The following is a 230,686-nucleotide window of genomic DNA, read 5'->3' on the forward strand; positions in this document are numbered from 1 at the left end:
AATTGTTTTAATTGTTTTAATTGTTTTAATTGTTTTAATTGTTTTAATTTGCGGATTCAAATCTGAAGGACATAACGATTGGGTTGCTTTAGCTGTTAAGTGATCCTGCAAACCAGCCGGTCTTGTTGCTACGATTGTTTAAATCGGTCTGTGCTCGTTATCAGCCTGATAACACTAGGCGTTCGTGTTCAAGCAGCTGCTGCGTGTGGCATTAGTAATAAAGTCTCAGGGACTTTATGCACTATGTGAGGGTTGGAGCAAGCGGCATCACTCTCAGTGTGACGCCCTGTGCGGATCCGCTGTACTTGCATACCCGAAGGCTACAGGCTGTTGTGGGGGCTGAGGGTCACCTCAATTGGCTGTCTTTGCTGCCGCGTCGGTTATAGCTGCTGAGGTTCGCTTGCTGTTTGTCGAGCTCTGTCTGGCAGCGGACACATAATCGCACGCCGGGGACAGCCTTACGTCGAGCTTCGGGGATGATGGCTTCACATTCCTCACAATGCGTTAAACTATCGCCGATAGGTAACCGACTGCGAGCCAGTGCTATCGCATCGTCTACACTGGCATCAATTTGATCTTGAACCGCCCCGTCTCGGGACCAGCCACCCGCCATGATTCGCTCCTGTATTTCTTAAGTTGAATGAGCCTCATATTCAACTTTGATCTAATTCATTCACTAATTCACCACTTAATTCCTGATATGCAAAAAAAAGCCGCTGAGCTCTTAAAAAAAGCTAGCGGCTAAAGGTCTGTGTCTACTACTTGATGAGAGCAAATATGATGGAACTTGGTGCAGCTGAATCGGGTAAAGCTGTCCTGATAAAATGGTCTGATAAAAAAGTTAAATTAAGGGAAGCGAACCTCCCAGACTTCTATAACTTTAAAGCTGAGCTTCTGTAGAATGAGACGGTACGCCTAAGCCTGTCAGTACGATAGCGCTTGTGTAAGTACTGTTAGACGCGTTTTGATGACCATCACCCAAATGTGCTTGAACCGATGCACCTAAGTTAGAAAGAGGGCTGCTGACTGATGCAAAGCCTTGTGCTGTCGCTACATGGCCTGCAGCCAGATTACGTTCAACTGACTGAGCAGGCACATCGCTTAACCCACCGGCAAATGCCTGTGAAGCCAAAAGAGCAGAAGAGATAAGCAACCGATACACCTAAGTTAGAAAGAGGGCTGCTGACTGATGCGAAGCCTTGCTCAGTCGCTACATGGCCTGCAGCCAGATTACGTTCAACTGAGTGAGCAGGCAGATCACTTAACCCACCGGCAAATGCCTGTGAAGCCAAAAGAGCAGAAGAGATAAGTACGGTATTAATTAAAGTTTTCATGATGGCTTCCTTATGTTCGTCAGCGAGTGTCGCTGTTTGATGGGGTTACTTTAACGCCCGAACTGAAACGAAACTGAAATAAGAACCCTTTTTTTAGTAAATTTTAGTGGTATGAATAAAAGGAGTTAAACCTAAGAAATACAACGTATTTGCCTATCAATCGACTCTACTTGTGCATACAGCATTATCAGCTTATCGCCGTGTGCTTGGGTAACATCCGGTATTAAAGAAATATCCCCCACACTGAGAGTTTTTCTCTGACAACTGTGCCGTTTGCCTTTGTATATGGTTTCAGCATTCTGTGTTTCGACGTTACCGCTTAGTACCAATGAACTAGTTTTTGCGCGCCAAAGTACACTTTTTGAATTGTTTAGTCTGAGTCATTATTAAAGAAAGAGTGAGCACTGTCAGTTCGAACCCGATACGTGTGTCGTGATAACAAAAAATGGGTGAATCTAATGTTTCTGAAAAATAAAATTTTATTATCAACGGCTGCACTGGTCTTTTGTGCAGGCCTTTCAACCCAGGCGATGGCACACGGAGATGTAACGCCTCAGGCTGTTGATACAGGAGGCCTGACGCCTCTGGGTGAGGAATGGAGTGATTTAAATCCGTACCGCACACCTTCTGAGGATAACGCGGAGGCGATCAAAATCGGCTTTTCAGCCTATACGCAAAACTGTGCCCGTTGTCATGGTCTTGAAGGTATTTCTGGTGGTATTGCGCCCGACCTTCGCATGCTTGAAGCGGGGTTTGATGGTGATGAGTGGTATGCGTACCGCGTGATAAACGGTGCTGTACGCAATGGGGCTGTCTATATGCCAAAAATGGCAGATACCCTGAGTCAGGAAGCCTTGTGGGCTATCCGTACCTGGTTGGAGTCGGTCAGTGTTACTGAGTAAGGTGCTGAATAAGTTGAGCTATAAGCTTAGCGCATGCCTGATAGCTATCTGTCTGGTATTTTCCGGGCAGGTACTGGCTCGTTCTTATGACGATGTCATCGCATCGGGGCATTTGATTATCGGCGTGTATCGTGATTTTCCACCGTATTCTTATCTGGTTGATGATGAGCCTAGCGGTGTGGATATTGAGCTGGGTAAAGCGATCGCAAAAGCCTTTAAGCTTGAGTTCCGGCTGCATTGGATTACGCCTGACGAAAGTCTCGGAGATGATCTGCGCAATAATGTCTGGAAAGGCCATTACCTCGATAAAGATACTGAACACCCGCTGTCACTGAAAAAACTCGCGGATGTGATGATGCGCGTGCCTTACGATCGTGAATTTGCGTATCGTCAGGATCCGCAAACCGGTGAGGGAGAGAATGAGCAGGTCGTGATGTTCGGGCCTTATCAGCGGGAATCCTGGCGGGTGGCGTATGATGCGCAAAAAATGGATGCCGTAAAAACCATGGCAGTTTTTCAGTATTACCCGATTGGTGTAGAAATTGACAGCTTGCCTGACTTTTATCTGAGCTCGGGTTTTCAGGGACGGATGCGCAAAAATGTACATCATTTTAGCACCGCCCGTATGGCCTTTACGGCGATGCAAGATGGCCAGGTTAATGCGGTGATGGCAATGCGTTCTGAGATTGATAACTTGTTGTTTACTGCTAATGATGCGCGTTTTCAGGTGGCTGAAAACGGCTTTCCTTCGATAGGTAAGCAGAAATGGGATGTCGGTATGGCGGTAAAGAGCAGCTACCGGCAACTGAGCTATGCGGTTGATGATGTGGTTGCCGGGATGGTGCGTTCTGGCGAAATGGCAGCGTTATTTGCTACGTACGGCATAACCTATGAGTTGCCTGAGCTGTATCAGGACACGCAATAATAATTCCCCCTGTAGGGTTATTTCGATAAAACATGGCGCCCCTTGTGGCGTCATTTTTATGCGGGATTGCTGGCAGTCTGCGTGGGTAGTAGTACTAAGTAACGAGAAAAGTTGTTCTCGGGTTTAATTGCCGGAATCCCCCAGAACTTCAGAATAAGAGAGATGATTCGGGGAAGTTTACCGACTCACCTCGAAATGTCTCACAATAAAAAAACGATTCCGTTAAGGAGCTAGTGATGAACAAAACGAATCTGGGCAAAGGTTTTGCGATCAGCGCAATTGCCGCAGCCATCTCGTTCTCTGCTGTTGTCTCGGCAGGCGTAACTGATGAAGATATTATGAATGACCAGGCAACCACGGGTGATGTGGTTTCTAATGGTATGGGCTTACGCGGTCAGCGCTATAGCCCTCTGACTGCCGTGAACGTCGATACAGTAAAAGACTTACGTCCTGTTTGGGCTTTCTCGTTCGGTGGTGAGAAGCAACGTGGACAAGAATCGCAGCCGGTTGTTAAAGATGGCGTGATGTTCGTTACTGCTTCTTACTCTCGTGTTTTTGCAATCGATGTTAATACCGGTGATGAGCTGTGGCAGTATGATGCACGCCTGCCGGACGCGATCATGCCTTGTTGTGACGTTATCAACCGTGGTGTTGCTTTGTTCGATGATCTGGTGATCTTCGGTACGTTGGATGCCAAGCTGGTTGCGCTGAATAAAGACACCGGTAAAGTTGTATGGAAAAAGACCGTTGGCGATTATAAAGCCGGTTATTCACTCACGGCTGCACCAATCATCGTTAAGGGCAAAGTGATTACCGGTGTTTCGGGTGGTGAGTTTGGTGTTGTCGGTAAAGTTGAAGCCTATGATGCAAAAACAGGTCAGCTTGCCTGGACGCGTCCTACGGTTGAAGGTCACATGGGTTATGTGTGGAAAGATGGTGAAAAAGTTGAAAGCGGTATTTCGGGTGGCGAAGCGGGTAAAACCTGGCCTGGTGACATGTGGAAAACCGGTGGGGCAGCAACCTGGTTAGGCGGTACTTATGATGCTGATGTAGATCTGTTATTTTTTGGTACGGGTAACCCTTCTCCGTGGAACTCACATTTGCGTCCTGGCGATAACCTGTTCTCTTCTTCACGTCTGGGTATCGATCCTGACGATGGAAAAATTGTTTGGCACTTCCAGACCACACCCCACGATGGTTGGGATTATGACGGTGTTAACGAACTGATTTCTTTTGATTATCAAGCGGATGGAAAAACTATTAAAGCTGCCGGTACTGCCGACCGTAATGGTTTCTTCTATGTCTTGAATCGTGAAAACGGTGGCTTTATCCGTGGATTCCCCTTTGTCGATAAAATAACATGGGCTAAGGGTCTGGATGAAAATGGCCGACCAATCTATGACGAGGCATTCCGTCCGGGTAACCCGGCTGCATCGGCTGATGGTAAGCAGGGCAGTTCGGTGGCTGCAGCACCCGCATTCCTCGGTGGTAAGAACTGGATGCCAATGTCGTATAGTCAAGATACAGGTCTGTTCTATGTTCCTTCTAATGAGTGGGAAATGGATATCTGGAACGAGCCGGTAGCGTACAAAAAAGGGGCGGCTTACCTGGGTGCAGGCTTTACGATTAGCGCAATAAACGAAGACTATATCGGCGTATTGCGTGCGATTGATCCTAAAACCGGCAAAGTAGTGTGGGATTATAAAAACTTCTCACCACTGTGGGGCGGCACTATGGTTACTAAGGGTAACTTAGTGTTTATGGGTACACCTGAAGGTTACCTGAAAGCCTTTAATGCTAAAACCGGCGAAGAGATGTACAAGTTTAATACCGGTTCCGGCGTTATCGGCACACCGATCACCTGGGATATGGGCGGTGAACAGTATGTTTCCGTCGTATCCGGTTGGGGTGGCGCGGTTCCATTATGGGGTGGTGAAGTGGCTAAACGTATTAAAGACTTTAACCAGGGCGGTACTGTCTGGACGTTTAAACTTCCAAAGCAGAACGCTAACCTTGTGAATAATTAATGTAAGGGTATGTTCCTTTTGATAGGAACCCTAAAAAGCCTGAACCCGTGAGGGTCAGGCTTTTTTTAGTTTTCTAAGAGTGCTTTACAACGCTGCCGCAGCATATCGCGGAACATGAGTACCGCCGGTGTGATTTGATTGCGGTTAGGACAGATAAGCCAGAGATTGGCAGGTTCCGTCGCATAGCCTGATAATAACTCGATCACTTTTCCCGCCCGCAGATCTAACGTCATATCCAGCCTGGATTTAAGCGCGATGCCTTGTCCGGATACCGCCCAGCGATGCACCAGATCGGCATCATTGCAGATACGATTTCCCTGAACTCTGATTTTCATGGCGGCCTGATTATGTGTAAAGCTCCATAAATCGTAGGTGCGATTACCCAGCAGGTAGAGCAGGCAGTTGTGATCAGCCAGGTCTTCAGGCCGTTCAGGACGCCCGTGGCGCTCTATATACAGTGGCGATGCACAGATAATGCGCTCGGTTTCGCAAATAGGGAATGCAACCAGCGAGGAGTCATCGGGTTTGCCGTAACGTAAGGCCACATCGACCCGATCATGGTAAAAATCTGACAGACTATCGCTGGCATTCAGGCTGATGGATAACTGCGGATGTTGCGCCATAAATTCATCCAGCCATGGCAATAACAGGTTGCGACCAAAATCTGAAGAGACCGATATATTTAGTACACCGCTAAGCTGAGTTTTGTCCTGCTCAAGGGCTTGTTGAGCGTCCATCAGTTCGGCAAGGGCACGACGGCAGTGGGGCAGATAACGCTCACCTGCAGATGTTAAGCGTAGTTTACGTGTAGAGCGAATAAACAAGCTGCAACCCAGCTGTAACTCCAGTCGCTTTATTGCTGCACTGGCAGCAGCAGGGGAAATATCCAGCTCCCGGGCCGCTGATGTGATGTTGCCGTTATCAGCAGTACGAATAAAGAGATCCAGGTCTGACAGCTTCATAAATATCATTATTACCAAAAAAATTTTGAAAAAGAATTAAGCATTACCCTGTTTTTAGTGTAGGTTTTTTCTTACACAATAGCCTCAATTATTCATTGAGGATTCAAAATATGAAAGCCATTGGTTATCAGGCGTCACTCCCTATCAGTCATGCTGATGCGTTACAGGATATTGAGATTGAAAAGCCACAGCCAACAGGCCGCGACTTGCTGGTCGAAATCAAAGCCATCTCCGTTAATCCGGTCGATTGTAAAGTGCGGATGCGTGCAGAGCCTGCGCCAGGCGAGTACAAAGTATTGGGTTGGGATGCGGTCGGTATTGTTCAGGCGGTGGGAGAGCAAGTCAGCTTATTTAAACCGGGTGATGCAGTGTGGTATGCCGGAGATATTACGCGCCAGGGAAGTAATGCTGAGTTTCAGCTGGTGGACGAGCGGCTTGTCGGTCATAAGCCAGCCTCTATCAGCGATGCTGAAGCTGCCGCTCTGCCTTTAACCAGTATTACCGCATGGGAGCTGTTATTTGAACGCTTGCAGCTCAAAAGCCCGTCTCATAAAGGTAGCAAGGTGTTGTTGATTGTGGGAGCTGCCGGAGGTGTGGGATCGATCATGACACAATTGGCGGCACAGCTACCCGATGTTGTGGTGATCGGCACCGCGTCACGGCCTGAAAGCCGTGATTGGGTACTCGCATTGGGTGCTGATTATGTGATTGATCACAGACAGCCATTAAGCGAAGAGTTAGCCCGTATCGGTATAAAAGATGTTACTCATGTTGCCAGTTTAACGCATACCGAACAGCATTTTACTGAACTGGTTAAGGTGTTACGTCCACAAGGGAAGCTGGCGCTTATTGATGATCCGGCAGAGCCGTTGGACATCATGCTTTTAAAGGGAAAAAGTATCTCATTACATTGGGAATCCATGTTCACGCGTTCGTTGTTTACCACCGACGATATGATTGAGCAGCATTCTATATTGGATGAAGTGTCGCGCATGATTGATGCCGGAACGCTTAAAACGACGCTAGGTAAGCATTTTGGGCGTATTAGTGCACAGAATTTGCGTATTGCACATCAGCATGTAGAGAGTAATACATCAGTGGGTAAAGCAGTTTTAGAAACTTTTTAACCTGTTGATATATATAAATATTTAGTTTTTTTAATGGGGAGGGTCAATATACCTCCCTCTTTTTCATGACCTCTTCTTGCGGTAATAAGCACTAAAGTAGTAGTTTTTCGACTCCAAAGGGTGATATCTGAGTTAGCTTCTGAGTCGTTACTATCGAACAGTGATTAATTGAATGGCGCCTGCTGGTTGGGCAGGGCTGAATAACAAGAAAGAGGCCACGAACATGATTTATGCACAGCCAGGAACTGAAGGCTCCGTTGTTACATTTAAAGAACGCTATGGTAATTTCATCGGTGGCGAGTGGGTTGCACCGGTTAATGGGAAATATTTCAAAAATATTTCTCCGGTTGATGGCAAGGTTTTCTGCGAAATCCCACGTTCGGATGAAGACGATATCAATTTAGCTTTGGATGCAGCGCATGCAGCCAAAGATGGCTGGGCAGCGCAGTCTGTTACAGCACGCTCTAATGTTTTGCTGAAAATTGCTGACAGAATTGAAGCCAATCTGGAAAAAATCGCAGTAGCTGAATGCTGGGATAATGGTAAAGCGGTTCGTGAAACGCTGAATGCCGACGTAGCTTTGTGTGTTGACCATTTCCGCTATTATGCGGGTTGTATCCGTGCACAGGAAGGTTCTATTGGTGAGATTGATGGTCATACCGTCGCTTATCACTTCCATGAGCCGCTGGGTGTTGTCGGTCAGATTATTCCATGGAACTTCCCGTTGTTGATGGCTGTCTGGAAACTGGCTCCGGCTATCGTTTCGGGTAACTGTGTTGTTATGAAACCGGCTGAACAGACGCCCGCTTCTATTCTTGTTCTGATGGAAACTATTGGTGATTTGATCCCGCCAGGCGTTATCAACATTGTAAACGGTTACGGTGCAGAAGCAGGTCAGGCGCTGGCAACGAGTACACGTATTGCTAAAATTGCATTCACCGGATCGACGCCGGTTGGTGCGCACATTCTGAAATGTGCAGCAGAAAATATCATTCCATCAACAGTAGAATTAGGCGGTAAATCACCGAATATTTTCTTTGCTGATGTAATGAATCACGAAGAAGAATTCCTTAGCAAGTGTGTTGAAGGGGCTGTATTGGCGTTCTTTAACCAGGGCGAAGTATGTACTGCGCCAACACGTTTGTTGATTCAGGAATCAATTTACGATGAATTCATCGCTAAAGTGATTGAGCGTATTGGATTGATCAAACGCGGTAACCCTCTGGATACTGATGTTATGGTGGGTGCTCAGGCTTCTCAGGAACAGTTTGATAAAATTCTGAGCTACCTGGAAATTGGTCGTAACGAAGGTGCTGAAGTATTGGTCGGTGGATCAGTAGAAAGCTTGCCAGGCGACCTCAGCAATGGTTATTACATCCAGCCTACCTTGCTGAAAGGCAAGAACAACATGCGCGTCTTCCAGGAAGAGATTTTTGGTCCTGTTGTTTCAGTTACCACGTTTAAAGATGAAGCCGAAGCACTGGAGATTGCAAACGATACTGAGTTTGGTTTGGGTGCGGGTGTATGGACTCGTGATATGAACTTGTCTTATCGTATGGGGCGTGGGATTCAGGCGGGTCGTGTGTGGACTAACTGCTATCACCATTATCCAGCACATGCTGCATTCGGTGGTTATAAGAAATCCGGTATAGGCCGTGAAACACATAAAATGATGTTGGAACATTATCAGCAGACTAAAAACATGCTGGTTAGCTACGATACTAATCCGATGGGCTTTTTCTAAGCTGATTTGATGTCAGAGCGGCCTTCGGATTAGAGGGCCAGCCTTGTGTTTTAAAAAGGGTTAAGCGTAATGCTTAACCCTTTTTCACGTGCAGTTTTTATTAGTGAGCTATGTTTGATAGTAACGTAGGGTTCGTCACTAAGTTTCTGACACCGTGTGCATGGTCTTCATCAAAAACATTGCCTTGCAGCCATTGGTCAATAGTACCAATAGATACCTTTTCAACGTTAGGTCTAACGCTCCAGGTTACCTGGAAAGGAGATCCTTTTTCATTATAACCAGGACCTGTCGTTGATCCTGCATACTCTACAGGAACACCTGTATTACCTGGGATATTAACTGCTTGGTATAACCCATCAACAGTTTCAACCTTTGTTAAAGATACAAAGTTTTTTGCCTCTTTATCATTAACAGCAACATAAACTTGAGTTTCTACGCGTAATTGAGGGTTTTTGATAGATTCGCTTAAGCAAGCACCTAAAGTGGCACCTGGTTCTACCTGAGCGGTAGAGTAGACATAGTGAACTTCCAGTGTGTCACCAGGGTAAATTGCGCCATGTTTAGTTTCGCCCACTTTTTTACCGAAGTCTGCTAATTCTGCATGGCTTAAATGGCCAGAATATTGATATCCTGTTTGATAACCATGGCCATCGCCATTCCCTGCATACTTAGTAAATTCTCCGCCTTTATGCTCTGCGTTTTTGTGGAAATGAATGTTACACAAATTCATTTCTGCTGAAGGAGGAGAAAGGGAGAAATCTCTATCATTACTACCCGTTTTTAAATCAATATCTCTCGGCGCCTGAGGACCAAATCCTTTATTCTTTGTTTGTACTAATAAGAAATTTCTTTGGTCCTCCATGACCTGATTTGTTATTTGTTTATGGTGAGCACTGTCAGAGCTACTTGCATTCACAAAAAATGGTGCAGCAGTTACTGCCAAAATAACGAGTTGTAGTGCCTTCATAATTAGTCCTTTATTGTGTTGGAAAATTTTCCGTTTCTGAATCGATAATCGTTAGTACTTGCTATGTAAGTTTTACCTGAATCTCAGTGCCAACTAATTTGCGTCCATACAAAATGTGTGTGATTTTTAAGACCTGAGCATCATACACGAATGGGAGTCGATTTCGACTCTGAGTGCGTGGATGTTGCTCGATGGAGCGATTACGCTAGTGCAGAGACTTTGTCCCGGCCTGTTTGTTTAGATCGGTACAGGGCTTGATCTACATGATACAGGGTCTCTTTAATATTCAATGATGCAGAAAAGCATGAAACGCCGGCACTGGCGGTTAGTGTTCCTATCTGCTGGAATGAATGCGTACGCACTTTATGGAGTAGCTTCTCAGCCAGAGTGACCGCCTCGGTCAGATTAATATAAGGGCTGATCAGAATAAATTCTTCGCCTCCCCAGCGGCCTACATAGTCTGCTTCGCGGACATTATTTTGAATAATATTAGCAAATTCAACTAATACTGAATCGCCGACAATATGCCCATAAGTGTCGTTAACACGCTTAAAAAAATCGATATCCAACAGAATGATGGCGACATCAATTTTATAACGATCGACTTCCGTTTTTCTCTCGACAAGGACATCGTCAATTTTGACTCGATTATATAGCCCGGTTAATTTATCGGTTATTGAGAGGGTTGTGAGGCGTTGGTTTAATTTTCGTAGTTGATAATAGTGGTAAATGAAGCCAAGTGATAACAGGGATAGTCCGCTGACGATTTTCCACATTAAAGAATAATCAAAAGCTATTTCTTGCTTGACCGATACCCATTTATTATAAACAGACTGTTTATCTTCAGGAGAAATGTTTTGCACTAGTTTATTAAATATTGTGTGCAGTTCGGGTTCATCATTACGCGTAGCTATGGACAGTTGTAGATCCTTGGTTAATCGGGACGAAATTTTCAGAGTGCCGCCAAAGTCTTTCTGTATCTCGTTCGCAGTCGACATTAGATTATCAATATAGCCATATAAAAGGCCGCTCTCTACCTGCTTTAATCCCTCGTGGATGGAGTCGACTTCCACAATATTAATACCGGGTATTTTTTTACGCAGATTTTCCACCATCGAATAGCCTTTTACTATGCCAAATTTCTGATCCCGGATGTCGGCGATATCACTGATAAAAAATTTATCGGTAGTCGTCGCCATGACGATGGGTAGTGTCAGGTGTGGCGTGGTGAAATCCATATATACGGCGCGTTCAGGTGTTGTTGATACTAACGATAAAATATCACAGTGGCGCTGTTTAGCTTTGTCTAATGATTCTTGCCAGCTTTTGGTTTCGACTAACTGAATGGGTATAGGTAGTTGTGAGGAAAGCTTTGAAATAATATCTGCAGCAATGCCTATATGTTGGCCGTTGTAAATACTTTCTAATGGCATCCAGTTGGGATCAACACACAGGGTGATTACTTTTTTGTTTTTTAAATAGAGCTTCTGCGCTTCATTAAAAGTCACCAAATGATTTTTTTTCAGCAGTAGTTCGTCAAATAGAAACACCCCCAATTCCTGATTTTCTGGTAGTAAGCCACTGTAATGTAGCTGCTTAACCGCGCGCGTGCTTAAATCTGTATTGATGGCACCCACATCGAAAAATTTTAGCAGCATCATTTTTTTAGTAACAGCTACTTCGTTTCTTAACGCTGTGATTGTTTTTCGTTGCGAGTATTTTTCATAAATAATCGCAATAGTTTCTTCCGGATGAGCTAAGGCATAGTGCCAGCCCTGATTCGACGCATCAATAAACTTGCGCGTTCTTTTCGGGTGTTGCAGCGCTTCATCCTGCGAAGTGAATAGGTTCACTGCACTCATTAGAAAACCAAAATCTGCAGGATCTATAATATTATATTCAATATTTAGCTGGTCCAACTCAAATAATTGGTTGGTTCTGAAGGCACTCATCGCGTCTACTTTATGCTGAATAAAATCTTCGTTATTAAACGAGTGCTCAACAAATTTTGCATTTTTGGTAGTGATAGAAAAGTGATTCAGCAGGAGGGCTAATGAACTGTATTTAAGCTCATCTTTTGTGCCCATGATGGTTTTTCCTATTAGATCATTGGGTGTTTTGATCTCTTTGGAGGTAACAAAAATAAGCGGCGATTGTTGAAAATAGGTCGCCAGTAAGACAATAGGTTTTAATTTACCGTCATTAATCATCACGCTGGAGTTATAGCTGCCGTAATTGTTTGTCTGGGCCAGAACTTTTTCAACGGTATCGATTCCCGCTTCATACTCTATCAAGTCAACATCTAAGCCTGCATCTCTATAAAAACCTTTCTCTTTTGCCATAATGAATCCGGCAAATTCAAACTGATATTTCCAGTCGAGTTGTAATGAGACTTTTTCTAACGCGGCAGCATAGGTGGCTACAGACGAACAGAAAAGGACAAAGGCAATGAGAAGGGAAAGAATATGTTTCGCATATCCTGAAGGGTAAGTGTACATGGATTATCAATTTCCATAATCTGAAGTTAAAACTATCCCTGTTGTCTCCAGGAGCAATCTGCTATTTATATTAGCATAGTTCAAAGTCGTCTTTTTTATTGGCAGGTATGTGAAAAAAAATTTTTATTTAACTCTGGTTTAGTTCCGATTTAGTTCTGATTTAACTCAAGTTTACCTACAATCGAGGGGTGCCTGAAGAAATGGCTAAAGCATTTCAGCAGGCAGTGGTTTGGAATAAAGGTAGCCCTGTACGCAATAGCAGCCTAGTGCTAGCAGCAGGTCTCTTTGCTCCGGTGTTTCAACGCCTTCGGCGAGCACTTCTAACCCCAGAGCTGTGCCAAGAGCAATAACTGTTTGCACAATCGCGCTGTCTTTCGGTGATCCCGGAAGGTGTTGGATAAATGAGCGGTCAATTTTTAATGTGTCAATAGGTAGTTGTTTGAGGTAACTCAGTGACGAATAGCCTGTACCAAAGTCATCGATAGCAATACGAATACCCATGTTACGTAATTGGGTGAGCACCCGGGTTGCCTCAAGTTCGTTACCCATCAGGAATGACTCAGTAATTTCTATCTCAAGCTTGTTGGCAGGAAACCCCGTTTCATTTAAAGCCGATATGACTATCTTCAGGAAATCGCCTTTTTTGAGTTGTTGAACTGACACATTGACGGCAATATGTTCAAAAAACTTCCCGTCATCAAGTAGCTGTTTTCCTTTTCGACAGGCTTCAATAAGAACCCACTCGCCCAGTGCCAGAATAATGCTACTTTCTTCTGCTATCGATATGAATTTATCGGGCATAACCAGCCCCAGTGTGGGATGCTGCCAGCGAATGAGCGCTTCATAACCGATCAGCTTTTCATCGGACAATCTGATTTGTGGTTGGTAGTAAAGTTCGAAATCATTCGCTTGCAGTGACTGCCTCATCATGGCTTCAAAGCTTAAGCGTTTAAACGCCTGGCTTGTCATCTCTTTGGAATAATATTGATAGGTATTACGTCCTTCTGCCTTCGCCTGATACATGGCGGCATCTGCATTACGAATCAGTTCGTCATAGGTCGCATTGTTGTTTGACGCAAGAGTGATACCGATGCTTACCGAAATATAAACATCTTGACCCTCAATGCTAAAAGGCTGAATGAATTGCTGAATCATTTTTTCAGCCATCAGAGCTGAATCCTGAACTGACAGAATGTTTTCCATAATAAACACAAATTCATCACCGCCTAATCGGGCCAGCGTGTCATCTTGACGAATGCAGTGTTGCAGTCTTTCAGTAACGGCTACCAGTAACGTATCGCCTGCCACATGTCCGAGGCTGTCATTAATGTTTTTAAAATGGTCCAGATCAAGAAATAAAACCGCAAATTGGCTATGTGAGCGTGCCTGGTGTGAAAGCAGATGCTGCACCCGTGATTCTAAGAGCAGTTTGTTAGGCAGGCCGGTTAACGCATCATAATGCGCCTGATGCTCAAGGGCTTGTTGCGATTCTTTTAGTGCCGACACATCGGAGAATACCGCGACATAATTCTGCACATCACCTTGCTTGTCCAAAATGGCTGTCATTGTTAATAGCTGCGGATAGACTTCACCGTTTTTACGGCGGTTCCATATTTCACCTGTCCATTGGTGGTTACGGCGCAACTCAGACCACATAGCATCATAAAATGCGGCATCATGGCGACCTGAGCGAAGAATAGCAGGCTTTTTGCCGAGTACATCTGCAGCAGAGTATCCGGTGATAGTCTTAAACGCTTTATTGATAGAGGTGATACGTGTGAAGGCATCGGTAATAATGACGCCTTCCAGGCTGTTTTCAAATACTATGGCCGACTGCTGGAGGCGCTCTTCTGCCTCTATCTGGAAGCTCTGATCATGCAATGTGGCGATCACCATGCGCTGGTGTTGGATCTTCAGTTGGGTCGCCGATATTTCAACAGGTATGCGCTGGCCAGAACAAGATACACAATAACCGTGGCCCCGATAACTTTGTTCACCCTTGTTAAAGGCGATAAGCATGCTATCGAAGACGGTGTTTTTGAAGGGGCTCAGATCCGTGATGATTATTTTGGGTGCGGTAGTATTGGCAGCAGCAGCCGTTGTTGCGTTTGCAAAGGTTTGTTGAGAATCATCTGCAAAGCCAAACATGTGGTTGGCTTTGGGGTTCGCTTCAAACACACTCCAGTCTTCCGCGGATAGAACAAGAATGGCATCATTTGAGTCTTCAAAAAACGCCTGATATTTATGCTCACTGTCTTCCAGTGCTACGAGTGCTGCCTTACTTGCCGTGATATCCCTTTGTATACCGATGAAATGTGTTAACACGCCAGCATCATTATAAACGGGCGAAATACTGATTCTGACCCAAAATAGCTGGCCATTTTTTTTGTAGTTACGTAATTCGACGGAACAGGAATGACCTTTTTCTAAGGCGTTCCTGATGATGCCCAATGGGGGTTGATTCCGATCATTATTTTGCAGAAATCGGCAGTTTCTTCCTAATAGCTCTTCCTGACAATAACCGGTCATTTGTTCAATGGCCGGGTTGGCATAAATGATCGGCCAATCACCCTGTGCGCTGCTAATCACTACGCCATCTTCAGTTGAACGAACGGCTCTGTCTTTAATCAGTAGTTCGTTTTTGATGATGTTTTGCTGTGTGATATCCGTGATAACGGAAAGTAATCCGCTTAATTTACCTTGTTGATCATACTGATAGCACCAGTTGATACGAATATCGACAGGAGATCCCTGTTTAGTAGATTTGGTTGTTTCTATTACATAAGGGGCGGGGCGATCTGCTTGTAATTTTGCCAATCGGGACTTCGTTCTGGCGATCTCTTCGGGCCTGAAACAGATATCCCAGATATATTTACCCACTAATTCTTCAGGTTCATACCCCAGAATTCTATGATGAGCAGGATTACTAAAAGTGATCAGGCCGTTCAGATCATTTTCCTGAATACCATGAGGCAAGGTATTCAGTAAGTTTTGCAGGTGTTGCTCCGTCGCTTCTCTTTTCTTAATATCCTGAGATAAACGTTTCTGCAGAGAGTGGCTGGTCATAGCAGAAGAGAAGTAGGCGGTAAACTCCTGTAATAAGCCTATCTCTGCTTCCGAAGGTTCCCTGGTTTCTTTGCAAAAGTGCAGGGTCAGAATGGCAGGCGCTGCTAGTTTTGCTCTTATAGGTGCGCAAAAAATTGTTTTAATATCATCTTGTATATAGTCATCATGTTGTCTGTAGGCTTCAGTATCGTGACTAACATGTATACCGGATTGGTTCATCGTCCTCAGTGCTACCGCACTCAACTGCGGTGTAAGTGGTAGATGAGTCGAATGTTCTAATGTCCCGGGAACGTCAGGAGAACAGTTTTCATAAAGAAGGGTAGCCGATGAAAAGGCAGGATCGTTAGCCATTAATAACCTGACACGATCTGCGCCGACTATACGGCGAAGATCGGTTATGGATTCTGACATTAGTGTATCGATATCAGTGGCATTCAGCATCCGTGCAGCTATATGTTTCAGCGCTTGAGCAAAATGGCTGGCTTGAATCTCTTTCTCGGCTGTTTTTAGTTTTTGGTTAAGTTGGACGATGGACTCTTGTAACAAGGCGATATAATGCGATTGAATACCGCTAATCAGGCCGTTGCGGGTGATTGTACCTGCAGCATGCCCTTGTTTATCCGTCACCAACAGACGATGACACTCCAACGTAATCATTTGTTCTCTGGCGTCACTCAGCGGTGTGCCATAAGGAATACTATAAACCGGCGTGCTCATCACTTCTTCGACAGAGGTTGAATGAATATCGACCTGTTCTTCAAGCAACCGGACAATATCTCCCTCTGTTAAAATTCCCTGTACGTGCGTGCGTGAACCGATAAGAAGGCAGCTGGTTTTACAGTGTGAAAACTCTTGGAAGGCTTCTTTGAGTGAAGTTTCTTTAGCGATAAAATGCAGGCGGCTGTCGGTAACGTTATCCACATATTTTACTTCCATCAGGTATTCGATACCGAGGTGCTGGATAAAGTCGGTAGCGGTAACCATGCCGATAGGATATCCCGTGTCATCAACCACCGTAAGGTGGCGGATGTCATGGCGTGCCAACAAATGATAGCCTTCATGGTATTCCATACTGGCAGACGCCGTAATAACCGGGGAGGTCATAATATCTGAGGCCACCAGACGCTCAATATTGTCCGTACCCGCCATCAGGATAAGATCCCGCTCTGTGATTAAACCGGTAAGTTGGCGAGTATCGTCTAACACAACCAGCGAGCTAATGCCTTGTTGGCTCATCAGGTGTAGTGCTTCAGGCACGGGTGTATTATTAGTGATAGACACCAGTGTACTAGAGCAAATAGACCTCAGTGTTAGCGCTTGTGGGGGAGTCATGCGATTCCATTTAGATTAGATTCAGGCGTTAAAACCTTGCATGCTATACCGATAGACTAATTGCTGTTGTTGACTAGAGTCAATAGCGTAGTAAATAGGTAGGATATAAATGAAAATTGGGTTGTTTAGCCCTTAATATCACTAATAATAGACTGGGTGATCGCTGATCGTTGTTTTCCTGAGGGTGATGCCGTCACAGTCTGATGGCGTAATGCAATCATAATCCCATTGGATGTATCTATAAATTTGCACGCTCTGTCTGAGTGTTGTAATGCTCACCGTTTGTGAGATGAATAGGTCCGTTGCACTCATTCAGAAACCAAAATCAGGAAGATCTGCCAACTGATATTCGCGCTCAATATAAGTTGGCTAAGTCTACCGTTTAAATATCAATTCTAGCTTTAGAAAAGCGTTAAAGAAAACAGTAGGGTTACCGATAACCGTACTCAGAGCATAGCGAATTTTATCGAAACGCTAGCGGTTAATAATACATCTGAAGCCTGTAAGAACATATACGATATCCCTGTAGTCTTTTAAATGTGTACTAATCTAAATGGAATATAATCTGTCGCTGAATTACGGGATATGAAGTATTTTTCAAAATCTAAAAATAGTCTGGCGTGGCTGCTTGTTGCTACTTGGCTATTGGGTGTTGTTATTGCTTTCTGGTGGTTTGAATTACGCTGGTATCAGCAGGTCACATTTGAATACCATGATGCGGTTTTTGATAGTCGTACGATGATGCCGGATGTGACGATTGGCGCACCAATAAAACCCGATGCTGTCGCTAAGGTTATTCATTATTTTGATCCGGAGTGCCCTTGTACGCGTTTTAACACCGAACACGTATTGGAATTAATGGAACGTTATCAAGCGTCGGGTGTGAAGTTTGAAGTGAGAGTACCTAACACTGCAGGGCTTGAGAAAGCCCTGCAAATTTTTAACGCCCCGGTGCAGATCGTAGAACATGCTGCGGCACCTGTCGCTAGTCCAGCCGCTCTTGTCTTGGATAGAACAGGGTTGGTTCATTATATTGGTCCATATAGCCCGGGTGCTGTTTGCAGCACGCGCAGTGGCGATTTTGTATCGGTTGTCCTGGATGATTTGTTGGAAGGTAGGCCTGCGTTACAAGATGTTAATCTTGCCAGGGGATGCTTTTGTAGCTGGCCTAAAAAAACCTATGAATATTTATAATGGTTGTTAATTATGAAAGAAAATGAAGAGTTAACTCTATTTACCATGCATCGCCTTTATGTCGCTGGCGATAGAATTATGGTTAGTGTGCAATGGTTTTTGTTTTTAATATCACTGACGCTCGCCAGTTGGTATGACACATGGGCGGAATCAATGGTTATTGGTTTATCGTCTGCGATTTTATGTACGGTTCTCTATGTTTCAATGCCAGGTGGACGCGTAACTCGTGTTACACAAGGATTATCTTTGATGGTGTTTTCTGCACTGTTGATTCATCAAAGCCACGGCATGCTAGAGTTCCATTTTTCCATTTTCGTATTACTTGCGTTTCTGCTTTATTACCGTGACTGGTTGCCTATTATTGCTGCTGCCGGTTTGATTGCTGTGCACCATTTCACGTTTAATTACTTACAAGAAGCCGGCTCAGGCGTTTTTATTTTCGAAAACCGCACAGGTTTAAGTATTGTTCTGTTACATGCTGCCTTTGTGGTGTTTGAATCGTTACTGTTGATTTACATGGCATTGCAGGCAAAAAAAGAAGGCGTGCAGGCAGAAGAGGTTTCTTTAGTTGTTAGCAAGCTTGCGATTCACGATGGGGTTATTGATCTTACGCAGCGTGAGACTCACAGCAATAGCTCGTTGGCTGTTAGTTTGAATAATTATATGGATGCGGTGTATAACGCGATTGATGAAGCCAAAAGGGGCGGGCTTGAGTTAAATAGTTCACTGTCAAAAACGGCTGAAATAACTCAGCAGGCTAGTATCAATGCTCAGCATCAGCAAGTCGGAACCTCTCAATTGGCTTCTGCTATTGAAGAAATGAACTGCTCATTCCATGAAGTTTCAGGTAATGCACAGCAGGCGGCAGAATTTGCGCAAAGTGCAAAAAACCAAACCATTGAAGGTGATCGTATCCTTCGACAGACGATTGAGAGCATCACATCTCTTGCCGCGAAAGTGAGTGATACAAACCAGCTGATCATTGGTCTTGAAAAAGACAGCCGGCAGATTGGTCATGTTGTGGATCTGATCAGTGGTATTGCCGACCAGACCAATTTGCTTGCATTAAATGCGGCAATTGAAGCGGCACGTGCAGGTGATGCGGGCAGAGGGTTTGCTGTTGTCGCAGATGAGGTGCGCTCTTTAGCAAGTAACACGCAGCGCTCTACTGCAGAAATACAAAAGATGATCAGCCAGCTTCAAAGCCGAAGTCTGGAAGCCTCTACGGCTATGGCGGAAAGCCAGAAACAAGCAGAGACCGGGCGCAGCCAGGTTGTTAATACGGGTGAGATCTTAGAAGACATAGGGAGGTCGATTAAAGTGATCAGTGATATGAACACTCAAATTGCCAGTTCTACTGATGAGCAGTCGGCCGTCGCATCGGAAATCAGTAAAAATGTATCGTCCATCAACGAACTTTCTATGCAGGTTGAAGGTGCGGTTAGTGAAGCGAGCGAGCGCACCCGTGTACTTACGCAAATCAGTCGACGTTTGGCTGATCAGGTTGAACGTTTTCGAACCTAAAGCGTTATGTATCCCACGCTTGTCTTTGATAGGGATTAATAACTGAATAAAACAGTAGGTTCTTGATCATTAATTAGTTTTAGCCCTTAATGTCACTAATAATAGACTGGGTGATCGCTGAAAGTAGCCGCTGATCGTTGTTTTCCTGGGGGAGAGGGCGGCACAGTCTGATGGCCTGTAAGCCCGAGCGTGCTGTGAATAAACCGGCACCGATACCTTGTCCCGCTCGTGCCGAAATAGAGGCGGTGAGCGAACTGCTGAGTATTTGGGAACCTGCATGAATCGTCATTTCACTTAGTCCGGCAAAGGCAATATTGTGTAATACCTTTTTGAGCAGGCTCCACTGCGTAGTCGCGCCGGGAGAGATGCCATAAATGTCGGTGATTTCGCGTAACATTTTCAGGTTACGCCAGCCTACCAGCCACATATCGAAGGTCGCGTAAGGGCTTAATGCAACCATAATTCCTGACTGTACGCTATAACGGTGAACGCAACGACGTGCTGCTTCATCTTGCTCCTTTAAGGCGTGGTTAGAGATGTAGTGGATGATTTCTCCGTCATTATAGGCGGAATCAACTTGCCTTAGGGCTTCTTTAAATGACCGGTTAATCGGTGTGTTTTCGTAATAGCTATCTAGTTTTTTTAACAGAGAAATCGCCTGCCCATGGGTTTTCTGGCCGCGCAGTGCTTGTGCTTCAGCGTGCAGTGCTTCTGTTTGCTTTAGCTGACGCAGCCCTTTCAAACCTTTCCATGTCCAGACTACACCGCTGATGGCCGTGATGCTGGTTAATGCAGCGAAGGTAACACCTAATACAAGGTGTGTTTCAAAGCCCCAGTTAATCAGACGGTAAACTTCACCGATAACACCGGCACTTAACAGCGTAATGATTGAGGCGGTAAACACATTAGCCCAGCGGCGTTTTTTCGGGGCAGGTGATAATTTGTCGACATTCTGGCTATCGTCTTGCTCCTCTGCGACCAGCGATACAGCGTGCAGCGGGATCTCTTGAGCATCGGGTGTTTCTGACTCGGCAGCTTTGTCGGTGTTCAAATTGTCCGGATTAATAAATACGGGCTCTTTCCAGTGTGGCTTGTCGCTCATCTGAACATATCTCCGGTCAAGTATTCCAGCGCCTGATCCAGACGGATATGATGCGCAGGTTTCAAATCTGTTTGTGGGAGCTTACGTGGTGCAAAGTCGAGAAAACGGAAGCGGCTGCTGTTCCAGTCTCGCTCTGAGGGTAGCTCCATCGGGACTTCGCCAGGAAACAGCGCGATCGTCTCACCCGTTTGTTTGTTAATGCCTTTCAGACAGGATATCGTCTGGCCATCCAGCACGGCTTCAGCCGATTCGGTCGAACGGATCGAGGCGAGTGCCATGCATCGCGTATCAATGCCGTCAAAACGCATATCCCGCTGAGCATCCTGAATGATCAGCTCAAGAAATTTATCCAGATTATGATGCTGATTGGCGGTGACGTGATCGGCTTTAGAGGAGGCAAATAACACTTTATCGATACGTGGGCTGAAAAGGCGGCGCAGAAAACCTGATTGTCCGTAATTAAAGCTTTGCAAAATATCGGTCAATGCGGACTTCATATCATCAAAACAGGGTTTGCCGTGATTGAGTACTTTCAGGCAATCCACTAAAACGACTTGTCGGTCAAAGCGGGAAAAGTGTTCGCGATAAAAGCGCTTAACGATTAATTCTTTATAGTCTTCATAGCGTTGTTGTAATTGTTGGTACATTGACCCCGCCGGTATCTGGCTGAGATCAGCAGGTGGATTGAGAATCGGGAACAGTTGCAGTAACGGATTGGATGCCCATTCCCCGGGTAACACACAGCGGCCCGGCTGGATCATGCTTAAGGCATTTTCATCATTGCGTAACAGGTGTAGTAGTGCGGTGTATTCCTCACTCAACACCGCCAGCGCATCGTCATTAGCGGGTGCCAGCCAGTCTATCCGGCTTTGCGCTGCGCACCAGTTTTTGGCCAGGGTCGCGCGTGGTTCAAGTGCAAACAACTGTTGCTGTTTGCTGCACCATTGCGCAAAGTCCAGATGCAACAGCGGCAGGTCCAACAACCATTCACCGGGATAATCGATAATGTCGAGATACAAGGTTGCAGTGTCGTTGACTAATCGCTTCAGGCGGCTGGCCGGCTTGTAGCGAATCGCTAATTTGACTTCAGATAAGCCGGTCGTTGATTCCGGCCACAGTGGCGGCTCTTGTCCTAACGCCTGTATTGACTGACGAAGCGGGAAAGGTTTTTCTGATGTTGCACTGAGGTCTTTAACGCTGATGATGCGTTGCTCGCTCGCCACTTCAAAAAAAGGCAAGGAGCGACTTTGATGCGCTTCCATCAGGTGGTGAACTAATGAGGTGATAAATACGGTTTTACCGCTGCGACTCAGGCCGGTTACCGCGATTTTAAGATGCCGGTCCAGCCCTTGAGCGGCTACCTCTTTCAGTTGATGCTGAAGATCATCCAGCAGGTCTTCACCAATCAGACTTTTTAGCTTGGAACCCAGCCCCATATTTCACATCCTGAAAATTAACGTCAGCACTTTTTATGATAAATCAGTACTTTTTATGATAAAGCGGAATCGGTGCCAACAAAAGTTTTTGTAACGCAGATTATAGTTTTAATCATACTATAGGCTCATATTTCCCGTAATCTGTTGAGCACTATACTTTTCTGTCGAGGAAAGCTTTATGAGTACACGTTTGCAAGAACAGGTAGGTCTGATAACTGATGCGCTTGAGAAAAGCCCTGAGAGCGGAGCGTCCTGTTTAGTTGAGTCCATGTCACCGGCAGAAATATCCCGTGTTATTGAGTCGCTTCCCGGGGATTTGAGAACTCCTTTGTGGTTGCAGCTACCGCGCTTAAAAAAAGGTGAAGTGCTGCTGGAGCTGCAAGGTGGGCTGCGCAAGAGTTTAATAAAGCAAACGGACGAGAAAGAGCTGATCGCTTGTTTGTCGGTTATGCAAATGGACGAACTTGCCGATCTGGATGATGATCTGCCGATGTCTGTCGTCAATGCGATGGTTAAGGCGATGGATGTTCACCGCCGGGAACGCTACGAGCGGGTTAAGCTCTATCCTGATGATGTCGCGGGTGGCTTGATGGATGTCGATGCCACGGCGGTGCGTGCTGATGTTACTTTTAAAGCGGTTTTACGTTATTTACGCCGTCTGCGGCAGCGAGAAGGATCACTGCCTGAGCATCTTGATAGTCTGATGGTTATCGATCGACATAATCGTTTTATGGGGATTCTGCCACTCAGTCATCTGGTTTCATATGACTTATCCACAATCGTGGGTGAGGTCATGTCGCCTGATGTTGTGGGTATTACGCCCTTGACCCCAAACACTGAAGTGGCACGCATCTTTGAAGACCACGATCTCATGTCAGCCCCAGTGATGGATGATAAAGGCTATCTCTTGGGGCGTATTACCGTAGATGACGTTATTAATGTGATGCGTGACCAGGCCGACCGTGAAATATTAGGGCGTGCCGGTTTAGATCAGCATGAGGATATGTTCGCGCCTGTGATCAATAGCTCGGTACGGCGTGCCGTGTGGTTAGGCATCAATCTACTGACGGCCTTTTTAGCGGCGTGGGTGATTGGCTTATTTGAAGGTTCTATTGAGAAAATGGTAGCGTTGGCCGTGCTGATGCCGGTGGTCGCCAGTATGGGTGGTGTGGCAGGGAGCCAGACCCTGACTCTGGTAACGCGAGGGATGGCGTTGGATCAAATTAGCCGGCGCAACATATGGAAATTGGCAGCGCACGAACTCACGATCGGTGCGCTTAATGGACTCTTTTGGGCCGGAGTGGTCGCCGCCATTGCATACTACTGGTTCAATGATCTGATGCTGGGACTGGTCTTTGGCGCGGCTATGTTGATCGTTATTTTTACCGGGGCCTTAGTCGGCACATTTATTCCGTTGATATTGAAGCGGATGGGTATTGATCCGGCGTTGGCGGGTGGCGTGGTGCTTACAACAGCGACCGACGCCATCGGCTTTTTTGCGTTTCTTGGGTTGGCTACCGTTATGCTGTTTTAATGCTATTTTCTATGCGTCATGCGTATCATGACGCGTCTGCTTATAAAAGAAATTCCGCCCGTGTGCGATCATTGGTTTTAAAGATGCCACCCAGCGCAGTGGTTTCCGTTGACGAGTTTACATCCATAACACCGCGTGATTTGACGCAGTAGTGGGTGGCTTGAATCGTAATGGCAACATTGTCAGTTTCCAGCAGGGTTTGTAAAGCAATTAATATTTGCTGGGTAAGACGCTCCTGAACCTGAGGCCGTTGTGAAAAAAAACGTACCAAACGGTTTATTTTAGATAATCCGATGATTTTTTTGCCAGGTATATAGGCGACTTTTGCGGTGCCGTCGATGGTGACGAAATGATGCTCGCAGGAGCTGATGAGGCTGATATCGCGTACTTTTATCATCTCCTCAACCTGCATCTTATTTTCGATCAGGCTCATGGCCGGAAAGTTTGCGTAGTCCAGGCCGGAAAAAATCTCATAGGTGTACATTTTTGCGATACGGTGCGGTGTTTCGGTCAGGCTATCGTCATTCAGATCAAGACCGAGTGTTGCCAGCACTTCGGCCATTAAGCCTTTAATTCGCTCGTATTTTTGCTCATTATTTAAGTTATTTTCAGTCAAAGGCGTTTCAAGGCCTTTTTCAATCAACTGATTACGAACGGCGCGTGCTTCATTAGAGATCATGTTTATACCTGCATTGGCTAACTCTTTTATATTGTACGGTTCAACGCATAAAGCAGATCTGATGAAATATCATCGCGGCGCTTTTAGCAGCACATCTGCCAGTGCATTAGCGCTGAACCAGGCGCCTTCCACACCCGTATGACTAAACCAGTCGCCGCATGCGCCTATCGCGTTTGCTTCACTCCAGAGAAATAGTTCGTTTTTATCGATACTGTTGTTATCAACACGGTTCTTATCAGTAGAGTTTTGCTGACGATCCTGTTTATTATGTCGGCTATATAGCCAGCGGTGTACGCGTTTTTCTTTAGGGACAAATGAACCGTTGGATAACTGCTTAAAGGATTCAAGCAGTTGGTTGGCTATTGTTTCTTTGTCTGTTTCCAGATGCACCTGGCTCCATTCGGGTGTTGCTTCAAGGCTCCATATTTCAGCCCATTCTCCCTTATCGCGTCCGGGTTTGGCGCTGTCTCTGATAGCTCTGAAGAGAACTCCATCGTTGCCAATCCACATGTCGGCGTCCAGGCCCGAGGGTTGTTCTAATGCCATAAGACAAACCCATGCAGGCGTTGGCTTAATACGCGCCGCATGCTTTGCAAAACGCGGTACGGCATCAAGTAAGGTGGCTGCTTGCTGTGCGGGTGCCGTTACAATGACAGTGTCGAAACAGCCGAGCGAATGGCCAAGGGCATCGCGCAGAAGCACACAGTTTTTTTCGGGCCAGATCTCTTTCACTGGCGTGCTGGTTATCAATGTTGCGCCCGTCAGCATGCGACGAGTTAGTGCACTCTGGCGGGGCTTTGCCACATAAACGCTAGCCGCATCTGACAATTCTGTCGTGAGCGGTTGCCAAGCTTCAACATCAGGCTGCTGTGTCAGCCATGCACTGAAGGTTTCGTTATTTGTCTCTATAAAAGGAGCGCCCAGATCTGCACTGCTCTGTCCCAGTCTGGCGCTGGCCATTCTTCCACCCGTGCCGCGGCTTTTATCAAAAACGGTGACGGCATAACCTGCTTTTAGCATTCTTTGCGCCAGCGTCGCCCCAGCGAAACCTGCACCTATGATGGCAATCGTCTTAGCGTGTGGCATTATATTTTCTTTTTGGGTGGTCATGTGAGTGGCTCTCAAGCAGGTTGGGCTTGTTTACGTATCCAGCGTAATACCGGACCGATAATCGGTAGTTTTTGATAAAAAAACTGGCTTGCATCCCAATGGTCCTGATGAAGAGTGATGAGCCCCTCATCATTAAAATGTATTTCGCTGACACCAGGGAAAGACCATTGCCCAATTTTGGGTAGCTCACCACTAAAATCCCAACGTAGCAGGCACACCTGTTGATCCCACGCGATGTGTAATACGTTGAAATGGGGCGCTTTAACCTGTTTTACAAAATGTGTAAGCACAGCAGTCACTTGCTCGCGTCCTTGCACGTCATTGAAGGGGTCTGAGAAGCGCATATTCGCATGCGTCAGTCTTTCCAACGCGCCATTGTTGAGACCTTGTTCAAGTGTGTTAAAAAAGCGGATATATTCCTCAAGCGTTTCACTGGCTTTCATGTTTGACACCGGTTAATCGTCTGACTAATGGGAAGTACAGTGAATAAGGCAAGTGCTTAAGCAGTGCCATCACGCTGGCAAAACGTGTGGGGAAGCGAATCTCAAAGGATTTTGACTCCAGCCCTTTGGCAATAATAGTGGCGGCTTGCGTTGCCGTGATAATAGAAGGCATAGGGAAGGTGTTTTTATCGGTTAAGGGTGTTTTTATGAAGCCTGGATTAATTAAACGAATATCAACGCCTTCCTGTTCCAGGTCCAGTTTCAGCGACTCGGCGAGATTAATCAACGCCGCTTTTGTCGCACCATATCCACTGGCGTTCGGTAATCCACTATAACCGGCGAGGGAGGCTACGATGGCAATCATGCCGGAGTGTCGGGGCAGCATAAAAGGCAGCAGTGCTTCAATACAATAAACGGTACCCATCAGGTTCAACTCAACTAAGGTGCGCAGATCTTCACTGTTATAGCCTTTTATCGGCTGTGATATGTGCGTGCCGGCGTTTAATATTGCTTTTGCAATCGGCTGGGTGCCCTGTTGCGTTATAGTGGCTACCGCCTGTGCGACCGCTGTTATATCGGTAATATCGAGTGGCAGAGGCAGCAGAACTCCAGCATAGGATGCTGTTTTTTTTTCTAATTCGAGTAGTGCCGTTGCGTTTCTTGCGCTGGCAAAGACACGATAGCCCTGACGAGTGTACTCAAGTGCTAATGCGGCCCCGAGTCCTTGGCTGGCGCCTGTAATCCAGATAGTTTTTTTCACATTCATGGTGTTGTTCCCTTTGCTTTGGGTCGTGCTCTGGCTCTGCTCATTAGCCACAGGAATATTATTCTGGCCTGCATTTACTGAAAACATTTACTGAAAACATTTGCTGAAAAATAAGGTCACTGTGCCTAACTGTATGCCCCACTTGGTGATAATTGCTTTATTGATTAGCACATTGCCGGGTTGCAGATACATCCAGTCGTTGAAGTGTACGCGCCAGTTCTTGCCGCCAACGGGCAGGTTCATGTCATACTGCCAGTTGAGTGCGTTGCCCATCACTTTACCTGTGGCTGTTCCTGCAATGTCGGCAGCCGTCCCTTGATATTTGCCATTACCTTGCGGGGTGATGTACCAAATACGGCGATCTTTGGCTCCATCGTTGTAGATGAAATGTTCATCCAGCATCAGCTGACCATTTTCCATCCGGCCATCAATGGTGACTTGAAAGCTACGTTTCAGGTTGCCAAAGCGGTCTTCAAATATTCCCCAGGCCCAGGTATCGCCAGTAAAGAACTCTTCAAGTGAAAGCTGGGGCTCGTTGTCTTTAAAATCTTCAATATTCATCATAATTGTGCCACATCCGTTTACGGTTTACGGATCTTGAATAAACGCACATCAAGTGCATTGTAGCGAAAGCCGCTTTCGCAATAGACCAGATAGTACTCCCACATTCTTCGAAAGCGTTCGTCGTAACCGAGCGATCTTATTTCAGGCCATGCGGCGAGGAACTGTTGCCGCCACAGATGTAAGGTTTGCGCGTAATCCTGACCAAAGCCCTGTTCCTCTTCCATCACTAGCCCATATTCCTGCGTGAGTTCACGAATACGACTGGGGGGTGGCAACATACCGCCGGGAAAAATATAGCGTTGGATAAAATCAGTATTGTTACGGTAGTATTCAAAGCGGTTTTCTTCGATACAGATAATCTGTAAGACAGCGGTGCCACCGCTTTTTAGTGAACGCTTAAGTGTCTCGAAATAGGTTTGCCAGTGAGATTCACCGACCGCTTCAAACATTTCGATAGAAATAATCCGGTCATACACACCCGTTAGGTCTCGATAATCGCAGAACGAGAGTTTAATACGCTCATCTGCTTTCAGGGCTGTCATCCTGTCTTGCGCCCAGTTCAGCTGCTCCTGAGATAAGGTAATCCCCGTCAGTTGCAAGTCGGGTTGGTTGGCAACTGTCTCTGCAAAGCCGCCCCAGCCGCATCCTATTTCCAGTAAATGATCCCCTGGCTGTGCTTCGGATAAGGCTAAAATACGTTGGTATTTTGCATGCTGTGCGGTGGCTAAGTCCTGATCAGCTGATGTAAAAAGAGCTGCCGAATAAGACATGCTGGTATCCAGCCAATGTGCATAGAACTCATTACCTAAATCATAATGGTAAGCAATGTTGCGGCGGCTACCGCGCTTGCTGTTGTTATGTAAACGATGCCATAGACGGTTAAGTCGTTGTGCGAGTGATTGTCCACTAAAGGCTTTTTCAAGCTGTGCTTCGTTATGCAGCCCCCAGTCAGTCAGCAGTAACAAATTGTCGCACTGCCAGTCACCTTCCATATAGCCTTCAGCCCATCCCAGCAGGCCATTAAACCAGCTACGCAGAATGATCCGGTTATTGTGAATATGTAGTGTTGGAATGGGGATGTCTGGCTGCGTGTGACCCACCATAACCTCCTGTCCATCTTTCAGTACCAGCCGTAATGCGCTGATGTGAGCCTTGTTTAATTTGCTGACCAGGTAACGTGTTATGAAACCTAATGAGACGGATGTCGGGGCTGACGTGGTGGTCAGCGTTGCTGCATCTGGCGGTGGCATACTGTTCATGTTCATAACGGTTACCGTTCTCTCTTATTAATCGGTTGACCACGCGTCACCAGGTGGGTCGGAGGCGCTGGACGGGTAATGAGTCGCATGCCTTTTATCCAGAGTCTCATCGCTTCCCAGTGAATAGCGAAGATGATTTTGAGGGTGCTCAATGGATGGCGAATAGCGAGGCTATTGAGTGCGGTTTGAGATAATGTTTGTCTTTCACCTCGCCAGGCCGCAACCATCAGAGGCTTGCCTTGCGAGGTTTGTTTAATCGTCAGATTTAAATGCGCGTCGGGGCGTTGAAAGCGAAATTCATACTGACAGTCCATCGGCATAAACGGAGACACATAAAAATTCTTCTCTGAGCGGTGGTGATGGTAAACCGGTGCCGTTTGCTGACCTGTTTCCTGAGCCGTTTGATTATGTGTTTGGCTTGTCGTTTCAGTCGTCTCTTCAGCGGCCGTTGGCGCGGCTGTCTCGGGCACAAAATAGTGGTGCCGTTGTTTGAAGGTATTGCGCACTTCATAAAGTGTAGCTATCAGCCGTTCTTGTTCGTCATAACAGAACCATACCGCCAGCGGATTAAATACAAAGCCCAGACATCTGACCTGGCAGAGTAGCTCAACGCGATGTGCCCGTGGCAGGTTAAAATCCTTCAGCATTGTGTCAATGAAAACGCGCGCAGGAGTACCATCGCCGAAGCCATAATCCGTATCGATAAAACTGAACAATGCGCGTTTATTCCAGCCAAAGCCTTTCAGGTTTTGATCCAGTTGCGGCAGCTCATCAATATCGATCAGCCAGCTTGTGAGCTGGTACGTGAAACGATGTTGGCGAGGCGCAAAACGTTGATGCATGACCTCACCATGATAGAGTGCCGAGTTAATCATGCAGCGGCCCCTTGATTCTCAAAGCGCTCCAGCCATCCTTCTGGAAGCGGGAGGCGTGAATACATATCCGGCACATTCCATGGCCTCTTCATGCCGCCTAATGCTTCGGCAACGGCGAGTCCTGATTGTAGGCCATCTTCATGAAACCCATAGCCACACCAGGCGCCACAGAACCAGGTATTATTTTGTCCCTGAATATCCCATAAGCGTTTTTGCGCTTGCGTTGTATGCAAGTCAAAAACCGGATGATCATAAAGAAAGCTGGCATGTACTGTGCCTTCAGCGGGTTCTTTAAAAGGGTTTAAGGTGACAATCATCGTCTGATCAGTGGTTAAATGCTGTAACGAGTTCATCCAGTAACTGACGGAAAGTTTACGACCCTGGTGTGTCGTCTCCCCCATATAATTCCAGCTCGACCAGACCTTTTTACGCTGCGGCATCAATGCAGTATCGCTATGCAATACGGCCCGATTACGCTCAAAATGAAAATGTTTGAGTACATCCGTTTCATCTGCTCTGGCGTCGGCTAAGAGCTTAAGTGTTTGGTCTGCATGGCAGGCAAATACGACATGGTCGAATTTCCAGGTGTCACCCTGCCAGTCGGTAATTATTGCTTTACCGCCTATTCTGCGCACATGGCGGACAGCACGATCGGTCAGGATTGTGCTGTTGCTGACTTTATGAATAGAGCCGTCGATATCATCACAAAGGCGCTGCACGTACTCGCGGCTTCCCCCTGTTACGGTATGCCATTGAGGGCGATCATTAATTTGCAGTAAACCGTGATTGGCACAAAAGCGCAGGAAGGCGCTGGCCGGGTAATCCAGCATTTTATCGGCGGGTGTTGACCAGATAGCCGCACCCATCGGTAGCAGATGCTCATCGCGAAAAGCGTCACCATAACCGCCTTCCTGAATGAATTGGCGCAGTGTTATGTGTTCATCTAAGAAAAAATCGGCAGACGAGGTTTCTTTATAAAATCGCAGAATATCGAGCACCATATTAATAAATCTAGGGCGCAAGAGGTTACCTGGTTGAGCGAATAATCCCTGTAACCCGCTGCCTGAATATTCCATTTTTCCATTATCTAAAGAGATACCGAATGACATTTCTGTCGGTTTAACAGGTACTTTCAGGTATTTGAACAGCTCAACAAGATTAGGGTAGTTTTTAGGGTTGAATACGATAAAGCCGGTATCCACTGGCACCGGACCTTGTGCAGTGTCTACCTCGACCGTATTACTGTGCCCGCCTCTGCGATCGTCTTTCTCAAAGAGAGTGACGGCGACCTGATCTTGCCGGGATAGCAGCCAGGCACAGCTGAGACCGCTGATGCCCGATCCAATTACGGCTATCTTTAAAGGTTTACTGTGTTGCATAATTAAATCCAAATGCTCTTTCTGTTCAATACGGTCTGACATCAGGATTGGATCAATTTTTTTATGATCCAGATGTTTGTCGGGTGCGTATAGGACGGTATGAATACGGAAATGACAATGGACTATGAGCCTGATCAGAAAGACTCAATCCAGCACTGGAATCGGTGCCTGGAAGCGGTTGCCACGACAAAAGATAAGGCAACCTATATGTTATTTTATGATCATTTTGCGCCCCGCCTTAATTCATGGCTATTGGGCGTCACTAAAGATGCTGAACTGGCAGAAGAACTCGTGCAGGAAACTATGCTGACGGTATGGCGCAAGTCAGGTCAATATGACAGTAGTAAAGCTGCCGCCAGTACTTGGTTGTTCCGAATTGCCAGGAATATGCATGTCGACCATTTACGCCGTCTGAAGGTTCGTGCTCGCGCAGATAGCATGATGCTGGATGTCGAACCAGACGAGCCTGAAGTGCATGGTGGCATGCATTATGACACTGCCCGTATCCGTGATGCGATCAAGCAGCTACCTGTACAGCAGGCTCAGGTGATCTATAAATCTTACTTTGAAGGCAAAAGCCATCAGGAAATAGCGAATGATATGGATCTGCCATTAGGCAGTGTTAAATCCAGTGTCAGACTCGCGTTTCAGAAGTTGAGCAAAGTGCTGAGGCCATAATTATGAGTGTTAACCACCATCCGGATGATGCAACTTTATTAAGTTATGCGTCGGGTAGCTTACTCGAATCTTTTGAGATTCTGGTGGCGTGCCATCTAAGATTTTGTCAGCAGTGCCGCCTGCGTGTGGATCAGGCTGAACAGCTGGGTGGGGCTATGCTTGAAAGTGCTGAAATGCTTGAAAGTACTGTAATGCTTGAGAGTGCTGTGACATCTGAAAATAAATCTATTCCGTTTGCGGGCAGAGCTGCATTTGCAGAATTGCTTGACGACGATGAGCCGTTAGTCGATATGTTAGTAGATAGCGCTCAGAAACGGGATGACACAGCAGGCTTGGTAAGAACACACCGGATTCCTGAACCGCTGCAGCGTTTGCTGGAAAGCAATGATGCAACATTAGCCTGGAAACGTCTGGTGCCGGGTATACAGCAGATTCGTTTAGATACAGAAGATGATGGCTTGCGATTAATGAAAATAGCGCCCGGCATGAGCATACCTTTGCATACACACAAAGGTAGTGAGCTGACATTTATTCTGTATGGCTCTTATAGCGATGAACTGGGGCGCCTTCAGCCGGGAGATGTTTCTGATCTGGATGCTGAAGTAGAACATCAGCCCATTACTGATGGTAAAGAGCCGTGTATTTGTTTGGTGGCGACAGATGCGCCGCTTAAATTCCACGGCTTTTTACCAAAACTACTACAACCGTTTATTGGATTTTAATTAGCAGTAGAACGCCAATCAGAACGACATAAGGGAACGCGATAGTGGGGCGTATAGCATGTAAAAAATACTCAAGTATCAGTCCTGTAAAGCCTGATCGTTGCTCAACCCAGTCGGTATTCAGCTGGCAAGGGGGCATGTTTTCTCTATCATGTTCCTGCAGCGCTGAGATGTCTTTGAGTGTTTTTTCTACCTTGATAATCCGATCTGAAATACGTGATTGAAAAGTTTTCCAGATGGCATCCTGACACCACAGAATAGCCAGAATACACGCAATGGCCATGTCTGCTTTTCCCATCAGGATGGCGCCTGCGGTAATACTAATACTCAATAATTTTATATAAAGCGCGTGTTTTTCGTAAGCATCCGATTGGTTTTGTAACAAACTCCATTCACTCACGCGTGCGTTGTATGTCTCTATTGTGCGTGTCCTTGCTTCATCGGTCGCCATATTAGCTTTTCATTCCCATTGCGATCATGTGGATAGTTAATACTCTTTAACCCACTCGGGTTGATAATCTGCCAGCGAGTCAATATTGAATTTTTGCAGTAACGCCAGTAGTTCATTTTGGTTTTTGCTTAAATCATCCAAAGTGATGGTGTTGTTATCCAATTCAAAAATATGTCGCGAAGCGCGATAGCTAAAATCGAGAATCGCCATCGCTTTTGCGTCTCCTTCTGCTGCGGCTGCTTTAATGTGACGTTGTTTACGATAAATCCGGTTCAATTCAGCCTTCACTTTACGTACGTAAACGACTTCATAAAGAAAAGGGTGTTGCTTGTAGGTGATTAGAATCCGGGCTAATAATAGTGCAGCAATAACAACACCGGCCATGTTCCACATCGTATTTTCGCCTTCGGGCCCGCCCCAAAAATGAATCAACAGGTTAGAGACCGTTAAAGCGACTATTAGCATAAAAATACAGATAGCGATAAATGTGACTTTAATATGTTTGTTATAGCGGGATTTATTAATGTCTTCTAGCTGCATCGGATAATACATTCCAGTGGTGAAGTATAGGTGCGGTATGGGTTATATATAAAGTTTATGTATAAAGTATGACCCTTGATGAATGGAGTATAAGGTAAAGCATGAATGCGTAGGCACTTATTTCGCCATTCAGTTGTGCTTATATACAAAAAAATTATTCGTTAGAGGATAACGAATAATTTTTTATGATGTTTGAATATATAGGTATCTTAGAACGCTTTTACCGTGGCTTTAAGCTCTAAAATAAGATCATTCAAATCTTTAGAGGCCGCTGTTGTTCTGTCAGCGGCTTCTTTATTGGCTGCAGAGATATCCTTGATATTGTGTATATTGCGGCTAACCTCTTCAGATACAGCGCTTTGTTCTTCTGAAGCGGCGGCCACTTGAATACTTCTGTCAGTTATATTTACCATAGCCAGAGTGGCTTCAGTAAAGGCTTCGCCTGCTTGTGTTGCATGCTGGATATTTACTTCTGCATGCTGATGGCAGCGCTCCATTGCCTGGGCCGTTTTATCTACCTGTTTTTGTATTGAATCTATGGTTGTTCTGATTTCACTTGTAGATTGTTGAGTACGTTGGGCTAATACCCGCACTTCATCTGCTACTACAGAAAATCCTCTTCCTTGTTCTCCTGCGCGCGCAGCTTCGATGGCAGCATTCAATGCCAGCAGATTGGTTTGGTCAGCAATGCTATTGATGATATTGACTACATTCTCGATAGATATCGCTTCTTTTTCTAACGCCATAGCGGCGCTACTTGCCTCTTTAACTTCTTGGACTAGTAGCTGGATACCTGAAATCATCTCATCTACTTTGAGTTTCCCTTTTTGAGCAAGCGCTGCTGTTATGCGGGTAGATTCAGATGTTTGTGATGTATTACTGGCTACGTCGTGGGCGGTTGCTGACATCTCATTAGCGGCAGTAGCCAGCATATCGCTTTCCATATTCTGCTGATCAATGCCTGCTGTTGTCTGTGCAATTGATTCATTGGTCTCTTGAATTACCTCAACAAGAGTATTGATACTATCCTCAACGCGCCCGACAACGGTTCTTATACGCGCCTGCATCATCAGAAACGACAACTCCGTAGCACCGACCTCATTCATCTCATCAGTCATGACGAGTTGCGCAAGTGGGTTGTCATAGATCTTACTGGCCTGGTCCGTGATTCTTTTAAACGGAGCAGTCAACCAGGCGACACCGCCAACAATGGCGACAGCCAGGCCGGTAATTAATGTGTGTTTTAATAACGCCGGCATAGAAAGAAAGTGAGTAATAACTAATAGAAGTGCTAAAAATGCCGTTACTAGTGTCGCTTTTGTTGCGAGGCTGAAAGAGGAGATTTTAATATCAGGTTTTTTATTGATGATGGCGTATTTTTTTTCAGCGAGTGCGATTTGTTTGTCAGTTGGACGGATACGCACTGACTGGTACCCGATTTTTGTACCTGTATGGTCAAACAGCGGCATAACATACGCTTGAACCCAATAATGTTCCTGGCGTTGGCCATTGCTTTTGCATGAATTCTTTACCATGCCCATCCATGGCTTATCATGTTTCAGATGTGTCCACAAATCGGCAAAGGCCGCCGGTGGCATATCCGGATGCCTTACCATACTGTGCGGTTGGCCTATTAATTCTTCTGCAGTGTAGCCTGCCACTTCACAGAATTCCGGATTGGCATAGACAATGTTTCCACGAAGATCCGTGGTCGAAATTAAGCGTATATCATTGGAAAATGTACGTTCTATGCTCGTCATATTTTTCATCCTTTAACCCATTCTGCTGAGCATATCCTTGCCCTAGTAGAGCCATTTGGGTGCTAATGGTTGATATCAATACAGGCTAAATTCCACTACATAAACTTTGTCTAAAGAGCAGTTTAGCTGTTAATAAAGTAATGTGTTAAATATTCACTTTATTTTAAAATGAGTAAATTTATCTCAATTGGCACCCTTATGAATTAGGCTGAGATCGCGCGTAAGCGTGCTACCGGTCGTTCATCAATGAATATATGAATCAATGCTGTGATCAACGCAATAGTAGCAGCAGCCCACCAGACGATATCGTATGCGCCTGTTGCATCGTATAAATAGCCGCCAAGCCAGACGCCGAGAAAAGAGCCTAACTGGTGGTTTAAAAATACAATGCCATAAAGTGTACCCATGTATCTGAGGCCAAACATCTGAGCGACTAAGCCCGACGTCGGAGGCACTGTCGCCAACCATAAAAAGCCGGTCATAATAGAAAACAGATAGACAGTGTTAATGGTGATAGGTATCAGCATGAATAAGGCGATAGTGACAGCCCGCCCAGCATAAATAATGCCTAATAAGTTCTTTTTTGAATATTTTCCGGACCAGGAGCCAAACAGCAGGCAACCAAAGATATTAAAGAGACCTATTAAAGAAAGGCTGGTAACCGCGACGCTGGAGTCAAAGCCCTTGTCGGACAAAAATGCCGGCATATGTACTGTAATGAAAGCAAGCTGAAAACCACAGACAAAAAAACCAGCGATTAATAGCCAGTAATGGACATGTCCCCGGGCTTCTTTAAGTGCTTCAGGAAGGGTTTGCTGCACCTCGTCTGTAGTAGTCGTAGACTGCATGGCATCATTACGAAACGGTGCTGCTAAAAACATCATACAGAGTGCGCCGCCCGCCATTAGCAGTAGTGCTGTCTGCCAACCGTAACTGCTAATAAACTCCTGGGCCACAGGAATTAATAATAACTGGCCGGCAGAACCTGCAGCTGTCCCCAGCCCTAGTGCGAAGGCTCGTTTTTCGGGTGCGACCATACGCGCCAACGCAGGCAATACAACCCCGAAACCGGTTCCTGAGATGCCCATGCCGATTAAAATCCCGGCACCGCTATGTAATTCCCAAACGCTATCGGCGTTCGCCGTAACATATAAACCTAAGGCATAGAGTAGCGCGCCAGCCAGAATTGCCTTAACGGTACCAAAGCGGTCTGCTACAGCGCCCGCGATGGGTTGAAATAGCCCCCAGCAAAGGTTTTGCAATGCGAGTGAAAACGCAAATACTTCACGTCCATAACCAAACTCACTGGATATGGGGGCCATGAAAAACCCCATCGAAGAGCGTAAGCCGAAGTTGATGGCCAGCAACAAGCAGGAACACACCACAAAGATACTCAATAATTTCACAGGATTCTTTAAAACTGTGCTCTTTAAAACAGGGCTCTTTAACGATGTGGACATGTAGACAGTTCCGCGCTGGGAAATAAATAAGGAAAGATCGGCGAATAAAGTAGCGTAGATTATGCTTCTGGTCGCGTTAGTTCAAGTGCTCATGGTATCTGGCACATAAATCAGATACAGATAAAGGGCGATCAAAATAATAACCTTGAGCGATGTGGCATTGATAATGACTTAACTGTGCGAGCTGCTCGGCGGTTTCAACGCCTTCAGCAACAACCGTGAGCTGATATGACTCACCAATAGCGATGATAGCTTTCACTAGTGATTCGCTTTCGTGGCTGGTTAATAGCTTGTTTACAAATGACTGATCTATTTTAATCTCATTGATGGGCAAATTACTTAAGTAGCTTAAGGATGAATATCCGGTGCCAAAATCATCAAGTGAAAGATTGAATCCATAGTCTCTTAATCTCTCTAATACTGGAGAAATAGAGGCTAAATCTTCTATTAATAAATTCTCAGTTATTTCCAGGGTGATAAGCCTATGTTCCATATTGCGATCAGTAACCGCTGCGACTAATTTGTCTATGAAATATGCATCATTTAATTGTTTTGGTGAGAGGTTTATGGAAACGGCTATGGGTTGGTCTTGATTGCTGTTGAAGTTGCTTATATCCAAAAGTGATTTTTTAAGCACAAACATACCAATGTCATGAATCAGGCCTGTATCTTCGGCTATCTTGATAAAATCAACCGGAGATACATTACCCAGTCTGTCATTATGCCAACGAGCTAACGCTTCGACACCATGAATCTTACCACTTTTAATGTTGATCTGAGGTTGGTAAACAACGTCAATTTCGTTGTTTTCAAGCGCTAGACGAAGCGCGGCTTCGCGCTGTAAATCAAGATGAACTTGCTGGTTGATAGCGGTATTGAAAAATAGAAAACTGCCTTTTTGACGGGCTTTCGATTTATACAACACAATATCTGCCTTGCTGATGAGTTTTTCCGGTTCGTCGCCGTCACTCGGGTACATAGTGACACCAATGCTACCGCTGGAATGGATCACTTTTCCCCCTATGTGAAACAAATTATCGAAAATGCGTTGTATGTTTTCGACTTTTTGTTCGGCTGAACGAAGATCCTGCAGCATCGGAAAACAGAAAATGAACTCATCCCCACCAAATCTTGTAACGCTTTCTCCTGGTTGAAGAATTAAGGAAAATTCTGCACTGACGGCCTTTAGCAATTCGTCGCCCACAGAGTGGCCGTAGAGGTCATTTATTTTTTTGAAATCGTCGAGGTCTACAAACATTAAGGCGAGCTGTTTATTGTTAAACTTTGATAGATCTATCCCTTGGGAAATGCGTTCTGCCAGCATTACTCTGTTAGGTAATTTGGTCAGCGGATCATGATGTGCCAAATAATCAAGTTGATCCTTGGCATGTCGAACTTCATCAATAGTGCTGGCAATCCGTTGTTGAAACTTTTCGAATCTGCTGGAAATATTGCGACTTATATAGAATAAAACGATGATAAGAATTAACGTGGATAACACGCTTAATAATAATATTTTTTGTAATTCATCCTTGTTTTGTGCGTGCAGGATTGTTTCTCTGTCTTTCAGGTAGCTTTCAACTTCGTTGATGTACACACCGGTACCAATGATCCAGTTCCAATCCGTAACACTTTTTACAAAGCTGATTTTTTGTGCCGGTTGTCCGGTAGAAGGCATGACTGATCCGAAATATTGGACATAACCACCTCCATTTTCTGCTGTTTGAATAATCTTTCGAATGAAGGGGAATCCATTGGCTCCTTTGCCGTCCAGGTTGTTGCTCCCAACCAGCTCTTTTTGAAAGTGAGAAAGATAATTACCTTGGTTATCAATGACAAAAATGTAGCCGTTGTCGCCATAGCGAATGCTGTCAACTCGCTCTAATAGTCGTTTCTTAACATCATTTTCGACATCGACAAGATATTCACCCGTGCCAATAAACCAATCATAAGGCGCAAAATATTTACCAAAGCCTATTTTTTCAAATTCTTGTGTTTTGTTCTGTGGCTTTACAAACGACCAATGGTAGAAAGCTTCTCCGTTATTCTTTACTAATTCACCCATTTCCCGAACGATGTAGCGGCCTTTTACATCCTGAAGATTCCACTTAGAGGTGCCTTCTATATGAGGCAGCAGTGGATGCATCACATTGAGTCCATTACTTTTATAGATGAAAAAGTAACCACGCCCACCGTTAAACGAAATACTGCGTAAACTGTTGGTAATCAGGCGGGAAACTTCTGCTTCCGGTTTATCCTTGTTATGTTGGTAGATGCTAGTAGCAATGGCGTAGGCTTCGTAAACGCGTTGTTTAATATCTTTTTTTAATGTGGATTCAGTGCTACTTTTTTCGAATTGAATATCTTGATAAACCTGCTCAACCTGGCCTTTTGCAACTGCTTTTTGACGATCGATAAAGTTGTCGCGTAGTGAATTTATGTCGCTCTTCGCTTTTGTTTGATTGTCATAAATAACAATGCCACTTAACAATACGATAAAGATACCCACAACCAGAACGGGAGCCACTTTAATAAGGCGGAGAAGTTTCTGATCGGATGTTATTTTCATGGTCTAAAAAATGCTCTGATACTGGAATTCGCAGATTCTATCGAATGGCTGCAGTGGAGGTGTACATAGTTTCTTATTGCGAATAATTTAGACTATAGACCAGTATTAGCAGTAAGGCACTAACGGCTATTGAATAGTGGCCGTATGACTGCGTAGCGTATCAGGTAAAGAAGTCAGTTTATCTAATCAATGGCAAACGCCTGATCTGAGTCACACATCAGTGATGAGTCGTGGCTGTTTATAATCACAAGTTTTCCTGCCCAGTGCTGATGCAGTCTGTTGAGGATGCGCACAGCGCGTTGCTGGTCGATGCCTGCTGTCGGTTCGTCTAATAATAAAATACGGCTATCCTGAAGGAGCAACCGAGCCATCCCGAGTCGTTTTAATTCTCCGCCGGATAGCATCCGTTCTCCGTTGCCTAGCCAGGTATCCAGCCCGTCGGGTAGTTGCCGCAACCAATGATCAAGCTCTACCAGCGTTAATGACTTAAGCAACGCTTCATCTGAATGTGGCTGGTGTAAGCACAGGTTGTATCGCAGCGTGCCGCGTAATAAGTCTATTTGTTGAGGCATTAAACACAGTTGCCCGGCGTTAGCCCCGATAATATTGATGGTTCCCTGGTACGGGTTGAGTTGCCCTGTTAATAGATGTAGCAGTGTGGTTTTTCCGTGGCCGCTGGGTGCTGTTATCCAATACCAGTGGGGGGCGGCTAACTTACCACTTAACTGTGAAATAACCGCTGATGCCCGTTGAGGGTAGCGGTAACTAATAGCGTTGAATTGAATGGCAGGGGAGGCGGCGGAGGGTGTCGCTATGTGTGTCTCTGCAGCTGCTGCGGCTGATATAAATGTACGTAAATCCTGTTGAATAGTGGAGGGAGCATGAGCGTTAATTCTGTTCAGTGCAGCATATCCCAACCCGAAATTTGCTAACGCGCTGGTACCGCCCAGAATCACTTCTTGAGTCCCGAGCGTCAGTAATAGCAACATGAATAGATGTGAGCCTCCAAGCTCTCCGACCGACAAAGCAAGTAGGCCTTGCCAGAGTATAATCAGGATAAGAACGGCACACATAAGATTGTTGATGGCCATTATTTTTTGCCGGGCGCGGCTGGTTTGTCTTTCGGTAATATCAGCGGCGGAGGCATTGTCGAGTAGCGTTGCACTGACGTGTTGGAGGCGCTGATAGAGAATAAGTGTCCGCAGGTTCGTAAATAAAGAGCTGGCACTGCTCCACTGTTGGCTGCGTTGCTGATGAAGGCTGTCTTGTGGTTTAAGGGTCTGTTGCAAGTATAAGTAGGGCATCAACACTACCGTGAGCAAAAGCATGGGTAGTATCCAGACGATGATATCTGGCAGAAATATCATTATTGTAAAGAGATACAGCAGAACACTCAGCAGCATTACAAAACCGGGTATCAGCGCAGACAGATATAAGGACTCAGCATATTTGATATCTTCGAGCAGCCGGCTGCTGGCGTCGTGGCTATTGAGCGGGTTTTCTTGCCAATGATGTTTCGCTAAACTGCCAAAAAGCTCTGATCGCAGGCGTGAAATAACACGTAACGTCGCTTCGTGGGTGGTGATCCGTTCCCCGTAACGGCCAGTAGTACGGATAATAGATAAGCCTCTGACAATCGCGCCGGGCGCGAAATAATTAAAACTATGTGCGCCGGCAAGACTTAGCCCTGCAAGGGCGGTGGCGCTAATGAACCAGCCAGATACGGCCAGTAACGCTATTCCGGCAATAGCAGTGATGGTTGCCAGCAAAAGTCCGATAACAGCCATCGAGCGTTGTTCCCATAGCAAACAAAAATAGCGTTTAACTAATGTAGGTACTCGGATAGCAGGTTCGTCTTTTATATCAGTTTGCGTATCAGCTCTCATTTTACTTCTCATATAAAGCACCTTCCGACGAGTGGAGTGTGATGGTCTGCTGGAAAAGTGTTTGATCACGGGTGCGGTGGCTGGCCATGATCACGATGCCTCCCAGCTGAGTAAATTGGCGAAGTGATGTTAAAAACAAGTCTGCCGTCTCGTCGTCCAGATTGGCTGTTGGTTCATCCAGTAATAATAGATCGGGCTGGTGCAGAAAAACGCGTGCCAGAGCAATGCGTTGTGCCTGGCCTCCTGACAGGTAACCCCCGCTGTCACTGATCTGATAATCAAGCTGGCCGGGTAATGCGCGTACCAGTATGTCCGCTTGCACCCGTGTTAAGGCTGCCAATAACTGAGCATCGCTAAAGTCGCGGCCTAAACAAAGATTGTTACGAATACTGTCGAATAACAGCTCGGGTTGCTGCGCCATATAGCCGATGCGACCTTGCCATTGCGCGTTGTTGAGAAGCGTTGTCGGTTGACCATTGATAAGGGTTTCGCCTGCAGTGGCAGGGATGAATCCGGCCAGCGTATCTAACAGGGTGCTCTTGCCTGCACCGGAAGGGCCTTTTAATAACAGGCTCTGGCCTGTCCGCAGCGTTAGGTTAAGCGGTTGGCCAATATTGACCGCGTTACGACCTGTTTGCAGGTTTTGCAGTGTGATTGAATCAATCTGTTTCGGCAGAACGGCATGAGCGTCGGACCTTGTCTGCAAGTGAGGCTGTAGCTGAGGCGTTCGCTGTGATTGGGAATCTTTTTTGCTAAATAAACGCAGCAAGTGTTCAGCCACACTCATGGCATCTGCACGGGCATGATAGAGCGGGCCTAAGCGACGCAGAGGCAGGTAGAATTCGGGTGCTAACATCAATAGAAAAATGCCATCACCTAATGTGACTTCTCCGCTCCAACTACCTATGTGGTATTTGCCAAGGAACAGCAGGCCCAGATAAACAGCGACCAGTGCCACGCTGATCGCGCTGAAAAATTCCAACAAAGTGCCGGATAGAAAAGCTAAGCGTAGTACCTGCATAGTGGAGTGCCGATAAGCTTCGGATTGCTCATATAGTTTTTGCTGCTCCTGATCGGTGGTTCTTGCCAGTTGTAACGCGTTAAGTCCTTTTATTCGGTCTGCCAGCAGGTTACCCAGTCGGTTTAGTTGTATGAGATTACGCTGGCTGGCGTCAGCGGCTTTGTGGCCGACAATCATCATGAAAAGAGGAACCATGGGTGCAGTCAGCGCCAGAATTAGCGGAACCAGCCAGCTAATACTGCAACAGGCGAGGAGGATCAACACCGGAGCCAACATGGCTAAGCGTTGCTGTGGCATAAATTCTGCGAAGTAATCCCGGGTACTGTCAATCTCGGTGCTGATGAGACTGCTGAGCTCTGCCGCCGTAAAATCCGGGAACAGCTTGATATGGTGTTGCTGACAATGCTCCATCGCGGCGGACCTTAAGGCATTTCTAGCCTTGATACTGGCACTATCTGCCAGCTGGGCTTGCACTAACGGTAGCAGAGCTTTAATGCAGAGCACTGCTGCCAGTAACCCCCACCAATGGAGTTGACGCCACGCGTCTTGTTGAAGATAAACAGCATCGTTGATTAATAGCGCAATAACGGCGGCAAAGATAATAGTACAGAGTGTTTGAATAATCCCGATGAGGGTTAAGCCGTTATTTTCGCGGCGAGCACTGTTGCTTGCGGCACGCAGCAGTGTTTTTGCATCAGGGCTGTTATTCAGGGATGGGTTTAGGGGCGGGTTCACTGTTTGTTTCATAGTTCGTTGCTCTGAAGCTTACATATCTGGTAGAAAACGCTATTTTTTGTCATTATCGTCATACATAAGACAAAAATGACGGGGCAGAGAGATGACTAATGCCAACTGGCTGGAAACAATGCGCACTGTATTGGACAGTTATAATGACCCAGCGGTGCTGGTGGATGCCGACTACAACGTGGTGGTTTCCAATAGTCACTATGATTTCCGGTTTGGCGGGCTGGATGATAACCGCCCTGCAAAATGCTATTTTCTCTCGCATGGCTATAACCGACCCTGTGACCTTGAAGGCGAGACCTGCCCGATGCATGAAGCACGTGAGACAGGTAAGCGCGCCAGTGTTTTGCATATTCACAATACGCCTCAGGGCAAAGAGCATGTCGGCATAGAAACGATTCCTATTGTCGATGAAGCACAGCGGACTTACTTTATCGAAGTGATGAAGCCGATTCTGGAGGTCAGTGCAGAACCCATCGCGAATAAAATGATTGGTCGCAGTAAGGCTTTTAATCGCTTGGTCGACCTTATACAGCGTGTCGGAAAAACCAATACCAATGTCCTTTTGATGGGCGCGTCGGGTACCGGTAAAGAGCTGGCCGCTCAGGCGATTCATTCGGTGAGTTCCAGAGCGAGCAAGCCTTTTGTTACGGTAGAATGTTCCGGACTGACTGACACTCTGTTTGAAAGTGAACTGTTTGGCCATATGAAGGGTGCTTTTACTGGCGCAACCTATACCCGAACCGGCTTGGTGCAGTCGGCTCATGGTGGAACTTTGTTTCTTGACGAAGTGGGCGATATTCCGTTGCATCTTCAGGTAAAATTGCTGCGGCTGATTGAAACCAAAACCTTTCGGCCTGTGGGTGACAGTAAGCCGGCCGCTGCTGATTTCAGGCTGGTCTGTGCTACCCATAAAGATCTGATAAGCATGGTTGAACGGGGTGAGTTTCGGGAAGATTTGTATCATCGTATTAGTACTTTCCCCATCCGTTTGCCTGCATTGTCTGAACGGCGTGAAGATCTGCCGTTGCTGGTAAAGAGTATTTTGCTGCGAATCGCCGAGAATCTGCCACTGAGTTTGACCGAAGAAGCCCTGGCGCTGCTGTGCGAGCAAGCGTTCAAAGGTAACATTCGGGAGCTGAAAAACATCATAGAGCGTGCCATTGTATTGCGAAATGATGACCAGATCGATGTTGATATTATTCGACAAAGCTTAAATTTGCTGCCGGTGCAGAATATTGCTGCGTCAGGAGAACAGCGTGACGGTAATGCTAACGGCAGTGTAAATTCAGGTGTAGATGCTGCTGATATGTCGAAGACTTCATCAGGCGCTTTTTTTCAGCACCTGGCTGAGCAAAAATTGACATTGGAGCAGCTCGAACAGGCCTACTTACACGCGTTATTACAAACCTACCCGGATAAAGCGCACGTAGCTGACATTGCTGGCTGTAGTCTACGCACACTGTACCGCAAACTAGATCGAAACTCAGAGTAAAGACCAAATCGACAATAGAAGCAGTGAACCCGCTAATGCAGGCTCACTTCTCTGTTCTATTCTGTTTCGTCTTCCATATGACTTTCCAGCCACATCGCATTAATGATGCCGAAGCTACACGCCAGTAATACACCTAGGATCCAAGCGAAATACCACATAAAACACTCCTTTTAGTAAAATGACACGCTGTTGTTTTCGATAGCTTCCGGCTCAACACGGCCCCACATTTTGTAGTAACTCCACACGGTGTAGGCGAGTATCAGCGGCACAAAAAAGATCACCACCCAGAGCATTATTTCTAATGTGAGTTTACTGGATGTTGCATCCCACAGCGTAAGGCTACTCGCCAGATCTGTTGATGAAGGCATCAGGAATGGGAACAGCGTCGTGCCTGCCAGTAAAATAATAGCGGTGATTGCTAGCGCGCTACTCAGGAAAGCCCAGCCATATAGCGTTGCTCGCGACAGCAGGCTGGTGACTAACGGTAGAACAACCGCCAGTAGTGGCAGCAACCAGAGCTCGGGATAAAGGCTGAAATTAACAAACCAGCTATCAATGCGAACCACGCTTTTACTCAGTGGGTTTGAGCTGGCATCGCCGATAACCGCGCTGCTGATCTCATAACCAGGGATGGATGTGAGTAGCCAGGCGCCCGCAATTATCAGTAGTACACTCAATAACGGTCCGGTCAGCAGCGTGATAGCGGTGGCGCGATGTTTGATGTCACCACCGGCGCGCATTTGCAGCCAAACAGCACCATGCAGAACGAGCATCGTAACGCTGGCTAAGCCACAAATGAGTGCAAACGGGTTAAGCAGTGCCCAGAAAGAGCCGGTATAAATTGGACGAGTAAATTCGTCAAAGCTGAACGGTACGCCGAGAAATAAATTGCCAAAGGCAACGCCGAATACCAGAGCAGGTACAAAAGAACCTAAGCACAGGCCTAAATCCCAATTGCTACGCCAGCGTTTGCCCGGCATTTTACTGCGATATTCAAAGCCGATAGGGCGAAAAAATAATGCAAATAACACCAATAACATGGCCCAGTAAAAGCCTGAAAACGCCGTGGCGTAGACCAGAGGCCAGGCTGCAAAAAGAGCACCGCCCGCCGTTACGAACCAGACCTGATTGCCATCCCAGTGTGGCGCAATGGTATTAATGATCACGCGGCGTTCGATATCGGTTTTACCTAAGATAGGTAGCAGCATGGCTGCGCCGAGATCAAAACCATCGGTGATAGCAAAGCCGATCAGTAACACGCCGACCAGTAACCACCAGACCAATCGCAGAGTTTCATAATCAAACATGCTGCAGTTCTCCTTTCTGTTCGCTGTGGTAACGCCCGGTTTCTAACGCACTCGGGCCTTTGCGAATGTACTTGACCATTAAGTAAACCTCGATGACCAGAAACACAGAGTAGAGGCTGGCAAAGCCGGCAATACTCATCCATAAATCCATTTCACTGAGATGGGATGTGGCCACGTAGGTGGGCAAAATTTCACCAATCGCCCATGGTTGTCGGCCGAACTCTGCAATAAACCAGCCGGTTTCAATGGCTACCCACGGCAGAGGAAGGCAGAAGAGCGACAATTTGAGTAGCCAGGGTGTTTTGTGTTCGCGCCGACGGGCGGTGAAATAGAAGGCGGCAGCAAAGGTAAATAGCATGGCAACGCCGGAAGCGACCATGACACGGAACGACCAGAATATAGGTGCTACCTTAGGAATAGTGCTGTTAGCCGCCGCCTGAATCTGTTCTTCAGTAGCATCGACCACGTTTTCAGTAAACCGCTTCAGCAACAGGCCGTAACCCAGGTCATCGCTCACTGCATTGAAAGCCTCCCGGTTTTCTGGTGTATCTTCCCCGGTGCGTAATTTTTGTAAAAGGCCGTAAGCGACTATGCCGCTGCGGATGCGCACTTCGCTGGCAATAATCAGATCTTTTATACCCGGTACTGGTGTATCAATCGAGCGGGTAGCGATAATCCCTAACAGGTAGGGTATTCGCAATGCGTAATCAGTAGTTTGATTTTCCTGATTAGGTAAGCCTATGACGGTAAAAGCGGCAGGTGCCGGATGTGTTTCCCACTCCGCTTCAATGGCCGCCAGTTTTACCTTTTGAACATCGCCTACTTCGTAACCACTCTCATCACCCAGAATAATAACCGAAATAATGGAGGCTAAGCCGAAGGCCGATGCAATAGCAAAAGAGCGCCGCGCAAAACCGACATCTTTATTGCGCAACAGGTAGTAAGCACTAATAGAGAGCACAAACATCGCGCCGGTTACATAACCCGCTGATACGGTATGGACAAACTTGACCTGCGCTACGGGATTGAAAATCACTTCTGTAAAGCTATCCATCTCCATGCGCATGGTTTCAAAATTGAAATAAGCGCCCACCGGATTTTGCATCCAGCCGTTAGCAATAAGAATCCACAGGGCGGAGAAGTTTGAACCAATGGCGACCAGCCAGGTGACGGATAGATGTTGGACACGCGAGAGACGGTCCCAACCGAAGAAGAACAAACCAATAAAGGTCGATTCTAAGAAGAATGCCATCAGGCCTTCAATGGCCAATGGCGCACCAAAGACATCTCCGACGTAATGCGAATAATAGGCCCAGTTAGTACCAAACTGGAACTCCATCGTTAAACCGGTAGTGACGCCTAACGCGAAGTTGATACCAAAGAGCTTGCCCCAGAAGCGGGTCATGTCTTTGTAGACTTGCTTGTTGGTCATCACATAGACAGATTCCATGATGGCCAGCATAAATGAGAGACCCAGTGTTAAAGGGACAAATAGAAAGTGGTACAGCGCTGTCATGGCAAATTGTATGCGCGAGAGCTCAACAACTGTTTCCGAGACCATAAATAACGACCTTTGAATTCAGATCCGACGATTGTCGGGAATAACAAAAAATTACCTCAGAGTTTTAAACTGAGTGCTGTAAGTGTGAATGCACAAGTTGTGCCAGAAAGGGGTCTTGATTAGAGCGTCAGTATCAAAGCACCTTTGATACTGAGTGGGCTGTTATTTGTTGTTTTGCCGATGACAGTATATGGCATTTAATGTCATTAATGGCAATTAAATGCCCATTGAATACACATTTAATGTCACTTAAATGGGTGTGTAGCCTTCTAGCATAGCAGTATAAACTGGCTTGATAAGTGATTTTTCCATCACCCAGGCTAGTGTGCTTTTTTCAAGAGGATCTACGATCTGAAATGGCAAGGCCGTTACCGGCTGCATACTGTAGTCAAACTCCCACAGCATGGCGTGGCCAACATCAAGAATCATCGGGCAGGAGGTATAACCATCCCAGCGGGCTGGCATCTCTGCTCCGCGAATTAATGCGGTAAGGTTCTTCGCCACCACTGGCAACTGGGCTTTAACTGAGGCGGCTGTTTTGCCGACAGGGGTGCCAACGGTATCTCCTAAGCCAAAAATATTCGCGTAACGTTTATGCTGCAGACTGTATTGATCTACTTCCAGATAACCTGTGAAGTCAGACGTGTCTGCCAGGGTAGAGTTACGTACGACGGCGATGGCCGACATGGGAGGCACAACATGGATAAAGTCCCAGCTTGTTTGATATTGCTCGCCGCTGGTTGTGGTAAACCATGCCTGTTTAGTGTGGCTGTCTATCGCGGTGAGGTCATGCTGGTAATGAGGGGTGATTTTTCTTTGTTGCCAGATCTCTTGCAGGCGGGCATCAAAAACCTTAACGCCAAACAGGGAATCTTCGGCGGTCATGTAATCGAAATTAAAATCATTCCGCTTGCCTGCCTGACGCACAAAATATTCAACCAGATTGGTGGCTTTCATTGGTGCACCCGCGCATTTCATAGGCCCCTTTGGTCGGGTAAATACAGCGTTTCCTCCCTTTGACTGGGCAAATGTCATCGCTTGCTGATGGCTGGCAATACCCGCTTCAGGGCTGTGATAGATGCTGGCAATACCTTCTGTGCCGATCTGTTCAGGGTCGAGCCCTTCTATTAAATCGTAGCGTAGTTCAAGCCCAGTGGCGACGATCAGGTAGTCATAGTCGAGTTTATCGGTTTGGCTGGTAGATACCTGATTATTCTCCGGATCAAACTCGGTGATGTCGGCACTTATCCAGCGAATATCAGAATTGATATATTCTTGATTGGTACTGATGACATCGTCGCGGCTTTTATAAACGCCTGCCAGTAGTAATGTTTGTCCCGGCTGATACCAGTGGTAAGGACGAGGATCTACCACGGTGATCTGAGCGCCGTTAAGGTACATCTGCAACTTATTGGCGATCGCTATACCGGCCGCCCCGCCGCCCGCTATTAGAATTTTTGCTTGGGTATCCTGTTTATTCAGCTCCCAGCTTAAGAAACCCGTGGCTGAAGCGGCGCCTAAGGTAGCACCCGAGATAAGAAGTTTACGTCGGTTAATAGCCATGATTATTCACTCTTCCCATTCTGTTTTATAACAGGGTGTGAGTGCTTTTCACCCTGATTAAAAGATTGAGCATCTGCCGTGCCATCGGGTCTGTTTTTGTGTGATAAAGCAGGCTCTTGCCAGAGCCTGCGGTGTTGCCTTACCTATCGGTGCGGTAAATTTTTTCAGGATTGGGTTTTGCTCCCCATAACAAACCTTCGTTTTGCCATCCGTTTTTAATGCGAAAACCTGATTTTTCACCTTCTTTCAGACTATCTCCCTGAAACCCGTGCACCACATAGCGGGCATTTTTAAAGCCATTCTTTTTCAGAAACTCGGCGCTGGGCAAGCCTCGCTCGCTGCCTGAACGGCACATGGTAATAATGGTCGCATCATCTCCCAGCCCTTTGGCCGTTAACGCTGCTTTGACTTGAGCGATGAAGTCAGGATTTTGATAAAGACGGAAACGTTTCTTTTTATCGTCCCATTGGCTGCGATCCACCATCAAGTAAGGGATATTAATATCTACAGCATCCGTAAAACCGATAAACATAATCTCAATCGGATCACGAACATCAAGAAAGAGAACGTTTTCATTTTTCTGAATCAGTGCTTGTGTATCCTGAGCACTAATACCGATATCTGCTGCGTTGGCAGAGTAAACCGGGATTGCCAGTGCTGCGATTAGCAACACATGCTTGAGAAGTTTATTCATAAATCTCACCTTTGTTTCGCACTGTTATTTTGCAGCTTAAAAACTATATACGCGTACATTATCAGAGGTCATCATGTCGGCCATTTCCGGTGGGGTTGCCACCTTAATACCGTCACGAAGGTCTTGTGCGTTATGTTCACTATTAGGGAGGTACAGCGCACAGACGCTGATATTGGCACCTTTTGACTGTAGTTTTGCCATGAGCTGTTCAGGGGTGACATTGCGCGGCTTCAATGCCTGGCTAACGGTAGATGAAAGCGCCAAATCACCCGCCTGATCACATAAGAGCACATCAACAGATACCCCTTTTGCCTGCATAGCATTACCCAGTACCATTGCCATGCCTTGTGTTTGCAAAGAGTTACTGGTGACGATAAAGAGTGCCTTGTTTTCGGCGGATTTGCTTTCTGCACTGTCCATACTTTCAGCCATTGCGCCAGTACTGGTTAACAATGCACCGACTAAACATGATGTGGCAAGACGCTGTGTTACGTTCATATATTATCCTAAGATTATCTAATTTAGATTAATCTAATATATATGAGTGCGAAAAATATGTAAAGATATGAGGGTGATTAGTCAGACAAAAGAACCGTCAGCGCCTGGGTATTAGTTTGTAAAAGTTGAGATATTTAAAGAAAACTAAAAAAGGCGGTCTCACAAGAGACCGCCTTTCGTATAAAGAGAGAAGTAATCAGATCATTTTGCGCACGTTGTCAGTTGGAATGTAGGGTACTTCCAGCTCATCTAATGTTTTGTAGTCAAACTCCGCATTGATGGCTCTAATCCATTGGTGTGCACGGGGTAAAAGTTTACGGTCATCGGTTTGCATTCTTCCGCGCGCAACAAGGATGCCCATATCAGCACCTAGATAAGCATAATCACCGGCGTTATAAACACGTAGGTAAAAAGCATCTTGGTTGTCGCTGACATTGTTCCAGTCAATACTGTTACGCACAAAGGTGATGTTGCCATCATCGAGCATCCGCCAGATGCCGGATTTTGGTGCTTTAGTGATTGAGCGTACTTCATCGGTGGTGTGCTTGAGGACTAGCTGTGTCCAACTGCCAAAGTCTGACCAGCGCTTTTGAATCTCATCAACATCAATTTCAAAATCAACATCCATAAATTCAAGCAGATGAAATAGCATTAATGGGATGCCACCGTACTTTGATGTCACCAGATTAGTGAGTGGGCTAGCACCACTGATGCGAGGGTTGATTTCGCCAAGATAGACTTCGCCGTCATCGGTGTCGACCAGATAGTCGAAACAGAAGGTGCCTCGGTAACCATTTTCATAAAGCTTGTCGCCCATCGCCTTAACCATGCCGATGATTTTTTCGCGCTGTGCTCCTTCAAGGAGTTCAGGGAAAATATCGTTGCCACACCAGCCGCCTTTGTACGGTGTTAGTTCTTTATAGCCGGTAATGTCAGTTTGTAACGGCCCAACCATAGTGCCACATCGGGTCGCAACTGCTTCAACGGTGCCCGGGATGTGGTTGATATACTTCATCACCTTAAGCTTTTCGCCGGTCACTTTTTTGGCGACCTCGTCCCAATCTTCTTGGTTGCTGATGAAGAATGTAGTTTTACCTGAGTCGCCATAAGGCGTTTGAACTACTAATTTTTCACCCAGATTATTTTCGGCAGCGAGGGCGCGCAGCTCCTCGTAGGTGGATGCTTCAACATCGACAATATTGGGTGCACTGGTAACACCCGCCTCATTGGCGAGTTGGGTAGTGACAATTTTAGAGTCTATTCGGGAACGCAGTTCAGCGGGTGGCAGTGCGATATCAAGGCCAAGCTGCTTGGCTATTTCTTCAGTTTTTTCATCGAACATTACGGTAAGAAGTTTGCCGTTACCGCCGCCTCGTTGAAAAAGATCGACAGACTCTTTATGGCTCAACAGATAATTGACCATGTCCTCCATCGACTGAAATTCTCTTTCAGTATTTTGTTCAGGATTGGTGACACGGAAATGACCACCGTCAAAAGAGTCGAAATGGGTAATGTATTTAAAGCCCTGAATCCACTGGCCCAGGCCCAGAATGTTATAGGCAGTTGGTGAAACAAAGTAGATGGGTGTGGTGTTTTTGCGGAAGAAACGATAAATATCGGATAAACCGCGGAGCTTTTCTTGTGTACTCATAACTACGTCCTCATTCTTATTATCTTTAGCTAAGGTTGTTTTTTCATTCAGCGTTGCGTTCATTTTTTGTGGAAAAACAGATCTGAAAATACGGATCGGTAATGACGTTATTTTTTTTATCAGAGAAGTCATACGGCTCCGTATGTGTTCTTTATTGGGTGGATCATCATGTGTGTATATGACTAGGCATAGTGAATATCCAGTATTTGTTCGGGGAATGAGTCGAATGTCAGATTCAGGCTCTGATGTGGCCAAACATAACTGACATGTCCTGTTGCGGGGCTATATACCGCTGTATATAAAGTCCCCGATGCATGGCTGTCATGAGGGCGATATAAAGGGGGATGTAAAAATTGTGTCACGGTTTGTGCTAACGAACTCTGATTATTTGCGTCAAGCCAGTTAAGTGTCTCTAGCCTAATGCCCGAATCTTTAAGAAACAGGGGTTTACCTGTTTCAATAGGGTCCTGATGGTTGGTGGATGTTAAGGCCTGAGTGATGCAAGGCTCTCTGTCAGGAGCAATCAGTACGGTGGCATGGTTACCGTGTTTATCGAGCAGAGCAATATTGTAATCAAGGTGTACCGGAACCCTTTTAAAGACGTCTACGGCCTCTGCTACTGTGTTGCATGTTTCCAGTACGTATCTAATGACAATAGTGATACCAAAGCCTTTTCCTTCGACTAATCTGCCACCGTAATTAATCGATATTGCTAAGCCTGAATCGTTGATGCCATCTAAGACCCCCCACACGCAATCAGCCATGGCAATGACTTTTTTGTCGAACCATTGGCTACGTAAAACAGTGCCTTCGCAGAGAAATGCCGGGAAATCATAATTACGAATAAGCGCGGTTTGTTCTTTTTTATAGATAAGCTGAGAGCAGGCAGAATAGAAAGTTGGCGGGCAATACAAACTAAGAAATCTGGCTTGTAAGTCATCAGCATCCAATAATTTCAAGATCTTATGATAGAGAGGAACAAGTTCCGGCATATGCTCTTTTAGCGCGGAGATACACTCCAGATAGCTGGGGCGTGCTGCTTCACCCTCATCCAGATACCAGGCACGATAGGCCGGCCAGCTTTTATTGAACAGCTGGCTGAATTTTTCGCCCGGGGATGCTTCACTGATCACTTCAAACTGCAGGTTTCTCACTAAGATACTATCTCCACACGTTGTGTTTGGCTGATTCTCAGGCTTTTAGCTGTTATCTATCTATCGCTGTTCCGGTTGGGATTCGGCTAGCTTCTCTTGCGCAGAATCTTTAGGCGCATCTTCAGGAGAATATTTAGGCGAATTGTCCCAGCCAATAATGCTTTCCAGCTGTTCTGCGATATCTAAAACCGAAGCATCACTGCCAACAGGGCCGCTCACTTGCATTGAAATAGGCAGGTTTTCGTCACCGAGCCCCATCGGTAATGCGCAGGCAGGCATGCCGGTTAGATTGGCATCGTAAAGAAAGGCTACCCAGTCCAGCCATGGATTAGTGATTTTTGTTGAACCAATATATTTAGGGTAGCGACGGGTGTGTTTGAAAGCCTCAAGCCCTAGCGTTGGCGTGAGAAAAATGCTGCTGCCATTGCGCGCGAACATGGCGCTGTAAGCGGTACTGATAACGTCGCGGTGTTCCTCCGCGGCATTGAATTCTTCTTCTGTGAGGCTTGCACCAAAGTGAAAAGTATCCAGCGTGCCTTTCTCTAGCCCTTTTAGTGGCACATCTTTTTTCTTCTGAAAGCTCCACGCATCGTAGTGCGCGGACGTAGCCCATGCAATAACAGAAGAAGGCAGGTGGGGGTGGTCATAAGTGATGGTAGCCCCGGCCTCTTCAAGCTTCCTGACGATCGCTCTGAAGGTGAAGCGTACATCATCATCAATGGGAGCGAAGCCGAGATCTTCTGAGACGATTATTGTCTGCCCCAACAATGTTAATGGCTGGTGAGCATGGGCAGTCAGTGCTTCCAGATAAGAGTGGTCTTCGTTATTGGCGGCGACCACAGAAAACATAAGGCGTACATCGGCAACACTGCGGGCCATTGGGCCGTACGACACAATGGTGCTCCATGAAGGAGAGCAAGGCTCACGCGGTACCGCCTTGAATGAGGGTTTAAAACCAACAATGCCGCAGAATGCGGCAGGGATACGGATCGACCCGCCGCCGTCACCACCCAGAGATAAGGTGCCCGCGCCAGCGGCAACCGCTACCGCCGCGCCACCAGATGAGCCACCACAGGTGCGCTCGGAATTCCAGGGGTTAGACGTGGTTCCGTAGAGTTCAGTCGCCGTTGTTCCGGTTAAACAGAACTCAGGGCAGGTGGTTTTGGCAAAAATAACCGCCCCGGCGTCTTCCAGGCGCTGCACAGCGGCACTGGTTTCATCGGGGACAAAGTCTTGCAGGGTACGGGAGCCATTGGTACAGGGAACGCCTGCCAGCCATTGTGAATCTTTGATGGTAATCGGCAGTCCGCATAAAGGACCGCCAAGACCCTGAGCCAGAAGTTCATCGGCTCGTTTGGCAGCTTGACGTGCCCGGTCATAGAGTTTGATAGAAAACGGATTGTACGCGGCGGCGATATGCTCGGCATGTTGGATGGTTTGTTCGAGCAGTTCGGTAGCTGAGATATCGTGAGCGCGAAGGTCTGAGAGTAACTCAATGGCTGTTTTGTTGCCTGCGTTCATCGGATTTCCTTCATTCTAATTATTATGTCAGGTTCTCAGGATTGGCCGGTTTTAAGCGAGTATGAAGAGTGCTTAACGCTTAATATCCAGTTGTAGAACCTTACAGCATGAACCATAATGTATGATTATCTTTGGTAAAAAGCAACACTATGGATCATGATGTTTGATAATCAGAGCTTAGAGCTATTCTTGGAGGTCGCGGGAGTCATTACTCAGGCGGAGCTTCCCATCGTCCGAGAACAGGGCCGATTGGGAGACTATGCCGTCGCCTATCGTATCTATAGAAACAAGCAGGGTGGCGGCTTTGGGGATCCGGATAAGCACCCGTTCGCCTGGGCTACGCTTGTTTATGTGGATGGCTTGCCGCTACGCTTGAACAGTGCGCGCGGAGACTGTCGTGAATGGTCAACGCTGGACCGTGTTGCGCAGTGGATGGTGAATAATGGTTTCCGATACTGGTGGACGCGTAACGATTTGGAAGCCGGAAGTATCGAGTTACCTGACTTGGATATTGAAACATCCGGATTACCCAGCGCGTATACAAACTAAGAAAATCCACTCAATACACCACTTTAGCATTCGGCTCTCCTGTTTTAGATAGCGCTGTATTTTACTGTAGAGAGGAGGGTGAGCCCCTCTCCCGTTCCGATGATTTTTCACCCAGAAAGTATTAACAAATGCACCGTTTTATGTGTCTTTTATGACATTAGTGTCTTTTGTTGAAAGTGTGCTATTATTTATTCGTGAAGGCCATATTATTTGTCCCCAGCGAATGTTTTGGCTTTTGCATGAGGCTATACCACCCTATTGGGTAGCCTCAAATTTCCTCTACGCTAAATGATGTTATTTGAATACTTCTCCGGTATTAAAAATCATTAATTCTGACGACTAATCTAGGCTCCGCTGTTATCGATTCGGGCAGGCTAGAACGCTAGTCGCTCTATCACTATAGATGATTTTGGCACAGGGATTAGTTCATTGGCGTATTGTCATCGTTTGCTGATTCAAACGATTAATATTGATCGCTTTTTCATTCTCAGAATTAAGGAATCTCCCCACTCTCAGTTGTTGGTTAAGCCAAGATTTCCTGGCCATCCCAGGCAAACACCTTACCGCTGTCGTCGCTTTGCAGGTTATTGATAACCGTTAATAAATGCTGTGCAGATTGCGCCGCCGTAAACAGCTTTTCTGCGGGTACATTTTTTTGGAAAGGCTGAGAAAGTGCGGTGTTGACAGTGCCTGGATGTAAGCCCGCAACAATCAGATCGGGATATCTCATGCGGCTTTCAATGGCCAGGCATTTCAGCATCATATTTAACGCGGCTTTGCTGGCGCGATAGCTATACCAGCCACCCAGGCGATTATCACTAATACTCCCCACTCGGGCAGACAGGGCTGTAAAAACCGTTCTTCTGGACTTATTCATATAGGGTAAAAAGTGTTTTGCTATCAGCATCGGCCCTAGTGTATTTAATAAAAACACCTCATCAAAGCTATCGGGTTGTAAGTTTCGGATACTTTTTTCAGGCTTAAATTGTTGACCGTGTAAGACGCCGGTGGCCACAATTATTGCATCCAGGCGTACGTCAGCTAATGCCGCTGCCGCTTCGGCAATACTTGATTCATGTCTATAATCGAGCGACATCTGGCTTAGATGAGCAATTTTGCAAAGCGTTGCCGACGGCGTGCGCGAGTAGGCATAGATATGGCCTATAGCGGGCATCCCCGCCAACTGCTGAATTAAGGAATGTCCGATACCGCCCGTCGCACCAATCACGGCCAAATTAAGTGCGTTATCTTCTCTATCGAATAATTGCATCATGGTGACCTTAGTGTACGTGCGGCAGTTGTTTGCTATGCGTCGAATTATTCATGGCTAGCTACTGTAGGTAGGTTTTGCTCTATTAAGTTAATGATCGCCGCATCGTTGGGTGTAATGTGACTCTTAAAGCTGGCAAGCAAGTGTCCATCGGCGCTGATTAAATACTTATGGAAGTTCCAGCCTGGATATTCCCCAGACATTTTTGCCAGTTGCTGATAAAAAGGCGATATATTATCTACTCCCTGTCTCACATGGACCTTTTCGAACATCGGAAAATTGACACCATAAGTGAGCTGACAAAAATCTTTTATCTGCTTTTCTGTTCCTGGTTCCTGCCCGGCGAAATCATTAGAGGGAAATCCGAGTATCACGAATCCGCGATCTTTATAACGTGTATAGAGAGCTTCCAAGCCATCATACTGCGGTGTAAAAGCACATTTACTGGCCGTATTGACGACCATGATCAATTTTCCATCATAGTCACACAAATTTATCGGTTGCTCGGTCCCTAATAATAAAAAACTATAGTTCAGTGCTTGTGTCGATGTGGCAGAGCAAGCAGAACCTTGTTGATTGGTCTCATTGTTAGCCGTGCTGTAGGGAGAGAGGGTTAACATGGCCAGCAAGAGTATTGCCGTTAAAGGCAGAGCGTGTTTCATGTGATCTCCGGTCGTCTTTTTATAGAACTATTTATAGAACTATTTATAGAACTATTTATAGAGCTTTTCATACTTCTACGTAAGTCAGTGCAAATCAGATCGAAAAACTCTCTTGGTCATACATAACTTATAATCTGATAGGTTGCCCGTCATGATTATGTAACTCATCTTCACTCCATCTGCATTGGTCACCTGAAGTGAAGCCTTACTACTAAGCTGAAATATGACTCTGTAGTTGCAGTATCGGTACTTTTGAAGATAATCAGTCAGGTAACTAATAGCGCTTAATAAAGAAGTGGTGATGCGACTCGTGCATTCATCATGTCTACAACAGTAGTTATATAATTGCCTGAACAAACCTGAAGCTAAGGAAAAGATATTGAAGCCTGAAAATGAGCAAATTAGCCTGTTGGTTCTGGGAGTCTCTGGTGGGGCAGGGCACGTTTATCACGGGGACTGTAGTAGCAGTTTTCTTATTCTGAAAAACGATGAGCCGCTTGTGCTTGTTGATCTTGGTTTGGGAGTGATTCAGGCACTTAAATACTACGTTTATTCGTTACCTGAGACGGTGGTTATTACTCACAATCACACTGATCATGCAGGGGAATTGCCGGTTGTACTGAGAGTAGAAGAATCGCTGGGAAGGCGTCTTAATATCATGGCTGCAGCACCGGTTTCAGAAAGATTACAACGCCACCGGATGGCTGAGCATGCTGAGCTTTATCAGCCTGGAGAATTAGCTAGCTGGATATCACCAGAGCCGGAGACGTGCATTCCTCTGGTAGATGACCTCTCTATAACATTCCATGCCGCCCAGCACTCTGAACTCTGTTTTGGTTTCGTGATCAGTCGGTCAAACGGAACCGGAAAGATACCACTGATTGGTTATACCGGAGATAGTGGCTACCTTCCTTCTCTATATGAAAAAATATCCTGCTGTCTTGTGTCGATTTTTGATGCGCGGCCGAAAGGAAACCAATGGCATGCCGGAATGGAAGAGTTAGACGCTTTTTTGAATAAGTGTATTTTAAAAGGGCATGCTTACATTATTGGTCATGGAGTTGATGTTCAAAACATTCCCGAACATGACAGGATGATGCGGCCAGGCCAAATAATTCATATACCTGAGATAGATTGAGATGCAGTTCGCAAATACGGTTAAATTGACAATCCAGGGCGTTTATTCGCTCTCGCCCTACTTCTGGGCTGATAGTTACTTGAAGAAACGTGAACTTGCTTTTCAAGAGGGCAACGAGCAGCAAATCTGGCGAACCCGCCGACTTTTGTTGTCTGAAAGGTATATCGTTTACTGGTTGTTTGCCGCTATTGCGTTTTTCATACTGACCCCTGTTCTGCCGGGATGGTTTGCCATTCCATTGTTGTTAAGAGCATTGGGAATCCTGAATAAGGAGCTGGGGGTGATACTTTTTGGTACCTGTAAGATTACCGAAGGCACAATGGTTGCGGCGTCGGGCAGAGTTATTGTGCTGGGGTTGGTAAACTACCTGACAGCGATGTTCTTGTTTGCTTCCTCGTATGCGCTGATCTGTTCATTTGAAAATATACCCCTGTACACTCAGTTAGCGCTTCCTGTATGGGCGCTTATACAAGCGATGAATGTGCAGTTTACACTAGCGGCTGCATTCCCTCCTGCCAACCTTTTGACCTGGTTTGTCTGTCTATTCCACAGCGGCTTCTGTTTTATGTTCGGTACTATTGTGATTTCGATGTTTGTTTCGCTATTAAACATTCAGCCCATAAATAATTAACACGATCACATGATAAACACATTAGCTGAAATATGAGTAAAAATAGCCAAAGCATAGGGAGTATAAACCTAGGCTTCTACTCGGTTGCGGCCATTATTTTTTGCACGGTAAAGAGCCTTGTCAGCGCGGGCGGTTAAGGTTTCAAGCGTGTCGTCACTCTGATGTGAGGCGACCCCAAAACTTGCGGTTTGGCTATCCATTATGTCAAAAGTATGGTTTTCAATCACCGCGCGTATTATTTCAGCAAGTTGTACCGCACTGGCTAAGCTGGTTGACGGAGCTACTATCAGAAATTCCTCTCCGCCCCATCGGCCAACAGTATCTACTGCCCTGGTATTATCTCTTAATATGTGTGCAATCTGCTGAAGTACAATATCACCCATTTGATGGCCATAAGAATCGTTGACCTTTTTGAAATAATCTATATCAAGCATAATGACACTAAGAGGTGTTTTGTAGCGGTTTGCCCGCTTTATCTCTTTTAATAATTCCTCATCAAGTTTGACACGGTTGTTAAGCTTGGTCAGGTAGTCAGATATAGCAAACTTCTCTATCCGTTTTTTGTCAGTGATATCCTCTGCAATCACACGGTAGTTGATATGTTTGCCATCGACATTACGAATAGGCTCTATTGATGCGAGCATCCAGTAGTCAGAACCATCTTTTTTATGGCTCTTTACCTCACTATTCCAGACCCCTCCTTGGCTGATTGTCGACCACAGATTTTGAAATAAATCAGAGCTCATCTCAAAATGATGTTTGATGTGGCAGCCTTGTCCAATCAACGTATCTTTACGATAGCCTGAAATATCATAAAACGCCTTGCTCGCACTGGTTATGATTCCCTCCAGGTCAAATGTGAAGATAATGACGTGCTTATCCAGCATGACCTGTTCTTCTTCCAGCTCTCTGGTCTTCTGCGTTAAGGCACGGCTTACCTTTTCAAGACTCAGATCGAAATAGGCGATAAGTAATGTGAGGAAGGTAGACGCAAAAACAATATTAACAATCGATGTGTCAGTAAATATGGTGGCTTCCCAATGACTATAACGCTGGAGCATAAATGCTAGAAAGTAGCCAAAAAATAGCCCGCTTGTAATTAATCCTCTCTTGTAGCCGAGTAAAAATATGGCCATTGGAGGGAAGACGGTTAGCCAATAAAGCGCATATTCGCGATGTTCAATGATGCCTATAAACACTGCTAATATTATATAGAGTAATATCAAGATGCCGTAGGACGTCATTCTAATGTTAGAGGTTTTATGGAAATAACCTAGAAGCACAATAAACAGTAGCAAAATAGCAAGTTCTATCGATGCCAGCATGTAATAGCCGACGACAATGAAGTTATAGACGCTGAAGAAAAATAACGTGATGGAAATCAGCAGAATAGAGATATTGATAATATATACGCGGTGAAACTGCGCATCATGGATTGAGAACTTAAAGTTGTTGCTAACAAACCGCTTCCACATAGGTGCTCTTTTTAGAATATACATTGCGAAGTTGATTTTAGGCTATAAATTGACGTTGGACAGACTGTTTATTATCGGCGGTTATCAGGGTAAATACGAACTACTTATTCATTTTGTGTAAACCCATGGCCTAGCGGATGTTTAAGGTAGAGAAAGCTTCTACAAGAACAATGATGAAGTTATTGGAAATCAGTGAAGAAGCGCCAAAATCTCTTGTATGATTTTCTTCTCGCATACGGAAAATCGGGAATAAATCCGCCGGTTTCAGAAAGACAAGCAATAAACTGAACACGAATGAGACTCGACAAGGGAAAACTGCTCTTAACTAAGAGAGGATCAAGAGGTATATGAAAATAATACGTATTGCTTTTATCTCCGTTGTAGGGGCGTCAGTCGTGATGCATCATAGTACCCAGTGTTATTTAGGATGATTTAATAGATAGTTGATGAATTTCTTTAAAGGTAATGGCTTAGAGTAAAAATATCCCTGACAGTAATTAATGCCCAAATTAGACAATAGTGCTGCTTGTTCCTCAGTCTCTACCCCTTCAGCAATCACTTCCAGATCTAATGTTTTTGACATCACTGTAATCGCTTTACATAAAGCCAACTCATTACTGTTCTGTTTAATATCATCAATAAATGCTTTATCAATTTTCAGGGTGTCGATCGTTAATTTTCTTAAATAGGCTAACGAGGAATAACCCGTCCCAAAATCATCTAAAGATATGCTAATTCCTGCATTTTTAAATTGCAGCAGTTGGTTGTTAATAAGAGGATCATTAACCAACAACACGCCTTCAGTTATCTCTACAGTGATATTTTTTCCAGAAAGTCCCTTTTTGTTCAGTTGTTCCAACCAATCGGTGAGAAGGTTTTTAGATTTAAATTGGATGGGTGAAATATTAATGCTGATATTCAACTCAAGTTTATGCTTGGCTTGAATTTGTTGAATCGTGTTCAATGTTTCATGAAAAACCCAATCCCCTAGCTCAGAAATAAAATTAGTTTCCTCTGCAATAGGAATAAACTCCACAGGACTAACAGGACCTAATTCAGGGTGGTGCCATCTAATCAGTGCTTCCGCTTTGAATCTTGCAGTAGGTGCCATGCTGGTTATTGGTTGATAAAACACCTCAAACTCGCCATTGGAGATCGCGATACGTAAATCGTTAGAAATGCGATGCCGCCTATCTGATAGTTGCTGCATTTCATTAGTGAAGAAAGAGTATCTATTTCGGCCTCTGTTTTTTGAGTGATAAAGAGCTTGATCTGCTGATTTTAGAAGAGTGGAAATATCTGTGCCATTAGTCGGGTATATGGCAATCCCGATACTGGCTGAGATAAATACCGCATTGCCTTTTATATAGAAAGGGTTATTCAAAGAGGTAATTATTGACTCCGCCATACGATCAATTTTTATAGGCTCGATGACTTCATTAAGAATGACTGAAAATTCATCGCCACCCACTCTAGAGATACTGTCGCTTTCATGTAGTAGAAGAGCAATACGGTCTGCCGTTTCAATTAATAGTTGATCTCCTGCATCATGTCCAAGAGAGTCATTTACCTCTTTGAATCTATCGAGGTCAATATATATCAGTACGGACGAGTGACCGGTTCGCTTACTGAGCTGCAGAGATTGGGCCAGCCGATCTGAAAATAACCTTCTGTTTGGTAATTTGGTAATCGGATCAAAGTTTGCCTTTTGCCAAATCGCATCCATTATTTTTCGAGAAGCAAAATACATCAAAGAAAATATAATTATAGCTACAGCTATGGCCGCCAAAGAGAGCTTGGTTGCAAGCTTTTCCGCCGGAGCAAGTATTTTTTCATAAGGGGCTGTTATCACTACAGTCCAGTTAAGATTTGGGCTAATGCTTTCATGCGCTAAATCTGCGAAGCCCAGTATTACCTGTTCATGGTTACCATCTAAAAATCTGAAATGCCCTACTTTTCTATTTCCCGATTTAGCTTTGATCATTAATTTTTGATCAAAGGAAAGTTCGGGTAGGATTTGCTGTTGCAAAATACTGTCGTCATTCGAGGCCATCACTAGGCCATGACTATTGATGAGTGAAATGCTATTTCTAAATTTAGGTTCGGTATCGTCAAGTTCCTTGAGCAATGCCTTTATCGGTTCCAAACTTGCCTCAACTAACAGTAATTTAATGACTTCGGTATTGCTATCATTGGTAACAGGTGTCATCAAAACCACACCCAGATTGCCTGAATCTAATTGGGTTAAAGGGGAAATGATTACTTTACCTTGTTCACTAGAAAAGGCTTCATCTATTAGGTCCTTTAAGTGGGCATAGTGTTCATAAATTGATAGTCCCTGATCGCTAGACTCAGATGAGTTAGCGAGGATAAAACCATTTAATGAAGCAATTTCAACATCTACAAAATAGGGGCTGTTTTCTGTGATTTCTTGAATGTATTGGGTTATTGCAGAAAAATTGTCTGTTTCTAAAACATCGGCTTGAGACAAATTTTTTAAATCAATCATTCTTTGGCGGTAGAATCGCTCCACATTGTTTTTAATTAAGAATGACTTTTCTTCTAGATCCTGCGATAAGGTATCGGCTAAAGTGATTTTAGCCTGATTGTTTACAGCAAAATATAAAACCGTCATTGGGATGATTGCAATCATGACGCTTATGATTGCTAAAAAAATACTCATCCTACCGTCATCATTTCTGAAAATAGGTAAAAAGTCTTTCTTCATTTCAAACGTGGCCTGATTCATAAATGGATGGGTGCAGTATAGTATGATGAGATGGCATAAGTAGGGGCAGTCCCGTATCATTTTTGAATTTAAGCTGTATCTACTAAGACTGCATTTGAACCTCTGTCGTTATTGAAGTACAGCAGTGCCAAAAACCCCGCAAATTTACAATTGATGAATCAATTAACTAAGATCGGGTGCTATAGCTAAATAAGTCTTATAAATTGAGTAGATCTTCTATAGAAGCTAAGCGTGAGGAGTTTATGACAAAGAAGATGATTTACAGTTGAAACGTACCAGTTGCACTGATTATCTGAAATTTCGTGCTACCTGAGTTTAGCTACTGCTCTGACCAAATCCCAGATACAAAAAAGCCCCACTTATCTTATAAAGAATAGCGAGGCTTCAATGTACTGAGATGGTGCCCGGACTCGGAATCGAACCAAGGACACGAGGATTTTCAATCCCTTTCTCAGATCTATCCGACAGTTACCGATACAACTCATTGCTAGCTGGGGCTTGTTTTTCTTGAGGTTATCAACATGATATTGTGCACCCAGTTTCCTGCAGATGTACCTTAATACCTGCCGTAGTTACCAGAGAGCGACCAGAGAAAATTTGAGTGATAACTTTTCAAAAGATGATTCAATTCAGCGGGTACTGCCTAGGCTTGCATTGATTTAAATGACGGGTGAAATTGCGATTGAGTTAGGAATTCTTCCATGTACGATAGAAAAGCTTTCTGAGGCAGTTAAGTCTGTAACTGATGCATGCCTTGAAGAGTTTTAAGCCTAATCTGATGTTGAACGAGCGATAATGGTGCGTGCTGAGGTGATTACGAATGCGCATCGTATTATTGATATAGATGACGCTGAAGACTCGAACTTGAAGCCGATATGCTATAGCGATGAGCAGTATTTTTACTTCACGAATGAGCACATGAAACAGATTACAAGTCATGTATCACTAATGATGATTGGACGACATTTGAGTAAGGATGGAATGTTGCATGTTCATGAAGAAGGACGTAATCAGATAAAGAAAAATATCCCAGGGCTTGCTGGTTCTAGGGTGTTTGCGATCAAACGTAGCTTCTTCGGCGATGTGGATTCTATAGGTGAATCTGATGCGGCAATAGCGGCGGATATTCAGGTTAAGGATGTGTTAACAGCCTTATTAGGGGAGTTAGATCCTAACATTCAGTTCTAGTAGTGATGTGGTCATATTATTCAAGACACCCATATGTCTAAGGCACCTAGGCCACTCCTTTCTATTTATCATTTTTCCCGGAAGTCGATACCGGGATAAACCTTCCAGCAGTCAATCCATCGTGATGCTACATCATTTAGCTTTACCCCCATTCTGTTTAAAAAGAACCTGTTTTTAAGGTGACCAATAACTGCTTAGTTACAGATTACTATGGCTATAATTGTATCGTGTAATTTCTGATCAATACTGACTGCCACGGTTACTTACGCGTGTGTTTTTCTATGAACTGACTGATCCCTTTCTTGAACTGTATCTACGTTGTTTACCGTATATGAGGAGCACGATTTCCGTATATTCAACTGATGTAAACTGATCCATAGTGGTTACAGATATGCCCATTGGAGGCATGCTGATGCTCCGAACCAGATGGATAATTCCATCACTACTACACAGAGAGGATTCTTATGCGTCACGGTGATATTTCGAGTAGCCCGGATACAGTCGGCGTTGCCGTCGTAAACTATAAAATGCCGCGCCTGCACAATAAAGCGGAAGTTCTCGCCAATGCGCGAAATATTGCTGAGATGATCAAAGGAATGAAAATAGGCTTACCCGGCATGGATCTGGTGGTCTTTCCGGAATACAGCACCATGGGTATTATGTACGACCGCGACGAAATGATGGCGACCGCAGCCACCATTCCGGGCGATGAAACACAGATATTCAGTGCCGCCTGCAAGGCGGCGAATACTTGGGGGATTTTTTCCCTGACCGGCGAGCGCCACGAAGATCACCCTGCCAAGGCTCCCTACAACACCCTAATACTGATTAATAACCAGGGAGAGATAGTACAGAAATACCGTAAATGTATTCCCTGGTGTCCGATAGAAGGCTGGTACCCTGGCGATAAAACCTATGTTTCCGAAGGACCCAAAGGGCTAAAGATCAGTTTGATTATCTGTGATGATGGTAACTATCCGGAGATATGGCGGGACTGTGCGATGAAAGGCGCCGAACTGATTGTTCGCTGTCAGGGGTATATGTACCCCGCCAAGGAGCAGCAAATCATGATGGCCAAGTCCATGGCCTGGGCCAATAACTGCTATGTGGCGGTTGCCAATGCCACCGGCTTCGATGGTGTGTATTCTTATTTCGGGCACTCTGCCCTCATCGGTTTTGATGGCCGCACGTTGGGTGAGTGTGGCGAAGAAGACATGGGCGTGCAATATGCACAGCTTTCCGTATCACAGATACGCGATGCCCGTGCTAATGATCAGTCACAAAATCATCTGTTCAAATTACTTCACCGTGGGTATACCGGCATCCATAATTCCGGAGATGGTGATAAAGGTATTGCTGATTGTCCGTTCGACTTTTACCGCACCTGGGTCATGGATGCCGAGAAGGCACAGCGCGATGTCGAAGCCATGACACGTTCGACCATTGGAGTCGCCGACTGCCCGGTCGGCAATTTACCTGTTGAGGAAAAAGAAAACCAAGCGGGCAAGACATGAAACTGGTTGATTTTTGATGCCGTTTATCAATGATCGTATTGATCAGCAGCAAGCAGACGAGACCCGGCAGCGTTACCGCAATCAAGCAGCGCGAAGTTCGCGATTCAAATTTGACCCGGCAAAGGTCATCGCAGAGTTAAGAGCCGCTATTATCGGCCAGGATCATGTGCTGGATGAGATTGACGATATTGTCCATACACTCAAGGCCGACTTTGGTTCTCCCGACAGACCCCTCGCGGTGATTCTTCTGCTGGGCCCTACCGGCGTTGGCAAAACCGAATCAGTGAGACGCCTGAGCAAGGCGATGCTCGGCAGCGCCGATAAACTCTGTCGCATTGATATGAATACGCTTGCCCAAAAACATTATTCAGCGGCACTTACCGGTTCTCCGCCTGGCTATGTGGGCAGCAAAGAAGGCCAGACGCTGTTTGATATTGATAAAATCAAAGGCAGCTTCAGTGAGCCGGGCATTGTGCTGTTCGATGAGATAGAGAAAGCCGATCAGGATGTTGTGCGCGCCATCATGAACATACTTGATACCGGAAAACTGGCATTGACATCCGGTGTCAGCCAGATCGATTTCAGTAACACTCTGATCTTTATGACCAGCAATCTAGGTGCTCGCGAACTCTATCAACTTCAAAATAATCTCAATCCACTCTGGAAACGTCTGTTCAGCCGCAAGGCTAAGTCAGTTGCTGAGATTATGGACGACGCACTGACCGCTCATTTCGATCCGGAATTCATTAACCGTATCGATCGCATCCTCGCCTATAACCGTTTGGAAACAACCCAGTTACTCGAATTGGTAACGCTGGAAATCACTCATCTGAACGCACGACTGCGTTCGCGCAATGCTTCATTGTATGCGGATGATTCAGTCAAACATTATATCGCCAGCCATTACGATATTCGTTATGGCGCCAGAGATGTGTTACGCCGCATCAGAAAAGAGTTGGAGCCGAAAATTGCCAAGGCGCTGCTGCAATTCCCTGACAACGTCGACTTTACGGTCTCGTACTACCAGCAACAGCTATGCGTAGTACCTGTAAACGCCATCTGAGGTTTGTGCGTATGACACACGATATTACTCATCCATTCGTGAAAAAGATCCACCACTGGCAATACCTGAGTGGCGCTGTCCTGTTTTCTCTGAGCCAAAAGAACAACACCATAGCAACTGCCTTACAATACTGATGCAAAGGTGTTTACTATAAATGCTCCTGGTATAGATAATGCCGGCTTAAGTCTAGCTAATTTATACACAGCTTCAGAGCCTGTGTTTAATGTGACTAAGAGGGAGTGGAATCTAGAATGCAGCGATTGGCATATATCAGTTGCTTTAGTAGTGTGGTGCACAGGGCGTTACAGGTTAGTAATTAGTAGAGCGCTAGTACTCACGCACTGTAACCTTCTTATCTTTTACCATCTTTAGTCTTCGCCATCAGAGTTACCCCATTAGATTGTATCACCGAAATAGCAGGCGGCTCCAAAGCGAAGGAATCATTAGGGGCGCTAAACTGGTGAAGACTGCGCACCAGACATTGAAAAACTAACTAAGTAGCGAGTAATAATATATAGGAAAAAATCTTAAAGACGATAAGGTTTAGTATGTAGCGTTGGTAATGATAAAAAGACGAATTGTAGAGGTGACTTGCGGGGTGTTGGACGTAGCTACCTGAGTTTAGCTGCTGCTCTGACCAGATATGGACCAGAGCCCAGATACAACAAAGCCCCACATTTGACTGTGAGGCTTGCAGTACTTGGTGCCCGGACTCGGAATCGAACCAAGGACACGAGGATTTTCAATCCTCTGCTCTACCGACTGAGCTATCCGGGCATCTCAAGAGGCGCGTATTAAACCCTGATAGAGCGGGCCTGTCAACATCTTTCCTACAACTACTTTGAAGGCGGTACGTAACCATCGGCTTTTTCGTAATCGCCGCCGTCCATGAACTTTATCATTTCTTCCTGTAGGAACTTGCGGGTGGCAGGGTCCATTAAGCTCATGTGCTTTTCGTTGATGATCATGGTCTGATGTGCAGTCCAGTCTGCCCATGCTTTTTTGGAGATGGTCTCGTAAATTTCTTGTCCTTTAGGGCCCGGGTAAGGTGGTTTTTCGAGACCTTCCAGTTCCTCTTTGTATTTACGGCACATAACGGTACGGCTCATTAATCTCTCCAAATCTATTCAGTGGTGCGGGTGTATTGCTGTAGCAACCGTTTAACCGGTGCGGCTAACCCGATATTCTGTGGTTGCTGTATGTTATACCAGAGAGTCGGATTTCCTTCCATGACACAGTCTGTAAGGTTATTACACGGAATGCGTACCGGCGTGATGTCCAGATGGAAATGACTAAAGGTATGGCGTACCGGTTCTAGCGGCTCTGCCCGGTTAATATCCAGTGATAGCCCTGTGATGCTGCTGGCGTCACGAAGGTCTGCAACTTCGGGCAAACTCCACAGGCCGCCCCATAAGCCAGTAGGCGGACGCTGCTGCAACAGCGTTTGTTGTTGCTCGTCTTGTAGCAAAAGCATAATGGTCTGTTTGACAGGAATTGTTTTTTTCGGCTTTGGATGAGGAAATTCACTGCTGCGGCCAAGCTTTAAGGCTGTGCAGTGTGTTTGCAGCGGGCAGTTCTGGCACTGCGGCTTGCTGCGGGTGCAGAGCGTCGCGCCTAAGTCCATCATCGCTTGTGTGTAATCACCTGCGCGAGTGAAGGGGGTGTTACGTTCAGCGTATTCCCAGAGCGTTTTCTGGTTGGCGGTGGTTCCCGTCCAGCCTTCTACCGCATAAAAACGTGCCAGCACTCTTTTCACGTTACCGTCGAGTATCGGGGCGCGTTTGCCGGTAGATATCGACAGTACCGCGCCTGCCGTAGAGCGGCCTATGCCGGGCAGTTGTTCGAGTTCCTCTACTGTTTGTGGAAAGATGCCGTGATAGTCGCGAGAGACTATCTGTGCCGTTTTATGCAGGTTGCGTGCGCGGGCATAATAGCCCAGCCCTGTCCAATGATGCAGAACTTCATCCTGTTCGGCATTGGCTAACGTCTTAACATCAGCGAAGCGCTCAATAAAGCGTTCAAAGTAAGGGATAACCGTCGTCACCTGGGTTTGTTGTAGCATGATCTCGGAGATCCAGGTGACGTAGGCTGTCTTGTCTTGTTGCCAGGGCAGATTATGACGTCCGTGCTGATCAAACCAGCCCAGCACGGCGTCATTAAATTGTAGAGGGGTCATTGTGTGCTTGGTATCGCTTTATCGTTTGCTTAATCTTTGTTGTCGGTATAAATGATTAAGCATGAGTTAGTTAAAAAGACCTTTTAGCAGGCCTTTGACGGCATCATCACCACCTAGTTGCTCTTTGAGTTTGTCGCCCAGCTTTTCTTGTACTTTCTTGCTGAGCTCCTCTTTGACTTTACTGGTGATTGCATTTTTTAGTATGTCGCGAATAGCGCGGGCATCGGGTTTGCATAATTGAGTAGGCTCAAGATCGAATGAACCTTTGCATCTCACGGGCCACTCCACGCCTTCCAGGCGATTATTAACCGGGCAGGTTTTCTTAAACAGGTTTTCCTGAATAATTAACGCCAGTTGGTAATCGACCGTGGCCTTAGGTAAGTCAACCGCACCGCTGCCTTTGATGTTCATCGCATCCAGTTGCACGCTTAAATCATTATTGCTGACGATGCCGTTTTTAACCGTGAAGTTGCCGCCCATTTTGGCGAAGGGGGTTGACTGGTCAACGGTCTGAGCCGGTTGAGCCGAGCCGGTAGCCGATAAATTGTTGATAGTCTGGCAGAGTTCCTGCGCCATATTAATACCGTTTACAACACCGTCAGTCACGGTGATATTAGCCGAGCCATTCATGTTATTGACGATGCTATGTACAGATTGCCCATAAGTGACCATGGTTGATTGGGTGCTGAGTGTGCCGGTTAATGAGGCTTCACCCGTCATATCTGTTAGTAGTTTGCCAATTTGTAATCCGGAAACCGCTTTATTCGTGGTGATTTTAAGCGGCTTTTTACGCGCGTCGAGCGTGACGCTGTTGCGAACTTTACCGCCATACATGTCCAGATTAATACGCTCAACTTTGACAATGCCGTTGTTGGCATCGACAGAAAAATCAATATTGCTCATCTTGATTTTCTGATAGCTGGCCGTTTTTAAGGTGACGGCCGCTGCCAGGTTCAGGCTCTGCAGTGGCTTGATAGGGATAATTTCTTGTTTTGAATATCGTTCCGCAGACGTTGTTGCCGTTGTTGTTTTTGAATCAGTATCGGACGTTGCTGCAGCACTCGACTGTTTTGTTTCTGGTGGCAGGTAGCGGTCCAGATTAATGCTGTTTCCGGCCAGTTTCAGGGCAATTCGGCTGTTCTTAAGATTAACGCTGGCACTACCGTCAAACACAGTGTCGTCCAGAGTAATACTGAGTGTCGATGTTTTGATCAGGTCTGCGGTGCCGCTAAAGGTGCTGATAAAGCCAATGTTTTTTAAGGCTTTCGGATCCGCCGTCTCTACGGCGGCTTGTCCCAGTGTTGCTAACAGTGGATTAAGCGCGAAAGGTGCGGCGGTTACGGTGCCGCTCATATCCAGGGTGTCCAGATTCGAGATAAGCAGTTTGCCGTTAAGCTTTAGGTTGGCAATATCGGCCTGCCAGTTGTCTAGCATCAACTGACGTGCGATAAGATCGATGCTGGCGTCGGTTTTAAACAAGACTTGCAGGCTGGTGTCGTTCTGTATATTTAGTTCGCCGCTAAATCCCTTAAGCTGATACTGCTGCTTAGCCAGATCCAGAAGGAGTTGTCCTTCAAGTTGAGCGGCTGCTTCCATTAGCTGCTTGCCGTTCTGGTGTTGTTTAGCATTGAGGTTCAAGCTGAAAGGAAACAGTTGATTATTCGTGATGCGGCCGGTTTCTAAATTGATATCGGTTAACTGATAATTCTGCTGCGTTTGTTCGTCGGTATAGTTAACGGCACCGCTGATGATCTGCACACTTTCAATATCGATCTGTACATTGCTTGGGGATGGCGTGTCTGATTCGGCCGTGTTGTCTGTTGGTGCAGATTCTTTAATAGCCTCTTTAAGCGACGCTGCAGCAGAAGTGTCGGTCAGCGCATTTGTTTGCCAGTTGATTTGGCCGGCTTTGTTTTTTGTCAGATTGAGCTTAAGGCCTTCAATAATAATGCTGCTCATCTTAACGTTACCCGACAGTAACTCAGGAATGCGTACAGATATTTGTGCCAGATCAAGGTGAGCCAGCGAATCCTGGTCCGGGAAGCGGGCGTCGATATTGTTAACCGTTAAACCTAACCGGGGAAAAACCGACCAGCTGATTTCTCCGCCAATATTTAACTCTATACCGCCTTGTTTGAGAGCCGCCTGTTCAATTTCAGGTTTATAGTCGTTAGGATCAAAAAAAGCAGTGAGGATAGCTCCGCCCGCTACAATCAGTACCACACATACGACGACCAGGCCCAAAATGACTTTAATTAGCTTGCCCATAACGACTCTATTCCTTTTTTCCAATAAAACCTGTTAGATACACACTAACGACCAGTGTAGCGAAAATTGTTCATATAACTACCCATATAATGACTCATATAACTGTCTGTATCACTGCCTCATAGCTTGCATGAACGATGTGAACTGACGTTAATCATTTGCTGCGGTGCATCCTGAGGCTGGTAGTTATATAATGTTAGTTTTCTGTTTTGAAACAGTTTTGAACAGCGGAGATAAGCATGACTGAGCGTAAGGCTACAGTAAACCGGGAAACTCTGGAAACTCAGATTACCGTATCTATTAATCTCGACGGCACTGGTAAATTTAGTGCGGATACGGGCGTGCCATTTCTTGAGCACATGATGGACCAGATTGCTCGTCATGGGCTGATTGATATCAGCATTGAAGCGAATGGCGATACCTATATTGATGATCACCATACGGTTGAAGATATAGGCATTACGCTGGGACAAGCATTTAAAGAAGCAGTCGGCGATAAAAAAGGCCTGACGCGTTATGGCCATGCTTATGTGCCACTGGACGAGGCGCTATCACGCGTTGTTATCGACTTTTCGGGTCGTCCGGGCTTGAGTTTTAATTGCGAATTTACGCGCGGTTCTATCGGCCGTTTGGATACTCAGTTGTTCTGGGAGTTTTTTCAGGGATTTGTCAATCATGCCGGCGTCACCCTGCATATCGATAATATCAAAGGCTTTAATGCGCATCACCAGGCTGAAACGATCTTTAAAGCGTTTGGTCGTGCTTTGCGTATGGCGCTGACTATTGATCAGCGCGCCGTTGATATGATGCCGTCAACCAAGGGTGTTCTATAAATGAGTACTGTTAAATGAGTACCATTGCCGTTATCGACTATGGCATGGGTAACCTGCACTCCGTCGCTAAGGCGCTGGAGCATGTGCAGCCCGGTGTTAAAGTGCTGGTGACCTCTGACCCTAAGCAGGTAGCGAATGCAGACCGTGTATTATTACCGGGTGTGGGTGCTATCCGCGATTGTATGGCCGAGATCTACAAACAGGGTGTGGATAAAGAAGTGGCCGAAGCGATTCGTTCGGGCCGTCCGTTTCTGGGTATCTGTGTTGGCTATCAGGCATTAATGCAGCGTTCTGAAGAGAATGGCGGCGTTGATTGTCTGGGTGAGTTTGAAGGAACGGTCAATTACTTTGGCGATCATCTGAAGGATGACGCTGGAGAACGCTTAAAAGTGCCGCACATGGGCTGGAATGAAGTACAGCAAACGGGTGATCATCCGTTATGGCAGGGCATAGAAAACGGCAGCCGCTTTTACTTTGTGCACAGTTACTATGTAAAAGCCGCGCAGCGTCAGCAAGTGGCGGCGACCTGCAACTACGGTGTGGATTTTGATGTAGCGCAGGCGCGTGACAATGTATTTGCGGTACAGTTTCACCCGGAAAAAAGCCATTCGGCGGGCTTGCAGCTGTTGAAAAATTTCATCAACTGGGATGGAAAGCCCTGAGTTGCGCCTGCGGGCACAGCTTATGTAATCCTCTTAAGTATTCTTCCGGTAAGCCCTTCTAAGGAGAACTAGCGTGGCATTAGCAAAACGAATTATCCCTTGTCTGGATGTTGAGAATGGACGTGTGGTTAAGGGTGTGCAGTTTCTCGATATCCGCGATGCCGGCGATCCGGTTGAAGTCGCCAAACGCTATGATGAGCAAGGCGCTGACGAAATCACTTTTCTGGATATCACCGCTACCCATGAAGGCCGTGAAACCATGGTGCATACCGTTGAACGTATGGCCTCGCAGGTGTTTATTCCCTTAACGGTCGGTGGCGGTATTCGCACCTGTGAAGATATCCGCACCATGCTAAACGCCGGTGCCGATAAAGTATCTATCAACAGTGCTGCTGTGACGAATCCTGATTTTGTCCGTGAAGCCGCCGAGCGTTTTGGCTCGCAATGTATTGTCGTGGCTATTGATGCTAAAAAAGTTTCCGCTGCCGGTGAGCCCGATAGATGGGAGATCTTTACGCACGGTGGCCGTAAGCCAACGGGCTTGGATGCGGTTCAGTGGGCGAAAAAAATGGTCGCGTTAGGCGCGGGCGAAATTCTGCTGACATCGATGGATCAGGACGGCGTCAAAAACGGTTATGACTTAGGCGTAACCCGGGCTATTTCCGATGCGGTTAATGTGCCGATTATCGCTTCCGGCGGTGTCGGTAATCTGGACCATCTGGTTGATGGGGTATTAAAAGGCAAAGCGGATGCGGTATTAGCGGCATCTATTTTCCACTTTAATGAATATTCGATACCAGAAGCAAAAGCCTATATGCGGGCCAAAGGCATAGAAGTGCGCCTGTAACCTGTCAGTATAATAAACCCGGCTTTGGCTGGGTTTTTTGTAGATGCTAAATGGCTATCGATCAAAAGGAGGCGGGAGGTAAAAGGGTGGAAGGAACCAAGGGAGTCAACAGAATGAGTATGAGGCAGAAAATGATCATTATCTGCTGTGTCACTTTGCTCGGTACTCAGGCAGGTATTCAAAGTGCGTTGGCAGATACGCTGGTCAGAGTTAAGCCGTTAGCTGATGTATTACAAAAAACATTTTATTCAGCACCCGCTGATGTTGTTAATGAACAGCATATCTTACTGAGCACAGAGCTTTCGGGTGTGTTGGCAAGCTTGCATGTGCAGGTGGGTGATTTCGTACGTAAAGGACAAGAGGTCGCATCGCTGCAGTGCCAGGATTATGCTCTGTCTGAAGAGCAGGCAAAGCAAAGTGTCAACGCGATGGCGAGTCAGGTAACGCTTGCACAGCAGCAGCTTAAACGTATCCGTACACTACAAAAATCGGGCAGCGCCTCTACTGAACTTCTCAACCAGCGTCAAACAGAGTTAAGTGCATTAACGGCACAGCTTAAAGGCCAGAAGATTCAAGTGCAGCAGGCACAGCACAACACGCGTCGTTGTATGATTAAAGCCCCTTTTGATGGTGTGATAACACAGCTAATGACGGCACAAGGTGTTTATCTCTCTGTCGGGACGCCGTTGGTTAAATTGTTAAATATATCGCAGGCAGAGGTCAGTGCGCGTCTGTTGTCGACGCAGCTTGAATCCATGCAGGCTGCTGGTCGTATCTACTTCGCCCTGAATAAAAATAAATACCCACTTTCAGTCCGGGCGGTAGTTCCCTTAATCGATCAAGCTGCGAGCACGCAGGAAGTCCGTCTCAATTTTATTAATAGTTCTGCTTTGAATGCTGCGCTGAGTGGTGCGTCGGGTGAAGTCGTCTGGCAATCGTCAGTTCCCTCGATACCGCCTGAATATCTGGTCAGGAGAGACGGCTCACTGGGCATGATGCTAGTCGAAAATAGTGTGGCAAAATTTATTGCCTTACCCAGTGCTAAAGAAGGGCAGGCAGCACTGTTGCAAGCCTCGGCTGAACCAGGGCTCTCGCCGGCTTCTGCAAATAATATGTTGCTCATCGTACAGGGGCAGCATGTGCTCGAAGCAGGAGACAAAGTAGAGATTGAAGCAACAGCTATAAATAATGGCTCAAGGAGTGAGGTAAAGGCTGATGCTGGCACGCCTGCTCAATAATCATGTACTGGCTAATCTGACTTTTGTTTTGGTGCTGATGATTGGCGCCATTGCTTACATGATGTTACCTCGGCAACAAGACCCGACGATAAATTTTAATTGGATTGCTGTCACTACTGCACTGCCCGGCGCGTCGGCTCAGGATGTTGAACTGCGTGTTACTAATCCTTTGGAAGACGCGGTTCGTAATATAGCGGATATCCGTTTTGTCTCGTCAAATAGCCGTGAAGGCATCTCCAGTATGCTGATTCGCTTTGAGGACATTGATGGGCGAACCTTTGATAAGCATGTAAGCTCGATTCGACGTGAAATACAAAATGCCGAGCGTGACTTGCCTGCGGAAGCGTCTGAACCCTATATTTTAGAGATTACCTCCTCCAATGCATTCCCTAGTGCGATGCTGGCGATTACGGCGTTATCTGACGATGATAATTTACGCCAACAATCTGAAAATATTCGAAAAGATCTGGAGCGCATTAAAGGTGTGGATCGAATCGATCCGGTCGCACTGGATGACCCTGAGTTACAGATAAACCTGGATTTGGACGCATTGCAGTCGCTGGGGTTGTCGCCGGTGCAGGTATCGAATTCGGTCGCCTTATGGTTTAAAGATGTCTCTGCGGGGAGCGTCAACGTAGGTGATCAAAGCTGGTTGGTGCGCTTAGAAGGACGTAATGCTGCACCGGATCAGGTGAAGCAAATTCCGCTGGTGGGCAGTGGCGGTGATATCCGTCTGGATCGTATAGCTGAGGTAGTGAGTGGCCACGAGAAATCGACGCAACTGGCCCGTTTAAATGGCCGGCCTGCCGTGATGATGGCTATTCTCAAAAAAGAGAGTGCTAACACGCTGGAGTTAGTTGAGCGTGTTAAAGAATACATGGCAGAGCGTAACGCGCTTGAAGTACAAGCCGGTGTGCGGCTTGAGCTGATTGATGATCAAACGGTGCCGACCAGCGAAGCGATCACCTTAATGCAGAATAATGCCAGTATTGGCTTGTTGTTCGTCTTACTGGTGGCGTGGCTGTTTTTGGGCCTGCGTATCGCTCTACTGACCGCTATCGGGATTCCTTTTATCCTTGCAGGTACTTTTTGGGTGCTGTGGGGGATGGGAGAGACGCTCAATGTGGTTGCCTTATTAGGCGTAGTGATTGTACTCGGGATGCTGGTGGATGACGCCGTGGTGGTAGTGGAAGCGATCTATTACCGCTTGCAGCATGGCGACAGCCCGATGGAGGCTACGCTGGCTTCGTTGCGCGAAGTGGCGCAACCGGTATCAACGGCCGTACTCACAACCATGGCCGCCTTTTTACCCTTAATGCTATTGCCCGGCATTCTTGGTGATTTTATGCGTGTTATTCCTATGGTGGTAACTATCGCACTGGCGATCTCCCTTTTAGAAGCCTTTTGGATGTTGCCCGCGCATGTGCTGGTGGCAAAAATTTCTTTAGATAAGCCCTCGCGTACACAACTATTACGTCAGTCTATGACGCGTAAAATACAGCGTTTTTATATTCGCTCTTTATTAAAAACACTACGAAGACCTGTGATCACGCTGGTCGCGATGGTGATGTTATTTATCGGCTCCATCGGCTTAATTGCTTCTGGCCAGATTAAAATGGATTTCTTCGCGGCGGATCCGTTGCGCCTCTTTTATGTGAATATCCAAATGCCTCCGGAGATGCCGTTGCAGCGCACTCTGGAAAAAGTGCTGGAAGTTGAGCAAAAAGTGAAAGCTCACCTTAATACTGAAGATGTTCGCGCGGTAGCCAGTTATGCCGGGCAGATGTTTACTGAAATGGAGCCGTTTTTTGGTGATCAGTATGGTCAGATACTAGTCGGTCTAAAGCCTAAAACAGCACAAAATCGCAGTGTCGATGAGATCATGGATGCCATGCGCGCCGATGTGATGCGTGTTGCAGGCCCGGTGCGGGTTTCTTTCTTACGCATGTCCGGTGGTCCTCCCGTCTCTAAACCTATCAGCGTGAAAATACGCGGCAATGATTATGCTGAAATCGGCCAGGCAGCCAGAGATATGCAACAGATGTTGCTGGCGCTGCCTGGGGTAAAAGATATTGGTGATGATGCGGCAAATGGGCGTATGGCCATGACACTGAAACCGGATTACCGAGCCATCACCGCTGCCGGTATCAACCCCTCGGAAGTCCTGCGTACGCTGCAACTATTGGTCGACGGTGAAGTGGTTGCCGATATGCAATCGCGTGGTAAAAAACTGGAGGTCCGGGTGAAGGCTGAGCCTAAACCCTATCAGAATATTAATGATCTGTTGGCGTTCCGGCTTCCTGATGCTCAGGGCAATATGACGCCTCTCTCTTCGTTGGTATATGCTGATTATCAAATGAGTATCGGCAATCTTAGGCACTACAATTTTCGTCGCGCGATCACTGTGGAAGCGGATATAGAAGAAGGGGGAATGGATACGGTGCAAGCCAATGCATGGTTGCTAACGCACTGGAATGACGAGTACCAACCCCGCTACCCGAATACCAGCCTGGATTTTTCAGGCGAGCTCGATGATATCCAGGAGAGCATGGATTCAATCGCGGTGCTCTTCTTATTTGGCGTTGGCCTGATGTACTTGATTCTTGGCACGCAGTTCTCGAGTTACTGGCAGCCCTTTATGATCATGGCGACGGTGCCGATGGCGTTCACCGGTGTGGTACTTGGGTTGTGGATAACTCAGAACCCCTTGAGCTTATATACCTTGTACGGTGTCGTGGCGTTAGCCGGTATTGCGGTCAATGCGGCTATTGTGTTGATATCTGCAGCGAACCAGCGTCTGGAAAGCGGAATGAGTGTTTTACATGCGACTCTCTATGCGTCGCGTCGTCGTGTTATTCCGATTCTGATTACATCCTTGACGACCATTGCCGGGCTGTTTTCACTGGCAACGGGCTTAGGGGGACACTCACTGATTTGGGGGCCGGTTGCTACCGCGATCGTCTGTGGGTTAGCTTTCTCTACGGTGCTTACCTTGTTCGTGATACCGTTACTGTATCGTCTGTTTATGGGGAATGCTGCTGTTATGAAAAGCTCTTCTGGTATGAGCCGTTCTCCTGTTATAAAAAACTAAATAAGCAGCTAAATGAAAAACCTATTATTAAGGTATAAATATGCTCGTTATTGAAGCGCTAGATGTTCAGAAAACCTTATCGTTTATTCCTTTAGTGGCGGCGCTCAGAACAGCTTTTTCCAATGATTTCGGTATGCCGCAACGTCATGTCTATCATCTGCCTGCGGTGGGTGATAACGCTAGCCCTCAAAATGACTCCTTCGCTGTGCTTCCCGCATGGAATGATCAGGTGATGGGCGTTAAAGCCTTTACTCATCTGCCGGGAAATCCGGCTAAAGGGCTGGAAACGCTGGCGTCTAAAATGATGTTATTCAGCCGCCCAACGGGTGAGCCGTTAGCTGTTGTCGATGGTACGCAGCTGACTTTTTGGCGAACGGCGGCGGTGTCTGCTCTAGCAGCGGATTATCTGGCTAAAAAGGATGCGAAAAGTTTGCTGTTGTTTGGTACCGGAAAATTAGCACCTTATATGGCGTTGGCACATGCCAGTGTACGGCCGTTAAAAACTATTTATGTGACGGGGCGTACGCCTGAAAAAATTGCAGCAACCGTTGCTTATATTCAGGCACAACGACCTGATCTTCAGGTACAGGCTGTGAGTGATCCTGAGAGCGTCATCGGTCAAGTGGATATTATCAGTTGTGCTACCGGTGCTTCTGAACCCTTGTTTAGCTATGAGCAGGTAAGCGCGGGCACCCATATTGATCTGGTGGGAAATCATAGCCGCGATCGGCGTGAATGTGATTCAAAAACAGTACAGCAGGCCAGAGTTTTTGTGGATAGCCGTTTGAATGTGCTTAATGAAGCAGGTGAGCTACTGTTTCCCATAGCAGAAGGTGTTTTTTCCGCAGAGCAAGTGCAGGGCGAACTGGCAGACTTATGTCATGGCCGCATTGCGGGACGTTCGCCAGGCGACGCAGGGCTGGCAGAGATCACACTATTTAAGTCGGTCGGTACGGCGCTGTCGGATTTGGCGGCGGCTTATCTGGTGTATCAGCAGCTCAGCTGAGTTGCCTCAGATTTTAGTGAAAGAGATTCTAATTAAAGAGCGTCTGTTTACGTTGCTGAAGGATTAAGGGCTAACCGCTTAATCCTTCAGCTCTTTCTGCCAGCAACCAGTCCATAAAGTGCTGTTTAGCATTGAGATGCTCATGTGGCTGCGGTTCGACCACATAATAGCCACTTTCAGAACTCAGGCTAAACTCTCGCAGGCCCACCAAAATCTTACTCTCAATCAGATCATCTACCAGCGTGGCCCAGCCTAGCCCCAGCCCCTGGCCGGCAATCGCGGCCTGTATCAATAAAGTATAGTTATTAAAGGTCAGAACGGCTTCTCCCGGAACTATCTGACTGCGGCGCCCCTGAAAGTAGCCAGGCCAGTCAAACCATCCCTGGCCGGCATCCGTTCCGAGCTTGAGTAAAGGCATGGATGCCAGCTTTTTATGACTCGCCACCGGGCCATTAGCTTGAAGAAATGCGGGACTACAGATGGGAAAAACTTCTTCACTGAAAAGCTTAAATGCGTGCGGCTGTATGGGTTGTGGTCCATCAAACACAATCGCAACGTCGACATTTTGCCCTGCAAAATCATAGCGACCTTGTGATGTGATGATGCGTACATCAATTTCCGGATGCAATTCCCTGAAACGAGGCAGTCGGGGTAATAGCCAATAGGCGGCAAAAGCAAAATCAGTTGCGACATTTATGGCTTGGTGTAAACGAGTTTTTTGGAGTTTTTCCAGACAGGAGACTATCTGCTGAAAGCCTCCCTGAACGGCGATATAAAGATGAATTCCCTCTTCAGTCAGTGCAACACCGCGATAAATACGGCGAAATAGTGTGAGTCCTAAGCTGCGCTCCAGCCCCTTTATGTGCTGGCTGACCGCCGATTGAGAGGACCCCAATTCCTGGGCCGCCCCGGTAAAACTCTTATGGCGTGCGGCGGCTTCAAAGATGAGCAAGCCTTGGGTTGAAGGTAATCTTTCTGAAAGTAGCATAAGTACAACTTATATTTATCATTAATTTTAAACCCGTTTACAGTATCTTTTTTTTTGTTGAAGATCTAACCCATCAAGACAAAAAAGATCGTTCGTCTGAAATCTATCAACACGCTGTAAACATGGAATTTAAGTATTATGAGCCAGAATCAACCCAATATCCTATTTATTATGGCCGACCAGCTTGCCGCGCCGGTGCTGTCCATGTATGGCGGAAAGACTGCCAAAACACCGCATCTTGATACATTAGCTGAGAAGGGGGTTGTATTTGATTCTGCCTATTGTAATAGCCCATTGTGTGCACCCAGCCGTTATGTGCTGATGAGTGGTCAGCTCCCCAGCAAGATAGGTGCTTACGATAACGCTGCTGAGTTTCCGGCAGACATCCCGACATTTGCACACTATCTACGTTCTTCTGGTTACCGTACGGCGCTGTCCGGCAAGATGCACTTTTGTGGTCCGGATCAGTTGCATGGCTTTGAAGATCGTCTGACCACCGATATTTATCCGGCTGACTATGGCTGGTTCCCGGACTGGGAAGACTTTGAAAAGCGTCCAACCTGGTATCACAACATGTCATCTGTGACTCAGGCGGGGCCTACTATTCGCACCAATCAGCTGGACTTCGATGATGAAGTCGTCTTTCACGCCCAACGCTACCTGTTTGATCATGCCCGTGGGTCTGATGAACGTCCATTTTGTCTTACCGTGTCGATGACTCATCCTCATGATCCTTATGCCATTCCTCAGGAATATTGGGACCGGTACACAGATGACGAGATTGAGCTGCCGTCTTTTGAGTTGCGTCCTGAAGAGCAGGACCCGCACTCCAAGCGCTTGTTGCACGTTTACCAGATGGACCGCGACGCTATCACTGACCAGCAGATCCGCAACGCCCGTCGTGCTTACTATGGTGCGATCAGCTACGTGGATGATCAGATCGGAAAATTAATGAAAGCGCTGAAAGATACCGGCTTGAGTGATAACACCATCGTCGTGTTCTCTGGCGACCACGGCGATATGCTTGGTGAGAGAGGCCTGTGGTACAAGATGAGCTACTTCGAATGGTCGGGGCGCGTACCTATGGTAGTCTGCGCGCCGAAACACTTTGATGCTAAGCGTGTAGCCGCATCCGTTTCCACGATGGACCTGTTGCCCACCTTTGCTGAATTGGCCAATAAGGGTACTGCACCCGAATACGCGATGCCGATTGATGGTCGCAGCCTGATGCCGCATCTGACCGGTGGCGAAGGCCATGACGAGGTGATCGGTGAATATATGGGTGAAGGCGTTATCGCACCGATGTTTATGATACGTCGCGGCGATTACAAATATATCTGCAGCCAGCCAGATCCTGATCAGTTATTTAACCTGAAAGAGGATCCGCAGGAGCGTACCAACCTGGCGGAAGGTGCTGGCCATACTGAGCTGCTCAACGCTTTTCGTGAAGAAGCGGCGCAACGCTGGAATTCAGAGGCTATCACCCGTGATGTCATCATCAGTCAGAAGCGCCGTCGTTTGATTGCCGCCGCGCATAAACAGGGTAAAGCTCCCAAGTGGGATCACCAGCCGATCTTCGATGCCAGCACTATGTATATGCGCAACAACGTTGACCTGGATGACCTCGAAAGACGCGCGCGCTTCCCACAGGTCAAGGGTTAAAGAGTGGCGTTATGTGTGATCCCTCAATAAAAGTAAAAGGAATATTCTATGTTGTTATCTTACAAAATCAGCAGGCTGAGCACTGCTATTGGTCTGGCGACCTGTCTTTTGGCAGGCAATGCTGTAGCCGCAGAACCTGCACAGTGTAACACGGTGCATTTTACTGATCCGGGCTGGTCTGACATTAGCTCTACCAACGCTCTGGCCAGTACTGTGTTGCAAGGTTTAGGTTACAGCACCGAGATCAGCATCCTGGGGGTGCCTATCGGTTTTGAAGGCATGAAAGGTAAGGAGATTGATGTATTTCTGGGCAATTGGATGCCTGCTCAACAAAAGTTTATCGACAAGTACGCCGCAGCGGATGCCATCGATGTTGTCGGTGAAAACCTGACAGGCGCAAAATTTACCCTCGCTGTACCACGCTATGCGTATGATGCGGGCGTAAAAGACTTTTCTGATTTGGCTGAATTTGGTGATAAATTCCGTCAACGCATTTACGGCATTGAAGCCGGTTCACCCGCTAACCAATTGTTGCAGAAGATGATCGATAGTGGCGATTTTGATTTAGCTAAGTGGCGTTTGGTGGAATCTGGTGAACAGGGCGTGATGAGTCAGGTAAAGCGTGAGATCAAGCGCCAGCAATTTATCGTATTCCTGGGGTGGGAACCGCATCCGATGAACTCCAATTTTGATATGGCCTACCTGACCGGTGGTGATAAATACTTTGGCGCTGACTTCGGCGGCGCGACTATTCAGACGGTGACTCGTAAAGGCTACCGGGAAGAGTGTGGCAATGTAGGAAAGCTGCTGACTAACCTGAAGTTTACCCTGGCCATGGAAAATCAGATGATGGGCTTCATTATCGATGACGAGCAATCACCAGCGGAGGCGGCACAGAAGTATCTTAAAGCGAATCCAGAGGTGCTGGATAGCTGGTTAGCCGGTGTGACCACGATTGATGGTGATAACGGTCTGAGCGCCGTTCAAAAACATCTGGGTCTATGATGTAATGTGACGGCTGTCGAGTAATCGGCAGTCGTGCGTTTTCAACGCTACAGGTCTGCGTTCAGAATCAAGAGTAGCGCAGGCCAACATTCTATAAGCTATCACCCTCATAAATGGGCGTACTGAACCATGCTGGTAATGTCGCTGTGTTAGCCTGTTTTTTAAATTCCGACCCTGCCGTTCTTCATGCTATCTATAAACCCACTGTCAGTCAGGCATAAGCAGGATAATGTAATACCAATAGTAAGTAGCCATTATGCCGTTAACACCTGACCAGAAAAAATTGTTACAGCGTTGCCTGCCGTTTCTGTTGTGGGCACCACAGGTTAGTCGTAGCAGTCTGCAGGCTGATTTTTTTGCCGGACTTAGCGGCGCCATTATCGCCCTTCCGCAAGGTGTCGCCTATGCGCTTATTGCTGGCTTACCGCCCGAATACGGACTTTATACGGCTATTATTACGCCGATAGTGGCCGGATTATTCGGTTCATCCATGCATTTGATATCCGGCCCCGCCGCCGCTATTTCCATCGTGGTGATGAGTGTTGTCAGTAATGCGGTTGAACCCGGTAGCAGTGCGTTTATCCCTGCGGTACTGACGTTGACACTGCTGGTCGGTATTATTCAATTAGGACTAGGTCTGGCAAGGCTTGGCACTTTGGTTAATTTTATCTCGCATACTGTGGTTATCAGTTTCACCGCAGGCGCGGCGATTCTCATCGCTACCAGCCAGATAAAATACGCTATTGGCGTTACGGTGTCTTCGGGGGCTTCCTTCCTGGAATCATGGATAGCTGTTATCAATCAGCTCGGGCAAGCCAATCCCTATGCAATAGCAACGACGTTGGTGACAGTAGTATCGGCATTGCTGCTGAAACGCATTAACCCCAGACTTCCGGTCATTCTGATCGCTATGCTGATGGGTAGCGTGGCGTGCTGGCTTATGAGTGGCGCAGCCCATGGGGTTGCCTTAGTCGGTGCGCTCCCCGGCCACCTGCCTGGTTTTATCCTCCCGGATCTGTCTTACGGCACTATTAGCAACTTGCTTCCTGGCGCGATTTCAGTCGCGATACTTGGTCTGGTAGAAGCTGTATCGATTGCGCGTGCGATTGCGATTCGTTCGGGGCAGCGTATTGAGGGTAATCAGGAATTTGTCGGACAGGGACTCTCCAATATCGTCGGTAGTTTTTTTTCCTGTTATGCAGGCTCAGGTTCCTTCACCCGTAGCGGGATTAATTATGAGTCAGGGGCGCAAACCCCTATGGCAGGAATATTCGCTGCATTAATGCTTATTCTGATTTTGTTATTCGCACCAGAAATAACTGCATTACTGCCTTTGCCTGCGATGGCGGGTGCGATATTCATCATTGCCTGGGGCCTGATCGACACTCATCACATTAAGCAAATCCTGCGTAGTAATAAGCAAGAAGCGTCGGTGCTGCTGGTTACTTTTGCAGCCACCCTGATTATTAAATTGGAATTTGCTATCTACCTGGGGGTGATGTTATCACTGGTTATGTATCTTCGCCGCACGTCTCAGCCGCGGATAATGACCGTTGCCCCGAAAGGTTTCGAGCATGGTACTGAACTGCGCAGTATCGAAAGGTTTGCGTTGAAGCAATGTCCACAGTTAAAAATATTACGTATCGACGGCTCCATATTCTTCGGTGCCGTTGATCATGTTCAGAAGACACTGCAGCTATTTAACGCATCGCAAGAGTCTGGGCAGCATCTCCTCATTATCTGTTCCGGGATTAATTTTATCGATGTGTCCGGTGCCGAGATGCTCAAACAGGAAGTGAATAACATCATGAGTAAGGGCAATCGGTTAAGTTTTTGTGCGCTTAAAAATACGGTGTGGGATGAGCTTAATCAGGCTGGTTACATCGACCAGATAGGAACGGAGTGCTTTTATAGTACGATTGATGAAGCCCTGTTGAGCCTGACCGTTCAGATGAATGCCCAGGTTTGTATCAATTGCAGTCATCGGGTCTTTAAACAGTGCCCAAAACAACTCTCTACACAACGCCCTAAATAAAGCGTGCCGTTATTCATCAGTCGATTAATCTTCCCTGGGCATCGAAAAATGGATAGGGACCATCGCACTGGTCGATATGGCTCTGGTGGCTCATCAACATGCCATTCTGCGGGTGTAGTTGAATGAGCCGAATCATCGCCGGTTCTAGTGTGAATGAAGCCGGCGCTGCAGGCGACAAATCCAGTGTCACCGCATGGTTGTGGGCCGAGCCGACATACACCGGCCGGTTGCACCAGATAAATTCCACCGGGCGGTGCAGGTGTCCACAGAGGATCAGCTCTACTTGAGGATGCTGCTGCAGCACGGAGGCCAGCCGGTCGGCCTCGTACAGGCACTGCACATCCATGTGATCTAAACCAACGGCTACGGGCGGATGGTGCATAAACAGCAAGGTCCGCCGCTCTGTTGCCAAATTCAGCGTTGCCTGCAACCACTCGCTCCGCGGGGTATCTATCAGACCATGTGACTGGCCCGGTACGCTGGTATCCAGCCCGACCAATCGCAGCGGGAACCGGTCGATCACATAGCTCAGGTGTCCCTCCGTCTGGAACAGGTACTCATGATCCGCGAACAAGGCTCTGAGATTGTCCCGGTCATCATGGTTGCCGGGAATCAGAAAAAACGGCATCGCCAGGCGATCCAGTGCTTTTCGGGCCTGACGGTATTCCTCCTGCAGACCGAAATCACCCAGATCACCGGTGATCAGCACGAGCTCCGGCTGGGGCACCATCGCGTTCAGATGCGACACGGCCCTTTCCAGCTTGGCAAAGGTGTCCACTTTGCCTGCGTATGCGGTTTTTCCTTCAGCTTTGATATGCAGATCGGTGAGTTGCGCAATAATCATGCAGCAGCTCCACCCTGTCGGTCGAGACGGATCATCTGTTCCGGTCGAAGGCGCAGGCCGACCTCTTGCCCGATGAAGAAGTCCGAGCGACCGTCGCTGTCGACTATCACCAAGTCATGGTTCACTCCCTTCAGCCAGATCCGGTTCCGGTCGCCGATGAACTGGGTCTGGTGCACCACTCCGCCGAACTCGCTGCCCGCTCGGGCAGTAATTTCGATATCCTTCGGGCGGTAGTACAGTTTACCGTGGCCATCGCCCAAATGCGCACAGTGCAAGATGCCGCCTGGCAGGGTCATGCGTCGGTTACTGACCGGACCTTCGAAGGTGTTGATCTGGCCGATGAAATCAGCCACGAAGTCGTTCTGCGGTGAAAAGTAGATCTCTCTGGGGGTGCCGATCTGTGAAACGCGGCCATGATCCATCACCACGATGCGATCTCCCAATGCCATCGCCTCCTCCTGATCATGGGTGACATAGATAGTCGTGATGCCCAATTGACGCAACAGTGTATTAATATACGCGCGCAGGCGATCACGCAGGATAGCATCCAATGCCGACAGCGGCTCATCGAGAAGCAGCACGCGAGGGCTCGTGATGATCGCTCGCGCCAACGCCACGCGCTGACGTTGACCGCCCGATAGCTGGTCGATCTTGCGAGGTGCTAAGGCCCCCAGCTCCATCATGTCAAGCATTTCTGCGACCTGGTGTTTGATTACATCAGCTTTTAATTTCTGGACCTTAAGGCCGTAGCCCACGTTCTCAGCGACAGTCATGTTCGGAAATAAAGCATATGACTGGAATACCATGCCAACGTTGCGCTTTTCGATCGGTTGACGGGTAACATCCTCATCTTTGAATAGTATCCGTCCCCCTTTATCCGGAAACTCCAGGCCGGCGATCAGGCGTAACATTGTCGTCTTGCCGCAACCGGACGGCCCAAGCAGCACCAGCGTTTCACCCGCATGCACTGACAGGTCCAGCGAGTGCAGCGCCAGGGTGCCATCGGCAAATGTTTTTTGGCAATTTTCAAAGCGGATGGACGCACCATGCTCATTAATGTTCATCATTTTTTCCTAAACTAGCGTGCCGGGGTTTAGACGGGGATAGCTGCTTTTTCTGAGTATTAGCACCGACCCATTGAGTACCGATCATCAGGGGTAACAGCAGGACCAGAAAAATCAGAGTATAAGCGCTGCTGATCTCCAGCCGCATCGAGGCGTACGAGTCGGCAAGACCGACCGGAAGAGTTTTGGTCATTGGGGTGTGCAGCATCCAGGTGAGGTTGAATTCAGCGACTGAGAGGGTCAACGTCATCAGCGCGCCACTGATGATGCCGCCCTTACAATTGGGGATAATTACATCGAAAAAGCGGCGTAAGAATCCGGCGCCCAGACTGGCGGCTCCTTCTTCTAGCAGCTTTAAATCGATACTGTGCAGGACGGCCAGCACTGCGCGCACCATGAACGGAAGGGTGTAGAGTACATGGCCGATCAGAATGAACAGCCAGCTGGTGCGTAAGTCTTGTACGCCGCCGTAGACGATGATTAGCGCCAGTGCTATCGCCAGCCCGGGAATTGCTACCGGCAGCAAGATCAGCTCTTCAAACACCCGTGCCCAGCGGCTCGTTGAGCAGGCCAGAAAGTAGGCCGCCGGCACCCCCGCAATCAGGTTGACCAACAGTGTTGCTAATGCCAGCTTCAGAGTCAGCCATAGGGTGTCGCTGTAGAGCGCCATGACTTCTTCGACCCAGCGTAAGGTAAGCCCGCTGGATAGGCCTTGAAAGTAGTTGTTGGTTAGCCCGGCGGTCATAGACATCAACACTGGCACCAGCATAAAGGCGCAAATCAGCAGCGTGAAACTCAGCTGCAGGTAGTAAGATAGGGTTCGTTTCATTGCATCAGCCTCACGCAGCAGGACTAGTATTGGCGCCCGAAACGGATCGAGCCAGAAGCAGCACCAGCCAGGTGATCAGGCCAAGAATAATGCTCAAACTGGCCGCCATAGCGATATTGGCTCCCAGCGTGAACTCGGTGTAAATAGTCATCGGCATCACATTGATGCCACTGGCCAAGGCGAAGGCTGTGCCGAAAGCGCCCATTGAGGTCGCAAAGCAAATCGCGCCGCTGGCAATCAGGGCTGGTTTCAGCGCAGGAATAATCACATCAATGAACACCCTGAGTCGTGACGCCCCCAGCGATCTGGCTGCCTCTTCCAGCATCATATCCATCTTTTCAACGGCCGCGATTACCGTCAGTAGCACACGCGGAATAGAGAAATAGATATAGCCGACAAACAGCCCGACGATCGAGTAGGCGAAGGTCCAGCGAGTGTCATCAAGGAAGAGTCCCAACTCAGCACTCAAGCCCTGACGTCCACCCAGCATGATCACCAGAAAGCCAACCACAACGCCGGGAAATGCCAGCGGAAAGGTTAGTAGCGAAATTAGTACTGACTTGCCGGGAAAGTGATTGCGGGATAGAAACAGGCCTGAAATCACCGCGATAGCCAATGTGACCAGCGTAACCAGCACTGACAAAAAAAGGGTATCCAACAGACTTTGCAGATAGCGGGCATCGCTCAGCGCATGCCAGTAGATCATCAGCCCATCCTCGCCGCTGATAGAGATCACTACTAATCTGAACATGGGGATGAGTAAAAAGGTACAGGTGATGATGAGTACGGGCAACATCATCAGAAATAAGGGGCGCGTCAGTTTGGTGAACATCGTATTTCTCGTTACAGGCATGCAGACACAAGAGACATAAAAAGGCCGGGCGATAACCCGGCACTCAAAGCCACTCTCGGATTAGTTCATTCTGTCGAGGTAGCGTTTCTGGAAGCTTTTCTGCACTTCGGCCATTTTCTTGTAATCCACAGGGATGGCACGGGCGTACTCGGTATCCGGCAGGAACTTGGCTTTTACTTCATCTGTCATTGCATCAGGGCGTACCGGGCGCAGGAAAGCATTCGCCCAGACGGCCTGGCCTTTATCTGACAACACGAAGTCTAGAATTTTACGCCCCTTTTCCGGATTCGGTGCGTTCTTCACCAGACTCATGACGTAGGGGACAATGACAGTGCCTTCTTCGGGAATCACGAACTCGGTGTTAGCGCCATCCTTGTACTTAGCCCGGTAGGCGTTGAAGTCGTAGTCCAGCAGGATAGGGATTTCACCTGAGATCACTCTTCCATAAGCGGTTTGCTTCGGCACGATCGGGTCATTCTGCTGCAGTTGAGCGAAGTAGTTCAGGCCTGGTTCGAAGTTGTCCAGATTGCCCCCCAGAGCACCATTGATTGCCACGGCACCAGCGTAACCGACGAAGGCGCTGGAAGGGTCGAGATAACCTACCATCCCTTTGTAGGTAGGATCGAGCAGATCCTTCCAGCTTTTCGGCACAGGCTTGCCATCGAGAGCATCCACATTGACGAACAGACCGATAGTGCCGGAGTGGATGGCGAACCATTCCCCGTCAGGGTCCTTTAGTCCGTCAGGAATAAGATCCCAGTTGGCGGGCTTGTAAGCTTCGGTCACGCCTTTATCGGCCGCGGTGATACCGAAGGAGACGCCGTAATAGGCGACATCGGCAACGGGGTTATTTTGTTCTACCAGCAACTGCGCCAGTGTCTGCCCCGAGTTCTTATTATCAAACGGGATATCGTAACCTAGCTCCTGCTTGATAACCTTGAGCTGAGTGCCCCAATCTGCCCACTGTGGCGGGCAGTTGTAACAGATCGCATCAGCTGCTTGTACCGCACCGCTTAATACGCTTGCAGATAAGGCCAGTGCAGAAGCCAACTCGTATATACGTCGTTTAAACATCATATTTACTCTCATTGGAAAGGTTGTGGGATGTATAAGAATTTGTTGCCAGTGTTCCGCCTTCGACCCATTGGTAACCGAGCTTTCGGCCCAGGTCAGCAGGCGTATCGTCAAGTTGTGCCAGCAGCAGATCAACCGCCGCACTTCCGATGTCGATATTGGGCGTCCGAATGCTGGTCAGGGCAGGCTCACGCAGAGCCCCTGCCTGAATACCATCAAACCCGACGATTGAAATCTGTTCAGGGACAGGCTTGTCTAGCAATTCCAGCCGGGCAATGGTAGCCAGCGCCAACAGATCGTTGGAGCAAAACCAAGCAGTGGGGTGGGCACCTGACTGACCATAAATATTGGTCAAAGCCTGCTGAAGCCCCGTGGCGTTGACGGGATCAACCTGCACCAGATGCGCTAACTCTACGCCGGCATATTTGAGGCCTGCGATAAATCCTGCATGGCGTTCACGGGCACGGTCGGTACGTACAAACTCGCCGGAGACCATGCCTATACAGGTGTGCCCATAAGCAAGAATACGACTTGCCACTTCAGCGGCCGCGCGAAAGTTATCCACACCGATATAGCCGGCCACACGATGACGCGGCACGTTGTGCATAAGGCAATAGGGAAGACCGGCCTGATCCAGTTGTTTAAGTGCCGCGCTGCTTAACACATCGTTGACCGTCAGCAGGATGCCATCCACCTGATAGGCCTGCAGGTTTTCGACGGCACTCAGTTCCAGCTCATCATCGTAATCGGACGAAAGAATCAGAGGGGTATACCCCCGCGCCCGTGCTCGCTGTTGAACGCCGGATGCGGTCTCGGCAAACACCGGGTTCATCAAGCTTGGGATGATGACCCCGAGTGTTCTATTGCTGGCGGATTTGAGCGCCCGTGCTGCCATGCTGGGGCGATAACCCAGCGTCAGTACAGCGGACTCGACTTTTTTTACGGTTTCCGCACGTACCACACCCTTATTGTTGACGACTCGCGAAACTGTTGCGACGGACACGCCGCAATGCTGTGCAATATCTTTGATCGTTGCTGCTTTAACCATGACCGGCCCCTTTGTTGAGAAGTACTATAAAGTCTGATTATTGCAGTCGTGTTAACGTTTTCTTACATAATGTAATCGTATACATTGAGATTTTTGTGCTAAAAAAAGCCTGTTGCAGGATACCAAATGGACGGGAAGAATTTAAAATAAAGAAGCTTCGCTGACTCGGTGTTGGTTGATCATGTGGCACTTGAAGAACTTGGCTCTGTTCATGAATTAATCAATGGGTCACGCGTAGAAAGCCCCTTTCACTGATCGCTGCAAAAAATCGGGGTGAAAAGGCATGGCCGTCACTGATGATATTAAAATGCCTGTATATTCCTATCAGACACGAGCGTTAGTTATTCGAAATGGACTAGCGAACTTTTATTTTTAAATATTGTCCCCATAGAGTAGGGATAAGCAATATTCTTGCTCACTAGTACAATATTTGTAGAGGGTTGAAGTTCATGCGCTAAAGAGTTCTGAAAGACGGGGTGATTTGAATATCTATGCGTTAATAAAATATTGTATTAAATTGTTGTATTAAGTGGGAATTATTGATCTTGGAAAATTTAAAGTATTTTACTGGCAGTTTTATCGTAACGATTGTCGGCTTAATTCTGGCCTTGGTTGTGGGTGGTCCAAGTGCACTCTTCATCGTAGCGGTGCTGGCGGTGTTAGAGGTGTCATTATCTTTTGATAACGCCGTGGTTAACGCAACCGTGTTGAAAGATATGAACGCCGTGTGGCGTCGTCGCTTTTTGACGTGGGGTATCCTCATCGCGGTTTTTGGTATGCGCATTCTATTTCCTGTGCTTATCGTTAGTATTTTGGCTGGCGTGTCGCCGTGGGGAGCGATTGATATTGCCATCAATTCACCTGAACATTATGCCGCTGTGATGACGGAAGCGCATGTCTCTGTTATGGCATTTGGTGGTGCATTTTTGATGATGGTTGGTTTTGGATTCTTTTTTGATGATGAAAAAGATCACTGGATTCCAATGATCGAAAAGCCACTGGCAAAATTGGAAAAATTTAAATTCGCAGCAGAATTGCTTACGTTAGTGTTCATTGCTGTTGTTGCTTTGTTCATGTTGCCTGAGGCTGATAAGCAAACATTTGCATTGTCAGGTATAGCGGGTGTTGCGACTTTTTGGGTAATGCATCAAATAACTGCTTTTATGGAACGCCGTGAACAGGCTCGAATGGCTACGCATGCCGTTAAAAGTGGCGCCGCTATGTTCGTTTATTTGGAGTTGCTGGACGCATCGTTTAGTTTAGATGGTGTAATTGGTGCGTTTGCGATCACGACTAACTTGTTCATTATTGCCATTGGTTTGGGTATTGGTGCAATGTTTGTTCGCTCATTGACTATTCTCTTAGTAGAGAAAGATACATTGTCCGAATACGTATACCTTGAACATGGTGCTTTTTATGCAATAGTCGCATTAGCTAGCATGATGTTTTTAAAGACTTTTATACATATACCGGAAGTGATAACCGGTTTTATAGGTGCAGGTCTTATAGGTGTGGCATTTATTCACTCACAAATACTTAAATCACAAGAAGTAAAAGTAGTATAGAAAAACAATATGAATTGATGGGTCGCTATTTAGCGTTTGATTAGGTAGTTTTTGCTGAATTAGGCTCATCGTACTAAACACTTAACTGATTAATTAATGAGTAAAGGATATATCAATGTCTATTTCTTTAGAAAAAGGTCAGCGGATTAGCTTAGAAAAGAACGGTTCAGGGTTAGATCGTGTTTGTGTCGGCGTGAACTGGGGCGCTATTGAGAAGAAAGGCTTTTTCGGCACGAAGAAAGTTGCCGTAGATTTGGACGCCAGTATCGGCCTGTATACTGAAAGCAAAGACTTGGCTGATATCGTATATTTTGGTCAGCTAAAAAGTAAAGACGGCTCTGTTGTTCACAGCGGCGATGACAGAACCGGTGATTTAGACGGTGATGACGGTTTAGACAACGAGATTGTGTCTGTCGAACTGGGCAAAGTGCCTGCGAACGTGAAAAGTATCGCTATTGTCTTGAACAGCTATCAGGGACATGACTTCGCAAGTATTCCCTTTGCGAGTGTACGTCTTTATGAAGGTACACCAAGCCGGGTGGATAATATTATCGCTAATTATAATATCGCTCATGAAGCCAAATTTAACGGTTCGGTTTCTATGGTATTAGGCGTGCTTTATCGTCATGGCACTGCATGGAAATTTCGTGCCGTCGGTGAGCCAACAGACGATAAGAAACTGGAAAGCTTATTCCAAAGCGTAGCGGCTAACTTTTTATAATTAAGCGCTGATTTTTGGAGTATCGAATGGCAGTAGCACAGTTAGTAGCAGGACAAAATATCACCATCCCTGGTGACCGTGCTTATTGCTTTTCTGTGCAGATAGCCGATTGGCAATGGGGTGTCATTGTTTCTCGGCAGAATGGCTCGCTGAGCCTCTTAGATGCGATAGAAGGCGCTTCCATCAGCGATGATCGACTGTTACTTAACTTATCTGATATCCCTGAGGATATAGAGAAGTTAACGGTTTATATCGCTGCTGGTGTCAATAATACAGGCAATAGAACTGCTAATAGTTCAATAGCACCGACTGCCGGCATGTCGGCACGCCTGAGTGATTTAGTGGATGCTAAGGAATATGCCAGTATCGATATTTCTCAGCAATTGACAGGCCAGTTGGCGGTCAGTTTAATTGAAGTTTATCGTCGCAATGGTGCATGGAAAATACGTTGTATATTGCAAGGCTACAGAGAAGGGTTGTCAAAATTACTAGAAAGTTTTGGCTTTACCCGTGATTCATATGCAGCTGCTGTCGCTTCAATTTCAACATCCGCTTCAACCATAGCAACCGCCTCTGCTGTAAATAGGGAACAAACGGATACGCAAGCACCCGTTAACCAAGAGGCCGGCGACGCTAGTATTACTCTAGTGTGGAAGTCTGGGCAGGGTAGTTTACGCTCAGCGGCGCGTTATTTTATGGGCAAGAATTTCAAACCCGTCTCGGACTTACGTATTGGTTGTTTCTATGAATTAGAAAATGGTCAGCGTGGCATGGTGTATAGCTTTGACGCAAGTTTAGAAGGTTCGTTTGATGGAGTCCCTTATATTAAGGCAAGCCGGGCACAGAATCAGCATTTTGAGCAGTTGCTTATTAACGCGCGCTTTCGCCATAAGCTGAACAGGTTTCTGATTTTTGCTAGCATGATGGACGCCCATGATAGTTGGGGAGGGCTCAATGTAGATGTCGAGTTTCAGTTGCCCGGCGTGGCCGCGCAGACTTTGTCGCCGACGACACTCATGGTCAAGCCAATTTATGCGGTCGCTATGATCAACTTTAACGATGAACAAACAAAAATGACGCCACTGGATGAGTATTTTCAAGACCTTGCTGAAATGGATCGTGCTTTTGCTTGGGGCTTACCGTGGCAGTGTGAAAATAATTCAGATAATGAGGATCAAACATGAGTTTTTCTAGTTTTATGTCAACAATTAAGCAAAAATCAAATGAGCTTAAAGGTGAAGTTTTAAAGTTTAAAAACAAAAAATTTCTCAATGCTGCTACCGCCGGGACTGCATTAATTGCGCGCGCGGACGGAGATGTCTCCTCGGAAGAGAAGAAAAAAATGCTGAAAATCATTGAAAGCAATGATGCGCTATCAGTATTTAAAACGTCTGATGTGATTGAGGCCTTCAACGGCTTTTTAAGCAACTTCGAGTTTGATCTGGATGTAGGTGAATCTAAAGCTTTTGAGGCATTAAATTTACTGAAAGGTGATGATGTTGCTTGTCGTACGGTGATGCGCCTGATCTTATCTATTGCCGCCGCCGATGGCGTGTTTGATGATGATGAGAAGGCTGTTGCCCGTAAGGTAGCACGTGAATTAGGTTTAGACGCTGCAGATTTTGAACTGTAGTCTTTAAGCTGTAGTTTTTAAACAATACAAACATAATCAGGAGTTTTATAGCATGGGTGTATCACTACAGAAAGGCGGCAACGTTTCACTAGAGAAAGTAGCACCAGGCATGACTAAAATGCTGTTGGGCTTAGGCTGGGATTCACGCGCTTCAGATGGCACTGATTTTGACTTGGATGCGTCAGTATTCATGGTCGGTGCAGATGGTAAAGTACGTGTCGACGGCGACTTCATTTTTTATAATAACCTGAAATCTGCATGTGGTTCTGTTGAACACACCGGCGATAATAAGACAGGTGAAGGCGACGGCGATGATGAAGCGGTTAAGGTAGATTTGAGCCTGATCCCTGCTGACGTTAATAAAGTTATCGTGGGTGTTACTATTCATGAAGCTGAATCTCGTAATCAGAACTTTGGTCAGGTTTCGAATGCGTTCATCCGCGTTGTAAATCAGGATTCTAATGAAGAAGTTGCTCGTTACGACTTATCAGAAGACTACTCTGTAGAAACAGCCTTGGTCTTTGGTGAGTTATATCGTCACAATAGCGAATGGAAATTCAAGGCGATCGGTCAAGGTTTTGCTGGTGGTCTTAAGCCAATGGCACAGCAGTATGGTGTTAATGTAGGTTAATTTTTTGCTGTAATGTCAATGTATAAGCAGTCTTCGGACTGCTTTTTTTATAGATAAAGCATTGAGTATCTGGTTTTTTTTGTGTCATGACAGTACTGATCAGATTCAAATATCGCTATAGCCGCGGCGATATAATGATTACCATGTTAATGTAACCTCGCTTTAGGCAAGGCCGCGCATTGGAGTGCGGCCTTGCCTAAATCATCTTTAAAATATGGGATTTTTCACTATGCTAAACCGATGCGATGTAGAGTTGCAGACTGGCCTGCTGCAAATATCGGTTCATAATGCGCGCTATCCGCTTGAAAAATTACTGACCTTTGGCGCACGTCAGAACCCTAAACGACGCTATCTGTTTATTTCTAAGGTATTGGGGAAGTATGTTCCTTGTCTCCCCAGCGACATGCGTGAAACATATCAAACCTTGGCGAAAGTCGTTAAACAGACGCTCCCAGTGCAGCATATAACCTGGGTATTAGGTGTGGCCGAAACGGCGACAGGTTTAGGTGCCGGCGTTGCGCAAGAGTTGAAACGCAATGGTTTGAAGCGTGTGATTTATAGTCATACGACGCGTTTTGACCTCGATCGGGACATAGATTTTTCGATCACTGAAGCGCACAGCCACGCACCTTCGCATTTGATTTATTGTTTGGACAGTACGTTAGTAAAGCAACAGATTGAGTCAGTCGTTATTGTCGATGATGAAATTAGTACGGGTAAAACACTGCAGCAATTAAGCCAGAAATTGCAACAAAACCTGCCTCAATTAAAAACGATTGTGTGGGTGAGTTTAGTGAATTGGTTGTCGGTAGAGCAGCGAGAAGCGTATCGACAAGCCTACCCGCACATTACCTTTACATTTATTAGCTTGCTGGACGGCAGTTATCGATTTTACGCTGATGAAGAGTTTCTTCTCCAGTTACCAGAAAAAACCGCGAGTGGTATTAGCAGTGCAAACAGTCGGGATGATATTGGACGAACAGGTTATTTAGCATCGGCAGAACCTGAAGTGTCCTTCTATACTCCGCAGGGTATCAGGCTGGATATCAGTCAGTTAAATCCCTCTGAAAAGTACACGGTCATCGGTACGGGTGAATTTACCTATCAGCCTTTCTTGTTTGCAGAGAACCTGCAGGAACAAGGCGTCGATGTAATATTCCAGTCGACAGGACGTTCGCCGGTATTAGAAGGCGCAGGGATAAAGAGCAAACAAAGCTTTTTCGATGAAGCTCAAAGAGGCGTTTATTATTTATATAATTTACCGAAAAATAGACAAGCCATTATTTTATATGAAACATATGAGCAGTATTTCTCTTGTCCTTTTCGGTTAAAACTCAATGCTATAACCGCTATTCTCACCTAGATTTAAGGGTATTTGTATGTCGATCGTTGTTTTTACTGATATTGATGACACGCTGATTCAAACCAAAAGAAAGTGTGAGAACGGGAACGGCGCTGAGATGGCGGTGACTGCCATTGATAAAGAAGCTCAACCCGCCTCGTTTTCATCTGCCGGACAATTACATTTCTACCATTGGTGTAATGATCAGCGACTGATTCCTGTGACAGGGCGCAATAAAGAAGCCTTAGATCGTGTATCTCTGTCTTTTGATACGTATAAAGTGATTGATCACGGTGCCATTATTCTTGATAAAGAGAATAAAATTGAGGCCGATTGGTTACAGCTGCTGACCCGTGAAAGTAACCAGTGGCAGGAAATATTAGATCAATATGTAGAAGATGTATTAGCCATCATTACTGAGCAGGGGCTATCACTCCGGTGTCGTGTGATTAGCGATTTTGGTTTCCCTTGTTATATATCGATTAAAGGCGAATCTACTGACCTTCTCAGGCTTGACGGCATTGCTGAGCGTTTTTGTCAGCAAGCAGAGAATGCCCGCGTGCACATAAACGGTAAAAATATGGCACTGTTACCTCCTTATGCCTGTAAAAAACGGGCGGTAGAATTTTTACAAAAAATATTAATCGCTGCCCACAGTAACTTATTATTTCTTGGTGTAGGCGATAGTAATAGTGATTTAGCTTTCATGTCATCGTGCCATTTTCAAGTCATCCCTTCTGTTAGTCAGATTAGCCAGGATAAGTTGTTGTGAACATGCCGCTAAAGCCAGTATTTGAGCCTTTAAAAGGCAGTTATTCTTTAGAAGATTGTCAGTTTTTGCTCCAGCCTATCGATATTCCTTTGCTGACAGTGGAAGAGAAAGAACGACTCATGCAGATCGGAGGCCAGCACTATTCATCGATGATCTCGCAAGAATACCCCCCGAGTGATCAATACAGAACGTTGTTTTTTGGTTTGGTTAATAAATATAAGCAACGACTCGCCGCTGAAGTAGCGGGTTTAGCAAAAAAGATCTTCGATAAAAAAGGAGGTACCGTCACGCTTGTCTCTTTAGCGAGAGCAGGAACACCTATCGGTGTTTTATTAAGTCGGGCGCTAAAACATTATTATAAAGCGGATGTGAGTCATTATTCGGTATCGATTATCAGGGATAAAGGTATCGATAAGGCGGCGCTTGAATACCTGGAAAAGGCGGGTCATGCGGCCGAGAGTATAGTGTTTGTGGATGGCTGGACGGCAAAAGGGATCATCACCCAAGAGTTGAAAGCGGCTGTTGCTGATTGGAATAGTGACAGTGATTACAAAATTTCAGATGAGCTTTGTGTGATTTCAGATATTGGCGGGATGGCTGATCTGGTGGCGACCGTGGATGATTATACGATCCCGTCGGGCATCCTCAACAGTACCGTATCAGGGCTGGTATCAAGAACTATCCTCAGGCCAGAGTACCAGGGCTTTCATCAGTGTGTTGTATATTCACATTTGGCTGAGCACGATTTGAGCAATTGGTTTGTGGATGAAATATCAGCGCTGTTTAGCAGCATATCCCCTGACGAAAACGCCAGTGCTCAGCGTGATGAGGCAAGTACCGGACGACATCTGAAAATGCAGAGCTATGTCGACCAGTTGATGCTGCAGCATGGCGTTACTGACATAAACCGCGTTAAACCGGGCATTGCCGAAGCGACCCGGGTTATGTTGCGGCGGGTGCCGAAGTTATTAGTCGTGAAAAACAGGGCCAGCGAAGACGTTTCTCATTTATTGGTATTGGCTGACGATAAGGGTATTGAAGTCTCTCAGGATAGCGCTATGCCGTTTAATGCGGTCGCTATTGTCGCTAATGTGAACGAATAAACGCTTAACTTCGATAAATCGTTTCAATTAAGTGAAAACCAAATTTGGTTTTCACTGGCCCATGCACTGTTAGTAAGGGTTTTTTGAATACAACGTTATCAAATGCTTTCAGCATAGTACCTGGACTGAACTCTCCCAGGTCGCCACCACGTTTAGCCGAGTTGCATAACGAGTGTTTTTTAGCCAACGTGGCAAAGTCTGCACCCTTTGCCAGCCGTTCTTTAAGCTTTTCTGCTTCCTCTTTGGTTTTTACCAAAATATGCCGTGCACATGCTTTTGCCATTCGATCAAGACTCTTGTTAATACTTCTTGTTAGTAATTATTTTTCTTTATTTAATTAAACTCGCGGTAGCTCTTTATCAGCCCTCTGTAGGACGGCATCGACCAGATTATTAATGCCACTGGCGGCTTCGGTAATTGAGCCTGCCAACATATAAGCGGGTGTGCTGATAATGTTACGCTCCTGATCAATAACAATGCCATTAACCGCGCAGTCCTGGTGTTTACCACCCATCGCTTCGATCGCGCTGGCCGTGTGCTTATCACTACCAATCGTGCAGAGCGCACCGTCACCGAAAATCAGCGGAGTCATGGTGGGTGCAATGCAGATCAGACCCACGGGTTTTCCGGCACGGTGCATCGCTTGTGTAAATGTTTTCACGTCTTGATTAACCTGACATTCTGCGCCTTTCACGGCGAAAGTTGACAGGTTTTTAGCCGCGCCTGAACCACCGGGAATGATCAGTGCGTCATAGTCATCTGGGTTGGCGGTGGCCAGATCAATAATTTCACCACGTGCCAGACGTGCGGCTTCAACCAGTACATTGCGGGACTCACCTGCCACCACATCACCCGTCAGGTGATTGATTACATGCATTTGTTCAATATCAGGCGCCATACATTGATAATGAGCACCTTGTTGCTGAATGCGCAGTAACGTTAGCACTGATTCGTATATTTCAGAGCCATCATAAACGCCACAGCCGGATAATATAACGGCAATTTTTTTCATCATTTAGTCCCCTCAGTGAGTGTGTCGTGTCGATGTCGTGTCTGTGCGCACCGGGTCCGATAAACAAAGCATAACATCACAAGGTATCGCGATATAAGCATCCAGATGATAGACGGTTTAGATTTTCATGCCTGACAAGGGCGGCTATACTCTCGGTCCTCTTTTTAATGTTGTAGCGAATACCGCCGTGTCCTGGTTTTCAAGAAAACAAAAAACACCCACGCTGGCTCATGAAGCGCCGCTTTATGCGTCGCTTTCGGATAGCATCTGTATTGAACAAGTTGATCTTCAGCGTGCCAATAGCCCTCTGTTTCTCCAGCTTTCGTTGCGCTGGGAAGAATCGCGTGTTGGCCTGATCGGTAATAATGGTTCAGGTAAAAGCTCACTGGTGCGCTTGCTTAACGGCTTAATTACACCGCAGCAGGGTCGGGTGTCGGTGTTTGGTTATGATACGGTGAAGCAAGCGGCGCTGATGCCCGCATTGGTAGGATTTATTTTTCAGAATCCCGATCACCAAATGATCTTTCCGACGGTCGCTGAAGAGCTGGCGTTTGGTTGTGAACAATTAGGCCAATCCGCACAGCAAGCCAGAGTTTCTGCGCTGGCGTTATTGACTGAACAGGGTATTGCGTCGTGGGCAGACCGGCCGGTGACGCAATTATCAGAAGGGCAGAAGCAGCGCGTGTGTATTCTGTCTGTCTTGATTATGAAACCCCGCTTGCTGATATTGGATGAGCCGTTTTCATCGCTCGATTTACCCACCAGGCGTCAGCTTCTTGCACTTATCCACAGCACCGACATGCATGTATTACTCATCAGTCATGACTTAAGCGTTTACGCCGATTTTGATAGGCTCATCTGGGTAGATGAGGGGCAGATCAAAGCCGATGGTGCACCAGATGATGTGATTCGTACCTATCTGGCTGCCATTGATAAGCTTTCAGTTTCCTTATGATTAGTCTGTATTTAGCTCACAGCAGTTGGCTGCATCGTTTACCTGCGGGCTTTAAGCTCTGTTTGCTGGCGGCCGCTAGTATGATAATTTTGCCTGTGACTCAGCTTGAGTGGATGGTCGTGTTTACGCTGGCGGCTGCATTGTTATACGTAACACTTGGTAATCGTGGCTGGCAGAATCTGGAGATGGTCAGGCCGTTGTTGCCATTTTTGGCCGTTATTATGCTGTTTCATCTTTGGGCTGGTTCATTTTACGAGGGAGGTGTTTCTGTGCTGCGTTTGGTCACTATGTTCCTGCTGGCTAACCTGGTTACGCTGACGACCCGCATGAGTGACATGATGGAGGCCTTACAACCGGTATTCCGGCCTTTACAATGGATAGGTATTTCGCCGCGAGCGCTGGCGCTGGCGGTTGCGTTGATGGTGCGTTTTGCCCCGGTATTGGTGCTGGTTATGAACAGTCTGGATGAAGCATGGCGAGCCCGCGGTGGTAGAAAGAAAAAATGGCGCTTAATAGCCCCGCTTATTATTCAGGCGATTCGATTATCCGATCACGTCGCCGAAGCATTAACCGCACGGGGTGGCAGCAGTGGCATCTCTGTTCGGCCCATAGAAACCAGGAGATAAAAAAGTATGAACAAAGACAGAACCCTCGTGCAGATCGCACTCTATGCAGCGGTAATCGCCGCATTGGGGCTGTTACCTAAATTTAATATACCAGTGGCGGGCGGTGTGCCATTAACGGCTCAGACGCTAGGTTTAATGTTAGCGGGTATCATGCTAGGGCCCGTGCGTGGCTTCTTATCAGTGGCGTTGTTTATTCTGGTGGTTGCATTAGGCGCGCCTTTATTGGCAGGTGGCCGTGGCGGTTTAGGGGTGTTTGCAGGGCCTACAGTTGGATTTATTGTTGGTTTTCCGTTTGCAGCGTTGGTCACTGGGTTAATGATGCAGCAACTGCAACGCGTTAATCTCTTTGCTGCGGCGCTTATATCGTCAATAGTCGGCGGTATTCTGGTGCTATATGCGTTTGGAATCCCGGGTATGGTGGTCATGACATCATTAGATTTTGCCGGTGCTGCAAAAGCTATTCTGGTGTTTATTCCCGGAGATCTGATTAAGGCGCTGATTGCCGCATTGATTGCGCAGTCAGTGCTGCGAGCAATGCCAGGTATTATTCCTTCACGTCAGGCAATCGTATAAGCAGTAGCTCTAATACAGAATAACTCTAAAAACGGATAAACAGCCAGTGGCTCCACGGGTTGTTTATTTCTCCTGATTAGATCGATCGATACTGATGACTGTCATATTCCTTCTTAGCGAGAATGCGTTAAGATTAGAATCATGATCGACTGCTGAAAAACAGCGTAGAATCAAACGAATATGACAATTGTCATTTTTTTGTCATCTTACTGTCATACATATTTAGTTCAATTTACTCCGATTAAAAGGATATAACCGTGGCCTTTAATGATAGCCAGCGCTTCTTTCCAGAAACCCGCATGCGTCGTATGCGTGCTGATTCGTTTTCACGTCGTTTGATGCAAGAAAATAAACTGACGCCCAACGATCTGATCTACCCAGTGTTTGTGATTGAAGGCAATAATCTGACAGAAAACGTGGCGTCGATGCCCGGCGTGCAACGCATGAGCATTGATTTGATAGTGAGAGAGGCCAGAGAGTTGGTCAGCCTGGGTGTGCCTGCCATGGCATTGTTCCCGGTGACGCCACTTGATGTGAAGTCTGAATTTGCTGAAGAGGCTTATAACCCAGACGGTTTGGCGCAGCGCGCGGTACGCGCAATTAAAGATGCGTGTCCGGATCTGGGTATCATTACGGATGTGGCGCTTGATCCCTTCACCACACATGGTCAGGACGGCATCATTGATGACAAAGGCTATGTATTAAATGACCGCACAGTAGAAACCTTAATCAGGCAGGCGCTGTCACATGCAGAAGCGGGTGTGGATATCGTTGCGCCCAGCGACATGATGGATGGCAGGATTGGTGGCATCCGCGAAGTACTGGAAGAAGAGGGCTACATCAACACCCGTATTATGGCGTACTCAGCCAAGTATGCGAGTGCTTACTACGGTCCTTTCCGTGATGCAGTCGGTTCTGCCGGTAACTTGGGGACAAGTAACAAAAGTAACTACCAAATGGACCCTGCCAACAGCGACGAAGCCTTGCACGAGGTTGGGCTGGATCTGGCGGAAGGTGCAGACATGGTAATGGTGAAGCCGGGCATGCCGTACTTGGATATTGTGCGCCGGGTTAAAGATGAATTTAAAGTACCGACCTTCGCTTATCAGGTCAGCGGTGAATATGCGATGCATATGGCAGCTTTCCAGAATGGTTGGCTGGACGAGCGTAGTGTGATGATGGAGTCTCTGCTGGCGTTTAAACGCGCAGGAGCAGATGGCGTTCTTACATACTTTGCTAAACGTGCAGCGCAATTAATGAACGAATAATTGAATAGGTCGGTCTCTTACTAAACTGGAGACAAAGATGACTAAGCAGGCCACTGCGATTGATGAAAAGGTAGAGATAATGAGCGAAGAGATAGTGCAAAATCAGGCTGCGCAAGCGCTGCTGGATAGCAGGGAAATCTTGCCAACGGTGGATCATCCGGTAGAAGTAGAGCCGGTTGACCTGAAAGCGCCTGAACTCTATATCAATCGAGAACTCAGTCATCTCCAGTTTAACGTCAGAGTGTTGGAGCAAGCATTGGACGATCGCTATCCCTTGCTTGAACGACTTATGTTCTTACTGATTTTTTCCAGTAATCTGGACGAATTCTTCGAGATCCGCGTAGCTGACCAGCTACGCCAGCTCAAATATGGGCGTGAGACGGTTGGGCCGGATGCAATGTACCCGAAAAAGGTGCTGGAGAAAATCCGCGAGATCTGTGTGATCAACGTTGAGCGTCAGTACCGTATTCTTAACGAAATCATGTTTCCTGAAATGGCTCAGCACGGCATTCATTTTTTACGCCGCCGTGACTGGACGCCCGAACAGTTAGACTGGATTAAAACCTTTTTTGACGAGAAAATAGTTCCGGTTATCAGCCCTATTGGTTTAGACCCGGCGCATCCCTTCCCGCGTTTGGTTAACAAAAGCCTTAACTTTATTGTACAACTCGATGGTAAGGATGCGTTTGGACGCGAAACAGGACTGGCTATTATTCCTGCGCCACGATCGTTACCGCGCTTAATTCGTCTGCCTGATGAACTGTGCGAGTCGGGCGATAACCTTATTTTTCTCTCTTCCGTTATTCATGAATGTGCCGCCGAGCTGTTTCCTGGCATGACCGTACTGGGTTGTTATCAGTTCCGTATCACCCGAAACGCTGATTTAACCTTCGATTTTGAAGAGATGGAAGATTTAGCACGTACACTGCGTGGAGAGCTACATTCCCGAAAATACGGTGATGCGGTGCGTTTGGAAGTCGATAATAGAACGCCAGAAGAGCTGATTGAGTTTCTTAAAAAAGAATTTCATCTTGAAGAAGATCAAGTCTATAAAGTAGACGGGCCCGTAAATCTGACACGTTTGATGGCGGTGCGGGACCTTGCCGATCGTCAAGCACTGAGATGGCCTCCATTCTCACCGGGTGTACCGGGAAAATTGAAAAAAGAGAAAGATATCAATGTTTTTCAAGCCCTGAAAGCGGGTGATCAGTTACTGATGCATCCGTTCCAGTCATTCACACCGGTGGTCGATCTGCTGATGAAAGCAGCTAAAGATCCGGATGTGATTGCTATCAAACAGACGTTATACCGCACGGGTGATAAGTCCGACATCGTTAATGCGCTGGTAGAAGCTGCACGTGGTGGTAAAGAAGTGACCGTGATCATTGAATTACGCGCCCGTTTTGATGAAGAGAGTAACTTGCATTTAGCCAGTCGATTACAAGAAGCGGGTTGTCTGGTGGTGTATGGTGTGGTCGGCTATAAGACTCACGCTAAAGCGATGTTAATTGTGCGTCGTGAAGGCACAAAACTGGTGCGTTATTGTCACCTGGGTACAGGTAACTACCATTCCGGTACGGCGCGTCTTTACACGGATTACAGCTATCTGACCTCCGATGACGAGATCGGAGAAGATGTGCATAAGGTGTTCCAGCAATTGACGGGGATGGGTAAAATTCAGCGCCTTAAAAAGCTCTACAATGCGCCTTTTACCTTGCATGCCAAAATGCTGGAGTTGATTCAGCGGGAAACCAAGCTGGCGATCAGCGGTAAGTCCGGTCATATTGTTGTAAAAGTGAATGGTCTGACTGAGCCGAAAATGATCCGTGCCTTATATGAAGCCTCTCAGGCAGGGGTGAAAATCGAGTTGATTATTCGTGGTATGTGCCGTTTGCGTCCTGGTTTGCCAGGTATCTCAGAAAATATTACGGTGCGTTCTATTATCGGCCGCTTTCTTGAACATACGCGCGTGTATTACTTTGGCAACAATGGCAAACCGGATGTGCTTTGTGCCAGCGCAGACTGGATGGAAAGAAATATGCTTAACCGTGTAGAAACCTGCTTTCCTCTCAGCGGAAAACTAGCAGAACGGGTTAAAAAAGAACTGGACTATTATCTGGCAGACAATACCCAGAGCTGGGAGTTGAAGGCAGACGGTAGTTATATTCAGCTGAAACCAGAAAATGGCGCAGAACCTTTTAGTGCACAGCACCAGTTATTGCGCGATTTTGCCAGCTAGAGCCAATATAAGGATTTAGCAGAGCGCTTTTTAGCGCTCTTTTTCGTTGTGGCGACATTTTTTTAGTATTTTCAGACATCTCTTCCTCAGAATCGACGCCTAACATTGCGTTTTTAATTAAGATCAGGAAATATAGGTTCATAAGTCACATGTTTCATATAAGAAATAAGTTGGCGTATCATGCTCATTTACTACTGATCTGATACGCCCAATAATGGAAAACACTATGCCTGATACCTCGATCGCGCTCGAACTGACTGATATTCATAAATCTTATGGAAGTTTGGAAGTACTTAAGGGCGTTTCCCTTAAGGCGAACGACGGGGATGTCATATCAATACTGGGCTCCAGTGGCTCGGGTAAAAGTACCTTGCTGCGGTGTATCAACTTACTGGAACAGCCTGCGAAAGGGCGGGTCGTGATCGGTGGAGAAGAGTTGCAACTCAAGCCAGGTAAATCGGGTGAACTCGAAGCCGCAAGCCGCAAACAACTCGAATCGATGCGCTCACGTATCGGCTTCGTATTCCAAAGCTTCAATCTCTGGCCACACAAGACGATTCTAGGCAACATTATCGAAGCACCTATGCACGTGTTAAAACAGTCCCGCGAACAGGCGGTTGAGCGTGCTGAAGGGCTCCTGAAAAAAGTCGGGCTTTACGAAAAAAGAGATGCTTACCCTGGCAATTTGTCGGGCGGGCAGCAGCAGCGTGTGGCTATTGCCCGAGCCTTAGCGATGGATCCTCAAGTACTGTTGTTTGATGAACCTACGTCCGCACTGGATCCTGAGCTGGTTAATGAAGTACTCAGCGTTATGCGGGAACTGGCCGACGAGGGCAGGACGATGCTAATCGTCACACATGAAATGCGTTTTGCTCGTGATGTGTCCAGCCAGGTCGTATTTTTACATCAGGGACAGATAGAAGAAATAGGGACACCTGAGGAGGTGTTTGACAATCCGAAATCACAACGTGTACGCGACTTTATGTCCAGTCACAGTTGATTCGCCACTTTTTACATGCAAGCCACACTAAATTTTAATAAAAAAGAGAGAAACCTGATGAGTGTTCGTAAAATTATTACAGCGGTTACGCTGGTTGCAGGCGTATTTGCCGGTACTTTAATCGGAACCCAGGCTTTTGCGGGTGACACGATCCGTATCGCTACGGAAGGGGCTTACGCGCCCTTCAATATGAAAAATGAACAAGGCGAGCTGGTCGGCTTTGATGTTGAAATTGCTAAAGCACTGTGTGCAGAGATGAAAGCAGATTGCACCATTGTTGAACAGGATTGGGATGGCATGATCCCAGCTTTAAAAGGCCGTAAGTTTGATGCGATTGTCGCTTCAATGTCGATTACCCCAGAGCGTCTGGAAGCCGTTGACTTTACCGACCCCTACTATACCAATGCATTGGCTTTTGTTGGTGCTAAAGGTACGGAACTGAAAACCGATAAAGAATCACTCAAAGGTAAGACCTTAGGTGCACAGCGAGCGACTATCGCAGGCCAGTACCTGGAAGATGAGCTAGGTGATGTAGTATCTGTAAAACTGTATGACACACAGGATAATGCTTACCTGGATATGGCAACAGGCCGCTTAGATGGTTTGGTATCCGATAAATTTCCAGCCTATGACTGGTTACGCACAGATGCTGGTAAAGACTTTGAATTTAAAGGTGAAACCATTAAAACTGAATCTGTGGATAAAATCGGTATCGCCATCCGTCATAATCAGGAAGAGCTAAAACAGAAGTTTAATAAGGCGTTGAAAGCTATCGTTGAAAACGGTACTTATGAAAAAATCAATGCTAAGTATTTTCCGTTCTCTATCTATTGATAGCTTTCGATTTAACCGATCCGATTGAGAAATTCGATTGAGATATTCGATTGATAGGCTCTCTTGATAGGTGCAATGTGCGGGCTGTCAGCAGCTCGTACATCGTTAACCGAAAGGGAAAACCTCAAACCTTCCGCTGCATGAGAATAATAACGTGATAGATCTGCATGGGTTTGGTCACCTGTTATTGGCTGGAACATGGGTCACCGTAAAGCTGGCGTTAGTCAGTTTGTTTTTTGGCCTGATTTTCGGTTTGTTAGGTGCGTCAGCCAAGTTATCAAAATATAAATTCCTGAGATGGATGGCCACAGGTTACACCACGATAGTGCGTGGTATTCCTGAGCTGCTCATCGTCTTCGCCATCTACTTTGGTGGTTCCGCATTATTAATGTCGGTTGCCAGCCTGTTTGGATATGAAGACTATATAGAGGTCAATCCGTTTATGGCGGGTGTGGCTGCCTTGTCGATCGCCTTTGGTGCCTATGCAACAGAAGTGTTCCGCATGGCCATCCTATCGATACCTCAAGGGCAATGGGAATCGGCTCAGGCGCTGGGCATGACGCCTGCCAAAACGTTCTCACGTATTATCTTGCCGCAAGTCTGGCGCGTAGCTCTGCCAGGGTTAGGTAATCTATTCCAGGTACTAATGAAAGATACCGCACTGGTTTCTGTCGTGGGTTTACAAGATATTATCCGACAGGCGAGCACGGCAGTTAGCTCCACCAACGAACCGTTCACATTTTATCTGGCGGCTGCTTGCATCTATCTGGTACTGACGGCGTTTGCGACCGCAGGAACACTTTGGATGGAACGCGCCTGTACGCCACAAGCGAGGTATAAAGGATGAATTGGGACATCATCATCAAATACTATCCACAATTATTGGAGGGCGCCTTACTCACCCTCAAGCTCGTCGCGGTTTCAGGTATCATTGGCGTAATGCTGGCGGTTCCTATGGCGCTGTTACGTGCTTCGCCGTCACCCTGGGTTAGAGTGCTGCCTTTCTGCTTCATCTATTTTTTCCGTGGCACGCCACTGCTGATACAGATATTTCTGATTTACTACGGCGCCTCACAGTTTGAAGCTGTACGTGACTCAGTCTTGTGGGTGGTACTTAAAGAACCCTATTGGTGCGCTATTATCGCCTTTACATTGAACACAGCTGCCTATAGTGCTGAATTGTTTCGTGGTGCGATTCAGGCAATTCCCAAAGGAGAGCTGGAAGCTGCGGACGCTTTTGGTATGGACTGGCTGCTTAAAACCCGTCGCATCGTCCTGCCGCGAGCCTTTGGTATCGCTTTACCTGCATATGGTAACGAAGTCGTATTGATGCTTAAAAGCAGTGCGCTGGCATCCACCATTACCTTGATGGACTTAACAGGTATGGCTCGTACTATTCAGGCACGTACTTATACCCCCGTTGAGCTGTTTACCGCCGCAGGCTTCATTTACCTGCTGATGGCCGGTGTCGTGATAGGCCTGTTTCGGTTTATGGAAAATCGCTTCAACCGCTACCAGTACTACAAACCGAATGTTGATCAAATGGGCGTGGATAAACCGTAAAATGCACTGAAGCATAATGTTAAAAATAGCGTTAAATAAGCGGCTAATAGGCCGCTTTTTCTTGCCTGATAATTACTACAGTACTCTGTTACAACGGCCTCACGGTGCAAATAGACGGCACAGATATCAACAAACATCTTCATATCAGCGCGCTAATAGTTAGGCAGCCCAACGGGGTAATGTGCTGACGCGAAGGAAACGTTCACTTATCGCTTGCTGATCAAGTGTGTCTTGCCATGTGTTGAGGCGCTTACCTTTGTTTGTAGTAGGTTGCACGCAAAAGGGCGTTTATTCTGCCATACTCTTATGAGTCTAATGCTAATACTGTTCTGCATTTTGATATTCCAAATATCTTAAAAAAGCGGAAAGGTGTTTTTTATAACATTCCATTCACAAAGCTATAATGCCAACATGCTGACTAAATCCTTTTTTTTATTTCTTAGCACTGTCTTCCTATCTGCCTGCACGGCAACGGGAAGCTATCTCGTCAACACGATGGCCAGGATAGGTGATTATCAAAAAATAGAAAACATTCATTACAGTTCAACGAATAAACTGGATATCTACATTCCAGATTCAGACCCAAATCCAGCGACAGATGGTCAGGAGTCTGCGGTCGTTATCTTTTTCTATGGAGGCTGTTGGGGTGCATGTCAGAGTACTTATAAGGGAGACTATGAGTTTATAGCGGATGCTTTGACTAAAAAAGGTTACGTCGTCGTTATCCCGGATTACAGACATTATCCTGATGTGAAATTTGACACGATTATTGCTGACGCGGCATCAGCAACACAGTGGGTTAAAGAAAATATCTCTAACTATAAAGGTAACCCTGATAATCTCTTTTTGATGGGACATTCAGCCGGTGCGCATCTGGCGATCATGCTTAGCGTTAACAGTAGTGCGTATCTGAAACCTGCAACATATGCCTCTTTAAAAGGTGGTATTGGATTAGCCGGTCCTTATGATTTTATCCCTTATACTGAACCTTATCTGCCTGGTATTTTCGGTCCGGAGTCTGACGCCGCTTATTCTCAACCTGTCAACTTCATCAATGGTGACGAGCCGCCTCTTTTATTATTGTATGGGGAGCGAGATGATCTTGTGGAAGCCAAAAATATCATCAATCTCACTAAAGCAATAAAAAATAAAGATGGACGTGTGACCGCGATCACTTACGAAAAGCTCGACCACATCAGTCTGTTAACTGGTTTCACTCGTCCTTTCAGGAAACAGTCATTACTTGACGAAGTCGATGTCTTTATCAACAGTACGCAGACAACCAAGCCTGTGCGATAAGACTAAAATTCTGTTGTATTAACCAACGGTCATCACAAACAAAAACGGCTCCCGAAGGAGTCGTTATTTATTTATATTTGAAGGTTTTGTGTTTTTTCGTCTAGCTATGCCAGCTAGGCCTAAACCGAATAACAAGGCTGTTGCAGGTTCGGTTACTACTACTACTGATGCTGCTGCTGCTGCTGGCTAAGTTATTGTAAGTGGTAGCGGCGCCATTTTTGCAACCGTCCTCTCCCAATGTGGCATTTGCGCCCACTGTTACGTAAACATCGGCATAAATCGACTGATTATTTAGCTCAGCATTTAACCAGGGCATCGCTTGTGCGCTAGACGCCGCAACGATCATCGAGGTAAAGAGGAGTGATTTAGTATATTTCATAGAAATACTTTTTCGGAATACTCATTGGCGAAATTGCAGAAAAATAAAACTGCAGATCAAATCCATTTAAAATGAACCCGAGCAACTGCTACGTTATAAACAGTTTCACCACCATCTGGGGTGTTTGGCGATAGTCGTTGTTAGGTCGAACGTTTTAACGAAAAAAAATTCGTCCGGACTGTGGTTAGCATTAGCATTTTTGCTGAACTACCCGTCAGTAGTCACTTGACCGCCAAAAGTATGCGCTGCAATGGATATTGATTTTTTTGGTTAAATAAAACAGACATTATTATTCATTTAATGGCTGTTGCCGCTAAATATAGTAAGAATTTTCGGCTAATAATTATTGTTAATTATCAAAATATTAATAATTTTTTACGAAAATTTGTAGTCTTGTGCGTAAAAAATATTGATACAAATGTAAAAGAAATTCTTGGTGATTCAGCGCAGATTTTATCTATTACTTAGGGATTCATATAAGGTTCGCCCTCTAAATAAGACAGAATATCTCTAACAGCGAGAGGTTACCTATATACGACCTTTATATAAAGTTATTCAGACCTTTGGCTCTGATGCATGATTTTATCTGCGCCGTACGGAACGCGTTGATAAGTGTTTACTGTTAAATTTTTTATTGGAGAACGCGCGGCTGAGATGATTTTACCGTTCCAGGGCGCCTGTTTAATGAAGTGACTTACCCTAAGTAAGCAATAAATAAAAAAGCCTCATCTTTTAAGATGAGGCTTTTTTAACACTCAAAGGACTTATGCGCTTTTACGAAAACGCATAGCCAATAGGCCCAGACCAAGTAGAGCAAGTGTGCCAGGATTTGGAACAGTGGTAGGCTCATTGATGAAGTATGAAACACCGAAAGTAGCTTTTGATTGCGTATCCTGAACTGTATCAACGTTGCCGCCAAAAGCTTGCAGGGTTAATGAACCTAAACCTAGCAAGCCAACATTAAACGTACCCGGGCCTGTGAAAGCCAACAAGTCAGCAAAAGCGATGGTCGCCAGCATATCTGCATCGCTACCTGTCAACGTAGGTAAATTAAGGGTTGTTCCGGCAGCAACAAATTCACCAGGAGCCGTATTGCCAAAAGAATCAGAAGGAGAAATATCGATGTCTAAAGCACCACCGCCAATACTAAGATTAGCAAAAATTGATGAGCCGGCAGAACCGATAACCCATGAATCAGTAGTCGCGCTAAAAGTTAGGTCAGAGATAGATTGGCCAAATAAAGACAGCTCAACACGTTGAAGAGTGGCGCCGCCTACAAGGCTTGAATCAAATAGGTTAAAAGTAAAATCACTATTCCAAGATGTCAGGCTGAAAGGAGTCGACTGAGACTGACTTTGAACTTCGATCAAAGCAGCAGAAGCTGTACTAGCTGCAAGAGTAAGAGCGGCAGTTGCTACTATTTTCGTAAAAGCTGACATTAAATATTCCTCAAATTTATAAAAGGTGCTTCCTGCATGGGTTTTAGTGAAAGCAGTATTTAGTAAGCACAAAATGAGCCAGAATCAGTTTTTATGAGAATATATTAGTATTAAGTGTTTAAATTGCATGGTTTTTTGAGGAATGACTCTTTTCTGCAACACTCTGATGTTTTTTGATGGTGAGTTAACTCAATAAAAATTGAGTAAAGTTGTTGAGTATTCTATGACGCAAATATTTCATTAAGGCTTTATTAATATTTATTTCCTATTTAGATATCATTGATAGTGAGTGTAAAAAAAACTGACATTGTTGGTTATTTAATGATCACTAATGGAAATGTGTGATTTTTATTACTTTGCCTAAATACCTTTAAGCTCAAATAATACCCCTTATTATTCTGGGTGTATCAAATAAGAGACGTTAAGTTGTTGTTTGTTATTGATTTTAACTTCCTGGCTGTAAAAAAAGCTGACATTTTTGTTATTGATATGCAAACTTCCCTGTATTATTTGCACGTATAATTAGAATTTTCCGAAAGTCAATGTTAGCGAGACTCTTTCAGAGTGCCATATCTGCATTCTGGTGCTGCGGTATGAGCGTAGAGTCCTCCGTCTGGTGTTCTTCCAGTGTGTAGATGACTTTGTCGCGTCCTGATTCTTTCGCATGATAAAGCAGGTTGTCGACGCGCTTCAGCGTTTGTTCGATATCTTCACCCTTCATATATTGGGTGACGCCAATACTGGAAGTCACGTGGATAATTTCTGCAGCGGCGTTGTTGTCTTCTAAAGAGACCTCTTGGCGACGAATGGTATTGGCAATGCGTTCTGCAATGACAATGGCGTGAGCAAGGCATACGTCCGGTAAAATCACGACAAATTCTTCACCACCATAACGTGCGATAGTATCTGCACTACGTAGTTCTTCTTTCATTATTCCGGAAATGCTGACGAGGACTTTGTCGCCGATAGCATGTCCATAATTATCATTGATGCGTTTAAATCGATCTAAGTCAAACATCATGACCGAGAACGGTTGTGAATATTGAGTGGCATTTTTTTGTGCGATACGCGCCTGACGTAATAGTACCCGGCGGTTAATTAGACCGGTTAAAGGGTCAATGGTTGATTCGCGGTAAAGCTTCATGAGCATCGATAATTGGCCTGCCTGCAGCCATAAGCTGATGCCTGAAAATAATATAAATAACCACGTTTTATTTAAGAGAGGGTAGTAATTTTGATTCAGTGTATCTAGCTCAAAAAGCGCTGCGGGCAGAAAAACAATAATTATCATAAGAAGGCCACTGCAGATGGTTAACGGGAATAGGCCTAACATGGAGATAATAAGATAAGGCATCATTTTAAAAGTTAAGGGGGTCGTTAATGCGTCTGTGTTAAAACTTTCCATGCTGATGAGGTAGAAAAGAGAGGGTAATAAAAATGCCAGCAGGAAGGTGACACGCGTGGCCAGTAAGGAGACATGACGATGTATGATGTAAACCAGTATGAAGAGTGAGATGGACAGACTCATGCGGGCCTTAAGTAAAAAATCAGCCTGTACTACAGGGAGTGCCGTATAGTCAAAAAAGGCAAACAAAGGAACACTAATAGCAAAAAATAAGCACATCAGTTGCAATCGAATTCTTATGTATTTATAGCGTGTTTGAGTGAAATCATTGGAGTGAGAACGGCTGAAAAGCACATCATTAAGTGTGCTGCTGATAAGGGAGGTATATAAGTTTTTTTGCTGTTTTTTGATGTTCTTCTTTCGCTGATCATTTACTTGAGAGAGGGTTTCATTATAGTCAGACACGTGAAGGCCGTTCCTTGATATGTTGTTTTAACGCAGGAATAACGCCCTTATTTTATTGATGGGTGGGACGCTTCGTGGTGTGATAATCAGGGCGTGATTATATCATCAGGAGGATATTTTTTTATTGTCTTAGGTCATCACTTGAATACTGATTGATTGCTTTTAATAGCGGTGTGAATTTGGTTTCACGCCGCGATTGGTATTCACTCCTGGTCTAGAGTGCTTATGTACCTGCCGTGAAATTTTGTAGAGCGTTGAGCATGAATACGAATGTATTTATAGTCTTATGAGGACTTTCTTAGCAGGTAGAGGGCCGCTAACCCTTGACGCGTATCGCTACTAAAGGGCGATTTTATGACATTAAGCGTGTATCAAATCTCTAACGAATTTTTTCTATACTAGCGGCATCGGTATGAGAGAACCCTTTGCTATAGATATTGAGTTTCGTTGTTTGTGTGTAGGACAGAGAGTCTGGGCCAATTTCCATTGTCATGGAGAATGTCTGGGTTGTGGCATTCACCGCGTTGCCGGCGACTTCAAATGTTCTCACTTCGTAGAAGGGTTCTACGGCAGGGCGACCTTCGCAGGCGACGTAGTTCGTTCTTTCTGGTGCTATATCCACGCGGGATTAACGGTCTTCCATGTGCCGCTTAACGGTTCGAGTGGCACATAATTTGCGTTTTGGGTTATAGCAGGCCCGGCAAAGGGTAATGAGAGGGTCGTTGATGTCAGAACTATTGCAGATAGGTGTCTGAAAATCTTCATCTTAGTTTCCAATTCTATGTTGATGGAAGGTATCATTTGATTGTTATTGCGCTTGAGTAAATATCAGAAGTGAACTCCCGTTCGCAGCATTTAATTCTGTTAAAACATTTAATATTTAATGACGTTAAGATATTAATTAACCACGGAATGTTATTAAATATTAGTTGTAGTTAGCGAATTAAAAAATAATTAAAAGTAACTATTGCCGCCTAGAATCGTGCTAATAATAAAACTTTTAACAACCTCTTTTCTGTAAAGATAAATCATAGAAAGTATTAAATTTTAATTTTAGTTGTATTTTAAATTTGTAAATAAGTTGCCAGTGTATTTCTTTATAAGGTTGTTACTTTTAGTAATTATCGATAATATATATTATGGAAAAATTATTCGGGATTTCTTCATAAATAAACGGTTATATTTTATCAAAGGGTTGATCATGGGGTACTGGTATCTGGCACTAGCGATAGGGACTGAAGTTATAGCAACCTTAGCATTAAAAGAATCCGAAGGATTTAAAAATTTAACATCAAGTATCATTTGTATTATTGGTTACGCTACTGCGTTCTATTTTTTATCGTTAGTTCTAAAAACCATCCCTGTAGGTATCGCTTATGCAGTTTGGGCAGGTATGGGAATCGTATTAATTGCTTCAATAAGTGCTATTTTATATAAACAATTACCAGATATTCCTGCAATTATTGGCATGGTTTTAATATTGGCTGGGGTGGTGGTAATAAATGTATTTTCAAAAACAGTGGGTCATTAAAAGTATATGGTTCGCCCGCATGGCAAGACAAAGTGGCTCGTAACAGCGAAAATTTTCTTCTCTATACCGGCTCTTATATAAGGTGTCAAAACCTTTGGCCGAGTTTAATGTACATAAAACCTAATTTATCCGGTAGCTTTACGCAGGTATAAAGAATGGCCTATCGGGTCACCGATGAGTCATTAAATATACACTGGTTAATAAGTGAGTGGTTGATAAATTACAGTTGTCTAGCGCTTAGATACGTCGGCGAGTTGTTTAAGTAACATGTTAAGAATGTGGCGTCTGCTTATCACGCCAATGACTTTGTTTTGACTATTGACTACAGGATAACTTTTTGGCTTTTGTTGCAACATTTGTTCTGCAATTACCATGAATTCATCATTAGGCGTCATGCATAAAACATCGGTGCGCATAATGTCTTGTACTGTAGCAACCCGCTGATTGTGATAAACCACTTGGATGATGACTTGTAAGCATTCTTGTTCTGATATCCAGCCAATCAGTTCGCCACCATCATTTATAACCGGGCCGCCTAGCATTTCTTTCTTTATTAATTCGTTACATGCTTCGACAACTGGCATGTTGGGCTTAATAATGGCGAAGTTCTTATTCATGCCATTAAGAATAGAAGTGGGAAGCATAATATCTCCATTTATCAATAATAATTATTACAGGCTTTGTAACATCTCGCAGATGAATAGGCGGCTCTATTCGACGTTAGCACTCATGCGGTGCGTTATTAGTTTCTGCGGACCAATAATAAGCACACTTAACGGAATACGGCCGCATAACACGTTGTAATGTGATTCCGAAAACAAAACTATTAGTACTATTAATATATAAGCAATATTAGTGCCATTTCCTTGATGATTTTTCTCTCGACATAATAGGAGCAGATACTCAGATAACAAATTACCAAAACGATATGAAGGTAAAAAATACAGGGTTAAATATGACCCTTTGTGCTCGCAGTTATAAAACCTCCGCCGTAAATTTTTAAATTATTAGTTAGCTTGCTAAGTAAATTTTAAGCGTTACAATACTTAGCATGCTAACTAATCTGTAGTGCTTACATGGCACGATTGGCGTTATATTGATTGAGGTTTGTATGTCTGGTGCATTAGGTAAATACAGAAAATTAAAGAGCCCTGCCTTAGGTTGGTTGTTAGGGCGAGTGTTTCGTTTATGGCGCAGCGCTATATCCCAGTCGGTTAAGCCCATGGGTATGACCGAAGCACGTTGGTCGGTCATGATGAATTTGAAAATACTAGGCGAAGGCACCTCGCAGCATAGGTTGGCGGGGGAATTGGGTATCGAAATGCCTTCATTAACCCGCACGGTCAATCAGTTGGTTGAGCTTAATTTGGTGGAAAGGCGAGCTCATCCCAGTGACGGTAGGTGCCAGTGTTTGTGGTTTACCGAAACGGGTCATGAATGCTTACAGACGTTAACTGGCTGTGTGGACGAAGTGCGCTCTACGCTCACCCAAGGTATAAGCGATGAAGAACTCGATATTGTATTTGCGGTCCTTAAAAAGCTTGAACACAATGCTGCTAATTTACTGAATAAACACAGTGAAGGAGATAAATAGAGATGGCTCCTGATCAAATTTTTAAGCGCTGGGTGCATATTGCGTTAGCCGTGTTCGCCTTAACGTTTATCTATTTTCTGTGTGCAGATCTGTGGATGCCTGTTAGCACTCAATCACGGGTGTTGCATCCTGTGGTGAATATATCGTCTAAGGTGAGTGGACAAGTGCATCAGGTCTACATTCAAAACAATCAAAGTGTGCATGCAGGGCAAGTGCTATTTAGTCTAGACAAGCGGCCCTATGAAATCAGGGTAGAGAAAGCCCGGCTCGCCGTAGAAAGTGCCGAGCAAACGAATTTTCAGTTAGATGCTTCTATTGCGGCGGCTGAGGCAAAGGTACTGGCAGCAAAAGCAGATGTAGGCGAGCTTACGTTAGAGGTTGAGCGGGTGGAGCACTTGATCCAGTCGAATACCGTCTCTCGTCAGTTTTATGATAAAACCAAAGCCAATTACCGTGCCGCACAGGCGCAGGTTGAGGCCGCACAAGCGGACGCCGTTAAGTTTAAAGTGCAGCGCGGCTCTAACGGTGAGGATAACCTGTTAATCCGCCAGGCTAAAAATACCCTGCAAGGTGCCCGGTTACAATTGAATTACACTGACGTGCGTTCTGAGGTCACCGGTCATGTTGCAAACCTGCAACTCCAGCCCGGACAGTATGCCCAGGCGGGCGTACCCGTTGCTGCTATCGTGTTAGATAAAGGCGATATTGTGGCTGACTTTAGAGAGAAATCACTCAGTCACGTACACATAGGTGATGCGGCTTCTGTCGTGTTTGATGCCTATCCCGGCAAGGTGTTTGACGGCAAGGTGGAGGCAATAGATGCGGGGGTAAAAGACGGTCAAATCAATGCTGATGGTTCGCTTGCCAACCCCGTTAATTCCGACCGTTGGGTACGAGACGCGCAGTACATGCGCACGCACATCGTTTTAATCGATGGCCTCCGGTTATTACAGTCAATGCCATCCGGTGCGAGAGCGACGGTACAGTTACATCCCATTGCCGGTCTGGCAAGTTGGTTAGGAACGCTTCAAGCCCACGTCATCAGTGTTATTCATTACATTTATTAGGTTGCGCCGATCATGAAAGCTCGTCTCAGGTTGCCTTTTATTCGTACCGGCAGCGTTAACAGACCCGCTCACCGGGCATTAACCGGCAACGAAGTGCAGCAGTGTTTACGGGTCGCATTTGGCGCCACATTAGGATTCACCATCAGTAAATTAATGGGCTGGAATTACGGTACCTTTTTTACCGTCTACCCTATGCTATTACTGGGTCTGGTACCTGTGCTGAATAGCCATATCATACGCCAGTTTTTGGCAAATATGATCCTGGTCTCTGTCTTTGTGTTTGTGGTGCAAGGTATGTTTGGCGATCAGCCTGTACCTATGACAGTCGCGGTATTTTTGATATTTGCTTTTATGTTTCGCTGTATGTCGCAAGGGGCCAATTTTCTCTTTGGTGCCGTGGGCATGGTTGGCTTGTCGATGCAGTTGCACTTTGCCAGTTATAGCTCAGCGTCGGTGAGCGATCTAGTGATGTCGAATATAGCGGCGAGTGTCTTAACTGTGTTGCTAGCTATGTTGATGCACGTGTTGTTCCCCGATGTTGAGGCACGCGCGCGACCGCCGGCTATTATAAAACCGAAAAGTAATGGGCGTCACGAAGTGATTTTAGCCAGTACGGTGGCGACTTTATCTTTTCTTGCGTTTCAGGTGCTCGATTTACAGGGTTCCTTGTCGGCGCAAGTGTCGTCTGTTCTTATTTTGTTTCCGATGAATTGGCACGGGGCAGGGCGCTCGGCGCTTAATCGGGCCATTGGTACCTTAGTTGGCTGTAATATCGGATTGGGTTGGCAGCTCATATTACTTGGCCATTCCGGTATTTTATTATTTGTGAGTATCGCGCTTTGGATAAGTGTGATGCTATTCGCCCGTTACCATATGCTTGAAGGGGGTGGTTCAGGGGCTGGCTTTGGTGCCATGACGACGATGGGAATCCTTTTTGGCCAATACTTGTCCCCTCAACAAGACTTGGTATACAACGCCCTGTATCGATTTACCTCGGTTTCAGTATCGGTGCTGATAACACTAACGGCTGTCTATTTAATGCATCGTTTACTGAATAGGTTTGTCAGTACCCGCTTTATTATTAATGCCCAACCATCTTAGCGTCATAGCTCTGCAATAATAGTCTTGAGGTGCGCCGCTACATGTTCGCATCTTGCAGAAGTTGACTGGAATGATGCACCCGATACACCGCACTCATTCAAAAAAGTGCTACGCGACGCTTATAAAGGCGTGCTAATTTTCGCGGGTCGTTATAATGCAGAAAAAGGACTGACTGATTATTCGCAATATATGAGTAGTTTATAACCATAAAACACGTGTAAAAGGAGTTCCTCCCGTATGATCGTTCGTAAACGTCCCAGTGCGTTGGGGTTGTTGCTTGCCTGGAAAGGCTCCGTGATACCTCACATCTTCCGCCATATACTGTTGGCCGGCTTGTTTGCCTGTGCCGTCACCTGGATCGCCCGCCATCATTATCTTGAAGGGGTGATCGAATATACCCTGCTGCCGTTTACCTTGCTGGGCATCGCATTGTCGATCCTGCTGAGTATGCGCAATACCGCCACCTATGACCGCTGGTGGGAGGCGCGTAAGCACTGGGGCGAGATGGTGTATGAAGTGCGCAGTCTGGCCCGTGCCAGCGCGATCTATTTGACGCCGTCGCAGCGTCGTTCGCTGATGCTGCGTGTACTGGCCTATTCCCATCTGCTGCGGGGGCAATTGCGCCGTGAAGATGTGCGCAAGGATCTGCCTGCTGAACTACCGGATGCGTTAGTTACTGAGGTGCTAAGCAAGCGCAACCCGGCGGACGCCATGCTGCTGCAGGCGGGGCTGATCATCGCCGAAGCGCTACAGGACTGCCAAATCGACACCGTTGCTGCCGTTGCGCTGGATAAGCACCTGCATGCGCTGGCGAGCGTTCAGGCGGCCTCGGAGCGAATTGCTCACACGCCGCTACCGTTCGCCTATACGCTTTTGGCGCATCGAACTGCCTACATCTATTGCTACCTGCTACCGTTTGGTCTGGTCGGTGCGGCCGGCTGGTTTACACCGGTCTTTACCGCCATTGTTGCCTATACCTTCTTCGGCCTCGACCGCTTGTCAGAGCAGCTAGAGTTCCCCTTTGGCCGGCAGACCAACGACCTGCCACTGGATGCGATCTGTCGTATTCACGAGATCAGTGTGGCCGAAGCGCTGGGTGACCCCGCTCCGGAGTTGCTGCAGCCGGTGGATTTCCAGTTGCAATGAATCCGGCCAATTCCTGTCCGTTGTGTGGCTGTATCACCTCATGGTGCACCAGGAATCGAGCCAGCAATAAGGACAGGTGTCATCAATAAACGGTTATATTTTTTATCGTTAGTTCTAAAAACCATCCCTGTAGGTATCGCTTATGCAGTGTGGGCAGGTATGGGAATCGTATTAATTGCTTCAATAAGTGCTATTTTATATAAATAATTATCAGATATTCCTGCAATTATTGGTATGGTTTTAATATTGTCTGGTGTGGTGGTAATAAATGTATTTTCAAAAACAGTAGGCCATTAAGCATATAACAAGCCTTTCAATCAGCAAAAATCACAGCCGGCTTTTTTTGTAGCCCACTGTTTGTATTTATCCTCCAAACGGCATAATAAAGCCATTTTATTAGTCTGGTATAGAGTCGTGTCTGCTGCCCGTATCAACTTACTGATATCCGTATATGAGTTATTCGTCAATACGACAATACCAGCTGATGATACCTAGAGGTGATTGCTCATGTGGTATTGCAAGTAGTGATAATGAGTAGCCAATAATACAAAATACCAAAGGGGCAAATAGAGCCCTAACATGTAAGGCTCCATTAAAGTTACTGCTATATGTAAAATACGCCAGAGCAAAGCAATTCATCAAATACACTAATTGATATCAGTACTAATGGAAAATTGTACTCACACTGCTTGACGCTAAAGGCCACCATTCCCCAGATAAATGCTGAAGATAGTATTGTGGATATAATTTTAAAAAATACATTTACATCAAGTTTATAAAGAATCCAGCTAAGGAGATTCGCAGACAAGGCAATGATAAATAGACTTCCGTTTACCTTCAGCTTTAGTCTTTTCATCACACTGATCATTCGATGGAGCGGAAATAGCGCCACCTTCCGCACGTGAATTTTTGGCCAGTTCACGGCTACTCCGGTTATTCCTGCTCGCGCAAAATATCAGCCCGCCTGGAAGCAAGCTTTCCAGACGTCCTGAATGCCATGTGTCGCATTAATCTTATTTTTATAAGGGAAATTTGAGATATCAAGGGTTGCCTGTTGCCTGTTGCCTGTTGCCTGTTGCCTGTTGCCTGTTGCCTGTTGGCAGGTGAGAGGGTAATAAATATAGAAAGACAAGAAGCTGAATATGTATCTGAGGCCATTGGAAGGTTTTCAGCAGTTTTAAGTGCTGGGGCTACTCGCCAGGAAGTGGCTGAAATGATTGGTGTAGCAATGCTGATGGGCGGTGGCCCCTCTGCTGTTTACGGTGTTGAAGCTATGCGTGCCTATGACGAGTTCGCTTTCTAATAAACTCCCGTGACTTATGTTGTGGCTTCTGCTCAAAATATATTATCCAAGGAGCTCAGATCGACGAAAATCGCTAAGGGAGCGCTGCTTGAATGTTATCAGACCATGATGACTATCCGGGCATTTGAAGAGCGCGTGCAGAAGGAATTTTGTTATCGGACGTATTTTGATATCCACCCGGGGTGGGTGGAATAAGCGCAAGTGGTGTAATTCGTTTACGCGAGATACATCACTAAAAAGTATAAGAGTATTGTGTCCCCCGGTGTCGTGAAAGGCTGCTTAGTTTACTAAGCAGCCCTGCTTACCCAAACTTATTTCTCTAAAATCACGTACCTGAGAAGGTCTACTACCTGAGCGGGGGTTGTCGCCCATGCCATCGCTGATGCGTCTACTTCTTTTAACGGATGGATAATGTCGTCTGCATGCAGGGTGATGTAAGGCTTATCCAGCGCCGCGCAATAACCAGCATCAAAGGCGGCATTCCACTGTTTGTATTTGTCACCAAACCGGATAATGGCGATGTCGCATTTCGCTATTAGGTTCTTGGTGCGAATACGATTCACCTTTGATGATTTGTGGTCGCGCCAGAAACTGTTCTCTTCAGAACCTAATATATCTCCGGCGGCATCACTGGCTTCGTGGCTAGTGACTGCGGAGGTAAAGGTTACAGGTAAGTTATGTGCTTTTGCGCCATCGATTAATTGCTGACGCCAGTCGGTGTGTATCTCGCCAGAGAGGTATATATTCCAGTTCATAGGGTTTCCTGTATCTACTTTCTGTATCTTAATAATTGCGTTATCGCTGAAGCTGTCGAAGTTAATTCTACAGCATCGGGTGCTTTTTACTTATTCCTCTCTGTTGAGGCAAACCTGATAGTATGACGGCGCTTAAATCGCCTCTTGAGATATGTGTCATGAATCAATCAAACGCCGTTAAATCTGATCTGATATTAGTCGTGGTCACGCTACTCGCTGCGGCGGGGTGGATCTTCTCTAAAGAGTCGCTTTCTGAAATACCGCCTTTGATGTTTATTGGCTTGAGGTTTTTGATTGCCGGGCTGGTGTTGGCGCTATTTGGTTGGCAGGCCCTACGCTCACTGGATCGGCGAGGAATCTTACGCACGGCATTGGTCGGGGTATCATTTGGCGTTGCTATGATTTTTTGGATCTTAGGTCTTCATCACGCACAACATATTGGCGTTGGGGCTTTTTTATCCTGCCTGGGGGCCGTAATCGTGCCGATTGTCTCAACCTTATTTGGTGAGCGTGCCAATCGGGCTGTATGGTTATCGCTTCCACTGGCTGCTATCGGTCTCGCCTGCTTATCACTGGATAGCCAGTTTATTATGGGTTGGGGAGAGCTTTCATTCTTGTGTTCAGCTGTTTTTTTCGCGTTTACATTTGTTCTGAATAGTCGCGCTGCTGCCAAAACATCGCCTATTGCGCTGGCTGCCGTTCAATTGATGGTTGTCGGGTTGGTGGCATTACCTGTGTCGTTGGCAACGGAAACCTGGTCGTTTGATTGGCCAGGTTCGATTTGGATGTGGATGCTCGCGAGTATATTTATTGCGACCAGCGTACGATTTTTTATGCAGACATGGGCGCAAAGTTTATCCAGCGCGAGTAATGCCGCGGTGATTATGACATTGGAACCGATATGGACCGCTATGTTGGCTGCCTTGTGGTTTGGCGAGACAATGACGGGTCTGCAGTTAGGCGGTTGCGCTCTTATTTTTTGTGCATTGTTGGTCAGTCGTTGGCGCAGCGTGCGTCAGGCTATACGTGTGCTGATCAAATAAACGCTATCAATTCCGGGTGATCGTTTCTTTGGCTGGCCCGTAATTCTGAGTAGAAGCACGTTGTAACCATGCTTGTGCGGCCACGGTATCTTGAATTTTTCCTTTGCGTGTTTGTAGCATCTTTGGGTATTTTTATGCCTGCAGAATAAAGCAGCCCTAAGCGATATTGTGCTTTGCTGCTACCCGCCCGCGCTGCTTTTTCGCAGTGATGGTTGTCCTTGTTTTCGAGTGCTTTCCATAGGGTGTGTGCGTTGTCGTAATGCCCCATTTTGAATTCGGCATGATGAACTCTGGCTGCACATTGTTAGTGCAGAGACATAGGGAATCGATTGGTTTTTTTATAATCTTCATTGCGAGTTATACATGAAGCTCTGCTATGTGAATATGGGATCGAAGTACTAAACCTTATAAGTACTAACCCCATCGCTTTATGGGCAGTAGCTGTTGTGACGCAGCATAGCAGCAGGAAAAGATAGTGGTTTTCAATCTTGCGGCATCGATATTACTCAACTAGAGTTTTTAGATGATTTACAGTTTATTGCGCTGTTTTATGTTTAAGCAGACGTTAATGGTGCGCATTTTTTTATCAGGGATAGTCTATTCCCACCAGAGGTTTGCTTATGTTAAGTCTGCGTTTTGCGCATATTATCCATATTACCTTGCTGTTGTTTCTTGTGTCGGGGGCATCGGCATCCTATGGTGCAAACCGTATTCTTGTGGTGATGAGTTATGAAGAAAATTTCTACTGGAGCCAAGAGGTTAAAAGAGGGATTGAACAAGTATTAGCCGCCGACAATGAACTCCATTATTTTTATATGAACACAAAAACGGATTTCAAAGGTGGCGCGGCGAAAGCGCAGGAAGCCTATGAGCTTTTTCAGTCAATCAAGCCTGATGGCGTTATAACCGTTGATGATAACGCCCAGTCGATGTTTGTGGTGCCTTATCTCAGAGATAAGACGCGAACACCTATTATGTTTTGTGGTGTGAACGCGCCCGCTGCGCAGTATGGCTATCCCAATCAGCATATATCAGGGATTTTGGAACGCGGCCACATTCGTGAATCACTGGCTTTTGCTAAGCAGTTATCGCCCGCCATCCAATCGGTGGGATTCGTTACGTTTGATAGCCCAACGGGAAACGCTATGATGGCGCAGATCAGGAATGAAGCTGATAGTTATCCTGTGAACATCTGTGTTACCCGGATAGTCCGTTCTGTCAGTGAATTAGAGCAAGTTGCCAGTCAGTCGGAGCAAAGTTGTGATGCACTTTACCTCGAGTCTATGGGGGGGATTCAAGATGGTCAGGGGCAGCCTATGGATTATCAGGCGGTCTCCGATCGCGTTCGCTCGTATTTTCATAGCCCACTTTTAGGGGGTAACCGAATTCACGTAGAAAGCGGCGCGTTGAGTGCCGTTATCAAAACCGGTGAGGAGCAAGGTCAAACGGCAGCAGAAATGCTGCTAAAGGCTATCGAGACCGGTGATGTTACGTCGTTGCCTGTGATACAAAACTTCCGTGGGCATCGTATTATCAATGTCACGACACTACGTCAGTTTAATCTCAAACCTAACCCCATCGTACTGAGTAGCGCTGAGCTAATAACATCAGAGCCTGACCGATGAATATTCATGTTTAAGAAAATGCCAACCCTTCGTAATATGCTGCTGAGCTCGAAACTGCAGTTTATTCTTGTTGCTGTTGTGGTGGCGTTGTGCAGTATCACCCTGTTGGTTATTTTCACATTAAATGACGTTAAGCGCCTATCGGGCTCAGCGGCTACCGATCAAGTGGAACAATTGCGGCAATCACGGGTGTTTTCACAACAGTTAAGCGCTGTGTTCAATGAGATATCTTTGCGTGAACGCCGTTTCTATCGTGATTCAGAGTCTCTGTTGGTGAGTATCGATACGATCAGTCAGGAGATCGAACACGTAGAGCAAGTAGCTAATGTTAAAACAAGAGGTATGCTTGAACGTTTTTCGATCGATTTTAAGCGTTACTGGAAGACACAGTTAGCGATTAATCTGATTAGTGATGAACTGAGCCTGGTAGATGAAAGGCTTAATGTTCAAGTGACTTTTATGGAGGCGTGGGTTGCCAAGAGTTTGATCGAGGCTGCTGTTAATGGCCAGGATAGTGCCTATCAAGAGCAGATGACGGCGTGGGTATTCAGCTTAAAGGTAGCGTTGCTGGAGTTGGAAAGACAACTCGCCGACGATACTAATCAAATGTTAAACCGGGATTCTTTTTCCTGGATGGATGGCGACATTGATCAGATGCTTACCAACCTTAAACTACGGGTGCAGACAATAAGCTTTGCGACTCCGGGGGTTGGGCTTGTTGCTGAAAATTTGTTGGATAACTTGAAATTATTTGAATTAAATCTTTATGCCTTGAAGCAGAAAATCCGTGATTTTCGTAGTGCCAGGATGATCCTGCTTGAATCTCGTGCGAGCCTGCAAGCGATGCTAAATGAAGTCGAAAAACAGAACAGTAATGCTAGCCTGATGCTGACGGAAAGGTTGGAGGCGATTATCTACCAGTCGCAAAAGACAGTGTTCTTCATCAGTGGATTTGTGGTGATTCTTGCGTTTGTTACTATCCGACTTCTCATTTCCCGCGCGCTTCAGAAGCCATTGACGCATCTTATTCGCGGTATAGAAACCTTTCAGGTAGGGCAACTCTATAAGCCCATTAATTTAAACCGAACCGATGAATGGGGCACCATTGAGGATGCTCTTAACAAGATGGCGCGGGAGCTAAACAACAGTTATCGGGAGTTGGCCGAGCAAAAAGAAAATATGCACCAACTCGCCCATCATGATGCGCTGACAAGGCTGCCTAACCGATTACTCTTTGATGATAGGCTGGAACATGCATTACTCAAGGCGAAGCGCAATAAAAGTAAACTAGCGGTATTCTTTATCGATCTCGATCGCTTTAAACATATTAATGATAGCCTGGGGCACGCCGCAGGTGATTTATTACTAAAAATTATAGCGACTCGCTTGAAGGCCTGCATTCGTCAGGTGGACACCGCTTCTCGTCAGGGGGGGGATGAGTTTATTTTGCTCTTAGAGGATGTTGGCGATATCCGCATGATTTCGGCGATGGCAGAAAAATTGCTGGCGAGCATCTCTGAACCCGTGATGTTGCAAAATCAACAATTTTACACCAGTGGTAGCATAGGGATTAGCGTGTCGCCGCAGGATGGTGATGATGCAGATATATTGCTGCGTAATGCTGATGCGGCGATGTACGAAGCCAAAAAGAGTGGTCGTAATGCGTACTGCTTCTATGAAAAACGCATGACTTCGCATGCAACAGAAGCTCTGAATATTGAATCGGATCTTCGTAAAGCGTTACTGAATGACGAACTATGTGTTTACTTTCAGCCCCAGTATCGTCTTACCGATGGTCTGTTGGTCGGGGCTGAGGCGTTGGTGCGCTGGCAGCACCCGACTCAGGGGATGTTGCCGCCAGCGCATTTTATTGCCATTGCGGAGCAAACCTCTTTAATTACAGCGATAGATCATTGGGTGTTAACGGAGGTTTGCCGGCAGTTGGTTGAGTGGCGATCTCGTTTGGGGTGTGGTGTGTTACCGCGGATTTCTGTCAATATCTCCGGCCGTCAGTTGGATCAGTTAAATACGGCGCAGGAAATATCCAGAATCACGCATGATAATGGCTGCCAGCCGCAGATGTTGTGTCTTGAACTCACTGAAAGCTTTTTAATGGAGCATGATGAGGAGTCTACGAATATTTTGAAAGAGTTGAGTCAGCAAGGTTTTGAGTTGGCCATTGACGATTTCGGAACCGGATATTCTTCTTTACGCTATCTTAAACAACTACCCTTCAATACTCTGAAATTAGACCGCTCCTTTGTAAAGGATGTGATAGATGATGAGCAGGATGCTGCCATCGTTAAATCCATCATCGCGCTAGGTCAGCATATGAACTTAGTGGTGCTAGCCGAGGGAATTGAAACGCAGGCGCAGGCTGATTTTTTGATTGCACAGGGATGCGAATTTGGTCAAGGCTATTTTTATAACCGCCCTCTGCCTGCTGATAAATTTGAGAGTTTGCTGCGCACTATTTTTGATGAATCGTGAAAGATATAAGGACAATTGAATGCTTCCTATGGGAACAATAATGACGGGATGCATGATAACGGGTTTGCTGTTTGCTACTCGATTACCGGTATTGCGTACACTGCAGAAATTACCTGCATGGTTCAAAAAGACAATAGCCTTTGTTGTGTTTGCTGCCGGAAGCTGGAATGTATTTTGGTACGCTATGCGTCATTTGAGTGAATTCTGGGGTGTTGCTGCCTTAATTTCCGGATGTTTGATGTTGCTGACGTCGGCATACATATTTAACGCCAAGTGTTTGCCGGGTGTTCTCCAAAAGATGCGTCCGGGTGTTTTGTTCCTGCTGCTATGTTGTGCTGTTTCATATGGAGTGACTATTTACCGCTTATGATTTAGTGAAAATCACGCTTATTTGAACCAGTTTAATGAGCTGTCAGCGCGTAAGCGTTCTGCCATTAAATCCACAAATGTTCTGATTTTCGCGGACGCGTAACGCCCTTCGCGGTGAATAATATGTACCGGCCAGGCGGCAGGCTCGTAGGTTTCCAATATGCGGACTAACGCCCCCGAAGCTAGCTGCTGGTTTACTTGGTAAGACAACAACCGTGTGACTCCAAAACCTTCCAACGCGGCTTCTAGTGCCGCATCATTGGTGTTGACGGTAAGCCTTGGCTTGATACGTATAGGCTTGCCCTCGGCAGTATTTAAGCGCCAATCGAGTGATCCGCTAATGGCGCTTGATGCGATGATAGTGTGCTGTAATAGATCGTCAGGTGTTTGAGGTTGCCCATGTTGCTGCAAGTACTCAGGGGAGGCACATATAACGCGGCGCACAGACCCGACTCTTAAAGCTCGCATGCTTGAATCCGGTAGTTCGCCAATGCGTATGCCAACGTCTAGCCCCTCTTCAAGCAGGTTAACTACCCGATCGAGAAATACCGCCGATACTTCAGTATTTGGGTAACGCTGCAGGTAGTCAACAATGCCGGGCGTGATAAATTTCCGGCCAAACAACGCAGGGGCAGTTACGGCTAAGTGTCCGTGAGGTTCGGCATTAATCCCGGCGGCGGCCTCATCAGCAGAGTCGACCTCAGCCAATATGCGTCGCGCATCTTCAAGGTAGCGCTGGCCTGCGTCGCTGGTGCGTACATAGCGTGTCGTGCGATTGAGCAGCTTTACACCTAAGTGTTCTTCCAGTGCACTGATTGCGCGGGTAACCGCCGGCGGTGACATACGTAAACGCCGAGCGGCTGCAGCAAAGCCTTCCTCGTCGGCAACCGCGACAAAAACACTCATCAGGTGAAAGCGATCCATGGGATTTCCTTGTGAAATATACTTAGTTAATTCCAATAGATGGAATAATTAATTGTGTTTTATGGTGATTCTTATTTCAAGTGGAATTTTGCATAGTGTTATCACTCGCAACGCAGTGACGTTACGAACTAAATACTCACAAAGTTTTCAGGAGAAATACCATGAGCCGCATTAACATAATCGACCACAACAACGCCAATACAGAGCAGAAAGACTTACTCGATGCTATTCAGTCTCAACTGGGAATGGTGCCAAATTTTCTTAAAATCTTTGCTAACTCACCCTCCGCACTTCGTGCTTTTCTGGGGTTACATAGTATTGCAGGTGAAGGCAGTTTGAATGAACAAACCCGCGAGCGGATCGCGTTAGCGCTCGCGCAGCAGAATGCTTGTCAGTATTGCGTATCTGCTCACACGGCGATTGGCCGTAAAGCTGGGCTGTCTGATTCAGAAATCGAGGCGAATCGTGCGGGTTCCAGCGAGGATGCTAAAGCAGCGGCCGCCATTAAGTTTGCACGTGCATTGGCCGAACACAGTGGTGATGTCACGACAGCTGAGTTGCTTGAAGTACGGGCTGCGGGTTATAGCGAATCTGATATTGTAGAGATTATTACGCATGTCGGGATGAACACACTAACCAACATTCTGGGAAAAGCCAGTCGCGTTGAGATCGATTTTCCGAAAATAGATCTACAGCTGGCTTCGTAAGCTTCGCTACTGACAATTAAAAAATAAACCCCGGAGGGTTCAGGTTATGGGACACAAATTTGCAGAGATCGCATTCACTGAATCTGTCCGGGATGTGCAGTTTCAACTGGGTAGTCGCGCCGGATATGCAGGTATGGATGAAGGGGATGATTACAACAATTTTCTTAGTCAGTATGAAGCTGATTTCATCAGCGCGCGTGATAGCTTTTACATGGCCAGTGTTAGCGAAACTGGTTGGCCGTATGTGCAGCATCGAGGCGGGCCGACTGGTTTTCTTAAAGTTATAGATGCGCAAACGATAGGCTTCGCCGACTTCAGTGGAAACCGACAATATGTAAGCGTGGGTAATCTGCGTAAAGATGACCGCGTATCCTTGTTTCTTATGGATTATAAAAACCGTCGACGACTCAAAGTGCTGGGACGAGTACGTTTGGTTGATCTGGAAGAAACAGAATTATTGGCAGTGCTCGAGGTCGATGATTACCGAGCACGTGTCGAGCGTGGTTTTGTTATTCATGTTGAGGCCTTTGATTGGAACTGTCCGCAGCATATTACGCCGCGCTATACCGAAACGGACGTTGAAGAAATGATCGAAGCTCTCCATTCAGAAAGCGCTGCCTCCGATCAGAAAGACAACGCCTTGCCGGTGCTAGGGCAGGGCGAGTTGGCATTAGTGATATCCGGAGTGCGCCAGCTGACACCACGCGTACGCGCTTATGAATTGCGGGCATTGGATGGGTCAGACCTGCCTGAGGTGGAGGCAGGCTCACATTTGAGTGTGCCAGTGCAGTTGAAAAATGCTGAGTTATCCACACGTCATTATTCGATCTGCTCAAATCCTGCACGCCGTGATATCTACGAGATAGCGGTATTAAAGGAAGGGCAAAGCAGAGGTGGCTCGCAAGCGATACATGAACTGTTTGAGATCGGTGTGCAGTTGAACTGCGAGCTTCCACAGAATCATTTTCGACTGCATGCTAATCAGCGTCCAGCCGTGTTAATTGCCGGTGGTATTGGTATTACGCCGATTAAAGCGATGGCGCAGGCATTAAAGGCAAGAGGCAATGAATTTCAGCTGCACTACGCAGGTCGTAGTGAAGTAGAAATGGCGTTTAGCGATCGCTTAACAAGAGAGTTTACGCAACGCTTAAGTCTTTACCGAGCGACGCATTCAAAGCGTATGGATGTTGCTCAATTGCTGAGTGCTGCTCCAGATGATACGGTTTTTTATGTATGCGGCCCAAACCGTTTGATTGATGACGTGGTGAAACAAGCCTGTGTGTTGAATATCAGCCCGGAAAGAATCAGATTTGAGCGTTTTTCTGCAGTGCCAGTCGTGGATGCTCAACCGATTGAAGTGGAATTGCGCCGCTCGGGTGTGCAGATTCAGGTCGGCAGTAATCAAACTATTCTTGACGCCATGCTGGAAGCCGGTGTGGACGCGCTCTATAGCTGTAAGGCAGGAAATTGCAAGGCATGTGCGGTGACGGTGCTTGAAGGAGAGCCTGCGCATCGTGATGCAGTGTTATCTCCTGCCGAGCGGCAAACCTCGATCTGTCCATGCGTATCACGTGCTAAAAGTGAACGTTTGGTATTGGATATTTAATCGAAACGTGCGCTGGCTTAATTAACCAGATGCATTAAGGAGAATAATCATGAGTCTGATAGGTGTAAAAACAGATAAACAGTCGGGTGAGTTACGTCCACCACTTCCACCGTTTACGCGCGAAACAGCGACTCAAAAGGTACGCATGGCCGAAGATGGTTGGAACAGCCGTGATCCTGTAAAAGTCTCGCTTGCATACACGCCGGATAGCTATTGGCGGAATCGCGCTGAATTCCCCGTAGGGCGTGAGCAAATTGTTGAGTTTTTAACACGTAAATGGCAGCGAGAGATTGAGTATCGCCTGATTAAAGAGCTGTGGGCGTATACAGAGAATCGTATAGCGGTGCGCTTTGCTTACGAATGGAGTGACGCAGAAGGTAACTGGTTTAGATCGTATGGGAATGAGAATTGGGAATTTGACGAGCAGGGACTGATGCAAAATCGCCACGCCAGTATCAATGATTTAGCGATAGATGAAACGGATCGGAAATTCCGCTGGCCTCAAGGCCGTCGGCCGGATGATCATCCGGGGCTCAGTGAGCTAGGGCTTTGAATCAGGCTTGATCGATAGCTCAAAAAAAATTCATCGGGCTGCGTTTTTTTTGAGTATGGGCACCGGACATTTTTTTATCTGAATCTGTTATAACGTTAAAACTGACATGTTTGTAGCGTACTTGTATCACGTCAGAGTGTCTGATTTTAGAGTGTTTAATTGCAGAAAGTTGAGGTGTGCTATGTCCATTAAACCAGAAGCGATAAAAAAAGAGTTTGAACATTTATTTGAAAAACTCGAAACAGAGCGCGATGAAGTTATTGTAAAAACGCATCTGGCTTCGATGGAAGCTAAAGAAGAGTTGATAGAAGCTGAACGAAAGTGGCAAACGTTAAAAGCAAAAGCAGCGCACATAGCGGCCGGTTCAAAAGAGGTGACTGAGGCGTTTATCGAGCAAACTAAATCGGAAGTCAAAGAGCTTCAGGAATCTTATATCCGTTTAGGGCCGTACTTATCTGAAAAGGCTTCTTTTGTACAAGATGAATTAGGTGTGTTGTACGGGAAACTCAAAACGGAACGGGATGGAATAATCGTAAAGTTGCATTTGGCCTCAATGGAAGCCAAAGAAGAGTTTGTTGAAGCAGAAAAAAAGTGGGATTTATTAAAAACCAAAATCTCGGATATCGCTGATGATACCCAAGAGACCTCTGAAGAGCTTATCGCTAAAACTACGATGATCACTGAGGAGCTGAAAGAGTCCTATGCGCGTATCATTCAGCGTCTTTCCAAGTGATGATCCCTGCCTGAAATCCTGCTTTATAGTCGGGATATAGAAACTCATATCCCGACTGCTGCAGGCGCTGGCTGTTGCAGCGTTTACTGCCACCGCGTCTGATCGGCGTTTCCTGCGTAATCTCTGTATCTGACTGTTCTGCCAGCCATGCGGTGATCTCATGAATGGGAGTGGGATTAGGGTCGCTGGCAAGGTATAACGATTCGATCACGCTGCCTTTGCTAAGTTTTTGTATCAAGTGCGCCAGCACGCCGGCGCAGTCGTCTCGGTGAATTCGATTGCTGTAGTGCAGTGGGTTTTCCGGCGCGATAGTGCCTGCCCGAACGGTGTTGATCAGGTGGTTTCTGCCCGGGCCATAAATACCACTAAAGCGCACCACGGTGGAGTTGCCTTTTGCCAATACGGCAAGTTCTGCCTGGCGCATTATCTGTCCTGATGGCTGAGTGGCTTCGGTCGGTGATTGCTCATCAACCCATTCATGCTGATGTTGACCGTAAACGCTGGTACTGGAGGTGAAAAAAAAGTGTTTGGGTGGATGAGGCAGTGCAGTGTAAATATTTTCCAGGCCATCAATGTACGCTTGTCGGTACGCGTTTTCACTACGACCGGTTGCTGCAGCGCAATAGATGAGTATATCTGTATCTGGCAAGTCTGATAGTGTGCCTTTATCAGCAATATCGGCTGAAATAGCATGGATGCAGTCAGGAAGCTGGTTTATAGTACGCCTTAAACCGTAGACGTAATGGCCCTGTTCAGTCAACTTGATACCCAGTGCGCTACCAACGTCGCCACATCCGGCAATAAGGATTCGCAGTTTACTCATCTGAACACTCCTGTTTTAGAGACTGCATAATAACAGAGGATTTAAGTAATGACGCTCACCGAGCTGCGTTACATTGTGACCCTTGCGAAAGAACAGCATTTCGGCCACGCTGCCGAGAAGTGTTTTGTCAGCCAACCCACTCTGTCGATTGCGGTTAAAAAACTGGAAGAAGAGTTGGGTGTCGCCTTATTTGAACGCAGTAAAAATGCCGTTCGCATTACGGATGTCGGCAAACAAGTGGTCGAGCAGGCGCGCAAAGTTTTGCAGCAGGCAGAGGCCATTAAAGATCTGGCTCAAGTCGGTAAAGATCAGCTGCGTACGCCTTTACGTGTCGGTGCTATTTATACCATCGGTCCTTATCTTTTTCCGCGTCTGGTGCCTGAAGTACAGGAGCTGGCACCCAATATGCCGCTGTATATCGAAGAGAACTTCACGGCTAGATTGCGCGAAAAACTGCGTAATGGTGAGTTAGATGCCATCATTATTGCATTGCCCTTTGACGAACCTGATGTGGTTGCGCGGGTGCTCTATGACGAGCCTTTTGTGATGTTGCTGCCTAAACAGCATCCCTGGTGTGAGCATAAAACGATTGATGCCACCAATCTGTCGAGCATTGAGCTGTTGTTGCTTGGAGAGGGGCACTGCTTCCGTGATCAGGTGTTGGAATCCTGCCCGACGCTACAGCAGGCGATTCAGCACCAAAATACAGTGACGGAAGGCAGTTCTCTGGAAACCATCCGTATGATGGTGGCGAGTGGCTTGGGTTCAAGTGTATTGCCGATGTCGGCGACTCAAGGGTTTTATCAATCCGATCTTGTGGTTACCAAGCCTTTTAAAGCACCGCAGCCCACCCGTACGGTTGCTGTTGCATGGCGTGCGAGTTTTCCTCGTCCTAAAGCCATCGATGTGCTGGTGGATGCCATTAGCCGTTGTGAGCTAACGAGTCAAAAAGGGGCTGCCTAGCACTGTGTATAGCTCATCTGGTAGTCCATCTATTAGCGCTTCGGCTAACGCTCCCGCTATCACTGCGCTGAAAGGTGTGGGTGCTGCGCTGGCCTTGAAATTAGCGCGCTTGGGAATTCACAGCATTCCTGATCTGCTGTTTCATCTGCCGTCACGCTACCAGGATCGCACCCGAATCATACCGATTGGCTCATTGCAGCCGGGTGATGAGTGTGTAATTGAAGGGACTATCCGCGCCTCGGATATTCAGATGGGTCGACGCCGCAGTCTGTTATGTCGTATACAGGACGGAACGGGAACGCTGACGTTACGTTTTTTCCACTTTTCAGCGGCACAAAAGAATACCTTAGCGGTTGGCGCGTCGATTCGCTGTTTTGGTGAAGTGCGTCCCGGGCCTGCAGGGCTTGAGATGGTGCATCCTGAATACCGTGCCAGTCATGCGGAAGGGCTAACGCCTGTTGAGGAATGCTTAACGCCTATTTATCCTATGACCGAAGGGTTGCAGCAAGGTCGCGTGCGTGCGTTGATCCAGCAGGCACTTACCTGGCTGGAAACAGGCAGTGTACGAGAGCTCTTGCCTGAACCTGTTCGGCAGCAATGGCGCCTACCTGCGTTAAAAAAATCATTGGTGTATCTGCATGCGCCGCCAGTAGATGCCGATCAGCATCTGTTGCTGGAAGGCATGCACCCTGCGCAGCGTCGTTTAGCGTTTGAAGAGTTACTGGCGCATCATCTGACACTTATGCAATTGCGGCATAAAGTGCAGGAGCATGGCGCGCCCATACTCAATGCGACACAACGGTTAAGCAGTCAATTTTTGCGGCAATTACCTTTTCAATTAACCCAGGCGCAACAACGGGTGAGTGCTGAGGTGTGCGCCGATCTGGAAAAACCGCTTCCCATGTTACGTCTGGTGCAAGGTGATGTGGGTTCCGGTAAAACAGTGGTCGCCGCAGTAGCCGCACTCCAAGCGGTTGAAAATCGATATCAGGCGGCAATAATGGCGCCGACAGAAATTCTGGCGGAGCAGCACTTCATCAATTTTTCACAGTGGATGGAGCCGTTAGGTATTAAACTTGCCTGGCTGGCGGGTAAAGTGAAAGGTAAGCAGCGGGCAATACAGCTAGAAGCGATAGCCGATGGCTCTGCACAGATTGTGATCGGCACCCATGCTTTGTTTCAGGAAGAAGTGAGGTTTTATAATCTGGGATTGGCGGTCATTGACGAACAGCATCGTTTCGGCGTGCATCAGCGTTTAAGTTTGCGGGAAAAAGGCCGCGATGGAAAGCGCAGTCCGCATCAGTTGATTATGACGGCGACGCCGATTCCCCGCACGCTAACCATGAGTGCTTATGCGGATCTGGATTGTTCGGTGATTGATGAACTTCCACCGGGCCGAACGCCGGTGAATACCGTGGTGATAGCGGATTCCCGACGTGATCAGGTGATTGAGCGTGTGCGCGTGGCGTGTGCGGCAGGGCGACAGGCCTATTGGGTATGTACGCTCATCGAAGAATCTGAATCACTGCAATGCCAGGCAGTGGAAGTCGCTGAAATAATGCTCAAAGAACAGCTGCCAGAACTGCGTATAGGTCTGGTGCATGGACGGATGAAGTCTAAGGATAAAGCCGAGGTGATGCAGCGCTTTAAAGCTGCGGAACTCGATCTTTTAGTGGCCACGACCGTGATTGAAGTGGGTGTCGATGTGCCTAATGCCAGTGTCATGATTATTGAGAACCCCGAGCGGTTAGGGCTGTCGCAGTTACACCAGTTGCGCGGGCGTGTGGGGCGTGGCTCGGTCGAGAGTTTTTGCGTGCTGATGTACCATGCGCCGCTTTCAAAGCAGAGTCGGGAGCGTCTGGCCGTGATGCGTGAAACCACTGATGGTTTCCGTATTGCAGAAAAAGACCTTGAATTACGTGGGCCCGGAGAGATTTTGGGGACTCGTCAGACGGGTATGATGCAGTTTCGCATCGCCGATTTGCAGCGCGATTCTGATTTGTTGGATAGTATTCGTCAGGTGGCTGCCGAGTTGGCTGATGCGCCTGATGTGATGGAATCGATAACGCGTCGCTGGTTAGGGCATCAAGAGGATTATGGCCATGTGTAAGCTGCTTATCGGAAAAATTATAGGTAAATTGATAGTTGCATTGATAGTTGCATTGATAGTTGAATTCAAACTCAGGATATTAACGAGGTGTGTGTGAGCGTTTCAGAACAGCAGTTAGCCGTTATTACCGACCAGATTGGTCGTGAGCCAAAAGGGCTGGTGAAAATCGCTGTAGCGACACCGCAAGGTGTTCCTCTGGTACTACAGATGCGTTCGCTGGTGGACGATGTGCCTTTTCCTACACTGTATTGGTTATCGTCAAAAGATTTGTGTAAGGCGATTGGCCAGATTGAAGGGCAAGGATGGGTGAAAGAGGTAGAAGCCCGTCTGCAAACGGATACTGAATTAAGAGAGGCTTATCTTGAAAATCAGAAAGCTTATGTAGCACGCCGCTGGGAGCTGATGTTGCCTGAGGATAAGCAGCGCATAGAAACATTAGGATTCAGTGAACTGTACGAACGTAACGGTATCGGTGGTATTTCGAAATGGGATCAAGTCAGATGTCTGCACATGCAGTATGCACATCATCTGGCAGAAGGTAACGTGATTGGCGCACTGATGGATCAGGAGTTTGAGCTTAATAAACGGCATTATAGCCAGTAAGATAAGACTGCCTGCTTCCCTTATGTGGGGAACAGGCAGTCATCAGCAGGTAGTAAAAACAGCTTGGCGTTGTGTTTAGGCTGATTCTTCAGCATCCATGATGCGTTCCAAACGTTCCTGCTCTTCAGCCCATGCTGCCTTAATCTCTTGTAGAACGGTATCAACATCCGCCGCTTCAGCGCTTTCTTCAAAGAGCCCTGTAAGCTCAGTTTCAGGATGTAAATCGCCTCCTTCGAATAGTGCCCACATCTCTTTAGCGTAGCGGGTATCCAGTAACTCAGGTGCATACTGCGCGTAATAAACCGTCATATTATTAACATCACGCGTCAGCATTCTCTGCGCATTGTTATTGGCTGCCGCATCAACCGCTTGCGGAAGATCGATAATAACCGGGCCATATGAGTCTACTAATACATTGAATTCTGAAAGGTCACCATGAATGAGTCCTGCACAGAGCATTAGCATTACGTATTTCATGACGACGGCATGATCTTCGCGGGCTTGTTCGGGTGTCAGGGTGATATCGTTCAGGCGTGGCGCTACGTGCCCCTCGTTATCAGTGACCAGTTCCATTAGCAATACGCCGTCGAAACAGCCATAAGGCGTGGGAACCCTCACGCCCGCATCAGCCAGACGATAGAGGGCGTCTACTTCAGCATTTTGCCACGTTTCTTCCTGCTGGCCGCGGCCAAATTTAGAACCTTTTTCCATGGCGCGTGCACGTCGACTATTGCGTACTTTACGGCCTTCCTGATATTGCGCTGCTTGCTTGAAGCCGCGTTTATTGGCTTCTTTATAGATTTTTGCGCAGCGTATCTCGGTGCCGCAGCGTACGATAAATACGTCTGCTTCTTTGCCGCTCATGAGCGGACGGAGGACTTCATCCACCAGGCCGTCTTCAATCAGGGGTAGTATTCGTTTTGGAGCTTTCATGACGCCGTTATACCCTCTTTTTTCGTGGTATGGAGTAAATCGGATAAAACTTCAGCGGCTTCGTTATTACAAAACTGCCTCTGTACTGTGTGATATGTTTTAATGGGTTTTGCCAAGAAGCTTTATAGTTGGAAAATATTGTGAGCACAAGTAGTGAAAAACGTCTCAATAAATATATCAGTGAATCCGGTTTCTGTTCCAGACGTGAAGCTGATAAATTAATTGAACAACAACGAGTTACTATCAACGGCCAACAGCCTGAACTAGGTACAAAGGTCACACCGGCGGATACAGTATTAATTGATGGAAAACGCATCGCTGCCAGTGCTGATAATAAATCCGATCGTATTTATATAGTCTATCACAAGCCAGTCGGTATTACGTGTACCACTGAGCTTCACATTAAAGGCAATATTATCGATGCGATTGGTCATAAGCAGAGAATATTCCCAATAGGGCGGCTTGATAAGCCTTCCGAAGGTCTGATTTTCCTGACCAGTGATGGTGACATTGTTAATAAAATTCTGCGTGCTGAAAATGCTCATGATAAAGAGTATATCGTCACGGTTGATAAGCCGTTAAATGAACGATTTTCTGAGCAGATGTCACGCGGTGTGCCCATTCTGGATACGGTAACCAAACCTTGTAAAGTGACGATGCAAAGCCGTTTTGTATTTAAAATTATTTTAACACAAGGGCTTAACCGCCAGATTCGGCGCATGTGTGAGTACTTAGGTTACGAGGTCACTAAGCTAAAACGAACACGGATTATGAATGTTAAATTAGATGGATTAAAACCCGGGCAGTGGAGGAATTTGACCAGCGAAGAATTGGCAGAGATCAATAAAGCCGTCGCCACCTCACATAAAACGGCAGCCATTACCGCGCCGCCAAATGCAAAGCGACACTCTCGCCTCATAAAATCTGGCCCTAAATGAACATTTGAGGCGGATTTCAGATAATAAAAAGCAGGCTTAAGCCTGCTTTTTGTTGGAGCATTTGTTGAGCTATTAAGCAGTCAGCTGGGTGTACTTGTCCATCAACTGAACTTCAGTTTCAACATGATCCGGATCTTTTGGAATACAATCTACCGGGCAAACTTCAACACACTGAGGCGTGTCATAATGACCAACGCATTCAGTACATTTGTTTGGATCGATTTCATATATTTCTTCACCCGGAGAAATGGCTTCATTCGGGCATTCTGGTTCGCAAACATCGCAGTTGATGCATTCGTCGGTAATAATTAATGCCATGTCGGCTACCTCACTGGCTCAGAAGGTTTCTGCAGTTCTTGTTAACTGCAAGATGATTCTGTAACGCTTCATTAACGGCAGGATGAACAAATTTGCTCACATCGCCATTCAACATTGCAATTTCTCTTATCAGCGTAGATGAGATAAAAGAAAGATGCTCCGCAGGTGTCAGAAAGAGACTTTCTGCTTGCGGGGCAAGCTGGCGGTTCATATTCGCCAGTTGAAATTCATATTCAAAGTCAGATACAGCGCGAAGGCCACGCAGAATAATGTTAGCGTTCTGCTGTGCTACAAAATCTGCTAATAGGCATTCAAAACCTACCACCTCAACATTTTCTAAATGTGCAAATACTTCGGTTGCAAGCGAAGTACGCAGTTCAATAGGAAATAGAGGTTGTTTTGTCTGACTGGTTGCAACGGCGACAATAACTTTGTCAAATAAGCATGACGCACGTTGTACCAGGTCAGCGTGACCATTTGTAATAGGATCAAATGTTCCCGGATAAATGGCAATATTCATTGTCGATTCACTCTAACCCTGTAAGCGTGCTTATTGCTACTGTTACAAATGCGGCATGTTATCGGAATTGCCACAGTGGTACAAATACAATAATGGAATGTATCGATCATTATTAGTTATTAAAAATATTTTTTATATGTCAATTAAGAATATGTGGGTATTGAATATGTCTTCAAAATCATCAACCAGTCTGGTTAAAGTTTCATCAGTCATTCTCTGTTTAGTGTTGTTAAGTGGTTGCGAGGCGCTACAGAGCGTAGATCGCGGACTTTATACGGCAGCTGAAGCCGTCACTGAGCGTGATCTTGTCACAGGGCAGCGGACGCTGAGTACGGCGGGTCGTGGCGAGCAAATTGCACAGGGAAATGCTGCTGTTGAGCAAATAATGGCGGCAGAGAAAAAAGCCGGCAGAAAGGTTAATGCAGCACTGGACCGTAAAGCCTACGAGCGGCTGGTCAAGGTATTTGACCGTATTCATCGTGTCAGTCACCTGGCGAATGAACGCTGGCGCCCCATCTTGATTGATAACAATGCTTTTAACGCATTCACTACCGGAGGTACTTACATTGTTGTTAACAGTGGCCTGATGAAGGATCTTCAGGATGACTCGGAACTAGCGGCTGTGCTTGGGCATGAAATTGCACATACGGTAGCCAATCACGTGTTTGAGCGGCAGACGCATCAAACAGTGGCCTTAATTGCAGGCTCTGAAGCGGCACGTCAGGGCAGTTATCAGGCTGCTTTTACACATGAGAGTGAGATCGAGGCGGATAAAATAGGCATTCTCTATGCATCGTTGGCGGGTTTTGATCCTTATGCGGCGAGTCGTATTTGGGAACGACAGTATAAAAAAGAAGGGAGCGCTAAAGGTTTGTTTTTTCATGACCATCCTGTTAATCCAGAGCGGGCGGTATTGACGCGTAATGTGGCCAGGCAGGTTGAGCCGTATTATCAGAAAGGTCAGCAGAACCCTCAGTATTCGGCGTTATTGGAGAGTAATACGTTATGGCGTAAAAAATCGGAGTCTGTAAAGGCGGGCGAAGGTGGTGGCCTGTCGGCCATACTGGGGACGGTGTTAGGTGCTTATGTTCAACATGAAGGAACGAAGCAGGAAGCCAGTCGCCAGACACAACAGATACAGATGATGCAGGCGCTGGATAAACGGGTTGTTGTGCTGGGGGAAAAGGTGATTGATCAGCATTCATGGCAGGTCGTGTGGCAAAATCGAAATTCAGTCAGTCTCAAAAATGTCGTTATGGGTGTATTAGTTAAAGATTCTGGTGGGAAGGTTAAGCGCTATGTGGCGCATGTGTCGGGTAATGTTGTGCGTGGATCACGTTTTACTGCGCAATTTACAATGCCCGATTTGAGCGTTGCCCAATTAAAGCAGATGCAAGTAAAGTACTATCTTGATGACGCGTTACCTTATCAGTAGAACTTATATTGGTGTGAGGGTAATGTTTATTCAGGACGTATAAGATAAACTGCTGTAATTAATCAGTATTAGATAGCATTGGAGACTATTTTGGCGCGTCGTACCAAAGAAGAAGCGCAGCAAACCCGGCAGCAGTTGTTAGATATGGCGCTGCTGCAGTATTCGCTGCACGGGATTAACAATGTGAGCTTGAAAACAATCGCGGCTGAAGTCGGGGTGACGCATGGTGCTTTATATTGGCACTTTAAGAGCAGGGATGATCTGATTTTAGCGCTATGCGAATCGCTCACCTTGCCTTTTGAGCATTACTATCTGGAACAGTTGCAGGCGATTGATCAGAATGCTGTTAAAGCGCTAAAGGCATTTTTGATAGAAGTAACGTGTCGTATTGCTACTCATGAACCTGCGATGCAGGTCTACAGCCTTTTTTATAATCGTAGAAAAGAGCTGCCTCAGCAAGCAGCGTTGCATGAATGTCTGGCTGATGAGTGGCAGGTGTGGACCGATTATATCAATCGCTTCCTGAAACAAGCACGCAAGCAAAAGTCGATTAGTAAAAAAACCAAAGGGCAGCCTATTGCGGAGATGCTGCTCTGTCAGGTTTTTGGCGTGTTAGTCGTTGCTGAATATATGCTGGAGCCTGTTGCTCTAAGGGATCTTGCCAGTACCAGTATCAGCAATGCCATACGGGGCTTGGAAGCCTCGTAGGTAGCTAAGCTCTAATTGGGACGTCTTAATTAAAAAGCCCTGCTTTCTTCAGGTGGTTGACGCTGGTTGGCGAAAGAGTAAGCGGTAGGTGACCTGTCCGGCGGTTTTTACACGACTCTCTTCCCAGTTCCCGGGGACAACCAGTTGACTGAGTTCTGATTCCGCTTCTATGTAGATAACAGCATTGTCAGCTAGCAGATTTCGCTTTTCGAGTAATTCGCAAATAAGCGGAAGTAGATCTTTTCTGAAGGGTGGGTCGAGAAAAACCAGATCATAGCGTGTTTCAGTATCGGTTTGGCGTGACTCTAACCAGTTTATGGCTGAAGCGGTTATTACTTCGCCGTGCTGGCTTTTTAATGTATTCAGGTTAGTTCTGAGCTGACGAACTACTGCAGGCGAGCTATCAATAAATACAACCGATTCTGCACCGCGTGAAAGTGCTTCAAGTCCCAATGCTCCACTGCCGGCAAACAGGTCAAGGCAACGCGCGCCCGGCGTGATGTTTTGCAGCCAATTGAATAATGTTTCCCTGACACGATCAGGGGTAGGGCGTAACCCTTCAGTCTCCGGAAACGGGACTTTTCGGCTACGCCATTCTCCACCGATAATACGTAGCATCGGGCGTGGTTCAGTGACTGTTGGGCTATTTTTTCGGGTTGAATTTTTTCGAGGCATCTGAATAAGTCTACGGCGGTGTTATTCGTACGATAATGGCGTGTGCAGGGTCAAACAACTGATGTATCTGTGTTTTAATCCGGGTCGCCGTGATGTCAGCAAGCGTATCACGAAATTCATCAACTGACTGAAATTTATCTTTATAGAAGAGTTGTCTGGCGAGTAAGTTAGCCCGGTATTCGGGGTCTGCCAGTTGGGTTTCATATTGACTGATCAGATCGGTTTTAATTTGCTCAAGTAGTTGAGTGTTGAAATGCTCGAGCAGGTAATCCTGTAGGTTGCCGGGTAACTTATCCTGAAGAGGACTGTTGCGCGTGATGACTAACGCGGCGTAGCCTACCGGCAGGAAAGGTTTGAGCATCAGATGGTAGGTGGCATTGTTCTTTTCTATTAGTGGTTGAAGGGCTTGATTAATATAACGAAACGCCAGTGTGCGGTTGAGGTTATTGGCGTCCATGCTAATTGGCTGGCCAATCAGATAGAGGTGCGTGTTACTACGGTGCTGTAGATTGACCAGCGGGTTAGCGGTTAAAGATGCGCTGTTTATGCTTTCAGAAGGTAATGCTGCGATGTGGCTTTCTGTCGTAGTCGGATATTGAGCTTTTAGCTGCCCGCTGATAAAAGTCGTAAGTGAATCATTTTTCTTTTTCAGGATAATCAGCGCCGTCGGCCGTTGGTAAAACAGCGAACTGATGTGACTTGGCTCCCTAAATGCAGGGGGTTGTGATGCCAGAAGCTGGGTTTTCATCGTAGAAAGTGCCAGTGTTTCAATATTATTGAGGGCCAGATAACGCTCTGCTGTAGCGCGTTGCAGTGCTGCTGGATAATTATTTTTGGCTGTTGTGATTAACTGACTGAGTAATGTATTGAAATTGAAGGTCTTCACATCAATATGATCTGCCGTAAGTGACAGAATTAATTTATCATCGTGCCACTCAGTAGTGAGGGATTCTTGCATCTTCGAAGCATCCGTTAGTGCTGTCTGTAACGCGATACGTTGCTGTGTTTGTTGCTCGGTATAGGCTGGCGTAAGAGGGTACATCAGCTTTAGTTGCTGTTTTGTTGTTGCGTCGTCAATCGACAAAAAAATCCAATTTTCGTGCAGCGTTTCGGGTAAATAAGACGTGTTGTTTTGGTTGTTCGCTGTCAGCAATACAATCACAATGGCGACAATCCAGGGTAATATTTTCAGATAGGTACGGTTAAACACTGGTTGGCGTGGCTGATCCATAATTTTCCCGTAAATTTAAGCTGTTATACGTAAAGTACCGCTATGATAAGATACTCGGCATTAATCAGGATAGACCAAGAGCACCATGATTCAGTTTGAGCATGTGAGTAAACGCTACGATGAAGGCTACGATGCCCTCAAAGACGTCAGTTTTACGTTAGATACCGGCGAAATGGCATTTCTAACAGGCCACTCCGGTGCCGGAAAAAGTACTTTGCTAAAGCTGGTCATGTTAATGGAGCAGCCAACCGCTGGCCACATTCAGGTGGGCGATCAAATACTGACGCGGCTCGGGCGTCATGATATTCCGTTTCTGCGGCGCTCCATTGGCGTTGTCTTCCAAAACCATCAGTTACTCTTTGATCGCAGCGTGTTTGATAATGTCGCGTTGCCCTTGCAAATATGTGGCTATTCTCCTGCAGATGCTGCACGCCGAGTCCGTGCAGCACTGGATAAGGTCGGATTATTAAATCGCGAAAAAATGAATCCTATGGCGTTATCGAGCGGCGAGCAGCAGCGAGTGGGGATTGCCCGGGCGATTGTTCATAAACCCAAGGTGCTATTGGCAGATGAGCCAACAGGTAACCTGGATCCTCAGCTATCAGCAGAAATCATGCATTTGTTTGAACAGTTCAATCGTGTCGGAACCACTGTATTGGTTGCCAGCCATGACCTGTCCCTGATTAAAAGTATGCGTCATCGCATGTTGACGCTCAAATCCGGGAGGCTGATTGCAGATGGATAAAAAACGAGGCGCGGTGCGTGTTCAGCCACAATCGACGGTTGCGGCGCCGCAATCGGCAGCGCGGCGTGGCGCAGAGCATCACAAAGTTGATCTTAAAGGACATAGTGAAAGCTGGTTACGCAACCACATGGATGTATGTAAAGGCACGTTAAATAAGCTTTTTAAAACACCGATGGCGACCATAATGACGGTCGCCGTGTTGGCGATAGCACTAACGTTACCGGGATTTTTGATTACTGTATTGTCTAATGTGCAGCAGTTGACGCAAGGATGGCAGGGTGAAACGCGATTATCTTTGTATCTTGAAACGACACTAAGTGACGTTGAAGCAGATCGTTTCAGCCGAACATTATTGTTACGCGATGATATCGCCGCCGTCGATTTTATCAGCCGCTCACAAGGCATGCTGGAATTTAAAAAATACTCCGGGTTTGGCGATGCTCTCGATGCGTTAAAGGATAACCCGCTGCCCGCCATGGTTGTTTTGTTACCGCGTACCAAAGCCGTCGCTGATCTTGGGTTGATGCGTGCCAGTTTTGAATCGATGCCTGAGGTCGAAGACGCGGTATTAGATTTGGAGTGGTTGCAACGTTTGGATGCCATGCTTGCTGTAGCGCGGCGCGGCGTTTTTGTGTTGGGCCTTTTGCTCGGACTAGCGGTGCTTCTGGTGATTGGTAATACCATAAAGATGGCAATAGAAAGCCGTCGGGACGAAATAGTGGTCAGTAAGCTGGTGGGTGCAACTGATGCATGGGTGCGTCGGCCATTTTTGTATACCGGCTTTTGGTATGGTTTGCTGGGTGCGGTTTGTGCTTGGCTGATTATTCAAATTGCCTGGTTGATGTTAAAAACACCCGCGCAAGAGCTGGCGCAGCTATACCGTAGTCAATTTCAATTAACCGGTTTAGGCGTTGCAGGTTCGTTTATTTTGCTGTTGGTCAGTGTTTTATTAGGATGGCTGGGGGCCTGGATTGCGGTGCGGCGTCATCTGCGTGCAATCGAACCACGATAAAATTAATTTTAAGTCATTTATAGGTGACTTATGAGCCACTTATGAAATTAATCAGCCTTGCCATTTGAACGGTAGGACGTTATCTTTTCGGGAACTTTTGATAAGATCTCGTATCATACTTTGGTATCTTGTAAAGTTAGTTAATTATACGATCAACAATGAGGTAAGGACCGAATGCGTAAAAGCTTAGAACTCATCGAGCATATTACACCCGGACAAAATCTGGATGCGTATGTGCAAACGATAAGCACGATTCCAGTGCTGAGTATCGAAGAAGAGCGAGCGTTGGCCGAGCGTCTGTTTTATCAGGATGATTTAGAAGCAGCTCGCCAGTTGGTTTTATCTCATCTGCGTTTTGTTGTACATATTGCCCGTAGTTATTCGGGGTATGGTTTGCCGCTAGGTGACTTAGTTCAGGAAGGCAACGTTGGTTTAATGAAAGCGGTTAAACGTTTTGATCCGGGCATGGGAGTACGTTTGGTCTCTTTTGCTGTGCATTGGATTAAAGCGGAAATGCACGAATACATCCTGCGCAACTGGCGTATTGTTAAAGTAGCCACGACTAAGGCGCAGCGTAAATTGTTTTTTAATCTACGCTCCAAGAAAAAAGGCTTGGGCTGGATGAATAATGCTGAAGTAACGTCTATCGCCGGAGACTTAGGCGTAGATGAACAGGTTGTTCGCCAGATGGAAGGTCGTATGGCGTCGGTTGATACGTCTTTTGATATGACCGCCAGTGATGACGACGATGCTGTCTACCTTGCACCTGCTCAATATCTTGAAGATCACTCAGGTGATCCTGCAGAGCAGTTGGAAGCATCCAACTGGGAAGCGGACTCGCAAACTCGTTTAACCGGAGCGATGGAATCACTTGATGAGCGTAGCCGCGATATATTGGCACAGCGCTGGTTAATGGATGAAAAAGCAACATTGCATCAGTTAGCGGCAAAATATAGCGTATCGGCAGAGCGTATCCGTCAGCTGGAAAAAAACGCCATGAAAAAGATCAAGCTATCGATTGGACAAGAATTGCAGCTCGCATAATATGTTTACGTGCTGTTAATGAGCCGCCCTTGGGGCGGCTTTGTTGTTTTAGTGCTTTGCATTTATAATCTTGCCTTAATTATTGAGATACACATATGAACGCCCGAATTTATTTGGCGATAGCCGCCATTAGTGGAGCTTTAAGTGTCGCGATGGGCGCGTTTGCCGCACATAGCCTCAAAAATGTACTCAGCGCTCCATTAATGGCCGTTATGCAGACCGGCGTTCAATACCAGTTTTATCACTCTATTGCCTTGTTAGTGGTCGGTTTGCTGCTTCGGCAGCAAGCATCAAGGCTGTTAACCATGAGTGCGACTGCTTTTGTGGTCGGTATTCTCCTGTTTTGCGGCAGTTTATATCTGCTGGCATTTTCAGGCGTGCATTGGTTGGGTATAGTCACGCCCGTTGGTGGGTTGGCTTTTATTGTCGGTTGGATATTACTGGCAGGTTTTTTTCTGACAGAGAGTAAAAGGTAGGGTGTGATGAAGCTTGAAGTCAACGGAGAAATAACACAGCTTAACGAAGGGGCCAGCCTGCATGACTTGGTTATCAAGTTGGATATCGTCGGGCAACGTATTGCGATAGAAGTTAATCAGGAAATTGTTCCGCGCAGTCAGCATGCGCTGCATAAGCTGAATGCAGGCGATAAGGTTGAAGTCGTGCGTGCTATTGGCGGCGGTTGAGACTGAGTCTGATATTAAGCCGAAAACTAAAAGTCAGCAGTACAGCAGATACATTCTCTTTTATGAATAACATTAAGGATTGAGTACATGTCAGAGCAAAATGATGCGATGGTGATTGCGGGTAAACGTTATCTATCACGCTTGTTGGTAGGAACCGGCAAGTATAAAGATATGCAAGAAACACGTTTGGCCATCGAAGCCAGCGGAGCGGAAATTGTGACCGTAGCGGTACGCCGTACCAACATCGGCCAGAACCCCGATGAACCGAATCTGCTCGACATCATTACACCCGATAAATACACCATCCTACCAAACACCGCTGGTTGCTATACCGCAGAAGATGCCGTACGTACCTGCCGTTTAGCGCGTGAATTGATGGACGGACATGATTTGGTCAAGCTAGAAGTATTAGGTGATCAAAAAACACTCTACCCGAATATTGTAGAAACTATCAAAGCCACTGAAATTTTAGTCAAAGATGGCTTCAAAGTGATGGTCTACACCAATGACGACCCGATAGTCGCTAAACAACTGGAAGAGATGGGCTGTGTTGCAGTCATGCCTCTGGGGTCGTTGATTGGTTCTGGTCTGGGTATACTCAATCCGCATAACATCAAACTGATTATGGAAGCTGCGAACGTGCCTATTTTAGTTGATGCCGGTGTCGGTACTGCATCAGATGCCGCTATTGCGATGGAAATGGGCTGTGAAGGCGTGTTGATGAATACCGCCATTGCAGGCGCTCGTAACCCGATTCTCATGGCCTCGGCCATGCGTAAAGCAATAGAAGCCGGTCGCGAAGCCTTTTTGGCTGGACGTATGCCGCGCAAAAGATATGCAAGTGCCTCCTCGCCACTCGAAGGCATTATTGGTTAAACATAAAAGCAAATAGTGATGGGTAATGATAGAAGAACAGAAGCATATGCGCACCGTGCGCAGTTTTGTAAAACGCGCCGGCAGGACAACAGAAAGCCAGCAAAAGGCATTGGACGATGTGTGGCCGGTCATGGGCTTAGACGTTAAAAACGGCCCTATCGTGTTCAGCGAAGTGTTTGGTCGCGAAGCGCCTGTGGTGCTGGAAATCGGTTTTGGTATGGGCGGATCCCTTATCGAAATGGCCAGCCACGAACCGGAAAAAAACTATATTGGTATCGAAGTACACAGCCCGGGTGTGGGTAGTTTATTGAGCCACGCCAACGCCGCCGGATTAACCAATATCCGCGTTTATGCGGAAGATGCGATAGACGTGCTGGCACAGTGTATTCCCGACAATAGCCTGGATGTGTTGCAGTTGTTTTTTCCAGACCCGTGGCACAAAAAACGTCACCACAAACGTAGAATAGTACAGCCGGACTTTGCGCAAAACCTGCGTAAAAAGTTAAAAATCGGTGGTTACTTTCACATGGCGACAGACTGGGAAAATTACGCTGAGCACATGATGGAAATCATGAGCGCGGCTGATGGCTACACCAATAAAATGGGTGAAGGCCAATATTCACCTCAGCCAGAATGGCGCCCCGTGACTAAATTCCAAAAACGAGGCGAACGCCTTGGGCACGGAATGTGGGACCTGATGTTTGAAAAAACAGAATAAAATGGGGTGTTGGTGTTAGGTATAATGTGTCAAAGAACAATAAAGTTATTAAGTAATAAATAGTTAGTTTTCTTTAATCTGCCCCCCTCCCTTTGTCAATTCGATGCATCGCATGGAGTTGATGAGGGAGTCTCCTTAAGCCCCCTTAGTCTTTTGATTCTCTCTTTCTCTCTTTCTTTGTCTCTCTCTTTGCTAATGGAAATTCAACTACAGCTTGAAAAAAGGCATTCAAACTTATTTCAATCAGTAACAAAAATAATCCTCGAATAGAGTCTCATAAATAATTTATGAGGAATAATTGAGGAAAATATAGATGTAAAAAAATCTGACATTAGTGGCTATGGTGTCATTTTTGATGCGTGATTTTTTACCGTTATAGGTTGTCTAGCCGAAAAAAGGTAGGTGCGAAAACATCTAAGGCTCGAAGGTAGCTCCCTCAAATAGAAGTCCTAATGCATCTCGCAGCTAATAGCGCGGCCACTCCCCCGCGGGTTTCCTGCAAGGAGAATGTAAAAAAACTGACATTTCATCCGTTTGAAAGCGCCATAATTCTGCATTACTGACAGTCGTCAAGAGGCGATAATATGTTAGTTTTTTACAATCCAATTTTATTTGACAAATGTATTTTTAACTTATTGATATTAAAGGATTAATTTTATCCATCCGGTTATTTTCTGTATCTTAATGGTCTCAAAAATAGACGTCAGTATGATTGACTTTAATTATGAACAACACATAAAGCTGTTTTGATATTTGTTTGATGTCAGTAGTCCAAAATAAAAATTTGAGTATATAGATAATGGAAAAATTCTTGGTTTATGGCTGGTTTGGCTAATGCTGGAATTATACCCTTTGGTATTCAGTCTGATGTGTCTTCAACAACGGTAGCGAGTGGGGAGTGGTTTGAGTGTTCAATGAGTAATGCAGATGCTGGTGTAGTTAAGCAATCCATATATGATAGTTTTGTTGACGAATGTCAGTTTTTTTTACACATTTAGGCGCGATTATTTAAGTATTCGCTTTTTTAGGTTAGGTTATAGGCTGGCTATTCTTGCTCGGTCGGTAGTGTTTATGGGGTGCGGCGGGGATTGTCGCTACGGAAATTGTGGTTTTTTTGAATTGTCAGTTTTTTTTACATCACTTTTTTGACACATCTGCATTTAAAATTTATCATAAAATACAACCTATTGTATTAATTGCATAATCTTTTCTTGGTATAAAATATGCATAAACTCGTGCTAAGTGATTAAATGTCACTAAGTGATTACATGTCACTAAGTGGTTGCATGTCACTTTTACTCATTGCCTAAGCGTAATAATGTGCGAAGGTATAGAAGAAAAAGGAATTTTTATGAAACGAGCTATATGTGCGGTACCATTATTGGCTGCCGTCTTTTGTGGATCCGCGTCAGCAGGATTGATAGGTTCAGCAGCGGACTTCACCGTTCTGGCTAATACCTATAATTCTGGGGGCGACCATTCCATTGTACACGGCAACGTAATCGCCAAAACTTACGCATCAACAGGTAACGGCTCCACCATCAATGGCGATTATCGCTCCGGTGATGTGTTGACGCTTGGCGATGGCGCTACCGTAACCGGTAATGCGCAATCGATTGAAGCTGGCACGGCAACCGCAAACACGAAAGTCTACGGCAATTTAGAGGTAGGCGGGGTTGGCACCATGGGCGACTCGTCCACGGTTAACGGCAACTTTATATCGGGTCTGGATGGCACGATTGGCGCAAACGCGGTCCTTGACGGCAGCTGGGAAGTGGGCGCGGGCAGTGTTGCAGCGGCATCTGCATCATCTAACAAAGTAGCCAGCGACGCTGTCGATACAGATACCGCCTATCTTAATTCGGTCAAGCAGGCGATCACAGACGATATGGCTGAGGCGACCAATGATCTGATTGATGCAAAAGCCGCGCTCACAGCCATGGGGACGGGGACAGCTCTGGCGGCGACGATGACTGTTGATAGCACCTTCTACGCAGGCATATACAGCGCAGCCAGTTGGTCCACAACCGCAGGTACAACATTGACTTTAGATGCTCAGTCCCAATCTGACGCAATGTGGGTCTTCAACATCAGCGATATTTTAGCCTTCGGTGGCGTTACAACGGTCGAAGTTGTCAACGACATATTTGACAACGCTGAAGTGTGGTGGAACGTCGGGAGCGTCGCCTCTCCTGGTGGTTACGTTTCTGTCGGTGCTGGCGCCGATATAAATGATCGTACCAACCTTGTGGGAACCATCATTGCCGATACCTACGTCGACGTCTATGCCCATGCGACCGTGAGCGCTGCCTCTACTTTTGGTGAGACTTGCGGCGGCGTTTATTCGACCACCTCGTTTGTGGCCATCCATGCTGGTGCCATTGTCGGTGGCGAAGGCTGCCAATCAAATGAGATTCCTGAACCAGAGACATATACCCTGTTGCTATCTGGTCTGAGCCTGATGAGTTTCGGATTCATCAAGCGCCGACGTACTAGAAAGACTACTAAAACTGTTTAACACAGAGACCGCATTAATATAGTTCTTGCTCCAGCAGCACGCCAGCTGTTGGGGTAATCGATACCAGAAAGGCTGCTATAAAATAAACGGGATCAGTGTACAACTGAGGGCCCCCCCACGAATTTATTCAACATTATTCAACACCAGCGCTCGTTCCTCTAATACCATAAATAAGTTGGGTAATGGCATCACTTAAATGCTGTTTTGAGTAAGATCAAGCGTGTGTCCTTGAACGCTCGTCGCTCACGGAGTTAAAAAGGATAATGCCCGTTTTTTTATCGTTGTATTGGCTTGATAGCGACGATGTAAACCCGCACTAACAATCGTTAAACCGATGCTACCAGCCAGTGACGATGGCGGCATTGCCGATCAGTAAACTGTAAGGTTCCGATACTGTTACTGTTGGATCACAGCCCAGTTCGCCGATTTCCGCGCTATCGCCAGCCGTAACGTATGAAGTAGCAAAATAGACCGCACCACAAGAAGTTCCTATAGCGCTCACGTTGGCGTTTGCACCGACCATGATATAATTATCCGCGAGAAGCGTACCAACCACGTCCGAACCTTGCCCGAAGTGATATAACCGTTGTATGAATTCCAGTACACGCTAGCGTTAGTATTAACATTGACCACATCAACGGTGAAGTCACTACCGAAAGCCAGAATATCTGCAATGGTATAAAACCATAACTGGTCGTCGAGTCCTTGGCCATCCAGGGTAAGGATCGTACCGGCAGTTGAAACATCGCCACCCAGCATGCTGCATAGATGATTTAATTGTCTTCAATGGTTGTATAGGTGTTAGATGCTGGCCTTCTTAAGTAAAAAAGCCAAAATTATTCTTACCCGCTATGATGTGAGCAGCCAATCATAAACTCATTAGCAAGACCGTTTCCTTCATCTGTCCTTGCCGTTTGTTGCGTTCACAGTAAACACATAAATTGTTGTGATTATGAATTGAGCTGGCGGTGTGGGAAATCTGATTTAAAAAATTATTGGTACTGTTCCTGATACTTTTTTATCTACGGAATTAGGGTATGTTGATAATGTTACTTTTTCTAAAAGTTGGTCTGATAATTAGTTTTAGATTTATTTTTTGTGCAGGAACCCATCGACAGAAACATCTTTAAAAACAAAAAATGAGGTATTCACGTGAAAAGAATTATGACTCCATGGATCGGGCGTTCGGCTCCCGTGATCGGATTATGTGTCGTTTTATCCGGCTGTAACTCCAGCTCACTTATCACCACTGCAACTACTGGCATACCGTTTACATTGGGGGAGGTTGTATCTAATTATTATGATGGTAAAACGGATGGGCTTTTAGGCGGCTTTGGCCTGTCTGGCTTTCAGACCCCACCGGCTGGTTTTTATGCCGATGCGGCTAATCCTAGCGCTGCAGAATTAAGACGCCATAACATCTATCTTAGTTATACAGGCTTAGTAGATCAAAGTGATACCGGGGGGTTTGGCAGGCTTTACGGGCCTATGGATGATACCACCTATGCAGGATATGAGTATTTGGCTTATGTCGGTAAAGGGATCAACCGCGCTATTGTAATGGTACAGGTGCCCGATAGCTTTGATGTAAACAATCCCTGCATTATTGCTGCGCCTTCATCAGGATCACGCGGTGTATACGGTGCAATGGCTACCGCCGGGGCATGGGGATTAAAAAAAGGCTGTGCCGTTGCTTATACCGACGCTAACAAAGGTACGGGCGCTGTCGATCTGAGCCAGATGAAATCCTACGGCCTGCAAATGCAGGCTAAAGATCTGGCGACAACCGATGAGTTAACATTTCGTGTGCCCACACAAGAAAGCGTTAGCATGGCTCTTGGTGATGATGAATACGCGGGCGTCACACTTCCAACCGATACAGCGCTTGATAATTACATAGCGGCAAAACCAAATCGCTATGCGTTTAAACATGCCCACTCACAAAAAAATAGTGAGAAGGATTGGGGCTTACATACGCTGCAAGCCGTTAAGTTTGCTCTGCAGCAGCTCAGTACTCAGTTTGATCAGCCTTTCAGCGCTGACAATACTTTAGTGATTGCGGCCAGTGTTTCTAATGGAGGTGCGGCTGCACTGAAAGCAGCGGAAGCCGATACCGAATCCTTAATTGATGCCGTTGTGGTCGGTGAGCCGAACATTAATCCGGCAACGGCGACACAAAGCTTTGGGATTAAAATGGGGGCTAATCCATTATTCACCGCGCATAGCAAACCTGCTTACGAATATTTTGTTATTGCTGAAATGTATGCCGCCTGTGCGAGCAAAGCTGTGAGTAATACGGGTGCTTTATTTAGCGAACTACGTGGCCCGGTTAACGCGCGATGCGATGCTTTAGTGGCCGCCGGATACCTGCAAAAAGGTTCTTATGAAGAGCAGGGAGCTGAAGCGCGCGAAAAACTGAATGCCGCGGGTTATCTGCCGGATTCTGATAAGTTACTGGTGGGTTATGCAGGTGTTGATCTGTTTCAATCACTGCTTGCCACGTATGGTAATGCGTATTCAAGAAGCTCGGTGGTGGATAACCTCTGTAACATCAGCATGGCTCACGTTGCGACCGGTACTGTTGTGCCTGCTATTAACGATACCTATCAAACCCTTGCTGCAATCAGCAGTGGGATCCCTCGTACCGCTAATATCTTCCTGATTAAAGATGATGCGCTCGGTGGCCCGACTCTGCAGTTCGCTGCAACATCAGCCAACGGTAACGCAGACTATAACTTTGAAGGGGCGAAGTGCTGGTATGACCTGTTTTATAACAGCGAAAATTCACTGAATACGCGTTTGATGGCAGGTATCGAACAAATAAAAGGCAATGGTAATCTGCAACACAAACCGACCATTATCGTGCATGGGCGCAGTGATGCGTTAATCCCTGTGAACCATTCATCACGCCCTTACCTTGCATTAAACCAGCAGGTAGAAGGCGCGCAAAGCCAGCTCAAATACTACGAAATCACCAACGCCCAGCATCTGGATGCTCTCAATCAGCTCTATGCTTCGCTAGGTATGAGTTATGTACCTCTGGATTACTATTTCAAGCAGGCGTTGGATCTTATGTATGACCATCTGGAAAATGCGACGGCGTTACCGCCTAGTCAGGTTGTACGGGCACAGGGCCGAGCCGGCGCGCTGCAAGTGGCTAACCTGCCTGCCATCAGTGCAACAGCAATAGATACGATTACTTTTGATGCAGGGAATCTAGTCATACCGGAATAAACTGCCATCAGGCCGTGCTTACAAAGAAAGAGCCAGGGAGTGCTCTTTCTTTTTAATCAGATTTTTTATAGGGTCTGTATATCTATCGATTAAGGCGGGTTTGAAATGTTAAAAGCTAAAGCAAGTTGTTTATGTGGTGCCGTCGAGATAACTGCAAACGCTATTAATCCTAAATTTACAGTATGCCACTGTGACTCATGCCGGAGATGGGGCGGTGCGCCATTTTTTGCCGTTCAGTGTGGAACGAATGTCAGTATTGAGGGGAGAGAGAGCGTAAAGATGTATGACTCATCTTCTTGGGCTTCTCGGGGTTTTTGTAATGAGTGTGGAACGCATTTGTTTTTTAAATTCAATAAAAGTGGTGACTACAATATGCCTGTGGGGATATTTCAGAATCTGGAAGGGCTGAAGATGGATATGCAATATTTCAGTGATCAGCGGCCTGATTATTACTGTTTTTCAAACCAAACAAAAGAAATGACCAGAGCTGAAATAATGGCTTATTTTGCCAAAAGTATATAACACCCTATGAACCTCCTCGATTAAAATAGTGGGTGCTTAACCCGATACTTTCGGAGGGGCTTCTATGGTCGGCGTTTCATCGCGAGGCTCAGAAGAAGGGCTAGTACTAGTTTCAATTAGCCGCACCCAACCGGTCATTATATTCAACTGCCCGGCAGCGAGTTTGAGGCACACCAGTAATGGAACGGCCAGCAGTACTCCGGCGGGCCCCCAAAGCCAGCCCCAGACAAGTAGCCACAGGACTAATATCAATGGGTTGAGTCGCATGTGACGCCCCAACACTGTTGGTGTTATAAATTGGGCTTCTAACAGATTAATGCCAAAATAAATGGCGACGGGTAGCAGCGCGACCAGCTCCATACCGTACTGAGTGATGCCCGCAAGGCTGAGTATCATGAGCGCGATAATAGGGCCCACATACGGAGCAAAGTTGAGCAAGCCAACCAACGCTCCCCAGAGTAACGCGTCATCTACATCCAGCATCCAAAATACGCCTGCAGTGACCATTCCCAGCCCTGTATTGATGACAGTCACCGTAAGAATATAGCGTGATAACTCTTTTTGAAGCTTTCTAATTAGCATAACCGGTCGGCGATTGGTTTGTTCTGACAGGAAAATTTCCAGATAGCTGTCATATAATCGAGGGCCAAAAATCAGTAGAAACAGCACCAGAATCACGAACGTTACAAATTGCGCAATGACTACGGGAGTTGCACCCAGGATAGAGATGATTTTTTCTATGCCGCCCTGCATAACTTGGGTTGAAAGTGCGCTCTTACTATTGGTGGTTTTTTCTTCTGTGGCTACTACTATTGGCGGCTCATCATTACTGAACAGACCAAACAAGCCGGAGCTCTTTTCTTTTGGTGGCAATGCTTCAGTAGTTATTACAGGCGTAGGGTCTGGATTTATAGCCTTGCTAATATTATCCAGTTCTTTAGTCAGCTTCGTTGACAGCTGGGGAAGTTGCGCCAGCCATTTTTGTGCAGGTGTTGCCAGCTCGATGGCCAGTATTGTCACAGGCCCGCCAACCATGGCTAGCAGTAAAATTGCCGATAATGTACGTGGTATATAAAAGCGTTTAAGTAGTCTCACCAGTGGACTGAGTAACAACGAAAACAACAGCGCCACGAGTATCGGCATTAACAATGATTTGGCGAAGTACAACGTATATATAAGTGCCAGCGCCAGTAGCCCGTAGATGGCCACAGAATAGACAGAGCGTCTGGGTGCAACATTGGTAATTAATGGCTTGTTTATGACAACCGGCTCACTGTCAGTATTAATCATTACGCATACTCATTAAGCGACGGGTGGAACGTAGCAGAAAGGGATAAAAGCTAAAACTAGTGTTAACAACTGTATAAGCCTTGCGCCAACCAATGACATGCGTCACTACGCCGGCTAACAGGCCAATACCTATTATTAAATAAGGGCTGGTCTTTTTCAGGGCTGCTTTTGATTGCTCGTTAGCCAACTGAAATTGCTCCTGACGTAGATTCAAGCGTTGGTGTACGGATTGAATATCACGACACAAGGATTTACGTGTCACTGCTCTGGCCTCTGACAAGCTGGCGAATATGTTGCCTGGTGAGTGGTAGGGTCAGGCTTTTCTTATAATGTTTCAAACCCATGATAATACTCACCAAGCCCAAAAACTGGATAATAAAAAACGCGAGTAAACCCTGTGTAACTGATGTGTTTATTAGATAAACCAGCCATGCGAGCAACGTACTAAAACCAATCCATGTCAGCATCAGCATCGGAATAAACAGCAGCGCTAGTGCGAATAAGCGTGGGCTATCAGAAATAGCCAGTCGCAATTCAAGCTGTAATAACTGAAAAATATCGGAGCCGGTAGCCGTCGCTTGCTGTAGCCAGCTTGCCCATACTTGTAACTCATCCAACTGCCCGGATTTTTCAGCGCTGTCATGCTGTTTTGCTGTATCAGGGTTCTCGATCATTTACGTGAAAATAATTGAGAAATGACAAAGCCGGTAATAAAGGCAATACCTAACGTAGCGAGAGGCTTTTCGCGGATAAAAACAGAGGCTTGCTCGCCGAGCTCTTCTGTTTTGGCGCGGCCTTTAAGTAATTGCTCGGTGGCTTCATCTTTTATATCCAGACCTGCCGCATCAGCAGCCAACTTAAAATGCTCTTTTGCCTCCATTAATTTATCGTAAGCACTCAATACGGCCTCCTTGCTGGCCGCCAATTCATCATTTTTGTTTTTACTCGTAGTTGCCGGCATCTCTACTCTCCTTAGTGGTAGTTACATTTTGTCATGCATATCATCAGGCTATTACAGTCTTCTTTCAAGTGTCATGTGCCTTGATATGTGAGGCGATATTTTAATGCAAATAAGATGGACGGGTAGAGCACGCCGCCATCTATGTCCCTGCTTAAAAAATGTTACTTCTGCACATCTGTAATCTGTAGCTCGCCATCAGTAACCCTCTCTCTCTTTTTTTAATTCATTTAAAGCATTTATATATTAATGCTCTTGATAATCTAAACGCTAATCATTATCATTTGCTAATTGAATTTAGTTACTACTTAGGTGTCGTTTGTGAGTGTTGAAGCGGAATTGATTGTCCCGGCTGAGCTGGGTTCAAGTGTGATGTTGGATAAGGGTGATGCAATGGCTGCGCTGATTCAGGCGGCGCCTACTCTGCTTGAGAGCGTTCAGGAAGCTCCTTCCCTGCTTGAAAAGGCGCAGGGATTCTTGCTGGTCGGTGGGCCGGTAGTGTGGATTCTATTGGGCTTTTCGGTGATAGCGTTGAGTATTGTATTGATTAAATGTTGGCAGTTTGCGCTGTTGCGGCCTGAAAGCCAGCGTGATGTTCAGCAGGCGTTGATGTTATGGCGGGAAGGTGAGCATGTACAGGCCAAGGTTGTTTTAAAGCGCAGTCGGCCTGTTTCTGAGTTGGTATTTATCGCCATGCGAGGCGTTTTGAACGTTCGTGAAGATATGAATCTGCTTAAAGATGAGCTGGATCGTGTGGCGGCCTTACGCCTGAATCAATTGCGTGGGCTGTTACGGCCGCTCGAAGTCATCGCAACATTAAGCCCCTTACTCGGCTTGTTAGGAACGGTGTTGGGCATGATTACTGCGTTTCAGAAAATGGAAGCAGCGGGCAATCAGGTGGATCCTTCGGTGTTGTCGGGCGGCATCTGGCAAGCCCTGTTAACCACTGCCGTCGGGTTGGCGGTGGCTATACCGGTCGTGGTGGTACATAGCTGGTTAGAACGCAAAGTTGAACGGGTTGCGGCGTTAATGAATGATTCTGTTACCCAAGTTTTTACGGCCGTTAAAATACCTGTAATCGAACGGCTTGAGCATGAGGAGTTAAAGCGTGCAGCTTGATCTGCAGCCAGTACGTCGTCGTCAGGCGATCAGTCTAACGCCGTTGATTGATGTGGTGTTTATTCTGCTGCTGTTCTTTATGTTGTCGTCTAGTTTTATGCAGTGGCGACAGATAGATCTTTCTGCTGCGCAGGCAAGTAACAATACGTCTTCTGAAGTGCATAGACTTCGTTTGATCTCTGATCAGGGCTTAATCGAGCACGGAGGGCAACGTTATCAGATGCAGGATGCGGTTGCGCTGCACGCTCTGGTTTTGGACGCTCCTGAGGCTGTTTTTGCGATTGAAGTAGCGCCGGGTGTGATGACGCAGACGATGATTACCCTGTTGGATAATCTCAAGCAGGCCGGTGCTCAGCATGTTTCGCTGGCGGGTGTTTTGCCATGAGCAGAGTGTTATTCGGACAGTCGGTATTGAGTGCATCAAGCGCTAAAAAAGCACAGAGCAGTGACGATAACTTGATCCCTTTAATAAATGTTGTATTTCTGATGTTGATTTTTTTCATGGTCGCCGGACAAATTCAGAGCTCTGATGCGGTGAGTGTGCAACCGCCTGAATCATTCAGTGAAACCCGTCAAGCGGAGGACGGAATTACATTGATAGTCACTGTGGATGGCTTGTTATATCTGGATAATCAGAATGTTGATGAGGCCGGGTTGGTGTCAGGCTTGCTGGATGCTTTTTCCAAGGCAATAAAACCTGATGCGTTTGTTGTACTGGTAAAAGTGGATGCGGGTTTGCCTGTCGATGCTTTACAAACCGTATTACGCCAGATTAAAGCGACAGGGTTAGGCCGTGTGTCGTTAGCCACTCGTCGGGTTCAGGTAGGTGAAGCATGATTGCAGCACGCCATGGGTGGTTGGCTTTTATCTGTGCTGCGCTGTTGCATGTGCTGGCGCTGGGGTTATTTTTCGCTGCAACGCCGACTGAAGGGGCAAAAGATAAAGGCGAGCAAGGGGTAGAAGTTGACTTAGGCATGCTCGGTAATTTGGGTGACGCGCTCAATACCACGGAAGAGTTACCGACAGAACGGATAAAAGAACAGCCAAAAGACGAACCGCAAAAACCTGAACCAGAGCGCGAGTTAGAAAGAGAACCTGAGCCTATTAAGCAGGAAGTTGTTCCTGAGCCGCCAAAACAAAAGGTGGCGCTAAAGGTGAAAAAGGCGATCGACACTGAAAAAAAACCAGTGCAAGTAAAGAGTAAAAAAGCGCCTGTTGATTCTCCCCCTTCGAATCAGCAGGCGCCCATTTCCATATCGCAGACAAAAGAGAAAAAGAAGATATCGAGCGGTGTTAGCGACGCTCAAACGACAGGTGGAAATCCCGGAGCCGAACGATCTTACTTTGCCTTGTTGGCGGCAACCTTGGCAAAAAATAAACGTTATCCGACAGCATCACGCAGAAAAGGAGAGGAAGGCATTGTTCTACTCTCGTTTGTAGTGGATCGTTTTGGCGGGGTATCAGCAGCACAGATAAAATCAAGTTCTGGTTATCCGCGTTTAGATGAAGCGGTGCTGCGTATGCTGAAAAAATCCCGGCGCTTACCCGCGTTTCCGGCAGAGATGAAGCAAGCTGAGTTGCTGATTAACATCCCGATATCGTTTGAACTAAACGCTATGCGCTAACAGGGTTAAGCAACTCTCAATAAAACGCTCAATCAATCAATAGAAATTTAAATGGCCCCCAAAAAGCGGTTAGCGGGACTGCTTGGCCTTTTTTTGGGTGTCGGAATATTAATCTTGTATAAAAACGAAAGGAAAACTTCTATGTCTGTTATTAAGCAGGGTGATATTGCAACGTTGCGAAATTCAATACGGGGTAAAGATTGGAAAGACGGGCAGTACGCCTCAATGGCCGGTACCTTAGCGTTGGCTATTTCTGCAGCAATGATCGGGCCTGTTCATGCGGCTGGCGTGACACTCGATACCCTGGTTGTTGAGGAAGGTGTTATTAAGGCGGATGCTAATCCGTATGCTGAGCCAGATGCGCCTTATAAAGCCAAACGGCTGTCAGATACCCGCCAGACACGTGATATTGCCGATACCCCGCAGACGATGACTGTGATAACAAAAGAGGCAATTGCGGAATCAGGGAAGACTGAGCTGAAGGATATTCTGAGTGCTCAGCCGGGTATCACATTAGGAACAGGTGAAGGCGGTAACTCCTTTGGTGATCGTTATATTATCCGTGGTTATGAAGCACGTAGCGATGTGTATACCGATGGTTTACGAGAACCGGGCCTGATTACCCGTGAAACATTCGCTTTGGAACAAATTGAAATATCCAAAGGTCCAAGTTCAACGTTTGGCGGTCGTGGTTCTACAGGCGGTGCGGTTAACAGTGTGACCAAAAAAGCGACTATGGAAGAAGATTTTACCACGCTTGAAGGTGGCTTAGGATCTGATAAGTATAAACGTGGCACGTTAGATACCAACAGGGTTATCAATGATGATCTGGCGGTTCGTTTGAACTTATTATACACCGATGCGGATATTCCTGATCGTGCGCCCGCAAAAGAGAATCGTCAAGGTGTGCTCATATCGGGCGTGTATCAGGCAACCGATAAACTTAAAGTTTCCGCCGATTTGTATCACTTTGAAGGTGATGATAAAACCGATGCAGGAACCGCATTAGATCGGACAACGGGTGTGATCGACACAGAGCGACAGTATGTTGGCCAAGACGGATTGGATTTTCAGAAAACACAGGCAGACATCGGAACGCTGAAGCTGGACCTGGATATCACTGATGAAATTCGTTTAGAAAACAAAACAAGACTCGGCTCAACCAGCAATGATTATATTATTTCTGCCTACGACAGCCGTTTTACTGGCGGATTGAGGGCTTTTACGGGGTGGCAGGAGAATGATTATCTGGGTAACCAGACCAATCTGATCATAGATAAAAACCTAAATGGCCAGCGTCATACTATTATTGCCGGGGTCGAATATGCCAATGAAGAAACCAAGGCCGGTGACTACAGTGTGACCACCGACAGCGTCACTATTGATCCTTATAATACGGATAACGCCAGTTGGGTCGGCTCTTACAGTAAAAATGCAGGGGAAACCGAGCTTTCTATGGATACTGTTTCGGCTTATCTAATGGATACCGTCACGCTGAATGATGACTGGGAAGTGTTTGGTGGCGTGCGCTATGATTATTTCAATTACTCACTGTGGGCCGCTGAAAGTACCAGCCGAAGCGGCGTAGTGACACCCGAAACCACCTACTCATACAGTGATGGCTTCTTGAATGGTCACCTGGGTGTGGTGTTTTCGCCCTGGCAGCATGGTAACGTTTATGCGAGTTGGGGCACCTCCTCTAATATCAATGGGGGTGAAGCCGATGCCGGTACCAATTGTGGTTACGGTGGCTTGTGTACCGATGATGAGGGTAACTATAAAAGCGCAGATCCTGAGCAATCCACTAACCTGGAAATCGGCACAAAGTGGAATCTTATGGATGAAAAACTACTATTAACGGCGGCTATTTTCCGCACCACTAAAGATGATGTGATCGAAGGTGGCAACGATTCTTACGTTAGCGGTGGTAGCCTCAATACAGGTAGAAACCGTGTCGAAGGTATCGAGTTAGGTTTGTCCGGTAATATCACACCAAAATTGAGTGCTCAGTTGGGTGTGGCGATAATGGATTCTGAAATACTGAAATCTCACGATGAGGCAAATGTGGGTGAGCGAAAAGCCAACTTCGCCGATAACAGTGCCAATCTACAGTTACGCTACCAGGCAACGCCAAAACTGGCGGTGGGGGGTGTCGTTACCTACTCCAGTGAAATTTATGGCGGCCAGCCGGATGCAGCGGCTAATAGCATCGAATTGCCGGATTACACGGTGTACGACGTGTTTGCTGCTTATCAGGTGAATAAGCAACTCAGCTTGCGTGCCAATATTCAGAACCTCACCGATGAAGATTATTACACCGCTGTTTACCGTGGCGGCAGTATCGTTTATCTCGGTGATGCCCGTTCTGCAAACGTTAGTGTGACCTATAAGTTCTAGGCTCCAGGGTCTGGCTTTAACGTTAATAGCAAAGGGCCTTGTTGGCTCTTTGCGCTTTTTTACAGAGCTGCTTTTGATGATTCCTATTCGTAAAGTATTTACGCCTGAACAGGTGCAGCAGATACGGCTGCATCTGGATGAGGCCGATTGGCAAGGCGGTGAAATCACCGCCGGGCAGCAAGCTCGCCGTGTTAAGCATAATCAGCAACTGCCTCAGGACGGCACGCTTACTCAACAAATTGGTGACCTGATTCTTGATGCGCTGGCGCGCCATCCTGTGTTTATTTCGGCGGCGTTACCGCAAAAAATATTTCCGCCGATGTTTAACCGTTATAGCGTGGGGGAGACGTATGGCTCGCATGTGGATAATGCGATTCGGGTTATTCCGGGCACCACGATTCGACTACGTACCGACCTCTCGGCAACGTTGTTTTTAAGTGATCCTGATGAGTACGAGGGAGGTGACTTACAGATAGAAGACCATTTCGGTTCGCAGTGCGTGAAATTAGCCGCAGGCGATATGATTCTTTATCCGTCAACCAGCCTGCATCAGGTGATGCCAGTTACCGCCGGAAGGCGGGTGTCTGCGGTTTTCTGGTTGCAAAGTATGGTGCGTAGTAACGAACAGCGGGAGATGTTGTTTGGTCTCGACCAGAGCATCCAGTCGCTTACCTCACTGCATGGTCATGAGCATCAGGATGTGACGCGGTTGTCGGGCGTATACCAAAATCTGATTCGCCAATGGGCGGATGCATAACTTACAAAATGGCTTCCTATGATCGATAAAGCGTTACCACCACTCACCGCTGTGCCTGCCGATTTGGTCAGTGTTGCCGATTATGAGCGCTATGCGAAACACCACATCCCGCCGGCTATTTTTGAATATATTCAAGGTGGCGGGGCGGATGAAATAACCTTGCAACGTAATCGTCGTGCGTTGGATGATCTGATGATTCTGCCACGTGTTTTGCAGGATTGTACGGCAGGTGGCACTCATACAACCTTATTGGGAGAAGCGCTTCGTCATCCGATACTGTTGGCGCCGGTCGCTTTTCAAAAGTTAGTGCATCCTCAGGGGGAACTCGCCATGGCGCAGGCCGCCAGCGTTTTGGAAACAGGCATGATTGTCAGTACCTTGGCGTCGGAGTCGATCGAGGCCATAGCCGCTGAACTGGATTCGCCCAAATGGTTTCAGCTCTACTTTCAACACAGCCGTGACTTTACGTTGGCGTTAGTGAAGCGTGCCCAAGCGGCAGGCTATACAGCGTTGGTTATTACGGTGGATGCGCCGCTGCATGGCATCAGAAATCGCGCACAACGTGCCGGGTTTCAGTTGCCGAAGGGGGTTGAAGCGGTAAACCTGAAAAACCGCCCGCCACTGCCTTCTCAGCAGTTTGACGCGAGTGAGAGTATCGTTTTTCAGGGCATGATGAGTGAAGCGCCGGTGTGGCAGGATATTCACTGGTTGAAGCAGCACACAACATTGCCGATTGTACTTAAGGGCGTGTTGAACCCTGCGGATGCTTTATATGCTGCAGAGATGGGTCTGGCGGGTGTCGTCGTCTCGAACCATGGCGGACGTACGTTGGACTGTTTGCCGTCGGCGGTGGAGATGTTGCCCTTAGTACGGAAGGCCGTAGGGAAAGATTTTCCGCTGTTCATGGATGGCGGTATACAGCGCGGTACGGATGTTTTTAAAGCACTGGCACTAGGTGCAGATGCGGTCTTGATCGGGCGCCCTCAGTTGTATGCGTTGGCCGTGGCGGGTGCATTGGGTGTTGCACATATGCTTAGAGTGTTACGTGAAGAGCTGGAGGTAACCATGTCGTTGGCAGGAACGCCGACGATTAAAGATATTACAAGGAATGCTCTTTTAAAAAATAATATTTCTGGTTTTTGATTTCGTGTCTATACTTTGGTTTAATCACCGGTTGAAGGGCTGATTAATTAGGCTTGCTGCTTCTGCTTATTAAGTCATAAAAATATTAGTAGACATTATAGAGATCATATAAATGAAAGTTTCCCATAAAGTAGCATTGCTGGCTTCGTCTATAGTATTGATAGCCTTCGCGCTTTTCTCATGGATACAGTACAACACCGTACGCGATGCTTTGTATGAAAAAACAGAGCAAAGCACACATGAAGCTACAGGGGCGTTAGGTTTGCAGGTCACGAACTGGCTGAATGGTAAGTTAGTTCTGATTGATATGATGTCTGAAATAATGAACGAGAATTTGAACAGTTCAACGATCCAGCAGACGTTTGATACACCGCTATTGAAAAAGGAATTCATTTTGATTTTCGGCGGGCTGGATATCGATGGACAGCGTATTACAAATGACCCTTCATGGAATCCAGAGAATTGGGATGCCAGAAAACGTCCGTGGTATCCCTACGCAAAAAATCATAAGCGGGCGGTGTTGACCGATCCTTATGCTGATGCCGCTACTAAAGAAATTCTGATTTCAGCCGTCGCTAATTTTTATGATAAAGGTGTATTTAAAGGCGCCTTTGGCGGTGATTTGAGTTTAAAAACTGTCTCTGATGCAGTGAATACGCTTAATTTTCATAAAACAGGTTATGCCTTTTTGCTCAATAGCGAAGGTAATATTATTAGCCATCCTAATGAATCACTAAACGGTGAGTCGATCGCTAAGTTGTTCGGGCAAGCGACTCCTGTGTTATCCGAGACACTGCAAGAAACTGAGATAGATGGAAAAACAGTCTTTACCGCTTTTCATGAGCTGAAAGGTTTGTATGGTAGTGAATGGTATATTGGGGTGGTGTTAGATAAGAGCAAAGTTATGGCTAAAGCCAACCAATTTGGCTGGACTGCGTTAATTGGAACCCTTGCCAGTGCATTGCTGTGTTCGTTAGCGCTTTACTTTACGGTCTCGCGCCAGCTTTTACCGTTACAAAAATTGCGTGAGTCGCTGCAAGAAATTAATCGGGGTGAGGGAGATCTGACTAAACGTTTGGCGGTTAACAGTACCGATGAATTTGGTCAGGTTTCGACTGATTTCAATCAGTTTATTGATTATTTGCAAAGCTTAATAATACGCGTAAAAGAGATGTCTCGGGATATTCAGTCGGATACTGATTTGACAGCAGAGTCTGCATCCGAAGCTGCTGTGAAGCTTGAAACCCAGTTATTCGAATTGGATCAGCTCGCCACGGCGATGCATGAAATGTCTGCTACTGCTCAAGATGTAGCATCTAATGCACAAAGAGCAGCCGATTCTGCTCATATGGCTGATGTGGCAGCCTCTAAGGGTGTTGCTGTTGTTTCAAAAACTACGCGCGAGATTGCTTCGCTGACAAGCGAAATGGATGAAGTCGTGCACACTATTAATGAGTTGGCTGGATATAGCGACAATATCGAGTCTATTTTAACGGTGATTACCGGTATCGCTGATCAAACCAATCTACTGGCCTTGAATGCGGCCATTGAGGCGGCGCGTGCAGGTGATAAAGGGCGTGGTTTTGCTGTAGTGGCTGATGAAGTGCGGGCATTGGCCTCACGCACCCAGCAATCAACAGAAGAGATTAAAAAGATGATCCATCAGCTGCAATTAGGTGTACGCAATGCTGAGAAAATCATCATGAACAGTCGCCAAAAAGCCAGCGATACTCAGACAGCGTCCAGCGAAGCTGATGAAGTCTTAATTACGATTCGTGACAGTATCATCGAGATTAATCAGATGATTGTTCAGATCGCAACGGCGGCAGAAGAACAGAGTGCGACGGCAGAGGAAATAAACCGCAATACCTCGAATATCCGTGATATCAGCCAGTCGGTATCAAACGGAGCGAAAAGTCAGGAGCAGCTGTGTGTTTCTATGGTTGATTTAACCACTAGACAGGATGTTGAATTAGGGAAATTTAAAGTCTGAGTGTGATTAACGTCTAGTTTTAAAAGCCCGCTCAGCGGGCTTTTTTTTGCTCAGATGCGCGTTAAACAAGAGCTGGTATTATTTAATAGAATAAGTATATTCCATTATAAATAATGTATTTACATGTAATACTTTTAGGTTATTTTCTTATAAATAGGGTTATACCCGTAATTCTTTAGTCTAAATTCGATACTAAAGTACCCTGATGAAGTATCGATTGTTGCACCGCAAAAGAATAACGTAGCGAGGTTTTCACAGCTCTATGTCATCCGGAATAACTAGTAGGAGTTGTTTGGGAGTGATGAGCCCAAATCTTGCTAGGTGAAGTGTATGGCGCTAATACAAAGACCTCATGGCGAAGAACACCCATATTGGGGTTTTGGACCTTTTAAAATTCGTTTACCGGTTGTTCATTACCGCATTGAAATGCCTGAGGTTATTCAGGGGTTAGTGATGTTCGTGGTGGGGTTGGCAATGATCCCACTACTAGAAAAGTACTTAGGCATGCCGTATGAAGCCGCCTTAGCATTCACGTTTGTAGCAGGTGTAGGTTATATTTTGCCTGCGTTGCTCGGTGTACCTTTGGTGCCCGGTTGGATTACGGCAGCGATACCGGTTGTACTGCTTTACCTGAATGGCTTTGAGCCTGGGCCAGAAGCTATTAAAGCGTTGTTTGCGCTACAGATTGAAGTGACATTAATCTTTCTGATTCTTGGGGTTACCGGCTGGGGTTCTAAACTGGTCGAGGTTATTCCTAACTCGTTGAAGTCAGGCATTATTATTGGTGCGGGTATCGCGGCACTGATGGGTGAGTTGAAAGTGGGCGGACGTATTGATGCAACGCCGTATTCACTGCTCTTTGGCTCCATCATCTCTGCTTATATTCTGTTCTCACTATCATTTAAAAATGTAGTGGACAGCAATCCACTGGCTAAAAAGATTGCTAACTTCGGCATGGTGCCGGGCATGTTGATTGCCATGGTTATTGGCTGGGGTGTGGGTGAGTACCCAATGCCAGAGATTGAATGGGGCATTACTAATCCAAACTTTTCACTGATGTGGGATTATCTGGTCTTTTCCACAGGCTTTCCTGAATGGGATGTTTATTTGTTGGCTGTACCAACGGCAATCATCGCTTATGTTATTGCTTTTGGTGACATCATTGTTGGTTTTACACTGGTTGAGCGTATTGATCACTTACGTGACGATGAAAAAATTGAAACTAACGTAGACCGGGTTCACCTGGTTACTGCTTTGCGTAACGGTATACATGCGTTTCTTGCTCCGTGGCCTGGTTTGGCCGGCCCTCTGTGGACTGCCGCGCATGCTACCGTTGCCGAGCGTTATGCTATGGGTCGTAAGTCGATGGACTCTATCTATAGTGGTGGTGGTACCTTCTGGATTACCGGTTTAGTCGCACTGTTCTTGTTACCGCTGGTGACACTATTTAAGCCTGTTTTGCCTATCGCATTGTCACTCACGTTAGTGCTGACGGCTTATATCTGCATCATGGTAGGTATGGAGCAGCTGAAGAACTCCGCTGAGCGTGGTGTGGCGGGTATCGTTGCGGTAACGCTGGCAATGCCTGACCCTAAATCAACGGTATTTGCTGTGGTTATCGGGCTAGTGCTTTACTTCTTGATTGAACGTCCACGTTTGATGGGTAAGCATGACCCTGCCGATGAAATTATCTTTGCAGATCCTGAAGAACCCGTAGTTCTGGTAGATAAAAAAGCGGAAGTAAAAGTCTGACCCCTGGCAGGGTGTGTTGTTCTTAACTGTGCCGCTCTGAAATAAGTTGATCGTAAAAAGGCCTGGAATTTTCCAGGCCTTTTTCGTTGTGTGGCAGTAGTCGTTTTCAGGCTGTGGTTTATTGTTACCTTTATTCCGCGTTATCGCCCTTATCTTTACGGTCGCCTTTGTCGCCTCTATGGTCGTTATCGCCTTTATGGCCATGACCTTCACCATGACGTTCGCGCATATCTTCAAACTTGCTGAGCTGCTCTGCGGTTAGAATCTTACTCAACTCAGCTTTCATGCTGACTTTCTGATCCACTTTGTTGATGGCCAGATCTGCCGCTATACGTTTTGTTTCTGCCAGATTTTTATCATAATCTGCTGCAGCGGGATCAAGGTTGCGCATTGCTTGATGGAAGCTCTGCATCTCAGTTCGCATTGTCTGATGTTGTGCGTTCTGCTCATCAAACAATTTTTTCATTGATACTTGTTGTTCGTCACTCAGCTCCAGTCGTTTTGACATACGCTCGACCATACGTTCTGCGCGGTCTTCTCTATCTTCTTTGTCCATGCGGGATTCATGGCCTTTGCCTTCGCCGCGATCGCATTTGTCGTAACCTTCGTGATGTTGCATGCCAGCAAATGCCGCTGCACCAGCGAGTAGGATGGGAGCAGTGATCAGTGCAATAGTTAACTTTTTCATGGTGTCTCTCCGGTGTTTGAGTTGATGAAGCTATTCTGCACTTTGTCACCGCAAAGTTGGGTTGCGCCGGTGTAAAGTTAGGTAAAGACTTATCGGGCCGTGTTTATCAACGCTACACTATAGGTATTGATATAAGTGTTGATAATGTTGGGTGCAGAGCATGAATGAAAATCATATCTTGTTGGTCGATGATGATCAGGAGTTAACCGAGTTGTTATCTGACTATTTGGAAGCTGAAGGTGTAAAAGTCAGTGTCGAAAATAGTGCTAGAGCGGCATTAGTACGTTTGCAGAGTGACGAGCTTTTCGACCTGGCTGTTTTCGATATTATGATGCCAGAGATGTCTGGGTTGGAGTTATTGCAGCAGTTACGGCCTGGCCTTCAATTGCCTGTGATTATGCTCACGGGTCGGGGGGGTGATATTGATCGTATTCTGGGGCTTGAAATGGGCGCAGATGATTATCTTGCAAAACCTTGCAACCCTCGGGAGTTATTAGCCCGTATTCGGGCAGTTTTACGACGCGCGCAGCAACGTCCGGAATCAGGTACTGTTCAGTCTTTAAAATGTTGGGGTATCGCGCTTGATCCTTCGACACGCGAGGTTTATTTTGGTGCGCATTCTATTGATCTGACCAGTGCAGAATTCAACGTCCTGTATCAGTTTATGCAGCACCCCGGTGAAATCCTTAGTAAATCCAAATTAACTGAAACTGTGTTACATCGCTCATTAACGGCATATGATCGAGCGATTGATGTACATGTGAGCCGTGTAAGGCAAAAATTGGTTCCGCATATAGGGCAACAAGAGTTGATTAAAACGATACGTGGAGAAGGTTATCTGTTTATGAGAGATAACGGATGAAACGTTTTAAACGGTTGTTCTGGAAAATATTTCTGGCCTTTTGGTTGTCCAGCTTTAGTGTGATTTTAGTCACGGTCGTCGTCGTTGGGGAGATGGCCGAGCGGGAGAGTGTGCATGGTGTATTTGAATACCGGGCGCGTGAGCAGGCGCAAAAAATAATTGTGCGCTATGAAGCAGGCAATGTTCGTTTGCCGTATACGCCTCGAAAGCATCGATCAGAAAAGCACGATAATGACGATCATCATTCATTGAACAGACCTCCAAGGAAACTTCCTGTGAGGGTTTATGATGCCGAAGGGGTTTTGATCTTTGGCCAGCAGCCAGAGCAAGAGTCTGATCGCCTGCTCACGTTTGATCTCGAGTCTTCGTCAGGAAAAGACTACGTCGTTAAAGTGATTATGGATCCTGCTATTGACCATTTTGCGAGATTACAGGCATTTCTATTTTCGGTTCAGGCGGTATTGATACTGATCACATCAACCTTAGCCAGCCTCTTGTTATCTATTATTGTGGTGCGACCTGTCAATCGTCTTAGAGAATACGTGGAGCAATTTCATGGAGGGCAGTTGGATCTTAAAATTGAACCCGGATTACTTAAACGAGGTGATGAAATTGGGGCTTTAGCACGTGAATTCCAGCAAATGGCATTGTATGTCGACCGGACTTTACAAGGGCAGCAGCGATTACTGCAAGACGTATCACACGAGCTGCGTGCGCCATTGGCACGATTGCAGGCGGCTACTGGGTTAGCTGAACAGCAGCTGGGACGCGAGAGTAAAATTACGCAGCGTATGAACCTCGAGTGTGAGCGTTTGAGTCGGCTTATTGACGAAATGCTGTCACTGGCCCGACTGGATAATGTGGAGGCACAAGACAGCCTGTTTGATGTGGCGAGTGTGTTGGAACAAGAGTTGGATGACCTGAGGTTTTCGCAGCCCGATAGACGTATTACTGTGCAGAACGCGCTGAAAACAGCGGCTTTATGTAAAGGTAATCCAGAGCTTTTTACGCGTGCGCTGAGTAATATTCTCGGAAATATTCTTAAGCATACAGATGCAGAGTGTGCGGTTGATGTCTCCTTGATGTTGCCCGATCAAAAGCATGTGAGAATAAGCATCAGAGATCATGGCCAGGGTGTCAGTGAGGAGGCATTAGGCTCTCTTTTTGAACCCTTTTACCGTCATAACGGGCACGCCAAGGGGTTCGGTTTAGGCTTAAGTATTGCTAAGCGTGCAGTAGAGCGCCAGCACGGTACTATTCGAGCTGAAAACATGTCGGGCAATGGCTTTGTTGTCATCATCGAACTGCCTGTTTCGACAGCTTGATGTCGTAATAGCGGGATTATTGTATTTGTCTGACGTCGGATTCAGATAACGAATGATCGATAAATAATCCCGTGTTTTCTTCGAGTGTACAGAGTAATTGTTCCACAGAGAGCGGTGCACTATAGAGATACCCTTGCCCTGAAAAACAATGATTAGTGAGTAAAAATTGCTGCTGTTCCTGGGTTTCGATGCCTTCTGCGTGAGGCCTTAATCCCAGCTTTTCAGCCATGGCGATCACCGTTGATGTAATGATCGTACTATCATGTTCATTAGGTAGTCCCTGAATGAAACTTGTATCAATTTTCAAAATATCAATGGGCATCTGCCGGAGGTTATTAAGAGAAATACCACCTGTGCCAAAATCATCTATGGCCAGCGTAACACCCAGACTTTTAATCTGTTTCAGGGTGTCCAGTACCGAGTCTATACTACTGAGTGATAGCTCTCCGGTGATTTCCAGTGTCAATTGATCAGGTGAAAACCCGGTTTCGGTTAATACTTCATTCAAGGTCGTGATTAAAGAATGGTTTAAAAGCTGTCGGGTGGAAATGTTGATTGAAAGCATTAGTTCTGGATAACCGGCAAGATGCAGTTGTAACACGACTTCCATGGCTTTTTTTAATACCCAGTTCCCTAACGGAATGATGAGTCCGGTATCTTCTGCTTTTTGGATGAAGTCAGCGACGGGAATATCACCCTCAATGGAATGATGCCAACGGCTTAGTGCTTCAAGGCCTGTGATTTTGCCTGTACGTAAATCAATTAATGGCTGGAATACCAGTGATAGTTCTTCATGATCAATCGCATGGCGGAGGTTCATCTCAAGAGAGAGTGCCCGTTTGAATTCGAAATCCATGTGGGGCTTGAAAAAAGCAAAGGTATTCCGTCCCAGACGTTTAGCTTCATACATGGCCAGGTCAGCATTTTTAAGTAGATCACCGGCTTCGTCGCCATCCGCATGTATGAGAGTAATGCCCAGACTCACTGTGATAAGGATCTCATGCGAGTCAATCTGTATGGGTTGGGCAAGTAGTTCGATAATCTCGAGCGCCAGTTGTTCTATGGTGTTCAGATTATCTGCCCTGTGTACTAATACAGTAAATTCATCTCCACCTAGCCGGAACGCGGTATAATTTTCATTTGTACAAAAGCGCAAACGGTTTGCGATGGCGATTAATAGTTGATCCCCTGTATCATGCCCCAGCGTATCATTGACCTGTTTGAAATGATCCAGATCCAGCAATAATAAGGCTCTGTTAAAAGTATCAGGTGTGGCAATGATCTGGTTCAGCGCATCACGAAACTTACGACGGTTTCCCAGCGCAGTGAGAGGATCAAAAAATGCCAGCTGCTCCATCTGCTTTTCGTGTTCTTTGATTCTTGTAATATCTTCACTAACAGAAACAATGCTGACTAATGTGCCGCTCTGATCAATAATAGGTGCGATCGATTGGTAGGACCAATACAATGATCCGTCTTTTCTGCGGTTAACTAAGGTGCCGCGCCATTGTTTATTGGCAAGAACGTTATTCCATAGATCCCGATAAATGTTGGCATGTGTCTGGTCTGAACGAAGCAGTGCCGGCGTATTACCCAGTAGTTCATTGAGAGGGTAGCCGGTCATATCAGTGAACCGGGCGTTTGCGTATTCAATACAACCATTAGCATCAGTGATCATGACGGCACTGCCACTGTATTCGACAGCATAAGAGAGCTTTTTAACTTCAAGTAACTGATCAGCATCCGCGCTGATACCAGAGATAATAACGATGGCGGCAATAGCAACGTTAGCCTCATCTTGAATAGTCGAGACGCAAACCGAGGCGCTAAAAACCGACATGTTTTTTTTGAGCAAATTGAGTTTTAATTTATAACTATTAATCTTGCCCTTAAACAGGGTCGCTAAGCGTGCCGAAGTCTGTTTATGGCGTTTTTGTTCGAAAAGCAATAAAAACGATTGTCCCTGCAACTCGTTGGTGCCGTAGCCAAGAATATGAGTGAACGTATCGTTGGCAAATAAGCATGTTCCGTCTTCTTTGATACAGGCAACACCAATTTTAGCATCGCTGAACGGACGGTAAACTTCAGTAATTTGTTGCAGTTTAGTAGTAGACATACCATTCCGTTGGCTCATAAGTAGTCCGTAAATAGCCCATAAGCTCACAATATATGAAGCTATAAAAAAAATTATAGAGAGCATCCTCACATATACGATGGTACACATCAATATAAGTGTCGCTATAAAGTAACTCTTTTTGCTTAGATATTAATAAAGCACCTAATGAGGTGCTTTATTGGTTAATGCCTGGATCACTGTGTGACTATTATAGTGCGTCAGGACCGCTTTCGCCTGTGCGAATACGAATGACCTGTTCCAGCGGCATTACAAAAATCTTACCGTCACCAATTTTGCCAGTATTTGCAGTTTTGCTGATCGCTTCAATAACCTGATCAAGCATATCATCGTCGATGGCGACTTCAATTTTTACTTTAGGTAGGAAATCAACAACATACTCTGCACCGCGATACAGTTCGGTATGACCTTTTTGACGGCCAAAACCTTTTACTTCAGTAACCGTCACACCTTGAATACCAATATCAGACAGTGCTTCACGCACGTCATCCAATTTAAAAGGCTTGATTACTGCACTGACAAGTTTCATAGATGTCTCCTTTGAGTGTCGATTCTTAATGTCGACTGCCGAGCATATATAGATAAGATGGCCTCAGTATACGCATATTTATTTGATTGCGCATTGTCTTGGTCCAAATACAAAAAGGGTGCCGAAGCACCCTTTTACATTCTAACTAACTGATCTGAAATCTAATCATTTACCTGATGATTTGAATTCCGGGTACGCTTCCATACCACATTCAGCAATATCGGCGCCTTCATATTCTTCTTCTTCGCTGATGCGAATGCCCATGACAGCTTTCAAAACAAGCCATACCACTAAGCTGGCAAGGAATACCCAGCCGAAGATAACAACGATACCCAGTAGCTGTGAACCGAAGTTCGCATCAGCGTTATTCAGCGGCACTGCTAATAGACCCCAAATACCGGCGATACCATGAACAGAAATCGCACCAACAGGGTCATCAATACGCATTTTATCTAAGGTCAGGATAGAGGCGACTACCAGCAAACCACCTACTGCACCAATCACGGTAGAAGAGACGGCTGTAGGAGATAATGGATCGGCAGTGATAGCAACCAAACCAGCTAACGCGCCGTTCAGTGCCATGGTTAAATCTGCTTTTTTGAACAGTAAGCGAGCAAAAATCAGTGCCGCGATACAACCGCCTGCGGCAGCAGCGTTGGTATTAACGAAAACCTGAGCAACGGCATTGGCTTCGCCAACATCAGACAGCTTAAGCTCAGACCCACCGTTGAAACCGAACCAACCCAGCCACAGTATAAAAGTACCCAGTGTAGCTAATGGAAGATTGGCACCAGGAATGGCGTTGATTGAACCATTCTTGCCATATTTACCTTTACGTGCGCCCAATACCAGTACACCTGCTAAGGCAGCAGAGGCACCCGCCAAATGGACAATACCCGAACCTGCAAAGTCAGAGAAACCCGCTTCACTCAGGAAACCGCCACCCCATGTCCAGTAACCTTCAACAGGATAGATGAAACCTGTCATCACTACAGCAAAGGCTAAAAATGCCCACAGCTTCATTCGTTCAGCAACGGCGCCTGATACGATCGACATAGCGGTTGCTACAAATACGACCTGGAAAAAGAAGTCAGAACGTGAGGAGTAGTATGGCGCGTCATCACCGCCAGCGAGTACGGCATCCACACCGTTTTCATCGCCAATCAGAGCACCCAGATTTGGAAAAATACCGCCAGCATCGGAACTGTACATAATGAAATAACCGCACAGCAGGTACATTATGCAGGCAATGGAGTACAGGGCAATATTCTTAGTCAAAATTTCGGTGGTGTTTTTAGCGCGTACTAATCCGGCTTCCAGCATGGCAAAACCTGCCGCCATCCACATAACCAGTGCGCCGCACATTAAGAAGTAGAACGTATCTACTGCGTATCTCAGTTGGGCTAAATCACCCACTGTTGTATTTAATAATTCTTCCATCAGATCTGCCCTCCGTCAGGCTCGATACTTAATTCGGTTTAAAGTGCGTCGTTGCCAGACTCGCCCGTACGAATACGTACAACCTGTTCCAGCGGCATGACAAAAATCTTACCGTCACCAATTTTTCCGGTTTGCGCTGCCTGGCTGATAGCATCAACAACCTGGTCGGTCATATCATCAGATACGGCGGCGTCAATGCGTACTTTCGGTAGAAAATCTACAACGTATTCCGCACCGCGATAAAGTTCGGTATGACCTTTCTGACGCCCGAAGCCTTTAACTTCGGTGACGGTGATACCCTGTACACCGATCTCGGATAGTGCTTCACGTACATCATCCAGTTTAAAGGGTTTGATAATCGCCGAAATTAGTTTCATTGGGTGTCTCCTTAATAGTTAACGGTTTACTCACCGGCCGCTTTCGGGTCCGGTGACTCGTAACGGTTAATGCATCTCTAGCGAAACTTGTGCCTTGTTTTACAAAACATAATTAAAACAATTAGTTGGATTGGCTTTGATGTGTTTTTGTTTGATTTTATGGGATTTTTTAGCAAAAAAATAAGAATGCATCTGCTTCTTTTTTGTGCGTGCACCATTATGGTTCGCGAGAGCAAACGTAAGGGAGGGTAAAAGTGATGAAGCAATAATAGAAGGAAAAGGATTCTGCCGTTATAGTGAAGATATTTTTGAACAAATGAGAGCGTTAAACATGAACGATAAGATTCTTGAAGGTCTGTCTGCACAATTTTCACAAGTGATTAACACCTTAAATAGCGGTGCAGAATTGCCGGGGCAACAGCAAATTCGTAGTTTTCTGCAATCGGCATTAAGCAAAATGGATCTGGTTACGCGTGATGAATTTGATGCGCAATCGGCTGTATTAGCCCGTACTCGTGAGAAAGTGGAGCAGATGGAAAAAGTTTTAGCTGATCTGGAAAGCCATTTAAATACGCAGACAGGCACCATCAGCGAGACTGATAAAGATATCGCCAAAGATGATGTTAAAGAGGCTAATTAAGAACACCAGATGTGTCACTGTACTCCACAGTGTAAAAGTGGTTTCTGTTTAAAGGTAAAGATAAATGAGATGTAACCTTGCCTGGATTGATACAGCCGGACAGTATGTAACAAGTACGGAAGAGTACGCTGCCCTGTGTGGGCATTCAGTTGAATCTATCACAGGTTTACGTCTGGAGGATGCTCATCCGTCAGCCGTTATCAATATTTTGCAACCCGCGTTTATTCATGCCCGTGAACAGGGACAGACCGATACCGTGCTTGCCTTGTTTGATCAGCACACGCTTTACGATTGCCGGCTTATCTGGGTAAAGGCATCGCAGCATTTTGTTTTATATGTGGAGCGTGCGATAAAGCAGTCGCTACTTTACGATCCGTTGCTGAGCGCCGCGGATAACTCTCCTGTACCTCTTTTCAAAGTGGCTCTTAACGGCCAAATTGCCAGCGCCCGCAAAGCAGGCAAACAAGTGGCGCTGCTGAAGTTAGGATTGGAACGCTTTCAATGGATTCAGGACTCGTTAGGTCTGGACAGCAGTGAAACGATTATCGAAGAACTGGCGAGTCGGTTACTCTCGACATTAAGGGAAGGTGATATACTTTTTCGTGCTAATGACGACGCGTTTATTATTCAGATATCTAATATGGAGTCGGCAGAAGCGGCGGTGAGTGTTGCGCATCGCCTGATTGAACAGCTTTCTTACAGTTTTAGAATGGAGCAACGCGATATTCATCTGAGCGCCTCTATCGGTGTCGCACTGGCTCCCTTGCAAGCCAATGATGCGGCTGAGTTGCTGGGTGCGGCTAGCCAGGCACTTAAGGCGCTGAGCCGTTCGGGGATAAGTGATGTACGTTTGTACGATCCCCTCCGGCAGCGCAAGGCGTTGAATCTTAACGATTTAGCGCAGCTGATTAAACCTGATTATAACAGTATTGAATTGGGTTATCGGCCGGTTTACGGCGTGCGCAGTCATCGTATTGAGGCTGCACAATTAGTACCCTTATTACAAGGCGTGCCTTGTATTGGTGCAGAGGAGCATCTGTTGACACAGATGCTGGAAGGGGAGAGTGGTTGGCACACCTATTTGAGCTGGATTTTTAATCAACTGGAAACGCCGTTACAACAATTAGGACAAGAAAAAGGGTTTCAGGGTGTTATCGTGCGTATTCCACCTGATGTATTGGAATTGCCTTCCTTTATGGAATTTATGACCACGCGCCTGACGCTCTCAGAGATAGTGCGTAATAAGGTGTTATTGGAAGTTGATGCCATTGAAACACAGGATCATGAAGGCGTGCTATTTGACCTGGAAGCCTTAGGTTTCGGGATTGTCTTGGGTGGATTAAGTGACTATTTGCCGCCGATCCAGCAATTGAAAGAGCTGGAACCACAGTTACTGAAATTGGATGCTTCTTTGGTGCAAGCGATGGAAAATGACGTGAAACGGCGTCGACAGCTAGAACAGTTGGTCGATATGGCCGCCGATCTGGATATTGCGCTCGCAGCCGATGGCGTTCTCTCTGCAGGGCAGCGAATGCACTTGTCGCAGCAGGGCGTCGATTATATGCAAGGCGATTATTTTGGTCGTTTACTGAGTGCCGAGCTGTTGTTTGAACAGCTGATTTTAGAAAAAATATAACGTATTTTCGTTTTTTCGTGTTTTATGATTTTAGAGTCCAGGGAAGGATGTATGTCACTTGCGATTGTTCACACCCGCGCTCAATTAGGCGTCGCGGCTCCCTCGGTTACAGTCGAGGTCCATCTGTCGGCGGGTTTGCCTGCGCTGATGCTGGTCGGCCTTCCTGAAGCGGCGGTACGGGAAAGTAAGGAAAGAGTCCGCAGCGCCATAATTAATTCCGGTTTTGAGTTCCCCCAGCGGCGCATCACTATCAATTTAGCCCCCGCCGATCTGCCGAAAGAGGGCGGGCGATACGACCTTGCGATAGCGATTGGAATACTGGTGGCCTCCCGACAGCTGCCAGCCGATTTGCTGGGTAATATTGAATTATTGGGTGAGTTGGCGCTCTCCGGAGAGCTTCGCAGCATTACCGGGGTGTTGCCTGCCGCAGTGGCGTGTAAAAAACAACAACGGTCATTGTGGATACCCAGTGGTAATTGTACTGAAGCCGCGTTAGTGCGTGAGCTGGATATCCGTGTGGCGGATCACTTGTTGGATATTTGTGCCGCACTTGCGGGCAAAAAAGAGTTGCCAGCTGCTGTTCCGGAAATACAGACCCTGCAGGAACAGCGGTATCCGTATGATCTGTCTGATGTAAAAGGACAGATTAAAGCGAAACGCGCATTAGAGATTGCTGCTGCCGGTGGTCATAATCTGTTGATGAGCGGTGTGCCTGGCAGCGGGAAAAGCATGTTGGCGGCGCGGCTACCGAGTTTATTGCCTCCCTTGGTAGAGGAAGAACGTCTTGAAGCGGCGGCCATCTACTCTGTAGCAGGATTGTCGGTAGAGAGCATTTGTCGTGGAACGCGTCCATTCAGAGCGCCTCATCATACGGCTTCAGCCGCCGCGCTGGTCGGGGGAGGAAGTCATCCCCGTCCGGGTGAGATATCATTAGCCCATCAAGGGGTTTTATTTTTAGATGAATTGCCTGAATTCTCCCGAAAAGTATTAGAAGTCCTGCGTGAACCGTTGGAGACAGGTTCTATCCTGATCTCACGGGCGGCACGACAAACTGAGTTTCCTGCACGATTCCAGCTCATAGCGGCTATGAACCCTTGTCCTTGTGGCTATGCCGGAGACAGTTCGGGTAAGTGCCGCTGTACGCCGGATCAGATACGTCGTTATCAGGAAAAACTTTCCGGTCCGTTATTGGATCGAATTGACCTTTTTGTGACCGTTGCTGCTTTACCGGCTGAAACGCTTTTGAAACTGGATAATGCCAAAGCAGAAACCAGCGCGGAGGTATCGCGTCGGGTCTGCGCAGCACTCCAGGTGCAGTATCAGCGCCAAGCGTGCCGCAATAGTATACTGACAGCACAATCGTTGGATGCGATTTGCCAGCTGACAGATCAGAACCGACAATTGTTAGCGACTGCCGCGACGCGATTTGGCTTATCTGCGCGGGCGTGTCATCGGGTAATGAAGGTAGCTCGCACGATTGCGGATCTGAGCGGAAATGAGAAGGTTGAAAGCGAAAATCTGATGGAAGCTTTAGGGTTTAGGGACGGCTTGGTTAATCAGCCTTCAGCATTTTCATAAACTCGGATAAGGGTACGGGTGGGCTAAAGAAATAGCCTTGTACCTGGTCGCATTTTTTTTTGATAAGAAAATCCAGCTGCGCTTTTTCTCTACCCCTTCGGCAATAACGCCCATCTTGAGGTTATGCGCAAGACTGATAATAGCGCGTACAATTTCTGCGTCATCGTGGCTATCAGGGAGTTGTGTTACAAAAGAGTAATCGATTTCCAATGAGCTGATGGGTAGTTTTATGAACAGAAAAAAGCACCTACCAAATTGGAAGGTGCTCTTGATAATTTATTCAGGCATACCGTCGTCGATAATAAATTTTAATAAATAATTTATTTATTAAGATTTTTTCTTAAGTCGACGTGATGCTAATCCCATCAAACCTAATGCAAAAATGGCAAGTGTTGATGGCTCTGGAACGTTTGTAGTTGAGGTAAGGGTTTTTGCTGAATTACTGTAAGTATAATTTATGGCTGCAAAGGGTGAAACGCCACTATTTATATTACAGCTACTTGTACTTGACCAGCCACAGTTAGGGTTAACACCACCACCAAAATCAATAACAACATTCAGCATATCATCCAGAAGTATTGAAGTAGTTGTAGCCGCATCTAATAAAAAATTCAAATTAAATTTGTATGCATTATAATTATAACTTACTACATTGTAAGCTTCTGCAGAGTCAAAACCAAAATTACCAAATGAAACGCCGTCAATACTAACGTCAATACTCTCGCTTGAGTTTGCGCCATTGTTAAAGTCGCCTTGAGTTATGACTTCTAAGGTACTTGAGCTTCCAGCCAAATAATCACTAATATTAAGACTAAAGTTAAAGAGTTGACCGTCAGTCGTTTGATTTGTTATTTCTGAAACAGTCAGTAATCCAGCATTAGCAAAACAACTAACAGATAAAGCTACACCAGCGATAGCTCCTTTTAACATCTTAAACTTCATTTTCTATTCCTTTTACTTTATCGATATTGTGTTTGGAGGAGTATTTAATCTAAAAATGCCTTACAGCAAAAAACACACCAACTAAAAAAATAAGAACAATATCAATGTGATGCTAATTTTTCATATCTATTCTAGATATTTGTGTAAAAAAAGCTGACAGTATTATAGTGCATCTGGTTACTATCCCTCGTTATAGCTACCCCATTACAGATTCTTCCTGCATCCAATTTTTGAATAATCGCAGCAGAGCAGATACCTTTTAATACTAGGTCTGTTCGCTATTGGTTACTAAGAATAGGTATAGAAGTTATTCCTCATACACGCGCATTATTCCAGCTTATAGCGGCTATGAACCCTTGTCCTTGTGGCTATGCCGGAGACAGTTCGGGTAAGTGCCGCTGTACGCCGGATCAGATACGTCGTTATCAGGAAAAGCTCTCCGGTCCGTTATTGGATCGAATTGATCTTTTTGTGACCGTCGCGGCTTTACCCGCTGAAACACTTTTGAAGCTGGATAATGCCAAAGCAGAAACCAGCGCGCAGGTGTCGTCCCGGGTCTCAGCGGCGTTGCAGGTGCAGTATCGTCGGCAGTCGTGTCGCAACAGTATACTGACAGCACAATCACTGGATGCCATTTGTCAGCTGACTGACCAGAACCGACAATTGTTAGCGACTGCCGCAACGCGGTTCGGCTTGTCTGCACGGGCGTGCCATAGGGTCATGAAAGTTGCCCGCACGATTGCGGATCTGAGTGGAAATGAGAAGGTTGAAAGCGAAAATCTGATGGAAGCTTTAGGGTTTAGGGACGGCTTGGTTAATCAGCCTTCAGCATTTTCATAAACTCGGATAAGGGTACGGGTGGGCTAAAGAAATAGCCTTGTACCTGGTCGCATTTGTTTTTGATAAGAAAATCCAGCTGCGCTTTGGTCTCTACTCCTTCGGCAATAACCCTCATCTTGAGGTTATGCGCAAGAGTGATAATCGCGCGTATGATTTCTGTGTCATCGTGGCTATCAGGGAGTTGTGCTACAAAAGAGCGATCGATTTTCAGGGAGCTGATGGGTAGTTTTTGTAGCAGAGAAAAAGAAGAATAACCCGTGCCGAAATCATCCAGCGAGAAGTCGATGCCAATTTTACTCAACTGTTCAATACATTTCTGCACATGTTGGTCATCGCTGAATAAAGCGGATTCGGTCAACTCAAACTCGAATATGCGGGTATCAATTTCTTCGGATTCAATAATCCGATGAATGGTCTGTACAAGGTGGTCATCCTGAAACTGCCGGAACGACAAATTAACACCGACTTTGGCTAAAGAAAAACCAGCATTTTTAATCTGCTTGAGATCACGGCCTGTTTGCCAGATGGCCCAAAAGCCCAGAGGAATAATCTGCCCGGTATGCTCAGAAACAGGAATAAAGTCATTCGGCATAATCAGACCGTGCTCCGGATGATTCCAGCGTATCAGTGCTTCGGCACCCACAATGTCCCCTGATAGCAGATCAATACGTGGCTGATAGTACAGTTGAAATTGCTCCTTTTTCAGTGCGGTCCATATATCGGCTTCCAGCAGACCTTGATAGGAAGGGGTCCTGTCTTTGCTCTGTTCATAGATAGAAAAACTACAGCCGTGCATGCGTTTAGCTCTGCTGCGAGCTTGGTTAGCCTGATTGGTGAGACTGTCGGCATTCACACCATTTTCAGGCGCAAAGGCTACCCCAATGCTGGTGCCTATGATGTTGTTATGGCCTGCTACATCAAAGCCAAGGTATAAAACACCCGCCAGGGCTGCCAGTAACCGATCGACCTCTGCTTTTACGGATGCAGTCGTGGGTGCTGTAACTAAAATAGCAAACTCGTCGCCGTCCGTTCTGAAAACAGGAGATGAACGGGCACAACTGAGTAGACGATCACGTAGGTCCAGCAGTACTTGATCTCCGGCCGCATAGCCCATGTTTTGATTAAAGGCTTTGAAATCATCTATATCCAGACTGACTAATGCCAGTGCACCGCCACATCGCAGGATGTTAGCCAGATTGTTCTCTAGCATCCGATAAAAGCATGAACGGTTCTTAATATCTGTGAGCAGATCAGTCTGCCTGAGTAACATTATTTCAGCGTTTTTTGCCTTCATCTGAATCAGCAGCCTGAAACTTCGTGTTAGGGCTTCGTCTGTTAAATCAAACAAGGAAATATAATCTGAAAATGACGCATCCAGCAGTTTTATTCCTATTTCCGGGGCTATTTGATGATGCGCAATAACTACTGGAATATAAGAATGTCTAAAGATCGGTGTGTAAGCCTCCAGAGAGTTGAGCACGATTTCTGGTTCCGCGTATACCAAAATAATATGCGGTATATTTTCTTCTACGCGAATTAATAAGCCGTTGATAGTGTCTACATAGTCCAACGCTAAATTATGCTGGCTAAGGTAGGATGCCAGTATGTCTCTCATCCCTGAATGAGATGATAAAATAAGTATTTTAATAGGCATATTTATTAAGTACCGCATCCTTGAATATTATCGATACTTCAAACCTAAAAAAGGCGATGAACCGAACCGCATCAAATGTTTAGTTTGTATATAATGGAGACACAATAACTTTTCGCACTCAACTGTAACATGAAGTTTATGTTGGTCAAACAAGTGTTTGAATGCAGTAAGATCAACATTGTGAGTACTATAATTGTCTAATATCAATCGCTTGGTAAAGTCCTGACGCATGAGTAAATTAAATCCACGACAAAACGAAGCCGTAAAATTTATCAGTGGGCCTTTACTGGTGCTAGCGGGTGCGGGTTCAGGAAAGACCAGTGTGATTACACGCAAAATCGCCTATCTTGTGGAAAGTTGCGGAGTTGAGTCAAAACATATAGCGGCCGTGACTTTTACCAATAAAGCCTCGCGTGAAATGAAGGAGCGTGTCGGGCAAATTCTGCAAGGTAAAGGGAAAGGTCTTATCGTATCGACCTTTCATAATCTTGGTATGACGATTATCCGGCGTGAGCATAAGCGATTAGGCCTCAAGGCGGGCTTCTCTCTGTTCGATGATCAGGATAGTAAAGCGCTGATTAAAGATCTTATGCTGCATAACGATGAAGACAGCGATCAGGTTGATTACGTGCGTAACACTATCTCCAACTGGAAAAATGAGATGGTGAGCCCGGAAACGGCCGAAGCCAGTGCCGTCGGTCCACAGGAAATATTGGCAGCGCGTGCTTATGAAGCTTATAACCGACACCTGCGTGCCTATAACGCGGTCGATTTTGATGATCTGATTCTGGTGCCGGTTAAGTTATTTGATGATCACCCCGATGTGCTCGAACGTTGGCAAAATCGTATTCGTTATCTGCTGGTGGATGAATATCAGGATACTAACCTGAGCCAATATCGCATGGTACGGCAGCTTGTCGGGCATCGTGGCGCATTAACCGTGGTAGGTGATGATGATCAGTCTATCTATGCATGGCGTGGCGCAAGGCCAGAAAATCTGGACCAGTTACAGGTCGATTTCCCCAGTCTTAAGGTAGTGAAACTAGAGCAAAACTATCGCTCAACCAGCCGGATTCTGAAAGCAGCCAACACCTTGATTGCCAATAATCCGCATGCGTTTCAAAAAACACTGTGGAGTGAGATGGGTTTTGGCGATCCTATCCGCGTCATTCACACGCGTAATGAAGATGCTGAATGCGAACGCATCGCGAGCGAGATTCTGGATCGACACTTACGTAAGCATACGCCGTTTAAAGATTTCGCTATTCTCTATCGGGGTAATTATCAGGCACGCTTGTTGGAAGTAAAATTACAGGCGTTCCAGGTGCCTTATAAACTGTCGGGCGGGACCTCGTTTTTTGCCCGGGCAGAGATAAAGGATCTGATGAGCTACCTGAAAGTGCTGGTCAATCGCGACAATGACAATGCCTTCTTACGCGTCATTAATTTACCACGGCGTGAAATAGGCCCAAGTACACTGCAGAAACTGGGTGAGTATGCCTCAGAACGACAAGTCAGCCTGTTTGATGCCTGTGACGAGATGGGGTTGGAGCAATCACTGCCTCCCGCCGCCGTCGAGAAATTGCGCCAGTTTACCCGCTGGTTACATGAGAAATACCGCCAATGTTATGAGTCAGACCCTATTCAGGCGATTAAAGACCTGATCCATGATATCGATTATGAAGGCTGGCTTCGCCAGAATGCCTCCAGTGATAAAGTGGCAGAAACGCGCATGAATAACGTGTTTTTCTTAGTTGATTCGCTCAAAAGTACGCTGGAGCGGCTGCAGGAAGATGATCCGGAGGCGGGTATAGAAGAAGCTATCGCGCGCTTGATATTGATCGACTTGCTGGATCGTCAGGAAGAGGACGACGATTCTAATAAAGTCCAGTTGATGACGCTTCATGCCTCCAAAGGGCTGGAATTTCCACATGTCTTTCTGATGGGCATGGAAGAGGAATTATTACCCCACCGCAACAGTATTGAAAATGGCGATATAGAAGAAGAGCGTCGTTTGGCTTATGTGGGTATAACGCGCGCTAAAGAAACGCTGACGATTACACTGGCCCGACAGCGTAAACAGTTTGGCGAACTGCTCGACTGCTCACCAAGCCGTTTTTTAGACGAGTTACCGCAGGAAGATCTGGAGATAGAAGGTAATGGCGAAAAGAATCCGGAAGTGAACAAAGCAAGGGGCCGCGCCACTCTCAATAGTCTGCGTAATATGTTTGACGATCTGTAAGGCTCATTTAGAACGAAAGACAGACGTAAAAAAGGCTGCCCATGGCAGCCTTTTTTCTAAAAGCTTTCCTTGTTAAACAATCTTACTGAGCACTGTCCATCATGTGCTGGATAGCACCTTTCAATTCATCATCAGAACACGCCATACAGGTACCGCGTGGAGGCATTGCATTAATACCGCTGATAGCTGTCTTCAGCAGAGCGTCAATACCTTTAGCGTTACGTTCAGTCCAGTCGCTGGTACCGAATTTTGGCGCGCCGGCAACACCAATCGCATGACATGCAGCACACGTGGTGGTGTAGACCTCTTCACCCGAACGTGCTCCACCTGTTGCGGCAGCAACAACTGCACCGCCGCAAGAATCGTCGCCTTCAACGCAGACATTGCTTGCTGGTTTAATGCGCTCAATAATTTTCTCATCAGCCGTTGTCGCACCAACCGAGGCAGATAGCGCAACGCTTAAACCCAGAATACTCAGAACAGAAGCAATTTTAGCAGTCAATTTCACAGGGGTGACCTCATTGGAGTTGGTAGATGCGGCAAGGGAAGCATCATTAAAATTAATTTGATTAGAATTATACCGACAAAAGTCCCTCACGAAAATGGGGTTTATCTGCACCTTATGGCTTATATAGTGTATTAAGTGGCATTAATTAGACCTACAGCGCTGTATCTTCAGCCGTATCCTCTTTAATTCCTCTGAAATGAAATACATTTGTGTGAGGAATCGTGCGTCGAAAATCAATAATGAAACGCTACATGCGAAAAGTAAATCAGCTATTTCTCTTAACGATGGCTAAATGCCTGATATAAAACACCACTTAATCGATCTAAGTCCCTTGGCAAAAGGTAAATACCCCCGTATTATTACGCCCTTGAAAACATCTTGTTTTTGCGCCAGTAGCTCAGTTGGATAGAGTAGTAGGTTCCGATCCTATTGGTCGGGGGTTCGACTCCCTCCTGGCGCACCATTTTCATATTGTGGCTAACTGTATGGTTCCTCACGGAATCTGCTACCCCATCCACCCGAGCTAACGGCGCAGACTGCGCTTAAGCCAGTGGTAAAAAGCGGGATGGTCACACTATGGTCACAGTGCCGGTATAGCTCAGCTGGTAGAGCAACTGACTTGTAATCAGTAGGTCCCGAGTTCGACTCTTGGTGCCGGCACCACTTTCCCTGTATACACTACTCACGCTCGCGATAATGAGACTTATAAAGTCGCGTCTTTGGATTCGATGATGGCCATTGCCAAATCCCCGTCTAAACTCACCCTGCCACCGATCAATCCAGGCTTCATCACTGTTGTCGACTATCTGATAGACAAGTTTCCGCAGGTTGACTCCCAGATATGGCGGCAACGGGCGATCGACGGAAAACTGCATTGGCATGATGGTTCCGCTATCACCTCAGAGTCTCTCTATCGACCCCAGCAGCGTGTCTATTACTATCGCGAAGTGGATAGCGAGCCAGTGATTCCGTTCAATGAAACGATCTTATTTGAAGACGCAGAGATTCTGGTCGCCTATAAACCTCCCTTTCTTCCCGTTACGCCCGGTGGGATTTATGTGAATGAATGCCTGCAAAATAGATTGCGGCTGAAAACGGGGATGGAAAACCTACAAGCGGTGCACCGTATTGATCGAGCCACGACGGGACTGGTGATATTTTCGGTTAATCCTGACACCTGTCATCTGTACCACCAGTTGTTTGCTTCGCGACAAATCAACAAAACCTATCAAGCGATTGCCCGAATTGATATGGGAAGTGATACGGGGAGTGATACGAAGAGTGATGAGCCTTTGAGCGGCCAGCAATGGGAGGTAGTCAACCGGCTGCAATCTGCTGATCCGCGTTTTCTGATGCGGGTGGCTGATGGAGCCGCCAACAGCCATTCCCGGATTCGCTGCGTAGATCGGTTTGAGGATAAAGCCCTGTTTGAGTTAGAACCGGTTACCGGTAAAACGCATCAACTGCGGGTTCATATGCAGACGCTAGGATGGCCCATCTTACACGATCGCTACTACCCTGCATTACAGCCTAAGTCTGCCGATAACTTTGCTCAGCCTTTGCAACTATTGGCACAACAGCTACGGTTTATCGACCCGGTGACATCGCAGCCCAGAACATTCCATTGTGGTTATGCAATGAACCTAGCAACCGGAACATTTGAGAGGGTGTAATCTTCTTAACTGACTTATTAGTAGGTTTTGAATTCGACTCTGGGTTTCGTGGTCAAGGGTGCCGGCGCCACTTCTCTTTATCCACATTTAATAGCTTTATCTGAACTGGATGGTTAACCCATGAAACCACTTATCATTGTTTTACTCGCGTTAGCGCTACAGGGCTGTTTTTTGACAAAAGTGGTGACAGTGCCTTTGCGTGTTGGCGGAGCGATTATTTCTATAGTCCCAGTGGTGGGTAATGTTGCTGATGCTGCTATTGATACGACGGCTGATGCTATTGATCTGGTGCCGCTGTAAGGCCGTTTGGATGGTTTGCGATTCAGTTGTGCGGTCATACCACCCCGCCTAATAAACTTCCTGTCATCAAGCACTTCGACTCATATGTAATGAGTACTCTGCCGTAAGTTTGGATAAATGACCACAGCCGAAGGTAATGTTGAGAAGTGTCAGGTAATTTTACATTATGGAATTATAAGAAGTAGCTAATTTAAAATCATGTGCTTGTTCTATAACAAATCCTATGGTTGGCGGCATAGATTTTGCTATGTCTGTATTAAGAGATACTTATTCTTCCAGTGCCCGTAATAAGAGGTAGGATGAATGCATAAAATACTAATAAAGGCGCTATGCCTAGAGGCCATATAATGAAATATATTAAGCAAATTATTTTCCAGCCGTTAGCTCTGTGCGGATTATGTTTGGCGATTGCCACCCCAGTAGTACACGCCGGAATAATAGACCCGACCAGTCACAACCTAAGTAATTCTTCTGCTACTTGGCTAGAAGGGCGGTTGGGGCAAGGGGACTTAGATTGGGATAGTATTTGGTACGGAACGACGGGCGCTTCATCAACTAGCTGGCATGCCGCCGTTGATGGAGTCGGCCCCACGGTTTCCATCTACGACGTTAATTATGCGGGACAAAACTATCTGATCGGAGGATATACCGATTTGGACTGGACAAGTGGTGGTTATAAACACGATAGCACAGATGGATTTTTCGACAGTTTTATATTCAACTTAAATACACAAACCACACACAAATCAATGCCCGGGAACTGGGGTACGGGTGTATATGCTATTTACGCTGTCTCCACACATTTCGCCACTTTCGGTGGGGGCCACGACATTTTCGGGGGTAGTTATACATTAGGAGGCAACGCTTACTCAAATTGGCAGGGCACTTATAATCTTGGGCTAGGAAACATAATCGACAACGCAAATAACGTTGCTTCTTTTACGGTAAATAGTCTGGAAACGTTCGCTTTCGCGCCCGCCGCATCAGTCCCCACACCTGGCACGATCGCTTTATTTTCGCTAGGCTTAATGGGTCTTGGATTGAATCGACGCCGCCAGCGTAAAGCCGCTTAATCTGCGGCTGCTACCTGAGCAACAGATGTCGACACCGTTGCTCACCCTCTTCATAAATAACAAGGGAAACCAGTCACCACGCTGTTTTCCCTTTGTTTTGTCTGCTCGTTAATTACTGTATCGGATGGTCTAGTCACAATCTGATCACACTAAGCACTAAATTTGCTACCTGCCCACTCAATATGGCTGCGCAAATATACTTTCAAAGATCGATCAGTATCTTTTGCCGGTGATGGTAATAATTGGCCTCGCAGCTGACCCTTTTAGATCAGGTGTGTGCATGTGCCGGTTAACGAGAAATTGAGGGGCTACTCTCGCGCGATGTGTAGCAGTTTTTAAATTGTCTGCTACAGTCAGTGCACACGGAATAATAGGATGTTTGTATGTCACGGAAACGACGCACCTCACCACTTGAAGGTCTTATGGATATTGCATCAACATTGCCTTGCTGGGTGAGCTTGATCTTAGCCGTGATTAGTTACTTTGTTTTACATCATTACGCCAGTCAGGCGCTCACGCCGCAGATTCAATCCGGTAGTTACGTACCCCAAAACATGACACGAATAATGTTTCAGCCATTGCTCATGGCACTGCAATATTTGGTGCCTTTCGTGTTTTGTTTGGGCGCTGCTATATCAGCCGTTAAAGCGTTTAAGGGGCGTCGTTTAGCTCAGCAATACGTTTCCATAGAATCCACTCAAAAAGCTGCCGTATCGCCCCAAAATAGAACTAAGCCTACTGATTCAATGAGCTGGCAGCAGTTTGAGTTATTGGTGGGTCAGGCATTTCGTTTATTGGGCTATCGAGTTATTGATGGCGGAGAAACCGGCGCTGATGGTGGTGTCGATGTTTACTTGAAAAAGGACGGTGAAACCTTCTTTGTACAGTGTAAGCACTGGAAGACAAAGAGCGTGGGTGTCTCGGTTGTACGTGAGCTCTACGGTGTTATTGCGGCTGCCGGTGTTAAGGGCGGCTTTGTGGTCACGTCCGATTATTTCACAGCAGAGGCCGTTGCCTTTTCCAAAGGGAAGAAGCTAGGGCTCATCGATGGCGTCAAGCTAAAGAAGATGATTCTGGCTGCGAAGAAAGCAAGTCCTGAAAGTGTCCCGGAACAGCCTGAAGCAACCTCTGAAGCGCCGGTCTGCCCAAAGTGCGCATCTTCTATGGTTAAACGGAAAGCGCGTCAGGGAGCCAATGCGGGTAATGAGTTTTGGGGGTGTTCTCGGTTTCCCAAATGTCGCAGTATTATCAATATTAAGTAGGCGCTTATATGCACATCCTGATTGTTATTATATTGATACTTTTGCTACTGGTTTTTAGTAAAACGTTTCGAGTGCTGACCACTTTAGGGCTCATCGTTGTTGTAGGTGTTGTGATAGTTGGAATTATTATAGCGGCTATAAGCAATAATAATGATGCCGTGTTTCGTATCGCTGTATTACTGTTTATAGGTGTAGTGATACTTGGCTGGATCATGATCAGAATGGGGGTGCATGTTGCTGGTATCGCGACAGGATCAGTTGAGGTGTATGTGGATAATCGCATACAAGGGAAAAAGCATGATGAGTCGCTAAAATCTGCTGGAGGCAAAGCATTTGAACTATTGGTTGAGGATGCTTTTTTAATAGATTCTAATAACAAATGTAAAAAGCCAATTAGCACTTTAGATGAGCAGAAAAATACACCAGCAATTTCAAAGTTATCAAATACAGATTCTGGTCAAAGAAACCTTTCGCCTTCTACTGATAATTACACCCCGCCAGTTGCTTGCTGCCTGACCTGTCGTATGACGGTGTTCCCTGTTCAATCTATCACTAACGAGTTATTTGCACTTGATAAAATACAATATCCTTGGCTAATCCATCAATGTTGGACACCGGATAATAGTATTCAAGATGGGTCGGATTATACAGAAGGTGAGTGGCAACCATTTCAGTTTATTGCTTATGGTGGAAGCTACCTTCGAGGTAGAGTTACAAGCACTCATGACGCAACTGTTTATAAATACAATATCATCAGTAATAAATCAGGGTGGCATGGATATTGGAATTATGAACCAGTGTTCCTTGCAACGTTAAAAGACACTGAAAACACTGTTAAAATACTATCTATTGTCAGGATCGGAGATAGGTTTAGTCAGCTTGTAATTACTGCGCAATTAGCTTCCGATTTTGAGCAGTTGTAGGTGTTTTTTGATCACAGTGCCACAGCATAACCCACTGAGGCATAGCGCCTAAAACTTAGCGTGTCTTTTGCTTAAGATGCTTAGTTGTTTTTATATACTTAGTTATTAATAATCAATTGGTTGATTTTTTTGCATTTTTTCGCCTGCATTAATCTTAAGTAGTATTTGTAGCATATTAAAAATTTGATGATAATTTAAGTTTAAAAAAATAGAAGGACTTATAAGGATTCTTGATAATAACTATTATTAGCAAGTGCTCTTTGTAAATATTGTCATAGTTAGACGTTAAGGAGGACTGTCGTGAATCATAAAAAAGATTGGGTTCTATTTATATCTGGGTTTGTACTAATAATACTTCCGCTTATTTTTGTTGTTACATACACTGAACACTTTGTATCGGTACAATTTTATCTCCGGCTGATTGCATCCCTTGGTGGGGCGCTAATTGGTGCATCCTTACCTGGTTTCCTTAACATAAGAGTTCTGGGAGTAGAAGCTGGCGGGGCGTTAGCTATACTAGTATTGTTCTATCTGTTTAATCCACCAGCGGCTCTAAAGGAAGGATTATATCCTGAATCCGTAGTTTCGGATTTTCCGGGTGGAATTTACCAAATTGAAAAATCAGATGCTATATACCAAGTATCTACACCTATTTCTGATAGTGATAGTCGCGAAATTTGTGTATTTAAATGCCCAGAGCAAATACTAAATAAAAACGAGGTGTCTTTTATTGCTCCTGATAGTAAGGATGCAGAATCCTTACTAAAATTAAAAAATGAAGCATATCTAGGGCAATGTTCTGAAAACATAACATTATGTCCGGAATCTACCCACTAATGCCTAACAATTTATTCAGCTCTGTTAACGCGGCATCAGGCCTATCCACCCTAAACATCAACACCAGTTAGCACCTGCCTAGTTACTCCTCCCTTACTAACGCTCAGCTGGCAGAGGCGCAGACTCGTAACCTGCGGCTCACTGCCTGATCAACAGATGTAGACACCCTTGCTCGCCCTCTTCATCAATAACAAGGGAAACCAGTTACCACGCTGCTTTCTTTTTCTCTCTGTGTTTTATCGCTTAATCACTGTGCGGATGCTCTGGTCACAATTTGGTCATACTGGAGTCAATTTTGTGCCCGATACTGCATCACGGCCTGTTGCTACTCAGCAAGGTGCTGAAGATAGCATCCTAAGAATGGAGCGCGCCTTTTCCTAAAGGCATTCCTCCAGTGCGTAAACCTAAACGCCCTGCTGGACGCAATCGTCGGTTGGAGGAGGGTGAGTAGCATCTATTGTTAGAGGCTTTATCAGAGTCTTCGGTAGTCCGGAATATTGCGGTGTTCGCCGTTGAAACAGCCGTGCGTCGTGGTGAGCTTGTTAAGGTGAAATGGGAGAATGTCGACTGGAATAACCGGGCTCTGCATATTCCTGAAACAAAGACAGGTGTTCTTCGTGATATGCCGCTGTCTGAGCGTGCTTGTAAACCTACTGATGCAATGAGCTGCTGGCTATTGGGCGGTTCTGGGAGGCTTAGTTAAGCCGATATGATGAAATGCTATTCGGAAAAACGCCACTTATCACGTGACATTTTCATGGGGATTATGATTGTTTGTTCTTAGCTCATAGTCTTCTTAGCTTTTCACTTTTCAACACGATTTCGCTTTTCTTTAAAGTTATTATAAAGCTTGAGCCAATCCTTAAAACTCATCTCAGCATCTTTTATACCGCGGCGTGAGTCGAGTATGTTGAATGCTTTTATGTGCGCGACACAGGTTGAGCATTTCATGTCTTTCTCTTCAATCAGGTAGTTTGCCTTTAAGTAAGCGTCGTGCAAATATTTTGGATAAATCGCACCCCGATCTTTATATTGTTCTTTCGCTACAAGGGCTTTCTGTAACGCGCTATCAATGTGCCCCTCTTGCATAGCTCTGTACCAATAGTTTTCGGCCATATCTCTTCGATAAAATTCACTGCGGTTCCCCCCTAAAATGTCGTGCTTCCCTTCCCAAAGAATGTGCCCCATCGCATAGTTAAGATTATGGAGTTCCTCAAAACCAGTAGAGGATGGACTTTTTAAATGTTTCTTTTCTTTGAAATCCACATAGTTATAGGCGGGCGCTAATTGTTTGTATTCCAGAGGATCAGTGACTTCGGGATCTAAAAAGCTTTCCGTTTTCTTTAAATATTGAATCGTCTCGTATTTAGCTAGCCACTGGTTAAATACTTTCTTGTGACTCTCTTTTTCCGCAGGCTCTTCTAACGCATTAAATCGCGTTATCGCTGAATCACAAGTGGTGCAATGTAGCCCTGTTTTGTGAATCAGGTAATTTGAAATCAGATAATAGCCGAAGTGCTCGTCATGTATTACGGCGAGTATTAATGCGCTGTCTATATGACCCAGCAGCATCGCCCGCTGCAGTAGTTCTTCTGCTTCGCGCTCCTCCTGCGTTTCCAGTCCCTCAGGGTTATATGGTTTACGCATAAGAAGCATGAATGCCATAGAATACTTAGCATCATTTCCTTGCTCTGACAGAGTTGCAATATCATCTTTACGATCGTGACGCAGGATTTCATCTTTGTCGTACTTCGCCTGACCTATCTTGTACTCGTTTGGCGTTACGACTCCCGAACTAAAAAAGCTTTGGGTAGCGTTGGCCGTCGCGGAAGAAAGCAGGATTAAGGCCAATACGCCCGCGTTTATAATTTTCAATTTATTATGCCCTATAAAAACTTGTCTGGTTGTCCGTCGGTGACTGGTAATTAATATAGCCAGTTTTCATGTGAAAATTGTAGTCTAAAATTTGAGAAAATATATTAAAATCAAATATTTATGAATCTAACATATACCTTCTCGCGTTACAGTTAAGTACTCCGAAAATCAGAGATTACGCTCTATTCTTTCCTCATATTGAACCTGAAGAGGCTGAAAAAGCATCTGATACGGCTGCGTGGGTGTCTTTTGTGCTGATGTCTCAAGAGGGGGATATAAGAGCGCATAGTTGGCCGATAATTGCCGGGCGCGGATACTGAATTTCTACGGGAAATCATTTTCCACCTGCACTTATGATTCGGACTTATGCTGTAGTGCTAAGTATTGGTTTTACGGGTGCGGAAAATATCATAAGTCCATTCTTTGTGTCATGTGTGCGTTAAGTATGGCTGCACATCTCTCGACGGTATATAAAACTTAGTATAACCAAATTATTGAAGGAGGATTCTCGGTTGTGGGATCACTAACGCACCCCTCTTCTCCGATGACGTTGTCTGCGCCAAATGTGATGTAATTCGTCGCTGAAAACACGCCACCACAAGAATCACCTACGCCTGTTATCAGAGAGTTGGCCCCTGTCAGGACGTAGCTATACGCAAAAATATAGCCTGTGACTTCCGCGCGTGCGCCTAGTGATGTGTAGCCGTTCTGAATATTCCAGATAATACTGCTGTTATCGGTTACATCTTTTAATACTACCTTAGCGTCTGCAGCGAAGCTCAGGTAGTTAGGGATATTGAAAACCCAGGAGCCGTCTACACCTTTGCCATCCAGCGTGAGGGTTTTGCCTGCAGCAATCGCCAGATAATTTAAAGGACTATAGATGCCCGCTTCGAGTGTCTCATCGTTTGTCCCGAAAGGAGCGGGGAGTAGTGTCGCCGTTCCCAGTTCCCTCAGTTCCTTTTGCACAGACTCAATTAGTTCTCTCTGATTCTTTACCGCCGGAGGTGGGGGAAGAACCTTCGAAGAATATTGCGTGCTGACCCCTGCGATCTGAGCACCTGCACCCTCCGCTATAGTGGTTCCGGCATCAACATCTCCACCGATAATTGAATTAGCGCCTAGCGTTACAGCAGATCTGGCCTGAATATAGCCATCGACACGGGTATCAGCGCCGATGGTTACGGCGGCGGTCGCTATGGCGGGGTCTCCACCTATAACATTACCCTTGATCTCCGCAAGCGCGCCGATATCTATGGCCGCTCCAGCCCGAATATAGCCACCGAGCATTGAGTTAGCGCCTAGCGTCACGGCGGCTTCAGCTTGAATATAGCCACCAACACCGGCATCAGCGCCGAGTGTTACGGCGGCTCCGGCCTCAACATTGCCGCCAACAGTTGCATTGGCACCGAGCGTTATTGCTGCATCGCTCTGAATATTGCCACCAACCGTTGTACCTGCGCCCATTGTTATTGCACCACTGGAATAGAGCGCCTGGTTGCTTAGGTCTGAATCTGACAAGGGCATAAAACGCGCGTGCACACTAGGCACAACAGAGAATACCGAGATAAGGATGAGTAGTTTTGTAGGCTTCATAAACACTCTTTTTACGTATTGCTACTATTTGGAGAATCTCATCCTAAGAAGCTCAACTAAAATAATACTGAGTTAAATATAGCATATATAATGTTAAACACATGCAATAGATGTAACATATGTCATAAATGGCACATATGTCTATAATGAGAGTGTCACAACATTTTTGATGTCGAGTATCCAAAAATATATTGTTTGAAAGAGCGTTACCCCATTCGATTAGTAAGCGAAGTCGCTTTACCAAAAGTGGAAATGCCTTTCCGGATGGATAGCATTAATTTTTTAGTTCTTACGCTCAAGTAAGAACAAACCAGCATCGTATGGCCAGTAGATAAGAGCCTTGATAAGACAACACTACAATGCATAGTCCCTGTGCATTGTAGTGTTACCCCAGAAAATCGAAGCCGTATTTATTGAGTTCTCAGGTTATAAAAGAAGCGTTAAGTAAAAGGGATAACGTGTGATGTTATCGCATTAACGTCTTATGAAAATAGCGTTATGCTATCGTTAAAAATAATAATTAAATATAATTAAATCAAAGGCTTATATTTGAAATTTTCTAAGCAGAACTCCCTTAGCAGCATTGCGTTATTGCTTTTTAGTGCAATTTCTCTGGCTAATGCTGAAACGGCACCCGCTCCTGACGCGGGATTGTTGATGCGCGAAACGCGTGAGTTGCCGGAAACGGCCAAACACAAACCCGAAGTTACCATCGAAAATGCTGAGCGACAGCGCCGGCCAATGCCGTCCCAAAAAGGTTTACAGATTACGGTGCAGTCTTTTTTGCTGAGCGGTAATACCCAATTTACGGCGGTGCAGCTTTTGCCACTGCTGGATAAGTACAAAGGTCATCCGGTTGGTTTTTATGAGCTGCAAGCGGCCGCTAATTTGATTGCCGATTTTTACCGCAAGGCCGGTTATTTCGTAACACTCGCTTATTTGCCTACGCAATCGCTTAAAAACGGCGTTGTTGAGATTGTGATTCTTGAAGGTAATTTAGACAGCTCTCATTTAAACGGCAATGCCATTAAGTTAATCGGCGATACCCGAATTAATAAAAGCGTATTACAACGATTTATAAACACCAAGAAAACCGGCGAACTAGTCACTGATAAAAACTCAAGTCATCTGAGTCTGCTAATTAACGACCTGCCCGGTATTCAAAGCGTAGTTGTGCTGTCGGCGGGCAGCACAACCGGCACGTCTGCTTTAACTCTCAAGGTCAAAGAAGGCCCGTTACTGAGCGGTTATGTGTCGACCGATAATCATGGTCTGTACTCTACCGGTTATTACCGTTTTGACGGCAGCCTGAACATTAACGACCCGTTTGGCTTGGGTGATCAGCTGTCACTGCGCGTACAGACCACGGATACTGGCGGGTCGGTGATGGGGGCTGCTAATTATAATGCTCCGATTAATGGCTATGGCACCAGTTTGGCGGTTAATTTTTCCCAGCTGGATTACAGTTTAGGACGCAGCTATGAGGCTTTACAGGCCGACGGGATGGCGCGAACTTTGGGCACAAGCTTAATCCACCCCCTATATTTAACCCGCGACACTCGTTTATTCGGTACGGCGCATTATGAACATCGCTGGCTGCAAGACGATATTAATGCCTTTGATAATTACAATCAGCGTGAAATTGATGTGATGAGTTTTTCTTTTCGCATCAGTGCGTTTGATAATCTGCTGCTCACCAATGGCTTAACTCAAGCGTATATCAGCCTCTCCGCAGGCCGTCTGTCTTTTACCAATCAAGCCGCCGCTCAGCAGGATAGTCTCGCGCTAAATTCCACTGGCGGCTATCACAAATTTACTTGGAAGATTAACCGCACTCAAGATGTTTGGAACAACGACATCTGGGGCGACATCAGTATGTACATCAATTTCAGCGGTCAGGTTGCCAGCAAAAACATCGACAGTTCCGAACAAATGAGTTTTGGCGGGCCGAATGCTATCCGTGCTTATCCGGTCGGTGAAGGCAGTGCCGACGAGGGTTGGCTGTTCAACGCTGAAACCCGTTACAGTCTGCCACGTTTTGAAAGTGTTCCCGGACGTTTGCAGATAATCGGTTTCATTGATAGCGGCTATTCGCGCGTCAATGCCAGCCCATTAGCAGGTGATTTAAATAATTCGAGGCATTTGACCGGTTACGGGGTTGGGGTTAATTGGTTGGGTGCAGCAGGTTTTACTCTGCGTACCAGTGTGGCGTGGCGTGATGCAAACACACAACCGACTTCCGACCCTACCGCCAGCGAACCGCAGGTCTATTTTCAATTAACCCAAACTTTTTAAGGACAGCATCATGAACCATATTTACCGCACTATCTGGAGTGAGGCACTAGGGGCATGGGTTGCTGTCTCTGAACTGTGTAAAGGCAAAAGTAAGAATTCATCCAGCCGCCGCAAGATTTTGGCGACGGGTTTTCTGATGTGCGCTGCGCCGGTGTGGGCATTACCGACCGGCGAGCACATTGTCGCGGGGCAAATTGCGGTCAGTAATCCGGCGGCGAATCAAATGCAGATTGACCAGACCAGTTCTAAAGCGGTGATTAACTGGCAAGGGTTTTCGATTAATTCGAATCAAGCGGTGAACATTAATCAACCGAACGCACAGGCGGCCTTGCTGAATAGAGTTGTCGGGGGTGATGCCAGTGTGATTGCGGGGCAGCTTACTGCGAACGGGCAGGTTTATCTGGTCAACCCGAACGGCGTGCTGTTCGGGGCAGGAGCGCAGGTCGATGTCGGTGCTTTAACGGCGACAACGCACACTATTACGGATGCCGATTTTATAGACGGCAATAACCATTTCAGCCAAAACGGTGCGACCGGCACAGTTGAAAATCGCGGCACGATTCAAACGCCGGAAGGCGGCGTGGTGGCGTTGATTGGCTCAAGCGTGACGAATACCGGCACAATTGACACCCCGAAAGGCACGACCGCATTGGTAGCGGGTAACACCGTAGACTTGGATTTTCAGGGCAACGGCCTGGTAGAAGTCACGATTTCTGAAGCGGCGTTGAATGCCCATATTACCAATAAAGGCGCGATACTGGCTGATGGAGGACGGGTGGTTTTAACCGCGAAAGCCGCGGGCGATTTAATGAATACCGTGATTAATCAGGATGGTGTTATTCGCGCGTTGGGTTTGGTAGAACGCAACGGCGAGATTATTTTAGAGGGTGGCGATTACGGCATCACACAGGTTAGCGGATCGCTGGATACCAGCGGTGCGCAATCGGGTGGCACCATTAACGTCACCGGCAAGGATGTTAATATCGCCACAACGGCTAGCTTAACCGCTCAAGCGTTGGAAAGCGGCACAGCCGGAACGATTAACGTGTTGGCTGATATGGTTAACGGTACACTTAACGTCGCGGGAACACTGGATGCGTCTGCCGCTGGCACGGCGGATGGCGGCTTTATTGAAACCTCGGCGTCGCATGTCCAGATTGCTGATTCTGTAAAAGTAACCACCTTAGCGACAACTGGCCGCAACGGTACCTGGTTGATTGATCCGGCTGACTTTAATATCGGGGAGGATGCTGCGGGTGCTGTTAGTAATCTGTCTGGAGCAACGCTCTCGGCGAACTTAGGCGGCGGCAATGTAACGATTCTCTCTAGCAGTGGAACAGCTAACGGGTCTGGCGATGTCAACGTCAATGACGCAGTAAACTGGAGCGCGAACACCACGCTTGCTCTGACCGCTTCGAATAACGTTAACGTTAACGCTAATATCAATGCAACAGGTACGTCGGCTGGTATTGCCTTCAACCCTAACACAGCCAACGGTGCGGGTGCTTCAGCCGAAGCTGCGAGCACCACCGGTAAATTGATCCTGGCACCGGGCGTCACCGTCGGTCTGTCAGGTGCTTCATCCACGCTGGCTATCGGCGGCACAAACTATACCGTCATACACGACCTGGCGGGTCTGCAAGCCGTGAATAACAATGTGGCGGGGAGCTATGCACTGGGCAATACCATCGATGCATCGGCCACCAACGCGGCGACGTCCCCGACTCTATTTACCCCAATACTTGATTTTACAGGTCACTTCAACGGTCTGGGCAACAGCATTAACGACCTCACTATCGATACGCCAGCGTTAGATAATGTGGCTTTATTCGGATCGAGTACTGCCGCTGCCGACACCGCTACTACCGGTTCATTGAATAACATCGGTCTGGTTGATGCAAAGATTACGGGCAACAATTACGTCGCAGGTCTGGTCGCGCGTCTGACGCTGGCGGACGGCAACTTTAGTAACAACTATTCCAAGGGCGGCACGATCACGGGCTTGGGTTACATTGGCGGCCTGGCTTCGTGGGTCACACTGGGTTCGGGTGACTTCAGCAACAACTACGTCACCAGCAGCACGGCCAACGCAGGTAGCGTGACGGGCACTTCTTACAGTGGTGGTGTGGTGGGGTGGACTACGCTCGACGCGGGTAACTTTAGCCATAACTACGCCACAGTTGCTGTAAATGACGGCGGGGTCAGTGCCTCCTATATGGGCGGGGTGGTCGGTTGGGCTACACTCACCGCCGGTAATATAAACAACAACTACGCTACCGGCGATGTGGAGGGGACTTCCTACACGGGTGGACTGGCAGGATGGACCACGCTGACCGATGGTGATTTCGCTATCAACTCAGCGACTGGCGATGTGACGGATAGCAATATCAGTGGTTCTTACGCAGGCGGTCTGGTGGGCTGGAATACCATCACCAAAGGTGACTTCGTCAGCAATTCGGCTACCGGTAATGTAACGGGTTCGACCTTCCTGGGCGGTTTGGTGGGTATGAGTACACTCGGCAACGGTAGTTTCAAGATCAACTATGCGACCGGCGATGTCACAGCTACGAGCGTCGATGGCGCCAATTCCGGTGGTCTGGTGGGCTGGAGCTCGCTGACGAATGGTGACTTCGATACCAACTTCGCCACGGGAGATGTGTCCGGGGCAACTTACACCGGCGGCTTGATGGGGTTGAGCACCATCATTACCGGTAACTTGAGCAACAACTACGCCACCGGCGATGTTTATGACAGCACTACCTCCGGCACCGGTACTTACCGGGGCGGGTTGATCGGTTCGAGTTCGGTCTCAGGCGATGTTCTCAACGTTTACGCTACGGGTAGTGTGACCGGCGTGACCTATGTCGGCGGGCTATTGGGTTCCAGCTCCGAGACCCGCATCAGAAACAGCTACTCCACAGGGCTAGTGACGGGCGGGCCGACGTTGAGTGGCGCTCTGTTGGGATCCAATTCAGGTACGGTTACCAACAGTTTCTGGGATAGTTCTCCTGCGGGGCAATACGCCACCAGCGATGGCGGGACGGCTCAGGCTAACTTGAACACCAATATGCATACCCAGGCTAATTTAGCACCATGGAACTTTACCAGTAGTGCAAACGGCCCGAATACCTGGGTAATGACCGATGGCGCCACGCTGCCGTTTCTGCAGGCATTCATCACGCAGACGCCAGTGACTATCGATCCTGTAACTAAGGTCTATGACGGTTTGGCTTATACCCCGACAGAAGTGGATTATTCGGCTCTGGCTATTAACACAAACGGTACACTTGTCACCAGTGACAACACTTTTGTGACTTACTATGCGGCTCCCAATCGGAGCGTAACGTTGGCTGGTTTGGGGGCTTTGACAGTGGCCGCCGCCAGCGGTAATACCAATGTCGGTGATTATGCCCTGACGGTTGCCGGGGGAGTGAGTTCTTCAGCTACTCTCACGCAGTTGAACAGCAACGGGGTGACTGCTAACGCTGCTAATCTCACCGTGACTGCAGCACCGCTGGAGGTCACCGCCAATAGTGTCACCAAGATTTATGATGGAAAATTGACGACAGATGGCGGCGCGATTGTTACTGGCGGCACGCTTTACACCAACGCCGGTAACGGTAACACCACTCCCGATAGATTGAGCGGTGGAAGCTTCGCCTTCACCGATAAGAATGCCGGCACGGGCAATAAGACGGTTGCCGTTAGCGGGATGACCCTAAACGACGGTAACAATGGCAATAACTACGCCATTACCTACGTGGATAATAATACCAGTACCATTAATCCAGCCGTCGTTACATTGTCGGCGACCAAGGTCTACGACGGTAATACAAGCTTGGCTAATGCTGTCTCAATAGGAACCGGGGTTGACGATGAGACCCTGACCTATACAGGTGCAACAGCCAACAGTGCAAACGTGGTAGGGGCAAGCTACATCACCGCGCTCACGCTGGGTGACAGTGCTGGTGCGACGACTACAACCGGCGGCTTAGCCAGTAACTATATTCTGCCCACGCTTAATAGCACTAATGCGGCAGCGACAATTACCGCGAAAGCCGTGAGCATCACCGGCATGGCTGCAACCAACCGTGCCTATGATGGTAGCCTCGCTGCTACGCTGACAGGGGGAGCCGTAGACACAGGTATCACGGGCGAAACCCTGACCGTCACAGGACAAACCGGAACGTTTGCCGATAAGAACGTCGCCGATAATATCGCCGTGACTGTCGCCAGCGCCGCACTGGCCGATGGGACAGGCCTGGCGAGTAACTACAGCCTGACGGCACAACCGGGCGTTACTGCTGCCAATATTACCGCGAAAGCGGTGAGCATCACCGGCATGGCAGCAACCAACCGTGCCTATAATGGTAGCCTCGCTGCTACGCTGACGGGGGGAGCTGTTGACACAGGTATCACGGGCGAAACTCTGACCGTCACAGGACAAACCGGAACGTTTGCCGATAAGAACGTCGCCGATAATATCGCCGTGACTGTCACCAACGCCGCACTGACCGATGGGACAGGCCTGGCGAGTAACTACAGCCTGACGGCACAACCGAGCGATACTGCTGCCAATATCAATACGAAAGCCCTGACACTTGCCAGCGCCACGGTGACCAATAAAATCTATGATGGCAACACCGATGCGACTGTCACCAGTGGTGTTTTGAATGGACTTATTGGTACAGAGACGCTAGCCGTCTCAGGTAGTGGCGAGTTTGACGACAAAAATGCGGGCACCGCTAAAGCAGTGACAGCTAGTGCCATTACGCTAGCTAATGCCGGTAGTGGAATTACCGCCGGACTGGCGAGAAACTACAGCCTTGATGCCAGCGCCAACCCGACAACGGGCATGACCGCTGATATCACTTCCGACATTAGTAGTTCGATTGTAGCTAAAGCAAAAGAGCAAGAAGTGGTAAGGCAGTTAACCGACGCAAGTTCAGGACTGTTCAGTTCCACTACTAATTCAGGACTTGAAAGTTCTAATAAGGACAGTGTTGTCGCAGACAAAAAAATCAATAAAAACACAATGCAATTTGCCAGTAACAATGAGATTAATGTTAACGCAATAAATAACAATGTTAACGTTGAGGGGGATGGTATAAACGCCCCGTAAACCAGTAATACGTTAGGGTTTCAAGCCTTCCTTGTTTAAAAACGGGAAGGTTTTTTTTTGAAATTTTTTCGCTAAAAAACGTAAAATTATAAATTCTGGTGCAAATATTGATCCCTTATGACCAATATTGAACGGTCAGCACAAACAAAAACGGCTCCCGAAGAAGACGCTATTTATTAACTATTGAAGGGTATGCTTTCTTTCGTCTAGCTATACCCGCTAAATCGATAAGATCTAGAATAACCAAATTATAGAAGGCACCTTGTTCGGGGGGATGAAGTTACTAACGCAACCTTCCATTCCAATTACGCTATCTGCGCCAAATTCGATGTAATTCGTCGCTGAAAAAGCGCCACCACAATCATTACCTATGCCTGCGATCAGGGTGTTGGCCCCTGCCAGGACGTAGCCACGCGAAAAAATATAGCCTATGGCTTCTGCGCCTGCGCCTAGTGATGTGTAGCCGGCTGAGCCAGTTGCGTCGCCCAGGACATTCCAGAGAATACTGCTGTTTTCGGTTACATCTTTCAATATAACCTTCGCGCCCGCCGCAAAAGTCAGGTAATTCGCGATGTTAAAAACCCATGTGCCGTCCACCCCTTTGCCATCAAGTGTGAGAGTTTTGTCGGCAGCTATCGTTAGATAATCTCTAGTGCTATAAATGCCAGCTTCGAGCGTCTCATGATTTATCCCGAAAGTAAGAGAGACTAGTTCTGTCCCCGTTCCCAGCTCCTTCAGCGTTTTTTGCACAGACGCAATGAGATCTTCCTGGTTTTGAACTATGGGAGACGCAGGCACAACCTTTGAAGAATTCGCCGTAAGAGTTCCATCAATCCGAACACCGGCGCCAATCGTGGTGGTAGTTCCGGCATCAACATCCCCGCGAAAAATTGAACCAGCACCGATCGTCACGGTGCTTCCGGCCAAAACATCGCCCCAGACCTCCACACCCGCATCGATCGTAACAGTGGTTCTGGCCACAAGATCGCCCTCGATATTTACAGCCGCGCCGAGGGTTGCGGTGGTTCCCGCCAGAGTGTAGCCACCGACAATGACAGCTGCGCCAAAGGTTGCGGTGGTTCCTGCCTCAATATAACCATCGGCACCTGCATCAGCGCCGAGGGTTGCGGTGGTTCCGGCCTCAATATTGCCCCCAATGGTTGCATTAGCGGCGAGTGTTATTGCGGTGACGCTCTGAATATTACCACCCGCCGTTGTGCGTGCGCCCATTGTTATGTAGCTACTGGCATAGAGCGACTGGTTAGTTAGATCTGAATCTAACAATGGTTGAAGTCCTGCTTGTGCGCTAGGCACAACAGAGAAAATCGAGATAAGGAGGAGTTGTTTTGTCGGTTTCATAGAAGCTCTTTTACGTATTTCTACTATTTAGAGAATCTCGTCCTAAGAAGCTCAACTAAAATGATGCTAAGTTAAATATAGCATATACAAAATGCAGTACATCCTTCACAAAGCTATGATCAATCTTCAGTGGATCAGCCGTTCAAGCATTTAAGGGCGTCGTTTAGATCAACACTACCGTTCCCGCATAATCCACTGCTACAGCGTCATCGATGGCGGAGACGCCGGCGATGATGGAGGTGTAAACATTGGTAAATAAAGAGTGTAGGTATCTCCGTAGTGGGTGATCTGTACGGTTTTTTCTTTTCTTTGCAAGCAGCCGGAATTAGTGTTGTAGCAGTATATGATTTAGGCAGTAGCGTCAATAAACGTGGGCTTTTAGCCAGCTTTAGAGGCTCACAACTGCGTTTGAAGCGTGCTATATTTTGGCTAATCACTAACGGTCAGCACACACAAAAACGGCTCCCGGAAGAGGCGTTATATATTAACATTTGAAGGTTATGCTTTCTTTCGTTTAGCTATCCGAGCTAAGCCAATAAGACCTAAACCAAATAACCAAATTGATGTCGGTTCTGGTACTTTGGAGGTAATAGCTGCTTCGTTAGTGCAACCGTCCACTCCAATTACGCTATCTGCGCCAAATTCTATGAAATTCGTCGCTGAAAAAGCGCCACCACAATCATTACCTATTCCTGTTATCCGAGAATTGGCTCCTGTCTGGACGAAGCCTTTCGAAAAAATATAGCCTCTGGCTTCCGCACGTGCTCCCAGAGTTGTGTTGCCGGCTGTGCCGTCGCCAAGGACATTCCAGAGAATGCTGCTGTTATCGGTTACGTCTTTCAATATTACTTTCGCGTCCGCAGCAAAGGTTAGGTTGTTAGAAATATTGAAAAGCCAAACTCCATCCACGCCTTTGCCATCAAGCGTGAGGGTTCTGCTGGCAGACATCGTAAGATGATCTATGGTGCTATAAATGCCCGCTTCGAGTGTTTGGTCGTTTACCCCAAAATCCCAGACTAATTCTGTCCCCGTTCCCATGGCCTTCAGAGTTGTTTGAGCAGACGCAATTAGATCTTTCTGATTTTTTACGACGGGAGAAGGAGGGACAATCTTCGAAGAATTCGCCGTTTTGACTCCGCCGATTTGAACGCCAGCGCCAATCGTTGTAGTGGTTCCGGCATCAATATCGCCACGAGAAATTGAACCTGCACCGAGGGTTACGGTGGTTCCAGCCTTGATATAGCCGCCGACACTGGCATCAGCGCCGAGGGTTACGGCGGTTCCGGCCTCAACATTACCCTTAACGGCCGCATTGGCGGCGAGTGTTATTGCAGTGGCACTCTGAATATTGCCACCGACTGTTGTACGTGCGCCCATTGTTATGTAACTGCTGGCATAGAGCGACTGGTTAATTAGGTGTGAATCTAACAAAGGAATAAAGCCCGCTTGCGCGCTAGACACAACAGAGAGCATCGAGATAAAGAGGAGTTGTATTGTAGGTTTCATAGAGACCCTTTTTTATGGATTATTTTTGGAATCTAAGAAGTTCAGTTAATATTAAGATATACAATACCACATGACATATGTGACATGTATAACATGTACTCAAAATGAATAAGAGTTTTTATCTTACCTATGCCTCTCAACTGAGATTTGATGATAGGCGTATATTTTTCAGTGGTATCTGTTGTCGGCAATGCATCTGATACCGTCACTGGTGTGCCGGCTGATGCTATTGATCTGGTCACCGTGAATCAGTAATACCTCGCCGTCGCAGCTCCGTGTCTCGCTGATCATAGTATGGAATAAATCACGGTAGCTGTTTTTTCATTCAGGCCTGGCCGGAAATCATCTTTATAGCCGCCATCTGACAGCTCATATGGGAAAAAGATATCTGCCTGGCTCGCTGTGCTTTTTCTGCCGGTTTTTTGCTGTAGAACTGGTATCAACAAAGAGCTACTTTTAGTGTTTTTGGTGCATCCGACATAGCGGCAATGGCGACATTCGCGGTTAACAGTACGCAGGCGCCAGAGGCTGCCAGCAATATTTTTTTCAACATTGAGTGTCTCCTTGGTTATCGATTATCTGCAGATGTGCAGCCCGTTCGGCTATTACCTGACCGGAGCGAAAGTTCTAGTGGTGGTAAGTGACTTCTGCTTGATAGCCTCGTCGTATAGACGTAGCCTATGCCCATCGACAAACGGCGGCATAAGTGCCGGATCAGATAATTACATTAAGGAGCCACTTTATGAGCACTTCTCGGGATTTTCCGTTAAACCCGCTTGATGCAGAAGAGCAGCGTGTGATTCTGCATAAAGGCACCGAACGACCTTTTACAGGAGAGTATGATGACTTTTCTGAAACGGGCATGTTTGTCTGTAAGCAATGTGATGCAGCACTTTATCGTTCGACGGATAAATTCTCCTCTGGTTGCGGTTGGCCCAGTTTTGATGATGAAATTGAAGGTGCTATCAAACGGGTGACAGATGCGGATGGCCGTCGTACGGAAATTGTGTGTGCTAGTTGTGATGGTCACCTGGGACATGTGTTTGAGGGTGAGCACTTGACCGAAAAAGATACCCGTCACTGTGTTAATTCAATCTCTATCAAGTTTGTTAAAGCGTAAACCCATGAGTGTAAATACCGTGGGGCGCTTATTAAGCCGGCATCTTCAGGACCTCAAACCGGGGCAATTGGACTGGATTGGTCTGCGCCCCGAACGCAAAGTGAATATGCAGTGCGTCACCCACGTTGAAGCTGTTGCCGAAATGGGGCTTGCAGGAGATCGGCGTTGTAAAGGAACTCCGGGTTCTGCGCGGCAGGTGACTTTGATAAATCGTGAACATATCGATGTGGTGGCAAGTTTGTTGGCACTGGAATCGATAGATCCTGCTGTATTGCGTCGCAATCTGGTTGTATCAGGTATTAATTTAATGGCGCTGCGGCATCAGCGTTTTCGTATTGGGGAAGTGGAATTTGAAGCGACGGCCCAATGCCACCCTTGTGTGCGCATGGAGCAAGCACTCGGTAAAGGTGCCGTAGCCGCTATGCTGGGTCACGGCGGCGTCTGCGCCAAGATTATAAAGGGGGGTGTTATTGCGTTAGGGGATGAAGTGGCAAAGCTGTAGTGTGAATCTGGTTGCGGCCTTTATCTTTTGCAAGATAGAGGTGTTTGTCTGCCTCATGTATTAACTCATCCAATGTTTGCTTTAAGTCACTTTGTGCAATACCTAAGCTGACAGTGGTCGTAATGTTAGCCTGTTTGAAATTGACCCCAAACGTTTCAATTGCGATGCGTATTCGCTCAGCAAAGATGCAGGCCTGTTCAGAGGGGGTTTCGGGAAGTAATAATATGAACTCTTCTCCCCCCCAGCGGGCAAGCAGATCTTGTGCACGACATTCAGATGCTAGTAGCTGAGAAATACCGACAAGTACCTGGTCGCCGATCGCGTGTCCGTATTGATCATTGATCTGTTTGAAATGGTCCATATCGAGCATAATAATGCTGGTGATGCGATGTTTCCGAATAGCGGTACTCCAGATGTTGCTGGCGAGGTAATGAAATCCACGTCGATTAAGGAGACCTGTTAACGGGTCATGTCGGGCCATATATTCGGCCTGCATTCGGGCATCTTGCTGTTCGCGTACTTGATGTGTCAGTGCGAGTGCTAGCAGCGTTGCTTCGATAGGTATACCAATGTCGACACTATGAAAGGTCAGGGGAGTGAAAGGTATCCACCCGAGTACGGCGAAGGTTGTGACGGCCGTGCCGCACATACCAAAAAAAGCAGCGGCAAAGAAGTAACGTCCCACCGCTTGTTTTTTCCATACAGCGAATATGCCTAATAGAACCAGCCCTAAGGTGGAAGCTGTCAGATAGCTAAATGCAACCAGTACAGCATATAACTGATTGTTTTGTAAAATTGTTAACCCTATCAGGCAGGGGCCAAGCAGGATGAAATTGCGTATCCAGCGTAACAGTCGTGGGGCATGTTTCTTCAGTGAGAGAAAGCGGCAGGCGAAAATTAAACTACAGCTACTATACAGGACCATAAGCGCAAGAATGATATAGCGTTGGAATTCCGGATGAGTTGGCCAGAGCCAAGCGTAGCCATGCCCTGTATAGGCGAGGTTTGTTAAAATAAAACTGGCCAGATAGAGTAAATAATAGAGATAGCTGCGCTTCCTCAGTCTTGAATATAATATAAGGTTGTAAGCAATAAGGGCGCACAGGTAACCATACAGGAAGCCGTAACCATACTGAGTCCATTGACTTGATCCGGCTACTTTTTCGAGGGGAGTCAATTTAATCGGTAATATCAGAGGATCTTGGGTGGCTGCTCGAATGTATATTTCGCTTACCCCTGGCGGAAAAGGTTGGGTAAAGATAAACCCAGTACCCGGAATTAGAGAGGGAGTATTGGGCAGTGCGTCTCCAGCTTGCCAGCTGCGAATCAATTGACTGTTCTGTAAAATAGAAATATTAAGTTGGTCAATCCACGTGGTGCCAACAGCCAGCTGGTATGCAAGCGGCTGATCTGTAGAGTTATTTACAGTTAACGTTAGCCATACTGGCGGCGAATCAATACCAAAATTCAGTGCTTCTTGCTTACCCGCGCGAAACCCCCCAGCATTATTTTTAAAGATAGCCTCTTCGAGAGTGAGAGGCTTTGCATCTTCAATAAAATAATGGGTGTAATTGCCTAATGATCCGCTGGGAAGTTCGGTAAGCGTTAATGATTTAGCCTGTGTTGGGTCGCTGCTGAATGTGCTCAGGAGAATCCAGAAACATATGATTAATACTTTCACGTTTTAATAAGTCAGCCTTTTTTGTTGTAACAATGCCATAAACGCGTCAATTGGCACAGGTTTACTGAACAGATATCCTTGAAAATGGGTGCAATTATCACTGAGCAACCGCTGCATTTGCTCGCCTGTTTCCACTCCTTCAGCGATGACACTTAAGTTTAAGCTTTTGGCCATGGCTATGATGGTTCTTACAATGCTTTGATCACGGCTATTGTTGGCAAGGTCGCGCACGAATGATTGGTCTATTTTGAGTTGATATAAAGGTAATCGCTTAAGATACTGCAAAGAAGAATAACCTGTACCAAAGTCATCTAACGATAATTGGATACCAAGCTCACCTAATGCATTCATAGAGGCGATCGTGTCTTCAATATTGTGTAGTAGTAAACTTTCTGTCAACTCTAGCTTAAGCAATAAAGGGTTAACGTTATGGCGTTGAAGAGTCTCTTTTACTTGTTCAACAAAATTAACCTGGTGGAATTGTTTTGCGCTGACGTTTACAGACAAGGTCAGGTTTTTAGTTTGTGAATCTTGTTGCCATTCTTGCAATTGTGAACAGGCTGCTTCTAAGACCCATTGACCGATAGATAATATGCAGCCTGTCTCTTCGGCGATTGGAATAAACTGTAATGGAGATATTAAACCACGTTCTGGATGTATCCAGCGTATTAATGCTTCTGCGCCGAGTGGCTTTAATAAATGATCGACTTGTATTTGGTAATACAATTCAAACTGTTGATGAGCTACTGCTATTTTAAGTTCCTGTTCCTGCGTGACGCGAATGTTAATGGCGTCTTGCATCTGTTTGTTAAAAAAACGTACGGTATTGCGGCCTGATTTTTTCGCTTGATACATAGCAATATCCGTTTGCTTTAGTAAGTCTTCAACAGTTAAATGGGGAGTGTTAAACAGAGTTACGCCGATACTGACAGTCGTGTTGTAGGCTTCATTCGCCAGCTGATAGGGCTGGTTAAACGAGGTGAGTATTTTATGAGAAATTATTTCTATCTGGATCGCTGCCTCAGTGGCGTTTTTGCTGAACCCTTCTAAAATTATGACAAATTCGTCGCCTCCAAAGCGAGCCACAGTGTCGCTTTCGCGAACGCACTGTTGTAGGCGTGTGGCGACTTGTTGTAATAATAGGTCGCCGATGTCATGACCTAGTGTGTCGTTAAGGGTTTTAAAATGATCTAAGTCCAGAAATAGCAAAGCGCCTTCTTGCTGGTTTCGCGTACTAGTGACCAATGCTTGATTAAGGCGATCTATAAGTAATCTTCGATTCGGTAACTGAGTGAGTGAATCATAGAAGGCCAGATGTTCAATTTTTTCTGCCGCTTCTTTATGCAGGGTTATATCAGTTAAGTTGGCTACATAATTGGTTATTCTGCCTAAATAATCCGTTACTGCGCTAATAGCGAGGTGTTGAGGGTATATATCCCCATCTTTACGCTGGTTCCATATTTCTCCTTCCCAGTAACCCTTGCTATCAAGTGCTTCCCACATCGCATGATAGAAGGTTTCATCATGTCGACCTGAGCTCAGTATATTAGGTTTTTTCCCGATCACTTCTTCAGCAGCGTAGCCGGTGATTGTAGTGAAGGCGCGGTTAACGCGGAGAATAATTTTCTCGGCATTAGTAATCAGCATTCCTACCTGGGATTCAAATGTAGTAGCGGCGATACGAATTTCATTGTCGGCACGATGCGATTCGATAATTAACGCGGCTAAACTGGCATAACTTTCGATTAAGCCTATTTCAAATTTGCTGGGTAGCGCCGGATTTTTATGATAAATAGCGAAAGTACCCAGTACGTTTGCATTACTGTTGATAATGGGCTGTGACCAACAAGAACCTAAACCGCTTTTGGCCGCTAATTCTTTATAGTCAGACCAATAAGAGTGTGTTTGTATATTATCAACAATGACTCGTTTGCCGTGAAATGCTGCTGTTCCACATGAACCAACGGCGTTGCCTGTAGGTAAGTTTTCGATTGCTGCATTGTAAAAGTCTGGCAAGCTGGGTGCTGCGCCTTTTTGCAGGCACTGGCTGTCATAATCAAGTAGTAAAATGCTACACAACATTTCAGGGTTAGCTTTTTCAATGCTGCGGACGATGAGTTCCAACATGCCAGATAATGCCATCCCTTTGGTTAGACACTCCAGCACGTGGCTGCGCTCTTGCTCGCGCTTTTCTGCTGCTTTGCGAAAACTTATTTCACGCCGTAGCCTGTAAACCCAGTAACTCACCAGTATCAGTATCAATAAAAAAGCGATAGCGTATTTAATCAGTGTTTTAGTTTGTATTCCTTGTTCAATTTTTAGGCCAAGCCAGCGATCGAAGATAGCATCGGCCTGCGCTTCGGGAATACGGAGCATTGCTTTGGTAATAATATTAGCTAATACAGGATTGTTCTTGGTCACGGCAACACTATGCAAATTGCTATATTCCGTTTGCCCTGAAAAACGCAGGTTATGTAGACCATTTATTTTGATAGCGTAGTTGGCGGAGCCAGCGTCACCGATATAAGCATCAGCTTTACCTTCGGCAACCAGAGTGAGGGCTTCCAGTGTGTTATCTGTCACTTCTAATGTGATGGACGGATAGTTATCGGACAGTATTTCTTGTATGAAATAGCCTTTTTCTACTGCCACGTGTTTACCGGTTAAGTTATCTAACCTATCAATGAAGCGCCCTTGTCCATTATCGATGATAACCGTTTGGGTAACCTTGTAAGGGGCTGTAAACGTTAAATATTGTGATCGTTCTGGTGTTTTGACTGCATCCGTAAGCATATCCAATTCGCCACGCTTGGCCATAGCGAGGGTTTCTGACCATGAGCGGTTGTTGATGATATTAAAGCGTACGCCAATTTTTTCTTCCAGCAGGCGCATGTAGTCTGCCGTTAGGCCTTTATACTGCTTGTCTTCACTGATCCATCCATAGGGAGGAAAGTCATGGTCAATACCCACTCTTATTATGGGGTGAGTGGCAAGCCATAATCGCTCCTGATTCGTGAGGGGGATATCCAGCGCATTGCCTTTGTATATAAATCCGTCAATCTCTGCTTGACTGAGTTCGCGGTTTAAGCCTGAATTGGCATACGCGTCTGCAATCGACTTAAGGCGCTTAGGTTCTATTTTTCCTATGGGAATAACGGTCGGGATAATGAGTTTTCGTGTTGCTGCTGCTTCGAAACGAAGATGCTCGATCGATAAATTGCTGTGGTATTTATTATGTAAAATTTGGATTATTTCTTCTGGATGCTGAAGTGCGTAGTGCCAACCTTGGATGGAGGCACGTCTAACACGATCGGCTCGTCCCGGATGATTTTTTAGCTCTTGTTTGCTAGTAAAAAGAATATCACCGTAAAAATCGATCCCATAGTTTTGCGGATCAATGATATTGATTTTCACCCCTTGCTCTTGGTAATAAAACGGCTGATCGGTTATGTAACCGGATATGGCGTCTATTTGTCTGCTTGTTAATTGATTGTAATTATTGCTTTGCGGTATTGCCAGGTAAGCGTCATTCGTTATCCCCGCATTTATCAGCATGGCTCGGACAGGTGTTTCGTGGGTACTGGCAATGTCCGCCATAATGCGTTTGTTAGCCGTTTGGTAAGGGCTGATGATGTCTGAGTCGGCTAAAGTAAAAAGAACCAGAGGGTTGTGCTGGAAAATAGCGGCTAACGCGACAATAGGCTTACCTTGAGCATATTGGGAAAGTAATCCAGAATCACCCACACCGTAGTCTGCCTTGCCCGACGTCACTTGATTAACAAAACTTTTTTCAAAAGAGCGTTCTACAATTTCAACATCGAGCCCTTCATCGGCATAGTAGCCTTGTTCAATGGCGGCAATGTAACCGGCAAACTGGAATTGAATAAACCACTTGAATTGGAGGCGTACTTTCTCCAAGACAGGAGTCTGTTGAATTCGCGCAGCGTTATCCAGAGTGTGTTGAGAAGTTGATTCTTTAGCAGGCATCGCCTGAGCGGGTAGAGACATACATAAAATAAAAAACAAAGCAGCAGGTATGGGCACTCCGACTTTTATTCGAGGGTAATAGGCTGAGCTCCTACACGTCATGATTTTTGTTCTAATGTAGGTCTATGATGATAAAAAAGCATGTTGCTATCCTTGTACGAACTATTCTTATCCATTTTAACTCTGTGCTCATATCGGCCTATCTTTTATAAAACCAATAATCGTTCTTTAACGAACAATGTTTGTATTCAATATGCAATCTGGTCTAACGCTAGAGAAGGTGCTTGGCAATAAACATGAGTCGTAGCCGTTCAGCAATTTCTATCTCTACATGCTTGATAGCCTCTCTGTTCTCTGCGTGATGGAAGTTCCAACGAATGTGTTGAGTATCACTTGGCAATGTCGGTAGCGCATTATGGCTTGTATCACATAAGGTAATAACAAGATCAAAGGTCTGGTCTGCCATGTCTTCTAATGAGTTACAGTGAAGAGCCTGCTTTTTATCCGTTAACGTATCTACCCAGTTTTGTATGTAGTCCGGTATGGCTGTAGGTTCAGGGCCAGCACTCATGGCGTATACTTTTCCTTTGCCAAGCTTATTGGCCAACGCTTCGGCGATTTGAGAGCGCACGGTGTTGTGACGGCAAATAAAAAGAATTTTTAATAAGTTCGTTTCTGGCATCTGGCAGGTTCCTATAGGTGATCAATCGATTATTTGGGCTGATTGTTTCGAGTGATAGTCGCTTATTTTTCACCCGCTAACTCCGTAATTAACGGGACTTTGACCCAGCAATCCAACAATATAATGGCTGCCATAGCTGCCATAGCCCCTGTCAGCATTGCTCCTGTGAAAGGTATCAGATAACCAACGAAGGCAAAGTACTTGGCGAGTGTCCAAGACAGTGCATCACCCCAAAGTCCGAGAAACGCAAAGCTGATCAGTAGGTATTTAATCCAGCTAAAAATCTGAGTGAAAGAGAGTGTGAATCCTAAGATGACGACCAGTAAGCTCATAGCGAAGAGATGGGTATGAGTTTGAATGGCTATCTTGCTCCAGGGCTGCCCTTTTGTTGTTGTTTGGATGACTTCTTGATAAGTGGTGAGCGGTATTGAAGTCATGGCTTCGGTCATGGTGGAGCCTATGCTATGACAATTGGTGCAGTCGTCGTTCATTATCTCAACAATATGTGATTCATAGGTACTTTCAGGTGTGCCGGCTTCCACCCATTGCCTCACTGCTTCAATTGATTCATCTTCGGATACATGCTCATACATAGAGCCCTGCATAGCACTGACGATCATGATACCTGCATATTTCTGTTGTACTTTATCAAGGCTGGGAACTAGGGTTTCTCCTCCGTTAATGCTCATTATGATAGCGAGCATGGCATAAATGAGCCCCATAAGAACGGAGAGACAAAATCCGGAAATAGCGATACGTGCGGCAGGATTGAGGGCTTTAATATTCATAAAATTCCATCGCGGTATTTTTGGGTATGCTTGAAGGGTGGGCTTTCGCCCACCTCAGATGTGCTATTTAAAGACCATATTTAACACGCCATTATGGTAAACGTGATTGATTTGGCTATTGTCGAATACTGACACACCGAAAGCGTATGTTTTCTTCAGATCATTAAACTGAACGTCTTGCACGTCGGCTTTTTCACCGGTGGTGACCAGAGGGCGGCTGAGTTCCAGGTTCCACTTACCATCTTTCCAGACGCCTTTGGCTACAATGTCGCCACGTGAACCGGAAAAAGCAGAAGTGATAATGCCTGGAATACGTTTAATCTGATCCATATCATCGCTGAAGGGGATTTTCTGACTATCAACAATTACGGTAGTATCGGCAGCCAGATCGGCTTGCCCGAATGCTGGTTTGCCGTCAGCTATGTTGTTCTTGTATCCTCCCCCTGTTTTTGCATCACCGTGGCGTCCCCATCCTTTGTTCTTTTCCGGATCGGTATTGTCATCGATAAACTGGTCATCAAACTGAGCATTGGGGTTGGTGCGTACACCTTTCCAATGCCACATATCAACGGTGGTGCCAGGTTTGGTGTATTTGCGCCCCGGGGCTTTATCGTCTTTACCTTTTTGCTTGCCATTTCTAGCCATGTGGCAAACGGCACCGCAGCCTTTTTTATCAAACGCTTTGAGGTCAATATTCCAGAGCATCGACATTTTGTCTTCGTAATAGGTGTTGTCGTGTCCGGTATCATCTTTATTCTCCAGCTGTTTCCAACTGCCGTCTGCTTGCTTCATCCATGGGAATCTATTCAGGCTTTTTGTTGGGTCATCCCACTGTAGAAAAAAGTAGACATTTTTGTCATCGTGCATCGAGCGGACTTTAATCGTGGTTTTGGTAATGCCTTCAAAACCATTGTTTGGTTTGTAAGGTGTCTGATCAAGTACGACAGATAATTCGGGTGCTGCATTCCATTCTGATTCAGCAATACCGTCGATAGTAATGACGTCGTTGGTCGTAATATTTTCCAGAATGCCGAGTGGTTTTGCTTGTAGTGTTGGTGCCAAAATGAGGCTCGAAACGGTTGCTGCTATAAGAGTTATAGTCTTGCGCATAATTAATCTCCTCTTGTTATTATTTTCAGCATAGTCACTGCTCAGGTTTCAGCTAGAAAAAGGAGAGTATTGCTGCAAACAACGATCCAAAGATTGATTTAAATCATGTTGGTTGGCTTTTTTGTTTGTGAACTTTAGTTGTTTTTTGGAATGTCAGTTAAAAAACTGAATGAGTGCAGAGGGCTGTTTTTGGCGTGATACATTGCTTCATCAGCAGCGTTTAAAAGTTGTTTAGCTGTTCTTGAGTCTGAAGGGAATAAGTTAATCCCAATGCTTGCCGAGAGGTTGATGATTGATATTAAGTCATCCGGCGCAGCCAGTAGAGATAAAACACCGATGATTGAGGGCCGGTGTTATCTATTCCGCCAGAAGGACATATATAGCAGTGCAGATGATCTGTTTTCTTCATGTATAAAAGTGCAGCCCATCGAATGCAAAAGCGAAGAGTATTGTTTTTATTATATACAATGAAACATTAGTATCATCTTATGTGTTAGCTAGTTGATATTAGTCAAGTTACTTTCAGTGCGGCTTCTATACTCTGCGTCATTATGTCGCACCCTAACGGCGCAGGGTTAGAGGATAGGAAGTACGATGAACAAAGATATACAACGATGGATTGTTACTCTATTAACCTTTTTTGTATGGGCATCCAGCGCATTGGCGATGGTCCCTGTTTCTGATGAAAAACAGCTTGAACTAATCCAGAGTGCTTTTCCTGCGGCAACCAACATCAGTGAAAAGGCGCTTGTTGTTGAAGGAACGGCGATTATCCGCACCATTACTAAGGGTGATCAGGTACTGGGCTATGCGTTTGAATCGCAGGATGTTGTTGATATAGCGGCATACTCCGGCAAGCCCGTTAGAATGCTGATAGCGATTGATCCTGAAGGGAATTTTAAGTTATCCGCCGTACTTGAACATCATGAACCCATTCTGCTGGTGGGTATCCCAGAACATACATTGTTTGATTTCGCCGCGCAGTATCTGCCGTTTAAACTGACGGACAGAATCAAAGTGGGTGCGGCTAATCATAGTGATGTGATTAGTCTGGATGCTATCTCTGGCGCGACCGTAACCGTCATGGTGGTTAACGAAACCGTTATGCGTGCTTCCCGAAAAGTGGCTAAGCAGTTAGGGCTGCTGGGCATGTCTGAAGAAGCGAAAATCCCGCCTTCAACGGTGAATGCTGATCAGTTCCAAAAAGCTGACTGGACGACGCTTACCGGTGATGGCTCTATTCGCCATCTGTCACTCACGCGTGGTGATGTTAATGAAGCCTTTAAAGGCACCGCCGCTGAAAAGGATGTATCAGGTAAAGGACAGCATCAGCAAGAGCCCTTTATTGATCTTTTTTATGCGCCCGTTAATATTCCGACGATCGGCCGTAATTTATTAGGCGACAGTGAATATAAGTGGTTAATGGGCGAAATTAAACCCGGTGATCAGGTGATTGCTGTGATGGGTCAAGGGCAATACTCCTTTAAAGGTAATGGCTATGTGCGCGGCGGAATTTTTGATCGTCTGCAGCTGCAACAGTCAGACAAAGTTATCAGCTTTCATGATTCTGATTTTTTCCGTTTGAATGATGTCTTTATTGAAGGGTTTCCCGGTTTCACTGAAATGGCACTGTTCATTGTGCGCGGCCATTATGAATTTGATCTAGGTACACCTTGGCAAATTGAATTATTGGTACGCCGGCAAATCGGTGCATTAGACAGCGTTTTCACCAGCTTTTTTGGTGACTACATGACGCCTGAAGCGTATATCACTCGCCCTAAACCGGTAATTGTGACAGAGATTGAAGATGAGCCGTTATGGGTGTCTGTATGGAAGGGTAAAGCGTTTCAGATTGGTGTGTTGAGTGTCAGTTTACTATTACTTACGGTCATTATTTTCTTGCAGGATTGGCTGGTTCGCTATCCGAAATTATTACGCAATATCCGTCATATCTTCCTTACCTACACCGTATTTTTTATTGGTTGGTACACGTTAGGGCAATTGTCTATTGTTAACGTCTTTACCTTTGTTCATGCCGCTATGGGTAAGTTTCAGTGGGATGTATTCTTGCTGGATCCGGTGCTGTTCATTCTCTGGGGCTTTGTCGCAATGACGTTAGTTCTTTGGGGACGTGGCATATTCTGTGGTTGGTTATGCCCGTTTGGCGCGCTACAAGAATTGATTAATGAGATTGCCAGAGCAGTAAAAATTAAACAGTACGAACTTCCCTTTGCTGTTCATGAACGCCTTTGGGCAATCAAATATATTATTTTGCTGCTGTTGTTTGCCGTATCGCTTGAGTCGATCAACGAAGCTGAGCGCTATGCCGAGGTAGAGCCTTTTAAAACCGCCATTATGCTGAAGTTCCATCGGGAATGGGGCTATGTTTTATATGCGGGTATTCTGCTGTTCATCTCAATATTTACCCGCAAAGTCTACTGCCGTTATATATGCCCACTGGGTGCGGCGTTGGCTATTCCATCACGTTTACGTCTGTTTGATTGGTTGTATCGTCGTAAAGAATGCGGTCAGCCCTGCAAATTATGCGCGAACGAGTGTGAGATTCAGGCGATCCACCCTGATGGCACTATCAATGCTAACGAGTGCCACCACTGTCTGGATTGCCAGATGACCTATCACAATCATGATAAGTGTCCGCCGCTCGTTGTTAAAAAACGTAAAGCTAAAAAAGCAGCGCTGGTCGAAAACCAGATACCGAGCATAGATATCACTGATCCGGTGAAAGCGTGAACAGTGAATTAATTAACATCGAAAAAAACGTAAATTTCGGAGAAGATAAATGATTAATCCTAAAGATAAAGATTTACCAGTGATTGATACAGAAGACCGTAACGCCAGTGAGCACGTAAAACTGAGTCGTCGTCTTTTCCTGGGTGGTTCAGCTGCTCTTGTTGGTGCGGCGGGTGTTGGTTTCGGTTCTGCAATGATGCCAGCTGCGGCTCATGCCTCTTCAGGTGCTAAGCACACAGTAGGCCCTGGTGAGTTAGATGAGTATTACGGTTTTTGGAGTGGTGGCCATCAGGGTGAAGTGCGTGTTGTTGGCCTGCCTTCAATGCGTGAGTTGATGCGAATTCCGGTGTTTAACGTTGATAGTGCGACCGGTTGGGGTATTACGAATGAATCCAAGGCTGTTTTGGGTGAAAACGCACCTTTGAACGGTGACTGCCATCATCCCCATATGTCCATGACTGATGGCCATTATAATGGTAAGTATCTCTTCATCAACGATAAAGCCAACACGCGTGTTGCGCGTATCCGCGTTGATATCATGAAAACCGATAAGATCACTACTGTGCCTAATTGCCAGGCGATCCACGGTTTGCGCGTACAGAAAGTACCCTATACCAAGTATATTTTCGCTAATGCTGAATTCCGTATGCCGCACCCGAACGATGGCACTAATATGGATGACATTGAAGGTTACTACACCATGTTTAACGGTCTGAATGCCGAAACTATGGACGTGGATTGGCAGATTATCGTAGATGGTAACCTCGATAATACCGATGCCGACTACACGGGTAAGTATGCATTTTCGACCTGCTATAACTCTGAAGGTGCAATCAACCTGGCAGGCTCTATGCGTAACGAGCGTGACCACTTGGTTATCTTCAATATCGAGCGTATCGAAGCAGCCGTTAAAGCCGGTAAGTTCGAAACATTAGGTGACTCTAAAGTCCCTGTGTTGGATGGACGTAAAGGTTCTGAGCTTACGCGCTATGTTCCCGTTGCGAAGAATCCGCACGGTATCAATACGGCACCGGGTGGTAAGTATGCGGTAGCGAATGGCAAGTTATCTCCAACCGTGACTGTGTTCCAACTGGATAAGTTTGATGCACTGTTCGCTGACGAAATTCAGCCGCGTGATACGGTCGTCGCTGAAGTAGAATTGGGACTTGGGCCATTGCATACCGCGTTTGATGGTAAAGGTAACGCTTTTACGACGTTATTTATCGATAGCCAGATCTGTAAGTGGAATATCGAAAAAGCAATTGCTGCATATAACGGCGAAAAAGTTAACTATATCCTCCAGAAACTGGATGTGCATTATCAGCCGGGTCACAACCATACGACGATGGGTGAAACCCGTGATGCGGATGGCCAGTATCTGGTGTCTCTACAGAAATTTTCAAAAGACCGGTTCTTGCCATGCGGCCCGCTGCACCCTGAAAACGATCAGTTGATCGATATCTCCGGTGATGAAATGGTGCTGATTCACGATGGTCCTGCTTTTGCTGAACCGCACGATTGCATGATGGTCCACCGTAGCAAAATAAAAACCAGCAAGCTATATGACCGTAAAGACCCTTCTTTCGCGATGACTGTTGAGATGGCGAAGAAAGATGGCGTGACGCTTGAGACCGACAATAAAGTGATCCGTGAAGGGAAAAAAGTGCGTGTTTATATGACATCGGTTGCACCTATGTATGGCATGGATCAATTTACCGTGAAGCAGGGTGATGAAGTGACGGTTGTCATTACTAACCTGGATCAGATCGAAGATGTAACGCATGGTTTCTGCATGGTAAACCACGGTGTACAGATGGAGATCAGCCCGCAACAGACCTCCTCCGTTACCTTTATGGCTAATAATGTGGGTGTACATTGGTACTACTGCAACTGGTTCTGCCATGCACTTCACATGGAGATGCGTGGTCGTATGTTAGTTGAAATAGCGTAAAGCATAAAAACAGAAGAATTTGAGTTTTCTGCGGTGACTAACAAAAGCCAGGCGTTTTTCGTCTGGCTTTTGCTGTTTGTTTGTTTAGTTATCAGTTCTTTATAAATTAGTTACCGGGAGTAAAGTTATGCGGTTACTGCGCCACTTCATCGGTGTGATTCTGCTGCAGTTTGTTTTGCTTGCAACAGCCAGTGCTGAAGTCCGTGCTGTAAACCCTTCTCAGAATCTCCAGTCAGAAATTGATGCCGCCTATGCCGGCGATCAGCTGGTACTGAGTGCAGGTCGGTATGTGGGTAATTTTATCATTACCAAAAGTATTATTCTTAGCGGTGAATCCGGCGCGATTATCGATGCCAATGGACAAGATCATGCTTTGGTTGTTGATGTGCCCGATGCACGCATTGAAACGCTGGAAATCAGAAATTGGGGAGGTAATTTAACGACGTTAGACGCCGGTATTTTCGTCAATAAACAGGCAGCCAATACGCAAATAATAGGTAACTATCTGGTTGGTGATACGTTTGGTATTTGGGTGGATGGTACGCAGCACGTACAGATTAAAGCGAATCGTATAGAAGGTAATCTGAACGTACGCTCGCAGGACCGTGGTAACGGTATCCATCTCTTTAATGTCGGCAAAGCACGGGTTGAAGGCAATGAAGTGTGGCATACCCGCGATGGTATCTATATCGATACCAGTAATCATAATGAGCTGATCGGTAACTATCTGCACGACTTAAGATATGGCGTGCATTATATGTATTCGTACCATAATCGAGTGTCGGGTAACCACACGCTTAATACCCGTACCGGATATGCATTAATGCAATCCAAATTTCTCACCGTTACCGATAATATTTCAGAGAATGACTCGAATTACGGCATTTTGATGAACTTTATTACTAAATCTACGATTGAAAATAATTGGGTATCGGGTGTACAGAATAACCGCCCTAATGCGGGAGAAATGAGCATCCCTTCACAGACCGAAGGTAAAGGACTGTTTATTTATAACTCGTTGTTTAACCGGATTCGTGGCAATCATTTTTCAGATAACGATCTGGGTGTGCATATGACCGCTGGTTCTGAAGACAATATCTTTACCGGTAACGCCTTTGTTAATAACCGCGAGCAGGTTAAGTATGTGTCTACCCGGCATCAGAATTGGTCACATGAAGGCGTCGGTAATTACTGGAGTGACTACCTCGGATGGGATATGGATGGCGATGGTATTGGTGATACACAATATGAACCCACCGATGGCGTGGATCGCCTTTTGTGGAAGTTTCCTGCCGCCAGAGTGTTGTTAAACAGCCCGGCAGTTGAAACCATTCGCTGGGTACAGCGGCAATTTCCGGTGCTAAAAGCACAAGGGGTTGTAGATACTCATCCTTTGATGAATATGCCTGAACATTTATCGGTCCCTGCGGCCAGCGATACAATAGTGATGGAAAAAACTGATGACAAACATAGTTGAGTTAATGGGCGTAGAGAAGCGTTATCAGGGAGTGCAGGCTCTGAAGCCGCTAGACCTGGTGTTGCAGCAAGGCGAAGTATTGGGGTTGTTTGGCCATAACGGAGCAGGTAAAACGACTACTATCAAGTTGATTCTCGGGTTGATTAAAGCCAGTGCCGGGTCTGTGCGCGTATTTGGCCAGGATCCAACACTGTCTGAATCACGACGGACACGTTATCAGTTAGGTTTTCTTCAGGAAAATGTCAGTTTTTATGAACAGCTTACCGGGTTCGAAGTGCTGCGTTATTTTGCCCGCCTTAAAGGTATTCAAACATCAGAATGCCATCGTCTACTTGAGCAGGTTGGATTAAAAGCCGCCGCTGCACGGCGTGTTAAAACTTATTCAAAAGGGATGCGTCAACGCTTAGGGCTGGCGCAGGCGCTATTAGGAAATCCGAAACTACTGTTGCTGGATGAGCCGACTGTCGGCTTAGATCCACTCGCAACGCAGGATTTCTATCATCGTATTGCACAGCTTAAAGAGCAGGGTTGTACGGTAGTGCTGTGTTCTCATGTGTTACCCGGGGTTGAAAAGTACATAGACCGCGCTCTGATTATGGGTAAAGGAGCCGTGTTGGCGCAAGGCAGCCTGGATATGTTACGACTGCAGGCCGAATTACCACTGACATTGAATGTGAAAGGTTCTGGCTTGAATATTCCCGAAGGTCTGCACTCGCGCGCAACCGTATTGGCGGATGGTGTGAGCTTAACGCTTTCTTTGCAGGAAAAAATGCCGGTGATGCAGCATATGCTGGCGCAGGGCGGCGTGACCGATATTGATCTGCATTTGCCCTCGCTGGAGGATCTTTACACTCACTATACCCGTGCCTGTGTGGGGCATGAAATGGAGGGGGTGCTATGACGCCTATCGTTAGCGTTGCTGCAAAAGAGTTTCGTGATGGTTTACGTAACCGCTGGGTGCTGTCTATTGCCGTTATATTTGCGGTACTGGCCATCGGGTTAGCTTACTTTGGTTCCGCTGCGGCAGGACAAGTCGGCTTTACCTCTTTATCTACCACCATTATCAGCTTGGCAAGTTTAGCTGTTTTCATCATTCCATTGATTGCTCTGATGTTAGCGTATGACGGCATTGTCGGTGAAGATGAAAGTGGAACTTTACTCTTGTTGCTCACCTACCCTTTATCACGATGGCAGTTACTGTGCGGAAAAATGCTTGGACATGGTGCGATTATGGCGTTCTCTACCTTACTCGGTTTTGGCTCTGCTGCATTGATTATGGGGCTTTTTGCACCCGATATTGGTTGGTCTGAAATGTTGATACCTTTTATGTTATTTATCGTCTCTGCCATTTTGCTGGGCTGGATATTTATCGCCTTTGCTTATGTGATCAGTGTCAGTGTGACTGAAAAATCAAAAGCGGCAGGCTTGGCATTAATTGTCTGGTTCTTGTTTGTATTGGTATTTGATCTTGGGTTATTAGGGGTGTTAGTGGGCACGCAAGGTGATGTAGATGCTGAACTCTTTCCTTATTTATTACTTTTGAATCCTACCGATATATTCAGGTTGGTTAATATTACCTATTTTGCCGACCAACAGTTAAGCGGCTTGATGGCTATTGCAGAACATGTGCAGTTATCCACAACCTCACTAATGGCAAGTTTGCTTGTTTGGTTAGCCATACCGGTTTTATTGGCCTTAGTTTTATTTAACAGGAGAGCATTATAATGTTGAAATTACCTTACTCACGCATGCTGCCTGTTCTGTTCGTATTGCTGGCGATCTTTGGACTAACAGGATGCAATGAAGAAGCCAAAGAAAAGGTCATGGCACAACAGGCGATGGCGCTTGAAAGCGGAGATGAGTGCCACCTTTGCGGCATGCTGATTACTCGTTTTCCAGGCCCTAAAGGGCAAGTGTTCGAGCGTGGGATTAAGCAAAACATGAAATTTTGCTCAACCCGGGATATGTTTGCTTATGCGTTAGATCCAGAGCATAAGCATAATATCCAATCGGTGTTTGTACATGATATGGCGGTTAATCCGTGGGAAAAACCAACCGATGAAACCTATATTGATGGTCGCAAGGCCTGGTTTGTTATCGGATCGTCTAAGAAAGGGGCGATGGGTCCTACGCTTGCCAGCTTTAAAACACAAGAGGATGCCGAAGCGTTCGCAAAGGAGTTTGGTGGTGAGTTGAAACGTTTTGATGAACTGACGCTCGATATTATCTAGTCGGGCAGCATTGATTTATTATTCTCTATCAGGTTAGCGGACCCTATTCGATATCAGAATAGGGTGTGCGTATGTGATCGGCAATAGATTAGTTCTCGGGTCTGTAGCGTGCGGCACTAATGACACTGATTAAGTGAATGATGGCGGCAATAATGGCAGGAAAAATCAGAAAATAAAGTGCATAGCCGATTGCCGTGGTAATAAAGAAAAACAAGGCGGCTAATATCCTGCCTTGTACCAAGTGACCTAATCCGGGGATGAAAATATTACACAACGCGGCGATGACATTCCCCGCGCTACCTTGTTGACTCATCAATATATCCTCAATGTATCTTTCAAAGAAGGGTGCGTTAATCCTTCATGGCTGTCAATAATCCGTCTTTATTCGATACTAAGAATGGCCAGCTGTTTGAGATTCTTTGTGGATAAGTTTGAGGAATAGCTACGTGATATGACAAAGATTACAGAGTGAAATAACCGGATCATATTTGGTTTAGCATAAATGTAGATGTTAATATTGGTAATATCGATTTATTATTAAGCGTCAAATATCTTTTCAGCTCTAGCAGGGAGTGCTTTGTGTCGAAACTATTATCCGCCCTTGAGAGCGAAGAACAACTGAGTGTCTTGATGGCACGGCAGCCGATTTTCTCAAAAAGTCAGGATGTGGTCGCGTTTGAATTACTTTTCCGGGGATCCGACGGAGTAAGTTTAGCCACACTGAAGGATGAATTCGCTACCTTTGATGTCGTGATGAATACATATGCGAACATAGTCAAAGCGGGTGGCAATCAAAAAGTACCTTGTTATCTTAAAGTGACTGATAAAGTATTACTCGCTGACCTGTTACCCGACTTACCCCCATCGTTATTTTCGCTGGAAATTCTAGGGCGATCAGATGTCTCACCCGCTTTCGTCGAAAAATTACAAGAGTTATCAAAAAAAGGATACCGTATCGTTCTTGCCGATTACGATCCTGAGAACCCTAAGTTTACTGTTTTATTAAATGTTATCCATGTATTGAAACTCGATATTCAGAAGTTAGGGTTGTCTGAATTGCCCGGGATTATTCAGAAACTGAAACCTTATCAGTTAGATTTGTTGGCCGATAAAGTTGAGACGAAGGACGAGTTTCGCCAATGTCTTGAGATGGGTTTTACACTTTATCAGGGATACTTTCTCAGCCGGCCCGTGGCGGTAAAAGGGAAAAAAATTAACAGCAATAAAATACTATTACTTCAGTTATTAGGTGAACTTGAGCAGGAGAATGCAACAGGTGTGACACTGGAGGAAATCGCCATTAATGATCCGGCGTTGACTTACAAAATTCTAAAAGTTGTAAACTCCGCTGCGTTTCATGTCCCACGTGAGATTAACTCACTGTCGCATGCTATTACATTATTGGGTATGGAGCAGATTCGTCGCTGGATTATGTTATTTCTCTCCACTTCGCAGGACGGTAAGCCCAATGAGCTTACGCGTAATATGCTGATTCGCGGGCGAATGTGTGAGTTGCTGGCTGAATTGATGGGACACCCGAATACCATGAACTACTTTATTGTGGGTTTGCTCTCGCAATTAGATGCCATGTTTGATATTGAAATGAAGGAACTGCTAAAGGAGGTCCCGCTGAGCTCCGAACTGAAAAATGCATTATTATATTATTCGGGAGCGATGGGAGAAACGCTTAAAGATGTTGAATTCTATGAGCGAGGGCAGTTTGACCAATTGCAAGGTAGTTTGGAGAAACCATTATATGAGGTCGCTTATCGTCATAGTTTAAAGTGGTCGGATAATGTCATGCAAGCATTGTTAAGTTCTGATTGAGTCCCCGTGTTTATTTGAGTTTTATTTTTGAATCAAAACACGGAGGGATTTATGGAAACTAGTATACAAAATAAGGATGTTTTAATTGCTGTTCTTGATCGTCAGGAAAGAGATGATCTACCTTGGCGCAAAATTGGTGTCTTGATTTCTTTTATGATGACGGCCTTTTTGCAGTGCATCTTGTTGTTGAAGCCGATGGCTTTGTTGATTCATGCTGCCAATACATAATAATGATATGGTTTCCTGAAGGACTTAGTCAGGTCGATTTGATCATCCTTGTGAGTACCAGTGCCTTTACTTCAATGATGACAGCCGCCGTAGGTATTGGCGGAGGGGTGTTGTTATTAGCGGTTATGGCTCAAATGATACCCGTGCAGGCGTTGATTCCAGTACATGGGTTAGTTCAGCTCGGCTCAAATGGTAACCGTGCCTATATGACCCGCCAGCATATCGACTGGAAAATGAGTCGATTGTTTATTCTGGGTGCACTGTCAGGTGCCGTGATTTCTGCCTGGATCGTTGTTCAATTACCGTTGGATATCATTCGGTTAACGGTGGCCTTTTTTATTCTGCTTCTGGTCTGGGGGCCGAAGCCCAAAGCGGTTGTTCTCTCCAGTATTAAATTGGTGATTGCTGGCGGTGTTACCACGATTATTTCTGCTTTTGTCGGAGCAACCGGACCTTTGGTCGCCGCGTTTGTGCATCGTCAGAATATGGATAAACTGCCGACAGTGGCTACGTTTGCTACCTGTATGTCATTTCAGCACATGCTTAAGGCCGCCGTTTTTATAACTGTAGGGTTTTCCTTTCAGGAATGGATTATCGTTATTATATTGATGGTTATTAGCGGGGCAGTCGGAACATGGGTTGGTTTACATCTACTGAAAACACTCTCTGCCAAGACGTTTCAATTACTCTTCCGCTGGGTGGTCACTTTGCTGGCGCTACGTTTGTGTTGGCAAGTTTGGCTTGGTGGATGAACGCTACATAACTCTTTATACAATAAGTTACATGTCTCTATGTAAAAAACGCTACAGACAATGTATGTAAAAAATCTATGTAAAAAACCCGCCTGATATAGGCGGGTTTTTTAATAAAAGAAAGACCGATTTAATCCAGCATGCTTAAATCACGAACCGCGCCCTTATCAGCAGATGTTGCCAGCAGAGCGTAGGCTTTTAAGGCAGCAGATACTTTACGCGGACGGGCTTCAACAGGCTTCCAGCCAGCTTTGCCTTTGGCGTCCATCGCTATACGGCGTGTTGCCAGTTCGTCATCAGATATTAGCAGGTTGATGGTACGGTTTGGAATGTCGATGCGGATAATGTCACCGTTTTCAACCAGGCCGATGGCGCCGCCAGCAGCTGCTTCAGGTGACACGTGACCAATCGACAGACCGGATGTGCCGCCCGAAAAACGTCCGTCAGTCAGTAGTGCGCATTCTTTACCCAGGCCTTTGGATTTAATATATGACGTAGGATACAACATCTCTTGCATACCCGGGCCGCCTTTAGGGCCTTCGTAGCGTACGATGATGATGTCACCGGATTTAACCTTGTCCGCCAGAATGTTAGCCACAGCTTCATCCTGAGATTCAGTGACGTGTGCAGAGCCTTCAAATACCAGAATAGATTCATCGACTCCGGCTGTTTTAACGACACAGCCATCCAGTGCGATGTTGCCTGTCAGTATAGCGAGCCCGCCTTCCAGAGAGTAGGCATGTTCCAGTGAGCGAATGCAGCCGTTTTCACGGTCGCCATCTACTGTTGGCCAGCGTGTCGACTGGCTAAATGCTGTTTGTGTGGGAATACCTGCAGGGCCCGCTTTGAAAAATTGGATGACTTCCGGTGACGGGTTACGCATGATATCCCACTTTTCCAGCCCTTCCAGCAAGGTTTTGCTATGTACGGTAGGTTGGTCGGTATGTAGTGTGCCTGCTCGGTCTAATTCACCCAGAATGGCAAATACACCCCCAGCACGATGCACATCTTCTACATGATAGAGGGGCGAGTTAGGTGCCACTTTACATAGCTGTGGAACGCTATGAGAGAGGCGGTCAATATCCTTCATGGTGAAATCAATTTCAGCTTCTTGCGCAATGGCTAACAAATGAAGAATAGTATTGGTTGAGCCGCCCATGGAAATATCAAGTGTCATCGCATTTTCAAAGGCTTTGAAGTTGCCAATGTTGCGTGGCAGCGCTGACTCGTCATCCTGTTCATAGTAACGTTTCGCCAAATCTACTATCCGGGCCCCTGCTTCATTGAACAGCTCACGACGATCACTATGCGTTGCCAGCATGGTGCCATTGCCAGGCAGTGAAAGGCCTAAGGCTTCTGTCAGACAGTTCATGGAGTTAGCTGTGAACATGCCTGAGCACGAGCCACACGTTGGGCAGGCTGAACGTTCATACTCGGCGACTTTTTCGTCAGACGCGGTATCATCAACCGCAATCACCATCGCATCAACCAGGTCCAGTTTATGTTCAGAGAGCTTAGTTTTACCGGCTTCCATTGGGCCGCCGGATACAAAGATAACCGGAATATTGAGGCGCATCGCTGCCATTAACATTCCCGGTGTGATTTTGTCACAGTTAGATATGCAGACGAGTGCATCAGCACAGTGTGCATTCACCATGTATTCAACGGAGTCTGCAATGATGTCGCGTGATGGCAGCGAATAAAGCATACCGTCATGACCCATCGCGATACCGTCGTCGACCGCGATAGTATTAAATTCTTTAGCAACGCCGCCGGCTTTTTCAATTTCACGAGCAACCAGCTGCCCCATGTCTTTCAGATGGACATGACCCGGCACAAATTGGGTGAATGAGTTGGCTATTGCGATGATCGGTTTGTGAAAGTCGTCGTCTTTCATGCCAGTAGCGCGCCATAAAGCACGGGCACCCGCCATATTGCGACCAGATGTAGAAGTTTTAGAGCGATAAACGGGCATGGATGACTCTCTCTGAATAGTGATTGATTAGAGTGGCTTGAAATTATACCAGAAACTTTACCGCAATTAAGAATGGCGATGTTCTTGCTTAAAGAATGTACTCACATATAAAAATATTCTGCTTAAAAGTAAGCGTAGCTTTAAAAGTCATAGAAAAACTGAGATAGTCTGACGTTATGATAATACGTGATTTACTAGGATAGCCAATGTTAGATAATACCTCTAAAAAGACTGCTACGAACACGCAAGCTAACAAAAAACTTCGCTCTGATAAGTGGTTGCGATTGTTCATGAGAGTAGGGATTCCCTTGGGCGTTATCAGTCTCGCCAGCTTATGGTTAGGTCATCTGTTAGCTCATCCTGTTTTTGGGAAGTTGTTTCTGGTGACATTACCTTTAGCGTTGATAGTTGGGTTTTCTTACAATATCCGTTATGTCATGTTGGCGGTTCGGGAGCAGCGTAAGGCATCAGAAATTAACAAATAAGAGGTGCATGTTGTGCTGTTTTCGAGCTATTAAAATTTCTGGAGAACAGTATAGGTTATGATTTTCGTCACTGTTATTTAAGTCAGGAAGGCAATATTATTAAGCGAATAGAAGGGGAGATATCGTGATGGAAAAAGTATTGGCCGGTCGATGAAATTATCCGGATTCTGATCGGATTAGTTTTGATTACTTTAGTGTTTATCGGTCCACAAGCTTTGTGGGGATGGGTTGGTGTACGTGCTTGTAAATCTTGCAGTAAATAACCAAGACAGAATTAAGCTACCCGACCGCTAATTTGAGTAGCTTTATTCTTTATGTTGGGCTGTTCACGAATAGTTCAGGTCAATTTGGTATCGTATGTGGTTAGTTAAGTTGAACTCTTAGTTCAATTGAAAACTTATTGACCTGTTCTTTTATCTTGTTTTGTCACTTTTGGGGCAATCTAGACAGGATTGTCTGTTTTTCTCATGACATTCACTAAGTACTTTTTTAGGCGTTAAACCCAAGAAAGTGGAATTAATATTGTATACCTAGAATTACAAAATACTAAAAAAAGAGCAAGAAAAATGACTCTTTTTTATGTTTTGTTTTTCCTTATAAGCCGCACCTAGCCCTGTTGATATCGCTTCGATTGATACTGTTGGCGTGGCTAAAAAAAATTATGTCGGTCAAGCAGTAAAGGTAGACAAACTCACGCTAGAAACAGGCGTGGCATATCGTATTCGTTTGGTTAACAATGGACATGTAAAAGGGGGGCTGGTTGATGCAACGAGTGGCAAGCTGTTACCCCGTAAAACCTGGAGTATTAAATGAAACTGCTCGTAGTAGAAGATGATGCAGACTTGCGTCGTCAGTTGGTCACAGGGCTGGGGTCTCACGGGTATACCGTAGAGGAAACGGCGGATGGTCAAGAAGCGCTCTACCTGGGGTATGAGTTTTCTTACGATCTGGCGATAGTTGATTTAGGTTTGCCTTCTTTATCGGGTGTGGATTTGATTAAAAAATGGCGTGCTCAAGAGCGTAATTTACCTATACTTATTCTTACTGCCAGAAGTGACTGGCAAGACAAGGTTGAAGGGCTGGAAGCAGGGGCCGATGACTTTTTGGTCAAACCTTTTCATATGGAAGAATTATTGGCGCGCTTGAATGCGTTACTCCGCAGAGCGGCAGGCCACGCGAAGCCTGTACTTGAATTCGGGGTGTTGAGTCTGGATACTATTGGACGCGTGGTGTCGTGTGATTCCCGGCCGATTAAATTGACAAGTTATGAGTATCGCACGTTAGAATATTTGATGCTGAATGCAGGTAAAACAGTATCAAAGTCGGAATTAACCGAACATCTTTATCATCAGGATTTTGACAGAGATAGTAACGTACTTGAAGTTTTTATCAGGCGGTTGCGTCAAAAGATTGATCCGAATCAGACGCTCCAACCTATTAAGACCGTTCGAGGGTTGGGGTATAGGTTTGATCTTCCGACCGCATAATTTTTCATTATGAAATCCTCCGCTGGTTTGGCCTTCCGTTCGTTAAAAGCCAGATTGCTGATAGCTTCATTCATGCTGCTGCCTCTTATTATTGGGGCGGCCGGTTACGCATTACAAAATTCCTATTCTGATAATTTGCAGGCGGCATTAGAGAAGCGTCTTCGTATACAAACATACCTTATGGTTGGTGCTGCAGAGATACAGGATAATAAGCTGGTTATCTCTGATGCTCAGCAACGGCTACATTTAGGCAGTGAAGCCTATGGATTTATTCATACCCCTCTTGGTTTACTTCAATGGCAATCAGCTTCAGCTTATCTCTTGAGTGAAAAAGTACATAATTCATTAGTGGATTTCCGCATTCCTATGGATGAAACCCGATTTGTACACTTCAAAGAAAATAATCTTTACCTCTATCAGTATCCTCTTCAGTGGAATAATGGTGCCATAGCGAGACGCTATATCTTTTCAATTGTTGCAAACGGAGCAGAATTAACGGCTGAACTAAACGCTTACCGCACCCAATTATGGAGTTGGTTATTGGCTGTTACAGTCTTCGCGATGCTGCTGCAAACGTTGATTACCCGGTGGGGGCTTCAGCCTTTAAGTGCGCTGGTCGATGATTTGCATAATATTGAGCGCGGTTATTCGACCCGATTGGCGGGGTACTATCCTGAAGAAGTCCAGGACGTCACTGATAGTCTGAATGATCTGCTGATTAGCGAGAGTGATCAGCGCGAGCGTTACCGTAATACATTGGGTGATCTTGCGCACAGTTTAAAAACGCCTTTAGCGGTGATCCAGGGGGCGGGTAATGAGCAGCTAATGTATGAAGGGTATCGTAGTGTTGTCGATGAACAGGTTCGCCGTATGGACCAGATTGTCCAATATCAATTAGCGAAAGCGGTGATAAGCCGGAACAATACGATTGCCCATGCCACACTTTTGGCCCCGGTTATTCAACGAATCACCTCGGCATTGGGCAAAGTGTACCGTGAAAAAAACGTTGTGGTCTCTCTTTTACTGGATGAAACCGCGGTTTTTGGTGCAGATGAACGTGACATGATGGAGTTGCTAGGGAACATACTTGAAAACGCTTTTAAGTATAGTTACTCTGCCGTCCGGGTGTCCTTAATCAAGGAACCCGAATGGTTGCGGTTGGATATTGAAGATGATGGGCCTGGCGTCTCGCCGGATATGCGACACATTATATTACAGCGAGGAGCGAGGGTGGATACGTCTGCCGCTCCAGGCCAGGGAATTGGCCTGACCGTCGCTGTTGATATTCTTAGTAGCTATAACGGCCAGCTAGAGGTTGGCGAGTCTTCGTTGAATGGCGCTCGCTTTAAAATTATTTTGCCAACGGTTTAATTACAGGCTTTTACTGAAGACTTTTGAATTTCTTTGGAAGTTATACAGTGTTTGTTTTTTGCCGGGTAGTTTTTCCAACGAAATTTCCGCGAAACCATGTTCAATAAACCAGTGCGCTGTTCTGGTTGTCAGTACAAATAGCGTGTTGAGTTGCAGTTCTCTGGCTTTCTCTTCGATGGCGCTTAACAGCATCTCGGCACGGTCACCACCCTGGTATTCTTTTGTAATAGCAACACAGGCAAGCTCACCCATTAATTCCTCAGGGTATTGATACAGGGCTGCACAGCCAATGATGGCACCGTCGCGTTCCACGACAAAGAATTGT

The 230,686-nt window shown here is 46.2% G+C and carries 205 protein-coding genes, 3 tRNA genes and 2 pseudogenes (1 of these 210 cut by a window edge); 119 read left to right on the forward strand and 91 right to left on the reverse strand.

Features of this window, described 5'->3' with window-relative positions; translation table 11 throughout:
* Window positions 1–346: 346 nt before the first annotated feature.
* The 3 genes from Nant_RS14795 to Nant_RS14805 all read right to left on the reverse strand — a co-directional run bounded on the left by Nant_RS14795 (window position 347) and on the right by Nant_RS14805 (window position 1,334).
* Window positions 347–613 carry a DksA/TraR family C4-type zinc finger protein gene (locus Nant_RS14795; protein WP_054342444.1) on the reverse strand — a complete coding sequence of 89 codons (267 nt, stop codon included), beginning with the start codon at window positions 611–613 and terminating at the stop codon, window positions 347–349.
* A 267-nt stretch (window positions 614–880) separates the two neighbouring features.
* Window positions 881–1,096, reverse strand: a complete 216-nt coding sequence (locus tag Nant_RS14800) for a hypothetical protein (protein ID WP_054342445.1) — start codon at window positions 1,094–1,096, stop codon at window positions 881–883.
* A complete protein-coding gene (locus tag Nant_RS14805) occupies window positions 1,077–1,334 on the reverse strand; it encodes a hypothetical protein (RefSeq protein ID WP_054342446.1) in 258 nt (85 codons plus the stop codon). Before Nant_RS14805 ends, Nant_RS14800 begins: the two co-directional genes overlap by 20 nt.
* A 458-nt stretch (window positions 1,335–1,792) precedes the next feature.
* On the opposite strand from Nant_RS14805, the gene pedF reads away from it, so the two are divergent.
* The 3 genes from pedF to Nant_RS14820 all read left to right on the forward strand — a co-directional run bounded on the left by pedF (window position 1,793) and on the right by Nant_RS14820 (window position 5,188).
* A complete protein-coding gene (gene pedF / locus Nant_RS14810) occupies window positions 1,793–2,236 on the forward strand; it encodes a cytochrome c-550 PedF (protein WP_054342447.1) in 444 nt (147 codons plus the stop codon).
* Window positions 2,223–3,161, forward strand: coding sequence for a substrate-binding periplasmic protein (locus Nant_RS14815; protein WP_238377156.1), 939 nt, complete (start codon window positions 2,223–2,225; stop codon window positions 3,159–3,161). The genes pedF and Nant_RS14815 overlap by 14 nt, the downstream gene beginning before the upstream one ends.
* A gap of 236 nt (window positions 3,162–3,397) precedes the next feature.
* A complete protein-coding gene (locus Nant_RS14820; RefSeq protein ID WP_054342448.1) occupies window positions 3,398–5,188 on the forward strand; it encodes a PQQ-dependent methanol/ethanol family dehydrogenase in 1,791 nt (596 codons plus the stop codon).
* A gap of 65 nt (window positions 5,189–5,253) precedes the next feature.
* On the opposite strand, the gene Nant_RS14825 is transcribed toward Nant_RS14820, so the two are convergent.
* Entirely contained in the window at window positions 5,254–6,150 is an 897-nt protein-coding gene (locus tag Nant_RS14825) for a LysR family transcriptional regulator (protein WP_054342449.1), read from the reverse strand.
* Between the two features lie 110 nt (window positions 6,151–6,260).
* On the opposite strand from Nant_RS14825, the gene Nant_RS14830 reads away from it, so the two are divergent.
* Both Nant_RS14830 and exaC read left to right on the forward strand, forming a co-directional pair.
* A complete protein-coding gene (locus tag Nant_RS14830) occupies window positions 6,261–7,277 on the forward strand; it encodes a zinc-binding alcohol dehydrogenase family protein (RefSeq protein ID WP_054342450.1) in 1,017 nt (338 codons plus the stop codon).
* A gap of 223 nt (window positions 7,278–7,500) precedes the next feature.
* Entirely contained in the window at window positions 7,501–9,021 is a 1,521-nt protein-coding gene (gene exaC / locus Nant_RS14835; protein ID WP_054343230.1) for an acetaldehyde dehydrogenase ExaC, read from the forward strand.
* A 100-nt stretch (window positions 9,022–9,121) separates the two neighbouring features.
* Here exaC and Nant_RS14840 read toward each other — a convergent pair whose 3' ends face one another.
* From Nant_RS14840 to Nant_RS14850, 3 genes are all read right to left on the reverse strand, one after another.
* Entirely contained in the window at window positions 9,122–9,988 is an 867-nt protein-coding gene (locus tag Nant_RS14840) for a delta-class carbonic anhydrase (RefSeq protein ID WP_054342451.1), read from the reverse strand.
* Window positions 9,989–10,188: 200 nt separating this feature from the next.
* On the reverse strand, window positions 10,189–12,486 hold the full coding sequence (locus Nant_RS14845; protein WP_054342452.1) for a diguanylate cyclase: 2,298 nt from the start codon (window positions 12,484–12,486) through the stop codon (window positions 10,189–10,191).
* Between the two features lie 204 nt (window positions 12,487–12,690).
* Window positions 12,691–16,884 (reverse strand): EAL domain-containing protein, encoded by a 4,194-nt coding sequence (locus Nant_RS14850; protein ID WP_054342453.1) that lies wholly within the window; start codon window positions 16,882–16,884, stop codon window positions 12,691–12,693.
* Between the two features lie 585 nt (window positions 16,885–17,469).
* Between Nant_RS14850 and Nant_RS14855 the strand changes: the two genes are divergently transcribed.
* Together Nant_RS14855 and Nant_RS14860 are read left to right on the forward strand one after the other, a co-directional pair.
* Window positions 17,470–18,078: a DUF6436 domain-containing protein gene (locus Nant_RS14855; RefSeq protein ID WP_054342454.1), complete on the forward strand. Its 609-nt coding sequence runs from the start codon at window positions 17,470–17,472 to the stop codon at window positions 18,076–18,078.
* Between the two features lie 12 nt (window positions 18,079–18,090).
* Window positions 18,091–19,602 (forward strand): methyl-accepting chemotaxis protein, encoded by a 1,512-nt coding sequence (locus Nant_RS14860; RefSeq protein ID WP_054342455.1) that lies wholly within the window; start codon window positions 18,091–18,093, stop codon window positions 19,600–19,602.
* A 79-nt stretch (window positions 19,603–19,681) separates the two neighbouring features.
* Here Nant_RS14860 and Nant_RS14865 read toward each other — a convergent pair whose 3' ends face one another.
* Together Nant_RS14865 and Nant_RS14870 are read right to left on the reverse strand one after the other, a co-directional pair.
* Window positions 19,682–20,704, reverse strand: coding sequence for a TIGR01620 family protein (locus Nant_RS14865; protein ID WP_054342456.1), 1,023 nt, complete (start codon window positions 20,702–20,704; stop codon window positions 19,682–19,684).
* Window positions 20,701–22,140 carry a YcjX family GTP-binding protein gene (locus tag Nant_RS14870; RefSeq protein WP_054342457.1) on the reverse strand — a complete coding sequence of 480 codons (1,440 nt, stop codon included), beginning with the start codon at window positions 22,138–22,140 and terminating at the stop codon, window positions 20,701–20,703. Before Nant_RS14870 ends, Nant_RS14865 begins: the two co-directional genes overlap by 4 nt.
* Window positions 22,141–22,318: 178 nt before the next feature.
* Here Nant_RS14870 and mgtE point away from each other — a divergent pair, with 178 nt between their 5' ends.
* On the forward strand, window positions 22,319–23,674 hold the full coding sequence (gene mgtE, locus Nant_RS14875) for a magnesium transporter (protein WP_054342458.1): 1,356 nt from the start codon (window positions 22,319–22,321) through the stop codon (window positions 23,672–23,674).
* Between the two features lie 40 nt (window positions 23,675–23,714).
* Here the strand turns inward: mgtE and folE are convergent, their stop codons facing one another.
* From folE to Nant_RS14915, 8 genes and pseudogenes are all read right to left on the reverse strand, one after another.
* Complete coding sequence (gene folE, locus Nant_RS14880) at window positions 23,715–24,353, reverse strand: GTP cyclohydrolase I FolE (protein ID WP_054342459.1); 639 nt, start codon at window positions 24,351–24,353, stop codon at window positions 23,715–23,717.
* A gap of 69 nt (window positions 24,354–24,422) precedes the next feature.
* Window positions 24,423–25,439, reverse strand: coding sequence for an NAD(P)/FAD-dependent oxidoreductase (locus Nant_RS14885; protein WP_054342460.1), 1,017 nt, complete (start codon window positions 25,437–25,439; stop codon window positions 24,423–24,425).
* A gap of 35 nt (window positions 25,440–25,474) precedes the next feature.
* Complete coding sequence (locus tag Nant_RS14890) at window positions 25,475–25,906, reverse strand: nuclear transport factor 2 family protein (RefSeq protein ID WP_054342461.1); 432 nt, start codon at window positions 25,904–25,906, stop codon at window positions 25,475–25,477.
* Window positions 25,893–26,759 carry an SDR family NAD(P)-dependent oxidoreductase gene (locus Nant_RS14895; protein WP_238377157.1) on the reverse strand — a complete coding sequence of 289 codons (867 nt, stop codon included), beginning with the start codon at window positions 26,757–26,759 and terminating at the stop codon, window positions 25,893–25,895. Before Nant_RS14895 ends, Nant_RS14890 begins: the two co-directional genes overlap by 14 nt.
* Window positions 26,760–27,242, reverse strand: a pseudogene (locus Nant_RS14900) (DUF3833 domain-containing protein); the annotation flags it as partial.
* Window positions 27,243–27,253: 11 nt separating this feature from the next.
* A complete protein-coding gene (locus Nant_RS14905) occupies window positions 27,254–28,501 on the reverse strand; it encodes an SAM-dependent methyltransferase (RefSeq protein WP_054342462.1) in 1,248 nt (415 codons plus the stop codon).
* A 5-nt stretch (window positions 28,502–28,506) separates the two neighbouring features.
* Window positions 28,507–29,370 (reverse strand): DUF1365 domain-containing protein, encoded by an 864-nt coding sequence (locus Nant_RS14910; RefSeq protein ID WP_054342463.1) that lies wholly within the window; start codon window positions 29,368–29,370, stop codon window positions 28,507–28,509.
* Window positions 29,367–30,791 carry an NAD(P)/FAD-dependent oxidoreductase gene (locus tag Nant_RS14915; protein WP_202905029.1) on the reverse strand — a complete coding sequence of 475 codons (1,425 nt, stop codon included), beginning with the start codon at window positions 30,789–30,791 and terminating at the stop codon, window positions 29,367–29,369. Before Nant_RS14915 ends, Nant_RS14910 begins: the two co-directional genes overlap by 4 nt.
* A 57-nt stretch (window positions 30,792–30,848) precedes the next feature.
* Between Nant_RS14915 and Nant_RS14920 the strand changes: the two genes are divergently transcribed.
* Window positions 30,849–31,427, forward strand: a complete 579-nt coding sequence (locus Nant_RS14920; protein WP_076495884.1) for a sigma-70 family RNA polymerase sigma factor — start codon at window positions 30,849–30,851, stop codon at window positions 31,425–31,427.
* A gap of 2 nt (window positions 31,428–31,429) precedes the next feature.
* Entirely contained in the window at window positions 31,430–32,149 is a 720-nt protein-coding gene (locus Nant_RS14925) for a ChrR family anti-sigma-E factor (RefSeq protein ID WP_054342465.1), read from the forward strand.
* On the opposite strand, the gene Nant_RS14930 is transcribed toward Nant_RS14925, so the two are convergent.
* The 7 genes from Nant_RS14930 to cydD form a co-directional block, all read right to left on the reverse strand.
* Window positions 32,136–32,600: a hypothetical protein gene (locus Nant_RS14930; protein WP_054342466.1), complete on the reverse strand. Its 465-nt coding sequence runs from the start codon at window positions 32,598–32,600 to the stop codon at window positions 32,136–32,138. The two genes, Nant_RS14925 and Nant_RS14930, sit on opposite strands and share 14 nt — an antisense overlap.
* 36 nt (window positions 32,601–32,636) lie before the next feature.
* Complete coding sequence (locus tag Nant_RS14935) at window positions 32,637–33,140, reverse strand: DUF3087 family protein (RefSeq protein WP_054342467.1); 504 nt, start codon at window positions 33,138–33,140, stop codon at window positions 32,637–32,639.
* Between the two features lie 209 nt (window positions 33,141–33,349).
* The gene (locus Nant_RS14940; protein ID WP_054342468.1) at window positions 33,350–34,900 is read right to left on the reverse strand and encodes a methyl-accepting chemotaxis protein; all 1,551 of its coding nucleotides are present in this window, start codon (window positions 34,898–34,900) and stop codon (window positions 33,350–33,352) included.
* Between the two features lie 203 nt (window positions 34,901–35,103).
* On the reverse strand, window positions 35,104–36,360 hold the full coding sequence (locus Nant_RS14945; RefSeq protein WP_054342469.1) for an MFS transporter: 1,257 nt from the start codon (window positions 36,358–36,360) through the stop codon (window positions 35,104–35,106).
* A 76-nt stretch (window positions 36,361–36,436) separates the two neighbouring features.
* A complete protein-coding gene (locus tag Nant_RS14950) occupies window positions 36,437–38,929 on the reverse strand; it encodes a bifunctional diguanylate cyclase/phosphodiesterase (RefSeq protein ID WP_054342470.1) in 2,493 nt (830 codons plus the stop codon).
* Between the two features lie 182 nt (window positions 38,930–39,111).
* The gene (locus tag Nant_RS14955; protein ID WP_054342471.1) at window positions 39,112–40,827 is read right to left on the reverse strand and encodes an amino acid ABC transporter ATP-binding/permease protein; all 1,716 of its coding nucleotides are present in this window, start codon (window positions 40,825–40,827) and stop codon (window positions 39,112–39,114) included.
* Entirely contained in the window at window positions 40,817–42,583 is a 1,767-nt protein-coding gene (cydD, locus tag Nant_RS14960; protein WP_054342472.1) for a thiol reductant ABC exporter subunit CydD, read from the reverse strand. Before cydD ends, Nant_RS14955 begins: the two co-directional genes overlap by 11 nt.
* A 91-nt stretch (window positions 42,584–42,674) precedes the next feature.
* Between cydD and Nant_RS14965 the strand changes: the two genes are divergently transcribed.
* Window positions 42,675–44,075, forward strand: a complete 1,401-nt coding sequence (locus Nant_RS14965) for a sigma-54 interaction domain-containing protein (protein ID WP_054342473.1) — start codon at window positions 42,675–42,677, stop codon at window positions 44,073–44,075.
* Between the two features lie 56 nt (window positions 44,076–44,131).
* Here Nant_RS14965 and cydX read toward each other — a convergent pair whose 3' ends face one another.
* The 9 genes from cydX to Nant_RS15005 all read right to left on the reverse strand — a co-directional run bounded on the left by cydX (window position 44,132) and on the right by Nant_RS15005 (window position 54,024).
* On the reverse strand, window positions 44,132–44,233 hold the full coding sequence (cydX, locus tag Nant_RS21100; protein ID WP_076495886.1) for a cytochrome bd-I oxidase subunit CydX: 102 nt from the start codon (window positions 44,231–44,233) through the stop codon (window positions 44,132–44,134).
* A gap of 12 nt (window positions 44,234–44,245) precedes the next feature.
* Window positions 44,246–45,382 carry a cytochrome d ubiquinol oxidase subunit II gene (gene cydB / locus Nant_RS14970; RefSeq protein ID WP_054342474.1) on the reverse strand — a complete coding sequence of 379 codons (1,137 nt, stop codon included), beginning with the start codon at window positions 45,380–45,382 and terminating at the stop codon, window positions 44,246–44,248.
* Window positions 45,375–46,943, reverse strand: a complete 1,569-nt coding sequence (locus tag Nant_RS14975; RefSeq protein ID WP_054342475.1) for a cytochrome ubiquinol oxidase subunit I — start codon at window positions 46,941–46,943, stop codon at window positions 45,375–45,377. Before Nant_RS14975 ends, cydB begins: the two co-directional genes overlap by 8 nt.
* A 249-nt stretch (window positions 46,944–47,192) precedes the next feature.
* A complete protein-coding gene (locus Nant_RS14980; protein ID WP_054342476.1) occupies window positions 47,193–48,506 on the reverse strand; it encodes an NAD(P)/FAD-dependent oxidoreductase in 1,314 nt (437 codons plus the stop codon).
* Window positions 48,507–48,645: 139 nt separating this feature from the next.
* Window positions 48,646–49,200, reverse strand: a complete 555-nt coding sequence (locus tag Nant_RS14985; protein ID WP_054342477.1) for a rhodanese-like domain-containing protein — start codon at window positions 49,198–49,200, stop codon at window positions 48,646–48,648.
* Window positions 49,201–49,236: 36 nt separating this feature from the next.
* The gene (locus Nant_RS14990; RefSeq protein ID WP_054342478.1) at window positions 49,237–49,698 is read right to left on the reverse strand and encodes a DsrE family protein; all 462 of its coding nucleotides are present in this window, start codon (window positions 49,696–49,698) and stop codon (window positions 49,237–49,239) included.
* Window positions 49,699–49,894: 196 nt separating this feature from the next.
* Entirely contained in the window at window positions 49,895–51,481 is a 1,587-nt protein-coding gene (locus Nant_RS14995) for a biotin carboxylase (protein ID WP_238377158.1), read from the reverse strand.
* A gap of 50 nt (window positions 51,482–51,531) precedes the next feature.
* On the reverse strand, window positions 51,532–52,503 hold the full coding sequence (locus Nant_RS15000; RefSeq protein ID WP_054342479.1) for a C45 family autoproteolytic acyltransferase/hydrolase: 972 nt from the start codon (window positions 52,501–52,503) through the stop codon (window positions 51,532–51,534).
* 60 nt (window positions 52,504–52,563) lie between these two features.
* A complete protein-coding gene (locus tag Nant_RS15005; RefSeq protein WP_054342480.1) occupies window positions 52,564–54,024 on the reverse strand; it encodes an amidase in 1,461 nt (486 codons plus the stop codon).
* 156 nt (window positions 54,025–54,180) lie between these two features.
* Here Nant_RS15005 and Nant_RS15010 point away from each other — a divergent pair, with 156 nt between their 5' ends.
* Window positions 54,181–54,573: a hypothetical protein gene (locus tag Nant_RS15010; RefSeq protein ID WP_143773465.1), complete on the forward strand. Its 393-nt coding sequence runs from the start codon at window positions 54,181–54,183 to the stop codon at window positions 54,571–54,573.
* Window positions 54,574–55,020: 447 nt separating this feature from the next.
* Window positions 55,021–55,164 (forward strand): hypothetical protein, encoded by a 144-nt coding sequence (locus Nant_RS21105; protein ID WP_238377193.1) that lies wholly within the window; start codon window positions 55,021–55,023, stop codon window positions 55,162–55,164.
* Here Nant_RS21105 and Nant_RS15015 read toward each other — a convergent pair.
* On the reverse strand, window positions 55,097–55,846 hold the full coding sequence (locus tag Nant_RS15015) for an SDR family NAD(P)-dependent oxidoreductase (RefSeq protein WP_054342482.1): 750 nt from the start codon (window positions 55,844–55,846) through the stop codon (window positions 55,097–55,099). The two genes, Nant_RS21105 and Nant_RS15015, sit on opposite strands and share 68 nt — an antisense overlap.
* A 44-nt stretch (window positions 55,847–55,890) precedes the next feature.
* Window positions 55,891–56,505 (reverse strand): glutathione peroxidase, encoded by a 615-nt coding sequence (locus Nant_RS15020; RefSeq protein WP_238377159.1) that lies wholly within the window; start codon window positions 56,503–56,505, stop codon window positions 55,891–55,893.
* 379 nt (window positions 56,506–56,884) lie between these two features.
* Here Nant_RS15020 and Nant_RS15025 point away from each other — a divergent pair, with 379 nt between their 5' ends.
* Both Nant_RS15025 and Nant_RS15030 read left to right on the forward strand, forming a co-directional pair.
* Window positions 56,885–57,643: an MBL fold metallo-hydrolase gene (locus tag Nant_RS15025; RefSeq protein WP_238377160.1), complete on the forward strand. Its 759-nt coding sequence runs from the start codon at window positions 56,885–56,887 to the stop codon at window positions 57,641–57,643.
* Window position 57,644: 1 nt separating this feature from the next.
* Window positions 57,645–58,274 (forward strand): hypothetical protein, encoded by a 630-nt coding sequence (locus Nant_RS15030; protein WP_054342484.1) that lies wholly within the window; start codon window positions 57,645–57,647, stop codon window positions 58,272–58,274.
* A 68-nt stretch (window positions 58,275–58,342) separates the two neighbouring features.
* Here the strand turns inward: Nant_RS15030 and Nant_RS15035 are convergent, their stop codons facing one another.
* Together Nant_RS15035 and Nant_RS15040 are read right to left on the reverse strand one after the other, a co-directional pair.
* Window positions 58,343–59,773 carry a GGDEF domain-containing protein gene (locus tag Nant_RS15035; RefSeq protein WP_082400304.1) on the reverse strand — a complete coding sequence of 477 codons (1,431 nt, stop codon included), beginning with the start codon at window positions 59,771–59,773 and terminating at the stop codon, window positions 58,343–58,345.
* A gap of 394 nt (window positions 59,774–60,167) precedes the next feature.
* On the reverse strand, window positions 60,168–62,477 hold the full coding sequence (locus tag Nant_RS15040; RefSeq protein ID WP_162224950.1) for a bifunctional diguanylate cyclase/phosphodiesterase: 2,310 nt from the start codon (window positions 62,475–62,477) through the stop codon (window positions 60,168–60,170).
* Between the two features lie 816 nt (window positions 62,478–63,293).
* Here Nant_RS15040 and Nant_RS15045 point away from each other — a divergent pair.
* The 3 genes from Nant_RS15045 (at window position 63,294) to Nant_RS15055 (ending at window position 66,263) form a co-directional block, all read left to right on the forward strand.
* Window positions 63,294–63,686, forward strand: coding sequence for a hypothetical protein (locus tag Nant_RS15045; RefSeq protein WP_054342487.1), 393 nt, complete (start codon window positions 63,294–63,296; stop codon window positions 63,684–63,686).
* Window positions 63,687–64,150: 464 nt separating this feature from the next.
* Window positions 64,151–65,200: an aliphatic amidase gene (locus Nant_RS15050; RefSeq protein ID WP_054342488.1), complete on the forward strand. Its 1,050-nt coding sequence runs from the start codon at window positions 64,151–64,153 to the stop codon at window positions 65,198–65,200.
* A 16-nt stretch (window positions 65,201–65,216) separates the two neighbouring features.
* Window positions 65,217–66,263 (forward strand): AAA family ATPase, encoded by a 1,047-nt coding sequence (locus Nant_RS15055; protein WP_076495887.1) that lies wholly within the window; start codon window positions 65,217–65,219, stop codon window positions 66,261–66,263.
* A 701-nt stretch (window positions 66,264–66,964) separates the two neighbouring features.
* On the opposite strand, the gene Nant_RS15060 is transcribed toward Nant_RS15055, so the two are convergent.
* From Nant_RS15060 to Nant_RS15075, 4 genes are all read right to left on the reverse strand, one after another.
* A tRNA-Phe gene (locus Nant_RS15060) sits at window positions 66,965–67,040 on the reverse strand.
* A gap of 59 nt (window positions 67,041–67,099) precedes the next feature.
* Window positions 67,100–67,372, reverse strand: coding sequence for an oxidative damage protection protein (locus Nant_RS15065; RefSeq protein WP_054342489.1), 273 nt, complete (start codon window positions 67,370–67,372; stop codon window positions 67,100–67,102).
* 14 nt (window positions 67,373–67,386) lie between these two features.
* On the reverse strand, window positions 67,387–68,439 hold the full coding sequence (gene mutY / locus Nant_RS15070; RefSeq protein ID WP_054342490.1) for an A/G-specific adenine glycosylase: 1,053 nt from the start codon (window positions 68,437–68,439) through the stop codon (window positions 67,387–67,389).
* Between the two features lie 66 nt (window positions 68,440–68,505).
* Window positions 68,506–70,707, reverse strand: a complete 2,202-nt coding sequence (locus Nant_RS15075) for an AsmA family protein (protein WP_054342491.1) — start codon at window positions 70,705–70,707, stop codon at window positions 68,506–68,508.
* Between the two features lie 239 nt (window positions 70,708–70,946).
* On the opposite strand from Nant_RS15075, the gene hisB reads away from it, so the two are divergent.
* The 6 genes from hisB (at window position 70,947) to lhpI (ending at window position 78,384) form a co-directional block, all read left to right on the forward strand.
* Window positions 70,947–71,540, forward strand: coding sequence for an imidazoleglycerol-phosphate dehydratase HisB (hisB, locus tag Nant_RS15080; RefSeq protein WP_054342492.1), 594 nt, complete (start codon window positions 70,947–70,949; stop codon window positions 71,538–71,540).
* Window positions 71,541–71,554: 14 nt separating this feature from the next.
* Window positions 71,555–72,202 carry an imidazole glycerol phosphate synthase subunit HisH gene (hisH, locus tag Nant_RS15085; protein WP_054342493.1) on the forward strand — a complete coding sequence of 216 codons (648 nt, stop codon included), beginning with the start codon at window positions 71,555–71,557 and terminating at the stop codon, window positions 72,200–72,202.
* Window positions 72,203–72,275: 73 nt separating this feature from the next.
* A complete protein-coding gene (gene hisF, locus Nant_RS15090; RefSeq protein ID WP_054342494.1) occupies window positions 72,276–73,049 on the forward strand; it encodes an imidazole glycerol phosphate synthase subunit HisF in 774 nt (257 codons plus the stop codon).
* A gap of 113 nt (window positions 73,050–73,162) precedes the next feature.
* Complete coding sequence (locus Nant_RS15095; RefSeq protein WP_054342495.1) at window positions 73,163–74,287, forward strand: efflux RND transporter periplasmic adaptor subunit; 1,125 nt, start codon at window positions 73,163–73,165, stop codon at window positions 74,285–74,287.
* Window positions 74,265–77,378 (forward strand): efflux RND transporter permease subunit, encoded by a 3,114-nt coding sequence (locus tag Nant_RS15100; protein WP_054342496.1) that lies wholly within the window; start codon window positions 74,265–74,267, stop codon window positions 77,376–77,378. Before Nant_RS15095 ends, Nant_RS15100 begins: the two co-directional genes overlap by 23 nt.
* A 40-nt stretch (window positions 77,379–77,418) precedes the next feature.
* On the forward strand, window positions 77,419–78,384 hold the full coding sequence (gene lhpI, locus Nant_RS15105) for a bifunctional Delta(1)-pyrroline-2-carboxylate/Delta(1)-piperideine-2-carboxylate reductase (RefSeq protein WP_054342497.1): 966 nt from the start codon (window positions 77,419–77,421) through the stop codon (window positions 78,382–78,384).
* A gap of 70 nt (window positions 78,385–78,454) precedes the next feature.
* On the opposite strand, the gene Nant_RS15110 is transcribed toward lhpI, so the two are convergent.
* Window positions 78,455–79,372 carry a choline sulfate utilization transcriptional regulator gene (locus Nant_RS15110; protein ID WP_054342498.1) on the reverse strand — a complete coding sequence of 306 codons (918 nt, stop codon included), beginning with the start codon at window positions 79,370–79,372 and terminating at the stop codon, window positions 78,455–78,457.
* Window positions 79,373–79,510: 138 nt separating this feature from the next.
* On the opposite strand from Nant_RS15110, the gene betC reads away from it, so the two are divergent.
* The 3 genes from betC to Nant_RS15125 all read left to right on the forward strand — a co-directional run bounded on the left by betC (window position 79,511) and on the right by Nant_RS15125 (window position 84,074).
* The gene (gene betC, locus Nant_RS15115; RefSeq protein WP_054342499.1) at window positions 79,511–81,034 is read left to right on the forward strand and encodes a choline-sulfatase; all 1,524 of its coding nucleotides are present in this window, start codon (window positions 79,511–79,513) and stop codon (window positions 81,032–81,034) included.
* 48 nt (window positions 81,035–81,082) lie between these two features.
* Window positions 81,083–82,039 (forward strand): choline ABC transporter substrate-binding protein, encoded by a 957-nt coding sequence (locus Nant_RS15120; RefSeq protein ID WP_054342500.1) that lies wholly within the window; start codon window positions 81,083–81,085, stop codon window positions 82,037–82,039.
* 256 nt (window positions 82,040–82,295) lie between these two features.
* Window positions 82,296–84,074 (forward strand): SulP family inorganic anion transporter, encoded by a 1,779-nt coding sequence (locus tag Nant_RS15125; protein WP_054342501.1) that lies wholly within the window; start codon window positions 82,296–82,298, stop codon window positions 84,072–84,074.
* A gap of 16 nt (window positions 84,075–84,090) precedes the next feature.
* On the opposite strand, the gene Nant_RS15130 is transcribed toward Nant_RS15125, so the two are convergent.
* The 6 genes from Nant_RS15130 to Nant_RS15155 all read right to left on the reverse strand — a co-directional run bounded on the left by Nant_RS15130 (window position 84,091) and on the right by Nant_RS15155 (window position 89,786).
* Window positions 84,091–84,918, reverse strand: a complete 828-nt coding sequence (locus tag Nant_RS15130; RefSeq protein WP_054342502.1) for a phosphodiesterase — start codon at window positions 84,916–84,918, stop codon at window positions 84,091–84,093.
* The gene (locus Nant_RS15135) at window positions 84,915–85,985 is read right to left on the reverse strand and encodes an ABC transporter ATP-binding protein (RefSeq protein ID WP_238377161.1); all 1,071 of its coding nucleotides are present in this window, start codon (window positions 85,983–85,985) and stop codon (window positions 84,915–84,917) included. Before Nant_RS15135 ends, Nant_RS15130 begins: the two co-directional genes overlap by 4 nt.
* A complete protein-coding gene (locus tag Nant_RS15140; RefSeq protein WP_054342504.1) occupies window positions 85,972–86,811 on the reverse strand; it encodes an ABC transporter permease in 840 nt (279 codons plus the stop codon). The genes Nant_RS15135 and Nant_RS15140 overlap by 14 nt, the downstream gene beginning before the upstream one ends.
* 10 nt (window positions 86,812–86,821) lie before the next feature.
* Entirely contained in the window at window positions 86,822–87,643 is an 822-nt protein-coding gene (locus Nant_RS15145) for an ABC transporter permease (protein WP_054342505.1), read from the reverse strand.
* 81 nt (window positions 87,644–87,724) lie between these two features.
* Window positions 87,725–88,741, reverse strand: a complete 1,017-nt coding sequence (locus tag Nant_RS15150) for an ABC transporter substrate-binding protein (protein ID WP_238377162.1) — start codon at window positions 88,739–88,741, stop codon at window positions 87,725–87,727.
* Window positions 88,731–89,786, reverse strand: a complete 1,056-nt coding sequence (locus Nant_RS15155) for a LacI family DNA-binding transcriptional regulator (RefSeq protein ID WP_054342506.1) — start codon at window positions 89,784–89,786, stop codon at window positions 88,731–88,733. Before Nant_RS15155 ends, Nant_RS15150 begins: the two co-directional genes overlap by 11 nt.
* Before the next feature lie 545 nt (window positions 89,787–90,331).
* Here Nant_RS15155 and Nant_RS15160 point away from each other — a divergent pair.
* The 8 genes from Nant_RS15160 (at window position 90,332) to Nant_RS15195 (ending at window position 97,553) form a co-directional block, all read left to right on the forward strand.
* Window positions 90,332–91,351: a DUF475 domain-containing protein gene (locus Nant_RS15160; protein WP_054342507.1), complete on the forward strand. Its 1,020-nt coding sequence runs from the start codon at window positions 90,332–90,334 to the stop codon at window positions 91,349–91,351.
* Between the two features lie 115 nt (window positions 91,352–91,466).
* The gene (locus Nant_RS15165) at window positions 91,467–92,072 is read left to right on the forward strand and encodes a TerD family protein (protein ID WP_054342508.1); all 606 of its coding nucleotides are present in this window, start codon (window positions 91,467–91,469) and stop codon (window positions 92,070–92,072) included.
* A 26-nt stretch (window positions 92,073–92,098) separates the two neighbouring features.
* Window positions 92,099–93,256 (forward strand): TerD family protein, encoded by a 1,158-nt coding sequence (locus tag Nant_RS15170; RefSeq protein ID WP_054342509.1) that lies wholly within the window; start codon window positions 92,099–92,101, stop codon window positions 93,254–93,256.
* Window positions 93,253–93,705 (forward strand): tellurite resistance TerB family protein, encoded by a 453-nt coding sequence (locus Nant_RS15175; protein WP_054342510.1) that lies wholly within the window; start codon window positions 93,253–93,255, stop codon window positions 93,703–93,705. Before Nant_RS15170 ends, Nant_RS15175 begins: the two co-directional genes overlap by 4 nt.
* A 52-nt stretch (window positions 93,706–93,757) precedes the next feature.
* On the forward strand, window positions 93,758–94,336 hold the full coding sequence (locus tag Nant_RS15180) for a TerD family protein (RefSeq protein WP_054342511.1): 579 nt from the start codon (window positions 93,758–93,760) through the stop codon (window positions 94,334–94,336).
* A 229-nt stretch (window positions 94,337–94,565) separates the two neighbouring features.
* Window positions 94,566–95,699 (forward strand): phosphoribosyltransferase domain-containing protein, encoded by a 1,134-nt coding sequence (locus Nant_RS15185; RefSeq protein WP_076495922.1) that lies wholly within the window; start codon window positions 94,566–94,568, stop codon window positions 95,697–95,699.
* Between the two features lie 16 nt (window positions 95,700–95,715).
* Entirely contained in the window at window positions 95,716–96,450 is a 735-nt protein-coding gene (locus Nant_RS15190; RefSeq protein ID WP_054342513.1) for an HAD family hydrolase, read from the forward strand.
* Window positions 96,451–96,452: 2 nt separating this feature from the next.
* Complete coding sequence (locus tag Nant_RS15195; protein WP_076495888.1) at window positions 96,453–97,553, forward strand: cysteine protease StiP family protein; 1,101 nt, start codon at window positions 96,453–96,455, stop codon at window positions 97,551–97,553.
* 4 nt (window positions 97,554–97,557) lie between these two features.
* Here Nant_RS15195 and Nant_RS15200 read toward each other — a convergent pair whose 3' ends face one another.
* Entirely contained in the window at window positions 97,558–97,836 is a 279-nt protein-coding gene (locus Nant_RS15200; protein ID WP_054342514.1) for a peptidylprolyl isomerase, read from the reverse strand.
* A 54-nt stretch (window positions 97,837–97,890) separates the two neighbouring features.
* Entirely contained in the window at window positions 97,891–98,568 is a 678-nt protein-coding gene (gene elbB, locus Nant_RS15205) for an isoprenoid biosynthesis glyoxalase ElbB (protein WP_054342515.1), read from the reverse strand.
* Between the two features lie 124 nt (window positions 98,569–98,692).
* Here elbB and Nant_RS15210 point away from each other — a divergent pair, with 124 nt between their 5' ends.
* The 10 genes from Nant_RS15210 (at window position 98,693) to Nant_RS15255 (ending at window position 108,922) form a co-directional block, all read left to right on the forward strand.
* Window positions 98,693–99,520: an energy-coupling factor ABC transporter ATP-binding protein gene (locus Nant_RS15210; protein WP_082400310.1), complete on the forward strand. Its 828-nt coding sequence runs from the start codon at window positions 98,693–98,695 to the stop codon at window positions 99,518–99,520.
* On the forward strand, window positions 99,517–100,146 hold the full coding sequence (locus Nant_RS15215; protein ID WP_054342516.1) for an energy-coupling factor transporter transmembrane component T family protein: 630 nt from the start codon (window positions 99,517–99,519) through the stop codon (window positions 100,144–100,146). Before Nant_RS15210 ends, Nant_RS15215 begins: the two co-directional genes overlap by 4 nt.
* Window positions 100,147–100,152: 6 nt before the next feature.
* On the forward strand, window positions 100,153–100,719 hold the full coding sequence (locus Nant_RS15220; protein WP_054342517.1) for a biotin transporter BioY: 567 nt from the start codon (window positions 100,153–100,155) through the stop codon (window positions 100,717–100,719).
* A gap of 257 nt (window positions 100,720–100,976) precedes the next feature.
* Window positions 100,977–101,987 (forward strand): porphobilinogen synthase, encoded by a 1,011-nt coding sequence (gene hemB, locus Nant_RS15225; RefSeq protein WP_054342518.1) that lies wholly within the window; start codon window positions 100,977–100,979, stop codon window positions 101,985–101,987.
* Window positions 101,988–102,024: 37 nt separating this feature from the next.
* The gene (gene ppk1, locus Nant_RS15230) at window positions 102,025–104,226 is read left to right on the forward strand and encodes a polyphosphate kinase 1 (RefSeq protein WP_238377164.1); all 2,202 of its coding nucleotides are present in this window, start codon (window positions 102,025–102,027) and stop codon (window positions 104,224–104,226) included.
* 226 nt (window positions 104,227–104,452) lie between these two features.
* Window positions 104,453–105,226, forward strand: a complete 774-nt coding sequence (locus Nant_RS15235; protein WP_143773466.1) for an ABC transporter ATP-binding protein — start codon at window positions 104,453–104,455, stop codon at window positions 105,224–105,226.
* Between the two features lie 57 nt (window positions 105,227–105,283).
* Entirely contained in the window at window positions 105,284–106,060 is a 777-nt protein-coding gene (locus Nant_RS15240) for an ABC transporter substrate-binding protein (RefSeq protein ID WP_054342520.1), read from the forward strand.
* A gap of 154 nt (window positions 106,061–106,214) precedes the next feature.
* Entirely contained in the window at window positions 106,215–106,907 is a 693-nt protein-coding gene (locus Nant_RS15245) for an ABC transporter permease (RefSeq protein ID WP_054342521.1), read from the forward strand.
* Window positions 106,904–107,623: an ABC transporter permease gene (locus Nant_RS15250; RefSeq protein WP_054342522.1), complete on the forward strand. Its 720-nt coding sequence runs from the start codon at window positions 106,904–106,906 to the stop codon at window positions 107,621–107,623. The genes Nant_RS15245 and Nant_RS15250 overlap by 4 nt, the downstream gene beginning before the upstream one ends.
* 411 nt (window positions 107,624–108,034) lie before the next feature.
* Window positions 108,035–108,922 carry an alpha/beta hydrolase gene (locus tag Nant_RS15255; RefSeq protein ID WP_076495923.1) on the forward strand — a complete coding sequence of 296 codons (888 nt, stop codon included), beginning with the start codon at window positions 108,035–108,037 and terminating at the stop codon, window positions 108,920–108,922.
* Between the two features lie 63 nt (window positions 108,923–108,985).
* Here Nant_RS15255 and Nant_RS21945 read toward each other — a convergent pair whose 3' ends face one another.
* The 4 genes from Nant_RS21945 to Nant_RS15270 all read right to left on the reverse strand — a co-directional run bounded on the left by Nant_RS21945 (window position 108,986) and on the right by Nant_RS15270 (window position 112,550).
* Complete coding sequence (locus Nant_RS21945; RefSeq protein WP_076495924.1) at window positions 108,986–109,057, reverse strand: hypothetical protein; 72 nt, start codon at window positions 109,055–109,057, stop codon at window positions 108,986–108,988.
* Window positions 109,023–109,301, reverse strand: coding sequence for a hypothetical protein (locus Nant_RS15260; protein WP_054342524.1), 279 nt, complete (start codon window positions 109,299–109,301; stop codon window positions 109,023–109,025). The genes Nant_RS21945 and Nant_RS15260 overlap by 35 nt, the downstream gene beginning before the upstream one ends.
* Window positions 109,302–110,065: 764 nt before the next feature.
* Entirely contained in the window at window positions 110,066–110,740 is a 675-nt protein-coding gene (locus tag Nant_RS15265; protein ID WP_054342525.1) for a choice-of-anchor E domain-containing protein, read from the reverse strand.
* A gap of 559 nt (window positions 110,741–111,299) precedes the next feature.
* A complete protein-coding gene (locus Nant_RS15270) occupies window positions 111,300–112,550 on the reverse strand; it encodes a GGDEF domain-containing protein (RefSeq protein ID WP_054342526.1) in 1,251 nt (416 codons plus the stop codon).
* A 412-nt stretch (window positions 112,551–112,962) separates the two neighbouring features.
* Between Nant_RS15270 and Nant_RS21345 the strand changes: the two genes are divergently transcribed.
* Entirely contained in the window at window positions 112,963–113,223 is a 261-nt protein-coding gene (locus Nant_RS21345) for a hypothetical protein (protein ID WP_156298836.1), read from the forward strand.
* 528 nt (window positions 113,224–113,751) lie between these two features.
* On the forward strand, window positions 113,752–114,081 hold the full coding sequence (locus tag Nant_RS15275; protein WP_054342527.1) for a DMT family transporter: 330 nt from the start codon (window positions 113,752–113,754) through the stop codon (window positions 114,079–114,081).
* A 230-nt stretch (window positions 114,082–114,311) separates the two neighbouring features.
* On the opposite strand, the gene Nant_RS15280 is transcribed toward Nant_RS15275, so the two are convergent.
* The gene (locus Nant_RS15280) at window positions 114,312–114,725 is read right to left on the reverse strand and encodes a CBS domain-containing protein (protein WP_054342528.1); all 414 of its coding nucleotides are present in this window, start codon (window positions 114,723–114,725) and stop codon (window positions 114,312–114,314) included.
* 467 nt (window positions 114,726–115,192) lie between these two features.
* Here Nant_RS15280 and Nant_RS15285 point away from each other — a divergent pair, with 467 nt between their 5' ends.
* The 6 genes and pseudogenes from Nant_RS15285 to Nant_RS15310 all read left to right on the forward strand — a co-directional run bounded on the left by Nant_RS15285 (window position 115,193) and on the right by Nant_RS15310 (window position 120,292).
* The gene (locus Nant_RS15285; protein ID WP_054342529.1) at window positions 115,193–115,675 is read left to right on the forward strand and encodes a MarR family transcriptional regulator; all 483 of its coding nucleotides are present in this window, start codon (window positions 115,193–115,195) and stop codon (window positions 115,673–115,675) included.
* A gap of 2 nt (window positions 115,676–115,677) precedes the next feature.
* Window positions 115,678–116,742: an HlyD family secretion protein gene (locus Nant_RS15290; protein WP_054342530.1), complete on the forward strand. Its 1,065-nt coding sequence runs from the start codon at window positions 115,678–115,680 to the stop codon at window positions 116,740–116,742.
* A 12-nt stretch (window positions 116,743–116,754) separates the two neighbouring features.
* Window positions 116,755–117,843 carry a DUF2955 domain-containing protein gene (locus Nant_RS15295; RefSeq protein ID WP_202905030.1) on the forward strand — a complete coding sequence of 363 codons (1,089 nt, stop codon included), beginning with the start codon at window positions 116,755–116,757 and terminating at the stop codon, window positions 117,841–117,843.
* A 237-nt stretch (window positions 117,844–118,080) separates the two neighbouring features.
* Window positions 118,081–118,989: a bestrophin family protein gene (locus tag Nant_RS15300; RefSeq protein WP_054342531.1), complete on the forward strand. Its 909-nt coding sequence runs from the start codon at window positions 118,081–118,083 to the stop codon at window positions 118,987–118,989.
* Window positions 118,990–119,085: 96 nt separating this feature from the next.
* A pseudogene (locus Nant_RS21765) lies at window positions 119,086–119,190 on the forward strand (SMR family transporter); the annotation flags it as partial.
* Window positions 119,191–120,043: 853 nt separating this feature from the next.
* Complete coding sequence (locus Nant_RS15310) at window positions 120,044–120,292, forward strand: carboxymuconolactone decarboxylase family protein (protein ID WP_054342533.1); 249 nt, start codon at window positions 120,044–120,046, stop codon at window positions 120,290–120,292.
* A 311-nt stretch (window positions 120,293–120,603) separates the two neighbouring features.
* Here Nant_RS15310 and Nant_RS15315 read toward each other — a convergent pair whose 3' ends face one another.
* Window positions 120,604–121,047, reverse strand: a complete 444-nt coding sequence (locus Nant_RS15315; protein ID WP_054342534.1) for a YtoQ family protein — start codon at window positions 121,045–121,047, stop codon at window positions 120,604–120,606.
* A gap of 158 nt (window positions 121,048–121,205) precedes the next feature.
* On the opposite strand from Nant_RS15315, the gene Nant_RS15320 reads away from it, so the two are divergent.
* The 4 genes from Nant_RS15320 to Nant_RS15335 all read left to right on the forward strand — a co-directional run bounded on the left by Nant_RS15320 (window position 121,206) and on the right by Nant_RS15335 (window position 126,575).
* The gene (locus Nant_RS15320; protein WP_054343241.1) at window positions 121,206–122,090 is read left to right on the forward strand and encodes a DMT family transporter; all 885 of its coding nucleotides are present in this window, start codon (window positions 121,206–121,208) and stop codon (window positions 122,088–122,090) included.
* Window positions 122,091–122,710: 620 nt separating this feature from the next.
* The gene (locus Nant_RS15325) at window positions 122,711–123,715 is read left to right on the forward strand and encodes an ABC transporter substrate-binding protein (RefSeq protein ID WP_054342535.1); all 1,005 of its coding nucleotides are present in this window, start codon (window positions 122,711–122,713) and stop codon (window positions 123,713–123,715) included.
* A gap of 6 nt (window positions 123,716–123,721) precedes the next feature.
* Window positions 123,722–126,205, forward strand: coding sequence for a putative bifunctional diguanylate cyclase/phosphodiesterase (locus Nant_RS15330; RefSeq protein ID WP_054342536.1), 2,484 nt, complete (start codon window positions 123,722–123,724; stop codon window positions 126,203–126,205).
* Window positions 126,206–126,224: 19 nt separating this feature from the next.
* Entirely contained in the window at window positions 126,225–126,575 is a 351-nt protein-coding gene (locus Nant_RS15335; RefSeq protein ID WP_054342537.1) for a hypothetical protein, read from the forward strand.
* Between the two features lie 17 nt (window positions 126,576–126,592).
* Here Nant_RS15335 and Nant_RS15340 read toward each other — a convergent pair whose 3' ends face one another.
* Entirely contained in the window at window positions 126,593–127,498 is a 906-nt protein-coding gene (locus Nant_RS15340) for a LysR family transcriptional regulator (protein ID WP_054342538.1), read from the reverse strand.
* A gap of 161 nt (window positions 127,499–127,659) precedes the next feature.
* On the opposite strand from Nant_RS15340, the gene Nant_RS15345 reads away from it, so the two are divergent.
* The 4 genes from Nant_RS15345 to Nant_RS21595 all read left to right on the forward strand — a co-directional run bounded on the left by Nant_RS15345 (window position 127,660) and on the right by Nant_RS21595 (window position 131,097).
* Window positions 127,660–128,205 (forward strand): carboxymuconolactone decarboxylase family protein, encoded by a 546-nt coding sequence (locus tag Nant_RS15345; protein WP_054342539.1) that lies wholly within the window; start codon window positions 127,660–127,662, stop codon window positions 128,203–128,205.
* 46 nt (window positions 128,206–128,251) lie between these two features.
* Complete coding sequence (locus Nant_RS15350) at window positions 128,252–129,811, forward strand: 2Fe-2S iron-sulfur cluster-binding protein (RefSeq protein WP_054342540.1); 1,560 nt, start codon at window positions 128,252–128,254, stop codon at window positions 129,809–129,811.
* Between the two features lie 49 nt (window positions 129,812–129,860).
* A complete protein-coding gene (locus Nant_RS15355) occupies window positions 129,861–130,364 on the forward strand; it encodes a nuclear transport factor 2 family protein (protein ID WP_054342541.1) in 504 nt (167 codons plus the stop codon).
* Between the two features lie 181 nt (window positions 130,365–130,545).
* Entirely contained in the window at window positions 130,546–131,097 is a 552-nt protein-coding gene (locus Nant_RS21595; protein ID WP_054342542.1) for a hypothetical protein, read from the forward strand.
* On the opposite strand, the gene Nant_RS15365 is transcribed toward Nant_RS21595, so the two are convergent.
* Complete coding sequence (locus tag Nant_RS15365) at window positions 131,075–131,920, reverse strand: SDR family oxidoreductase (RefSeq protein ID WP_054342543.1); 846 nt, start codon at window positions 131,918–131,920, stop codon at window positions 131,075–131,077. The genes Nant_RS21595 and Nant_RS15365 overlap by 23 nt on opposite strands.
* Before the next feature lie 48 nt (window positions 131,921–131,968).
* On the opposite strand from Nant_RS15365, the gene Nant_RS15370 reads away from it, so the two are divergent.
* From Nant_RS15370 to Nant_RS15380, 3 genes are all read left to right on the forward strand, one after another.
* Window positions 131,969–132,883, forward strand: a complete 915-nt coding sequence (locus Nant_RS15370) for a hydrogen peroxide-inducible genes activator (protein WP_054342544.1) — start codon at window positions 131,969–131,971, stop codon at window positions 132,881–132,883.
* Window positions 132,884–132,887: 4 nt separating this feature from the next.
* Window positions 132,888–134,993, forward strand: a complete 2,106-nt coding sequence (gene recG / locus Nant_RS15375) for an ATP-dependent DNA helicase RecG (RefSeq protein ID WP_238377165.1) — start codon at window positions 132,888–132,890, stop codon at window positions 134,991–134,993.
* A 93-nt stretch (window positions 134,994–135,086) separates the two neighbouring features.
* Window positions 135,087–135,596: a DUF501 domain-containing protein gene (locus Nant_RS15380; protein WP_054342545.1), complete on the forward strand. Its 510-nt coding sequence runs from the start codon at window positions 135,087–135,089 to the stop codon at window positions 135,594–135,596.
* A gap of 75 nt (window positions 135,597–135,671) precedes the next feature.
* Here the strand turns inward: Nant_RS15380 and Nant_RS15385 are convergent, their stop codons facing one another.
* A complete protein-coding gene (locus tag Nant_RS15385) occupies window positions 135,672–136,529 on the reverse strand; it encodes a PA4780 family RIO1-like protein kinase (RefSeq protein WP_054342546.1) in 858 nt (285 codons plus the stop codon).
* Window positions 136,530–136,669: 140 nt separating this feature from the next.
* Between Nant_RS15385 and rluF the strand changes: the two genes are divergently transcribed.
* Window positions 136,670–137,467, forward strand: coding sequence for a 23S rRNA pseudouridine(2604) synthase RluF (gene rluF, locus Nant_RS15390; protein WP_082400390.1), 798 nt, complete (start codon window positions 136,670–136,672; stop codon window positions 137,465–137,467).
* Between the two features lie 72 nt (window positions 137,468–137,539).
* On the opposite strand, the gene Nant_RS15395 is transcribed toward rluF, so the two are convergent.
* The gene (locus Nant_RS15395) at window positions 137,540–137,785 is read right to left on the reverse strand and encodes a YfhL family 4Fe-4S dicluster ferredoxin (protein WP_054342547.1); all 246 of its coding nucleotides are present in this window, start codon (window positions 137,783–137,785) and stop codon (window positions 137,540–137,542) included.
* Between the two features lie 10 nt (window positions 137,786–137,795).
* Window positions 137,796–138,305: a pantetheine-phosphate adenylyltransferase gene (coaD, locus tag Nant_RS15400; protein ID WP_054342548.1), complete on the reverse strand. Its 510-nt coding sequence runs from the start codon at window positions 138,303–138,305 to the stop codon at window positions 137,796–137,798.
* A gap of 166 nt (window positions 138,306–138,471) precedes the next feature.
* On the opposite strand from coaD, the gene Nant_RS15405 reads away from it, so the two are divergent.
* Both Nant_RS15405 and Nant_RS15410 read left to right on the forward strand, forming a co-directional pair.
* Complete coding sequence (locus tag Nant_RS15405) at window positions 138,472–139,740, forward strand: M48 family metallopeptidase (protein ID WP_054343243.1); 1,269 nt, start codon at window positions 138,472–138,474, stop codon at window positions 139,738–139,740.
* Between the two features lie 90 nt (window positions 139,741–139,830).
* Window positions 139,831–140,448 (forward strand): TetR family transcriptional regulator, encoded by a 618-nt coding sequence (locus Nant_RS15410; protein ID WP_054342549.1) that lies wholly within the window; start codon window positions 139,831–139,833, stop codon window positions 140,446–140,448.
* A 48-nt stretch (window positions 140,449–140,496) separates the two neighbouring features.
* On the opposite strand, the gene rsmD is transcribed toward Nant_RS15410, so the two are convergent.
* Window positions 140,497–141,123 carry a 16S rRNA (guanine(966)-N(2))-methyltransferase RsmD gene (rsmD, locus tag Nant_RS15415; protein ID WP_054342550.1) on the reverse strand — a complete coding sequence of 209 codons (627 nt, stop codon included), beginning with the start codon at window positions 141,121–141,123 and terminating at the stop codon, window positions 140,497–140,499.
* Window positions 141,124–141,133: 10 nt separating this feature from the next.
* Window positions 141,134–142,354, reverse strand: coding sequence for a hypothetical protein (locus Nant_RS15420; protein ID WP_054342551.1), 1,221 nt, complete (start codon window positions 142,352–142,354; stop codon window positions 141,134–141,136).
* Window positions 142,355–142,439: 85 nt separating this feature from the next.
* On the opposite strand from Nant_RS15420, the gene ftsE reads away from it, so the two are divergent.
* The 8 genes from ftsE (at window position 142,440) to Nant_RS15465 (ending at window position 149,950) form a co-directional block, all read left to right on the forward strand.
* Window positions 142,440–143,099 carry a cell division ATP-binding protein FtsE gene (gene ftsE / locus Nant_RS15425; protein WP_054342552.1) on the forward strand — a complete coding sequence of 220 codons (660 nt, stop codon included), beginning with the start codon at window positions 142,440–142,442 and terminating at the stop codon, window positions 143,097–143,099.
* Window positions 143,092–144,111, forward strand: coding sequence for a permease-like cell division protein FtsX (ftsX, locus tag Nant_RS15430; RefSeq protein WP_054342553.1), 1,020 nt, complete (start codon window positions 143,092–143,094; stop codon window positions 144,109–144,111). Before ftsE ends, ftsX begins: the two co-directional genes overlap by 8 nt.
* A 174-nt stretch (window positions 144,112–144,285) precedes the next feature.
* Window positions 144,286–145,155, forward strand: a complete 870-nt coding sequence (gene rpoH / locus Nant_RS15435) for an RNA polymerase sigma factor RpoH (RefSeq protein ID WP_054342554.1) — start codon at window positions 144,286–144,288, stop codon at window positions 145,153–145,155.
* A gap of 95 nt (window positions 145,156–145,250) precedes the next feature.
* Complete coding sequence (locus tag Nant_RS15440; RefSeq protein ID WP_054342555.1) at window positions 145,251–145,631, forward strand: DUF423 domain-containing protein; 381 nt, start codon at window positions 145,251–145,253, stop codon at window positions 145,629–145,631.
* 6 nt (window positions 145,632–145,637) lie between these two features.
* Window positions 145,638–145,838, forward strand: coding sequence for a sulfur carrier protein ThiS (thiS, locus tag Nant_RS15445; protein WP_054342556.1), 201 nt, complete (start codon window positions 145,638–145,640; stop codon window positions 145,836–145,838).
* 87 nt (window positions 145,839–145,925) lie between these two features.
* A complete protein-coding gene (locus Nant_RS15450) occupies window positions 145,926–146,714 on the forward strand; it encodes a thiazole synthase (RefSeq protein ID WP_054342557.1) in 789 nt (262 codons plus the stop codon).
* Between the two features lie 25 nt (window positions 146,715–146,739).
* Window positions 146,740–147,432: a tRNA (guanosine(46)-N7)-methyltransferase TrmB gene (gene trmB / locus Nant_RS15455; protein ID WP_054342558.1), complete on the forward strand. Its 693-nt coding sequence runs from the start codon at window positions 146,740–146,742 to the stop codon at window positions 147,430–147,432.
* Between the two features lie 1,318 nt (window positions 147,433–148,750).
* Window positions 148,751–149,950 (forward strand): ice-binding family protein, encoded by a 1,200-nt coding sequence (locus Nant_RS15465; protein ID WP_082400316.1) that lies wholly within the window; start codon window positions 148,751–148,753, stop codon window positions 149,948–149,950.
* Window positions 149,951–150,287: 337 nt separating this feature from the next.
* Here the strand turns inward: Nant_RS15465 and Nant_RS15470 are convergent, their stop codons facing one another.
* Both Nant_RS15470 and Nant_RS21360 read right to left on the reverse strand, forming a co-directional pair.
* Window positions 150,288–150,452, reverse strand: a complete 165-nt coding sequence (locus tag Nant_RS15470; protein WP_156298837.1) for a hypothetical protein — start codon at window positions 150,450–150,452, stop codon at window positions 150,288–150,290.
* On the reverse strand, window positions 150,449–150,709 hold the full coding sequence (locus tag Nant_RS21360; protein WP_143773468.1) for a hypothetical protein: 261 nt from the start codon (window positions 150,707–150,709) through the stop codon (window positions 150,449–150,451). Before Nant_RS21360 ends, Nant_RS15470 begins: the two co-directional genes overlap by 4 nt.
* A 393-nt stretch (window positions 150,710–151,102) precedes the next feature.
* On the opposite strand from Nant_RS21360, the gene Nant_RS15475 reads away from it, so the two are divergent.
* Both Nant_RS15475 and Nant_RS15480 read left to right on the forward strand, forming a co-directional pair.
* The gene (locus Nant_RS15475; RefSeq protein WP_143773469.1) at window positions 151,103–153,184 is read left to right on the forward strand and encodes a 3-hydroxybutyrate oligomer hydrolase family protein; all 2,082 of its coding nucleotides are present in this window, start codon (window positions 151,103–151,105) and stop codon (window positions 153,182–153,184) included.
* 105 nt (window positions 153,185–153,289) lie between these two features.
* Window positions 153,290–153,706 (forward strand): GFA family protein, encoded by a 417-nt coding sequence (locus tag Nant_RS15480; protein WP_054342563.1) that lies wholly within the window; start codon window positions 153,290–153,292, stop codon window positions 153,704–153,706.
* 36 nt (window positions 153,707–153,742) lie between these two features.
* Here Nant_RS15480 and Nant_RS15485 read toward each other — a convergent pair whose 3' ends face one another.
* Genes Nant_RS15485 through Nant_RS15500 form a run of 4 tightly spaced genes read right to left on the reverse strand, consistent with a single transcriptional unit; the run spans window position 153,743 to window position 155,957 of the window.
* Window positions 153,743–154,996, reverse strand: coding sequence for an AI-2E family transporter (locus Nant_RS15485; RefSeq protein ID WP_082400318.1), 1,254 nt, complete (start codon window positions 154,994–154,996; stop codon window positions 153,743–153,745).
* Window positions 154,989–155,258, reverse strand: a complete 270-nt coding sequence (locus Nant_RS15490) for a hypothetical protein (RefSeq protein WP_054342564.1) — start codon at window positions 155,256–155,258, stop codon at window positions 154,989–154,991. The genes Nant_RS15485 and Nant_RS15490 overlap by 8 nt, the downstream gene beginning before the upstream one ends.
* Window positions 155,248–155,670, reverse strand: a complete 423-nt coding sequence (locus tag Nant_RS15495) for a hypothetical protein (RefSeq protein WP_054342565.1) — start codon at window positions 155,668–155,670, stop codon at window positions 155,248–155,250. The genes Nant_RS15490 and Nant_RS15495 overlap by 11 nt, the downstream gene beginning before the upstream one ends.
* Window positions 155,667–155,957: a DUF883 domain-containing protein gene (locus Nant_RS15500; RefSeq protein ID WP_054342566.1), complete on the reverse strand. Its 291-nt coding sequence runs from the start codon at window positions 155,955–155,957 to the stop codon at window positions 155,667–155,669. Before Nant_RS15500 ends, Nant_RS15495 begins: the two co-directional genes overlap by 4 nt.
* Before the next feature lie 318 nt (window positions 155,958–156,275).
* On the opposite strand from Nant_RS15500, the gene Nant_RS15505 reads away from it, so the two are divergent.
* From Nant_RS15505 to Nant_RS15545, 9 genes are all read left to right on the forward strand, one after another.
* A complete protein-coding gene (locus Nant_RS15505; protein WP_238377166.1) occupies window positions 156,276–157,073 on the forward strand; it encodes a MotA/TolQ/ExbB proton channel family protein in 798 nt (265 codons plus the stop codon).
* A complete protein-coding gene (locus Nant_RS15510) occupies window positions 157,063–157,458 on the forward strand; it encodes an ExbD/TolR family protein (RefSeq protein ID WP_054342567.1) in 396 nt (131 codons plus the stop codon). Before Nant_RS15505 ends, Nant_RS15510 begins: the two co-directional genes overlap by 11 nt.
* Window positions 157,455–157,910, forward strand: coding sequence for an ExbD/TolR family protein (locus Nant_RS15515; RefSeq protein WP_054342568.1), 456 nt, complete (start codon window positions 157,455–157,457; stop codon window positions 157,908–157,910). The genes Nant_RS15510 and Nant_RS15515 overlap by 4 nt, the downstream gene beginning before the upstream one ends.
* Window positions 157,907–158,698, forward strand: a complete 792-nt coding sequence (locus Nant_RS15520) for an energy transducer TonB (protein ID WP_054342569.1) — start codon at window positions 157,907–157,909, stop codon at window positions 158,696–158,698. The genes Nant_RS15515 and Nant_RS15520 overlap by 4 nt, the downstream gene beginning before the upstream one ends.
* A gap of 141 nt (window positions 158,699–158,839) precedes the next feature.
* Entirely contained in the window at window positions 158,840–161,095 is a 2,256-nt protein-coding gene (locus Nant_RS15525; RefSeq protein WP_054342570.1) for a TonB-dependent receptor, read from the forward strand.
* Window positions 161,096–161,171: 76 nt separating this feature from the next.
* Entirely contained in the window at window positions 161,172–161,852 is a 681-nt protein-coding gene (locus Nant_RS15530) for a Fe2+-dependent dioxygenase (protein WP_202905031.1), read from the forward strand.
* An 18-nt stretch (window positions 161,853–161,870) separates the two neighbouring features.
* A complete protein-coding gene (locus tag Nant_RS15535) occupies window positions 161,871–162,995 on the forward strand; it encodes an alpha-hydroxy acid oxidase (RefSeq protein ID WP_054342571.1) in 1,125 nt (374 codons plus the stop codon).
* A gap of 112 nt (window positions 162,996–163,107) precedes the next feature.
* Window positions 163,108–164,988 carry a methyl-accepting chemotaxis protein gene (locus Nant_RS15540; protein WP_054342572.1) on the forward strand — a complete coding sequence of 627 codons (1,881 nt, stop codon included), beginning with the start codon at window positions 163,108–163,110 and terminating at the stop codon, window positions 164,986–164,988.
* A 330-nt stretch (window positions 164,989–165,318) separates the two neighbouring features.
* Window positions 165,319–166,740 carry a solute carrier family 23 protein gene (locus Nant_RS15545; protein ID WP_054342573.1) on the forward strand — a complete coding sequence of 474 codons (1,422 nt, stop codon included), beginning with the start codon at window positions 165,319–165,321 and terminating at the stop codon, window positions 166,738–166,740.
* Window positions 166,741–166,870: 130 nt separating this feature from the next.
* Here the strand turns inward: Nant_RS15545 and Nant_RS15550 are convergent, their stop codons facing one another.
* Window positions 166,871–167,428 (reverse strand): Spy/CpxP family protein refolding chaperone, encoded by a 558-nt coding sequence (locus tag Nant_RS15550; RefSeq protein ID WP_054342574.1) that lies wholly within the window; start codon window positions 167,426–167,428, stop codon window positions 166,871–166,873.
* Between the two features lie 160 nt (window positions 167,429–167,588).
* Between Nant_RS15550 and Nant_RS15555 the strand changes: the two genes are divergently transcribed.
* Window positions 167,589–168,290 (forward strand): response regulator transcription factor, encoded by a 702-nt coding sequence (locus Nant_RS15555; protein ID WP_054342575.1) that lies wholly within the window; start codon window positions 167,589–167,591, stop codon window positions 168,288–168,290.
* Window positions 168,287–169,615: a sensor histidine kinase gene (locus tag Nant_RS15560; RefSeq protein WP_054342576.1), complete on the forward strand. Its 1,329-nt coding sequence runs from the start codon at window positions 168,287–168,289 to the stop codon at window positions 169,613–169,615. The genes Nant_RS15555 and Nant_RS15560 overlap by 4 nt, the downstream gene beginning before the upstream one ends.
* Window positions 169,616–169,631: 16 nt before the next feature.
* Here the strand turns inward: Nant_RS15560 and Nant_RS15565 are convergent, their stop codons facing one another.
* From Nant_RS15565 to glnK (Nant_RS15580), 4 genes are all read right to left on the reverse strand, one after another.
* Window positions 169,632–171,731, reverse strand: a complete 2,100-nt coding sequence (locus tag Nant_RS15565) for a sensor domain-containing protein (RefSeq protein WP_054342577.1) — start codon at window positions 171,729–171,731, stop codon at window positions 169,632–169,634.
* 208 nt (window positions 171,732–171,939) lie between these two features.
* Window positions 171,940–172,278 carry a P-II family nitrogen regulator gene (gene glnK / locus Nant_RS15570; RefSeq protein ID WP_028468507.1) on the reverse strand — a complete coding sequence of 113 codons (339 nt, stop codon included), beginning with the start codon at window positions 172,276–172,278 and terminating at the stop codon, window positions 171,940–171,942.
* A gap of 165 nt (window positions 172,279–172,443) precedes the next feature.
* Window positions 172,444–173,718, reverse strand: a complete 1,275-nt coding sequence (locus Nant_RS15575; protein ID WP_420798935.1) for an ammonium transporter — start codon at window positions 173,716–173,718, stop codon at window positions 172,444–172,446.
* A 38-nt stretch (window positions 173,719–173,756) separates the two neighbouring features.
* Entirely contained in the window at window positions 173,757–174,095 is a 339-nt protein-coding gene (glnK, locus tag Nant_RS15580) for a P-II family nitrogen regulator (RefSeq protein WP_054342578.1), read from the reverse strand.
* Between the two features lie 331 nt (window positions 174,096–174,426).
* Here glnK (Nant_RS15580) and Nant_RS15585 point away from each other — a divergent pair, with 331 nt between their 5' ends.
* The 3 genes from Nant_RS15585 (at window position 174,427) to Nant_RS15595 (ending at window position 177,949) form a co-directional block, all read left to right on the forward strand.
* Window positions 174,427–174,735, forward strand: a complete 309-nt coding sequence (locus Nant_RS15585) for an accessory factor UbiK family protein (RefSeq protein ID WP_076495889.1) — start codon at window positions 174,427–174,429, stop codon at window positions 174,733–174,735.
* A 64-nt stretch (window positions 174,736–174,799) separates the two neighbouring features.
* The gene (locus Nant_RS15590) at window positions 174,800–176,371 is read left to right on the forward strand and encodes a bifunctional diguanylate cyclase/phosphodiesterase (RefSeq protein WP_054342579.1); all 1,572 of its coding nucleotides are present in this window, start codon (window positions 174,800–174,802) and stop codon (window positions 176,369–176,371) included.
* Between the two features lie 51 nt (window positions 176,372–176,422).
* Window positions 176,423–177,949, forward strand: a complete 1,527-nt coding sequence (locus tag Nant_RS15595; protein WP_054342580.1) for a YifB family Mg chelatase-like AAA ATPase — start codon at window positions 176,423–176,425, stop codon at window positions 177,947–177,949.
* Here Nant_RS15595 and Nant_RS21950 read toward each other — a convergent pair.
* Both Nant_RS21950 and Nant_RS21600 read right to left on the reverse strand, forming a co-directional pair.
* Window positions 177,944–178,225, reverse strand: a complete 282-nt coding sequence (locus Nant_RS21950; protein WP_082400322.1) for an EAL domain-containing protein — start codon at window positions 178,223–178,225, stop codon at window positions 177,944–177,946. The genes Nant_RS15595 and Nant_RS21950 overlap by 6 nt on opposite strands.
* Before the next feature lie 51 nt (window positions 178,226–178,276).
* Window positions 178,277–178,891 carry a PEP-CTERM sorting domain-containing protein gene (locus Nant_RS21600; RefSeq protein WP_054342582.1) on the reverse strand — a complete coding sequence of 205 codons (615 nt, stop codon included), beginning with the start codon at window positions 178,889–178,891 and terminating at the stop codon, window positions 178,277–178,279.
* A gap of 309 nt (window positions 178,892–179,200) precedes the next feature.
* On the opposite strand from Nant_RS21600, the gene Nant_RS15610 reads away from it, so the two are divergent.
* A complete protein-coding gene (locus Nant_RS15610; protein WP_274378341.1) occupies window positions 179,201–179,731 on the forward strand; it encodes a magnesium chelatase subunit ChlI family protein in 531 nt (176 codons plus the stop codon).
* Here the strand turns inward: Nant_RS15610 and Nant_RS15615 are convergent.
* Window positions 179,706–181,385 carry a putative bifunctional diguanylate cyclase/phosphodiesterase gene (locus Nant_RS15615; protein ID WP_054342584.1) on the reverse strand — a complete coding sequence of 560 codons (1,680 nt, stop codon included), beginning with the start codon at window positions 181,383–181,385 and terminating at the stop codon, window positions 179,706–179,708. The genes Nant_RS15610 and Nant_RS15615 overlap by 26 nt on opposite strands.
* Window positions 181,386–181,614: 229 nt before the next feature.
* On the opposite strand from Nant_RS15615, the gene rep reads away from it, so the two are divergent.
* Window positions 181,615–183,627 (forward strand): DNA helicase Rep, encoded by a 2,013-nt coding sequence (gene rep, locus Nant_RS15620; protein ID WP_054342585.1) that lies wholly within the window; start codon window positions 181,615–181,617, stop codon window positions 183,625–183,627.
* Between the two features lie 82 nt (window positions 183,628–183,709).
* Here the strand turns inward: rep and Nant_RS15625 are convergent, their stop codons facing one another.
* Window positions 183,710–184,135 carry a c-type cytochrome gene (locus tag Nant_RS15625; RefSeq protein WP_420798936.1) on the reverse strand — a complete coding sequence of 142 codons (426 nt, stop codon included), beginning with the start codon at window positions 184,133–184,135 and terminating at the stop codon, window positions 183,710–183,712.
* Window positions 184,136–184,521: 386 nt separating this feature from the next.
* Between Nant_RS15625 and Nant_RS15630 the strand changes: the two genes are divergently transcribed.
* The 9 genes from Nant_RS15630 (at window position 184,522) to Nant_RS15670 (ending at window position 190,906) form a co-directional block, all read left to right on the forward strand.
* Window positions 184,522–184,598: transfer RNA gene (locus tag Nant_RS15630), tRNA-Arg, on the forward strand.
* A 124-nt stretch (window positions 184,599–184,722) separates the two neighbouring features.
* Window positions 184,723–184,798: transfer RNA gene (locus Nant_RS15635), tRNA-Thr, on the forward strand.
* A gap of 65 nt (window positions 184,799–184,863) precedes the next feature.
* Window positions 184,864–185,808 carry a pseudouridine synthase gene (locus tag Nant_RS15640; protein WP_238377167.1) on the forward strand — a complete coding sequence of 315 codons (945 nt, stop codon included), beginning with the start codon at window positions 184,864–184,866 and terminating at the stop codon, window positions 185,806–185,808.
* A 120-nt stretch (window positions 185,809–185,928) separates the two neighbouring features.
* Window positions 185,929–186,108 carry a DUF6726 family protein gene (locus Nant_RS15645; protein ID WP_054342587.1) on the forward strand — a complete coding sequence of 60 codons (180 nt, stop codon included), beginning with the start codon at window positions 185,929–185,931 and terminating at the stop codon, window positions 186,106–186,108.
* 347 nt (window positions 186,109–186,455) lie between these two features.
* Window positions 186,456–187,181 carry a PEP_CTERM-anchored TLD domain-containing protein gene (locus Nant_RS15650; RefSeq protein WP_076495890.1) on the forward strand — a complete coding sequence of 242 codons (726 nt, stop codon included), beginning with the start codon at window positions 186,456–186,458 and terminating at the stop codon, window positions 187,179–187,181.
* A gap of 383 nt (window positions 187,182–187,564) precedes the next feature.
* Entirely contained in the window at window positions 187,565–188,443 is an 879-nt protein-coding gene (locus tag Nant_RS15655) for a restriction endonuclease (RefSeq protein WP_054342589.1), read from the forward strand.
* A gap of 8 nt (window positions 188,444–188,451) precedes the next feature.
* Window positions 188,452–189,366: a hypothetical protein gene (locus tag Nant_RS15660; protein ID WP_054342590.1), complete on the forward strand. Its 915-nt coding sequence runs from the start codon at window positions 188,452–188,454 to the stop codon at window positions 189,364–189,366.
* 300 nt (window positions 189,367–189,666) lie between these two features.
* Window positions 189,667–190,203, forward strand: coding sequence for a hypothetical protein (locus Nant_RS15665; protein WP_054342591.1), 537 nt, complete (start codon window positions 189,667–189,669; stop codon window positions 190,201–190,203).
* Between the two features lie 457 nt (window positions 190,204–190,660).
* The gene (locus Nant_RS15670) at window positions 190,661–190,906 is read left to right on the forward strand and encodes a tyrosine-type recombinase/integrase (protein WP_076495891.1); all 246 of its coding nucleotides are present in this window, start codon (window positions 190,661–190,663) and stop codon (window positions 190,904–190,906) included.
* 101 nt (window positions 190,907–191,007) lie between these two features.
* Here Nant_RS15670 and Nant_RS15675 read toward each other — a convergent pair whose 3' ends face one another.
* A complete protein-coding gene (locus tag Nant_RS15675; RefSeq protein ID WP_054342593.1) occupies window positions 191,008–192,078 on the reverse strand; it encodes a hypothetical protein in 1,071 nt (356 codons plus the stop codon).
* Between the two features lie 477 nt (window positions 192,079–192,555).
* The gene (locus tag Nant_RS15680) at window positions 192,556–193,674 is read right to left on the reverse strand and encodes an ice-binding family protein (protein ID WP_054342594.1); all 1,119 of its coding nucleotides are present in this window, start codon (window positions 193,672–193,674) and stop codon (window positions 192,556–192,558) included.
* 549 nt (window positions 193,675–194,223) lie between these two features.
* Here Nant_RS15680 and Nant_RS15685 point away from each other — a divergent pair.
* Window positions 194,224–195,969 carry a ShlB/FhaC/HecB family hemolysin secretion/activation protein gene (locus Nant_RS15685; RefSeq protein ID WP_054342595.1) on the forward strand — a complete coding sequence of 582 codons (1,746 nt, stop codon included), beginning with the start codon at window positions 194,224–194,226 and terminating at the stop codon, window positions 195,967–195,969.
* A 10-nt stretch (window positions 195,970–195,979) separates the two neighbouring features.
* Window positions 195,980–201,091, forward strand: a complete 5,112-nt coding sequence (locus tag Nant_RS15690; RefSeq protein WP_054342596.1) for a two-partner secretion domain-containing protein — start codon at window positions 195,980–195,982, stop codon at window positions 201,089–201,091.
* A 234-nt stretch (window positions 201,092–201,325) separates the two neighbouring features.
* On the opposite strand, the gene Nant_RS15695 is transcribed toward Nant_RS15690, so the two are convergent.
* Together Nant_RS15695 and Nant_RS15705 are read right to left on the reverse strand one after the other, a co-directional pair.
* A complete protein-coding gene (locus Nant_RS15695) occupies window positions 201,326–202,450 on the reverse strand; it encodes an ice-binding family protein (RefSeq protein WP_082400325.1) in 1,125 nt (374 codons plus the stop codon).
* A 498-nt stretch (window positions 202,451–202,948) separates the two neighbouring features.
* On the reverse strand, window positions 202,949–203,956 hold the full coding sequence (locus Nant_RS15705) for an ice-binding family protein (protein ID WP_054342598.1): 1,008 nt from the start codon (window positions 203,954–203,956) through the stop codon (window positions 202,949–202,951).
* Window positions 203,957–204,698: 742 nt separating this feature from the next.
* Here Nant_RS15705 and Nant_RS15710 point away from each other — a divergent pair.
* A complete protein-coding gene (locus Nant_RS15710; protein ID WP_054342599.1) occupies window positions 204,699–205,076 on the forward strand; it encodes a methionine-R-sulfoxide reductase in 378 nt (125 codons plus the stop codon).
* Window positions 205,077–205,080: 4 nt separating this feature from the next.
* The gene (locus tag Nant_RS15715) at window positions 205,081–205,578 is read left to right on the forward strand and encodes an MOSC domain-containing protein (RefSeq protein ID WP_054342600.1); all 498 of its coding nucleotides are present in this window, start codon (window positions 205,081–205,083) and stop codon (window positions 205,576–205,578) included.
* Here the strand turns inward: Nant_RS15715 and Nant_RS15720 are convergent.
* The 6 genes from Nant_RS15720 to Nant_RS21955 form a co-directional block, all read right to left on the reverse strand.
* Entirely contained in the window at window positions 205,544–207,259 is a 1,716-nt protein-coding gene (locus Nant_RS15720; protein WP_054342601.1) for a sensor domain-containing diguanylate cyclase, read from the reverse strand. The two genes, Nant_RS15715 and Nant_RS15720, sit on opposite strands and share 35 nt — an antisense overlap.
* Window positions 207,260–207,262: 3 nt before the next feature.
* Entirely contained in the window at window positions 207,263–211,348 is a 4,086-nt protein-coding gene (locus Nant_RS15725; RefSeq protein ID WP_082400326.1) for an EAL domain-containing protein, read from the reverse strand.
* A 169-nt stretch (window positions 211,349–211,517) separates the two neighbouring features.
* The gene (locus Nant_RS15730) at window positions 211,518–211,928 is read right to left on the reverse strand and encodes an arsenate reductase/protein-tyrosine-phosphatase family protein (RefSeq protein WP_054342603.1); all 411 of its coding nucleotides are present in this window, start codon (window positions 211,926–211,928) and stop codon (window positions 211,518–211,520) included.
* A 62-nt stretch (window positions 211,929–211,990) separates the two neighbouring features.
* Entirely contained in the window at window positions 211,991–212,716 is a 726-nt protein-coding gene (locus tag Nant_RS15735; RefSeq protein ID WP_054342604.1) for a hypothetical protein, read from the reverse strand.
* 63 nt (window positions 212,717–212,779) lie between these two features.
* A complete protein-coding gene (locus Nant_RS15740) occupies window positions 212,780–213,826 on the reverse strand; it encodes an ethylbenzene dehydrogenase-related protein (protein WP_054342605.1) in 1,047 nt (348 codons plus the stop codon).
* Between the two features lie 134 nt (window positions 213,827–213,960).
* Entirely contained in the window at window positions 213,961–214,167 is a 207-nt protein-coding gene (locus tag Nant_RS21955) for a diguanylate cyclase domain-containing protein (RefSeq protein WP_082400394.1), read from the reverse strand.
* Between the two features lie 253 nt (window positions 214,168–214,420).
* Between Nant_RS21955 and nosR the strand changes: the two genes are divergently transcribed.
* The 6 genes from nosR to Nant_RS15770 all read left to right on the forward strand — a co-directional run bounded on the left by nosR (window position 214,421) and on the right by Nant_RS15770 (window position 222,236).
* On the forward strand, window positions 214,421–216,577 hold the full coding sequence (gene nosR / locus Nant_RS15745) for a transcriptional regulator NosR (protein ID WP_054342606.1): 2,157 nt from the start codon (window positions 214,421–214,423) through the stop codon (window positions 216,575–216,577).
* Between the two features lie 49 nt (window positions 216,578–216,626).
* A complete protein-coding gene (gene nosZ / locus Nant_RS15750; RefSeq protein ID WP_054342607.1) occupies window positions 216,627–218,528 on the forward strand; it encodes a TAT-dependent nitrous-oxide reductase in 1,902 nt (633 codons plus the stop codon).
* A gap of 127 nt (window positions 218,529–218,655) precedes the next feature.
* The gene (locus Nant_RS15755) at window positions 218,656–220,005 is read left to right on the forward strand and encodes a nitrous oxide reductase family maturation protein NosD (RefSeq protein ID WP_076495892.1); all 1,350 of its coding nucleotides are present in this window, start codon (window positions 218,656–218,658) and stop codon (window positions 220,003–220,005) included.
* Window positions 219,989–220,906, forward strand: coding sequence for an ABC transporter ATP-binding protein (locus tag Nant_RS15760; RefSeq protein WP_054342608.1), 918 nt, complete (start codon window positions 219,989–219,991; stop codon window positions 220,904–220,906). Before Nant_RS15755 ends, Nant_RS15760 begins: the two co-directional genes overlap by 17 nt.
* A complete protein-coding gene (locus Nant_RS15765; protein WP_054342609.1) occupies window positions 220,903–221,730 on the forward strand; it encodes an ABC transporter permease subunit in 828 nt (275 codons plus the stop codon). Before Nant_RS15760 ends, Nant_RS15765 begins: the two co-directional genes overlap by 4 nt.
* Window positions 221,730–222,236 (forward strand): nitrous oxide reductase accessory protein NosL, encoded by a 507-nt coding sequence (locus tag Nant_RS15770; protein ID WP_054342610.1) that lies wholly within the window; start codon window positions 221,730–221,732, stop codon window positions 222,234–222,236. The genes Nant_RS15765 and Nant_RS15770 overlap by 1 nt, the downstream gene beginning before the upstream one ends.
* A gap of 88 nt (window positions 222,237–222,324) precedes the next feature.
* Here Nant_RS15770 and Nant_RS15775 read toward each other — a convergent pair whose 3' ends face one another.
* Window positions 222,325–222,549, reverse strand: a complete 225-nt coding sequence (locus Nant_RS15775) for a hypothetical protein (RefSeq protein ID WP_054342611.1) — start codon at window positions 222,547–222,549, stop codon at window positions 222,325–222,327.
* A gap of 266 nt (window positions 222,550–222,815) precedes the next feature.
* On the opposite strand from Nant_RS15775, the gene Nant_RS15780 reads away from it, so the two are divergent.
* From Nant_RS15780 to Nant_RS15785, 3 genes are read left to right on the forward strand one after another with little or no spacing between them, the layout of a single operon-like run.
* Window positions 222,816–224,063, forward strand: coding sequence for an EAL and HDOD domain-containing protein (locus Nant_RS15780; protein ID WP_238377168.1), 1,248 nt, complete (start codon window positions 222,816–222,818; stop codon window positions 224,061–224,063).
* A gap of 51 nt (window positions 224,064–224,114) precedes the next feature.
* Window positions 224,115–224,291 (forward strand): hypothetical protein, encoded by a 177-nt coding sequence (locus Nant_RS21370; protein WP_156298838.1) that lies wholly within the window; start codon window positions 224,115–224,117, stop codon window positions 224,289–224,291.
* A gap of 2 nt (window positions 224,292–224,293) precedes the next feature.
* Window positions 224,294–225,043 (forward strand): sulfite exporter TauE/SafE family protein, encoded by a 750-nt coding sequence (locus Nant_RS15785; RefSeq protein WP_054342612.1) that lies wholly within the window; start codon window positions 224,294–224,296, stop codon window positions 225,041–225,043.
* 130 nt (window positions 225,044–225,173) lie between these two features.
* Here Nant_RS15785 and ilvD read toward each other — a convergent pair whose 3' ends face one another.
* Complete coding sequence (ilvD, locus tag Nant_RS15790) at window positions 225,174–227,018, reverse strand: dihydroxy-acid dehydratase (protein WP_054342613.1); 1,845 nt, start codon at window positions 227,016–227,018, stop codon at window positions 225,174–225,176.
* 206 nt (window positions 227,019–227,224) lie between these two features.
* Between ilvD and Nant_RS15795 the strand changes: the two genes are divergently transcribed.
* The 4 genes from Nant_RS15795 to Nant_RS15805 all read left to right on the forward strand — a co-directional run bounded on the left by Nant_RS15795 (window position 227,225) and on the right by Nant_RS15805 (window position 230,361).
* On the forward strand, window positions 227,225–227,503 hold the full coding sequence (locus Nant_RS15795; RefSeq protein ID WP_054342614.1) for a hypothetical protein: 279 nt from the start codon (window positions 227,225–227,227) through the stop codon (window positions 227,501–227,503).
* A gap of 645 nt (window positions 227,504–228,148) precedes the next feature.
* Window positions 228,149–228,316, forward strand: a complete 168-nt coding sequence (locus Nant_RS21380) for a PepSY domain-containing protein (RefSeq protein ID WP_156298839.1) — start codon at window positions 228,149–228,151, stop codon at window positions 228,314–228,316.
* Complete coding sequence (locus Nant_RS15800; protein ID WP_054342615.1) at window positions 228,313–228,990, forward strand: response regulator transcription factor; 678 nt, start codon at window positions 228,313–228,315, stop codon at window positions 228,988–228,990. Before Nant_RS21380 ends, Nant_RS15800 begins: the two co-directional genes overlap by 4 nt.
* Window positions 228,991–228,999: 9 nt before the next feature.
* Window positions 229,000–230,361: an ATP-binding protein gene (locus Nant_RS15805; RefSeq protein WP_054342616.1), complete on the forward strand. Its 1,362-nt coding sequence runs from the start codon at window positions 229,000–229,002 to the stop codon at window positions 230,359–230,361.
* On the opposite strand, the gene argA is transcribed toward Nant_RS15805, so the two are convergent.
* A protein-coding gene (gene argA / locus Nant_RS15810) for an amino-acid N-acetyltransferase (RefSeq protein WP_054342617.1) crosses the window boundary here: on the reverse strand, window positions 230,362–230,686 show its end. Its footprint extends 1,013 nt past the window's final position; the window shows 325 of its 1,338 coding nt (coding positions 1,014–1,338); the start codon falls outside the window, past its right edge — the gene reads right to left on this strand; it ends in the stop codon at window positions 230,362–230,364.

The organism is Neptunomonas antarctica, from assembly GCF_001305295.1.
GTDB lineage: Bacteria > Pseudomonadota > Gammaproteobacteria > Pseudomonadales > Balneatricaceae > Neptunomonas > Neptunomonas antarctica.

What these genes read in the sequence shown, in the direction of transcription:
- betC (WP_054342499.1), top strand. Translation starts at nt 79,511, where the DNA reads ATGAGCCAGAATCAACCCAATATCCTATTTATTATGGCCGACCAGCTT.
- Nant_RS15450 (WP_054342557.1), top strand. Translation starts at nt 145,926, where the DNA reads ATGTCAGAGCAAAATGATGCGATGGTGATTGCGGGTAAACGTTATCTA.
- Nant_RS15345 (WP_054342539.1), top strand. Translation starts at nt 127,660, where the DNA reads ATGAGCCGCATTAACATAATCGACCACAACAACGCCAATACAGAGCAG.
- Nant_RS15120 (WP_054342500.1), top strand. Translation starts at nt 81,083, where the DNA reads ATGTTGTTATCTTACAAAATCAGCAGGCTGAGCACTGCTATTGGTCTG.
- Nant_RS15275 (WP_054342527.1), top strand. Translation starts at nt 113,752, where the DNA reads ATGGGGTACTGGTATCTGGCACTAGCGATAGGGACTGAAGTTATAGCA.
- Nant_RS15735 (WP_054342604.1), bottom strand. Translation starts at nt 212,716, where the DNA reads ATGAATATTAAAGCCCTCAATCCTGCCGCACGTATCGCTATTTCCGGA.
- Nant_RS14805 (WP_054342446.1), bottom strand. Translation starts at nt 1,334, where the DNA reads ATGAAAACTTTAATTAATACCGTACTTATCTCTTCTGCTCTTTTGGCT.
- Nant_RS15075 (WP_054342491.1), bottom strand. Translation starts at nt 70,707, where the DNA reads ATGGGCAAGCTAATTAAAGTCATTTTGGGCCTGGTCGTCGTATGTGTG.
- trmB (WP_054342558.1), top strand. Translation starts at nt 146,740, where the DNA reads ATGATAGAAGAACAGAAGCATATGCGCACCGTGCGCAGTTTTGTAAAA.
- Nant_RS14925 (WP_054342465.1), top strand. Translation starts at nt 31,430, where the DNA reads ATGAGTGTTAACCACCATCCGGATGATGCAACTTTATTAAGTTATGCG.
- Nant_RS15775 (WP_054342611.1), bottom strand. Translation starts at nt 222,549, where the DNA reads ATGAGTCAACAAGGTAGCGCGGGGAATGTCATCGCCGCGTTGTGTAAT.
- Nant_RS14990 (WP_054342478.1), bottom strand. Translation starts at nt 49,698, where the DNA reads ATGAACGTAACACAGCGTCTTGCCACATCATGTTTAGTCGGTGCATTG.
- Nant_RS14920 (WP_076495884.1), top strand. Translation starts at nt 30,849, where the DNA reads ATGAATACGGAAATGACAATGGACTATGAGCCTGATCAGAAAGACTCA.
- Nant_RS14895 (WP_238377157.1), bottom strand. Translation starts at nt 26,759, where the DNA reads ATGTTTTCAGTAAATGCAGGCCAGAATAATATTCCTGTGGCTAATGAG.
- Nant_RS15170 (WP_054342509.1), top strand. Translation starts at nt 92,099, where the DNA reads ATGGCAGTAGCACAGTTAGTAGCAGGACAAAATATCACCATCCCTGGT.
- Nant_RS15565 (WP_054342577.1), bottom strand. Translation starts at nt 171,731, where the DNA reads ATGTCTACTACTAAACTGCAACAAATTACTGAAGTTTACCGTCCGTTC.
- Nant_RS14820 (WP_054342448.1), top strand. Translation starts at nt 3,398, where the DNA reads ATGAACAAAACGAATCTGGGCAAAGGTTTTGCGATCAGCGCAATTGCC.
- Nant_RS15560 (WP_054342576.1), top strand. Translation starts at nt 168,287, where the DNA reads ATGAAACGTTTTAAACGGTTGTTCTGGAAAATATTTCTGGCCTTTTGG.
- Nant_RS15650 (WP_076495890.1), top strand. Translation starts at nt 186,456, where the DNA reads ATGAAATATATTAAGCAAATTATTTTCCAGCCGTTAGCTCTGTGCGGA.
- ppk1 (WP_238377164.1), top strand. Translation starts at nt 102,025, where the DNA reads ATGACTAAGCAGGCCACTGCGATTGATGAAAAGGTAGAGATAATGAGC.
- Nant_RS14860 (WP_054342455.1), top strand. Translation starts at nt 18,091, where the DNA reads ATGAAAGAAAATGAAGAGTTAACTCTATTTACCATGCATCGCCTTTAT.
- Nant_RS14930 (WP_054342466.1), bottom strand. Translation starts at nt 32,600, where the DNA reads ATGGCGACCGATGAAGCAAGGACACGCACAATAGAGACATACAACGCA.
- Nant_RS15350 (WP_054342540.1), top strand. Translation starts at nt 128,252, where the DNA reads ATGGGACACAAATTTGCAGAGATCGCATTCACTGAATCTGTCCGGGAT.
- Nant_RS15690 (WP_054342596.1), top strand. Translation starts at nt 195,980, where the DNA reads ATGAACCATATTTACCGCACTATCTGGAGTGAGGCACTAGGGGCATGG.
- ftsX (WP_054342553.1), top strand. Translation starts at nt 143,092, where the DNA reads ATGGATAAAAAACGAGGCGCGGTGCGTGTTCAGCCACAATCGACGGTT.
- Nant_RS15290 (WP_054342530.1), top strand. Translation starts at nt 115,678, where the DNA reads ATGGCTCCTGATCAAATTTTTAAGCGCTGGGTGCATATTGCGTTAGCC.
- Nant_RS15740 (WP_054342605.1), bottom strand. Translation starts at nt 213,826, where the DNA reads ATGCGCAAGACTATAACTCTTATAGCAGCAACCGTTTCGAGCCTCATT.
- Nant_RS15040 (WP_162224950.1), bottom strand. Translation starts at nt 62,477, where the DNA reads ATGAAGAAAGACTTTTTACCTATTTTCAGAAATGATGACGGTAGGATG.
- Nant_RS14905 (WP_054342462.1), bottom strand. Translation starts at nt 28,501, where the DNA reads ATGAACATGAACAGTATGCCACCGCCAGATGCAGCAACGCTGACCACC.
- Nant_RS15215 (WP_054342516.1), top strand. Translation starts at nt 99,517, where the DNA reads ATGATTAGTCTGTATTTAGCTCACAGCAGTTGGCTGCATCGTTTACCT.
- Nant_RS15055 (WP_076495887.1), top strand. Translation starts at nt 65,217, where the DNA reads ATGCCGTTTATCAATGATCGTATTGATCAGCAGCAAGCAGACGAGACC.
- Nant_RS15330 (WP_054342536.1), top strand. Translation starts at nt 123,722, where the DNA reads ATGTTTAAGAAAATGCCAACCCTTCGTAATATGCTGCTGAGCTCGAAA.
- rep (WP_054342585.1), top strand. Translation starts at nt 181,615, where the DNA reads ATGAGTAAATTAAATCCACGACAAAACGAAGCCGTAAAATTTATCAGT.
- Nant_RS15100 (WP_054342496.1), top strand. Translation starts at nt 74,265, where the DNA reads ATGCTGGCACGCCTGCTCAATAATCATGTACTGGCTAATCTGACTTTT.
- Nant_RS14945 (WP_054342469.1), bottom strand. Translation starts at nt 36,360, where the DNA reads ATGTCCACATCGTTAAAGAGCCCTGTTTTAAAGAGCACAGTTTTAAAG.
- Nant_RS15295 (WP_202905030.1), top strand. Translation starts at nt 116,755, where the DNA reads ATGAAAGCTCGTCTCAGGTTGCCTTTTATTCGTACCGGCAGCGTTAAC.
- Nant_RS15260 (WP_054342524.1), bottom strand. Translation starts at nt 109,301, where the DNA reads ATGAAATATACTAAATCACTCCTCTTTACCTCGATGATCGTTGCGGCG.
- Nant_RS15555 (WP_054342575.1), top strand. Translation starts at nt 167,589, where the DNA reads ATGAATGAAAATCATATCTTGTTGGTCGATGATGATCAGGAGTTAACC.
- Nant_RS14965 (WP_054342473.1), top strand. Translation starts at nt 42,675, where the DNA reads ATGACTAATGCCAACTGGCTGGAAACAATGCGCACTGTATTGGACAGT.
- Nant_RS15315 (WP_054342534.1), bottom strand. Translation starts at nt 121,047, where the DNA reads ATGAACTGGAATATATACCTCTCTGGCGAGATACACACCGACTGGCGT.
- Nant_RS15660 (WP_054342590.1), top strand. Translation starts at nt 188,452, where the DNA reads ATGCACATCCTGATTGTTATTATATTGATACTTTTGCTACTGGTTTTT.
- Nant_RS15765 (WP_054342609.1), top strand. Translation starts at nt 220,903, where the DNA reads ATGACGCCTATCGTTAGCGTTGCTGCAAAAGAGTTTCGTGATGGTTTA.
- Nant_RS15420 (WP_054342551.1), bottom strand. Translation starts at nt 142,354, where the DNA reads ATGGATCAGCCACGCCAACCAGTGTTTAACCGTACCTATCTGAAAATA.
- ilvD (WP_054342613.1), bottom strand. Translation starts at nt 227,018, where the DNA reads ATGCCCGTTTATCGCTCTAAAACTTCTACATCTGGTCGCAATATGGCG.
- Nant_RS14980 (WP_054342476.1), bottom strand. Translation starts at nt 48,506, where the DNA reads ATGGCTATTAACCGACGTAAACTTCTTATCTCGGGTGCTACCTTAGGC.
- Nant_RS15710 (WP_054342599.1), top strand. Translation starts at nt 204,699, where the DNA reads ATGAGCACTTCTCGGGATTTTCCGTTAAACCCGCTTGATGCAGAAGAG.
- Nant_RS15125 (WP_054342501.1), top strand. Translation starts at nt 82,296, where the DNA reads ATGCCGTTAACACCTGACCAGAAAAAATTGTTACAGCGTTGCCTGCCG.
- Nant_RS15800 (WP_054342615.1), top strand. Translation starts at nt 228,313, where the DNA reads ATGAAACTGCTCGTAGTAGAAGATGATGCAGACTTGCGTCGTCAGTTG.
- nosR (WP_054342606.1), top strand. Translation starts at nt 214,421, where the DNA reads ATGAACAAAGATATACAACGATGGATTGTTACTCTATTAACCTTTTTT.
- Nant_RS15220 (WP_054342517.1), top strand. Translation starts at nt 100,153, where the DNA reads ATGAACAAAGACAGAACCCTCGTGCAGATCGCACTCTATGCAGCGGTA.
- Nant_RS14890 (WP_054342461.1), bottom strand. Translation starts at nt 25,906, where the DNA reads ATGAAAGCCAGTGAAACGCTTGAGGAATATATCCGCTTTTTTAACACA.
- Nant_RS15175 (WP_054342510.1), top strand. Translation starts at nt 93,253, where the DNA reads ATGAGTTTTTCTAGTTTTATGTCAACAATTAAGCAAAAATCAAATGAG.
- lhpI (WP_054342497.1), top strand. Translation starts at nt 77,419, where the DNA reads ATGCTCGTTATTGAAGCGCTAGATGTTCAGAAAACCTTATCGTTTATT.
- Nant_RS15265 (WP_054342525.1), bottom strand. Translation starts at nt 110,740, where the DNA reads ATGTCAGCTTTTACGAAAATAGTAGCAACTGCCGCTCTTACTCTTGCA.
- Nant_RS15805 (WP_054342616.1), top strand. Translation starts at nt 229,000, where the DNA reads ATGAAATCCTCCGCTGGTTTGGCCTTCCGTTCGTTAAAAGCCAGATTG.
- Nant_RS15210 (WP_082400310.1), top strand. Translation starts at nt 98,693, where the DNA reads ATGCCTGACAAGGGCGGCTATACTCTCGGTCCTCTTTTTAATGTTGTA.
- Nant_RS15240 (WP_054342520.1), top strand. Translation starts at nt 105,284, where the DNA reads ATGAGTGTTCGTAAAATTATTACAGCGGTTACGCTGGTTGCAGGCGTA.
- Nant_RS15680 (WP_054342594.1), bottom strand. Translation starts at nt 193,674, where the DNA reads ATGAAGCCTACAAAACTACTCATCCTTATCTCGGTATTCTCTGTTGTG.
- Nant_RS14985 (WP_054342477.1), bottom strand. Translation starts at nt 49,200, where the DNA reads ATGAATAAACTTCTCAAGCATGTGTTGCTAATCGCAGCACTGGCAATC.
- Nant_RS15715 (WP_054342600.1), top strand. Translation starts at nt 205,081, where the DNA reads ATGAGTGTAAATACCGTGGGGCGCTTATTAAGCCGGCATCTTCAGGAC.
- Nant_RS15590 (WP_054342579.1), top strand. Translation starts at nt 174,800, where the DNA reads ATGAGATGTAACCTTGCCTGGATTGATACAGCCGGACAGTATGTAACA.
- Nant_RS15150 (WP_238377162.1), bottom strand. Translation starts at nt 88,741, where the DNA reads ATGATGTTTAAACGACGTATATACGAGTTGGCTTCTGCACTGGCCTTA.
- Nant_RS15140 (WP_054342504.1), bottom strand. Translation starts at nt 86,811, where the DNA reads ATGAAACGAACCCTATCTTACTACCTGCAGCTGAGTTTCACGCTGCTG.
- ftsE (WP_054342552.1), top strand. Translation starts at nt 142,440, where the DNA reads ATGATTCAGTTTGAGCATGTGAGTAAACGCTACGATGAAGGCTACGAT.
- Nant_RS15730 (WP_054342603.1), bottom strand. Translation starts at nt 211,928, where the DNA reads ATGCCAGAAACGAACTTATTAAAAATTCTTTTTATTTGCCGTCACAAC.
- Nant_RS15335 (WP_054342537.1), top strand. Translation starts at nt 126,225, where the DNA reads ATGCTTCCTATGGGAACAATAATGACGGGATGCATGATAACGGGTTTG.
- Nant_RS15595 (WP_054342580.1), top strand. Translation starts at nt 176,423, where the DNA reads ATGTCACTTGCGATTGTTCACACCCGCGCTCAATTAGGCGTCGCGGCT.
- Nant_RS15725 (WP_082400326.1), bottom strand. Translation starts at nt 211,348, where the DNA reads ATGACGTGTAGGAGCTCAGCCTATTACCCTCGAATAAAAGTCGGAGTG.
- pedF (WP_054342447.1), top strand. Translation starts at nt 1,793, where the DNA reads ATGTTTCTGAAAAATAAAATTTTATTATCAACGGCTGCACTGGTCTTT.
- Nant_RS15640 (WP_238377167.1), top strand. Translation starts at nt 184,864, where the DNA reads ATGATGGCCATTGCCAAATCCCCGTCTAAACTCACCCTGCCACCGATC.
- Nant_RS15185 (WP_076495922.1), top strand. Translation starts at nt 94,566, where the DNA reads ATGCTAAACCGATGCGATGTAGAGTTGCAGACTGGCCTGCTGCAAATA.
- Nant_RS15130 (WP_054342502.1), bottom strand. Translation starts at nt 84,918, where the DNA reads ATGATTATTGCGCAACTCACCGATCTGCATATCAAAGCTGAAGGAAAA.
- Nant_RS15480 (WP_054342563.1), top strand. Translation starts at nt 153,290, where the DNA reads ATGTTAAAAGCTAAAGCAAGTTGTTTATGTGGTGCCGTCGAGATAACT.
- Nant_RS14840 (WP_054342451.1), bottom strand. Translation starts at nt 9,988, where the DNA reads ATGAAGGCACTACAACTCGTTATTTTGGCAGTAACTGCTGCACCATTT.
- Nant_RS15325 (WP_054342535.1), top strand. Translation starts at nt 122,711, where the DNA reads ATGTTAAGTCTGCGTTTTGCGCATATTATCCATATTACCTTGCTGTTG.
- Nant_RS15200 (WP_054342514.1), bottom strand. Translation starts at nt 97,836, where the DNA reads ATGGCAAAAGCATGTGCACGGCATATTTTGGTAAAAACCAAAGAGGAA.
- Nant_RS14850 (WP_054342453.1), bottom strand. Translation starts at nt 16,884, where the DNA reads ATGACTCCCCCACAAGCGCTAACACTGAGGTCTATTTGCTCTAGTACA.
- elbB (WP_054342515.1), bottom strand. Translation starts at nt 98,568, where the DNA reads ATGATGAAAAAAATTGCCGTTATATTATCCGGCTGTGGCGTTTATGAT.
- Nant_RS15235 (WP_143773466.1), top strand. Translation starts at nt 104,453, where the DNA reads ATGCCTGATACCTCGATCGCGCTCGAACTGACTGATATTCATAAATCT.
- hisB (WP_054342492.1), top strand. Translation starts at nt 70,947, where the DNA reads ATGACTGAGCGTAAGGCTACAGTAAACCGGGAAACTCTGGAAACTCAG.
- Nant_RS15145 (WP_054342505.1), bottom strand. Translation starts at nt 87,643, where the DNA reads ATGTTCACCAAACTGACGCGCCCCTTATTTCTGATGATGTTGCCCGTA.
- Nant_RS15760 (WP_054342608.1), top strand. Translation starts at nt 219,989, where the DNA reads ATGACAAACATAGTTGAGTTAATGGGCGTAGAGAAGCGTTATCAGGGA.
- Nant_RS14910 (WP_054342463.1), bottom strand. Translation starts at nt 29,370, where the DNA reads ATGATTAACTCGGCACTCTATCATGGTGAGGTCATGCATCAACGTTTT.
- Nant_RS15065 (WP_054342489.1), bottom strand. Translation starts at nt 67,372, where the DNA reads ATGAGCCGTACCGTTATGTGCCGTAAATACAAAGAGGAACTGGAAGGT.
- Nant_RS15530 (WP_202905031.1), top strand. Translation starts at nt 161,172, where the DNA reads ATGATTCCTATTCGTAAAGTATTTACGCCTGAACAGGTGCAGCAGATA.
- Nant_RS14940 (WP_054342468.1), bottom strand. Translation starts at nt 34,900, where the DNA reads ATGACGAGCATAGAACGTACATTTTCCAATGATATACGCTTAATTTCG.
- Nant_RS15615 (WP_054342584.1), bottom strand. Translation starts at nt 181,385, where the DNA reads ATGCCTATTAAAATACTTATTTTATCATCTCATTCAGGGATGAGAGAC.
- folE (WP_054342459.1), bottom strand. Translation starts at nt 24,353, where the DNA reads ATGATCTCTAATGAAGCACGCGCCGTTCGTAATCAGTTGATTGAAAAA.
- Nant_RS14795 (WP_054342444.1), bottom strand. Translation starts at nt 613, where the DNA reads ATGGCGGGTGGCTGGTCCCGAGACGGGGCGGTTCAAGATCAAATTGAT.
- thiS (WP_054342556.1), top strand. Translation starts at nt 145,638, where the DNA reads ATGAAGCTTGAAGTCAACGGAGAAATAACACAGCTTAACGAAGGGGCC.
- Nant_RS15045 (WP_054342487.1), top strand. Translation starts at nt 63,294, where the DNA reads ATGGTGCGTGCTGAGGTGATTACGAATGCGCATCGTATTATTGATATA.
- glnK (WP_054342578.1), bottom strand. Translation starts at nt 174,095, where the DNA reads ATGAAACTAATTTCGGCGATTATCAAACCCTTTAAACTGGATGATGTA.
- Nant_RS15525 (WP_054342570.1), top strand. Translation starts at nt 158,840, where the DNA reads ATGTCTGTTATTAAGCAGGGTGATATTGCAACGTTGCGAAATTCAATA.
- Nant_RS15755 (WP_076495892.1), top strand. Translation starts at nt 218,656, where the DNA reads ATGCGGTTACTGCGCCACTTCATCGGTGTGATTCTGCTGCAGTTTGTT.
- Nant_RS15655 (WP_054342589.1), top strand. Translation starts at nt 187,565, where the DNA reads ATGTCACGGAAACGACGCACCTCACCACTTGAAGGTCTTATGGATATT.
- Nant_RS15385 (WP_054342546.1), bottom strand. Translation starts at nt 136,529, where the DNA reads ATGAAAGCTCCAAAACGAATACTACCCCTGATTGAAGACGGCCTGGTG.
- Nant_RS14845 (WP_054342452.1), bottom strand. Translation starts at nt 12,486, where the DNA reads ATGTACACTTACCCTTCAGGATATGCGAAACATATTCTTTCCCTTCTC.
- Nant_RS15550 (WP_054342574.1), bottom strand. Translation starts at nt 167,428, where the DNA reads ATGAAAAAGTTAACTATTGCACTGATCACTGCTCCCATCCTACTCGCT.
- Nant_RS15030 (WP_054342484.1), top strand. Translation starts at nt 57,645, where the DNA reads ATGCAGTTCGCAAATACGGTTAAATTGACAATCCAGGGCGTTTATTCG.
- Nant_RS15195 (WP_076495888.1), top strand. Translation starts at nt 96,453, where the DNA reads ATGCCGCTAAAGCCAGTATTTGAGCCTTTAAAAGGCAGTTATTCTTTA.
- Nant_RS15535 (WP_054342571.1), top strand. Translation starts at nt 161,871, where the DNA reads ATGATCGATAAAGCGTTACCACCACTCACCGCTGTGCCTGCCGATTTG.
- Nant_RS14935 (WP_054342467.1), bottom strand. Translation starts at nt 33,140, where the DNA reads ATGCAGCTAGAAGACATTAATAAATCCCGCTATAACAAACATATTAAA.
- Nant_RS15575 (WP_420798935.1), bottom strand. Translation starts at nt 173,718, where the DNA reads ATGGAAGAATTATTAAATACAACAGTGGGTGATTTAGCCCAACTGAGA.
- Nant_RS15250 (WP_054342522.1), top strand. Translation starts at nt 106,904, where the DNA reads ATGAATTGGGACATCATCATCAAATACTATCCACAATTATTGGAGGGC.
- Nant_RS15495 (WP_054342565.1), bottom strand. Translation starts at nt 155,670, where the DNA reads ATGATCGAGAACCCTGATACAGCAAAACAGCATGACAGCGCTGAAAAA.
- Nant_RS15770 (WP_054342610.1), top strand. Translation starts at nt 221,730, where the DNA reads ATGTTGAAATTACCTTACTCACGCATGCTGCCTGTTCTGTTCGTATTG.
- Nant_RS15485 (WP_082400318.1), bottom strand. Translation starts at nt 154,996, where the DNA reads ATGATTAATACTGACAGTGAGCCGGTTGTCATAAACAAGCCATTAATT.
- Nant_RS15795 (WP_054342614.1), top strand. Translation starts at nt 227,225, where the DNA reads ATGTTAGATAATACCTCTAAAAAGACTGCTACGAACACGCAAGCTAAC.
- exaC (WP_054343230.1), top strand. Translation starts at nt 7,501, where the DNA reads ATGATTTATGCACAGCCAGGAACTGAAGGCTCCGTTGTTACATTTAAA.
- Nant_RS15095 (WP_054342495.1), top strand. Translation starts at nt 73,163, where the DNA reads ATGAGTATGAGGCAGAAAATGATCATTATCTGCTGTGTCACTTTGCTC.
- Nant_RS15165 (WP_054342508.1), top strand. Translation starts at nt 91,467, where the DNA reads ATGTCTATTTCTTTAGAAAAAGGTCAGCGGATTAGCTTAGAAAAGAAC.
- Nant_RS15035 (WP_082400304.1), bottom strand. Translation starts at nt 59,773, where the DNA reads ATGTATATTCTAAAAAGAGCACCTATGTGGAAGCGGTTTGTTAGCAAC.
- Nant_RS21595 (WP_054342542.1), top strand. Translation starts at nt 130,546, where the DNA reads ATGTCCATTAAACCAGAAGCGATAAAAAAAGAGTTTGAACATTTATTT.
- Nant_RS15010 (WP_143773465.1), top strand. Translation starts at nt 54,181, where the DNA reads ATGATGTTTGATAATCAGAGCTTAGAGCTATTCTTGGAGGTCGCGGGA.
- Nant_RS15465 (WP_082400316.1), top strand. Translation starts at nt 148,751, where the DNA reads ATGTGCGAAGGTATAGAAGAAAAAGGAATTTTTATGAAACGAGCTATA.
- cydD (WP_054342472.1), bottom strand. Translation starts at nt 42,583, where the DNA reads ATGAAACAAACAGTGAACCCGCCCCTAAACCCATCCCTGAATAACAGC.
- Nant_RS15135 (WP_238377161.1), bottom strand. Translation starts at nt 85,985, where the DNA reads ATGATGAACATTAATGAGCATGGTGCGTCCATCCGCTTTGAAAATTGC.
- Nant_RS14915 (WP_202905029.1), bottom strand. Translation starts at nt 30,791, where the DNA reads ATGTCAGACCGTATTGAACAGAAAGAGCATTTGGATTTAATTATGCAA.
- Nant_RS15005 (WP_054342480.1), bottom strand. Translation starts at nt 54,024, where the DNA reads ATGAACGCAGGCAACAAAACAGCCATTGAGTTACTCTCAGACCTTCGC.
- cydX (WP_076495886.1), bottom strand. Translation starts at nt 44,233, where the DNA reads ATGTGGTATTTCGCTTGGATCCTAGGTGTATTACTGGCGTGTAGCTTC.
- Nant_RS15285 (WP_054342529.1), top strand. Translation starts at nt 115,193, where the DNA reads ATGTCTGGTGCATTAGGTAAATACAGAAAATTAAAGAGCCCTGCCTTA.
- Nant_RS15645 (WP_054342587.1), top strand. Translation starts at nt 185,929, where the DNA reads ATGAAACCACTTATCATTGTTTTACTCGCGTTAGCGCTACAGGGCTGT.
- Nant_RS15520 (WP_054342569.1), top strand. Translation starts at nt 157,907, where the DNA reads ATGATTGCAGCACGCCATGGGTGGTTGGCTTTTATCTGTGCTGCGCTG.
- Nant_RS21370 (WP_156298838.1), top strand. Translation starts at nt 224,115, where the DNA reads ATGGAAACTAGTATACAAAATAAGGATGTTTTAATTGCTGTTCTTGAT.
- Nant_RS15180 (WP_054342511.1), top strand. Translation starts at nt 93,758, where the DNA reads ATGGGTGTATCACTACAGAAAGGCGGCAACGTTTCACTAGAGAAAGTA.
- Nant_RS15500 (WP_054342566.1), bottom strand. Translation starts at nt 155,957, where the DNA reads ATGCCGGCAACTACGAGTAAAAACAAAAATGATGAATTGGCGGCCAGC.
- Nant_RS21345 (WP_156298836.1), top strand. Translation starts at nt 112,963, where the DNA reads ATGAGAGAACCCTTTGCTATAGATATTGAGTTTCGTTGTTTGTGTGTA.
- glnK (WP_028468507.1), bottom strand. Translation starts at nt 172,278, where the DNA reads ATGAAACTTGTCAGTGCAGTAATCAAGCCTTTTAAATTGGATGACGTG.
- Nant_RS15355 (WP_054342541.1), top strand. Translation starts at nt 129,861, where the DNA reads ATGAGTCTGATAGGTGTAAAAACAGATAAACAGTCGGGTGAGTTACGT.
- rpoH (WP_054342554.1), top strand. Translation starts at nt 144,286, where the DNA reads ATGCGTAAAAGCTTAGAACTCATCGAGCATATTACACCCGGACAAAAT.
- Nant_RS15785 (WP_054342612.1), top strand. Translation starts at nt 224,294, where the DNA reads ATGATATGGTTTCCTGAAGGACTTAGTCAGGTCGATTTGATCATCCTT.
- Nant_RS14995 (WP_238377158.1), bottom strand. Translation starts at nt 51,481, where the DNA reads ATGACTTCTCTGATAAAAAAAATAACGTCATTACCGATCCGTATTTTC.
- Nant_RS14870 (WP_054342457.1), bottom strand. Translation starts at nt 22,140, where the DNA reads ATGGGGCTGGGTTCCAAGCTAAAAAGTCTGATTGGTGAAGACCTGCTG.
- coaD (WP_054342548.1), bottom strand. Translation starts at nt 138,305, where the DNA reads ATGAATATTGCCATTTATCCGGGAACATTTGATCCTATTACAAATGGT.
- mgtE (WP_054342458.1), top strand. Translation starts at nt 22,319, where the DNA reads ATGAGTACACGTTTGCAAGAACAGGTAGGTCTGATAACTGATGCGCTT.
- nosZ (WP_054342607.1), top strand. Translation starts at nt 216,627, where the DNA reads ATGATTAATCCTAAAGATAAAGATTTACCAGTGATTGATACAGAAGAC.
- Nant_RS15340 (WP_054342538.1), bottom strand. Translation starts at nt 127,498, where the DNA reads ATGGATCGCTTTCACCTGATGAGTGTTTTTGTCGCGGTTGCCGACGAG.
- Nant_RS15585 (WP_076495889.1), top strand. Translation starts at nt 174,427, where the DNA reads ATGAACGATAAGATTCTTGAAGGTCTGTCTGCACAATTTTCACAAGTG.
- Nant_RS14950 (WP_054342470.1), bottom strand. Translation starts at nt 38,929, where the DNA reads ATGAAAATAACATCCGATCAGAAACTTCTCCGCCTTATTAAAGTGGCT.
- Nant_RS15705 (WP_054342598.1), bottom strand. Translation starts at nt 203,956, where the DNA reads ATGAAACCTACAATACAACTCCTCTTTATCTCGATGCTCTCTGTTGTG.
- rsmD (WP_054342550.1), bottom strand. Translation starts at nt 141,123, where the DNA reads ATGCCTCGAAAAAATTCAACCCGAAAAAATAGCCCAACAGTCACTGAA.
- Nant_RS14825 (WP_054342449.1), bottom strand. Translation starts at nt 6,150, where the DNA reads ATGAAGCTGTCAGACCTGGATCTCTTTATTCGTACTGCTGATAACGGC.
- mutY (WP_054342490.1), bottom strand. Translation starts at nt 68,439, where the DNA reads ATGACCCCTCTACAATTTAATGACGCCGTGCTGGGCTGGTTTGATCAG.
- Nant_RS15015 (WP_054342482.1), bottom strand. Translation starts at nt 55,846, where the DNA reads ATGATGCAATTATTCGATAGAGAAGATAACGCACTTAATTTGGCCGTG.
- Nant_RS14955 (WP_054342471.1), bottom strand. Translation starts at nt 40,827, where the DNA reads ATGAGAAGTAAAATGAGAGCTGATACGCAAACTGATATAAAAGACGAA.
- Nant_RS15020 (WP_238377159.1), bottom strand. Translation starts at nt 56,505, where the DNA reads ATGAAACACGCTCTGCCTTTAACGGCAATACTCTTGCTGGCCATGTTA.
- Nant_RS14855 (WP_054342454.1), top strand. Translation starts at nt 17,470, where the DNA reads ATGAAGTATTTTTCAAAATCTAAAAATAGTCTGGCGTGGCTGCTTGTT.
- Nant_RS15515 (WP_054342568.1), top strand. Translation starts at nt 157,455, where the DNA reads ATGAGCAGAGTGTTATTCGGACAGTCGGTATTGAGTGCATCAAGCGCT.
- Nant_RS15155 (WP_054342506.1), bottom strand. Translation starts at nt 89,786, where the DNA reads ATGGTTAAAGCAGCAACGATCAAAGATATTGCACAGCATTGCGGCGTG.
- Nant_RS15405 (WP_054343243.1), top strand. Translation starts at nt 138,472, where the DNA reads ATGTCTTCAAAATCATCAACCAGTCTGGTTAAAGTTTCATCAGTCATT.
- Nant_RS15540 (WP_054342572.1), top strand. Translation starts at nt 163,108, where the DNA reads ATGAAAGTTTCCCATAAAGTAGCATTGCTGGCTTCGTCTATAGTATTG.
- Nant_RS15190 (WP_054342513.1), top strand. Translation starts at nt 95,716, where the DNA reads ATGTCGATCGTTGTTTTTACTGATATTGATGACACGCTGATTCAAACC.
- Nant_RS15050 (WP_054342488.1), top strand. Translation starts at nt 64,151, where the DNA reads ATGCGTCACGGTGATATTTCGAGTAGCCCGGATACAGTCGGCGTTGCC.
- Nant_RS15440 (WP_054342555.1), top strand. Translation starts at nt 145,251, where the DNA reads ATGAACGCCCGAATTTATTTGGCGATAGCCGCCATTAGTGGAGCTTTA.
- Nant_RS15110 (WP_054342498.1), bottom strand. Translation starts at nt 79,372, where the DNA reads ATGCTACTTTCAGAAAGATTACCTTCAACCCAAGGCTTGCTCATCTTT.
- cydB (WP_054342474.1), bottom strand. Translation starts at nt 45,382, where the DNA reads ATGTTTGATTATGAAACTCTGCGATTGGTCTGGTGGTTACTGGTCGGC.
- Nant_RS15280 (WP_054342528.1), bottom strand. Translation starts at nt 114,725, where the DNA reads ATGCTTCCCACTTCTATTCTTAATGGCATGAATAAGAACTTCGCCATT.
- Nant_RS15370 (WP_054342544.1), top strand. Translation starts at nt 131,969, where the DNA reads ATGACGCTCACCGAGCTGCGTTACATTGTGACCCTTGCGAAAGAACAG.
- Nant_RS14885 (WP_054342460.1), bottom strand. Translation starts at nt 25,439, where the DNA reads ATGCCACACGCTAAGACGATTGCCATCATAGGTGCAGGTTTCGCTGGG.
- Nant_RS15365 (WP_054342543.1), bottom strand. Translation starts at nt 131,920, where the DNA reads ATGAGTAAACTGCGAATCCTTATTGCCGGATGTGGCGACGTTGGTAGC.
- Nant_RS15320 (WP_054343241.1), top strand. Translation starts at nt 121,206, where the DNA reads ATGAATCAATCAAACGCCGTTAAATCTGATCTGATATTAGTCGTGGTC.
- Nant_RS14975 (WP_054342475.1), bottom strand. Translation starts at nt 46,943, where the DNA reads ATGGTCTCGGAAACAGTTGTTGAGCTCTCGCGCATACAATTTGCCATG.
- hisH (WP_054342493.1), top strand. Translation starts at nt 71,555, where the DNA reads ATGAGTACCATTGCCGTTATCGACTATGGCATGGGTAACCTGCACTCC.
- Nant_RS15545 (WP_054342573.1), top strand. Translation starts at nt 165,319, where the DNA reads ATGGCGCTAATACAAAGACCTCATGGCGAAGAACACCCATATTGGGGT.
- Nant_RS15255 (WP_076495923.1), top strand. Translation starts at nt 108,035, where the DNA reads ATGCTGACTAAATCCTTTTTTTTATTTCTTAGCACTGTCTTCCTATCT.
- Nant_RS14865 (WP_054342456.1), bottom strand. Translation starts at nt 20,704, where the DNA reads ATGAGCGACAAGCCACACTGGAAAGAGCCCGTATTTATTAATCCGGAC.
- Nant_RS15300 (WP_054342531.1), top strand. Translation starts at nt 118,081, where the DNA reads ATGATCGTTCGTAAACGTCCCAGTGCGTTGGGGTTGTTGCTTGCCTGG.
- Nant_RS14830 (WP_054342450.1), top strand. Translation starts at nt 6,261, where the DNA reads ATGAAAGCCATTGGTTATCAGGCGTCACTCCCTATCAGTCATGCTGAT.
- Nant_RS15395 (WP_054342547.1), bottom strand. Translation starts at nt 137,785, where the DNA reads ATGGCATTAATTATTACCGACGAATGCATCAACTGCGATGTTTGCGAA.
- Nant_RS21600 (WP_054342582.1), bottom strand. Translation starts at nt 178,891, where the DNA reads ATGAAGTTTAAGATGTTAAAAGGAGCTATCGCTGGTGTAGCTTTATCT.
- Nant_RS15695 (WP_082400325.1), bottom strand. Translation starts at nt 202,450, where the DNA reads ATGAAACCGACAAAACAACTCCTCCTTATCTCGATTTTCTCTGTTGTG.
- Nant_RS21360 (WP_143773468.1), bottom strand. Translation starts at nt 150,709, where the DNA reads ATGCTGGGTGGCGATGTTTCAACTGCCGGTACGATCCTTACCCTGGAT.